Annotated in this window: 219 protein-coding genes, 1 tRNA gene, 1 pseudogene and 1 riboswitch (2 of these 222 only partly in view); of the genes and pseudogenes, 98 read left to right on the forward strand and 123 right to left on the reverse strand. The window is 61.0% G+C overall.

The genetic code is table 11. The annotated features are described in order from the left end of the window. The 6 genes in view from OO25_RS07980 to OO25_RS08005 are tightly spaced (at most 58 nt apart) and all read right to left on the reverse strand, a layout consistent with a single transcriptional unit that may run on beyond the window. Window positions 1-31 carry the 5' portion of a branched-chain amino acid ABC transporter permease gene (locus OO25_RS07980; RefSeq protein ID WP_052465620.1) on the reverse strand. It extends 1,070 nt beyond the left edge of the window, so 31 of the gene's 1,101 nt are visible here — the first part of the coding sequence; it begins with the start codon at window positions 29-31; its stop codon lies beyond the left edge, outside the window. Further along, window positions 31-894, reverse strand: a complete 864-nt coding sequence (locus tag OO25_RS07985; protein WP_040175517.1) for a branched-chain amino acid ABC transporter permease — start codon at window positions 892-894, stop codon at window positions 31-33. Before OO25_RS07985 ends, OO25_RS07980 begins: the two co-directional genes overlap by 1 nt. Then, complete coding sequence (locus OO25_RS07990; protein ID WP_040179541.1) at window positions 891-1,598, reverse strand: ABC transporter ATP-binding protein; 708 nt, start codon at window positions 1,596-1,598, stop codon at window positions 891-893. The genes OO25_RS07985 and OO25_RS07990 overlap by 4 nt, the downstream gene beginning before the upstream one ends. After that, on the reverse strand, window positions 1,598-2,317 hold the full coding sequence (locus OO25_RS07995) for an ABC transporter ATP-binding protein (RefSeq protein ID WP_040179543.1): 720 nt from the start codon (window positions 2,315-2,317) through the stop codon (window positions 1,598-1,600). The genes OO25_RS07990 and OO25_RS07995 overlap by 1 nt, the downstream gene beginning before the upstream one ends. A 58-nt stretch (window positions 2,318-2,375) precedes the next feature. Beyond that, window positions 2,376-3,647, reverse strand: a complete 1,272-nt coding sequence (locus OO25_RS08000; RefSeq protein WP_040175514.1) for an ABC transporter substrate-binding protein — start codon at window positions 3,645-3,647, stop codon at window positions 2,376-2,378. 30 nt (window positions 3,648-3,677) lie between these two features. Continuing rightward, window positions 3,678-4,739: a maleylacetate reductase gene (locus OO25_RS08005; protein WP_040175513.1), complete on the reverse strand. Its 1,062-nt coding sequence runs from the start codon at window positions 4,737-4,739 to the stop codon at window positions 3,678-3,680. 91 nt (window positions 4,740-4,830) lie between these two features. On the opposite strand from OO25_RS08005, the gene OO25_RS08010 reads away from it, so the two are divergent. After that, complete coding sequence (locus tag OO25_RS08010; RefSeq protein ID WP_040179544.1) at window positions 4,831-5,781, forward strand: LysR family transcriptional regulator; 951 nt, start codon at window positions 4,831-4,833, stop codon at window positions 5,779-5,781. A gap of 287 nt (window positions 5,782-6,068) precedes the next feature. Here OO25_RS08010 and OO25_RS08015 read toward each other — a convergent pair whose 3' ends face one another. After that, a complete protein-coding gene (locus tag OO25_RS08015) occupies window positions 6,069-6,965 on the reverse strand; it encodes a LysR substrate-binding domain-containing protein (RefSeq protein ID WP_082035299.1) in 897 nt (298 codons plus the stop codon). Window positions 6,966-7,036: 71 nt separating this feature from the next. Between OO25_RS08015 and OO25_RS08020 the strand changes: the two genes are divergently transcribed. Together OO25_RS08020 and OO25_RS08025 are read left to right on the forward strand one after the other, a co-directional pair. Beyond that, the gene (locus OO25_RS08020; protein ID WP_052465621.1) at window positions 7,037-8,248 is read left to right on the forward strand and encodes a hypothetical protein; all 1,212 of its coding nucleotides are present in this window, start codon (window positions 7,037-7,039) and stop codon (window positions 8,246-8,248) included. Further along, window positions 8,245-8,526: a GNAT family N-acetyltransferase gene (locus tag OO25_RS08025; protein WP_123580074.1), complete on the forward strand. Its 282-nt coding sequence runs from the start codon at window positions 8,245-8,247 to the stop codon at window positions 8,524-8,526. Before OO25_RS08020 ends, OO25_RS08025 begins: the two co-directional genes overlap by 4 nt. Before the next feature lie 403 nt (window positions 8,527-8,929). On the opposite strand, the pseudogene OO25_RS23225 reads toward OO25_RS08025, so the two are convergent. The 3 genes and pseudogenes from OO25_RS23225 to OO25_RS22170 form a co-directional block, all read right to left on the reverse strand. Continuing rightward, window positions 8,930-9,627, reverse strand: a pseudogene (locus tag OO25_RS23225) (transposase); the annotation flags it as partial. A 97-nt stretch (window positions 9,628-9,724) separates the two neighbouring features. After that, complete coding sequence (locus OO25_RS22165; protein WP_052465623.1) at window positions 9,725-10,459, reverse strand: class I SAM-dependent methyltransferase; 735 nt, start codon at window positions 10,457-10,459, stop codon at window positions 9,725-9,727. Continuing rightward, window positions 10,449-11,648, reverse strand: a complete 1,200-nt coding sequence (locus tag OO25_RS22170; protein WP_052465624.1) for a sterol desaturase family protein — start codon at window positions 11,646-11,648, stop codon at window positions 10,449-10,451. The genes OO25_RS22165 and OO25_RS22170 overlap by 11 nt, the downstream gene beginning before the upstream one ends. A gap of 161 nt (window positions 11,649-11,809) precedes the next feature. On the opposite strand from OO25_RS22170, the gene OO25_RS08045 reads away from it, so the two are divergent. From OO25_RS08045 to OO25_RS08050, 3 genes are all read left to right on the forward strand, one after another. After that, entirely contained in the window at window positions 11,810-12,847 is a 1,038-nt protein-coding gene (locus OO25_RS08045; RefSeq protein ID WP_040179550.1) for an AraC family transcriptional regulator, read from the forward strand. A gap of 67 nt (window positions 12,848-12,914) precedes the next feature. Beyond that, window positions 12,915-13,199, forward strand: a complete 285-nt coding sequence (locus OO25_RS22765; RefSeq protein WP_123580072.1) for a hypothetical protein — start codon at window positions 12,915-12,917, stop codon at window positions 13,197-13,199. A gap of 51 nt (window positions 13,200-13,250) precedes the next feature. Further along, on the forward strand, window positions 13,251-13,661 hold the full coding sequence (locus OO25_RS08050; RefSeq protein WP_040179552.1) for a GFA family protein: 411 nt from the start codon (window positions 13,251-13,253) through the stop codon (window positions 13,659-13,661). A 268-nt stretch (window positions 13,662-13,929) separates the two neighbouring features. On the opposite strand, the gene OO25_RS23360 is transcribed toward OO25_RS08050, so the two are convergent. After that, a complete protein-coding gene (locus OO25_RS23360) occupies window positions 13,930-14,208 on the reverse strand; it encodes a response regulator transcription factor (RefSeq protein ID WP_040179554.1) in 279 nt (92 codons plus the stop codon). Between the two features lie 722 nt (window positions 14,209-14,930). Here OO25_RS23360 and OO25_RS22175 point away from each other — a divergent pair. The 13 genes from OO25_RS22175 (at window position 14,931) to OO25_RS08125 (ending at window position 25,862) form a co-directional block, all read left to right on the forward strand. After that, on the forward strand, window positions 14,931-15,356 hold the full coding sequence (locus tag OO25_RS22175) for a hypothetical protein (protein ID WP_052465625.1): 426 nt from the start codon (window positions 14,931-14,933) through the stop codon (window positions 15,354-15,356). Continuing rightward, window positions 15,353-15,988, forward strand: a complete 636-nt coding sequence (locus tag OO25_RS08065) for a hypothetical protein (RefSeq protein ID WP_139044760.1) — start codon at window positions 15,353-15,355, stop codon at window positions 15,986-15,988. The genes OO25_RS22175 and OO25_RS08065 overlap by 4 nt, the downstream gene beginning before the upstream one ends. Beyond that, complete coding sequence (locus tag OO25_RS08070; RefSeq protein WP_040179559.1) at window positions 15,985-16,293, forward strand: hypothetical protein; 309 nt, start codon at window positions 15,985-15,987, stop codon at window positions 16,291-16,293. The genes OO25_RS08065 and OO25_RS08070 overlap by 4 nt, the downstream gene beginning before the upstream one ends. 279 nt (window positions 16,294-16,572) lie before the next feature. Continuing rightward, window positions 16,573-16,923: a hypothetical protein gene (locus OO25_RS08080; RefSeq protein WP_139044761.1), complete on the forward strand. Its 351-nt coding sequence runs from the start codon at window positions 16,573-16,575 to the stop codon at window positions 16,921-16,923. A gap of 11 nt (window positions 16,924-16,934) precedes the next feature. Continuing rightward, on the forward strand, window positions 16,935-17,216 hold the full coding sequence (locus OO25_RS08085; protein ID WP_040179564.1) for a hypothetical protein: 282 nt from the start codon (window positions 16,935-16,937) through the stop codon (window positions 17,214-17,216). Window positions 17,217-17,660: 444 nt separating this feature from the next. Continuing rightward, the gene (locus OO25_RS08090) at window positions 17,661-18,119 is read left to right on the forward strand and encodes a hypothetical protein (protein WP_040179565.1); all 459 of its coding nucleotides are present in this window, start codon (window positions 17,661-17,663) and stop codon (window positions 18,117-18,119) included. Beyond that, on the forward strand, window positions 18,112-18,339 hold the full coding sequence (locus OO25_RS08095) for a hypothetical protein (protein WP_040179566.1): 228 nt from the start codon (window positions 18,112-18,114) through the stop codon (window positions 18,337-18,339). Before OO25_RS08090 ends, OO25_RS08095 begins: the two co-directional genes overlap by 8 nt. Before the next feature lie 459 nt (window positions 18,340-18,798). Continuing rightward, a complete protein-coding gene (locus OO25_RS08100; RefSeq protein WP_040179567.1) occupies window positions 18,799-19,926 on the forward strand; it encodes a CaiB/BaiF CoA-transferase family protein in 1,128 nt (375 codons plus the stop codon). 72 nt (window positions 19,927-19,998) lie between these two features. Continuing rightward, a complete protein-coding gene (locus tag OO25_RS08105) occupies window positions 19,999-21,987 on the forward strand; it encodes a CocE/NonD family hydrolase (RefSeq protein ID WP_040179568.1) in 1,989 nt (662 codons plus the stop codon). Window positions 21,988-22,197: 210 nt separating this feature from the next. Then, window positions 22,198-23,202, forward strand: coding sequence for a glycosyltransferase family 2 protein (locus OO25_RS08110; protein WP_040175502.1), 1,005 nt, complete (start codon window positions 22,198-22,200; stop codon window positions 23,200-23,202). Further along, on the forward strand, window positions 23,199-23,600 hold the full coding sequence (locus OO25_RS08115) for a GtrA family protein (RefSeq protein WP_052465626.1): 402 nt from the start codon (window positions 23,199-23,201) through the stop codon (window positions 23,598-23,600). The genes OO25_RS08110 and OO25_RS08115 overlap by 4 nt, the downstream gene beginning before the upstream one ends. Before the next feature lie 16 nt (window positions 23,601-23,616). After that, complete coding sequence (locus OO25_RS08120; protein WP_040179569.1) at window positions 23,617-24,402, forward strand: methyltransferase domain-containing protein; 786 nt, start codon at window positions 23,617-23,619, stop codon at window positions 24,400-24,402. Further along, entirely contained in the window at window positions 24,402-25,862 is a 1,461-nt protein-coding gene (locus OO25_RS08125; RefSeq protein ID WP_040179570.1) for a hypothetical protein, read from the forward strand. The genes OO25_RS08120 and OO25_RS08125 overlap by 1 nt, the downstream gene beginning before the upstream one ends. A gap of 72 nt (window positions 25,863-25,934) precedes the next feature. Here the strand turns inward: OO25_RS08125 and nadC are convergent, their stop codons facing one another. Genes nadC through nadA form a run of 3 tightly spaced genes read right to left on the reverse strand, consistent with a single transcriptional unit; the run spans window position 25,935 to window position 29,524 of the window. Then, entirely contained in the window at window positions 25,935-26,789 is an 855-nt protein-coding gene (gene nadC / locus OO25_RS08130) for a carboxylating nicotinate-nucleotide diphosphorylase (protein WP_040179571.1), read from the reverse strand. Next, window positions 26,786-28,468, reverse strand: a complete 1,683-nt coding sequence (locus tag OO25_RS08135) for an L-aspartate oxidase (RefSeq protein WP_040179573.1) — start codon at window positions 28,466-28,468, stop codon at window positions 26,786-26,788. The genes nadC and OO25_RS08135 overlap by 4 nt, the downstream gene beginning before the upstream one ends. A 3-nt stretch (window positions 28,469-28,471) precedes the next feature. After that, window positions 28,472-29,524, reverse strand: a complete 1,053-nt coding sequence (gene nadA, locus OO25_RS08140) for a quinolinate synthase NadA (protein WP_040179574.1) — start codon at window positions 29,522-29,524, stop codon at window positions 28,472-28,474. A 347-nt stretch (window positions 29,525-29,871) separates the two neighbouring features. Between nadA and OO25_RS08145 the strand changes: the two genes are divergently transcribed. The 3 genes from OO25_RS08145 to OO25_RS08155 are packed head-to-tail and all read left to right on the forward strand — an operon-like array spanning window position 29,872 to window position 32,098. After that, window positions 29,872-30,576, forward strand: coding sequence for an ABC transporter permease (locus OO25_RS08145; protein WP_040175495.1), 705 nt, complete (start codon window positions 29,872-29,874; stop codon window positions 30,574-30,576). After that, on the forward strand, window positions 30,573-31,298 hold the full coding sequence (locus OO25_RS08150; protein WP_040179576.1) for an ATP-binding cassette domain-containing protein: 726 nt from the start codon (window positions 30,573-30,575) through the stop codon (window positions 31,296-31,298). Before OO25_RS08145 ends, OO25_RS08150 begins: the two co-directional genes overlap by 4 nt. Then, window positions 31,295-32,098, forward strand: a complete 804-nt coding sequence (locus tag OO25_RS08155; protein ID WP_040179578.1) for a substrate-binding domain-containing protein — start codon at window positions 31,295-31,297, stop codon at window positions 32,096-32,098. The genes OO25_RS08150 and OO25_RS08155 overlap by 4 nt, the downstream gene beginning before the upstream one ends. 76 nt (window positions 32,099-32,174) lie before the next feature. Here OO25_RS08155 and OO25_RS08160 read toward each other — a convergent pair whose 3' ends face one another. The 3 genes from OO25_RS08160 to apbC are packed head-to-tail and all read right to left on the reverse strand — an operon-like array spanning window position 32,175 to window position 34,436. Continuing rightward, on the reverse strand, window positions 32,175-32,651 hold the full coding sequence (locus OO25_RS08160) for a DUF6505 family protein (RefSeq protein ID WP_040179761.1): 477 nt from the start codon (window positions 32,649-32,651) through the stop codon (window positions 32,175-32,177). Then, window positions 32,651-33,358 carry a DUF4444 domain-containing protein gene (locus OO25_RS08165; protein ID WP_040179580.1) on the reverse strand — a complete coding sequence of 236 codons (708 nt, stop codon included), beginning with the start codon at window positions 33,356-33,358 and terminating at the stop codon, window positions 32,651-32,653. Before OO25_RS08165 ends, OO25_RS08160 begins: the two co-directional genes overlap by 1 nt. Before the next feature lie 13 nt (window positions 33,359-33,371). Next, window positions 33,372-34,436 (reverse strand): iron-sulfur cluster carrier protein ApbC, encoded by a 1,065-nt coding sequence (gene apbC, locus OO25_RS08170; RefSeq protein ID WP_040179581.1) that lies wholly within the window; start codon window positions 34,434-34,436, stop codon window positions 33,372-33,374. A 177-nt stretch (window positions 34,437-34,613) separates the two neighbouring features. On the opposite strand from apbC, the gene OO25_RS08175 reads away from it, so the two are divergent. Next, on the forward strand, window positions 34,614-35,348 hold the full coding sequence (locus OO25_RS08175; RefSeq protein ID WP_040179584.1) for a hypothetical protein: 735 nt from the start codon (window positions 34,614-34,616) through the stop codon (window positions 35,346-35,348). Window positions 35,349-35,377: 29 nt separating this feature from the next. On the opposite strand, the gene OO25_RS08180 is transcribed toward OO25_RS08175, so the two are convergent. After that, the gene (locus OO25_RS08180; RefSeq protein WP_040179586.1) at window positions 35,378-37,327 is read right to left on the reverse strand and encodes a 4Fe-4S binding protein; all 1,950 of its coding nucleotides are present in this window, start codon (window positions 37,325-37,327) and stop codon (window positions 35,378-35,380) included. Between the two features lie 390 nt (window positions 37,328-37,717). Here OO25_RS08180 and OO25_RS08185 point away from each other — a divergent pair, with 390 nt between their 5' ends. The 10 genes from OO25_RS08185 (at window position 37,718) to OO25_RS08225 (ending at window position 47,783) form a co-directional block, all read left to right on the forward strand. Continuing rightward, complete coding sequence (locus tag OO25_RS08185; protein WP_052465630.1) at window positions 37,718-38,257, forward strand: DUF3305 domain-containing protein; 540 nt, start codon at window positions 37,718-37,720, stop codon at window positions 38,255-38,257. Further along, window positions 38,254-38,985, forward strand: coding sequence for a DUF3306 domain-containing protein (locus tag OO25_RS08190; RefSeq protein ID WP_040179588.1), 732 nt, complete (start codon window positions 38,254-38,256; stop codon window positions 38,983-38,985). The genes OO25_RS08185 and OO25_RS08190 overlap by 4 nt, the downstream gene beginning before the upstream one ends. A gap of 46 nt (window positions 38,986-39,031) precedes the next feature. After that, complete coding sequence (locus tag OO25_RS08195; protein ID WP_040179763.1) at window positions 39,032-39,679, forward strand: molecular chaperone; 648 nt, start codon at window positions 39,032-39,034, stop codon at window positions 39,677-39,679. Between the two features lie 59 nt (window positions 39,680-39,738). Beyond that, window positions 39,739-39,930, forward strand: coding sequence for a twin-arginine translocation pathway signal protein (locus OO25_RS08200; protein WP_014875663.1), 192 nt, complete (start codon window positions 39,739-39,741; stop codon window positions 39,928-39,930). A 107-nt stretch (window positions 39,931-40,037) separates the two neighbouring features. Beyond that, the gene (locus OO25_RS08205) at window positions 40,038-43,013 is read left to right on the forward strand and encodes a formate dehydrogenase subunit alpha (RefSeq protein WP_040179589.1); all 2,976 of its coding nucleotides are present in this window, start codon (window positions 40,038-40,040) and stop codon (window positions 43,011-43,013) included. A 12-nt stretch (window positions 43,014-43,025) separates the two neighbouring features. Then, a complete protein-coding gene (gene fdh3B / locus OO25_RS08210) occupies window positions 43,026-43,619 on the forward strand; it encodes a formate dehydrogenase FDH3 subunit beta (protein ID WP_014875661.1) in 594 nt (197 codons plus the stop codon). A gap of 96 nt (window positions 43,620-43,715) precedes the next feature. Next, window positions 43,716-44,954: a formate dehydrogenase subunit gamma gene (locus OO25_RS08215; RefSeq protein WP_040179592.1), complete on the forward strand. Its 1,239-nt coding sequence runs from the start codon at window positions 43,716-43,718 to the stop codon at window positions 44,952-44,954. Between the two features lie 18 nt (window positions 44,955-44,972). Continuing rightward, complete coding sequence (locus OO25_RS08220) at window positions 44,973-46,295, forward strand: c-type cytochrome (protein ID WP_040179594.1); 1,323 nt, start codon at window positions 44,973-44,975, stop codon at window positions 46,293-46,295. Between the two features lie 4 nt (window positions 46,296-46,299). Beyond that, on the forward strand, window positions 46,300-46,425 hold the full coding sequence (locus tag OO25_RS23365; protein ID WP_255352594.1) for a hypothetical protein: 126 nt from the start codon (window positions 46,300-46,302) through the stop codon (window positions 46,423-46,425). After that, a complete protein-coding gene (locus OO25_RS08225; RefSeq protein ID WP_040179596.1) occupies window positions 46,422-47,783 on the forward strand; it encodes a sigma-54 dependent transcriptional regulator in 1,362 nt (453 codons plus the stop codon). Before OO25_RS23365 ends, OO25_RS08225 begins: the two co-directional genes overlap by 4 nt. Before the next feature lie 56 nt (window positions 47,784-47,839). Here OO25_RS08225 and OO25_RS08230 read toward each other — a convergent pair whose 3' ends face one another. The 9 genes from OO25_RS08230 to OO25_RS08270 form a co-directional block, all read right to left on the reverse strand. Beyond that, a complete protein-coding gene (locus OO25_RS08230; protein ID WP_040179598.1) occupies window positions 47,840-49,810 on the reverse strand; it encodes a cache domain-containing protein in 1,971 nt (656 codons plus the stop codon). Window positions 49,811-49,943: 133 nt separating this feature from the next. Continuing rightward, on the reverse strand, window positions 49,944-50,669 hold the full coding sequence (locus tag OO25_RS08235) for an SDR family NAD(P)-dependent oxidoreductase (RefSeq protein ID WP_040179599.1): 726 nt from the start codon (window positions 50,667-50,669) through the stop codon (window positions 49,944-49,946). Continuing rightward, window positions 50,666-51,397, reverse strand: coding sequence for an SDR family oxidoreductase (locus tag OO25_RS08240; protein WP_040179600.1), 732 nt, complete (start codon window positions 51,395-51,397; stop codon window positions 50,666-50,668). Before OO25_RS08240 ends, OO25_RS08235 begins: the two co-directional genes overlap by 4 nt. A 1-nt stretch (window position 51,398) precedes the next feature. Next, complete coding sequence (locus OO25_RS08245; RefSeq protein WP_040179602.1) at window positions 51,399-51,947, reverse strand: DUF3833 domain-containing protein; 549 nt, start codon at window positions 51,945-51,947, stop codon at window positions 51,399-51,401. Then, window positions 51,944-53,167: an MFS transporter gene (locus OO25_RS08250; RefSeq protein WP_040179604.1), complete on the reverse strand. Its 1,224-nt coding sequence runs from the start codon at window positions 53,165-53,167 to the stop codon at window positions 51,944-51,946. Before OO25_RS08250 ends, OO25_RS08245 begins: the two co-directional genes overlap by 4 nt. Continuing rightward, complete coding sequence (locus OO25_RS08255; protein ID WP_040179605.1) at window positions 53,167-53,730, reverse strand: chalcone isomerase family protein; 564 nt, start codon at window positions 53,728-53,730, stop codon at window positions 53,167-53,169. The genes OO25_RS08250 and OO25_RS08255 overlap by 1 nt, the downstream gene beginning before the upstream one ends. After that, on the reverse strand, window positions 53,723-54,880 hold the full coding sequence (locus OO25_RS08260) for a cyclopropane-fatty-acyl-phospholipid synthase family protein (RefSeq protein WP_040179606.1): 1,158 nt from the start codon (window positions 54,878-54,880) through the stop codon (window positions 53,723-53,725). Before OO25_RS08260 ends, OO25_RS08255 begins: the two co-directional genes overlap by 8 nt. Beyond that, window positions 54,880-55,632 (reverse strand): DUF1365 domain-containing protein, encoded by a 753-nt coding sequence (locus OO25_RS08265; protein ID WP_040179608.1) that lies wholly within the window; start codon window positions 55,630-55,632, stop codon window positions 54,880-54,882. The genes OO25_RS08260 and OO25_RS08265 overlap by 1 nt, the downstream gene beginning before the upstream one ends. Further along, complete coding sequence (locus tag OO25_RS08270; protein ID WP_040179609.1) at window positions 55,629-56,918, reverse strand: NAD(P)/FAD-dependent oxidoreductase; 1,290 nt, start codon at window positions 56,916-56,918, stop codon at window positions 55,629-55,631. The genes OO25_RS08265 and OO25_RS08270 overlap by 4 nt, the downstream gene beginning before the upstream one ends. Before the next feature lie 147 nt (window positions 56,919-57,065). Here OO25_RS08270 and OO25_RS08275 point away from each other — a divergent pair, with 147 nt between their 5' ends. Beyond that, window positions 57,066-57,716, forward strand: coding sequence for a sigma-70 family RNA polymerase sigma factor (locus OO25_RS08275; RefSeq protein WP_040175466.1), 651 nt, complete (start codon window positions 57,066-57,068; stop codon window positions 57,714-57,716). Next, window positions 57,713-58,348, forward strand: a complete 636-nt coding sequence (locus OO25_RS08280) for a ChrR family anti-sigma-E factor (RefSeq protein WP_040179610.1) — start codon at window positions 57,713-57,715, stop codon at window positions 58,346-58,348. The genes OO25_RS08275 and OO25_RS08280 overlap by 4 nt, the downstream gene beginning before the upstream one ends. Before the next feature lie 111 nt (window positions 58,349-58,459). Here the strand turns inward: OO25_RS08280 and gap are convergent, their stop codons facing one another. The 15 genes from gap to OO25_RS08355 all read right to left on the reverse strand — a co-directional run bounded on the left by gap (window position 58,460) and on the right by OO25_RS08355 (window position 74,046). Further along, complete coding sequence (gap, locus tag OO25_RS08285; protein ID WP_040179611.1) at window positions 58,460-59,467, reverse strand: type I glyceraldehyde-3-phosphate dehydrogenase; 1,008 nt, start codon at window positions 59,465-59,467, stop codon at window positions 58,460-58,462. A 631-nt stretch (window positions 59,468-60,098) separates the two neighbouring features. Beyond that, on the reverse strand, window positions 60,099-60,794 hold the full coding sequence (locus OO25_RS08290; RefSeq protein ID WP_040179613.1) for an RraA family protein: 696 nt from the start codon (window positions 60,792-60,794) through the stop codon (window positions 60,099-60,101). Continuing rightward, the gene (locus tag OO25_RS08295; RefSeq protein ID WP_040179614.1) at window positions 60,791-61,486 is read right to left on the reverse strand and encodes an alpha/beta fold hydrolase; all 696 of its coding nucleotides are present in this window, start codon (window positions 61,484-61,486) and stop codon (window positions 60,791-60,793) included. The genes OO25_RS08290 and OO25_RS08295 overlap by 4 nt, the downstream gene beginning before the upstream one ends. Next, window positions 61,483-62,610 (reverse strand): cobalamin-independent methionine synthase II family protein, encoded by a 1,128-nt coding sequence (locus tag OO25_RS08300; RefSeq protein ID WP_040179616.1) that lies wholly within the window; start codon window positions 62,608-62,610, stop codon window positions 61,483-61,485. Before OO25_RS08300 ends, OO25_RS08295 begins: the two co-directional genes overlap by 4 nt. Before the next feature lie 91 nt (window positions 62,611-62,701). Beyond that, complete coding sequence (locus tag OO25_RS08305) at window positions 62,702-63,664, reverse strand: cupin domain-containing protein (RefSeq protein WP_040175457.1); 963 nt, start codon at window positions 63,662-63,664, stop codon at window positions 62,702-62,704. Between the two features lie 154 nt (window positions 63,665-63,818). Next, a complete protein-coding gene (locus tag OO25_RS08310; protein WP_040179618.1) occupies window positions 63,819-64,793 on the reverse strand; it encodes an ester cyclase in 975 nt (324 codons plus the stop codon). Beyond that, window positions 64,780-65,808 carry a LacI family DNA-binding transcriptional regulator gene (locus tag OO25_RS08315; RefSeq protein ID WP_040175454.1) on the reverse strand — a complete coding sequence of 343 codons (1,029 nt, stop codon included), beginning with the start codon at window positions 65,806-65,808 and terminating at the stop codon, window positions 64,780-64,782. The genes OO25_RS08310 and OO25_RS08315 overlap by 14 nt, the downstream gene beginning before the upstream one ends. After that, a complete protein-coding gene (locus tag OO25_RS08320; RefSeq protein WP_040179619.1) occupies window positions 65,805-66,581 on the reverse strand; it encodes an SDR family NAD(P)-dependent oxidoreductase in 777 nt (258 codons plus the stop codon). Before OO25_RS08320 ends, OO25_RS08315 begins: the two co-directional genes overlap by 4 nt. Further along, window positions 66,578-67,540, reverse strand: coding sequence for an ester cyclase (locus OO25_RS08325; RefSeq protein ID WP_040179764.1), 963 nt, complete (start codon window positions 67,538-67,540; stop codon window positions 66,578-66,580). Before OO25_RS08325 ends, OO25_RS08320 begins: the two co-directional genes overlap by 4 nt. Window positions 67,541-67,698: 158 nt before the next feature. Beyond that, window positions 67,699-69,027 (reverse strand): histidinol dehydrogenase, encoded by a 1,329-nt coding sequence (gene hisD, locus OO25_RS08330; protein WP_040179620.1) that lies wholly within the window; start codon window positions 69,025-69,027, stop codon window positions 67,699-67,701. Window positions 69,028-69,032: 5 nt separating this feature from the next. Next, window positions 69,033-69,569, reverse strand: a complete 537-nt coding sequence (locus tag OO25_RS08335) for an ester cyclase (protein WP_040175449.1) — start codon at window positions 69,567-69,569, stop codon at window positions 69,033-69,035. 130 nt (window positions 69,570-69,699) lie between these two features. Continuing rightward, window positions 69,700-70,584, reverse strand: coding sequence for a carbohydrate ABC transporter permease (locus OO25_RS08340; protein ID WP_040175447.1), 885 nt, complete (start codon window positions 70,582-70,584; stop codon window positions 69,700-69,702). Window position 70,585: 1 nt separating this feature from the next. Further along, window positions 70,586-71,611 (reverse strand): carbohydrate ABC transporter permease, encoded by a 1,026-nt coding sequence (locus OO25_RS08345; RefSeq protein ID WP_040179621.1) that lies wholly within the window; start codon window positions 71,609-71,611, stop codon window positions 70,586-70,588. A 71-nt stretch (window positions 71,612-71,682) separates the two neighbouring features. Beyond that, the gene (locus OO25_RS08350) at window positions 71,683-72,909 is read right to left on the reverse strand and encodes an ABC transporter substrate-binding protein (protein WP_040179622.1); all 1,227 of its coding nucleotides are present in this window, start codon (window positions 72,907-72,909) and stop codon (window positions 71,683-71,685) included. A gap of 87 nt (window positions 72,910-72,996) precedes the next feature. After that, window positions 72,997-74,046, reverse strand: a complete 1,050-nt coding sequence (locus OO25_RS08355; RefSeq protein WP_040179623.1) for an ABC transporter ATP-binding protein — start codon at window positions 74,044-74,046, stop codon at window positions 72,997-72,999. A 133-nt stretch (window positions 74,047-74,179) separates the two neighbouring features. Here OO25_RS08355 and OO25_RS08360 point away from each other — a divergent pair, with 133 nt between their 5' ends. Together OO25_RS08360 and OO25_RS08365 are read left to right on the forward strand one after the other, a co-directional pair. Then, entirely contained in the window at window positions 74,180-75,181 is a 1,002-nt protein-coding gene (locus OO25_RS08360; RefSeq protein ID WP_040179624.1) for an ester cyclase, read from the forward strand. Then, on the forward strand, window positions 75,178-76,044 hold the full coding sequence (locus OO25_RS08365; protein WP_040179626.1) for an amidohydrolase: 867 nt from the start codon (window positions 75,178-75,180) through the stop codon (window positions 76,042-76,044). The genes OO25_RS08360 and OO25_RS08365 overlap by 4 nt, the downstream gene beginning before the upstream one ends. Before the next feature lie 834 nt (window positions 76,045-76,878). Here the strand turns inward: OO25_RS08365 and OO25_RS08370 are convergent. Then, the gene (locus OO25_RS08370; protein WP_040175439.1) at window positions 76,879-77,256 is read right to left on the reverse strand and encodes a hypothetical protein; all 378 of its coding nucleotides are present in this window, start codon (window positions 77,254-77,256) and stop codon (window positions 76,879-76,881) included. A 122-nt stretch (window positions 77,257-77,378) separates the two neighbouring features. Next, window positions 77,379-78,236 (reverse strand): LysR family transcriptional regulator, encoded by an 858-nt coding sequence (locus OO25_RS08375; protein WP_040179627.1) that lies wholly within the window; start codon window positions 78,234-78,236, stop codon window positions 77,379-77,381. Window positions 78,237-78,347: 111 nt separating this feature from the next. Between OO25_RS08375 and OO25_RS08380 the strand changes: the two genes are divergently transcribed. Both OO25_RS08380 and OO25_RS08385 read left to right on the forward strand, forming a co-directional pair. Further along, on the forward strand, window positions 78,348-79,493 hold the full coding sequence (locus tag OO25_RS08380; protein ID WP_040179765.1) for a TauD/TfdA family dioxygenase: 1,146 nt from the start codon (window positions 78,348-78,350) through the stop codon (window positions 79,491-79,493). Continuing rightward, a complete protein-coding gene (locus OO25_RS08385) occupies window positions 79,490-80,113 on the forward strand; it encodes an HD domain-containing protein (protein WP_040179628.1) in 624 nt (207 codons plus the stop codon). The genes OO25_RS08380 and OO25_RS08385 overlap by 4 nt, the downstream gene beginning before the upstream one ends. A gap of 177 nt (window positions 80,114-80,290) precedes the next feature. Here OO25_RS08385 and OO25_RS08390 read toward each other — a convergent pair whose 3' ends face one another. The 7 genes from OO25_RS08390 to OO25_RS08420 all read right to left on the reverse strand — a co-directional run bounded on the left by OO25_RS08390 (window position 80,291) and on the right by OO25_RS08420 (window position 88,449). Further along, complete coding sequence (locus OO25_RS08390) at window positions 80,291-81,436, reverse strand: iron-containing alcohol dehydrogenase (protein WP_040179630.1); 1,146 nt, start codon at window positions 81,434-81,436, stop codon at window positions 80,291-80,293. A gap of 94 nt (window positions 81,437-81,530) precedes the next feature. Then, entirely contained in the window at window positions 81,531-82,913 is a 1,383-nt protein-coding gene (locus OO25_RS08395) for an aldehyde dehydrogenase family protein (protein WP_040179631.1), read from the reverse strand. 81 nt (window positions 82,914-82,994) lie between these two features. Then, the gene (locus OO25_RS08400) at window positions 82,995-84,347 is read right to left on the reverse strand and encodes a glutamine synthetase family protein (protein WP_040179632.1); all 1,353 of its coding nucleotides are present in this window, start codon (window positions 84,345-84,347) and stop codon (window positions 82,995-82,997) included. 115 nt (window positions 84,348-84,462) lie between these two features. After that, window positions 84,463-85,497, reverse strand: a complete 1,035-nt coding sequence (locus OO25_RS08405; protein WP_024096202.1) for a TRAP transporter substrate-binding protein — start codon at window positions 85,495-85,497, stop codon at window positions 84,463-84,465. 51 nt (window positions 85,498-85,548) lie between these two features. Continuing rightward, window positions 85,549-87,051, reverse strand: coding sequence for a TRAP transporter large permease subunit (locus OO25_RS08410; protein WP_040179633.1), 1,503 nt, complete (start codon window positions 87,049-87,051; stop codon window positions 85,549-85,551). After that, window positions 87,051-87,647, reverse strand: coding sequence for a TRAP transporter small permease subunit (locus tag OO25_RS08415; RefSeq protein WP_040175430.1), 597 nt, complete (start codon window positions 87,645-87,647; stop codon window positions 87,051-87,053). Before OO25_RS08415 ends, OO25_RS08410 begins: the two co-directional genes overlap by 1 nt. Continuing rightward, entirely contained in the window at window positions 87,640-88,449 is an 810-nt protein-coding gene (locus OO25_RS08420; protein WP_040179634.1) for an N-formylglutamate amidohydrolase, read from the reverse strand. Before OO25_RS08420 ends, OO25_RS08415 begins: the two co-directional genes overlap by 8 nt. A 149-nt stretch (window positions 88,450-88,598) precedes the next feature. On the opposite strand from OO25_RS08420, the gene OO25_RS08425 reads away from it, so the two are divergent. Next, a complete protein-coding gene (locus tag OO25_RS08425) occupies window positions 88,599-89,471 on the forward strand; it encodes a MurR/RpiR family transcriptional regulator (protein ID WP_040175428.1) in 873 nt (290 codons plus the stop codon). Between the two features lie 94 nt (window positions 89,472-89,565). Here OO25_RS08425 and OO25_RS08430 read toward each other — a convergent pair whose 3' ends face one another. Then, window positions 89,566-89,880, reverse strand: coding sequence for a hypothetical protein (locus tag OO25_RS08430; RefSeq protein WP_040175631.1), 315 nt, complete (start codon window positions 89,878-89,880; stop codon window positions 89,566-89,568). Window positions 89,881-89,998: 118 nt separating this feature from the next. Between OO25_RS08430 and OO25_RS22490 the strand changes: the two genes are divergently transcribed. Then, window positions 89,999-90,163, forward strand: coding sequence for a DUF1328 domain-containing protein (locus OO25_RS22490; protein ID WP_040179635.1), 165 nt, complete (start codon window positions 89,999-90,001; stop codon window positions 90,161-90,163). Between the two features lie 175 nt (window positions 90,164-90,338). After that, complete coding sequence (locus OO25_RS08440; RefSeq protein ID WP_040175425.1) at window positions 90,339-90,836, forward strand: Dps family protein; 498 nt, start codon at window positions 90,339-90,341, stop codon at window positions 90,834-90,836. 106 nt (window positions 90,837-90,942) lie between these two features. Here OO25_RS08440 and OO25_RS08445 read toward each other — a convergent pair whose 3' ends face one another. Continuing rightward, window positions 90,943-91,758 carry a response regulator gene (locus OO25_RS08445; protein WP_040175424.1) on the reverse strand — a complete coding sequence of 272 codons (816 nt, stop codon included), beginning with the start codon at window positions 91,756-91,758 and terminating at the stop codon, window positions 90,943-90,945. Window positions 91,759-91,852: 94 nt separating this feature from the next. On the opposite strand from OO25_RS08445, the gene OO25_RS08450 reads away from it, so the two are divergent. The 4 genes from OO25_RS08450 to OO25_RS08465 are packed head-to-tail and all read left to right on the forward strand — an operon-like array spanning window position 91,853 to window position 95,860. Continuing rightward, window positions 91,853-92,050 (forward strand): NepR family anti-sigma factor, encoded by a 198-nt coding sequence (locus OO25_RS08450; protein ID WP_040175422.1) that lies wholly within the window; start codon window positions 91,853-91,855, stop codon window positions 92,048-92,050. Then, complete coding sequence (locus OO25_RS08455) at window positions 92,043-92,588, forward strand: RNA polymerase sigma factor (protein WP_040175420.1); 546 nt, start codon at window positions 92,043-92,045, stop codon at window positions 92,586-92,588. The genes OO25_RS08450 and OO25_RS08455 overlap by 8 nt, the downstream gene beginning before the upstream one ends. Window positions 92,589-92,643: 55 nt before the next feature. Continuing rightward, window positions 92,644-94,368 (forward strand): sensor histidine kinase, encoded by a 1,725-nt coding sequence (locus OO25_RS08460; RefSeq protein WP_242407007.1) that lies wholly within the window; start codon window positions 92,644-92,646, stop codon window positions 94,366-94,368. Beyond that, on the forward strand, window positions 94,343-95,860 hold the full coding sequence (locus tag OO25_RS08465) for a phospholipase D family protein (RefSeq protein ID WP_040179637.1): 1,518 nt from the start codon (window positions 94,343-94,345) through the stop codon (window positions 95,858-95,860). Before OO25_RS08460 ends, OO25_RS08465 begins: the two co-directional genes overlap by 26 nt. 43 nt (window positions 95,861-95,903) lie before the next feature. On the opposite strand, the gene OO25_RS08470 is transcribed toward OO25_RS08465, so the two are convergent. The 4 genes from OO25_RS08470 to OO25_RS08485 all read right to left on the reverse strand — a co-directional run bounded on the left by OO25_RS08470 (window position 95,904) and on the right by OO25_RS08485 (window position 98,644). Next, entirely contained in the window at window positions 95,904-96,926 is a 1,023-nt protein-coding gene (locus OO25_RS08470) for an AI-2E family transporter (RefSeq protein WP_040175416.1), read from the reverse strand. 62 nt (window positions 96,927-96,988) lie between these two features. Beyond that, the gene (locus OO25_RS08475; protein ID WP_040175415.1) at window positions 96,989-97,723 is read right to left on the reverse strand and encodes a hypothetical protein; all 735 of its coding nucleotides are present in this window, start codon (window positions 97,721-97,723) and stop codon (window positions 96,989-96,991) included. Beyond that, window positions 97,716-98,126: a phage holin family protein gene (locus tag OO25_RS08480; RefSeq protein ID WP_040179638.1), complete on the reverse strand. Its 411-nt coding sequence runs from the start codon at window positions 98,124-98,126 to the stop codon at window positions 97,716-97,718. The genes OO25_RS08475 and OO25_RS08480 overlap by 8 nt, the downstream gene beginning before the upstream one ends. Then, window positions 98,126-98,644 carry a hypothetical protein gene (locus OO25_RS08485; protein WP_040179640.1) on the reverse strand — a complete coding sequence of 173 codons (519 nt, stop codon included), beginning with the start codon at window positions 98,642-98,644 and terminating at the stop codon, window positions 98,126-98,128. Before OO25_RS08485 ends, OO25_RS08480 begins: the two co-directional genes overlap by 1 nt. Before the next feature lie 216 nt (window positions 98,645-98,860). Between OO25_RS08485 and OO25_RS08490 the strand changes: the two genes are divergently transcribed. Together OO25_RS08490 and OO25_RS08495 are read left to right on the forward strand one after the other, a co-directional pair. Next, the gene (locus OO25_RS08490; RefSeq protein WP_040175412.1) at window positions 98,861-99,058 is read left to right on the forward strand and encodes a CsbD family protein; all 198 of its coding nucleotides are present in this window, start codon (window positions 98,861-98,863) and stop codon (window positions 99,056-99,058) included. 130 nt (window positions 99,059-99,188) lie between these two features. Continuing rightward, window positions 99,189-99,698: a pyridoxamine 5'-phosphate oxidase family protein gene (locus OO25_RS08495; protein WP_040175411.1), complete on the forward strand. Its 510-nt coding sequence runs from the start codon at window positions 99,189-99,191 to the stop codon at window positions 99,696-99,698. Window positions 99,699-99,790: 92 nt separating this feature from the next. On the opposite strand, the gene OO25_RS08500 is transcribed toward OO25_RS08495, so the two are convergent. From OO25_RS08500 to OO25_RS08515, 4 genes are all read right to left on the reverse strand, one after another. Further along, entirely contained in the window at window positions 99,791-99,970 is a 180-nt protein-coding gene (locus OO25_RS08500; RefSeq protein WP_040175409.1) for a PLDc N-terminal domain-containing protein, read from the reverse strand. A 57-nt stretch (window positions 99,971-100,027) separates the two neighbouring features. After that, entirely contained in the window at window positions 100,028-100,291 is a 264-nt protein-coding gene (locus OO25_RS08505) for a Rho termination factor (RefSeq protein WP_040179641.1), read from the reverse strand. Between the two features lie 88 nt (window positions 100,292-100,379). Then, entirely contained in the window at window positions 100,380-101,852 is a 1,473-nt protein-coding gene (locus tag OO25_RS08510; protein ID WP_040179766.1) for a mechanosensitive ion channel family protein, read from the reverse strand. A 205-nt stretch (window positions 101,853-102,057) separates the two neighbouring features. Further along, window positions 102,058-102,183 (reverse strand): entericidin A/B family lipoprotein, encoded by a 126-nt coding sequence (locus OO25_RS08515; protein ID WP_040179643.1) that lies wholly within the window; start codon window positions 102,181-102,183, stop codon window positions 102,058-102,060. Window positions 102,184-102,555: 372 nt separating this feature from the next. Between OO25_RS08515 and OO25_RS08520 the strand changes: the two genes are divergently transcribed. Further along, on the forward strand, window positions 102,556-103,137 hold the full coding sequence (locus tag OO25_RS08520; RefSeq protein ID WP_040175406.1) for an exopolysaccharide biosynthesis protein: 582 nt from the start codon (window positions 102,556-102,558) through the stop codon (window positions 103,135-103,137). A 7-nt stretch (window positions 103,138-103,144) separates the two neighbouring features. On the opposite strand, the gene OO25_RS08525 is transcribed toward OO25_RS08520, so the two are convergent. The 5 genes from OO25_RS08525 to OO25_RS08545 are packed head-to-tail and all read right to left on the reverse strand — an operon-like array spanning window position 103,145 to window position 109,023. After that, window positions 103,145-104,425: an amidohydrolase family protein gene (locus OO25_RS08525; protein ID WP_139044762.1), complete on the reverse strand. Its 1,281-nt coding sequence runs from the start codon at window positions 104,423-104,425 to the stop codon at window positions 103,145-103,147. Further along, on the reverse strand, window positions 104,425-105,369 hold the full coding sequence (locus OO25_RS08530) for an ABC transporter permease (RefSeq protein ID WP_040179645.1): 945 nt from the start codon (window positions 105,367-105,369) through the stop codon (window positions 104,425-104,427). The genes OO25_RS08525 and OO25_RS08530 overlap by 1 nt, the downstream gene beginning before the upstream one ends. A 1-nt stretch (window position 105,370) precedes the next feature. After that, window positions 105,371-106,420 (reverse strand): ABC transporter permease, encoded by a 1,050-nt coding sequence (locus OO25_RS08535; RefSeq protein WP_040179647.1) that lies wholly within the window; start codon window positions 106,418-106,420, stop codon window positions 105,371-105,373. Continuing rightward, complete coding sequence (locus OO25_RS08540; protein ID WP_082035302.1) at window positions 106,410-107,978, reverse strand: ABC transporter ATP-binding protein; 1,569 nt, start codon at window positions 107,976-107,978, stop codon at window positions 106,410-106,412. The genes OO25_RS08535 and OO25_RS08540 overlap by 11 nt, the downstream gene beginning before the upstream one ends. A gap of 13 nt (window positions 107,979-107,991) precedes the next feature. After that, complete coding sequence (locus OO25_RS08545) at window positions 107,992-109,023, reverse strand: BMP family protein (protein ID WP_040179648.1); 1,032 nt, start codon at window positions 109,021-109,023, stop codon at window positions 107,992-107,994. 327 nt (window positions 109,024-109,350) lie between these two features. Here OO25_RS08545 and OO25_RS08550 point away from each other — a divergent pair, with 327 nt between their 5' ends. Continuing rightward, a complete protein-coding gene (locus OO25_RS08550) occupies window positions 109,351-109,698 on the forward strand; it encodes a RidA family protein (protein WP_040175399.1) in 348 nt (115 codons plus the stop codon). 64 nt (window positions 109,699-109,762) lie between these two features. On the opposite strand, the gene OO25_RS08555 is transcribed toward OO25_RS08550, so the two are convergent. The 6 genes from OO25_RS08555 to paaZ all read right to left on the reverse strand — a co-directional run bounded on the left by OO25_RS08555 (window position 109,763) and on the right by paaZ (window position 116,368). Then, window positions 109,763-110,854, reverse strand: a complete 1,092-nt coding sequence (locus tag OO25_RS08555; RefSeq protein WP_040175398.1) for an iron ABC transporter permease — start codon at window positions 110,852-110,854, stop codon at window positions 109,763-109,765. Window position 110,855: 1 nt separating this feature from the next. Further along, on the reverse strand, window positions 110,856-111,836 hold the full coding sequence (locus OO25_RS08560; protein WP_040179649.1) for an ABC transporter substrate-binding protein: 981 nt from the start codon (window positions 111,834-111,836) through the stop codon (window positions 110,856-110,858). Window positions 111,837-111,850: 14 nt separating this feature from the next. Beyond that, window positions 111,851-112,636, reverse strand: coding sequence for an ABC transporter ATP-binding protein (locus OO25_RS08565; RefSeq protein WP_040179651.1), 786 nt, complete (start codon window positions 112,634-112,636; stop codon window positions 111,851-111,853). Continuing rightward, entirely contained in the window at window positions 112,633-113,058 is a 426-nt protein-coding gene (locus tag OO25_RS08570) for a DUF1636 domain-containing protein (RefSeq protein ID WP_040175393.1), read from the reverse strand. Before OO25_RS08570 ends, OO25_RS08565 begins: the two co-directional genes overlap by 4 nt. Before the next feature lie 105 nt (window positions 113,059-113,163). Beyond that, window positions 113,164-113,377, reverse strand: a riboswitch (cobalamin riboswitch). A gap of 69 nt (window positions 113,378-113,446) precedes the next feature. Then, complete coding sequence (locus OO25_RS08575) at window positions 113,447-114,271, reverse strand: PaaX family transcriptional regulator C-terminal domain-containing protein (RefSeq protein ID WP_040179652.1); 825 nt, start codon at window positions 114,269-114,271, stop codon at window positions 113,447-113,449. Window positions 114,272-114,337: 66 nt separating this feature from the next. Continuing rightward, window positions 114,338-116,368, reverse strand: a complete 2,031-nt coding sequence (gene paaZ / locus OO25_RS08580; protein WP_040179654.1) for a phenylacetic acid degradation bifunctional protein PaaZ — start codon at window positions 116,366-116,368, stop codon at window positions 114,338-114,340. Between the two features lie 126 nt (window positions 116,369-116,494). On the opposite strand from paaZ, the gene paaG reads away from it, so the two are divergent. Genes paaG through OO25_RS08600 form a run of 4 tightly spaced genes read left to right on the forward strand, consistent with a single transcriptional unit; the run spans window position 116,495 to window position 119,667 of the window. Further along, complete coding sequence (gene paaG / locus OO25_RS08585; RefSeq protein ID WP_040179655.1) at window positions 116,495-117,280, forward strand: 2-(1,2-epoxy-1,2-dihydrophenyl)acetyl-CoA isomerase PaaG; 786 nt, start codon at window positions 116,495-116,497, stop codon at window positions 117,278-117,280. 14 nt (window positions 117,281-117,294) lie between these two features. Further along, window positions 117,295-117,720 carry a hydroxyphenylacetyl-CoA thioesterase PaaI gene (paaI, locus tag OO25_RS08590; protein WP_040175627.1) on the forward strand — a complete coding sequence of 142 codons (426 nt, stop codon included), beginning with the start codon at window positions 117,295-117,297 and terminating at the stop codon, window positions 117,718-117,720. Between the two features lie 33 nt (window positions 117,721-117,753). Then, window positions 117,754-119,064, forward strand: coding sequence for a phenylacetate--CoA ligase PaaK (paaK, locus tag OO25_RS08595; protein ID WP_040179656.1), 1,311 nt, complete (start codon window positions 117,754-117,756; stop codon window positions 119,062-119,064). A 6-nt stretch (window positions 119,065-119,070) separates the two neighbouring features. After that, window positions 119,071-119,667 (forward strand): TetR/AcrR family transcriptional regulator, encoded by a 597-nt coding sequence (locus OO25_RS08600; RefSeq protein ID WP_040179658.1) that lies wholly within the window; start codon window positions 119,071-119,073, stop codon window positions 119,665-119,667. 172 nt (window positions 119,668-119,839) lie between these two features. Here the strand turns inward: OO25_RS08600 and OO25_RS08605 are convergent, their stop codons facing one another. Together OO25_RS08605 and trpS are read right to left on the reverse strand one after the other, a co-directional pair. After that, window positions 119,840-120,046 carry a cold-shock protein gene (locus OO25_RS08605; protein WP_014875579.1) on the reverse strand — a complete coding sequence of 69 codons (207 nt, stop codon included), beginning with the start codon at window positions 120,044-120,046 and terminating at the stop codon, window positions 119,840-119,842. A gap of 54 nt (window positions 120,047-120,100) precedes the next feature. Then, window positions 120,101-121,129, reverse strand: coding sequence for a tryptophan--tRNA ligase (trpS, locus tag OO25_RS08610; protein ID WP_040179659.1), 1,029 nt, complete (start codon window positions 121,127-121,129; stop codon window positions 120,101-120,103). Window positions 121,130-121,257: 128 nt separating this feature from the next. Between trpS and OO25_RS08615 the strand changes: the two genes are divergently transcribed. After that, on the forward strand, window positions 121,258-121,944 hold the full coding sequence (locus OO25_RS08615; RefSeq protein WP_040175384.1) for a rhomboid family intramembrane serine protease: 687 nt from the start codon (window positions 121,258-121,260) through the stop codon (window positions 121,942-121,944). Window positions 121,945-121,988: 44 nt separating this feature from the next. On the opposite strand, the gene OO25_RS08620 is transcribed toward OO25_RS08615, so the two are convergent. The 4 genes from OO25_RS08620 to OO25_RS08635 form a co-directional block, all read right to left on the reverse strand. Continuing rightward, window positions 121,989-122,546, reverse strand: coding sequence for a hypothetical protein (locus OO25_RS08620; protein ID WP_139044763.1), 558 nt, complete (start codon window positions 122,544-122,546; stop codon window positions 121,989-121,991). Between the two features lie 201 nt (window positions 122,547-122,747). After that, window positions 122,748-124,301: a murein biosynthesis integral membrane protein MurJ gene (murJ, locus tag OO25_RS08625; RefSeq protein WP_040179663.1), complete on the reverse strand. Its 1,554-nt coding sequence runs from the start codon at window positions 124,299-124,301 to the stop codon at window positions 122,748-122,750. Further along, window positions 124,298-127,126 carry a [protein-PII] uridylyltransferase gene (locus OO25_RS08630; RefSeq protein WP_175304811.1) on the reverse strand — a complete coding sequence of 943 codons (2,829 nt, stop codon included), beginning with the start codon at window positions 127,124-127,126 and terminating at the stop codon, window positions 124,298-124,300. Before OO25_RS08630 ends, murJ begins: the two co-directional genes overlap by 4 nt. Further along, window positions 127,086-128,258 carry a penicillin-binding protein activator gene (locus OO25_RS08635; RefSeq protein ID WP_040179667.1) on the reverse strand — a complete coding sequence of 391 codons (1,173 nt, stop codon included), beginning with the start codon at window positions 128,256-128,258 and terminating at the stop codon, window positions 127,086-127,088. The genes OO25_RS08630 and OO25_RS08635 overlap by 41 nt, the downstream gene beginning before the upstream one ends. Window positions 128,259-128,342: 84 nt before the next feature. Between OO25_RS08635 and rsmI the strand changes: the two genes are divergently transcribed. The 3 genes from rsmI to gshB all read left to right on the forward strand — a co-directional run bounded on the left by rsmI (window position 128,343) and on the right by gshB (window position 130,641). Continuing rightward, window positions 128,343-129,203 (forward strand): 16S rRNA (cytidine(1402)-2'-O)-methyltransferase, encoded by an 861-nt coding sequence (gene rsmI, locus OO25_RS08640; RefSeq protein ID WP_040179668.1) that lies wholly within the window; start codon window positions 128,343-128,345, stop codon window positions 129,201-129,203. A gap of 2 nt (window positions 129,204-129,205) precedes the next feature. Beyond that, entirely contained in the window at window positions 129,206-129,610 is a 405-nt protein-coding gene (locus OO25_RS08645; protein ID WP_040179670.1) for a YraN family protein, read from the forward strand. Between the two features lie 98 nt (window positions 129,611-129,708). Beyond that, a complete protein-coding gene (gene gshB, locus OO25_RS08650) occupies window positions 129,709-130,641 on the forward strand; it encodes a glutathione synthase (protein ID WP_040173373.1) in 933 nt (310 codons plus the stop codon). A 22-nt stretch (window positions 130,642-130,663) separates the two neighbouring features. Here the strand turns inward: gshB and OO25_RS08655 are convergent, their stop codons facing one another. From OO25_RS08655 to cobU, 4 genes are all read right to left on the reverse strand, one after another. Then, complete coding sequence (locus OO25_RS08655; RefSeq protein WP_040179671.1) at window positions 130,664-132,166, reverse strand: YifB family Mg chelatase-like AAA ATPase; 1,503 nt, start codon at window positions 132,164-132,166, stop codon at window positions 130,664-130,666. A 120-nt stretch (window positions 132,167-132,286) separates the two neighbouring features. After that, window positions 132,287-132,970, reverse strand: a complete 684-nt coding sequence (locus tag OO25_RS08660) for a glutathione S-transferase (protein ID WP_040179672.1) — start codon at window positions 132,968-132,970, stop codon at window positions 132,287-132,289. 58 nt (window positions 132,971-133,028) lie between these two features. Further along, on the reverse strand, window positions 133,029-133,634 hold the full coding sequence (locus tag OO25_RS08665; protein WP_040173378.1) for a histidine phosphatase family protein: 606 nt from the start codon (window positions 133,632-133,634) through the stop codon (window positions 133,029-133,031). Further along, window positions 133,631-134,149 (reverse strand): bifunctional adenosylcobinamide kinase/adenosylcobinamide-phosphate guanylyltransferase, encoded by a 519-nt coding sequence (cobU, locus tag OO25_RS08670; RefSeq protein ID WP_040179673.1) that lies wholly within the window; start codon window positions 134,147-134,149, stop codon window positions 133,631-133,633. Before cobU ends, OO25_RS08665 begins: the two co-directional genes overlap by 4 nt. A 296-nt stretch (window positions 134,150-134,445) precedes the next feature. Between cobU and OO25_RS08675 the strand changes: the two genes are divergently transcribed. The 8 genes from OO25_RS08675 to OO25_RS08710 all read left to right on the forward strand — a co-directional run bounded on the left by OO25_RS08675 (window position 134,446) and on the right by OO25_RS08710 (window position 143,052). Next, the gene (locus OO25_RS08675; RefSeq protein WP_040173382.1) at window positions 134,446-135,324 is read left to right on the forward strand and encodes an RNA polymerase factor sigma-32; all 879 of its coding nucleotides are present in this window, start codon (window positions 134,446-134,448) and stop codon (window positions 135,322-135,324) included. After that, window positions 135,321-136,268, forward strand: a complete 948-nt coding sequence (locus OO25_RS08680; protein WP_040179675.1) for a ChaN family lipoprotein — start codon at window positions 135,321-135,323, stop codon at window positions 136,266-136,268. Before OO25_RS08675 ends, OO25_RS08680 begins: the two co-directional genes overlap by 4 nt. A gap of 117 nt (window positions 136,269-136,385) precedes the next feature. Continuing rightward, window positions 136,386-137,588, forward strand: a complete 1,203-nt coding sequence (coaBC, locus tag OO25_RS08685; RefSeq protein WP_040179677.1) for a bifunctional phosphopantothenoylcysteine decarboxylase/phosphopantothenate--cysteine ligase CoaBC — start codon at window positions 136,386-136,388, stop codon at window positions 137,586-137,588. Window positions 137,589-137,630: 42 nt separating this feature from the next. Continuing rightward, window positions 137,631-138,086 carry a dUTP diphosphatase gene (dut, locus tag OO25_RS08690; RefSeq protein ID WP_040173389.1) on the forward strand — a complete coding sequence of 152 codons (456 nt, stop codon included), beginning with the start codon at window positions 137,631-137,633 and terminating at the stop codon, window positions 138,084-138,086. Next, window positions 138,086-139,198, forward strand: a complete 1,113-nt coding sequence (locus tag OO25_RS08695) for a HesA/MoeB/ThiF family protein (protein WP_040179678.1) — start codon at window positions 138,086-138,088, stop codon at window positions 139,196-139,198. The genes dut and OO25_RS08695 overlap by 1 nt, the downstream gene beginning before the upstream one ends. Window positions 139,199-139,241: 43 nt before the next feature. After that, complete coding sequence (locus OO25_RS08700; protein ID WP_040179679.1) at window positions 139,242-140,054, forward strand: transporter substrate-binding domain-containing protein; 813 nt, start codon at window positions 139,242-139,244, stop codon at window positions 140,052-140,054. A gap of 64 nt (window positions 140,055-140,118) precedes the next feature. After that, the gene (locus OO25_RS08705) at window positions 140,119-140,940 is read left to right on the forward strand and encodes an amino acid ABC transporter permease (RefSeq protein WP_040173395.1); all 822 of its coding nucleotides are present in this window, start codon (window positions 140,119-140,121) and stop codon (window positions 140,938-140,940) included. Window positions 140,941-141,036: 96 nt separating this feature from the next. After that, the gene (locus tag OO25_RS08710; RefSeq protein WP_040179681.1) at window positions 141,037-143,052 is read left to right on the forward strand and encodes a M3 family metallopeptidase; all 2,016 of its coding nucleotides are present in this window, start codon (window positions 141,037-141,039) and stop codon (window positions 143,050-143,052) included. 103 nt (window positions 143,053-143,155) lie between these two features. Here the strand turns inward: OO25_RS08710 and OO25_RS08715 are convergent, their stop codons facing one another. The 3 genes from OO25_RS08715 to OO25_RS08725 form a co-directional block, all read right to left on the reverse strand. Beyond that, window positions 143,156-144,841: a tryptophan halogenase family protein gene (locus OO25_RS08715; protein ID WP_040179683.1), complete on the reverse strand. Its 1,686-nt coding sequence runs from the start codon at window positions 144,839-144,841 to the stop codon at window positions 143,156-143,158. Between the two features lie 579 nt (window positions 144,842-145,420). Continuing rightward, window positions 145,421-146,347, reverse strand: a complete 927-nt coding sequence (locus OO25_RS08720; protein WP_040179684.1) for a glyoxylate/hydroxypyruvate reductase A — start codon at window positions 146,345-146,347, stop codon at window positions 145,421-145,423. Then, on the reverse strand, window positions 146,344-146,754 hold the full coding sequence (locus OO25_RS08725) for a VOC family protein (RefSeq protein WP_040179686.1): 411 nt from the start codon (window positions 146,752-146,754) through the stop codon (window positions 146,344-146,346). The genes OO25_RS08720 and OO25_RS08725 overlap by 4 nt, the downstream gene beginning before the upstream one ends. Before the next feature lie 92 nt (window positions 146,755-146,846). On the opposite strand from OO25_RS08725, the gene OO25_RS08730 reads away from it, so the two are divergent. Next, window positions 146,847-147,692: a LysR substrate-binding domain-containing protein gene (locus OO25_RS08730; RefSeq protein WP_040179688.1), complete on the forward strand. Its 846-nt coding sequence runs from the start codon at window positions 146,847-146,849 to the stop codon at window positions 147,690-147,692. On the opposite strand, the gene rodA is transcribed toward OO25_RS08730, so the two are convergent. From rodA to OO25_RS08755, 5 genes are read right to left on the reverse strand one after another with little or no spacing between them, the layout of a single operon-like run. Beyond that, window positions 147,689-148,828, reverse strand: a complete 1,140-nt coding sequence (rodA, locus tag OO25_RS08735) for a rod shape-determining protein RodA (protein WP_014880865.1) — start codon at window positions 148,826-148,828, stop codon at window positions 147,689-147,691. The two genes, OO25_RS08730 and rodA, sit on opposite strands and share 4 nt — an antisense overlap. A gap of 9 nt (window positions 148,829-148,837) precedes the next feature. Further along, on the reverse strand, window positions 148,838-150,778 hold the full coding sequence (gene mrdA, locus OO25_RS08740) for a penicillin-binding protein 2 (protein ID WP_040179689.1): 1,941 nt from the start codon (window positions 150,776-150,778) through the stop codon (window positions 148,838-148,840). After that, complete coding sequence (gene mreD / locus OO25_RS08745) at window positions 150,778-151,314, reverse strand: rod shape-determining protein MreD (RefSeq protein ID WP_040179690.1); 537 nt, start codon at window positions 151,312-151,314, stop codon at window positions 150,778-150,780. Before mreD ends, mrdA begins: the two co-directional genes overlap by 1 nt. Continuing rightward, complete coding sequence (mreC, locus tag OO25_RS08750) at window positions 151,304-152,239, reverse strand: rod shape-determining protein MreC (RefSeq protein ID WP_040173413.1); 936 nt, start codon at window positions 152,237-152,239, stop codon at window positions 151,304-151,306. The genes mreD and mreC overlap by 11 nt, the downstream gene beginning before the upstream one ends. A 52-nt stretch (window positions 152,240-152,291) precedes the next feature. Beyond that, window positions 152,292-153,338 carry a rod shape-determining protein gene (locus tag OO25_RS08755; protein WP_024096270.1) on the reverse strand — a complete coding sequence of 349 codons (1,047 nt, stop codon included), beginning with the start codon at window positions 153,336-153,338 and terminating at the stop codon, window positions 152,292-152,294. A 256-nt stretch (window positions 153,339-153,594) separates the two neighbouring features. Here OO25_RS08755 and OO25_RS08760 point away from each other — a divergent pair, with 256 nt between their 5' ends. Together OO25_RS08760 and OO25_RS08765 are read left to right on the forward strand one after the other, a co-directional pair. Beyond that, the gene (locus OO25_RS08760) at window positions 153,595-154,665 is read left to right on the forward strand and encodes an agmatine/peptidylarginine deiminase (RefSeq protein WP_040179692.1); all 1,071 of its coding nucleotides are present in this window, start codon (window positions 153,595-153,597) and stop codon (window positions 154,663-154,665) included. A gap of 72 nt (window positions 154,666-154,737) precedes the next feature. Then, window positions 154,738-155,538, forward strand: coding sequence for a 23S rRNA (adenine(2030)-N(6))-methyltransferase RlmJ (locus OO25_RS08765; protein ID WP_040173422.1), 801 nt, complete (start codon window positions 154,738-154,740; stop codon window positions 155,536-155,538). A 6-nt stretch (window positions 155,539-155,544) separates the two neighbouring features. Here the strand turns inward: OO25_RS08765 and OO25_RS08770 are convergent, their stop codons facing one another. The 3 genes from OO25_RS08770 to OO25_RS08780 form a co-directional block, all read right to left on the reverse strand. Beyond that, window positions 155,545-156,960 (reverse strand): sulfotransferase, encoded by a 1,416-nt coding sequence (locus tag OO25_RS08770; protein ID WP_082035303.1) that lies wholly within the window; start codon window positions 156,958-156,960, stop codon window positions 155,545-155,547. Window positions 156,961-157,079: 119 nt separating this feature from the next. Then, the gene (locus tag OO25_RS08775; RefSeq protein WP_040173428.1) at window positions 157,080-158,651 is read right to left on the reverse strand and encodes a 2-isopropylmalate synthase; all 1,572 of its coding nucleotides are present in this window, start codon (window positions 158,649-158,651) and stop codon (window positions 157,080-157,082) included. A gap of 297 nt (window positions 158,652-158,948) precedes the next feature. Next, window positions 158,949-160,466: an MORN repeat-containing protein gene (locus tag OO25_RS08780; RefSeq protein ID WP_242407008.1), complete on the reverse strand. Its 1,518-nt coding sequence runs from the start codon at window positions 160,464-160,466 to the stop codon at window positions 158,949-158,951. Between the two features lie 170 nt (window positions 160,467-160,636). On the opposite strand from OO25_RS08780, the gene OO25_RS08785 reads away from it, so the two are divergent. Then, window positions 160,637-162,295 carry an NAD+ synthase gene (locus OO25_RS08785; protein ID WP_040179697.1) on the forward strand — a complete coding sequence of 553 codons (1,659 nt, stop codon included), beginning with the start codon at window positions 160,637-160,639 and terminating at the stop codon, window positions 162,293-162,295. A 100-nt stretch (window positions 162,296-162,395) separates the two neighbouring features. Here the strand turns inward: OO25_RS08785 and OO25_RS08790 are convergent, their stop codons facing one another. After that, window positions 162,396-163,913 carry a sensor domain-containing diguanylate cyclase gene (locus tag OO25_RS08790; protein WP_040173435.1) on the reverse strand — a complete coding sequence of 506 codons (1,518 nt, stop codon included), beginning with the start codon at window positions 163,911-163,913 and terminating at the stop codon, window positions 162,396-162,398. Between the two features lie 196 nt (window positions 163,914-164,109). Between OO25_RS08790 and gltX the strand changes: the two genes are divergently transcribed. After that, window positions 164,110-165,435: a glutamate--tRNA ligase gene (gene gltX / locus OO25_RS08795; protein WP_040179699.1), complete on the forward strand. Its 1,326-nt coding sequence runs from the start codon at window positions 164,110-164,112 to the stop codon at window positions 165,433-165,435. A 90-nt stretch (window positions 165,436-165,525) separates the two neighbouring features. Here the strand turns inward: gltX and OO25_RS08800 are convergent, their stop codons facing one another. Together OO25_RS08800 and OO25_RS08805 are read right to left on the reverse strand one after the other, a co-directional pair. Then, window positions 165,526-166,713 (reverse strand): DUF2254 domain-containing protein, encoded by a 1,188-nt coding sequence (locus OO25_RS08800; RefSeq protein WP_040179700.1) that lies wholly within the window; start codon window positions 166,711-166,713, stop codon window positions 165,526-165,528. Then, window positions 166,710-167,297, reverse strand: a complete 588-nt coding sequence (locus OO25_RS08805) for a gamma-glutamylcyclotransferase family protein (RefSeq protein WP_040173444.1) — start codon at window positions 167,295-167,297, stop codon at window positions 166,710-166,712. The genes OO25_RS08800 and OO25_RS08805 overlap by 4 nt, the downstream gene beginning before the upstream one ends. A gap of 219 nt (window positions 167,298-167,516) precedes the next feature. Between OO25_RS08805 and OO25_RS08810 the strand changes: the two genes are divergently transcribed. Continuing rightward, complete coding sequence (locus OO25_RS08810; RefSeq protein WP_040173445.1) at window positions 167,517-167,981, forward strand: Rrf2 family transcriptional regulator; 465 nt, start codon at window positions 167,517-167,519, stop codon at window positions 167,979-167,981. An 89-nt stretch (window positions 167,982-168,070) separates the two neighbouring features. Here OO25_RS08810 and OO25_RS08815 read toward each other — a convergent pair whose 3' ends face one another. Both OO25_RS08815 and OO25_RS08820 read right to left on the reverse strand, forming a co-directional pair. Beyond that, window positions 168,071-170,596 (reverse strand): ABC transporter permease, encoded by a 2,526-nt coding sequence (locus OO25_RS08815; RefSeq protein WP_040179702.1) that lies wholly within the window; start codon window positions 170,594-170,596, stop codon window positions 168,071-168,073. Further along, a complete protein-coding gene (locus OO25_RS08820; protein WP_040179703.1) occupies window positions 170,593-171,309 on the reverse strand; it encodes an ABC transporter ATP-binding protein in 717 nt (238 codons plus the stop codon). Before OO25_RS08820 ends, OO25_RS08815 begins: the two co-directional genes overlap by 4 nt. 51 nt (window positions 171,310-171,360) lie before the next feature. Here OO25_RS08820 and OO25_RS08825 point away from each other — a divergent pair, with 51 nt between their 5' ends. Then, window positions 171,361-172,002, forward strand: a complete 642-nt coding sequence (locus OO25_RS08825; RefSeq protein WP_040179705.1) for an arylesterase — start codon at window positions 171,361-171,363, stop codon at window positions 172,000-172,002. Between the two features lie 131 nt (window positions 172,003-172,133). Here OO25_RS08825 and OO25_RS08830 read toward each other — a convergent pair whose 3' ends face one another. Further along, on the reverse strand, window positions 172,134-172,340 hold the full coding sequence (locus OO25_RS08830; RefSeq protein WP_014875536.1) for a cold-shock protein: 207 nt from the start codon (window positions 172,338-172,340) through the stop codon (window positions 172,134-172,136). Between the two features lie 295 nt (window positions 172,341-172,635). After that, a complete protein-coding gene (locus tag OO25_RS08835; RefSeq protein WP_024096283.1) occupies window positions 172,636-173,187 on the reverse strand; it encodes a L,D-transpeptidase in 552 nt (183 codons plus the stop codon). Window positions 173,188-173,620: 433 nt separating this feature from the next. Here OO25_RS08835 and OO25_RS08845 point away from each other — a divergent pair, with 433 nt between their 5' ends. After that, window positions 173,621-174,862 (forward strand): hypothetical protein, encoded by a 1,242-nt coding sequence (locus OO25_RS08845; RefSeq protein ID WP_040179707.1) that lies wholly within the window; start codon window positions 173,621-173,623, stop codon window positions 174,860-174,862. Between the two features lie 111 nt (window positions 174,863-174,973). Then, window positions 174,974-175,399, forward strand: a complete 426-nt coding sequence (trxC, locus tag OO25_RS08850) for a thioredoxin TrxC (protein ID WP_040179709.1) — start codon at window positions 174,974-174,976, stop codon at window positions 175,397-175,399. A gap of 487 nt (window positions 175,400-175,886) precedes the next feature. On the opposite strand, the gene OO25_RS08860 is transcribed toward trxC, so the two are convergent. The 3 genes from OO25_RS08860 to ettA all read right to left on the reverse strand — a co-directional run bounded on the left by OO25_RS08860 (window position 175,887) and on the right by ettA (window position 178,662). After that, window positions 175,887-176,093: a hypothetical protein gene (locus OO25_RS08860; protein WP_040173462.1), complete on the reverse strand. Its 207-nt coding sequence runs from the start codon at window positions 176,091-176,093 to the stop codon at window positions 175,887-175,889. 186 nt (window positions 176,094-176,279) lie between these two features. Continuing rightward, window positions 176,280-176,531, reverse strand: a complete 252-nt coding sequence (locus OO25_RS08865; RefSeq protein WP_040173464.1) for a hypothetical protein — start codon at window positions 176,529-176,531, stop codon at window positions 176,280-176,282. 475 nt (window positions 176,532-177,006) lie between these two features. Further along, the gene (gene ettA / locus OO25_RS08870; RefSeq protein WP_040173466.1) at window positions 177,007-178,662 is read right to left on the reverse strand and encodes an energy-dependent translational throttle protein EttA; all 1,656 of its coding nucleotides are present in this window, start codon (window positions 178,660-178,662) and stop codon (window positions 177,007-177,009) included. A gap of 506 nt (window positions 178,663-179,168) precedes the next feature. On the opposite strand from ettA, the gene OO25_RS08875 reads away from it, so the two are divergent. Further along, a complete protein-coding gene (locus OO25_RS08875) occupies window positions 179,169-179,783 on the forward strand; it encodes a nicotinate-nucleotide adenylyltransferase (RefSeq protein WP_040179712.1) in 615 nt (204 codons plus the stop codon). Here OO25_RS08875 and OO25_RS08880 read toward each other — a convergent pair. Next, window positions 179,763-180,611, reverse strand: coding sequence for a DMT family transporter (locus OO25_RS08880; RefSeq protein ID WP_242407009.1), 849 nt, complete (start codon window positions 180,609-180,611; stop codon window positions 179,763-179,765). The two genes, OO25_RS08875 and OO25_RS08880, sit on opposite strands and share 21 nt — an antisense overlap. Window positions 180,612-180,711: 100 nt before the next feature. On the opposite strand from OO25_RS08880, the gene dacB reads away from it, so the two are divergent. Next, window positions 180,712-182,196, forward strand: coding sequence for a D-alanyl-D-alanine carboxypeptidase/D-alanyl-D-alanine-endopeptidase (dacB, locus tag OO25_RS08885; RefSeq protein ID WP_040179713.1), 1,485 nt, complete (start codon window positions 180,712-180,714; stop codon window positions 182,194-182,196). A gap of 93 nt (window positions 182,197-182,289) precedes the next feature. Here dacB and OO25_RS08890 read toward each other — a convergent pair whose 3' ends face one another. Continuing rightward, window positions 182,290-182,811, reverse strand: coding sequence for a GNAT family N-acetyltransferase (locus tag OO25_RS08890; protein ID WP_040179715.1), 522 nt, complete (start codon window positions 182,809-182,811; stop codon window positions 182,290-182,292). Between the two features lie 36 nt (window positions 182,812-182,847). After that, entirely contained in the window at window positions 182,848-183,270 is a 423-nt protein-coding gene (locus OO25_RS08895) for a tellurite resistance TerB family protein (protein WP_014875525.1), read from the reverse strand. Between the two features lie 293 nt (window positions 183,271-183,563). Here OO25_RS08895 and OO25_RS08900 point away from each other — a divergent pair, with 293 nt between their 5' ends. From OO25_RS08900 to OO25_RS08910, 3 genes are all read left to right on the forward strand, one after another. Further along, complete coding sequence (locus OO25_RS08900) at window positions 183,564-185,207, forward strand: lysine--tRNA ligase (RefSeq protein ID WP_040179717.1); 1,644 nt, start codon at window positions 183,564-183,566, stop codon at window positions 185,205-185,207. 145 nt (window positions 185,208-185,352) lie between these two features. Further along, on the forward strand, window positions 185,353-185,766 hold the full coding sequence (locus OO25_RS08905; protein ID WP_040179719.1) for a DUF4864 domain-containing protein: 414 nt from the start codon (window positions 185,353-185,355) through the stop codon (window positions 185,764-185,766). A gap of 165 nt (window positions 185,767-185,931) precedes the next feature. Beyond that, window positions 185,932-188,217, forward strand: coding sequence for a glycosyl hydrolase family 28-related protein (locus OO25_RS08910; RefSeq protein ID WP_040179721.1), 2,286 nt, complete (start codon window positions 185,932-185,934; stop codon window positions 188,215-188,217). A gap of 28 nt (window positions 188,218-188,245) precedes the next feature. Here the strand turns inward: OO25_RS08910 and OO25_RS08915 are convergent, their stop codons facing one another. After that, window positions 188,246-188,974 carry a hypothetical protein gene (locus OO25_RS08915; protein WP_242407010.1) on the reverse strand — a complete coding sequence of 243 codons (729 nt, stop codon included), beginning with the start codon at window positions 188,972-188,974 and terminating at the stop codon, window positions 188,246-188,248. A 134-nt stretch (window positions 188,975-189,108) separates the two neighbouring features. Between OO25_RS08915 and OO25_RS08920 the strand changes: the two genes are divergently transcribed. From OO25_RS08920 to OO25_RS08930, 3 genes are all read left to right on the forward strand, one after another. Then, the gene (locus tag OO25_RS08920; RefSeq protein ID WP_014875520.1) at window positions 189,109-189,426 is read left to right on the forward strand and encodes an antibiotic biosynthesis monooxygenase; all 318 of its coding nucleotides are present in this window, start codon (window positions 189,109-189,111) and stop codon (window positions 189,424-189,426) included. 113 nt (window positions 189,427-189,539) lie between these two features. Further along, window positions 189,540-189,947, forward strand: coding sequence for a universal stress protein (locus tag OO25_RS08925; protein WP_040173479.1), 408 nt, complete (start codon window positions 189,540-189,542; stop codon window positions 189,945-189,947). A 107-nt stretch (window positions 189,948-190,054) separates the two neighbouring features. After that, entirely contained in the window at window positions 190,055-190,312 is a 258-nt protein-coding gene (locus tag OO25_RS08930) for a zf-TFIIB domain-containing protein (protein ID WP_040173549.1), read from the forward strand. Between the two features lie 158 nt (window positions 190,313-190,470). On the opposite strand, the gene OO25_RS08935 is transcribed toward OO25_RS08930, so the two are convergent. Then, a complete protein-coding gene (locus tag OO25_RS08935) occupies window positions 190,471-190,656 on the reverse strand; it encodes a PLD nuclease N-terminal domain-containing protein (protein ID WP_040173482.1) in 186 nt (61 codons plus the stop codon). A 149-nt stretch (window positions 190,657-190,805) separates the two neighbouring features. Between OO25_RS08935 and OO25_RS08940 the strand changes: the two genes are divergently transcribed. Beyond that, window positions 190,806-191,111 (forward strand): hypothetical protein, encoded by a 306-nt coding sequence (locus OO25_RS08940; RefSeq protein ID WP_040173485.1) that lies wholly within the window; start codon window positions 190,806-190,808, stop codon window positions 191,109-191,111. 135 nt (window positions 191,112-191,246) lie between these two features. Here OO25_RS08940 and uvrB read toward each other — a convergent pair whose 3' ends face one another. Continuing rightward, window positions 191,247-193,445 carry an excinuclease ABC subunit UvrB gene (gene uvrB / locus OO25_RS08945; protein WP_040179722.1) on the reverse strand — a complete coding sequence of 733 codons (2,199 nt, stop codon included), beginning with the start codon at window positions 193,443-193,445 and terminating at the stop codon, window positions 191,247-191,249. A 228-nt stretch (window positions 193,446-193,673) separates the two neighbouring features. Between uvrB and OO25_RS08950 the strand changes: the two genes are divergently transcribed. From OO25_RS08950 to OO25_RS08985, 8 genes are all read left to right on the forward strand, one after another. Continuing rightward, window positions 193,674-193,985 (forward strand): ETC complex I subunit, encoded by a 312-nt coding sequence (locus OO25_RS08950; RefSeq protein ID WP_040173490.1) that lies wholly within the window; start codon window positions 193,674-193,676, stop codon window positions 193,983-193,985. Window positions 193,986-194,581: 596 nt separating this feature from the next. Continuing rightward, entirely contained in the window at window positions 194,582-197,920 is a 3,339-nt protein-coding gene (locus tag OO25_RS08955; protein ID WP_040179723.1) for a M10 family metallopeptidase C-terminal domain-containing protein, read from the forward strand. 83 nt (window positions 197,921-198,003) lie between these two features. Continuing rightward, window positions 198,004-198,402, forward strand: a complete 399-nt coding sequence (locus OO25_RS08960) for a hypothetical protein (protein ID WP_040179724.1) — start codon at window positions 198,004-198,006, stop codon at window positions 198,400-198,402. A 228-nt stretch (window positions 198,403-198,630) separates the two neighbouring features. Further along, on the forward strand, window positions 198,631-200,172 hold the full coding sequence (locus OO25_RS08965; protein WP_040179726.1) for an ankyrin repeat domain-containing protein: 1,542 nt from the start codon (window positions 198,631-198,633) through the stop codon (window positions 200,170-200,172). 233 nt (window positions 200,173-200,405) lie between these two features. Then, window positions 200,406-200,621: a hypothetical protein gene (locus OO25_RS08970; protein ID WP_040179728.1), complete on the forward strand. Its 216-nt coding sequence runs from the start codon at window positions 200,406-200,408 to the stop codon at window positions 200,619-200,621. A gap of 254 nt (window positions 200,622-200,875) precedes the next feature. Further along, on the forward strand, window positions 200,876-201,634 hold the full coding sequence (locus OO25_RS08975) for a hypothetical protein (RefSeq protein ID WP_040179729.1): 759 nt from the start codon (window positions 200,876-200,878) through the stop codon (window positions 201,632-201,634). Window positions 201,635-201,853: 219 nt separating this feature from the next. Beyond that, on the forward strand, window positions 201,854-202,783 hold the full coding sequence (locus OO25_RS08980; protein WP_040179730.1) for an MYG1 family protein: 930 nt from the start codon (window positions 201,854-201,856) through the stop codon (window positions 202,781-202,783). A 191-nt stretch (window positions 202,784-202,974) separates the two neighbouring features. Beyond that, the gene (locus tag OO25_RS08985) at window positions 202,975-203,415 is read left to right on the forward strand and encodes a MarR family winged helix-turn-helix transcriptional regulator (RefSeq protein ID WP_040173506.1); all 441 of its coding nucleotides are present in this window, start codon (window positions 202,975-202,977) and stop codon (window positions 203,413-203,415) included. A 76-nt stretch (window positions 203,416-203,491) separates the two neighbouring features. Here OO25_RS08985 and OO25_RS22495 read toward each other — a convergent pair whose 3' ends face one another. Beyond that, entirely contained in the window at window positions 203,492-204,637 is a 1,146-nt protein-coding gene (locus tag OO25_RS22495; protein WP_052465628.1) for an FAD-dependent oxidoreductase, read from the reverse strand. A 504-nt stretch (window positions 204,638-205,141) separates the two neighbouring features. Between OO25_RS22495 and OO25_RS09000 the strand changes: the two genes are divergently transcribed. Further along, window positions 205,142-207,241, forward strand: a complete 2,100-nt coding sequence (locus OO25_RS09000) for a TonB-dependent siderophore receptor (RefSeq protein WP_082035304.1) — start codon at window positions 205,142-205,144, stop codon at window positions 207,239-207,241. 152 nt (window positions 207,242-207,393) lie between these two features. On the opposite strand, the gene OO25_RS09005 is transcribed toward OO25_RS09000, so the two are convergent. From OO25_RS09005 to OO25_RS09060, 12 genes are all read right to left on the reverse strand, one after another. Continuing rightward, entirely contained in the window at window positions 207,394-208,245 is an 852-nt protein-coding gene (locus OO25_RS09005; protein ID WP_040179733.1) for a TonB family protein, read from the reverse strand. Beyond that, entirely contained in the window at window positions 208,242-208,619 is a 378-nt protein-coding gene (locus tag OO25_RS09010) for a biopolymer transporter ExbD (protein WP_040179734.1), read from the reverse strand. Before OO25_RS09010 ends, OO25_RS09005 begins: the two co-directional genes overlap by 4 nt. Before the next feature lie 9 nt (window positions 208,620-208,628). Further along, entirely contained in the window at window positions 208,629-209,006 is a 378-nt protein-coding gene (locus OO25_RS09015; protein WP_040179736.1) for a biopolymer transporter ExbD, read from the reverse strand. Between the two features lie 4 nt (window positions 209,007-209,010). After that, window positions 209,011-210,078, reverse strand: a complete 1,068-nt coding sequence (locus OO25_RS09020) for a MotA/TolQ/ExbB proton channel family protein (RefSeq protein ID WP_040179738.1) — start codon at window positions 210,076-210,078, stop codon at window positions 209,011-209,013. Continuing rightward, window positions 210,075-211,127 (reverse strand): siderophore-interacting protein, encoded by a 1,053-nt coding sequence (locus OO25_RS09025; RefSeq protein WP_040179739.1) that lies wholly within the window; start codon window positions 211,125-211,127, stop codon window positions 210,075-210,077. The genes OO25_RS09020 and OO25_RS09025 overlap by 4 nt, the downstream gene beginning before the upstream one ends. Window positions 211,128-211,137: 10 nt before the next feature. Continuing rightward, on the reverse strand, window positions 211,138-211,920 hold the full coding sequence (locus tag OO25_RS09030) for an ABC transporter ATP-binding protein (protein WP_040173515.1): 783 nt from the start codon (window positions 211,918-211,920) through the stop codon (window positions 211,138-211,140). After that, window positions 211,920-212,936, reverse strand: a complete 1,017-nt coding sequence (locus OO25_RS09035) for an iron chelate uptake ABC transporter family permease subunit (protein ID WP_040179740.1) — start codon at window positions 212,934-212,936, stop codon at window positions 211,920-211,922. The genes OO25_RS09030 and OO25_RS09035 overlap by 1 nt, the downstream gene beginning before the upstream one ends. After that, the gene (locus OO25_RS09040; RefSeq protein WP_040179742.1) at window positions 212,933-213,964 is read right to left on the reverse strand and encodes an iron ABC transporter permease; all 1,032 of its coding nucleotides are present in this window, start codon (window positions 213,962-213,964) and stop codon (window positions 212,933-212,935) included. Before OO25_RS09040 ends, OO25_RS09035 begins: the two co-directional genes overlap by 4 nt. A gap of 1 nt (window position 213,965) precedes the next feature. Further along, complete coding sequence (locus OO25_RS09045; protein ID WP_040179773.1) at window positions 213,966-215,048, reverse strand: ABC transporter substrate-binding protein; 1,083 nt, start codon at window positions 215,046-215,048, stop codon at window positions 213,966-213,968. Window positions 215,049-215,304: 256 nt separating this feature from the next. Continuing rightward, window positions 215,305-215,381 (reverse strand) — tRNA-Arg (locus OO25_RS09050). Window positions 215,382-215,415: 34 nt separating this feature from the next. Next, entirely contained in the window at window positions 215,416-215,895 is a 480-nt protein-coding gene (locus OO25_RS09055; protein ID WP_040173523.1) for a GNAT family N-acetyltransferase, read from the reverse strand. 187 nt (window positions 215,896-216,082) lie between these two features. Next, window positions 216,083-217,600: an ABC-F family ATP-binding cassette domain-containing protein gene (locus tag OO25_RS09060; protein ID WP_040179743.1), complete on the reverse strand. Its 1,518-nt coding sequence runs from the start codon at window positions 217,598-217,600 to the stop codon at window positions 216,083-216,085. Window positions 217,601-217,925: 325 nt separating this feature from the next. On the opposite strand from OO25_RS09060, the gene OO25_RS09070 reads away from it, so the two are divergent. Then, window positions 217,926-219,149, forward strand: coding sequence for a 50S ribosomal protein L11 methyltransferase (locus tag OO25_RS09070; protein ID WP_040179746.1), 1,224 nt, complete (start codon window positions 217,926-217,928; stop codon window positions 219,147-219,149). Between the two features lie 332 nt (window positions 219,150-219,481). On the opposite strand, the gene OO25_RS09075 is transcribed toward OO25_RS09070, so the two are convergent. Beyond that, window positions 219,482-221,347, reverse strand: a complete 1,866-nt coding sequence (locus OO25_RS09075; protein ID WP_040179747.1) for a methyl-accepting chemotaxis protein — start codon at window positions 221,345-221,347, stop codon at window positions 219,482-219,484. 1,056 nt (window positions 221,348-222,403) lie between these two features. Here OO25_RS09075 and OO25_RS09080 point away from each other — a divergent pair. From OO25_RS09080 to fdhF, 4 genes are all read left to right on the forward strand, one after another. Next, complete coding sequence (locus tag OO25_RS09080) at window positions 222,404-222,946, forward strand: winged helix DNA-binding protein (RefSeq protein WP_242407011.1); 543 nt, start codon at window positions 222,404-222,406, stop codon at window positions 222,944-222,946. A 173-nt stretch (window positions 222,947-223,119) separates the two neighbouring features. Continuing rightward, on the forward strand, window positions 223,120-224,016 hold the full coding sequence (locus tag OO25_RS09085) for a LysR family transcriptional regulator (protein ID WP_027246462.1): 897 nt from the start codon (window positions 223,120-223,122) through the stop codon (window positions 224,014-224,016). Window positions 224,017-224,067: 51 nt separating this feature from the next. Continuing rightward, complete coding sequence (locus OO25_RS09090) at window positions 224,068-225,798, forward strand: NAD(P)H-dependent oxidoreductase subunit E (protein ID WP_052465629.1); 1,731 nt, start codon at window positions 224,068-224,070, stop codon at window positions 225,796-225,798. Window positions 225,799-225,801: 3 nt separating this feature from the next. Continuing rightward, a protein-coding gene (fdhF, locus tag OO25_RS09095; protein ID WP_040179750.1) for a formate dehydrogenase subunit alpha crosses the window boundary here: on the forward strand, window positions 225,802-227,612 show its 5' portion. The gene runs 964 nt beyond the window's last position; 1,811 of the gene's 2,775 nt are visible here — the first part of the coding sequence; its start codon is at window positions 225,802-225,804; its stop codon lies beyond the right edge, outside the window.

Below are 227,612 nucleotides of genomic sequence, written 5' to 3' on the forward strand. Positions count from 1 at the left end.
ATTGGGCCAGAGAGTGTGTCAGATCAGCCATCAGTCCACCGTCCTTGGAAACAGCCCGCGCGGCTTCATTAGCAGCACGAGGAGGAAGGCCAGATGTCCGGCCAGAATTTGCCACTCGGGGTTAACCGCGGCACCCATCGTCTGTGCAACACCGATGATGATGCCGCCGGCCAGAGTGCCCCAAAGGCTGCCAAGGCCGCCAATGATCACGGCCTCAAAGGCATAGATCAGACGGGCAGGTCCGATCGCAGGGTCGAAATTCGCCCGCATGCCCAGGTAGAGCGCCGCCAGCGTCACCACCAGCATGGCTATTGCTGTGGCCGTGGCAAAGATACGCCCGGGACGGATGCCCATCAGGCTTGCCGTGACCGCATCATCCGAAGTTGCGCGGAAGGCACGACCCAGCCCGGTGCGATAAAACAGCTGGTTCAGCCCCACGATCACCAGGACGGCCGAGGCAAAGGTCAGGAGCGGCAATACCCCAATGCTGAGATCGCCCAGCTTCACCGAGGCGGTGGAGATCGCCCCCGCCGGCAGGCGCTGGCTATCGGCGCTGAACCCTTCCAATAGGGCATTTTGCAGAGCGATGGACAGTCCGAATGTCACCAACAGTGGCGGCAGGATATCTGTTCCCAGCGTTCGGTTCAGCAGGTGCATCTGCAGCAGCCAACCAGCTGCGAACATCACCGGTGCGGCCACCAGCGCCGCCACAATTGGCGGTAGTCCCAAAAGCGTTACCAAGACAAGGATCAGGTAGGCTGCGCATACAATCAGGTCGCCATGTGCCAGGTTCACCAGCCGCATGATCCCGAAAACGAGGCTGAGACCAGCCGCAAAAAGCGCATAAAGCCCGCCCAGCAGGATGCCCTGCAGTATCGTGTCGACCCAGATCATGCGGCGGCTCCAAAATAGGCTGCGTGGATATCTTCGCGGCGCAGGTCGCCTGGCTTCCCTTCAAGGGTGATGCGTCCTTCCATCATGCAGCAGACCCGGTCAGCGGCTGCCATTGCCTGGCCGATATCCTGCTCCACCACGATCAGGCTGGCGCCGCTCTGCTGGATTTTCGGCACGGCGGCATAGATGTCGCGGATCACCACCGGCGCCAGGCCGAGGCTGATCTCATCACATAAAAGAACCTTGGGGTTCGACATCAACGCGCGGCCAATGGCGACCATCTGCTGTTGCCCGCCTGAAAGGGCAGTGCCGGGGCTGTGCCGCCGCTCCGCAAGGATCGGGAACAAGTCGTAGATCGCCTCAAGGCTCCAGTATCCTTGAATCTTGCGCCCATAGCTACCGATCAGCAGGTTCTCTTCGACAGAGAGAGATGGAAACAGTTTGCGCCCCTCCGGCACCATCGCAAGACCCAGAGGCATGATTTGATCAGCGCTGAGCGCCCCCACAGGCCGACCCGCCAGATGCACCATTTCGGGGGTCGATGGCAGTATACCTGCCAGCGCCCGCATCAGGGTTGTTTTCCCCGCTCCGTTGGCGCCGATTATGGCAAGGGTTTCCCCTTCGTCCAGCCGCAGGTCGATGCCGAAAAGCGCCTGAAAGTCACGGTAGTGGGCGGTAAGGCCGCGTGTTTCCAGAATGGGCATCAGACACCGGCCCCCAGATAGATCTCCCGGACCTCGGCCCGGTTCATGATGTCGTCAGGCGCGCCGAGACCGATCACCTTGCCGAAATTTAGCACCAAAAGCCGCTCTACCACCGAGGTGAGCGCATGCAGAACATGCTCGATCCAGATAATGGTGACGCCGCGCGCATGGACGCTGCGGATGGTGTCAACGAGGGACAGGCATTCGGCCTCGGTCAAACCGCCGGCGATCTCGTCCAGCAGGAGCAGCTTGGGATTGGTCGCGAGGGCGCGCGCCATTTCCAGTCGCTTGCGTTGCAGCAGAGCAAGCCCGCCCGCCGGTTGATTGGCGGCCTGCAGCAGCCCGCATTGGCCAAGTATGCGAGCGCAGTCGGCCTGCACGTCCCGTTCGGGGGCCTTGCGGCCATGGGTGGCGGCGACCAACAGGTTCTCGAATACAGTCATGTTGTCGAAGGGCTGCGGCACTTGGAAGGACCGGCCAACACCCGCGAAACAGCGCTGCATGGCGGGCGCTTTGGTCAGGTCATGCCGATCAAACCGGATGGTTCCTGCGTCGCTGCGCAGATTGCCGGTAATGAGATTGAAAAGCGTCGACTTTCCGGCGCCATTGGGCCCGATAATGCCGAGCGCCTGGCCGGCCGGAACTTCGAAGGTGACGTCATCAGCCACTTTCAGCTGACCGAAGCTTTTCGATACGTTCTGCAATGAGAGAAGGGTCATGTCAGCAGCTCCACCCGCTCTATCGCGCCGATGCGGCAAAGCGCGGTTCCTTTCAGCATCATGAGATGGGCTCCATCACGCCGCCCACCGGCACCTCAGGCGCGGTGGAGTTGTCAACGATCACAAGGTCATAGGTGCCGCTTTCCGACAGTCGCCATTGGCCGCCCACAAGTGGTGTCTTGGCCACATTCGCCTGCGCAAACGACGGCAAACCAGTGCCGTCAAAGGCGATACGCCCGACGATAGAGGCAAGGTCGGTGGCGGCGATGGCGCCGGATACCGTATCGGCATCAGCGGCATCGTCTACGCGGGACATCACATCAGCGGCCATCTCAAACAGCGCATGGACAAAGCCGATCGGCTGGGTCCACTGCCGTCCGGTTGCGGCGGTGAAACCATGGGCAAGACCAGCTGCAGATTGGCCGGTCAGCGAGGAGCTGAACGGATGGTTCGGGGACCACCAGACTTCAGAGCTGAGATTGTGGCCGGCATCCCCCAGGGTTTCGACCGCCTGCGGGAAAAGGACCGCCTTGCCGATAGAGGCAGCCTTGGGGGCAAAACCCTGCTGTTTGGCCTGGGTCCAGAAGGTGGTGAAATCTGGTGGGATCGGCACCCCGGTCACAATTTCTACTTTGGCCTGTTTGAAGGCGTTGATCTGGGCAGAAAAATCATCGGTCAGGTTCTGATAGCGCCCCGGGTCGGTCAGGCGGTAGCCACCCTGCTCCAGCACCGGCGGGAAGCCCAGGACCGGGTCGCCCCAGGCATTGCCGTCGCCATCGTTAGGATACAGCGCGCCGACGGATTTATTGGTGTCAAGCTGGCTCCACATGGCGTTGAAGACCGCGACGATGTCCTCCAGCCCCCAGAAGAAGTGATAAGCATAATGAAACCGTTCCCACGAACCGGGATCGCCGGGGTTGCCCTGCTGGCCAGCAAACCACGGCTGCCATGGGGCGACGCTGGAGATGCAGGGGATTTCCTCAGCCTCGCAGGTGGTGGCAACCGGGTTGGTGGTTTCCGGTGTGGAGGCGACCAGCATCAGGTTAATGCCGTCATCCACGATTAGCTCGCGCGCCACATCCGCCGCACGGTTCGGGTTCGACTGGCTGTCTTTGACGATGACTTCAAAATTCTGACCTGCTTCGGTTGCGGCGAAACCGTCGAGGATGAACCGGTCAGCTTCGGAGAAGGCGGCGAGCGGGCCGGATTGCGGACTGACATAGCCCAGTTTGATTTTTGCGCCCCGGGCCAAGGCGGGCGCGGCGAGGCCGCTTGTGCTCAGCAGCCCGGCGGCGGCGCCTGTTTTCAGCAATGTTCGGCGGGTGATCATGGGGTCTCCTCCCTGGTGACAGCTCTTGGTTCAGATAATCGGCGCGTCTCCTCCCCAGGCGCGCGCCAGCAGATCCCGGATGCCGGACCGGGTGATTTCATTCGGGTTCCAATAGGGGTTCTGCACTGCAAGATCGGCAGCGCGGTCCAGATCGGCCTCCGCCAGTCCGAAGTCGCGCAGGGCCATCGGTGCGCCGTGATCCTTGGCAAATTGCCACAGGGCGGTTGCTGGATCAGCACCGCCAAAAATTCCGGTGACGGGGGCCAGCAGGTCCGGTACGGCAGCGGCGTTATAGGCGGTGGCATGCGGCAGAACGATGGCATGGGTTTCGGCATGCGGCAGGCCAAAACTGCCGCCGAGCGTATGGCAAAGCTTATGATGCAGCGCCATGCCGACTTGGCCCAGAACCGTGCCGCAGGCCCAAGCGGCCTGTTGCGTGGCCAGGCGCGCTTCCAGACCGGCCGGATCCTCCAGCACCCGCGGCAGGGCGCCGGCAAAGCTGCGCAGCCCGGTCAGCGCCAGTTCGGTCGATTGTGGATTGCGGTCCTGCGCATAGAGCGCCTCGACGGCATGGGCCATGGCATTGAGCGCACTGGTCACAGTCAAAGGCACCGGAAGGGTTGCCACCAGTTCCGGATCATAAAGCACCGTGGCAGGGCGCAGGTTCTCGTCGGTTATCGTGGTTTTCACCCCGGTCTCGGTCTGGCCGAGGATCGGTGTGCATTCGCTGCCGGCATAAGTCGTGGGCAGGGCAATCTGGGTGACGCCGCTGCGCAGAGCCAGCGCCTTGCCAAGCCCGATGGTCGAACCGCCTCCGGCCGCCAGCACAGTGTCCGCACCGACATCTTGTAGATGGGCCAAGGCTTCCTCGGTCACCTCGACCGGCGTGTGCATTGCGGCGCGGCAGAACACACCTGCCGCCTTGGCGCCCAGCTGCGCCGCCAGCTCCAGCCCGAGATCCGATTGATGCGGTGTGGTCAGCACCAGCACGCGATTGGCATCCAACACAGACACATGACGGGCCAAGGCGCGGTGCAGTCCCGCCTCAAAGATGACGGCCTGATCTGATCCGTATTTTGCAGTGTCGAACATGCCGGGTGCCTCCAAACCAGGTGTGACACCAACATGATGGATAATTTTTCGAACTTGATCGAACTTGAGGGCGTTAATATAACCTTTCGGTATGAAGATCGATCCTCGTCACCTTGAATTGCTGTTTGCTATCGTTGATCGCGGCGGATTGACTGAAGGGGCAGAGCTGCTTGGCAAGTCGCAACCCAGCCTGTCGCGATCCCTTGCGATGCTAGAGGAGCGCGTCGGCGCCCCCTTGTTTGAGCCTGGAAAGCGCCCGCTGCAGCCGACCGAGTTGGGCCTTGCCCTGGCCGAGGAAGGCAGGAAGGTCTTTCATGCAGTGCGCCGCAGCGGTGTGGTTCTGGAACAATTCCAGCGCGGCAAAAGCGGCGCAGTGCGGGTTGCCGGCACGCCGGTGTTCCTCGACGGGGTGATCTCGCCCATGATCGCGGAGTTTCAGATGGGCTACCCGGGTGTGCGTATCGACCAGAGCTACGGCTACCCAGGCGACCTGATACCGAAGCTCAGGGAAGGGATCCTTGACCTGGCCATTCTGCCGATGCGGCAGGCGTCAATTCCTGAGGGGTTTTCCTTTGACCAGATCCTGCCCGGGCGCAACGTCATCGCCTGCCGGGCTGGGCACCCGCTGGTCCGGCGCGGGGCAGTTAGGTTGCCAGAAATTGCGCAGTACTCCTGGATCGCGCCGCCGGCAGACAGCCCGCTGTATCACGATCTGCGCGCTGTGCTTGAAGGGATCGGGGTCAAGGACTTCAAGGTCAGCTTCTCCGGCGGCTCCCTCAGCGCTGTGGTGAGTATCCTGACGGGATCCGATGCGCTTACGGTGCTGCCATTTTCCGTCGTGTTCATGATGCGGCGGCTGAAGTCAGTGAGCGCGCTGCCCATCCGCATTGGTGATCCGGACCGGCATCTGGGTATACTTTGCAATGAAGCAAAGCCGATGCGCCCCTCGGTCAAGCGGTTCGCGAGCTACATCAGAGGCGAGTTCAAGACCCTATCAAGCAGCATCACTCGCGTGGGCCAGGATGCAGTCTGGCGACCTTGAAGTGCCAGGTGTTCAGGTGGCGGCCCTTTTTGAATTGCCAAGCGTCGGCCCAGTGGCGGCAATGGCCGATGACTTCACCGGGCCGACGCCTAGGATCGTGCACGGCTGCTGGATGCGGGCTGCAAACCGACGACCGCACTCGCAGCACCTCATCGTCGCGGCACGTCACCTGTGAGCTAGAATGCCAACCAGCCCTAGGCATTGAAGAACGGTTCAGACCCACCCTTGGTCGATGACAGGAACGCGCATAAACCGGGTTTCCGCGGCACGCGGCCGTATATCGACAGTCAATCCCGAGCTGCGAATTGTTCCACGAGCCATGCTTTTACGGATTCGATTGCCAGGGTTGGGGGAATGCCCTTAGGCTGAACGAACCAATAGGCGTGACTTGCTTCCAGAGAAATATCGAATGGTGCGATCAGCCGCCCGGCGGCGATGTCATCCGCCACGAGCAGCGACCGTCCGAGGGCGACGCCCTGGCGCTCTACGGCGGCCTGCAGGATTGCACCATCGTCGCCGAGGCGTGGGCCGGGTGGCGGCGGGCTCTCGCAGCCGGCCGCCCTGAACCAGGCAGGCCAGTCTTCGGGGATATCGCCGCAGAGCAATGTGGCGCGGCAGAGATCGTCTGGTGCGTTCAAATCTAGCGTTCGCTGGTAGTCCGGTGAACAGACCGGACGCACGGTTTCGATCCCGAGCTTCAGCGCCTCCAGATCATGCGCGGGCGACGGGCTATAGCGGATCGCGGCATCGACTCCCTCGGCCGCGAAATCCACCAGATGCCGTGAGGCCGTGATGCGCAGGTCGATTCCGGGGTTCTCCGCCAGAAAGGTGCCAAGCCGCGGCGCAAACCAGCGTGCCGCCACTGAAGGCAGCATCGACAATGTGACGACCTGATCGGAACGCCGCGCATCGGCCACGGCGGACCAGGTTCTGGACAGGGCGTCGGACAACTGACCGGCAAGACGCTCTCCCGTCGGTGTGACGGTCAATCTCGCACCTTTTCGAACGAACAGGGCGACACCGAGGGTTGCCTCCAGGTCCGAGACCTGTCGCGACACGCCGCTTTGCGTAATGCCAAGCTCTTCGCCAGCCGCGGTAAAGCTGCCATGGCGTGCGGCGGTCTCGAACATCTGCAGGGATCTCAAAGGCGGTCTGGCATGAGCAGAAGGCATGCTGGTCCTCATGTTTTCTCATTTTGGTGAACTGTCGCGCGAAGGTAGCATGATTTCAACTCAAGCAACATAAAGCACTTAACATGACCGACTTTCCTTCCACCAAAACCGCAACCCTCGACCTGAAACGGCATTTGCCGGACTTGCCTCTGGTCATATGGATGGTCCTTCTGACGTTGGCTCTGGGCTTCGCGGGCGGCATGGGGGCAGATGAGGTGATCGCGAAAATCAACACCGGCTTCGGCCGCGCCCTTGGAGAATTCGCGCTGATCCTGCTGCCCTCCTTCACGCTGGCCGCGGCTCTGTCGCAACGCAATGTCGGGTCCGCGGCGGCGGGCCGGACGGCGGCGCTGGCCTCGCCGCTGGCGGGGGGTGGGATGATCTGCCCCGATACCGCCTATGCCGCGCTGTCTCCGGCGGCCGGTCGGTTGAAGCTCGACGTGGCCTTCGGATCCTATGCCGGGTTCAAGCTGCTCTATCCCGCCGGTCCGCTGATCGTGGCCACGGGGCTAGGCATGACCGGCGCGGCCGGAGCCGAGCCCGTGACGCTGCTGATCTGCGGTGTGCTGCTGACCCTTCCGGTGTGGGCCGCCGGCGTGATCTGGGGCCGCTTCGCGCGCGTGGATTCGCACGCAGGTTCCAAAAGGCCTGCGGATGCCGCGGCCGGAACCCTTTTGATCACCTTTGCACCTTTCCTTTTGATGACGGGACTTCTGATCGCGGGCGGCATCATCGGCAGCACGGGGTGGGGACTTGTTGATTTTCTCCTCCTGCCCAAGGGGGCATTGACCGCCGCTGCGGTCCTGGCACTGCTGCAAACGCCATCGGGCGCGCGGCGCGGCTGCCTCGACAGCGCCGTGCGAAGGACAGGCTCACTGCTGCTGGTCATCGGCGCGGCCAGTGCCTTGGGTGCGGCCTTCACCGGGCTGGTGACGCTGGACGGGCTGGTCCCCCGCGGAAGCGGGATGCTGACCCTTGTGGCCCTTTTTGCGCTCACGGTCCTGTTCAAACTGGCACAGGGATCGTCCATGGCCACATTCGCCGCAATCGCGCCGGTCGCCGCCCCCATCGTGATGACAAGCGGTGTGAACGGGATCGCCGCCGTCTTTGCGATCTGCCTCGGATCCTTCATCGCGATCCTGCCCAATGACAGTTTCTACTGGCTGGTCCGCCGGGATGCGCTGGAAACCGAGCAGAGCGAAGCACGCGTGATCCGTATCCTGACAGGCGGGGCGGTCGTGCAGGCGCTGGTGGGCATGGCCGTTCTGCTCGCAGCCTTGGCCATATGGCCATGACACCGATGACTTTTTGCGCACCAGCCCCGGCCGACGGGCTGGCGGCGGGGCACGCGTCGTTTCGCCATCCCCCGCACGACCGGGGCAGTTTGCAGGCCGGTTCCGTCAATGAACGGGGGGCGGCTCTTCTGGCCGAAGACAGCGTTGGCATCGCCGATTGGGCCGGGGTTCGCCCGACCTTCGCGCGCGAGGTCTGTCGCGGCGTCGGGGAGGTTTCGATCTATGTCACGGCGAACCGTCATGACCAAGGAATCGGCTGCCGGCAACTAGACAATTAACTGCACCGGCCCTTGCGTAGGAGCCAACGGACCACTGGACGCTGGTTGCGCAGGTGCCCCCCCGAGATCACCGCCAGCCTTGCCCTTCACCAGGCCGCGGGCTTGCGTATCGTGGGCAAGCGGAAGAGAGCTGGACTGATGCGCTATGGGCCGATTGCGGGCCGCTGGCGCAGACTGATGCCGGTTTCTCGGCGCTGCGCCGCCGCATGGCAGCAGTGAGCACAATGTATGCACCGGTTGCTGTGTGCAGCTGAGATTTTGGCGTGGCTTGCGGAAGTCGCTGATTTCTATACGACCTGTTTGTCGACCCGCGAGCCATGGCCATTGTGGGGTATGCAGGCTCCTTGATCTCATTGTTAACTAGATCGGTAACAATCATTTGGGCTCTCAGTTTCTGGGGACTTCAGATCGTGCCCAAAGCCACATCTCTGTTGACCGCGTACCTAGTGCCGTAGCGCAGAGCACTTCAGGCTGTGCGGCCAATTTGTTGGCAATACGACCGCAGCCTCGTTTTGCGGCAAGCTTGCGACAACGCCTCGAAGCCATGGCCCTAATCTAAGCGCACCCCTATGGTGTGGGCGCATCAGAATGACATTGACGGCCTGCACCAACAGCATCCACAGATAACCGTTGCCACGTTTGCTGATCCGGCCAAGATTTGTCGGTCCATCGGTGCTGAACGGGTGCGGCGCAAGGCCAAACCAGGTGGCGAATTCCCGACCACGATTACATACCTCGCCCTTATCAATGGCGGCGATAATGGCTGTTGAGATAAGCGGACCAATCCCCGAAATGGTCACAGTGTTAGCACTGTTTTTTCAGACCGGCTGATCTCTTCGATCTGCGACGAGATCGCTTTGGGCCACTCGGAGAGCCAGGGGAAATCGCTGTAGAGCCCCTCAAAATTGAGTGCATGTGTGATGAGATTTCGTCGCGTCGGTGTTCAAGGACCGCCTCAAACGAGCACTGATTTTATGCCGTCCCGAGTGCCCAGTGATACCTTGCTTAAAAGAACGCGCGGATTTGACTGATCGTGGCGGTGCGGCGTGCCATCAGCTTGGAGCGAACCCGGTGCAGCGCCTGTAGATTCAAACTGCTTTTCCTGTGTGCAGAAGTCCGCAAGGCCTAGCTTGCCGGGTGAAGCAGCCGGCACATCCCGTTGGTGATCGATGCTGCATGACGCACGAATGATCGCGATTTAGCCTTGCCTTAATTCCGTGTCGCCGCGACGGCAGAGCAAAGCGGTAGCTGGTCCTCCACAGGGAATTTGCCGTACAGCGACGTCTCTCATTGCCGAAAGGTTCGTGATGATTTCATCGCTCTGGAGGAAGCTGCCGGCTCCAAGACGCTCAACTGAACGCCGCAAAATTCGCCCCATAGGCGAACAGAAACTCTTGTCGGCACAGAAAGCGAAACACGCCCATCCCCCTGGCTTCAAAACTCTGAGAATTTCGCGAATGGCAGCAGGCCGATCCTCAATCGTCTCCAGTGCCCACAGGCAAGTTACAAGGTCGAGGCTGCCGTCTGAAATGGGGATCCGATCCATCGGCGCTTTCACATGCGTGACCGGCAGATCGTTGGAGTAACTGAGCATCCGGCCGGAAACGTCGAGTAGCGTAACGCGATGTGGCACAAGTCCATCATCGATCAGACGCCGAATGAACCGCCCCGTGCCGCAGCCGACATCCAGCATTTCGGTGTTTGGTCCGATGAGCGCACGGACTGCGCCCTCAACGGCCGCTTGAGCCTCTCCTCCTGCGTACCTGAGCCATCGGGCATGGCGGCGATCGTAGTCTGGCGCGAGAGCGTCGTAGAGATGTCCAACGGAGGCGCCCGAAGGCCTATGGCTTTTGGCAACCTCATGTCCGATTTTTGGGGGCTCCACAAAGTTAGGCCTGTCCAAGAGTAGCGAGGCAACAAACTCAGGAACCATCGCCAAGAACTTTCGCCAGGTAACCTACTGACCACCAGGTCTGCTGCGCGCAGATTGGTCCGGCACACCCCTTCAGGTGAAGCTGGGCGCGGCCGACTGGCACCACCTTTCCTTTGAACACCCATCCGTTCTGTGGACTTCTTAGTCGTCCGACCCACTTCTGACCATCAAACTCAAGGTCAGGCATAATGATTTCGCCAACCTCGGCATGCGACATCTCATCGGCATCCCACAGCCAGACAAGCGTACCGCACCGCCTGTCCGGAGACGCCTTACAAGGATTGAACTCAATGATGGCCGCAAGCCCCGGGGCTGCATACCGGCCTTTCAGATCTGCAGCGAGCGCGCCGCCGGCTCCCAAACCGAGAAACAGGATGAAGAGCACGGCGCCCAACCGGACGGAGCCGACTGAAACTGGCTTTCCAACTGCCTTGAAGGCGTCGAGATAGGCCGGATGCTCTGTGCCCATCCAGCGGTCCCACCATGTGAAATAGAAGCCTAGGTTCTTGCCCGCGCAGGCGTGATGAATGTCATGATGCGTGACCGTGGTCATCCAGCCGAACAGGGGGCGTCCGTCCCCTCGTGCGGGGAACACCTCGTAGCCGCAGTGAGCAAGGGCGTTGCGCAGCATCATGTGCGTGACAAAGATCAGAAGCGCCAAAGGATGGGCTGGCAGCACGAGCAGGATCAACGGCAGGTAGATCCCGTTCACAACGGCCTCGCCGGTATCGAAGCTGTAGGATGTAAAGGGCGTCGGGCGCTTCGAGCGATGATGCAGACGGTGGAACCGGCGGAAGAGCGGAGGATAGTGCAACGCCCGATGGGTCCAGTAGAACCACGCGTCGTGAAGGACGATCAGAAGCGCCGTGCTGACCCAGAAATACGCGATCCCGTAGTCTGAGACGTGCGGATACACCGTCATCGCGCCGCTTCGGGCCCCGAGGGCAATCACCGTCCCGGTTGCCGCGAAAATGGCGACAGTGCGCAGGCTAGCGCGTATCTCGCGGGACATCTGGCCTGCGGGGATCTTTCGCTCACCGATTTTCTGGCTCGCAAGCTGACGGGACATCGCGAGATTGATTGCTAGGAAAACGCCTCCGGCACCGAGGAAGTAGCGTAAAAGATCTCCCCCAAACACGTCGACGTACAGCGACAGAAGCCCCTTGGCGGCATCGAGAATCTGGTTCATTTGTTCGCTCCAATGTTTGTTTGAGACTTGGACCTTTCCGCATCCGCAGCGCGCGCCGATTTCTGAAATCGCCTAGGAAATCTCGGAATCGGCCGGCATTTTTCAGAATTGATCAGCGACGCCGTGTTGACGGCTTGACGTCCCGCATGTGTCCATGTGGCATGAATGAAATTTGGAGCATAATTGACGTCAGCCTGCGCGGTGGCACAGTCGCGATCCTGTTGGCATGCGCGATAATCTTCTCAATTCGGCTCATGTTATCTCGAAAATCTGTATCGGTTGCCGCGTTCTGTGTTGGGTTGTGCTGCTATCTGTTTGTGTCGTCCCCTCACGTCCGGGTGCCAGAAGGTTATGCAGCCGTCATCCTTATTGGGCTGGCAGGGTTAGTTCCCGTCCTAGGCTACTGGGCGTCGCACGAGCTTTTCGTCGACGAGGTGAGCTTTACACGGTGGCAAATTGCGGTCGCGCTCGTTGTGATCGTCGGCGCATGGCTTCCGTCGGCGGTGCCCTTTGCGGACCTCGCGCGCGGCATCGCGGTTATCATCCTGTTCAGCCATCTCGCGATCGTGGTAGCCGCGAGCGGTACACATGATCTTGTTGAAGAGCGTCGACGATTTCGAAAGTGGTTCCTGTTGATGATGGCGGCAGCGGTTATTGTGATCACCGGCCTGGAAGTTACCGGGAAAGATGACGACCTCCCGAATTGGGTCTTCGCGATCCATGCCGCCGCCTTTGTTTGTCTCGCGATGGCGTTCCTGGTGTGGGCGGTTCGACCCGTTTCGGAGGTTTGGCCATCGAAGCCTGAGGCGTCAAATCAGACCGCCCACAAGTCACCCGGCGACGAGATCTTGGCTGGTCGAGCAAGAGCCGCGATGGAAGCGGGACTCTGGAGGGAGGAAGGCCTCACCATCGCGCAACTCTGCGTGCATCTCGAAACCCAAGAACATCGCCTCAGACGTGCGATCAACAAAGAGCTTGGGTTCCGCAATTTCCCGAGTTTCGTGAACAGCTATCGTATCGAACAAGCGAAGCACATTTTGACCGATCCGATGAGATCAGACTACCCAATTCAAAGCGTCGCCTACGACGTAGGCTTTTCGTCCATCGGACCATTCAATCGAGCTTTTCGGTCTTTGCAAGGTATGTCGCCCACGGAATTCCGCAAGCGAAGTCTGATCGACAGCGTATCGAGCAAGTAAATGGACCCGTGAGAAATGATGAAGTCCGCTGAGCTATCCCAGAGAGTCGACAGAACAGGGGCTTCGTATGGCGCTGTTCACGTCGCGTGGTAGCGTGATGGTAACCAGCAATGACATTAACCGCATCGACGGACCGGCTCATCGAGAATTCGTAAGCGACCGTTCGCCGCTGAGCTATTTCGCGCCAGTAGATTGGTTTTCGCCGCGCTGGGTACGAATGTCGAGTTTTGGCTGGCTTGCACCGATCTCCACTGACCAGTGGCAGGTTGGTGCTGATTTCTCAGTGCGGACCGCTACCTGGCAGCAGCTAGCCCCTTTGACTGCGCTCCAGCACACGGCTACATCAGATTAATGAAAATGCAATTGGCTGGCGATAGGGGCTTGCCGGTTGAGGGGAGTAGGAATGGCAGACAATCTGATCGCTGGAGAATGCCTTTGTGGTGTTGTGCGTTTCCACATATCGGGAGCTTTCGAGAGCTTTTTCCTGTGCCACTGTTCCCGCTGCCGCAAGGACAGCGGTTCGGCACATTCTGCGAACTTGTTTTCGACCACTGCCACGGTCACTTGGCTATCAGGTGAAGAAAGTATCAAGACGTTTCGGCTCTCCGGTACGCGCCACACAAAGAGTTTCTGCTCTGAATGTGGGTCCGCGCTGCCAATTGCTCTGCCTGAGCTTGGTTTGCTTGTGGTGCCGGCAGGCTCGCTCGACAGCCGGATAGACATACAACCCAACGCGCACATCTGTTATTCCAGTCGCGCGAACTGGGACCATGACCTGACCTCCATCGAAAAGATCGACGAGCTTCCCGGCTGAAGTGGCACGCCAATGATTTAACTCGGGAGTCACCTGGACCGCATGGCTGCGAGCGACAGCTCCGTCCGCCGCTTGATCAATGCCGCACGGTGCTGGGATCGGCAAATATCACAGAACGACTTTTTGGCGCTACGACTGCTTTGGACTGTCATGACAGGTACGAAACTGATCTCACCCAGATTCTGCGACACGGTGGGGAGATTGGGCTATTTGAATGGCAGCCATGAAAAGCCGTGTCTCCTGTTTTTGTTGCAAGACAAGACACCTCCTAGACGTCTTCCTGCATCAGATTGATCGCCTCTGCATTTGTCGTTACCCCCAGTTTCATACGTGCGTTTTGGGTATAGAGGCGAATGCTGGCCTCGCTAAGCGACAAGGCCTGCGCGATGGCCTTGGGGCGCTGTCCGGCGGCGATGAACTCCATGACTTGGTGTTCGCGGGGGCTCAGACGTCGGCGCGCCTCTGCCCCCGCGCCTGCACGCCTGCAGTGATCGAGTTTGCGATGAGCGATCAAACAAAAGGTCTGCAACTGGTCCTCTAGGGGCATAACACTGCGCTCAAAATCATGGCGCGTTGCATTATTCCCAACGACGAACCCGCCGAACCGACCCGCCCCTTTCAAACAACACGGAATACCTAGGCCCGCATGCCAATCAAGTTCAGATAGCTTGGCCACTTAGTCGCGCGTTTGGTCGTCGACAGAGCGTTCTTGGTTTTCCAGAAAGACAGTGCCCAATTTCGAGACCTCGAACGTTGCGCATCACTGAGTCACAAAGGGTTCGTTGAATGTGGGGTCATGGATGAGTGTCTTTGGCCAACTGTTTTGCAGATTATGAGACGGACCTGAAAGAGGAGAGCCTTTTCATATGACCTCAAGACCGCATTCCGCCCACCCGATTGCCTGCCTTGCAACGGCTGTCCTGTCTCCGTGTCCGGTCTTCAGCAGTCTCGCACAGGCCCAGGTTGCGCAAGGCACTGACGTCATGGTTGTTTTAATGCCTCCGGTTCCATGTGGGGACAGGTCGAGGGCACCGCAAAAGTTGAAATCGCGCGAGAGGTCTTCACCGATCTGTCCGACGTCTGGCAGCGCAATGGGCAAGCTGTTGGTCTGGTTGCTTATGGCCACCGCCGCAGAGGAGACTGCTCTGACATCCAGTTTTTGGCGCAGCCGTCTGTTGAGGGCTCTACGTCATTGGCGCAGATTGTTAGTCCTCTCAGCCCGCGTGGCAAAAGCCTTTGTCCCAAGCCGTGCGGACTGCCGCAGAAGAGATGCTCTATACGGAAGACGCAGCGACTGTGGTTCTGCTGTCTGATCGCGTCGAAACATGTGACCTGGATCCCTGTGCCGTCGGCGCAGAGCTTGAGAGCCTCGGATTTGATTTCACGGCGCATGTCATCGGGTTTGATATTCGTGTAGAAGTTGATAGGGCGCAGCCAAAGTGTCTCGCTGATACGACTGGCGGCGCCTATATGGATGCACGTGATGCCTCTACCCTGAGCGACGCACTTGCCCAAGCGACCGGCGGGGTCGTGTCGCGCTCGGCACCTGAGGTAGCGATCGAGACCAGCGCCGTAAGGATCACACTTGCCCCCCTTGAAGGCACAGATCGCCCTGCAATTGTCACATTGGCCGCGGTCAATACTGCGACCGAAGAGCGACGGAACAAGGGCGTTTGGAGGGGGCCAATCAGGTGATCACTGGGCTGGCATCGGAGCCCCCACAGGGCGAATGGATCTTCATGGCTGAAGGCGACGGGGGCGCAGGCATAACCACGGTCCACCTTGCCGACGCGATGCATGAGGTTCCCATTCCCTTCATCGCCAGCAACGCTGCCTTCGAGATAATTGCTGCGGATACGTTCGCCATGGACAGCACGATTGCCTTCCAGTTGCGCAGCCTGCATCCCCTGCAACAATACGCGACCTATAGTGTCATGCTGTTCCCACAGAGGGCGGCAACTCTTGATGAAAACATCACTTTTTCATATCGCTTTGGTACCGACCCCGAGACCATGCAACATGCGTTCTATCCTTGGGAGTTTGATTTACCTCCCGGTGACTACGAGATTGTGATCATGGATGACAGCTTTGATCTTGGGGAGAAGTTGTGTCGGTTCTCCGTGCGGTTGGTCGAAACGCTGGAGGACGTGGAACCACGCGCCAGTGCGCACCCGGTCGACGATAGTACATCGCCGCCCAGCTTTGGCTTTTCGCAGGTCGCAGAGCCGCTGAGGTCGGGCTCTCAACATGCGTTCTTGATCCATGGCCCCTTGGGGCCGGGGGATCACGTCTTGCTGATCGGCCTTGGGGGCAGGACACGCAGGTGATTGAGATACCGGTGGATGATGTTGTGTCACTCCCCGCCGAGATCGCTGAGGGCACATTCCGCGTCCAACTGGTGCGGCCGGAGGGGATCGATGTTCGCCTTGGGCTGATTGATGTTTTGGCAGAGCAGGCGCAAGGCATGGGCGATCACTCTGTCCATGCTTCTGGGGGTGATAAGCCTGCCAACACGATGCTGAGTGCGGATGAACTGGCTGCCGAGACAGGCCCGCAAAAGCTGGTGCTCAAGCCGTGGAAAACCTGCGACGAGGCGGTGGCCTGCCGCATAGCGGACCGGCGTCGGCCTTGAATGGATCATGCCTGCAGGCTGGGCCGGCGAAGAGCCGTTCTATTCCATGACCGCAGGGGGCACTCAGGCGAACCATCCCACGATGCAGATAACACGCACCGCGGACGGGGCATTCAGCGTCACGCTGAACCGGCGTCAGTGGGATGCCATGCTTGGCCCCTGCGAGGAAGCTGCATCAGGCCTGCTTTGTCGTGAGGCATCAGACGTTCTGGAGGATCAGACAGCCTACGAAATGATACGGAACAGCCTGAATGGGGACTCCCCCCGCCGGATGGCTGGGTGTCTATCGGGCGCAGTTGGGTCATCAAGGATCGGTCGTTGGGTGTTCGAGTGGGCTTAATCAATTTAGCAGAGCCAGACGAGAGGGATGAATCCGTCCGCGCCTGCATCCGGTTGGGTTACCCCGATCAACTCGGGCTGAGCGACACCAGTATCGTGCAAGCAGACCTGAGCCTGCTTTGGGACCAAAACCTGCTTTTGATTGCGATTGATGGTGAAATCGGTTTTTCGGACGGCGCTGTGATGATGCTCCTTGCCCCTCCGGGCGGTTGGGACGGAACTCAAGATGTTTGGGTCGGTACACTTTCAAACACGACTAACCTTCGCAGCGTTCTGGTGGCCCTGTGTTGAGGGTGGGGGATATGAAAAACGTGATTATGCTCGTGGGATCGGCGGCACTTTGCCCTCCGATGGCAAGAGCACAAGGCGTCCCACTTTCTACGGAAACCGCTGGTGAGCTGGATTTTACAGGCAGTTATCTGAACGATGCCCAGATTAGCCATCTGATGGGCGTCGAGGATGTTGTTCATGCTTTTGGCGGGCCAGATGTCATTACCCAAGCTGTTCGCATCGGAACGGCTGAGCCTGTCCGGATCACGCCGGAAGAGTACGAGGTGTTTCGAAATAGTGACGGCGTTATGTAAAACCGCCATGGGCGCTGATCTGCGTGACGACCTCGACTTTAGTGAGAGCGATACAGGGGGTAGAGGCAATAATCTGACTTCTACGGGGGTGATGCTCTGAAGTTGTCAGAATTTTCACTGGTACGCAGCCTGATTTCCTGCAGCCCGTCCATGGGGTGTGGAGGATTTCCGTGTCGCGCTCTGACGCCACCGGCTGCCCGCCGGGGGGGGCGAATTGGCGATCGCGCGGATTGGACGGACCGGCGCAAGATACATCATTTCCAACGAACCGGGGTGGGTGCCCGCTGATTTGAACCCGAACTACGGAGCCTGCACGTGGGCACCAGTGGGAACCAACGTGTATCAATCAGAACCTTATACGACCGGACTACAGGCTGCCGGATCGGGTATCCCTTTGGTCGCCACCATTGCGCTTAATGCGAAATCCGAGCAACAGATTGATGTTTGAGCACACATTCAATTGAATTTGGCACCCGCCCTCGCGGCGATGACCAGAGGCTCGACCAAGTGCCGCGCCGCGGTCAATGGCAGCTACACCATGATTTGAAAGGGCAGACCAAGGAGCGCAATTTACTTCTGGCCTGCGGCCTGTTCGCACCGTCCGCGCTGCCCGTCACCGCCTGTGGGCCCAACAACGACGAACTCAAGCTTTCGCTCATTGGCGATTGGCAGGTGGCCAACGGGTTTGGCACGCCTTCGATTAACGAACGCAGTAAGCCGCTACCCTCGGGCAACAACACACGGGCCAGTTTTATTCCAACTGAAACCGGTCTCGCGGTGACCGGCGGCGTCGCACCGGGACCCTATGAGGCACGCTTCGTTGAAGACGCCCGCATTGTTCTGGATGTGCCTAACCGCACTATTGCTAGAGCAAAGGGAAGCTTGGTTCGGCGACATGCCTGAAATCCTTACCGATCGCGAGCTTACGTTGCTTCAGGAATGCGCTGAGGGGCAAATGCAGCCGCAAATTAACATCTCCGGCAAGTTTCATGACCCTGAAGGTACGGTAGAATTTGACGTGTACCTATTTGTGCTGGGTGAGACGAGCCGGTACGGCATCGTGGCAGGCGACCTTCTGCCGATGCGCGGGACCGCAAAACGTGTGACGCGCTGGACACGGTAGATGGAAACAGCTGGTTGGTTTCAGAGCAACGCGTTTGTCTGTCTCTGCAATACGTAACCCATCAAACAACGGTCTCCGTATGGTTCGCACGGAGCAAGTTGCCGCCAGGTAAAAGGCAATAAAACTGTCTTTTGCAACCATCTTACGAGGTATGCGCAGCATGTAATCCTGCTTTGACTGTGTCGTCGTGTGCAAAATTGGCTCGGATTAATTCACCGGATTATAGTGATGCACGACACTTCTTCCCTCACATGTCGCCGCCAGGCTCCGACATTGGTGCAGGCGCAGCGAACTGAGGGTTCATCCCGCTTAACCGCTCCCTCTGACGGCGCCCTCAGGTATTTTGATCAAATTATTTGCCCGCAAGGGAAGGGATAGGTTAAGTCTCTGGCAGAACACTCTGCCGCGCCTTGGTGGGGGGATGTCCCGTAGATCGCGGGCGCACTGACAGGAGAGCCCATGACACCGCTTGCAGGTTTGAAGGTGGTCGAACTGGCCCGTATTCTCGCAGGGCCATGGATTGGCCAGTCGCTTGCCGATTTGGGGGCGGAGGTCATCAAGGTCGAGAGCCCTGAGGGAGATGATACCCGTCGCTGGGGTCCGCCCTTCATTGAGCGGGAGGGTGATAAAACGGCGGCTTATTACTATGCGGCGAACCGGGGTAAGTCCTGCGTCACCGCAGATTTTCGCACCGAAAAAGGCAAACAGACGGTGCTGGAGCTGATCCGCGATGCCGACATTCTGATCGAGAATTTCAAAGTCGGTGGGCTGGCGAAATATGGGCTGGACTATGACAGTTTGAAAGCGGTCAATCCGCGCCTGATCTATTGCTCGGTCACGGGCTTTGGTCAGGATGGCCCCTATGCGGCGCGGGCGGGCTATGATTTCCTGTTGCAGGGCATGTCCGGGCTGATGTCGATCACCGGCGCGCCGGAGGGGGAGCCGCAGAAGGTGGGCGTGGCGATCACCGATATTGTCACCGGTCTTTACGGCACCATCGGCATTCTGGCGGCGGTGGAGCAGCGTCATACCACCGGGCGCGGGCAGCATATCGATATGTCGCTCTTGGACTGTGCAACGGCTGTGCTGGCCAATCAGAACATGAACTATCTGGCCACCGGCACCAGTCCGACGCGGATGGGCAATGAGCATCCCAATATCGCGCCTTATCAGGTGATGGCAGTGCGCGATGGGCATGTGATCCTTGCGGTGGGCAATGATGGTCAGTTTGCGCGGCTCTGCGCGGTGCTGAATATGGCGGGGCTGGCGGATGATCCGCGATTTGCCTCCAATCAGCTGCGGGTGGCCAACCGGAGCGATCTGACGCCGATGCTGGCGGCGGCGCTGGCGCAGTGGGGGCAGGCGGATCTTTTGGCGGCGCTGGAGGCTGCAACTGTCCCTGCGGGACCAATCAATACCATCGGGCAGGCCTTTGACGACCCGCAGATCAGGCACCGCCAGATGCAGATCGCGCCGGAAGATGTGCCCGGTGTGCGGGGCCCTTGGGTGTTTTCCGATGCGGAGTTGGCCTTGGAGAAATCGGCACCGATCTTGCCGGTGGCGCAGGGTATGTCGCAGGGAGACTAGAATGTCGGATCGCCTGCCGATTTGGTGGGCGGCAACAGCTTGATATAAAACCAAACAGGAAGAGGGCGCGCCATGGCGATGGAGATCACCGGAGTTGAGCATCTGTGGATTCCGTTGCCGGATGGGCGTCGTCTAGCGGCGCGGATGTGGCGGCCTGCGGCAGAGGGGCGTTACCCCGCGATCCTGGAATATCTGCCCTATCGCAAACGCGACGGCACCGCGCCGCGCGATGCCACCACACATCCGCTTTTTGCGGCAGAGGGCTATGTCTGTCTGCGCGTCGATATTGCAGGTACCGGCGACAGCGAGGGGCTGTTTGATGATGAGTATTCCGAACAGGAGCTGAGCGACGGCGAGGCGGTGCTGGCCTGGCTTGCAGCGCAGGCCTATTGCGACGGAAATATCGGCATGATCGGGATTTCTTGGGGCGGTTTCAACGGCTTGCAGTTGGCCGCACGTCAGCCGGAAGCGCTGAAGGCGGTGGTCAGCGTGGCCTCAACCGTGGATCGCTATGCCGATGACATCCATTTCATGGGGGGCTGCCTGCTCAGCGATAATGCCAATTGGGCGTCGCAGATGTTTGCCTATCAGACCCGCCCGCTGGATCCCGAGCTGCGCCCGGATTGGCGCGAGGCCTGGGTGGAGCGGATCGAGACGTTGCCGTTTATGGCCGCGGATTGGCTGTCCCACGCGCAGCGGGATGATTTCTGGAAACACGGGTCGGTCTGCGAGGATTGGTCTGCAATCCAGGCACCGGTGCTGGCGATCACCGGCTGGGCGGATGCCTATGTGAATGCACCGCCTGCATTGGCGGCCAATATGCAGGCCCCGGCGAAGGCGCTGATCGGTCCCTGGGAACACCGTTATGCGCATATTTCCAAGCTGGAGGCGCATGATTTTCACGGAGAGGTGCTGCGCTGGTTTGATCGCTGGCTGAAGGGCGAGGACAGCGGGGCAGAGGCTCTGCCGGATTATCGCACTTATATGCAGGAGCATTTCAACCCGACCAAGGAGAACAAACCCCGGCAGGGCCGCTGGGTTGCTGAGGCCGCTTGGCCGTCCCCAAATGTGCAGGAGGTGACGCATCATCTTGGGCGACAAGGCACGTTGCAGGCCACCCCGGAGGAGGGGGAGGCTGTTGTGTCCAATCCGGCAACCCTTGGTGCTGCTGGTGGCTATTTCTGCGCTGGCATGCGGATCGACAACGAACTGCCGGGCGATCAGGCGGGGGATGATGCGCGGTCCACCTGTTTTGAGACGCAACCACTGGATGTCCCGCTGGAGCTGCTGGGGCGGGCGCGGGTGCGGCTGGCGTTTGCCGTCGACAAACCTGTGGCGCAGGTGATGGCGCGGCTGTGTGATGTGGCGCCGGATGGCGTGTCGCAGCGCATCACCTATCGCGGGCGTAACCTCTGCCATGATGACACACATGAGATCACCACGCCGCTGGTGCCCGGTAAACGCTATGAGGTGGAGTTTGCGCTCAATGAATGTGCCCATCACCTGCGGGCGCGCCATAAGCTGCGGTTGGCGCTGTCGACGTCTTACTGGCCGATTGTCTGGCCCTCGCCAGAGCCTGTGGCACTGACGCTGCATCTGGATGGCTGTGCGCTAATCCTGCCGGAACGTTCACTCGTGGAGGAGGTCGCGGCGCAGGCGCCAAGCGCCGCGCGGGAGTATCCGACATATGAGGCGGAGATGACCCGCGCGCCATCCGGTACTTCCAACAGCTATCAGGAGGCCGACGGCACGCTGGTGCTGGAAACATTTGATGACTATGGCGCGGCGATTGATCCGATGCATGGGATGGAGGTCGGCAGCCATGTCTCCATGCGTTACACGATCCATCCCGATGATCCGGCAAGTGCGACATTCTCCAGCCAATGGCGGTTCACATTCGCGCGCGGAGACTGGCAGGTGCAGGTCGATACCGACAATCTGATGCGCGGGGATCGCGAAGGTTTTCATCTCTGGCGCAGGGTTGTGGCCACCGAAGGTGCCGACCAGACAGAAGTTTGTGTTAAGGAATGGAGCAAGAGCTTGCCGCGCGATTGTTTGTGATTTCGCATCAAATCCTGTTAAAAATCGCTGTTTTTCCCCGGATTGACCCCCAGTTCGCCACGGTTTGGCCATGTTCTGTGACCAAAAACAGAACTGCGCGTTAACCATTTCGGGTGAGAATACCCCCCTTGAGATGTTTTCACCGCGCTGGACTGTCGGGCGGATGGCCCCCGGCTTTGAGCAGACGATAAACAGAATTGGGGCGAGAAGGTGCATCTATCCGTTGTTGTACCCTGCTATAATGAGGAAGAGTCCATCCCCCTGTTGGTGGATCGATTGGTGCAGGCAATCGAACCCTGGGCGGACCGGGCCGAGATCATTCTGGTCGATGATGGCTCCAGCGATGAAACTTGGGCCGCGATGGAGGCCGCGCATAAGCAGCATCCGGTGGTGCGGGGCATTCGTCTGTCGGCCAACCGCGGCCATCAGGTTGCGTTGACCGCCGGTTTGGAAGCCGCGACAGGCGCGCGCATCTTCATGCTGGATGCTGACCTTCAGGATCCGCCGGAAATTCTGCCTGACATGATGATGATGATGGATCGCGGCTATGACGTGGTCTATGGCCGCCGTGCCGAACGTCAGGGCGAAACCCTGTTCAAGAAGGCGACAGCCTATCTGTTTTACCGCTTCCTCAATACGCTGTCTGATGTGGATATCCCCAAGGATACCGGTGATTTCCGTCTGGTGAGCCGTCGCTCGCTGGATGCGGTGCTGAAAATGCCGGAGCGGGCGCGGTTCATCCGTGGCATGTTCGCCTGGGCCGGATTCCACCAGATCGGGTTGGAATATGTCCGCGAGGCACGGGTGGCGGGCGAGACAAAATATCCCTTTAAGGCGATGCTGCGCTTTGCCACCGATGCGCTGACCGGGTTTTCCACCAAACCGCTGAAAATTGCCACACGGCTGGCTTTTGTGAGCCTCTTGGTGACGGTCTTGATGGCGGTCTATGTCTTTGGTTCGCTGATCCTGTTCAACACGGTTGCCGGTTGGGCATCAGTCCTTTTGGCGATTTCTTTCTTCTCCGCCATCCAGCTGCTGACGCTGGGGATCCTCGGTGAATATGTCGGGCGGCTTTATATGGAGAGCAAGCAGCGGCCGCTTTACTTCCTGTCGCAGGAGACCGGGCATCCTTCCGCCCATGCCGTTGATTTCACCGGTGACAGCCGTTCGATCACAGCATCGCCCAAGGCTCCCGCCCAAAAAGAAGCGTCATGATCCGCGCTGTCGTTCAGAAGGACCTCGGCCAGTTGATCCGCTTTGCCATTGTGGGTGTCTCGGTTGCGGCGATTTATGTCTTGCTGTTCCTGGGGTTCCTGCAGCTTGAGTTTGTGGCGGGGGTTGCCAATGCGCTGGCCTTTGGCTTGGCGGTATTGGTGCAATATGTCGGGCAGACCGTCTGGACCTTCCGCCAAAAGCTCGGCCAGCCGGATCAGGCGCTGCGGTTTGGATGTACCATCGGGTTGGGGTTTGTGACTTCGGGCCTGCTGACAAGCGGTATCGGTCCGATGCTTGGCTGGCCCGACTGGCTGGCCGCCAGTATCGCCGCGGTTTGGCTACCGGTACAAAACTATCTGTTTTTCAAAATCTGGGTCTATGCCGGGAACGGCGTGTAAAGAAGGGACACCTGTTATGTCGCATGTCTATTCCAATGAATTCTATGACTATATCGACCTTGGCGCGCGCAGCTCGGCGCAGGCGTTGATCGCTGCTGTACAGCCTTGGTTGGACGCCGGCAGTGTGCTGGATCTGGGCAGCGGTCGTGGCGTCTGGCTCAGTGAATGGGCCAAGGCAGGGGTTGAGGAGGTCGCCGGTGTAGACGGCGATTATGTAGACCGTGATCGGTTGGCGATCCCGGCGACGTGCTACCATGCGGCGGATCTGACGCAGGAGATTGACCTCGGCCGCCGCTTCGATCTGGCGCAAAGCCTGGAAGTGGGGGAGCATCTGCCGAAGGCCGCATCCGCGACATTGGTCAACGGACTGACCCGCCATGCGGATCGGGTGTTGTTTTCAGCCGCCGTACCGGGGCAGGGCGGGGAGTTTCATATCAATGAACAGCCGCTGTCGTTCTGGCAGGACCTTTTTGCCGCACAGGGCTATCGCGCCTTTGACTGCGTGCGCCCGGCCCTGAAAGAGGCGGAGGGGGTAGAGCCCTGGTATCGTTACAACACGGTTCTTTATGTGAATGAGGCGGGGCGTGAGGGCCTGCCTGAGGAGGTCCTCGCAACCGAAATCCCAGCAGGCCAGAAAGTGCAGCCTGCAGGCAGTATTGGCTGGCGGTTGCGCCGGGGTGTGGTCTCGGTGATGCCCGAGGCGATGGTGACCAAGATCGCCCAGGCGCGCGCGGCGATCATTGCGCGACAGGCGCGGGCTGCGGGTCTGGTGGGTGCTGGTTCAGCAAAAGGAACGATCTGATGACACTGGTGATGGACGGCCCCGTGGTGGCGCCACGACAGGGCGTCTGGCCCTTGGTGGCGACGATCGCAGTGGCCTTTGTCGGGTTGCTGATTGCGGCGGTGTTTCAACTGCCGGACCCGCTGATCCGTCACGACGACTACCCGGCCTTGTTTGGCGATGCGGAAACCTACTACGTTAAAACCCTGATGGAAGGGCGCTGGGTCAACTACCTGTGGCACCTGCGCGAAACTCTGCTGCCAAGCTGGGTCAACTACCTGATTTACAATGCGCTTTGGGCTGTGGTGTTGGGGTGCCTTGCGCATAATGCGCTGGGCGCCGGGGCGGCGCTGTGGCGCAAGGGGGCGGTGGCACTGATTGCGGGCCTGTCTGCGCCGGCGCTGCTGATTTCACTGTGGTTCAATACCCTGATCCCCGGCATGGCGATCCTTGCCATCTATGCCCTGGCAACCACGCAGCTGTCGGACCGGACCTGTCGCTGGCTGCTGGTGCCATTTGTACCGCTGGCGCTGACGGCCTATACCACCTACCCGTTTTTCCTGCTGGCCCTCTGTCTGACTCGCGCGGATACGCAGCGCTCGGCCAAGGATCTAGCGGCATTGCTGGGCCTGTTCATCCTGTGCTTTGCGCTGGCGATGGCGTCAATCTATACGCTGAACTATCTGTTTCACGGTATTTTTGGCATTCCGATGGCCGAATGGCGGATGCCAAGCCCGGCCCATGATCTGGCGTCTGTAGTGGAGAACATTGGCCTGATCGGGAGTTTTCTGACCAGCTCTGCATCGCTGATGTCATTCCACTTCCTGCCTTTGACCGTGTTTCAGCTGGCGCTGTTTGGCTGGGCTATATGGGCCGTCGGACACTCCGATCCTTGGCGCGTGATCTATCCGCTTGCGGGCATCTGCCTTGGGGTGGGGCTGATCTTTGTACAGACGGTCAAGACCGGCATCACCCTGCCGCCGCGTGTTTCTGGGTTTGTCTGGCTTTATTATGCGGTGCTATTGGGTCTGCTGTCGCAGGAACTGGCGGCGCGGGGCGCGGGCTGGGATCGCATCGGGCGCAACCTTCTGGCCTTTGTTGCGCTGATCTATCTGGCGTTCAACATGTTGCAGCATCGCGATATTACTGCTTGGCAGGCAGACAGCCGCAGGATGGTGGGGCAGATCAAACAGGTGGATGGCCCGATCTATGTCAGCGGGACATATCTGTCGCTGCCGTCGGGGGAGAAGTCCGGCCTGCAGCATGACCTGTCGGTGGCGTTCCGCCTGACGCAGTTGACCGGGCGGGATGTGGTGATCTGTGAGATGACGCCAGATGTCTGTGCCCATCTGCCAGAAGATGTGCAGGTGGGGGCCAGCGGTGCGCAATATGAGGTGCGCAATCTGGACGCGGGCAGCGTGATCATGCTGTCATCTACCCCAATCCGCAAGGCGGCACACAACATCCCCGATGGCGGGTGAGCTGATATATCAGATGAAACGAGAACGGGGGCCTCAGCGCCCCCGTTTGCATGTGAGATCCGTTGGGTAGGCTCAGAAATCGAGGCCAAGATCCAGCGTCTGCGCCGAGTGGGTCAGCGCACCAGAGGAGATATAGTCGACGCCCGTGGCTGCGACCTCGGCAATGCGGTCGCGGCGCATATTGCCGGAGGCTTCGGTCACCAGATGGCCCTTCGCCATTGCCACAGCCTGCGCCAGCGTGTCGGTGTCCATATTGTCCAAAAGCACCACATCGGCGCCACCGGTCTCCAGCACCTCTTCCAGCTGAGTCAGCGTATCGACTTCGATTTCGACCTTCATCATATGGCTGACATTGGCTCTGGCTGCGTGCAGGACGGCGGCCACGCCACCGGCGGCAGCGATGTGATTGTCTTTGATCAGGATCGCGTCAGACAGCCCGTAGCGGTGATTGTAGCCGCCGCCATGTAGTACCGCCTGTTTCTCCACCATGCGCAGACCGGGGGTGGTCTTGCGGGTGCAGGTGATCCGGGTCTCTGTGCCTTTGGTTTCGGCCACGAATGAGGACGTCAGACTAGCGATGCCGGACAGGCGCCCGGCAAAGTTCAGGGCCACACGTTCACTGGACAGGATCGACGCGGCAGAGCCTGCGATGGTCATCAACGTCTGTCCGGGGGCGCATGGTTGGCCGTCCTGCACCAGCGTGTCGATCTTGAGCGCCGGGTCGACAAGGTGAAAGGCGATGCGGGCAATCTGCATGCCGGACACCACGCCTGTGTCGCGCGCATTGAGCCGCGCCTCGTAGGTGGTCTCTGCCGGGATGACGGCGCGGGTGGTGACATCACCGCTTTGGCCAAGATCTTCCAGCAGGGCTGCGCGGATCAGAGGCTCCAGGATCAGGTCGGGCAGGGTGGCAAAGGACGGGGTCATGTCAGATCCTTGACGGCGGCGGCGCGGATGGTGCGGGCCTCGGTGAGGGTGATGTGGGTGCGATGGGCCTGTGCTGGGTCGGCGTCGGGATAGTCATCGCGGAAATGCCCGCCCCGGCTTTCACGACGGGCCAATGCGGCGGCGGCAATCAGCGTGGCGGTGGCACACATATTGGCAAAGCTCTCGTCATCACCGTGCTCTGTCAGCAGCTGGTCGATGGTTGCAAGCGCGGTTTTCAGCCCGGCTTCGTCCCGGCGCACGCCAACATGGGCGGTCATCGTCTCACGCAGGCGGGCTATTGCGCTGGCGGGGGCGGCAGGCGTGGTGGCGGGGGCAAAGGTCAGCGACAGGGTCGGTGACTGGCGCCAGTGATCGGGCAGCGGTCCCAGGGTTTCGGCGATATCCTGTGCGGCGGTACGGGCGTAGACCAGCGCCTCCAAAAGGCCGTTGGAGGCGAGGCGATTGGCGCCGTGCAGTCCGGTTGAAGAGGCTTCGCCACAGACCCAGAGATGGGCGAGACTGGCGCGGCCCTGCATGTCGGTGTCGATGCCGCCCATGTGGTAATGCGCGGCCACTGCGACCGAAATTGGGGTCGCAACGGGGTCGATACCGGCACGGGCGCAGGTTTCCGCAACGGTGGGAAAACGGGTCAGCACCTCGGCGCCCAAGGCGTCGCGCGTGTCGAGCATCGGGCGGCGGCCTGCCTGCGTTTCGGCAAAGATCGCGCGGGCGACAATGTCACGGGGGGCCAATTCGGCATCCGGATGCGCGGCCAGCATGAAACGGGCGCCCTCAGCATTTATGAGGGTTGCGCCGTCCCCACGCAGCGCTTCGGTCGCCAGCGGCGCCGGATCCTCACCAATGTCAAAGGCGGTAGGGTGGAACTGCACGAACTCAGGATCGGCAATGCAGGCGCCGGCGCGGGCGGCAAAGCCAATCACCTGGCCGCGAATACGGGGCGGATTGGTGGTATGTGCAAACAGCCCGCCAGAGCCGCCGCCGGCCAGAAGGATGGCCGGAGCGCGGATTAAAAGCGGTACGGAGGTGCCGCTCGCATCGCTGACCCAGACCCCGGTGACGCGGCTGTCACTGACGTCCAGCCGGACGGCTTGGGTGCCCTCATGGACCTGAATGGACGGCGTGGCGCGCACCGCTGCAATCAGCGTTTCCATGATCTGCCGACCGGCCTGATCACCTTTCACCCGCACCACACGGGCCATGGAATGGGCGGCCTCGCGGCTCATGACAAAGCCGCCATCGGCGGTGCGGTCAAAGGGCGTGCCCAGCTCGGTCAGGTCCAGAATATGGTCCTGCGCCACCTTGGTGACCATGGCGGCGACCTCGGCATCAACGGTCCCGGCGCCCGCGCGCAGAGTATCGCTGGCATGGGCGGCTGGGCTGTCGGCCTGATCCATCGCGGCGGCGACTCCCCCCTGTGCCCAGGCGGAACTTGCGCCTTCACCAAGGGTTTCGGGCGAAATCATCAGCACAGGGCGCGGCGCCAGTTCAAGCGCGGCATAGAGTGCGGCCATGCCAGCGCCGACGATCACCACGCGATCGGTGTCACAGGCGGCGGTGGCCTCGGTCCTGGCCTGCACATCCAGTTGGGGGCGGGTCTTGTCACGGGAGGCCTTGCGGACCTGATCCTCAGAGGTGACCTTCGCGCCGGGGGTGTCCAAGGATCAGATCCCCAGTTTCTGGCTGAGATCAATCATCCGCTGCACCGCAACGCGGGCCTGTTCGGCCACCTCGGCGTTGACCTCAACCGGTTCGGACATTGTGTGCAGCGACCACAGGATTTTTTCCAGGGTGATTTTCTTCATGTAGGGGCACATGTTGCAGGGGCCGACAAAATCCACCTCGGGCAGTTGATCGGCAATATTCGAAGCCATCGAACATTCGGTGATCAGCATTGCCTTTTCGGGCTTTTCGTCGGTCACATATTTGATGATGCCGCTGGTGGAGCCGGAGAAATCCGCCTCATTCACAACATCCGGCGGGCATTCAGGGTGCGCGATCAGCCGGGTGCCGGGGTTCCATTCGCGGAAATCGCGCAAATCCTTGGCGGTGTATTGCTCATGCACAATGCAGGAGCCCTCCCACCAGACGATGTTTTTCTGCGGCACCTGTTGGGCGATGTTCTGCGCCAGATATTGGTCTGGCGTCATGATCACGGTGTCGCTCTCCTGTGCGGCCACAATCTGGGCGGCATTCGAGGAGGTGCAGCAGATATCGGAGGCGGCTTTGACCTCGGCTGTGGTGTTCACATAGGTGACCACCGGCGCGCCGGGGTATTTCTCGCGCATCTGGGCGATGCCCTCGGCGGTGATCGATTCCGCGAGCGAACAACCGGCCTCCATATCGGGGATCAGCACGGTTTTGTCGGGGCTGAGGATCTTGGAGGTTTCGGCCATGAAGTGCACGCCGCATTGCACGATCACATCTGCCTCGACCTTGGCGGCCTCAATCGCGAGCTGGAGGCTGTCGCCGACCACATCGGCAACGCCGTGGTAGATTTCCGGCGTCATGTAGTTATGCGCCAGAATGACGGCGTTCCGCTCTTTCTTGAGAGCCAGAATGGCCGCAACATAAGGCGCGTAGGTGGCCCAGTCGATCGGGTTCACCACGCGGTCCATATTGGCGTAGATCCCGGACATCTCTTCGGCCAGAGCCGGATTTGGCGCAAGGTCATAGTGGTTGGCGAGCTGATCGCGCATGGTTTGCAGATCGAACATGGCATTTCCTCAAAGCTGCGCCGGAGATGGCACTTTGGGGAATTCTTGTTTCATGTTCACATTTAGCACGCAAGCAAGTGAACGGGGTTTATTGCCCGAAAAGCGGGAATTCCTGCTGCAAATCGGCGCCAATCCGTCAACATCGGCAACCGACTGGATCCAGAGGTCGTGACGACCTTCTGACCATCCGGTAATGTCAGCGCAAACGGGGCGGGGTCAATTTGTCCAAAATGCGCGATGGGTGACGTTTTTGTCTATTGGGCGGTCCGATATTGTGGTTTGCACAGAACCAACACGCAGTAGAGGGAAGCGGTAAGACCGGTCCCATAGGGAGAAAACCCGCCTCCATGTCTGATCTCTGGGAAGGATTGGTCCAGGCCTTTTGGCTGGTGGTCACGCTGGATAGCGATCTGGTGGAGATTACGCTGCGCTCGCTTCGGGTCACTTTGACCGCGTTGCTGGTGGCTGCGTTGATTGCGCTGCCGTTGGCGGCCTTGTTGGCGGTGCGCCGGTTTCGCCTGCGGCGGATCACCATTGCGGTGCTCAATGCGCTGATGGGGCTGCCGCCTGTTGTGGTCGGGCTTGTGGTCTATGTGATGCTGTCGCGGGCCGGGCCGTTCGGGGTGCTTGGGCTGCTGTTCACCCCGACCGCGATGATCATCGCGCAAGTGATTATTATTGTGCCGCTCGTGGCCTCCATCGCGCATCAGTCGCTGCGGGATCTGTGGAGCGATTACCACGACCTGCTGATTTCCCTGAACGCCAGTCAATTCCAACGGATCTGCACGCTGCTCTGGGATGGGCGGCGGGCCTTGCTGACGGCGGCGCTGGCCGGGTTTGGCCGCGCAATTGGCGAGGTCGGCGCGATCATGATTGTGGGCGGCAATATCGACCATGCTACGCGGGTGTTGACGACGGCAATTGCGCTGGAAACCGGCAAGGGGGATTTCGCCATGGCGCTGGGGCTTGGCTTTGTGCTGATCGCGCTGGCCGTTGCGGTGAACCTGACCATTCACTGGCTGGGCAAGACCGAAAGTGAGGGGCGTTGGTGAGCGAGGCGAACACTCTCTTCCCGCTGGTGGTCAACGGGGCACAGGTGCGCCGGCGTGGCAAGACGCTGATCGGGCCGGTGGATTTGCGGCTGGACGGGCAGGGGACGACCATTGTGATCGGACCAAATGGATCGGGCAAAACGTCCCTGTTGAAGATGCTGCATGGTATTCTGCGGCTGGGGCAGGGGCGGATCAGCTGGGGCTGTCCCATGGCGGAGGCGCAGCGGCGTCAGGCCTTTGTCTTTCAGACGCCTGTCATGATGCGCCGCTCGGTGGTGGAGAATATCGCCTATCCGCTGCGGCTGAACCGCGTGTCGCGCAAGGTCGCGCTGGCGGAGGCTGAGGTCTGGGCTGAGCGGATCGGATTGGGCGGGGATGCGTTGCAGCGGCCTGCGGTTTTGCTGTCCGGCGGGGAGCGACAGAAACTGGCACTGGCCCGCGCGCTTATTCGCAAGCCGCAGCTGTTGTTTCTGGATGAACCCTGTGCCTCGCTCGATGGGCGGGCCACCCGCGAGATTGAAGAAGTACTGACCGAAGCGACAGCGGCGGGCACACGGCTGATCATGTCGACCCACAATATGGGGCAGGCGCAGCGGTTGGCAGATGAGGTGCTGTTTGTGCTGCATGGGCAGATTGCCGAGTTTTCAGCGGCGGAGGCGTTTTTTGCCCGTCCGCATACCGAACAGGGACGCGCATTTCTAAGAGGAGATATTGTCGAATGAAACGGATTATGCTGGGGGCTTTGGCCGCGCTGGCGATGGGAACGGCTGCGCTGGCAGAGGAGATGAAGCTGGCGGTGACCACATCCTTCCACAACTCCGGTCTGGCAGAGGTGCTGCTGCCTGAGATTAAGGCCGATCTGGGATTGGAGGTGCAGCTGTTGGTGGTGGGCACCGGTCAGGCGATCCGCCTTGGTGAAGCGGGTGATGTGGATGCCATTCTGGTCCACTCCAAAAAGGCGGAAGAGGCATTTCTGGCTGGGGGCAATGGCACCCATCGCCGGGAGATCATGTATAATGACTTTGTTTTCATCGGGCCCAAGGCCGACCCTGCGACCATTGCGGGCGCGGGATCCGCGAAGGCGGCATTGCAGAAGATTGCAGCCGCTGAAGCGGCCTTCGTCAGCCGTGGTGATGACAGCGGAACCCATAAGAAGGAGCTGAGCCTCTGGGCCGTGGCGGATCTGTCACCTGACGAATTTGGCGACTGGTACAACGCTGTTGGCGCAGGCATGGGGGCGGCGCTGAATACAGCCTCTGGCATGGGGGGCTACATCATGTCCGACCGGGCAAGCTGGCTTAACTTCGCCAACAAGGGCGATTTGGTGCTGCTTTATTCCGGCGATCCCGTGCTGTTCAATCAATACGCCTATCTGCCGGTGAACCCGGAAAAGCACCCGCATGTGAAATCGGAACTGGTGGCCGAGCTGGAGACTTGGCTGGTGTCCGACAAGGCCAAGGAGCTGATCAACAGCTACCAGATCAATGGCGAAGCATTGTTTGTGTTCAACGCCGAACAGTGATGCGGTGCCTATTGGGGCTGTGAAACGGAAAACGCCGCGCGGGGTCTGCGCGGCGTTTTTCGTGGGTCGTAGGCGTTCAGTCGTCCGTTACATGGATGGCGAATTGCTCTAGCCCGGCGTCCTGTGCCTCAATCGCGCGATAGCTTTCCTTGACGCCGGCATCTGTCAGCTCGCGCATGACGGTCAGCAGGGTGTTGGGCGCGTGGTCGGCGCAGAGGTCGGCCATATGGGCCAGCTCTTCCTCCGCCACGGGGCGGGCGGTATCGGCATTCGGGGCGCCATAGTAGCTGACAAAATGCTGTGCCAGTAGATCGGTGAGCGAGGCCATTTCACCCTCTTCGATCTTGGTCACGGCGACAAAGGTGGCGCGCCCGCCGGTTTCCAGCCCCATCCAGCCATTGGCGAAGGCCTGGCGCTGTTTGCCGATCAGATCCGCCTCTTCCCAGTTGGAAAACTCAAACCCGCCGGAAATGCACCACTCCCCGGTGCGGGCGGGGCTGGCAAAGACGTTCTGATCGCTTTCGTCAAAATGAATGGCGCGGGCAAGCTGCATCATGGGGTCTCCAGTAGCGTGGTGAGGGGGATCAGGTGGGTGGTGGTCTTGTCCCGCAAAAGCAGGCCGAAGTCCTCATCCACCCCGAGAAATGTACCGGTCCGGCCTGCGTGGGTTATGGTCTGGCCGATGTCCTGCGCCAACCCGCGCCAGGTGCTGTGCACCGGTTCGGTGCCTTCGTCCTCCCAGCGATTGATCCAGTGCAGCGCGTGGCGCGCCCAGCTTTCCAGCAATTGACCGGCATCCACATCGGCGCAGCCCTCAGCATAAAGCGCGGTATCTTCGGGGCGGTCGCCGGTTTCGCCATCGCTCGGCGGCCAGAGTGGCAGGTCGAGGCCAATGACCAGCCAGTCTGGCACCTCTGACGGTGCGGTGGTACTGGCGGCGGCACGTAGGCGGCCGCAGCGCCCGCCATTGATGCGCAGCCCGCCATCCCATTGCAGGTGCACCGCCACCTCTGGCGGGGCCAGCGCGCCCAGGGCGTTTTGCAGCGCGATAGCGCAGACCGGCAGCATGGTCATCGCTTGCTGCAACGCCACCTCCGGCGCAAACACAAGAGCTGCCTGCAAGCGATCATGCGCAAGATTATGCACCACCAGGCCCGCATCACAGCCTAGCACCGCCTTCTGACAGGCGAGGGCAAAGGGATCCTCGGCCCCGTTGAGGGCCAGCCCCGCCATCAGAGGCGGGAAGCTGAGGTCGCTCATGTCCGCCACCGGATCAGGCCTGACCCTTGGCGACGAGATCGGCGGCCAGATCGTGGAACGCCTTGGCCTGCGCGCTGTCGGGTTTGCTGACCGCAATCGGCGCACCGCCGTCAGCGGCCACCCGTACGTCCAGATGCAGCGGGATTTCTGCCAGCAGCGGCACATTCAGCTTATCAGCCTCAGCTGCGACGCCACCATGGCCGAAGACATGTTCCTCATGCCCGCAGTTGGAGCAGATATGCGTGGACATATTTTCCACCATACCGAGGATTGGCACATTCAGTTTCTGGAACATGTCGATGCCTTTGCGCGCATCGATCAGGGCGACGTCCTGCGGGGTAGAAACCACGATGGCGCCGTCCACATGGGCCTTTTGCGCCAGCGTCATCTGCACGTCGCCTGTGCCCGGTGGCAGGTCGACGATCAGCACATCCAGCGCGCCCCATTGCACCTGCATCATCATCTGCTGCAAGGCGCCCATCAGCATCGGCCCCCGCCAGACAACCGCCTGATCTTCGTTGGTCATCAGGCCGATCGACATCATGGTGACGCCATGGTTGCGCATCGGCAGGATGGTCTTGCCATCGGGGCTGGCAGGGCGGCCAGAGACACCCAGCATCCGTGGCTGCGAGGGGCCATAGACATCGGCATCCAGCAGGCCAACACGGCGGCCCTGCGCGGCCAGCGCGCAGGCGATATTCGCCGAAACCGTCGATTTGCCAACACCGCCTTTGCCCGAAGCAACTGCGATGATCCGGTCAACGCCGGGGATCTTCTGCGGACCTTGAGGCTGCGCCGGTTTGTTCGGCTTTAGATCCGGCGGCGCCTTGGTGGAATGGGCAGTCAGCATGGCAGAGACCTTGCCCGCGCCGGGCAACGCTGTCACCCTGGCGTCGGCTTCATCGCGCACAGGCGCGTAGACGTCGGATTTCGCCGGGTCGATCTCCAGAACAAAGCGGACAGCGTCCTCTTCAATATTAAGCGCGCGGACGATGCCTGCGGCGACGATATCGCTGCCGGACACCGGGTCTTTGATGGTCTTGAGCGCCTCTAGGACAGTTTCACGAGTGAGGGACACGCCGGGGTTGCTCCTTCTTGGTGCGAGCTTGGGTCAAGCTGGCTTGATTGGTATTGATGATCTGCCGGGGTCGTCGCCTCGGCTGCAACAGTTCTTGACGGGGATGTAGATGGTTTCCTAGCATTTCATATGGTCTGGGTATGTAGTCTTTTGCGCAAATATACGGGGATACTGGTCGTGCTGGTACTTGCCGTTTCGATGCAGCCCATGGTCGCCCTGGCACAGGGTGATCCGCGTATGGTTCGGCTGATTGCGCCCCAGGCGCTCATCGACACCGGGGTGCTGGGGTTCATGCTGCCCCGATTTTCCCTGAAAACACAGGTGCGGGTGGAGGTGGTCGAACCGGGCGAAGACGCAGAGGTCGCTTTGGGACCACGGGGGGCACCGGTGATGGAGGGTGGCGGGATCATCTGGCATCTGGAGCTGATTACCCCGGATCACACGGGGGCGCAGCGGTTTGCGGATTGGCTGACCTCTGAGGTGGGCGGGCGCACGATTGCTGCCTTCGCCCCGGAGGGGATCCAGATGTTTCGCGTGCCCGCGCAACCGGATGCGCAGGAGGATGTTGCCACATGGGATGGCGACGCCGGGAACGGGTATCATCTGTCGAAGGTCCATTGCGGACGCTGCCATGCGGTGGAGGAGGCTGGGCGGATCAACAGCATCGGCTCGACGCCGTCGTTTTATGTTCTGCGCAGCCTTGCGGATTGGGAACAGCGGTTTCAGGCGTTCTATGCATTGAATCCACACCCCGCCTTTACCCAGGTCGCCAAGGTCACGCCGCCTTTTGATGAGGCGCGACCCTCGCCCATCGTCCCGGTGGAGATCACGCTGGATGACCTGGAGAACATCCTGGCCTATGTGGCGGTACTCAGCCCGGCGGATCTGGGCGCACCGCTGGAGCATAAATAGGGGCGTCATCGTCTCTCGGTCCCTCAGGATCAATGATCCTTGCGCTTGCTGAGGTAGTCCTCGGTGGTTCGCACCTTGGGCCGCTCCGCGCCCGCGAAGGGAGAATTCTGCTGATGGAATTGCGCATTGACGCGGCAGTCGTCACACATCTGGATCATTCGGGCAGCATCGGGGTTGGCAAACATTGAGTGTTTCCCAGCCAGCTTCTCGGTGATCTTGTCGATGGTCGACTTTACACCGAACAGCGATCCGCATTCGACACAGGCAAAGGGCTCTTCCTCGTGCAGGACCACCTGTGACAACGCCGCTGACGTCAGGTTGAGGCGCGGTTCATAAGTGATCGCATCCTCCGGGCAGACATTGGCGCAGAGGCCACATTGCAGGCAGGCGTCCTCCTGAAAGCGCAGCTGCGGCAGGTCCGGATTGTCGCCAAGCGCGCCGGAGGGGCAGAGCGAGACACAAGAGAGGCAGAGCGTACAGTTGTCCGATGACACCAGCACCGCACCATAGGGCGCGCCCTCTGGCAGCGGCAGGGTCTCAGCCTCGGGCAGCAGTGCCTTTGCGGCCTGGCGGGTGATCTGGCGGCGGGTGCCCATGGGGCGTTGAGGTGTTTCGACCTGAGCCAAGGTGCCGTCGCGAGCAAACAGAACATCGCTGAGTTGATCCGGGTCACTGAGGTCGAGCAGATGCAGGTGCGGACCGGCAATGGCCGCGGCGAGCGCGCTTTCGCGCTCCTGCACGTCGCGCTCACTCTTGGGAGAGAGCAGCACCGACACCTCAGTGAAACCGGCGGTCAGGGCGGCCAGAGCTTCAGCATGACCAAAGCTGTTGAGCGCGTCCACCGCCAGCGGGATCACATCTGCGGGCAGGCCACGGCCATGGCGGGCCGCCAGTTCGATCATCTCGCTGCCGTGCTGGTCGACCACGAGAAGCCGGGGGGCGGAGCCGCCTGCGTCGAGATAAGCCTTCGCCAGTGTCTGGATCCGACGCATCAGCGCATCGGTTGGAGGTGCGTCATAGGTGATCGCACCGGAAGGGCAGAGCGAAGCACAGGATCCGCAACCCGCACAGATCATCGGGTCAATGCTGACATGGTCGCCAGCAGGGCTGATAGCGCCGGTTGGGCAGACATCCAGACAGCGGGTGCAGCCAGTCTGGCCCGCGCGGGAATGAGCGCAAAGCAGCGGTTCACTGCGCACGTAGAGCGGTTTTTCAAAGGTGCCGATCAGTTGGCTTGCTGCAAGGGTGGCCTCAGCAACTGCCGGAGCGGATTTTGGATCGGCCCGCAGATAGCCGTCGCGTTTTTCGGGCGCCGGAAACAAGGCCTGACCGCCGCGCAGATCCAGAATGAGATCACAGATCGACTGGCCGCCATTCCGGGCCTCACCCCAGGTCCAGTTGCGCCCGGTGACATCCAGCTGTTGCAACTGATCGATGGTAACGGCGAACTGCCCCAGCGCGCCCTTGGCGTGGCGCAATTGTCCCGAAATCACGTCATAGGCACGGCTGTGAGGCGGGTCGCTTGGTGTGTCAAGAAGGACGGTCACTGCGAGGCTGTCCTGCAAACGCGCAGCCGCCGCATAGGCAATATCTGGCGCGCCGAGGATCAGGCACACCCCTTCGGACTGCAGGTCGATCGTCTTCGCAGGGGGCGGTGCCAACGTCGCTTCGGCGATCAGGGCGGTCATTTTGGGCAGCGTGTCGGCGGTATCTGCGGTCCAACCGGCCCGGTCGCGCAGGTCGATGAACCCTGGTGTGGGGGCGTCGATTTCTTCTGCCAGAGCCTCGAAAATGCGGTGCTCCTGAGCGCAGCAAATAATTGCATCCTCTTGCATCAGGGCGGCGGCGGCCTGCTCGATCTCATCTGTGCAAAGCGCTGAATGCAGCTTGGAGCAGGGCAGACCGGTGCGGCGCGACAATGCCTCGGAATCGATGGATTGCGTTCCCGCACAATCACATAAAATCAACGTCTTAGGCATGGTTTCTCCGCGTATTCTATGGTCTTTCAGAGCAGCGTAATTCCGCCGCCTCGCGCTCAGACTAGGCATGTTTGCGCAAGCAGGTAAACCGCAATTCGCATCGTGAGTGTGCCGCCATCCCCGGCAAATCAAGCCGGTGATTCGCGCCACAGGCAGGCCGGGCTGCCCCGGCGTTAAGCCTGAGTGAATTAGTCAAAATAGACTTTTCGTCCGGGCGGTTCTGCGGGGTCATATCGGACTGGTCAATTTGACCATTGATGTTGATTTAATGCGCCATCAGCAAAAGTTATCTTTCGGCACAGCTGGGGAATGCGGCACTGTTGGGGCAGTCGAATTCATGAGCAGGGCATTGACGTGGCCGAACCCGCAGATCGCAGTGCAAAGACGGATATGATCCCACTGGGCGTCGTATTGCGGCGCCAGCCGGGCGTGACGCGATGGGCGCGCTGGTCCTGGAAGGCGACCTCGGTCCTGCCAGGGGCAGCACCGTCGGACTGGCAGTTGCTGCGCGAAGCGGGTGAGACCCGTGAATTTCATGTCGCCACCCTGCCGCTGGAACTGCACCGCAGTGAGGCGGAAGCGTATCTGCATGGCCTCACGGCTGAGCCACCCTGCATCTATGTGGTGCTGCGGGAGGGCGCGTCGGAGGATCGCCCACTGGAAGTGCTCTTGGTGACGGCTTCGCCCTATGAGGCGCAGGACTATGCCGACAACGGTGAGGATCTGGTGGAGAAAGTACCGATGCCGGATGGGCTGGTGGCCTGGATCCGGGATTTCGCACAGCTGCATTTCCATGATGAACCGTTCAAGAAGCGTCGCCGGGATCGCGTAAAAACCGATGCGACTGAGGATGGTATCGGGGATCCGCGCATCTCCCAGCTGACCGATGTTTACCGGTCACCCACGATGAAAAAGGCGCGCCTGTCATGAGCGGGGATGATTTCTGGTCCCGCCGCCGTGCCAAGGTTGCAGCTGAGCAGCAGGCGGAGGCCGCCGAGACCGCGGCCGCCGCGCGCGTTGCCGAAGAGCAAGCGCTTGAGGCGAAGAGCGATGCCGAACTTCTGGAAGAGCTGAACCTTCCGGACCCGGATCAGATGCAGCAGGGTGATGACTTCAGCGTTTTCCTGAAAGAGACCATTCCGGCCCGACTGCGGACCCGCGCGCTGCGGCGTCTGTGGGCCAGCAATCCGGTGCTGGCGAATGTCGACGGGCTTTTGGATTATGGTGAGGATTTCACTGACAGCGCCATGGTGATCGAAAATCTGCAGACCGCCTATCAGGTGGGCAAGGGCATGACCGCCCATGTCGAAGAACTGGCGCGGCAGGCGGAAGAGGCAGCAGGCCGTGCAACGGGGATCGTCGCCGAGGTGCAAGATGAGGACCCTGCAGGAGAGAAGGCCGCGTCTGTGGATGAGGAAACCGCCGCAACGGCCAGGCCCGTTGATCCGGTGCGCCGTCCGACCATGGCGCTGCTGTCGCCTGCGGATGCGGATGATGCGGAGGTGCCCATGCAGGAGGCCGCTGCGCCTGCCATCCCGACCGATGCGCCGCCATCTGCACACGTCGCATCTGACCCAGTGATACCAGACCCGGTGGCGGCTGCGCCGCGGCGGATGCGCTTTATCTTCGCCGACGACACGGATGCGCCCGCGGCTTGACCATCGACCCGATCCAAAGACCAAGATGCCCCTCAAGGAGACACATATGACCGCCAAGGAAGCCCAGTCAGAGACCATCGCACAGGAGGGCAGCCCTGCCATCCCGCAGGATGAGGATCGTCTGCGCGCGGATCTCTATAACTTTCTGGGCCTGATGCTGTCCGGTCCGCCGGATGAGATGCTGCTCGCGCAGGTATCGGGGCTGGCTGGGGATGACACAGATCTGGGTACGGCGATCAATGCGCTGGCGAAACTGGCCAAGCTGACCAAACCGGCAGCTGCCGAGCGGGAGTTCAACAAGCTGTTCATCGGTCTGGGGCGCGGTGAGCTGCTGCCCTACGCAAGCTATTACCTCACCGGGTTCCTGAATGAGAAACCGCTGGCGGCCCTGCGGCAGGACATGGCCGCGCGCGGCATGACACGGGCGCAGAATGTCTATGAGCCGGAGGATAATATCGCCTCGCTGATGGAGATGATGGGCGCGCTGATCGCGGGGCGCTTTGGCGCGGTGGCACCACTGAGCGACCAGAAACAGTTCTTCAACAAACACATCGGTCCTTGGGCGGGTCATTTCTATTCCGATCTTGAGGCGGCAAAGAACTCGGTGCTTTACGCCGCTGTCGGCGCCGTGGGCCGTGTCTTCATGGAGATTGAGTCCGAAGGATTTCGGATGAGCGCGGAGCAATCCGCCTGAGCCGGGCCGGTGCGCCGGCCCATAACCCTGTGAACCAACCATTTGAGGAGGAGGATCACATGACCAGAAAGACCGAGGAGGCCACAAGCCGCCGCGACTTTCTCAAGCTGGCAGCGACCACAACGCCGATTGCGGCGGTGGCGGTTGCAACGACCGGCGGCACGGCCGAGGCGGCCGAGCCAGACCTGACATCAGAGGTGATGCAGGACACCGCGCATACCCGCGCCTACTACGACAGCCTCCGGTTCTGACGCACCGGTGATGTTATGAACGCCCCCGGCGACTGGTTGCGTGACGCCCGACTGCCAAAGGCCCCCAATAACCCAGCGAACCCGTAAGGGAAGCAAGGGAGGAACACATGCTTAGGAAAAAGACCAACGGGGTTGCGCGACGCCCCCAGCGGACCAGTATCCTGTCCAAGGTTGCGGAAATCTCCGTTGACCGCCGCGCGTTTTTGCGCGGATCCGGCCTGGCCATTGGTGGCCTTGCCGCCATCAGCGCCACAGGTGGCTCAGTCACCAAGGCGAATGCCGCAACCGCTGCGGCAGGCGCGGTGGAAACCGTCAAATCTGTCTGCACCCACTGTTCGGTCGGCTGTACCGTCGTGGCAGAGGTGCAAAACGGCGTCTGGACCGGTCAGGAACCCGGTTGGGACAGCCCGTTCAACCTTGGTGCCCATTGCGCCAAAGGGGCCTCCGTGCGCGAACACGCCCATGGTGAACGCCGCCTGAAGTACCCGATGAAGAAAGAAGGCGGAGAGTGGAAGCGCATCAGCTGGGAACAGGCGATCAACGAGATCGGCGACGGCATGATGCAGATCCGCGAAGAAAGCGGGCCGGACTCCGTCTACTGGCTGGGGTCAGCCAAGCACAACAACGAACAGGCCTATCTGTTCCGCAAATTCGCCGCCTATTGGGGCACCAATAACGTCGACCATCAGGCGCGGATCTGTCACTCGACCACCGTTGCAGGTGTTGCAAATACATGGGGCTACGGCGCCATGACCAACAGCTACAATGACATCCATAACTCCAAGGCCATCTTCATCATCGGTGGCAACCCGGCAGAGGCGCATCCCGTCTCGCTGTTGCACGTGCTGAAGGCCAAGGAGCAGAACAACGCGCCGCTGATCGTATGTGATCCGCGCTTTACCCGCACGGCGGCTCATGCCGACGAATATGTGCGCTTCCGTCCCGGCACCGATGTGGCGCTGGTCTGGGGCATCCTGTGGCACATCTTTGACAACAGCTGGGAAGACAAGGAATTCATCCGCACCCGTGTCTGGGGCATGGATCAGATCCGCGAAGAAGTGGCCAAATGGACGCCTGAGGAAGTCGAACGTGTGACCGGCACCCCCGGCAGCCAGCTGAAGCGTGTGGCGCGGACATTGGCCAACAACCGTCCCGGCACTGTGATCTGGTGTATGGGTGGCACTCAGCACACCACCGGTAACAACAACACCCGCGCCTATTGCATCCTTCAGCTTGCGCTGGGGAACATGGGCACCTCGGGTGGCGGCACCAATATCTTCCGTGGCCATGACAATGTGCAGGGCGCAACCGATCTTGGCGTTCTGAGCCACACCTTGCCGGGTTACTATGGCCTTTCCAAAGGCGCCTGGGCCCATTGGGGCCGTGTCTGGGGCGAGGATGGTGAGTGGCTGTCGGCGCAGTTTGACTCCATCAAGGGAGCCGACGGCAAAGACAAATCGCTGCAGAACCTGACGGGTATCCCGGTCAGCCGCTGGATCGACGGTATCCTTGAAGACAAGGACAACATGGATCAGCCGAACAACGTGCGGGCCATGGTTCTGTGGGGCCACGCGCCGAACTCTCAGACCCGTATGACGGAGATGAAGACGGCGATGGAGAAGCTGGACATGCTGGTCGTTGTTGACCCGTATCCCACCGTCTCTGCCGTGCTGCATGATCGCACCGATGGTGTTTACCTGCTGCCCGCCTGTACCCAGTTCGAGACCCGTGGATCGGTCACCGCGTCGAACCGGTCTTTGCAGTGGCGTGACAAGATCGTCGATCCGCTGTTCGAGAGCCTGCCAGATCATGTGATCATCGCCAAGTTCGCGAACAAGTTCGGCTGGGGCGACCGGCTCTTCCGCAATATTGAGATGGAAGACGCCGAAACCCCGAATGTCGAAAGCATCACGCGCGAATTCAACAAGGGTATGTGGACCATCGGCTACACCGGTCAATCACCGGAGCGGATGAAGTTGCATATGGCCAATCAGCATACCTTTGACCGCACCACGCTGCGGGCCGTGGGTGGTCCTGCTGACGGGGACTACTACGGTATGCCCTGGCCCTGCTGGGGCACCGCCGAAATGGGTCATCCGGGGACGCCGAACCTCTATGATATGTCCAAACCGGTGTCCGAAGGTGGCCTGACCTTCCGCGCGCGTTTCGGCGTGGAGCGGGATGGCGACAACCTTCTGGCTGAGGGTGTCTATTCTGCAGGGTCGGATATTCAGGATGGCTATCCCGAATTCACCTATCAGATGCTGAAGGATCTGGGCTGGCACACCGAACTGACCCCAAGTGAGCGGGCGTTCATCGCCAAGGCGGCTGGAGTGGACGGCTTTGCCGACTACACCCATGAAGTTGGGGAACAAAGCATGTCGCCCTTCCCGTCGGACTACGACGACAAAGTCGCCAAGGTGAACTGGAAGACGGATTTGTCCGGTGGCATCCAGCGGGTAGCGATTGCCCATGAGTGTGCGCCCTTCGGCAATGCCAAGGCGCGGGCCGTGGTCTGGACCTTCCCGGATCCGGTTCCCATCCACCGCGAGCCGCTTTATACCAACCGCCGGGATCTGGTCGAAGACTACCCGACATATGAGGACCGTCATTCCTACCGGTTGCCGACCCTCTATGCGTCGATCCAGAAAAACGACGTCTCCAAGGAATATCCGATCATCCTGACCTCTGGTCGTCTGGTCGAATACGAAGGCGGCGGCGAGGAAACCCGGTCCAATCCGTGGCTGGCAGAACTGCAGCAGGACATGTTTGTCGAAATCCACCCGCGCGATGCCAACAATATCGGCGTTCGGGATGGATCGCAGGTCTGGGTCGAAGGTCCGGAGGGCGGCAAGGTCAAGGTCATGGCAATGGTCACAGAGCGGGTCGGAGAGGGCGTTGCCTTCATGCCGTTCCACTTTGGCGGTCACTACCAGGGTGAAGATCTGCGCGACAAATACCCCGATGGAGCTGACCCCTATGTCTTGGGCGAAAGTGCCAACACCGCGCAGACCTATGGCTATGACAGCGTGACCCAGATGCAGGAGAGCAAGTGTACTCTCTGCAAGATCAGCGCAGCATAAGGAGAAAGAGATATGGCAAGAGCGAAGTTTCTCTGTGACGCCGAACGCTGCATTGAATGCAACGCCTGTGTCACGGCCTGTAAGAACGAGCACGAGGTGCCTTGGGGTATCAACCGGCGCCGGGTGGTGACCATCAATGATGGCAAGCCCGGCGAGCGGTCGATCTCGGTCGCCTGTATGCATTGCTCGGACGCGCCCTGTATGGCGGTGTGCCCGGTCGACTGCTTCTACCAGAACGAGGAAGGCGTGGTCCTGCACTCCAAGGATCTCTGCATTGGCTGCGGCTATTGCTTCTACGCGTGCCCCTTTGGCGCGCCGCAATATCCGCAGGCAGGCAACTTTGGCAGCCGTGGCAAGATGGACAAATGCACCTTCTGCGCCGGTGGCCCTGAGGAGACGCATTCCAATGCGGAGTTCTCCAAATACGGCCGCAACCGGATCGCCGAGGGCAAGCTGCCCATCTGTGCCGAGATGTGCTCGACCAAGGCGCTGCTGGCGGGTGACGGGGATGTGGTTTCCGCTGTCTACCGCGAACGTGTGGTGGCCCGTGGCTTTGGCTCCGGTGCCTGGGGCTGGGGTACAGCCTATGACCAGAAGGGCGGCTGATCACAATCCTCTTTGACATGATGGGATGGCCCGCCCGCGCGGGCCGTCCTGTTTCCATATTCAGTTTCCAAGACAACCCATGAAGGAGTGTGGCCCATGCTGCGCATCGCCTTTGCAATTTTGATGCAACTGACGTTGATCGCGGGGGTCGCTGCGGCGCAGGACGCACCAGATGCCCCTGCGGCGGGTGCTGTGCCAGATCGCAGTGCCACAGGCGGCGCGCAGACGCTTGAGGATATTCTGGCGCGGCAGCGCGGGGAAAAAATCGACGACAGCTTTCGCAGTGATGACACGGGCGCGGCGGCACTAGGGGCTGGGTTGACGGAACAGCTGGGCACGCTTGGCGGCGCGTCTGACCCTGAGTTGTGGCGCGCAATCCGCTATAACGCTGCTGACCTGCGCGTGTCGGCAGGCGGCGATGTGGCCGCTGTGCTGGTGCAGGATGGTGGCATGCGCTGGCTGACCTTCCGCGAGGGGCCGTTGCGCACCTACGGTGGCTGGCTGCTGCTGGGCACCATTGCGGCGCTGGCCCTGTTTTATCTGCTGCGCGGTCGCATCCGCATTCACGAGCCCGCAACCGGGCGCAGCGTAACGCGGTTTCAGTTCATCGAACGGTTTGCCCATTGGATGCTGGCGGGGTCGTTTATCCTCCTTGGCCTTACTGGGTTGGCCAGCCTGTTTGGCCGTCTGGTGATTGCGCCTTATCTCGGCAAGGAGATCAATGCAGGCCTGCTGATCTGGAGCAAATGGGTGCACAACAACGTCTCTTGGGCATTCATGCTGGCGCTGGTCATGGTGTTTGTCATGTGGGTCGCCCATAATATTCCGAACCGGACAGATCTGGTGTGGATCCGCCAGATGGGCGGTATCGTCGGTAAATCGCACCCGCCGGCGAAAAAATTCAACTTTGGTCAGAAATTGATCTTCTGGTCGGTGATCGTCTTCGGTGTCTCCATTTCCGTCTCGGGACTGTCGTTGCTGTTCCCGTTTGAAATTCAGCTTTTTGCCAAGACCTTTGCCATTCTGAACGATCTGGGGCTGCCACAGCTTGTGGGATATGGAACGCTGCCGGTTGAACTGGCACCGCAGGAGGAAATGCAGCTGGCGCAGAGCTGGCACGCGATCCTCAGCTTTGTGCTGATGGCGATCATTCTGGCACATATCTACATCGGGTCACTTGGCATGGAAGGCGCCTTTGACGCCATGGGCAGCGGCGATGTGGATGAGGCTTGGGCGCATCAACACCACTCTCTCTGGCTAGAGGAGATGCGCAAAAAAGGCGAAGTGACCCCTGACGGCAGCGACGGCGCCAAGGGCGCAACACCGGCGGAGTGAACGGCGGTGGCCCGTCACATGTCAGCACGCGCCGGTGTGTCCCACAAAATCTGCGCTATTTGGGGGGCGGCAGTGCTGTCGGTGATGGGTGTCAGCGGATACGCGGACGCAGATGAATTCACCACATTGAAGGGTCATGGCGGCCCAGTTATGGCGCTGGCGGTGTCGCCGGAGGGGCAGGTGGCCACCGGCAGTTTCGACAATGCGGTGGGGCTGTGGCATGATCGCAGCCCGCGCTGGCTTGAGGGTCATGACGCGGCTGTGACCGCACTTGCATTCATTGATGCCGGGCGACTGGTCACCGCAGGAGATGATTTTGCGCTCTACCTCTGGCCTCAGGGCAGCGCTAAGGCAGAGCTGATCGGGCGGCATCAGGGCAAAATCCGGGCGCTGGCCGTGGTACCGAACGGTGACACCCTTGTGTCGGCCAGCTGGGATGGGGAGATCGGCCTGTGGCCGCTTGATGATGGCTCCGAGCGGCGGATCACGGTTGGCAGCGGGATCAACGATGTTGCGGTCGGATCGGACGGATCTATCTATGCGGCAACCATGAGTGGGCAGATCCTAGTCTACGAGAATGTCGACAGCCCGCCGCGTCGGCTGGTGGATCAGGGGTTCGGGATCAACCAGCTGGTGCTGGGGCCGGATGGCGATTGGCTGGCCTATGGGGCTGTGGATGGTGCCACCCGTGTTGTTGACAGTCAGAGCGGCGATCCGGTTGCGGATTTCACGCTGGAGCGGCGGCCCATTCTGGCAATGGCGCATCACGCGGAGACAGCGCAGCTCGCCGTGGGGGACGGGCAGGGCTATATCATGATGGTAGATACGGAGACCTGGCGCATCAGCTCCGATTTTCGTGCCACCCGTGCGGGGCCGGTCTGGGCATTGGATTTCGCACCGGACGGGCAGACGATATGGGCGGCGGGGCTGGATGATCTGGCCTATGGCTGGCCTGTTGCGCTGATGGGGGAGGCTGAAGCGCAGATTGCGGGCAACCGCGGGTTTCTGAAAGACCCGGCCACGATGCCCAACGGGGAGCGGCAATTTATGCGCAAATGTTCCATCTGCCACGCGCTTGACCCCGGGGACAGCCGTAAAGCGGGACCAAGTCTGCATGACGTCTTTGGCCGTCCGGCGGGAACGTTGGCCGGGTATCGATATTCAGAGGTCCTTGATGGATCTGATATAATTTGGGGAGAGGTGACGATCGATGCCCTCTTCGATCTGGGGCCGGATCACTATATTCCGGGTTCCAAGATGCCGATGCAGCGGATTACGGATCCGCAGGACCGGCGTGATTTGATTGCGTTTCTGAAACGCGCAACCAAGGTGGAGAAGTGACCAAATGAAAGCCATGTTGACGGGATTTGCCGCCATCATCGTGATTGCTGCCGGTGCGAATTTCGCGCTGGATCAGGCAGGATTTGCCGCTGAAGAGGTGCATTCCGGCCCCTCTGTGCGACTGGACTGACCGTGCTGACAGCTGCGCCGCTGCCCCGCGATGAATATGGGGAAAACCTTGCTGGTGCGTCGATACTGGTGATCGACGACGAACCCGGCATGCGCAACTTCATGACAAAGATCCTGACCCCTCGTTGCAAACGGGTGGAGCAGGCGGCCTCGGCCACAGAGGCATCGAATATACTGGATCAGGCGCATTTCGATCTGATCATCCTCGACAATATCATGCCGGGCAAGACGGGGCTGGAGTGGGTGCAGGAGCAGCATAAGGTCGGCCTGTTTGCGGACACGGTTCTGGTCACCGCCTATGCGGATCTGGAAACCGCCATTCAGGCCCTAAGGGTCGGCGTCGCGGATTTCGTTCTGAAGCCGTTCCGCGCCAACCAGATCCTGAACTCAGTCGCGCGCGCGCTGGATCGAAAGCATCTGCGGCAGGAGAATTATCTGCTGAAACATGCGCTCTCTGCCGAAGGCACGGCAACACGCGGGCGGCTGTTGGGGAAATCCCCGGCGATTCAGACCGCGCGCGACATGATCACCCGGCTGGCACCGCTGCCCACACCGGTTCTGTTCACGGGCGCCAGCGGTACGGGCAAGGAAATCGCCGCGCGGACGCTGCATTCGCTGTCGGACCGGGCGGAAAAACCCTTTGTTGCAGTCAACTGCGCTGCGATTGCGCCGGACCGGATCGCACATGAGCTGTTCGGCATGGTGGATGCGCAGGACCGCAGGCAGGACGGCTTGTTTCTCTATGCCGATGGGGGGACGCTGTTCCTGGATGAGGTCGCGCAGATGCCGGAGCAGGTGCAGGCGGCCCTCTTGCGGGTGCTAGAGGATCAGCGCATCCGCCCGGTCGGTGCCGAACGCGATATCCCGCTCAATCTGCGGTTTTTGTTTGCCACCAATGCCGATCTGGAACAGGCGGTGGCTGAGGGACGGTTCCGGGCGGATTTGTACCACAGGATCAATGTAGTGAATATCCAGATGCCGCCGCTGAGTGAGCGGGTTGAGGATATCGTGGAGCTGGCTGCGCTCTTCATGGAGCAGTTTTCCACCACGCTGGCGATGCCCGCGCTTGAACTGGACGCTGAGACCCTCTTGAAATTCAGCCGTTATGACTGGCCGGGAAATGTGCGCGAGTTGCGAAATCTGATCGAACGCTCGGTCATTCTGGGCGCCTTTCCGGAGGAGTTTGCAGGCACGGGCGCGGTGACAGGGTCGGCCGCGATGGATACGCTGGATCTGGTGATGCAACGCCACATCATGCATGTTCTGGATGCCTGCGAGGGCAACCGGGCAGAGGCAGCCCGCAGGCTCGGCGTGTCGCGAAAAACCATAGATCGCAAATGTGCCAGCTGGGGCCTTTGATCTGAGAGAGAGCGGCCGGCGGTGCGCCTGCCGTTCTGCCGTTTGCGGTCTTGTGCTTAGGACGGCGCCTCGACTGCTGGCAACCAGATTGAAAAAACCGCGCCGATTATTTTTCCACCTTCAACGCGGTTCTCGGCCGAGATTACACCGCCTGCACGTTGGATCAGAGTCTGGCTGATCGACAGGCCCAAACCGGTGCCTTCACCCAGTTTTGTGGTGTAGAACGGGTTAAATACAGATGGCAGGTCTTTCGCCGCAATGCCTGGCCCGGTATCTGCAACCTCCAGACAGGCACCGCTGATATGATCCCGGTCCATTTCGCGCAAAGTCAGCAAGAGCTGGCCAGAGCCCTCCATCGCCTGCACGGCGTTTAGGATCAGATTGATCACCACCTGCTGCAGCTCGCCGGGATCAATGCGGACCGCCGGTGTCTCGCCGAAGTGCTCGATCACAGCGATGTCCTGTTTTGTTACCACGTGATCGACCAGCACCAAACAGTCGGACACCACAGGCGCCAGATCCAGGCTCTCTTCAAAGGTGCCGAACTCAGTCGGGCGGGCGAATTGCAGCAGCTTGCTGACGATGGCGCTGATCCGCAGAATCTGATCGTCGATCAGTGCCAGCTCCGTTTCCACGTCCTCGGTCGCAGGCCCGAGTGTCATCCGCATGACATCGACGTTGCCCTGAATAACCGCAATCGGGTTGTTGATCTCATGGGCGACACCGGCAGTGATTTCCCCGATCGAGGCGAGTTTTTCGCTCATCACCAATTGCTTATAAGTGGCTTCCAGTTTGTCATTGGCGGCGCGCAGTTCTGCGGTGCGCTGGTCAACGCGGTCGTTCAGCTCACCCGCCCAGTCGCGCAGTTTCTGATCGCGGTCTTGGACCTGATCCAGCAGACTATCGAGGTGGGCTGCAACCTGACCGATTTCATCGCGCCGCCCCACATTTCCATTGCGCGCCGCCAAGTCACCACGTTCCACACGAGCCATGGTCTGGCTCATCTGCTCCAACGGCGCAAAGATTCCCTTGGCCAGCCACAAAAATAGCGGTGCTGACAACAGCAGCACCGAGAGGAAGGACAGGACAACGGTCCAATAGGCAGAGACTTTGGCCGCGGCAAACGGGGCCTCAAGGAAACCCACATAGAGCATGCCGACCCGTTTTCCGAAACTGTCGGTCAGTGGCAGATAGCCTGAGATATACCAGTCGTTCACCACAAAGGCGCGGTCTAGCCAGGTTTGCCCGTCTCCCAGAACAGCATCTCGTACGGCTTGCGATACACGGGTTCCAAGAGCGCGGACATCCTCAAACAGGCGAACGTTGGTGGAAATGCGGGTGTCACCCAGAAACAGCGTCGCGGTGCCCTTGCGGCTGATCCTGTGACTGTCGCCGAGATAAACCAAGGCGTTGATCGTGTCGATGAAGTCCAGATCCCGGTTCAGCAGCCTCCCCGCCACCAGCACGCCTTCGCTGCCGGGGTTCGACACCGGTGCAGCTGAGTGGATCACCATACCGCGATCTTCGGCGGGGCGGGTGGTGGGGGCGGCCGCTTCGGTCTCAATCAGCGGGATGCGGGCGCGGTCGCGCAGATCGGCAGAGATCACATCAAGATCTGCGGCAGTGAAGATGTCGATTTCCGAGGCCAGATCCCCTTGGGCGGCGCGGTTGATGACCGGCCAGCGACGGGCATCACGGTCAATGTTGCGCATCGGCAGATAGTAAAGGAAATCGAGCCTGAGCGCCTGTCTGCGTTGATCCAGAAACCTCAGTTGATCCTGTAGCGGCGCGCGCAGGACCTTGGCAAATCGGGTCGAACTGGCGATGGCCGCCAAATCATCGCCGCTGTTTGCCTGCAGCTGCCGTAAGTATTGGTCAGCGATTTTCAGGTCGCTTTCCACGTTGACGATCAAAACGTTATCGTAGTCGGCGTTCCACCGGGCCATTGCCACAACCAGAAGCAGCGGCATCACCACGCTGAGCGGCAGGAGCGCGAGCAGAAGGAGGCGAAGCCGAACAGATTTCAAGGTGATGATTTCCTGTGGACAGCGGGCACATCAAAACCCGGGCAAGCCTAAATGTGCGGGATCGCCTGACTGTCGCACGATGCGGATTGACGGGGCAAGTCCGGACAGACTGATCCTGCCGGGCCGTCCCCAATCAGGCCGGGATTTCCTTACCCGCCCAGTCAAACACCCGGCCGCTGTCACTGGGGCACAGACCGTCGATGACCTGAGCCAGATATGCTGCGGACTGGGATGGCTCGAATAACGCAGATTCAGGAACATTTTTGGAGAAGGGCCCCGAAAGCGGCGTTCGCACCGTGCCGGGGTGCAGCCCGACGCAGATCATCTGGTCATTGCTGCGTGCTGTCTCGATTGCGTAGTTGCGGATCAGCATGTTCAGCGCTGCTTTTGACGCGCGATAGGCATGCCAGCCGCCCAGATTATTGTCGCTGATTGATCCGACGCGCGCTGACAGTGCCGCAAAGACAGAACGCTCCTTGCGGGGCATGATCGGGAGCAGGTGTTTGGCTATGATGGCAGGGGCGAAAGTATTTATTTCGAATACATTCCTGAAGGCTTCGGCATCCTGCTGCCGATAGCTTTTTTCGGGTTTCAGGCCCGTCTCATCGGACAGGACCCCGGTTGCGACGAGCACGAGATTCGGCGCGATACCCTGGCTGCGCAGGGTGTCGGCAAGGTCAGAGAGCTGTGCCTCATCGGTGATGTCCAACCGGCGAGTGTCGACCCGAGGGCGCGGCGCCAACGCGCTGCGGGCCACTGCGGTCAGGCTGGCGGGGGACTGCGCTGCATAATGATCCACCAATGCCGATCCGATACCGCCGGAGGCGCCAACGATAACGATGTGCTGGGGCGCGCTCATTTACCCGCTCCCATCAGGCGCAGGAACAACTTGCGCGGCAGGTACTTTCCGACCGTGAACACCCAGGCAAATGGTGCCGGGAAACTGGTGCTGAAGCGTCCGCTTTTCATGGCTTTCATGCAGGCTTCCGCCGCCTCATCCGGGGTCTGGATCATGGGCATGTTGAAGTCATTTTTCTCGGTCAGCCGGGTCTTGATGAAACCGGGATTGATCACTTGGATCTTGATTGGGGTCTGGAATAGATCCGCCTGGAGGTTTTCCGCCATGTGCATAACGGCGGATTTGGATGCGCCATAGCCTGTGGCGCCTGGAAGACCCGTATGACCGGCGAGGGAGCCGATCAGGACGATATGCCCCTCATTGGCGGCCACGATCTGAGGCACCACTCGGCCGACCACACGAATGGCCCCCATGAAGTTCACATCACAGATCAGCTCAACCTTGTCGACGTCCCAGTCCTGCGCGGGCATCGGGTCGTAGGCGCCTGCGCAGTAGAGGATACCATCCACCTTGCCGATTTGGGCAACAGCGGCGCTGATTGCATCACTGTCGGTCACATCAAGCGGGAGGGCGGTGGCGTTTCCCAATTCGCCCGCGAGATCCTGCAAGCGTTCTTCGCTGCGGGCCGAAAGCACCAGCCGCGCCCCGGCAGCGTCCAGTTTTTGGGCAATGGCGCGGCCCAACCCTTCGCTGGCGCCGACGATCCACCAAGTTTGTCCTGCAAACATCTTAGTTTCCTTTCGGACGGATGGTGGCCACCAGTTCGGCGACCTTGATGCCGAACTTGCGCATTTCAGAGCGGTTCATGATGGTTCCGTTCTCCATCAAATACATCCAGTCGGTGACGTCCAGCACATGACCGCCTGCGCTTTCGGGGAGGCGTATGCGATAGGTCAGGCGCACGGTTGCACCAGTTTGCTGACCCTCGCCGGTGCCGATGATGTCGTCTGCGGTCGCCGTGAACGCGCCGTCCTCCCCCATGGTGAGAAACCACTTGCGTTGCTGCGTGCCGCTGCTGGCATAGGAAAAGTCCTCGCTTAACGTACCGGTGTTGCCATCCCACGCCCCGGTCATCGTGGCAACAAAACGCGATACGACACGTCCCATTGGACCGTAGATCATACCTTCGGAGATCATTTCACCGCTCAGATGTGTGCGGATGTCGAAGTCGGGACCGGTGTCGGCGTAGTGCTGGGGGCGTTGGCTGCGAAACCCGAAACCGGGCCGGAGCAGTGCAAGCAGCAGCACCACGATGATCGCTACAAGCAGGAGTTTCATGGTGCGGTGACCTTTCTTGGAAGTCGCAGGACCATCGCAATTGCGATGAGTTTGATACAGCAGGGAATGATGGCATAGGCCCATGTCAGGGTCTGGAGTGCGGCGGTGCTGTTCTGGCCGCCGGGGGTAAATCCGCTGAGTTGCAGCAGTGGCAGAAGCAGAACTGCAGCCGCAGCAAGCGCCAGTTTGGCGGCAAAGGACCAGAGCCCAAAGGCCTGCCCGCCCTGCAACCCGGCCCGCGCCAACATGCGCGAGAAAAGCACGGGGAGGATCACCATATCCGCGCCGAGTGCAGCGCCAGATCCGACACAGATCATGGCAAATCCGAGCGCGGCACCAGCAGGCAGAAACGCTGCGGAAACGAATGACAGGATCGCCAAAATCATGGCCGGAAACAGCACATTGCGCGCCCCATAGCGGACAGCGGCTCGAGTCCATACCGGTACCGAAACTCCTGCGGAGAGGAAAAACAACACCAGAAAGGGACCGGCCATATCGGGCAGTGCCAGCTTGTCCTCGACAAAGAACAGAAACAGCGTTGAGGTCATGGCGACGGGGAGGCTGTTTACCAGAGCCAAGGCCAGAAGGCGAAAGCCACCAGCCTCACGCAAGGCGGTAATCGACAGGGGCTGCTCCGGGCGCGGGGTCGTGGTCCATAGACCGCGGGTCAGCCACCAGACCGCAATGCAAAGCCCCGCAAGCATCGCGCCAAAGGCAGGATAACCGCCTTGACTGGCACCCAGTGCACCCAGCAGGCTGGGGGCGAGGGCGGCCAGAATGATCCCGACCAATGTGCCACCCTCGCGAAATCCGGCAAGTCGGATCAGCGCTTCCGGACTGCCGGCGAGCGCGGTGCTTTGTCCATAAAACAGCACGGTGCCCAGACTGTAGGCTGTGAACAGTACCGCCAATGCAATCACCAGCCAGGGCAACACACCACCGGCAGTTGGGCGATACGTGTAGAGCAGGATGAACCCCACAGCCATCCCAAAGGCCGCCAGCGCCGCAAAGGTCGCCCGCTCCTGTGGCCAGCGGTCGGTGATCCAGCCCAGCAGCGGATCCTGCACGAAATCAAGCACCCGTATTCCGGCCAGCACTGCCGCCAAGGTGGCCAGGCTCACCCCAAGCTCCGCCGTCGCAAAACGTGGCAGATGAATGTAGAGCGGCAGGCCAGCAGCAGCCAGCATCATCGCAAACAGGGAAACACGGGTGGCTTGCATCAGTCGCCCCTGAGCCGACTGGACAGGCGTGCGGACCGGCTGTTGGGTGACAGCCAGATATTCAAAAACCGTTTGCGGGCCTCTGCATGGCGCACATCACAGGTCCGCCGACCATTTAGGTAAAGGGCCACCTGGTTCGGATCCTGTGTGGTGGCGACAAAACTGTCCCCGGCTGCCACATCGCGAAAGCAGGTTTCCAGCTTCGCAATCAGTCGCTCCTGATCTGCGCGTGGCCCCTCAAGCCGGGTCAGTTCAGCGGCAGTCGCCTTGGTCAGCTGCGCCCGCGTGAACCCGCGCCGATAGCTGAGCTTTAGCGCCATGGGGGTCTGCCAATCGAAGCGGTTTTGACCCTCTGCAAACAGGCTTGCATCATATAGCGGCAGGCCGAACCAGCGGAAGGTGACCTCACCCAGTTTGATCGGGGATCTAAGGCCTGTCTCCGCCGTTGCCGCGCTGCTGAAGCTGCTCAGGATCACAGCCAGCCCCAATGCAAAAGCTGCCATGACCGAGCGATGACGCATCCGGCGGATCTTGGTAACACGGAGCTGGCGTGAATCAGGCATGGGCCAGCTCCACCTGTACAACATCGGTTTGCCCGACCTCAAAGGACGCAGCACAGGTTTCCAGATAATACCGCCAGTTGCGCAGGAAGGCATCGCCATAACCCAGGGCCTGGATCTTTGCTGTCATGGCAGAAAGCCGGGCCGCCCACTCGCGGCAGGTGCGGGCGTAATCCTGACCAAAGGCAAAGTTATCCGTGACTTTCAGCCCGGCGGTGCGTGCCTGATGAGAAATGATGGCATCGGACAACAACATGCCACCGGGGAAGGTGTATTGGCGGATATAGTCCGAGGATTGTCGATAGATATCGAAATAGCTGTCCTGCACCGTGATCGCCTGCACCACGGCACGGCCATCATCCGCGAGGCGGTTTTTCAGGGTGGAGAAATAGCTGGGCCAGTATCGTTCGCCCACGGCCTCAACCATCTCGATGGAGACGATATTATCGAATTTGCCTTCCGATTTGCGATAGTCGCAGAGCCGGATATCGGCCCGTCCATCCAGCCGTGCATCGGCATAGCCGAACTGGCTGGGCGAGATCGTCAGGCCGGTGACATGGCGGCCCTGTTCAGCGGCGCGATCGGCGAACCCGCCCCAGCCGCAGCCGACCTCCAACACCCGGTCCCCCGCGTTCAGACGGCTGAGCACGCGGTCATATTTGCGAGTTTGGGCGCGAGCCAGATCATTGTCGCCGGGGGCAAACAGCGCCGATGAATAGGTCATGCTTTCGTCCAGCCACAGCTGGTAGAATTCATTGCCGACATCATAATGCGCCTTGATGTTGCGCGACGCGCCCTTGATTGAGTTGGCGCGCAGCATCCGGTCTACAACACGGTATTTCAGCCCCGCCCAGAAGCTGGGGTAGGCATAGTCTGTGAGATGATCGAGGTTCAGCAACGCCACTTTGATCACATCTTCGATGCTGGGGCTGTCCCAAAGTCCTGAGACATAGGCCTCGCCGAGGCCGATATCCCCGCGGGCAGCCATAGCGGTGATCGCACTCCAGTCATGCAGCTGAATTTCTGCATGCGGGGCACCGGCGCCGAAATCATGCACATCCCCTTCGGGCGTATGCAGGCGAAGGCTGCCGTTGCGGATGCGGGCGCAGCTGTCGAGAAAATCGTGTTTCACACGGTTGGTAAGAAAAATCATCAGCTGACCTCATGTTCCGGTGGGGTAGGGCGGGGGCGATAGCTCGCGCCCTTCAGTTTTAGTTTCAGCGCCTGCCAATAGATCAGCGCAACCGTGCGCAGGGTTCCGGCAGGTCGGCGCAGGCTGGCAGCCAGCACGGCGCTGTTGCTCAGCGGTTGGCGGGGGCCTGTCAGGGTCGCCACTATTCCCTGGTCACCATTTTTGTGATCGATGCGGATTGCGATCCGCCGTGGCCCGATGTCGAAATTGAACCAATAGTCTCCCGCGATCTGCTGAAACGGAGAGACGTGGAATATCTTCTTTGCCTGCAACTTGTCCGACGGGGCAATCGCGGTGAATTCGGGTTTGTGACAGACATAGCTGTGCCGGTCGCCAAAGGTATTGCTGACCTCTGCGATCACGGCGTGCAGCGCGGTGCCCCGAAAGGCGAGCCAGAAACTGACGGGGTTGAATATGTGACCCAGATAGCTTGGTTGCGTCAGCAGCCGGAAGGTGATCCCGTCCAGCTTCAAGCCGGCGTCGGCAAAGACCCGTTCCGCCCAGGGCAGCCCCGCCCCCCGACGTGGCGCGCCACCGTGATTGCGATCATGCACCGAAAGCAAATTGAAGCGATTGCGCGAGAACAGCAGCGGGCCGTCTTTAGCACGCGGATCAATCAGCACATAGTCCACGCCATAGCGAAAGCTGTTGGCAATAGCACCATAACGGGCATGGGTGGTCTGCCCGGCGATATGATCGGGCCACTGTGTCATCCCACCACCTTTGTGCGCGCGCCGATCCCCCGTGCGACGCGCACCGCGCTGGCAAAGCCATCTTCATGGAAGCCGTGGCGCAGGTAAGCGCCTGCAAACCAAGTGTTGTTCTGGCCTTGGATATCGTGGATCTGGCTCTGCGCGCGCAGGGCTGCGGTATCAAACACCGGGTGGCGGAAGGTTTTCTGATCGTAGATCAGATCGCTTTGCACATCTTTTACCGGGTTCAGGGAGACAAAAAGCGGGTCATTTTCATCGATGTTCTGAAGCCGGTTCATCCAGTAGGTAACGCCGATGGCTGCCCGGTCATCGCGGGTGTCGGCCTTGTAGACCCAGGATGACCAGCAGGCGCGGCGGCGTGGCATCTGTGCGCTGTCATGATGCAGGATCATCTCATTGTCCTGATAACGCATGACCCCTAACGTTGCTTGTTCAGCGCGCGTCGGCTGGCTCAGCAGGCGCAGGCTGTCGTCCGAATGGCAGGCCATGACCACTTGATCAAAATTCTCGCTGGTGCCGTCAGGCAGATGGATACACACGCCGTCTGCAGTGCGCTCGACACTGCGCACTGGGGTGCCCGGACGCAGCTGACAGCCCATCTGTTCCAGTCGGCTGGTCAGACGGCGCACGTATTCGATGCTGCCACCTTTGACCGTCCACCACTGGTGTTGACCTGAGGCACTGAGCAAGGCGTGATTGCGGAAAAACCGCACCAGAGACTGGGCAGGAAAGCCACGGATCTCATCAGGCGGGGTGGACCATATCGCGCCACAAATCGGCATCAGATAGTAGCGCTGGAACCAATCCCCCAATTTCAGATCATTGACCAACTCACCAATGGTGACGCTGTCGCTTTTGGCCACTTGTTCGGCACTGGCGTTGAAGCGCAGGATGTCCCTGACCATGCGGAAGAAAGCAGGCCGCGCGATGTTGCGACGCTGCCCGAGCAGCGCTCCAAGATCTCGCAGCCCGTATTCCACGCGTCCATCACCGATGCTGGCGCCAAAACTCATGTCACTTTTGACCACCGGGACCTCAAGGTCGCGAAACATCGACGTCAGATGTGGATAATTCACATAGTTGAAGACGATGAAGCCCGTATCGACCGGCTGATCCCCATTGCGCCCGGCCATCACCGTGCGGGCATGACCACCCAGCCGCGGGGCTGCCTCAAACAGGGTGACATTATGCGTCTTTGCCAGCAGCCAGGCTGTGGCCAGCCCGGAAATCCCGCCGCCTACGACGGCGATACGCTCGCGAGCGGATGATAATGCGTCAAAGGACATGCTGTCTCCATCTGTGATTTCAAGTTGTTACGCGCCATCTGCCCGAGCGGATCAAAAAAGGTGACAGCAGATTTTGATGAATTGGGGGAAATACGAAAAAATTCGGCGCAGAGTGATCCAGCGACAAAACCCTTGCGTATTGCATACATGTTGACCACGCTGAGCGATCCAACTCTTGCAGCCCCTGCGCCGCCCGTTACGGTAGATCGTGACACAAGTGCATTGCGCGAAAGGAAAAAAGTGGAACGGGAGAGCTTGTCTGATCAGACGCTCTGGATGCTGGCCGTGCGCGACAACCGCTGCAAGGTGGCGTTTGGGCGGCTGTTCGACTATTTTGCGCCGCGCCTCAAGGGGGTGGTCTGCCGGTCCGGTATGCCGCCCAGTCAGGCCGAAGAGGTGGTGCAAGACGTCATGCTGACCGTGTGGCGCAAAGCGGCGATGTTTGATCCGGAGCGGGCGCAGGTGTCGGCTTGGATTTACCAGATCGCCCGCAACAGGCAGATCGACGTGATCCGCAAAGAGCGGCGACCAATCCCGGAAGAGCTGAAGCTTCCGGAAGAAACACAGGAAGATGCAGCGCAGATTCTGGCGCTGGATCAGGAAACATCAAAGCTGCGCGCAGCCCTGGCGCGGTTGAAACCTGCCCAGCGTGAGATGGTCGAAAAGGCCTATCTGGGCGAGCTGACCCATGCGGACATTCGGGAACAAACCGGGCTGCCATTGGGAACAATCAAATCCCGCATCCGCCTCGGACTTGAGCGGTTGCGTCATGAGTTGAAGGAACAAGGACTATCATGACCGGCGTACGCCATCATATCCCTGACCCGTTGTTGGTGGCTTATGCCTCTGGCAATTTGCCCTATGCCTATTCGCTGGTCGTGGCGACCCATCTGTCGATGTGTGACAGTTGCCGCACCCGGCTGTCTGCGCATCAGGCTGTTGGAGGTTCCGTGTTGGAAGCCTGCGGCACCCGGGATCTTTCGAATGATCTGCGGGATCGCGTGTTCGCCGAGTTGGATGAGCCTTACGAGGAGGCGCCGCAGTTTACCCGTTCCGGTATTTTCCCGGCGCCGGTCATGCAGGCGCTTGGTGGCTTGCCGCCCAAGTGGAAGTCCCTTGGTATGGGGGTGCGTCAATCCATCCTGAGCCATGACGACGGGGGCAGCGTCCGGCTGTTGTATATCCCGTCGGGGCAGGCGGTACCGGACCACGGCCACAATGGGCTGGAGCTGACATTGGTGCTGCAGGGCGCGTTTCGTGATGAGACGGGGCGCTTCGGCGTTGGCGATTTGGAAGTTGCCGACGATGATTTGGAACACACGCCGATCGCCGAGGAGGGTGAAACCTGCATTTGTCTGGCCGCAACCGACGCCGCGCTGCGGTTCCGGTCGCTGGTGCCGCGCCTGCTGCAACCAATCTTCCGCATCTGAACATAACAGAGGCTGCATCGGGATAACGGTCGTTGTGCGACACCCCGGTTATGAGAAAGGGCTGCCCTAAGGCAGCCCTTTTTGCGTAGTCATCGATAGCAGGTCTGGCGTTCAGCCATTCATCACCTTGCCCATGTGGCGGCCGGTGTCGACCATCCGGTTGGAGAACCCCCATTCATTGTCATACCAGCTGACAACCCGCACCAGCCCTTCGGCAGTGACAGCGGTCTGCGGCGCGGCAAAGCAGGAGGAATGCGGGTCGTGGTTGAAATCAATGGAGACCAACGGGTCAGTCTCATAGGACAGGATACCAGTCAGAGCCCCTTCGGAGGCCGCCTTCATTGCGTCGTTGATCGCGTCGACTGTTGCAGCTTTCTCAGGAATGAAGCTGAGGTCCACCACGGATACATTGGGTGTCGGTACGCGGATTGCCGACCCCTCCAAACGACCTTTGAGATGCGGAAGCACTTCTGAGATCGCCCGTGCCGCACCGGTCGATGTGGGGATCATCGACAGGGCAGCCGCGCGGGCCCGGTAAAGATCTTTGTGACTGGTGTCATGGGTCGGCTGATCACCGGTGTAGGCGTGGATGGTGGTCATATACCCAGTCTTGATGCCGAATGTGTCATCCAGAACCTTGGCGACCGGCGCCAGACAATTGGTGGTGCAGGAGGCGTTGGAGACGATCACGTCGTCCTTGCTCAGGTCATCATGGTTGACACCAAACACCACGGTACGGTCGACATCCTTGCCTGGTGCAGAAATCAGAACCCGCTTGGAGCCATTTTCCAAATGTTTGGCAGCAGTGTCACTGCTGGTAAACAGGCCTGTGCATTCATACGCGATATCAACGTCTTGCCAGGGTAGTTCTTCCGGATTGCGGATCGCGGTCAGGCGGATGCTGTGGTTGCCCACCTGCATGGTGTCGCCGTCCACCTTTACGGAGGCGCGCAGGCGGCCATGCACGCTGTCGTATTTCAGCAGATGCGCCAGAGTTTCCGCCGGGGACAGATCATTGATGGCTACAACCGTGATGTCATCGGCGTTGCTCTCCAGCAGAGCACGCAAAACGCCGCGGCCAATACGTCCAAATCCATTAATTGCTATCTTCAGGGTCATATGTGCAACTCCGGTAATGATGTGGGTGCAGCCCTCGGCGGGCAAGCCCGGTGGTCTGACAGTTGCGGCATCGTTATCGCTAACACTGGCAAAAATCAAGCCCGTTCACCGGGCGACCATGGGGTATGATAGATCTACAGGGTAGCACGTATAGGGGCTGGCGTCGCAAAGGTGAGTTCTGTTGATCCGTTGCGGTAGGAGAAGCTGATGTCTTTGGGGATCGGACAAATCCCCGTCTACTGCGGAGCCACCGCAATCAAAGGCAGCGCAATACAGTTGTGGCCGCTTCAGTGAACGCGACAAAACATGGTATTGGCCAAGAAGTTTGCCACGCTTGCCGCCGTGGGGGCCACTGTCGGTTCGATCAGTGTTAACTATGCGCAGTGGGTTAAGGGTTCGACGGCCCGGTTCGATTTTAGCGACAGGCAAGCACGGGTGCCTCCGCCTCAATGAAGGGATCCGCAAGCTTCAAGATACGCGAACTGACCAGCTCCGTGTTCTATTAACAATTCTGGATAGGTTCGTCTGGATCTGCCGCCGGGCCAATGTCGCACCACCATACCTATCTCAGAGTGGTTCTTCGACAGGAGGGTTCTGGCGGCCGCGTCATCTGCGGCTCCGGGCCGATCGCTCAAGTGCGCGCGGCCTCGAATGCGCTCCAGGCGGCCTCGAATGCCTCAAAGTCAAAACCGTCCTGGCGGGCGGGATCCAGCACCAGCTTTTCCGTCTCCAGCAGCTTGCGGATTGCGTCCTCAAGATGCGGCAGAACCGCTGGTGGGATCACCAGCGCGCCGTGGCGATCGGCGTGAACCAGATCGCCGTCGTTGATCTGTAGGCCAAAAACCGTGACCGATGTGCCGATTTCCTTCACGTGAACAAACCCATGCGACGGGCCGATAGATCCGGCAACGACCGGAAACCCCTCGGGCAGATCACCCAGATCGCGCATCACCCCGTTGGTCAAGGCGCCGCTGATACCGAAGCCTTTGTGGACGGTGGTGTTGATTTCACCCCAATAGGCGCCAATGCAGTTGGGAAAATCAACATCCTCAACCACTGTGACGGCGGGGCGGGGGCCGTTTGCCATGTGGCGATAGTAATCCATGCGCCGTGCCTTGATCACCTCGGGCGGCTCGGTGGGGGGCGCCAGCGCCGAGATCCTGGCGGTCCGCGCATAGCCGACCATGGCGCCTGCATCGGGTGCTGAGGCCAGCATGGTGCCGCGTGTGAAGGCGTTGAATCCGCGTTTGCCTTCTGCGACCTCAATCGCGTTGCATACAGTAGGGGTGTCGACGTGGCGCAGCAGGTCCAGAAGTGTCGGGGTCATAGGCTCTCCAGCCAGCGACGCAGGGCCGCTGTGGTTTGGTCAGGGGTTTCCAGCGTCGGCAGATGACCGGCACCATCGAGGATTTCCAGATGGCTCTGGGGCAGCAGCTCGTGCATCAGCTCATGACGGTGCGGCGGGCAGAGCGCATCATCGCGCCCACAGAGCACCAGCGCGGGGCGAGCGAACTGCCGCAGTGTTTCGCATTGATCGGGGCGATCGCGCAGCGCCTTGGACTGGTTGACAAATACCTCCGGTCCCAGATCGAGCGCCATTGCCATACAGAGATCAAGAATCTGAGCCCGGTTGGGGCCTTCGGTCAGGTAATTGGGCTTCATCTCCTCGCGCATCACCTGTTCCAGCCGTCCCGCGCGTGCCGCTGCCATCTGCGGCTCTCGGCGGGCTTGCACTTCGGGTGTTTCGGACAGCGGATTGGTGTCCATCAGGGCCGCGCCGAGAATGCGTTCGGGGGCCTGCCGGATCAGCTCCATCGCGAGAATGCCGCCCATGGACAGCCCGGCCACGGCAAATCGCAGGGGGGCAATCTGCAGTATCGACTGCGCAAGCGCGACCACGCTGTCGGCCTGTCCGATGGGGGCAGTCATCAACGGGACATGACCCGACAATGCTGCGACCTGTGGCTGAAACAGCCGCGCATCACACATCATACCGGGGAGCAGCAGGAGCGGTGTCACGCCCGCCCTGCCGCGAGTTTTGCGCCTTCGGACAGGGCCGAGAGTTTGGCATAGGCGATATCGGGATCAACCGCGCCAAACCCGGCAAATGTGCCAAAGCCACAGTCTGATCCGGCAATCACCCGGTCCTGACCCAGAATATCGGTAAATCGCTCAATACGCTGGGCGACGACCTCCGGGTGTTCGACAAAATTTGTGGTGGTATCGACAACGCCGGGCACCAACACTTTGTCATCGGGGATCTGCGCCTTGTGGTCGCGGAACACCGTCCATTCGTGGGCATGCCGGGGATTGGAGGTTTCAAACAGCACATAACGCGCCTTGGTTGCCATCAGCGGCGCAAAGACCTTCTCCATAGAGATATCGCAGCAATGTGGCCCCTCGTAGTTGCCCCAGCAGATATGCACGCGGACCTTCTCGGCGGGCACGTCGGACAGCGCGTGATTCAGCGCTTCAACGTGCATCTGGGCGACTTTCACAAACTCATCATCGCTCAGATCCGTGAACAGCATGTGACGCGACAGCGCCAGATCCGGGCAATCCAGTTGCAGGTCAAGCCCGGCACCGACGATGGTTTCATATTCGGCCTTCATCGCATCGGCGAGCGCGGCCAGATAGGCTTCGCGCGTCGAATAGTAATCGTTCTGCAAAAACAGGGAGATGACACCAGGGGAGGCGGCATTCATGAACCCGCGATCCGCGCCATGCTCTGCCATCGCGAATTTCAGATTGGCAATATCTTTTTCCAGCTCTCCCTGCCCCTTGGAGCGGACCTCTCCGGTGCACATGGGTCGGGCATATTGCGGGGTGCCGCCATCGTCCGCGAGCCGTTTCAGAAACCCGGGAAACATCTTGAGATCGGCAGGCGCGTTGCGCGGACTGTCGCCGGAAAACCCGGTGTAGCGGTCCTTTACATAGGTGGCATAGGAAATTTTGGAGGTCTCGCCATCGCTGACAATATCAATCCCGGCCTCGACCTGTTTACTGACCGTATCACTGACCGCAGCGCGCATGCAGGCATCGAACTCCGCCTGATCAAACGGCTGCTCCCGTTCGCGGGCAAAGATGAAATCGACCACCTCCTGTGATCGGGGAAGGGAGCCTACGTGGGTTGTCTTGACCATGTGCCTGGTGTCCTCAAATCAGATCGGTGACGCGGGGGCGCTGCCCTGAGATCGCCCCCGCGCTACGATTGTATGCGCGGGGGCAGTTGCTTTAGCTGCCTGTCCAGGTGGCGCCGGCCGGATCATCGGTGGCGGTGACCCGGTAGAGGCTGGCCTCACCGGTCATGGAGGGTTCCAGGCTGTGTGTCTCACCGGCCTTGATCAATGCCGTGTCGCCGGGATTGAGGGTTGTTTCGCCCCCCTCCCAACGCAGCCGCCAGTGGCCGCGCACGGGCATCATCACAGTGTGCTGATCATGGCTGTGCATGTCAGCAGGCAAAGATCCGCGGGTCAGGAAATCGACGCAGAAACCGGGTTTGTCCTTAAGGAGCGCATCTGCACCAATCACCTTCGCCGGTTTGTCACGGGCCAGTGCCATCAGATCCCAGTATCGCGCAACATAGTCACGCACGACCGCTTCGACAGGGACCTCCGGGAATGCAGCCAGCTCGTCCTCACTCAGCAAGGGCATGGGGTTGATGCCGTCGGGCAGGGAAACCCCTTTCTTGCTGTCGTAGAGCACGCCGTTTTCACCCAGGACCAGCCCGTGGTCGCGGGCGTCCTCGATCACTTGCGGTGCCCATGTGACACCGCCACCGGCATCATCACCGCCGAGCACAGCCATGATCATTCCGTAGTCGGTGCCGATGTTCTCAAAACCGCGGAAGATGCCAGTCGGAATGTTGAAGATATCACCTTCCTCGGCGACAAATTCACCGGCATCCCCATGGCGGCCCCAGAAAAAGCGCCAACGCCCCTTCAGCACGAAGAAAACTTCGGCAGTGGTGTGACTGTGCAGGGAGTTGCGGCATTTCGGCGGCTGGCCTGCAGCGCCGATGTTGAACCCGATCTGGTCGGTGATATGGACATGTTGGTCCGGGCTTTCGGAAACGCCGCCGCCAATGATGGTGAAGTTTTCCTTCTGATCGGACCCGGGCGTATGCGCGTCGATGAAGGCGGTTTTGCAGGGGCGCAACTCACCGTAGCGGACGATGCGGTCTTGAATAGTGCTCATGTGTTTTCTCCGATTTGGGTATTGGGTTTGACAGGGTTCAAACCCGCACCCCGGGAGGGCGGTTGTTCAGGCGGCGCGCGCGCAGGGAAGCCCGGTGCGTATGATAGCGCCGCGCCGCCTGACTGGCATTCAGATATGAGGTCTGGGCGTTCACTCAGAGGTCGCCCGTCTGCAGCAGGATCTGTTTCCAGACCGATGTTTCGTCAAACAGCGTGTATTCCCGGCGTAGGCCCCAGGGACCGAATTCAGCATGGCTGGCCCCCAATATGAACACTTCGGCGCCGGTTGGCTTGCCAAAGGCGCCCCAGCCGTCGTGTTTGCCATGCAGGGTCCAGCGCAATGCGGCGCGAGGGGGCATCATGGGATCGTCACGGCCAATCTGGTGCTCGATGGTGAACTTGGCGGTTGGGAAGGACGCACGCAGCCCCATCCAGAACCGATCCACAGGGCCAAAACTGTGGCCGGTGGCACCGCCGGGATATTCCGACTGAACCGCACGGTCGTATTCGCTTTCGATCGTGCGCATGTCGGCGTTCATGATCCGGGTAAGGATGTCCGCGTATTTCTGTCCCCATTCATTGTCGTTTCCCCGTCCCTTATAGGGGCCAGGCTGATCGGTGGCTGGGGTATAGGGCTGTTGGCAAGCATCGGGCCCGCCCTCACGCGCAATCAGGTCGCGTGCATAATCTTTGGCGTCCCAGCCCATCTGCTGCACGATCGCGCTTTGGTCGCGGATCAACCATTCATCGTTGATCTGATTGTCGATGGCATGGCAGTCGGCGATAATGCGGTAGGTGAGCTTTTTGCCCGTTGCCTTGCCATAAACGCCGTCGCCCAGATGTGTCGCCGTGGACAACAGCCGGTGGGAGGACAACATGCCCTCCTCTGGGGTGCCGGACCAGATCACGTCTTCACCCAGCAGGGTGCGGTCTGGGAATTCAGCCAAAGTGGCCATCGTGGCCGCAATGACCCCTTCGTTACCGGTGACCACCGACGCAGGCGAGCGCACAACGATGTCGGGCGCGTAGTAGTCGTGCAGGGTGGCAATACCCCGATCTTCCCAGATCTCTTTGGTGATACCGATAATGTAATCGGGGAAGTCTTTGAATTTGGGATCAAAACCCTTCATTTTTCCATCCTTCGGGAATGCGGGCAGAGCCGCGAACAATTAGTGGGCCATCAATGGCAATGCGGCGCGGCCTCTGCGGTGCGCCGTTGATTTCGTCCAGCAGAATATCCACCGTCGCCGAGACCATGCGATTGGCGGGCTGACGAACTGTGGTCATGTCGTAGGCGGGCCAGGCGGCAGTGGGCACATCGTCATATCCCACCACAGAAACATCTCCCGGCACGCAAAGCCCCAGTTCTGAGCGCAGCACATCCATCACCGCAAAGGCCATGTGATCATTGCCCACAAACACCGCATCGGGGTGGTCGCCCGTGAACATTTGGCGGGTGGCTTCGGCGGCGGTTTCCATCTTGAAGTTACCTACGCCACGGGCATGCAGCGTCAGCCCGTCTTCGGCCAGACGCTCGCAGAACCCCGTTTCGCGGTCTCGCTGGGTCGAGGCGCCCTCCCAGCCAGCGATATAGCCGATCTTACGATGTCCGGCGGCCAGCAGAAAGTCCGCGACCTTGCGCCCGCCTGCGTAGTTGTCCGAGGTGACGGCTGACATGCTCTGGTCATCTTGCGACCGATTGAACAGGACCATCGGCACACCGGCGGCGCGGCAGCGATCTGAAAGCTCCGACGACATCGCGACCGAGGCGGCGATGATGCCGTCAACTTGATAATCGAGGATCTCCTCAATCACATTGTCGATGCTGGGGGCAGTGTTTGGGGCCATGAACATCAACACGTGGTAGCCGCGTTCCTGAAGCGTATTGGACAGCTTCTCCAGAGCCTCCGGGTAGAAATGGTTCTCCAGATAGGCCACCACCAACCCGATGATACGAGACCGGCCCGAGACCATGGCGCGGGCCAAAGAGTTGGGACGATAGCCTAGGGATTCCGCTGCTGCGCGAACCTTGTCCACGGTTTTTTTCGACGCGGAGGCTCCGGGGGTGAAGACCCGGCTGACAGCGGATTGCGAGACACCCGCAAGCCGCGCCACATCGGCAGAGGTGACTTTCGCGGCGGTCATTCTGCGGTCCACCCGCCATCGATCATCAGCGCGGTGCCGGTGATCAGGGCAGAGGCGTCAGAGGCCAAGTAAACCACGCCGCCCATGATATCCTCCACCTCGCCAATGCGACCCAGCTGGATTTTGCTTTCGATCCAGGCGCGGCGTTCGGGGCGGTCAAAGGTGGACTGCGTGAGCGGCGTCACAATAAAGGTTGGGCAGATGGTATTCACTCGGATACCCGATTTCCCCCATTCTATAGCCATGGATTTCGTGAAACCCTCAACCGCGTGTTTGGTTGCAGAATACACGGCCCGGTCCAGGCCGCCGACCTTGGCCATCTGGCTGCTGATGTTGATCAGGGATCCCGGCTTACCGGCGGCCATCAGCCCCTTGGCCACTGCTTGGGTCAGGAAATAGGCACCCTTGATGTTCAGGTCGATCACCGCGTCGAAATCATCCTCAGTGGTGTCGCTGGCAGGGCTATGGCGCGCCAGTCCGGCGGAGTTCACCAGAATGTCAAAGGCACCGCTTTGTTTGGCACACTCATCGATGCTGGCCTGAGTGGCGGCGATGTCAGCAACGTCAAGAACCATCGCCTTTGCCTGCATATCGGCGGCCTGCATTTCCGTTACCAGAGCCTTCAGCGGCTCAATCCGACGGGCAGCGATGGTGACATGGGCCCCGGCCTCGGCCAGGGCCACGGCGCAGGCACGGCCAATACCGGAACTGGCCCCGGTCACCAACGCGCGTTTGCCATCAAGACGGAAAGAAGGGGTGCGGGGCAGGGTCAAAGGCGATCTCCGAGTTGTGGGATGGGGCCCGGATTGCGGGCTTTGTTGAACTCGCGCAGTCGGGCGATCACGTCAACGCCAAGCTGCGCATAGAGGTCAAGCAGGTCGACCAGAACCCAGTTTTCCCGGATCAACCCATTCTCAAGCCGCCAAAAATCAAGACTGCGCAGATCAATCATCTGGCCGGTGGGGGGAAGCCCCAGCCAGCCATCCGCCGAGAGGCTCTGGCGCATGTTTGGCCAGCCGGTAACAGCGGCATAATCGCCATCGCCAAAGAAATGAAAATCCAGCGTCTCATCCTTGGCGCCACGATCCGGCATCGCGTTCAGAAAGGGGATCTGATGCCAGTTGCGAAAGCCCGAAACACCGCGCGCTGTCCCAATCCCGGCGGGGCCGTACCAGTTGAAACGCGGATGCCAGAAACGCTCCATCTGCATGACCTCCGGGCCACCCTGCGCCGGGTGGCGCGTCAGATGGGCCAGCATATCCACGATATGGTCGCAGGACGCTGTCGCCCGATCCCGGTCCCATGGTCCGGGGACAAACCCGTCCTGCGTCGCGGGGCCGGGGACAAAAAATTCCCGCCCGAGTGAGGGCGCCATGGGCCAGGCACCGGCCTGCATCATCAGCTCCGGGATGTCCCAGATCGCCTGCATCTCGACGATTTTTCCATCTGAGATGCGATAGAATTCATGGTACCGCATATGTGCGACGTGGCCGGTTGGAGGAATATCCAGCCAAGGTGCCACGAAGGTTCCGATATAATGCCCGCCAGCCCCCAGCCATTGCTCTCCTTTGGCGGTTTCGCCGGCCATAACGATCCAGTCGCGCCGTTCCAGATCCGGCATGGCGCGCAACAAGGGGGCGTAAGCCGTCCGATAAAGCGCATCCGGGCCGGTCATATCACCAATGGGGTGGCAGAGATGGATCTCAGCTTCGGCTGAAAAATGCGCTGTCATCGCGCTCTGCACCGGGTCCGCCGAAAAATCGCGCATCGCCGAGAATAGTTGAGATAACAGAGCCTTATGGGCGCTAGGATGGTCCATCATTGGTCCGAATGAGTAGGAGGCATTTTGATGCCGGGCAGGATGCCCCCCGCCCGGCAGATCGTGGATATTTACTCAGCAGCGTCGCGGTAAGGGGCACCCTCACCATAGGGCACGTTGATCCCGCCATAGCGACGGACTCTGATGTTGCATTGCTCGGCGTGACCTACAAAGCCTTCCAGCATACACAGCCGCGAGCCGTATTCGCCGATCAGCGTTGCAGCCTCATCGCTGGTGACCTTCTGATAGGAGTGGGTTTTCAGGAACTTACCCACCCAGAGACCACCGGTGTAGCGCCCGGCCTTCTTTGTCGGCAGCGTGTGGTTGGTGCCGATCACCTTGTCACCATTGGCAACATTGGTGCGCGGGCCCAGGAACAGCGCGCCGTAACAGGTCATGTTGTCGAGGAACCAATCATCGCGGTCGGTCATGACCTGAACATGTTCCGATGCAATTTCATCGGCCACCGCAAGCATTTCGTCATAGGTATCGCACAGGATAACTTCGCCGTAGTCCTCCCAGCTGACGCGGGCGGTGCCTGCGGTGGGCAGGATGGTGAGGATCCGGTCGATCTCCTTCAGCGTGTCCTCGGCAAGTGTTCGGCTGTTGGTGACCAGAACGGCGGGGCTGTTGTAGCCATGTTCGGCCTGCCCCAGAAGGTCGGTCGCGCAGAGTTCGGCGTCAACCGTGTCATCGGCGATGACCATGGTTTCGGTCGGACCCGCAAAGAGGTCAATGCCCACGCGGCCAAACAGCTGTCGTTTGGCTTCGGCAACAAACGCGTTGCCGGGGCCGACCAGAAGATGCACCGGGGCGATGCTCTCGGTGCCGATGGCCATGGCGCCCACCGCCTGAATGCCGCCGAGCACATAGATCTCATGTGCGCCGCCGAGGTGCATCGCCGCGATTACGGCGGGGTTTGGCTCACCGTTGAACGGCGGGGTGCAGGCCACGATACGGGGCACGCCTGCGACCTTTGCGGTGGCCACAGACATATGTGCAGAGGCGACCATCGGGAATTTGCCACCGGGCACATAGCAGCCAACGGATTGAACCGGGATATTCTTGTGGCCGAGGATCACGCCGGGCATCGGCTCCACCTCGATATCAAGCATGGAGTCACGCTGCGCCTGCGCGAATTTGGTCACCTGGTCCTGTGCGAATTGGATGTCTGCCATCTCGCGGGGGGAAACCTTGGCGATGATCGCCTCGATCTCCGCCTCGCTCAGCCGGTAGCTGTCGCGGTCGTAGTTGTCGAACTTGCAGGCCAACTCACGCACAGCTGCATCGCCACGCGCCTCGATATCCTTCAGCGTTGAGGCCACTACCGAGGCGGTCTTGGCGTCGTCTTCGGCCCGGTCTGCTTCGGGTTTGCCGCGTTTGAGATAGTCAATCGCCATCGTATTTATCCTTTGTTGTCGGGTCGCGGCGGTTGCTTTTCGCCACGATCAAATGCTTCCCAGCCTTCGCCGTTGAACAGATCGACGCCAAGCTGAGCGGCGACATGGGCAAAATCGACGTTGACCCAATTGTCCACGATCTTGCCGTCAACGACTTTCCAGAAGTCCATGTAACGGATCTCCACCCGTTTGCCGGTGGGGGCGATGCCAAGGAAGGTGCCGCTGTGGGTGGCTTCCTGGCGACCAAAGGCTGCAGCCCATTCGCCCATGTAGAGGCGGGCCTCGTCGATGCAGACCTTGTCGGAGAAGGCAGCCTGAAACGGGCGCTGCCAGTTGTCCTGAAATTCCTTCAGCCCGGTTTTGGTGCCGCATCCCTGATTGCCCATCCAGCGAAAACCATCGGAGAAAAACTCGCCAATGTCGCCGATGCGGTGGTCGTTCAGCCCATCCACCATCTCTTCGATGACGCGGCGGGTGTCGTCTGTCTTGCTCATATCCGTGTCTTTGGTCAGCACGGCTTGTTCTGGGCGAGAGCCTTTCATTGGTCTTATCCTTTTCAGTCTACCAAGGGAAAATCTGTGATGGGGGGAGGAGATCCCGCACACAGAAAATCCCTTGGCATCCTGTTCAGCGCCGGATGGCGGCCGAGGGCGTTATCACGGAAAGAGGCGCTCATCCTTTGACCGCGCCTGCGGTCAAGCCGCTCACGATCTGACGCTGAAAGAACATCACCAGCACAAAAAGCGGGGCTGTGGCAGAGACCACGGCGGCCACGGCAAACATCACGTTGCCTTCGGTCTGGGTGGTGCCCATGAAGCTGGCGATCTTCGGGATCATGGTCTGATTGTCCTTGCTCAGCAGTATCGATGTGACGGCAAAATCATTGTAGGCCAGCAGGAAGGAGAACAGGCCGGTGGTGATGACGCCGGGCCACATCACCGGGATGATCACGTGGCGGAAAGCCTGAAGCTGGGTGCAACCATCGACCTTGGCGCTTTCGTCCAGTTCTTTCGGGATCGACTGGAAGAACGAGTGCAGCATCCACAGGGTGAAAGGCTGGTTGATCGCCACCAGAACAATGACCGTCGTTGCGAGATGTCCCCAGAGGTTCCATTCAAAAAACGGCAGCAGGTACCCGGCAACCAGGGTGATTGGTGGCATCGCCCGGAAAATCAGCGCGGCGATCAGCAGCCAGAAAGTATAGCGATAGCCGGAGCGGGACAGCGCATAGCCGCCCAGTGTCCCGATTGTCAGAGAAGTCATGACCACGAAGATACAAACCAGCGTGGTGTTGATACCTGCTTTCCAGAATTCCTCCTGGATCCAGGCTCCTTTATAACCGGCACCGGTCACGGATGAGCCATGCGTCGCCTTGGTGAGCGTGCCGGTCAGCGCGTTTGTCCAGTCAGCGATAGAGAAGAAATCAAGCTCGACCTTGAAGGAACCCCAGAAAGTCCAGAGAAACGGAAAGGCGGCGAGAGTGAGCCAGAACAGGATGAAACCATTGACCAGCAGGCGAAGGCCCAATGGGCGGCGGGTGGCGGCGGAACTGCTCATGTTAAGTCTTCCCCTTGAAATCCTGCCAGGTCCGGATCAGCACCGGGGTCAGCAGTACGGCAACGCCGAGAATGGTAAGGACGGATGTGGTCGCGGCCGAGGACAACAGCCGGGTTTCACCGCCCATGTCGTTGAAGATGATCCAGCTGAATGAGGTCGCATGCGCCTCAGCGTTAAAGCCGATGATAGGTTCGAAAACGCGGAAATTGTCCATCAACTGAATGAGCGCGACAAATGTCACCAGAGGCATCAGATGCGGTATGACAACATAGCGGATGCGTTGCCAGCGCGTAGCACCGTCGATCTGCGCGCTTTCCAACTGGTCCTGTGGCAGGGTTTGCAGACCTGCGTAGAATACCACAAAGGCAAAGGGAGCTGAGTTCCAGACGCCATAGACGATCAGCATGATCCAGGTCAGCCCGGTTGAGGCCTTGAGCGATAGTGTCGGGTCATCAGCCAAATACTGCAGCGCGGATCCGAGCACACCGCGGCTGTCGATCATCCAGAACAGAATCAGGGAGCCAATCAGCGGCGTAACGATCATCGGCAGCAGTGAAAAGAATATCACCAGACCTTTGAGATGTCGGTTGAGCGAGTTCACAGCAAGCGCGATCATCAGACCGAGCACAATCAGCAACGGTGTCACCGTGAAGGTATAGGTCAAGGTGAAGGCCATCGCGCGATAGAAGGGCAAATCACTGATTTCGGATAAAAAGCCACTGATGCTGTCGGTGCTTCGCCACGCTTCTGCAACCTCGCTCACGGCCAGATGGCCCCGGTCAAAATAGATTTGGAGGCCGACAAATTTGCCCAGTGGCTCTGCATCGCGCAGGGCACGTGTGGCCTCCTGGTCGATGGTGGTTTCTTCCTTGCAGCCAAAGGGGCCGCAGTTTTCAACCGTCACCAGAACGGCATCATGTGGCGTATGAACGGACTGGAACAACACCGACACGATGGGCAGCGCGATGAACAAGAGCATCGCAAGCCCGGTGGGCAGAAAGAACCAGAAAAAGGTGCGGTGTTTCATGACAAACCGATGTCCAGAGTTCAGGTGGTGGTGGCAGAGGGGAGACTCCCCTCTGCCGGTTGGGCCTCAACTTAGTTGAGGAACCCTTTTTCCTTGGCGGCAGCGGTATAGGCTGCTTCTGCATCAGCAAGAGCCTGTTCGGCGCTTTCCTTGCCCTGCATGAAATCGCTCAGCTCAGCACCCAGCGCGGTGTGCAGCAACCCCATGTAGGGCAGCATCGGGTAAGGGCTGGTGCTCATCTGCACGGCCTCAAAGACACCTTGCGCGGCATCGGTGGGCTCATAGCCGTCGATCAGCCAGACTGCCTGAGGGGCGGTTTCTTCGTTCAGCATCTCGGGGCGGATGCCATGGGTCAGCGCGACAAAAGTCGCTTCGGCTTCCGCATCAGGAATGTTCTTGGCAACAGTCCAGCCATCCCACCACAGAGTGGAGGCCGCATCAGATCCACCGGCGACGGTCAGCGGACCGGAGATGGCCATGTGATCCTTTACCTCCTGCACAACGCCGTCGGCATCGGCCAGAGTTGCAGCACGGCTACCCCACATGTTCATCAGTGCCACGTTGCCAGCGCGGAACTCAGTGTTGGTGGCATTGGAATCGTGGGTCAGGAAGTCGGGGTTCATATATTCCGACAGCGACTTCATCATTTCCAGCGCCGCGACGCCCTGCTCATTGTTGATCGAGACCTTGGCGCTGCCCGGCTCAAAGAAGCTGCCGCCATGGCCCAGATACATGTTGTTGAATTCCTGAGCCAGGTTCCAGCCGGCCTTGTAAGCGCCGCCAACCGGGTTTTCCATAATGCCCTTTTCGCGGATCATCTTGGCGGCGGCCAACAGGTCTTCGTAGCTCTTGGGAGGTTCGACACCGATTTCTTCCAGCACGTCGGCGCGATAGACCAAATGCTGGGCATTTGCCATGAAGGCCACGGCCATGATCTTGCCATCAATGGTGATCAGCTGGGTTTTCTGCAGCCCATCCCCGTGTTTGGCAACCAGGTCATCCAGCGGGCGAATGACGTCTTCGTTCATAAGGGCCACGATGGAAGAGTTTGCAATGATGGCAGAGGTGTATTCCGCCGGATTGCCGGTCATGCCCGCCACGTTGATCTTCTGGTGATCTGCGGTCAGGTTCGCTTTGACCTCGCCGCCGGTGCACTCTTTGGCCGCATCGGCGACTGAGTGGATGGCGGGGAATTCATTGCCTACGATATTGACCCGTGCCGAAATTTCGCAGGCAGAACCTGCGGTTGCAGCAAAGGCCAGAACCGAGCTGGCAAGTGCAATATGTGTGAATTTCATGGTAGTCTCCCTGTTATGGGGGAGCCGTCCGGACAGCATCCCCGTCTTTGCCCCCGTCGCATGCACGAAGGCGGCGGTGGTGGGGGATTACCCCCCCAGCCGCGCACCTGTTTGTGTGTCAAACAGGTGGCAGTGATCGGTGGGCACATGGATCGACACCATATCGTCAATCTCTGCGCGGAAGGTCTTGTCTGCCTTGACCGAAACCAGGACGCCGCCAATGCGGACCGTGACCATGGTCGCATCGCCCAAGAGCTCCATCGTGTAGATCGGGGCGTTGATCTGGCCGCCGCTCTCCACAACGCTTGCATCCTCGGCGCGAAAGCCCAATGTGACCGGGCCATCCGGGCCGGACAGCCCCGCAATATCCGTGTGCTGTGCGGTGAACCGTCCGCCGGAGAAACCGCCCTCCATCAGATTCATCGCAGGCGAGCCGATGAAGCTTGCGACAAAGGCATTGGCGGGGCGGTCGTAGATCTCTGTCGGGCTGCCGACCTGCTGGACGACACCTTTGTTCATGACCACCACGCGGTCGGCGAGCGTCATAGCCTCGATTTGGTCGTGGGTCACATAGATCGTTGTCACGGCCAGTTCGTGGCTGAGATTTTTGATCTGCGCGCGGGTAGAGACCCGCAATTTGGCATCCAGGTTCGACAGCGGTTCGTCCATCAAGAACACGTTTGGTTCGCGAACGATGGCCCGGGCCAAAGCCACTCGCTGGCGCTGGCCACCTGACAGTTCTGCCGGTTTGCGATGCAGGAACTCGTCCAGCTCAACCATGGCACTGGCCCGACGGACTTTCTCGTCATGGACCTTGGCGTCAACACCGCGCACCTTCAACGGGAAGCGGATGTTTTCGTAGACGTTCATGTTTGGATAGAGCGCGTAGCTTTGGAACACCATAGCAACGTCCCGGTCCTTCGGCTCAAGCTCGTTGACGCGGTTGCCATCCACCAGGATATCGCCATCGCTGGCGCTCTCTAGCCCGGCAATCATTCGCATCGTCGTGGTCTTGCCACAGCCCGACGGCCCCAAGAGGACCAGAAACTCTTTGTCTGCGATGGTCAGGTCGAAATTATCAACCCCGACAAAGCTGCCCCAACGCTTGCTGATATTACGCAGCTCTATCTGTGCCATATGGGTCCGCCTCCCAGCGAAATCTATTTTGCATACGATTGCAAAAAGGTTAGTCTTTGCTGCGTTAATTTGGCAAGATAATTTTGCAATCGTATGCAATATGGCGTGAAGCGCCTGTAAAATAGGGAAAGAAATGAACGATCTTCAGGCAGCAAAAGCCGTCGTGCGGGCCTTCTACGCCGATCTGGACGCTCCGGATACGAATCTTGAAGCGGCTCTGATTCGACATACATCAGCCGATTACCTGTGGCGCGGGTTCCACCCATTTAACGAGATGACTGAGGCTGCTGAGGTCGCCCGCCAGTTCTGGACGCCATTGCGCAAAAGCCTCACATCGTTGCAGCGGCGTGAGGATATTTTCTTTGCCGGGCGCAATCAGATGGACGATTTCCAAGGCATCTGGGTGGTGTCCATGGGACATTTGATGGGGCTGTTTGACACGCCATTTGTTGGCATTCCGCCCACGGGCAAGATTGCGATGCTGCGCTATTGCGAGTTTCACCGGGTTGAAAACGGCAAGATTGCCCAAACCGCGATGTATTTTGATCTCCCGCATCTGATGGCGCAGGCTGGTGTCACAGCTTTTCCCGGTCAGACTGCCGCGCAGTTGGTCCAGCCGGGGCCAATGACGCATGACGGCCTGCTGTTTGACGCGCAACCAGACCACGAAGGTGCGTCGACATTGGCCGTGATCAACCGCATGATCGGTGAACTGGGGCAGTGGGACAACAAACTCAGTCTTGAGGATGAGTTGCGCCAGACCTGGTGTGAAGACATGTTGTGGTGGGGGCCGACCGGCATCGGCGCGACCTACACCATCGCGCGCTATGCTCAGCAGCATTCCGGCCCGTTTCGCGCGGCCTTCTCGGACAGATCCAAGACTGCTCATACAGCGCGTCTCGCCGAAGGTACCTATGGCGGCTTTGCCGGTTGGCCAAATTTCACCGCGCGCCTAAGCGGCGACTTCATGGGCCGCAATGCGACCAATGAACGGGGCGAATTCCGAGTGATTGATATTTACCGGCGTAGCGGTGACAAACTTGCAGAAAACTGGATCTTCATCGATCTGCTGCACTTCTGGAAGGGGCAGGGATATGATGTCCTGCAACAGCTCAGCGACGGGACCCTGGCATGATTGACGCGCATCATCATCTTTGGGATCTGACAGCGGTGCACTACCCTTGGCTGGCTGCTAAGGGGGTGTCGCGGTTCTTTGGTGATCCAAGTCCGATCCAGCGCGACTATCTGTTGCCGGAATTTCGCGCAGAGGCCGCTGCCTTGGGGGTCACCGGATCTGTTCACATTCAGGTCGGTGCCGAAGATCCGCTGGCCGAGGCGCAGTGGGTGCAGACCATCATTGATGCGAACCGGGATTGGCCGATGGTGCAGGTTGTTCATTGCGATCTGACAGCGCCGGATCTGGCGCAGCAACTCGACGTCTTACAAGCGTTGCCGTCGGTCCGGGGCGTGCGCCAGATCGTCGGTCGCGCCCCAGGCGAGGATGCGCAGACCGGCACCAATGCGCTTTTGGATGATCCGCGTTTTCTGGAGGGGCTTATGCTCGTTGGAGACCGCGGGCTGTCCTTTGATCTGCAGCTTATCCCTGAGCTGATGGGGAAGACCGCGGGCGTTCTGGCACAGGCTCCTAGAACAAATGTAGCCCTGTGCCATGCGGGCAGCCCCCATGACCGAAGCCCCGAGGGATTAACCGCGTGGAGACAGCAGCTCAAGCAGCTTTCGCAGCTCCCACATGTGTGGTGTAAACTCTCAGGTCTGGGGATGTTTCAGCACCGCTGGACCGTTGAGGATTTCAGGCCGATCATTGAGACGTGCCTTGATCAGTTTGGCGCTGACCGCTGTATGTTTGGCTCCAACTTTCCGGTGGATAGCCTTTATTCAGACTATGAGACTCTGTTCCGGGCACATGAGAGTTTGGTTCCGGATAGCCTTAGATCACAGGTCATTGGGGAAACCGCAGCACGTTTTTACAGGTTCTGACATCAGTCGCTGCTGGTTGGTGCAAGAATGCCTGTGCAACAGAAGTCCACTTACGTCGCCTGTGTTCGGCGAGGAACTTGGCCAGGCTGACGTTGCAGGCTTCCCCCACCACCCGTTCTACACACATAAATCCTATCGCATGGGTTCTCTCGGCCGCGTGTGGGATACCCGGAGAAGCGGGTCGCGTCTCGATAAAGTGCGAACAGGCGGCCGCACCTCAATCTGCTTTGGCCTCCAGATTTCAAGCTGCGCGGTCAATGCCTGATCAGGCCATGATGTAGGTCGTCCGCAACATAGCCAAGGCAACAGGTGCATCGAACTGACCGTAGCTTCTGTATCGAGGAGGATTCTCTGATATCCGCACATGTAATCACTTCGGCGGTGCGAGCAGCTTTCGCCATGGGCCGCCGCGTCCGTGTCTGGTCAAAGACACGGGCCATCAGTTCAAAGACGTGCAGACTGCGATAGGATGGGCTCGGTTGGCTGCTTTCGATGACAACGTCAGCACCGAATACAATGACCCCTTTTGACCGCCGCAGCCAGGTACTGACGTTGGCTAGTCTCGAGGATCAAAATCCTCGCTCTTGTTATCAAGACCAGTGCGATACAGCCCGGATGTCTGCATTATCAGAGCTGGAGAGGCCAATATTTGTAAGCAGATAGCCCCGATCTCCCCTGGTTTGCACTGGGGTATGACGACTGGGGCCGCGCCGCTATTGCGGTTTTCCGCTCTTACATTGCCACAAAACCATCATTGATTATGCGTGCAATGACTTGCCACTCCGCCAAAATTGCTCCTGTAGTAGCCATTGCGTCTGGGCTCGGATGGCGGGGTTATCCTTGAAAACTCAGCCCGACGATTCCCAAAATCGTCACTGGCACGAACAAAAAACCCTGCGGAATGTCCTTGTAGCGCTGACCATTCAGAACCGGCAGGACGAGCCCCCAGATGGCGTAGGCAGCGGCCAGACCAGTGGCGAGGATCGCAGCAATTTCGGCCTCGCCTGACCAGGCAGGCCAGAGGAAGAGCGCCGCCACAGCCGCCAGATTTATGCTCACGAGATGCCAGCAGTAATAATTGACGTAGCGCACCTCCGCGGACAGGTCGCGGGCGTCCAGCAGGGGGCGTGCGACGCTGGGGCCGCCGGCAAAAATATGCAATAGTGTGTTGATGACAGACAGGCCACCAGCGGCCAAGAGCCAGATATTCATGCGCGTTCGTACTCCAAATGGTTCGACAGTCTCTTCAGCGCTGAAAATGTCGGGCCCTTCGCAGCGGGGCAATGGGGCAGGCTGCCATCGCGACAATACGCGCCTGACCCAAGAGGCCGTCATCAAGTCATGATGCGGGCCAACTCGGTCCATTGGGTGCGGCTGACCGCATCTTGCCCAGCGATCATCCAATAGGTGGCGTGATGGTCAAGCTGGTCCTGACCCATCCGCACCAGCCGCCCGGCTGCCAGATCCTGATGGCAGAGCGGCAGAGATCCCAGCAGCACGCCAGTGCCGGCACGGGCCGCCCCCAGAGCGGACAGAAACGTATCAAAGCGCAGGTGTGGGACCGGCGTTGATCCACCGCCATGGCAGGCCACCCAATCCGGCCACCCCGGCCGGGGTCCAGAGCAGGCGATCCGCGGCCACTCGCTCCAGTGGCCGTCTCTGCGGCCAATCAACTCCGGGGAAACCATGGGGGCGATCCCTTCGGAATAGAGCGGTAGCTTGTAGGGATGCGGCCAGTCGCCAACGCCGTAGCGGATGCGGACCACCTCGTCCTCTACCGCATCATGGGCGCCCAGAATCATGGTTCGTATCGCCAACTGGCCGCCTGCGATGTCGCTCAGGGCGGCCAGCCGCGGGGTGAGCCACAAATCAATGACCGATTGGCTTGCGGAAATCGTCAGCTGTCGTCGTCCGGTGCCAAACAGCGCTTCGGAGCTGTCGCGCATCGTATCAAGGGCCGATTGGATGTGTGGCAACCAGGCTTCGCCCTCCACGGTCAGGGTGATGGCGCGGGGGTGGCGGTGAAACAGCGCGGTGCCCAGCCGTTTCTCCAGCTGGGCGATCCGCTGTGAAATGGCAGATTGAGTGATCCCGGTTTCCGCAGCCGCCGCGGTAAAGCTGCCGCAGCGTGCCGCCGCCTCAAAGGCGCGGATCCATTCTAGGGGTGGCAGGGTGGGGCGCTGCTGTTGCATTAGCTGACCTTGGCCTTAGTGCGGAAATTCCTAATTTGAGATTATGTAGGGGCAATGGCAACATGCGCGCAAGAGTCATCTTCCGCGTTGCGGACCATCATTGAGGATACCATGCCGACAGTCACGATTGCCCCGGCGGGCGACTACCTTACCCTATCTCTTGGAACGTCTGAGCTGCGCTTTCACGCGATCTGGTTGCGCGACAATGCCAGCGACCCGGAAACCCGCGCCGAAGCCAGCGGTCAGCGCCTGATTGCGTTGCGGGATTTCCCGGCAGACACCATTATTGCGGAGGCCACGCTGGAGGGTGGCAGCCTCGAGGTACAGTTTGCGCCCGAAAACAAGAACGTGGCCTATGATCTCTCGTGGCTGGAGGCCCACGCCTACGACCGCGCCGCCTGTGATGATGCTGGGTGGCTTGCCGACGGGGTTGAGACCTGGGACGCAGGGCTGATGGACGGCGTGCCCACTGGCGACTTTGCGGCGCTGGAAGCCGGCGGTGCAGCGCTGGGCGACTGGCTGGGCGCTGTGACGCGCTATGGCTTTGGCAAGGTCGTCAACGGGCCGATCGAAGAAGGCGCGTTGTTCCGCGTGGTCGACCTCTTCGGGCACGTCCGTGAGACCAACTACGGACGCCATTTTGAGGTGCGCACCGAAGTGAACCCGACCAACCTGGCCTTCACCGGTCTGGGCTTGCAGGCGCATACCGACAATCCATACCGCGATCCGGTGCCGACCATTCAGGTGCTCTACTGCCTCGAAAGCTCGGCTGCCGGGGGTGAAAATATGGTCGTGGACGGTTTTGCCGCCGCGCTGCGCCTCAAGGCCGAGAATGAGGCCTATTTCAATGTGCTGGCAGAGCATTGTGCGCGATTCGAATACGCGGGCGAGGCCGGGGTCTGCCTGACCTCTCGTCGCCCGATGATCGAGCTGGCTCCCGATGGGGAGCTGATCGGTGTGCGTTTCAACAATCGATCACTGGCCGCGGTGCAGGATGTCCCGTTTGAGAAGATGGCGCTCTATTATGCGGCCTATCGCCGACTGGGCGAGATCATCGACGATACGGCGATGGAGGTCACGTTCCGTCTTAATCCCGGCGAGGCCTTTGTGGTCGACAACACCCGCGTCTTGCACGCGCGCAAGGGTTACTCGGGTGAGGGGACGCGGTGGTTGCAGGGCTGTTATGCTGACAAGGACGGGCTGCGGTCGGCTCATGAGGCGCGCCGACGTCAGGCGCTGGCGGAGGCGGCCGAATGACCAGCAGCCAGCCACAGCCAGCAGCCGCGCACGTGCTACCAGCGACGTTGGACCGGGACACAATTGTCGCCTTCCTCGGCTCCATCTTCGACCGGCGCGGCGGGGAGGAATATCTGGGCGAGCCGGTGACCATGGGCGAACATATGCTACAGGGCGCCACCATCGCCGAGCAGAATGGTCAGCCTGAGGAGATCATCGTCGGCGCGCTGTTGCATGACATCGGGCATTTCACCTCGGAGTTTGGCACCTATCATCCCGATGATACCGAGGATCGCCATCATGAGGACGCGGGCGCGGAGGTATTGGAGCGGTTCTTTCCCAGTGTGATCACGGATTGCTGCCGCTACCACGTTGCGGCCAAACGGTATCTCTGCGCAACGAAGCCCGAGTATTTCAAACGGCTGTCCCCGGCGTCCGTCCATACGCTGGAGCTGCAGGGCGGGCCGATGAACCCTGAAGAGGTTGCAGCGTTTGAGGCCAATCCAAACCTGAAAGAGATTATCGCGGTGCGCTATCTTGATGAGGCAGGCAAACGGGCAGGCATGGAAACCCCTGATTTCTGGCATTTCGCGCCAATGGTTCAGCGGATGGTGGACCGTCACTGCGGTGTATCTGACTAAGTTTTGAGCCGACGATAGCACTGCAAGAAACTGCGGCCCCTCTCAGCTTGGAGAGGGGCCGCAGTCTTAAGGTACCCTATGCTGCGTCAAAGACGCGCCGGGTCATCTATGTGCTGCGCTGCGCCGGGGGCGGAACAGGCGCAGCCGCAGGATCATTGCAGATGTGATCTGCGTGGATCACATGGCATCCTTGAACAGCTGGGTGAGATTGGCCTCGTCAAGAACGACAGGGTTGCCGCCGCAGGAGGGATCAATCAGCGCACCCTTCACCAGGCCGGGGATGGCCGCCTCCGTGACGCCCAACTCTGAGAGACCACGTGGAATGCCGAGACTGTCGTTCAGCTCCTGCACATAGGCGCAGACGCCATCAAAGCCGCCGTCGATGCCCAAATAGGCTGCTGCAGTCTCGAATCGGTCGGCGATCTCAGGTGCGTTGAAGGCCAGCACCGCGGGCATGCAGACGGCATTGGTGGTGCCGTGGTGAGTGTTGAAGAGCGCGCCGATCGGATGGCTCATGGCGTGGATCGCACCCAACCCTTTCTGGAAGGCGGTGGCGCCCATCGCGGCGGCAGACATCATATGGGCACGGGCCTCAATGTCGGTGCCATCCGCATAGGCGCGTGGCAGATAGTCCTTGACCAGGCGCATGCCTTCCAGCGCGATACCCTGGGACATCGGGTGATAATGGGGGGAGGAGAACGCCTCGACACAATGCGCGAAGGCATCCAGACCGGTGCCTGCGGTGATGAACTTGGGCATGCCGACGGTCAGTTCAGGGTCGCAGATCACCACGGTTGGCAGCACCTTGGGGTGGAAGATGATCTTTTTCTGATGGGTCACACTGTCGGTGATCACAGAGGCGCGGCCAACCTCGGAACCGGTGCCCGCTGTGGTCGGCACCGCGATGATCGGCGCGATGGCATTGGCGTCAGCACGGGTCCACCAGTCGCCGATATCTTCAAAATCCCACACCGGCCGGGTCTGGCCGCACATGAAGGCGACCATCTTGCCCAGATCAAGACCGGAGCCGCCGCCAAAGGCGATCACCCCGTCATGATCGCCTGCCTTAAAGGCGGCCACACCGGCCTCAAGGTTCTTCTCGTTCGGGTTGGGATCAACCTCTGAGAACATCGCCCGGCCGAGGCCCGCGGCCTCCAGGATATCGAGCGTGGATTGGGTGACCGGCAGATCGGCCAGGCCTTTGTCGGTGACCAGCAGCGGCTTTTTCATGCCTGCTGCCGCGCAGGCCTCGGCCAGCTCCTTGATCCGGCCAGCGCCAAACTTGATTGCGGTCGGATAAGACCAGTTTCCAACAAGAGTCATAGGTGTGTTCCTGTGATGAAGCCGGGGAGGGGGCGCTGCCCCCGCTTGCCCTGCGGCAAGCCCCCCGGAGTATTTTGCGGAAAGATGACGGGACTCAGCCCGCTACCTTTTTCAGATGATAGGATTTCGGGCGGGTGAGGTTATGATAGCCGATGACAGAGAGGCCGCTCCCGCGCCCGGTGTTCTTGCAGCCGGTCCAGCACAGACCGGGGTCCAGATAATCGGCGCGGTTCATGAAGACGGTGCCGGTTTCGATCTGATCACCAACACGGGTCGCACGCTCCACATCCCCGGTCCAGAGAGAGGCCGTGAGGCCAAATTCGCTGTCATTCATCAACTCGATGGCCTCCGCGTCGGAGGAGACTTTCAAGATGCCCACCACGGGGCCAAAGCTCTCGTCACGCATTACCCGCATGTCATGGGTCACATTGGTCAGGATCTGTGGTGTCAGATAGGCGCCACCGTCGTCTTCGGCAAATGTTTCGATATGAGCCACGGCGCCTGCCTCAATGGCCTCAGCAATCTGGCTGCGAACCTCAGCTGCAAAGCGCACATTGGCCATCGGACCGATGGTGGTCTCCTGCTCCAGCGGATTACCCAGCTTGTAGGTGTTGACGATGGCCACAGCCTTTTCGACGAAGGCGTCATAAAGGCTTTCATGCACGTAGATCCGCTCGATCCCGCAGCAGCACTGACCGGAATTGAACATGGCGCCATCGATCAGCGTGTCCACTGCCGCATCAAGATCGGCGTCTTCCATCACATAGCCCGGATCCTTGCCGCCCAGCTCGGTGCCGACACCGGTAAAGGTGCCCGCTGCCGCGCGCTCCATCGCCTGACCGCCACCAACAGAGCCGGTGAAGTTGACGAAGTCGAAGGCCTTGTCTGCGATTAGTGCCGATGTGGTGTCATGATCGAGGAAGACATTCTGGAACACATCCGCCGGAATGCCAGCCGACTGGAAGGCCTGCGCCATGCGCTCACCCACCAGAAGCGTCTGGGTGGCGTGTTTCAGCACCACGGCATTGCCCGCAATCAGGGCCGGCGCGACGGTGTTGATGGCGGTCATGTAGGGGTAGTTCCAAGGCGCCACCACCAGCACCACGCCATGGGGAACATGTTTGATGTAGCGCTTGAAGGTCGCGTCCTCGCCGACCTCGATATCGGCCAGCGCTTCTTCGGCGATCTGCGCCATATGGCTGGCCCGCTCGTTGAAACCGCCAAATTCACCGCCATAGCGCACCGGGCGCCCCATCATATGGGCCAGTTCCGGTACGATTTCATCGTTCATCGCGCCTACAGCCGCCACACCGGCCATCACCAGATCAACCCGCTCCTGCAGGGGGCGGGCAGCCCAGGCCGTCTGGGCCGTGCGGGCTGCGGTCACGCGCTCCGCTGCGGCCTCCGGTGACAGCGTCTCACGCTCGGCATAGACCGATCCGTCGATCGGTGAGATACATTTCAGGGTCTGGCCCATGGTCTTCCTCATGTGGTTTGACGGGGGCACGCCCCCATTGTCATCTTTCCAAAAATACTCTCGCCGAAGGCTCTGCGCGCCTCAGGCGCGCTCGAACCCTCGGGCAATCTCGTAATCGGTCACGATCCGCTCGAAATCCTCGATTTCCACTTCGGCGGCGCGCACGTAGTGATCCACCACGTCATCGCCAATTGCAGCCCGCAACATGGCCGAGCCTTTGAGTGCCACAGCCGCATCCCGCAGCGTGCCTGGGATCATGCCGGTGTCGCCCTGATAGACATCGCCCTTGGTGGGGGCCTGCAGCTCCAAACCTTCCTCGATGCCCGCAATACCCGCGGCCAGCATGCCTGCGATCGCCAGATAGGGGTTCATGTCCGAGCCCGGAATGCGGCATTCGACGCGGATGGCCTTGCTGCCGACACCGCACAGACGATAGCCCGCTGTGCGGTTGTCCACCGACCAGATGATCCGGGTCGGGGCAAAGGTGCCCTTCATGAAGCGTTTGTAGCTGTTGATATAGGGCGCCATGAAGGCGGTGTAATCGGGTGCGTATTTCAGCAATCCCGCCATGTAATTCTTCATCAGCGCCGACATGCCCAGCTCATCGCTCTCGTCAAAGAAGGCGGGTTTGCCGTCCTGCCACAGCGACTGATGCACATGGGAGGAGGAGCCGACCTTGTCGTGGCTCCATTTCGGCAGGAAGGTCACCGCATGGCCCTGTTGCTGGGCGATTTCCTTTACCGCATGTTTGGCGATGGTGTGATATGCGGCGGTGTCCATCGCCGCGGCGTATTTGATGTTCAGCTCTTCCTGACCGGTCTCGGCCTCGCCTTTGGAGTTCTCGATCGGCAGGCCCGCGTCCCACAGATGGTTGCGGATCGGGCGCAGCACATGCTCCTCGCGGGAGGTCTGCAGGATGCTGTAGTCCTCATTATAGCCCGAAATCGGCTCCAGATCGCGGAAGCCTGATTTGCGGATCGCATCGAAGCTCTTCTCGAAGAGGAAGAACTCCAGCTCGGTGGCGCACATCGCATCAAACCCCATCTCCTTGAGACGGTTCACCTGACGCTTCAGGATGGCGCGGGGGGAATGGGGGACCTCTTCGTGGGTGTGGTGATCCAGCACATCGCAAAGCACCATCACGGTGCCTTCGAGCCAAGGCACCGGGCGCAAGGTTGCCAGATCCGGCTTCATGACGTAGTCGCCATAGCCGTTTTCCCAGCTGGTCGAAGCATAGCCATCCGGTGTCGCCATCGCCAGATCGGTGGCCAGAAGATAGTTGCAGCAATGGGTCTCTTCCCAGGCGCCATTCACAAAATGCTTGGCGTGGAAACGCTTGCCCATCAGCCGCCCCTGCATGTCCACAAGGCAGACCAGAACAGTGTCAACGCTGCCAGCAGAAACTTGGTCAGCAAGAGTGTCGAAGGAGAGCATGAGCAGCCCTTTGCGTTTTGAGGCCAGAACTTTTTGACAAAAAGTCTGGCAAATTCCTTTGAAAGGAGTTTGGCCCACCGCATGCGGGCCAAACTCCGGTTTTTGGACGGTAGACTTAGCCGTAGCGGTAGGGGCGTCCGGCTTTCTGCATGTCCGCGTTGTACTTTTTGATGATTTCGACAACGCGGGCCTTGGTCGGGCTTTCGGCTGCGATTTCATCCCAGAACTTATAGGCGGCTTCCTCAACCGTTGCCCATTCTTCATCTGGGATTGAGGTCAGCTCCATCTTCGGGCCGTTGACACGCAGGTCTGCTTCGCCGCCCCAATACCACCACTGGCGGTAATAATGCGACTGGTCACAGCAGACGCGGAACAGAGTCTGCAGATCTTCCGGCAGCTCGTTCCAGCGACCCTGATTGGCAAAGAAGGACCCAGCCCAGGCACCGGAGATGTTGTTGGTCAGGAAGTAGTTGGTCACATCTGCCCAGCCGACGGTGTAATCCTCGGTGATGCCGGACCATGCGATCCCGTCAAGTTCACCGGTCTGCATGGCGACTTCGATGTCTTCCCACGGCAGGGTGACAGGCACCACGCCGAACTGGCTGAGGAAGCGGCCAGCGGTCGGGAAGGTAAAGACGCGCTTGCCTTTCAGATCGGCAAGGCTGCGGATTGGATCCTTGGTGGCAAAGTGGCAGGGATCCCAGGCGCCGGCAGAGATGTGCTTGACGCCGACCTTGGAGTATTCTTCGTCCCAGATCTCATTCAGCCCATATTTGTTGAACAGGACCGGCACGTCGAGCGAGTAGCGCGAGGCAAAGGGGAAATAACCGCCAAAGACCGTCACATCGGTCGGGGAGGCCATCGAGTCATCATCGGACTGTACTGCATCGATGGTGCCACGCTGCATGGCGCGGAACAGCTCACCAGTCGGGACCAGCTGATCGGCATAATAAAGCTCGATCTGCATACGGTCGCCTGCGATCTTGTTGAACATGTCGATGGCGGGTTTCACCACATGTTCGGCCAGCGCCGCACCGGCATAGGTCTGCATACGCCATGTGATTTTGGACTGGGCCAGTGCAGGGGTGGCCAGCGGAGCCGCGAGGGCACCGACACCGGCAGTCTGAATAAACTTACGTCTTGTCGTCATATCTCTTCTCCATGTTGAAATTCCGGCCCCCTTGCGGGGCTCTTCTGAGGGTTATTTTCCGTAAACATATTCCGGCAGCCACAGGGCGATCTGCGGGAAGATCATCACCAAAGCCAGGGCCACGACCATCACGGCCGCAAAGGGGATGATTGAGACATAAATATCCTTGAGCCCGATCTCTGGCGGCGCCATCGCCCGCATAAGGAACAGGTTATAGCCGAAGGGTGGCGTCATATAGGCGATCTGGGTGGTGATGGTATAGAGCACACCGTACCAGATCAGATCGAACCCCAGCGCGCCCACCAGCGGCACGTAAAGTGGCGCCACAATTACCAGCATCGCCGTGTCATCAAGGAATGTACCCATCACGATGAAGCTCAGCTGCATCAGGATCAGGATCATCCAGGGCGACAGCCCCAGCTGCGTGGTGAACAGATCCTCGATCGCCTTCACCGCACCCAGACCATCAAAGATCGCGCCAAAGCCAAGGGCGGCCAGGATGATCCACATGAACATGCAGGAGATGCCGAGTGTGGAGCGCACAGAGGTTTCAAACACCTCCTTGTTCATGCGCCCCTTGAGGATCGCGGCGATAAAGGCGGTCATGGCTCCGATGGCAGAGCTTTCGACCAGCGATGTCCAGCCATTGACAAAGGGCACCATCATCGCGGCAAAAATCGCCAGCGGCAGCACGCCGGAGAACAGCAGGCGATATTTTTCACGCATGAAGACATCGTGATAGAAGGCAGGAATGCTGCGGGTCACAAAGGCCAGAACAGACCCGACCAGCGCCACGCCGATTGCGGGCTTTGCCTCGATGATACCCAGTTTTACCACCAGCGGCACCAGCACCAGCAGTGCCAGCACGACATAGTTCAGCCGCAGCGGATGATCGCTGATGCGTTCGTATTCGGCGAGATCTTCCGGGCTCATCGCCGGGCCAAGCTCGGGCTGCATGCGGGCGCGCAGATAGATGTAGATGATGAACATCGTCGCCATCAGAAGCCCCGGCACCACACCGGCAAGCCAGAGCTGCCCGACAGGCTGGCGCGCGATCATCGCATAAAGAACCAGCACCACCGAAGGAGGCACCAGAATGCCCAGGGAGGAGCCGGCCTGAATGGTGCCGGTCACAAGGGTTTTGTCATAGCCCCGGCGCAACAGTTCGGGCAGCGCAATGGTGGCACCGATTGCCATACCTGCCACCGACAGGCCGTTCATCGCGGAAATCAAGACCATCAGACCGATGGTGCCAATAGCAAGCCCGCCTTTGACGGGTCCCATCCACACGTGGAACATCCGGTAGAGATCATCGGCAATCTTGGATTCCGACAGCACATAGCCCATGAAAATAAACATCGGCAGTGTCAGCAGCGGATACCACTTCATCAGTTTCATGGCTGCTGAAAACGGAATCTCGCTGCCGCCGGTGCCCCAGAGCAAGAGCCCCGCAACGGCGCCGACAAATCCGATGGCGCCAAACACGCGCTGACCGGTCATCAGCATCAGCATCATGCCGGCAAACATCATAATGGCGATGAGTTCATAGGACATTAGAAGTCGTCTCCGCGAAGGCGTCCGAGATCACGGAACAATTCAGCAAGGCATTGAAGCAGCATCAGAAAGACGCCGAAACAGAGGATGGTTTTGATGGGCCACATGAAGGGGCGCCAGGCGGTAGAGCTGCGTTCCAGATAGCCGAGCTTGGCACTGGCAGCATCCAGACCTTCGGTCACAAGGGTCATCAGAAGGTCGCCAAAGAACTGGAAGGGTTCGAGCCCGAAATAGCCCAGCGAATAGGCGGTGGAGCTGATGGCCCCGTAAAAGAGCACGCTCAGATAGACCATCAGGAACAGCACGGTGAAGGCGTCCACCCATGCTTTGGTCTTCAGCGACCAGGACCCGTAGAATAGGTCCATGCGGACGTTGCTGCCCATCTGGATCGAGTAAGGCCCGCCCAAAATATAATAGGCAACCATGACAAACTGCGCGGTCTCCAACGTCCAGAGCGAGGGGTTGAAGAAGGTCTTGGAGATCGACGACCACAGCAAAACGCCCACCAGCACAAAGATCAGATACATGGCAAAGCGGCCAATCAGCCGGTTCATCGCATCAATGGCGCGCACGTAGCTTTTGATGGCTCTAGGCATTGGCGGCCCCCTTGGTGACGAGGGTCGCCAGCGCCGGGCGCAGCAGGCACAGCAACTCTTCGGTCATGGTGGTTTCCTGTTCGGGGGTGCGCAGCAGATCGTTGCGGATCTCAATCATCACATTGGCCAGACCGTTATCCTGTCCATGCAGCACCAGGGAATGGGTGACGCCGTCCTGCGGGCCATACGGCGCATTGCGCTCAACCTGGCGGTGCGGCAGCGCAGGTGCCGCGTCCAGCATCGCGTCCGCCAGCCGCGTATCATCATCGTGCAGAATGCCGATTTCGACACTGCGCGGGCTGCCGTAGTAGACCGGGGTGAAGCTGTGAACGGTGACCAGCATCGTCTCACGACCAGCAGCCTTGCGATCTGCAATCACCTTGGCCACAGCTGCACAGAAAGGGTCGTAGACGGTTGCCACCCGTTCTGCCCGCGCCGCTGCGTTCAGATCGCGGTTGCCCGGCACCTCGATCAGTTCCGATTTGGCGGGCATGGCGCTCGGGGCTTCGGGGGGGCGGTTGCAGTCATAGACCAGTCGCGACACGCAGCTTGCAACCAATGGCGCGTCCAGCGCCGCCGACAGGCCCTTGGCAACCGCCAAGGCACCGGGATCCCAGGCCGCGTGACTGCTGCGATCTTCCTCTGACAAGCCAAGCCCCTCATATCGGGCCGGGATGTGGTTGCTGGCATGTTCGCACAGCACCAGCACCGCGCCGGTTCCAGTCGCATTCCAGACCTCCACCGCCCGGTTGGGCAGATCTGGCGAGGCGGCAGATGGAGCGTTGGAATCGCTCAGTGACATTAGGTACTCCCTGATTTTGGAAAAATGTTTTCACGTACAACTTTTTGTGTCAATATCTTTTCAGCACCAGTTTGACGACCTGCGATTTGAATGGCTCTTGTTTCGGAGCTGTGCTTAAATTGCAGGCAAAGCAGAGGGATAGCCGGACTGTGACAAAACCGCCCGCCACCGTGCGTGAACTCATCCGGGAGCAATATGCGAGTCTGACGCAGGCGGAACGCAAATTTGCCAACGCCTTGCTGGCGAATTACCCAGCCGCTGGTCTGGCCTCTATCACCATCGTCGCCTCCAATGCGGAGGTGTCCACGCCGACCGTGGCGCGGATGGTGCAAAAGCTTGGTTTCAAAGGGTATCCCCAGTTTCATCAGGCCTTGCTGAAGGAGTTGGAGGCCAAAGGATCCGGGCCAACCCAACGCCGGGCGAACTGGGCGTCTGAGGCGCCGGAAGGGCATCTGCTGAACAGATTTGCACAGGCGGTCACCGACAACCTCAGTCAGACGTTTTCCAATGTCGACTCAGAGCAATTTGATGCCGCCGTCCGCCAGCTGGCCGATACTGAAGGGCGGCTTTATGTGGTTGGCGGACGCATCACGCGGGCGCTTGCGGATTACGCGTTTACCCATTTTCAGGCGATCCGACAGCGGGTCACGCATATGACGTCCTCATCGGCAACCTGGCCCCATTATGTCCTGGATATGGTCGAAGGCGACACGCTGCTGATGTTCGATGTGCGCCGCTATGAGACCAATCTGCAACGGTTGGCTGAACTGGCTTCGGAACGGGGCGTGCAGGTGATCTTGATCACCGATCAATGGTCGAGCCCGATCGGGTCGGTGGCGGCACAGACGTTCAACTGCTGGGTGGAAATCCCGTCAGCCTGGGATTCCAACATCTCGACAATGATGCTGCTGGAGGCGATGATCTCTGCCGCGCAGGAAGAGCGCTGGGACGAGACCCGGGCCCGCTACGAGAAGCTGGATACGATTTTCGACACCACGCGGCTGTTTCGAAAGTTCACTTGATCGCCATCGCGCTGCCGCTGGTCGCCGAGATCTGACAAAACAGAAAAAGGGAGGCAGTTGGCCCCCCTTTTTCTCAATCTCATAGTGCGGTAGCTCAGTAGCGGTTGCGCATAGCCATACCAATCAGTACGCCCACACCTAGCGCGCCAGCGACCGCAAGGGCCGGGTTCTTCTTCACGAAGTCCTCACTCTGCGCAGCGAGGTCACTCATTGCCTGCGATGTGTTCACTGCACCCTCACGGGCAATCTCGCGGACAGCTTGAGCGTTACGCGTGGCCATGTCCTCCAGCTGTTCGCCTACTTCCTTCACCTTCTCGGCGATGGGTTGGGCTTCCTCGGCTTTGTTGTCCTCTGCGCGTCGTGCAGGGGTCGATTTCTTGGTCTCACTCTGTGTCTGGGTCGCGGCCATGATAAAGTCTCCTTTCCACCACTCAACGTCACAACGCGCCGAAGGTTCCATGGAACTATCGCCCCGCGCGTAGAGTTAGGCAGGTATCACAGCGCAACACGACACGAAGGAGACGATCATGCTCTATTGGGCACTGGTATTCCTCGTCGTCGCAGCCATCGCCGGCCTGTTTGGCTTTGGTGGGGTTGCGTCGGCCTCTGCAGGGGTTGCTCAGATCCTGTTCTTTATATTCCTTGTCCTCTTCGCCCTCGCGATGGTGGTCCAGGTGGTCAAAGGCAGGTGACATGCAATCGCTAATCCAAACCTGAGGCGGGCGGAAGCGCAGACTTCCGCCCGTTTTGTGTTCAGCTTGTCGTATCGGTCGACCGGTGGTCGGCCCGCCTGACAGAAAATAGGGAACCTCCGCTATCGACACACGTTGGGACAGCGATAACAACTCAGACATAGGAGACGATGAGATGAGCGAAGCGCTCTCAGTTGTGCCCAGCCGTGATGATGTTGCCACCGGCGTTCGCGACACTTCCGTAATTGCCAGCGGTATTGCAGACGTGCTGGCCGACACTTACCGGCTTGTTTTCAAGACCCACGCCTACCACTGGAATGTGGAAGGCCCGGCGTTTTTCTCGGTTCATAAGCTGACCGAAGCACAATACGAAAACATGTTTGCCGCAACCGATGAACTGGCTGAACGCATTCGCGCCTTGGGCCACCTGGCTCCCTCCAGCCTTGCTGATATCGTCAGCCGGTCCAATTTGGAAGACAAAGCCGGCGGGCTGACCGCAGCAGAGATGGTGGAGGATCTGGCGCATAGTCATGAACGGGTGGCGCATCGTTTGCATGCTCTCGCTGAACTGGCCGGAGAGCGCAAAGACATCGTAACGGAAGATCTGGCTACCGCGCGCTCCGCCTTTCACGAGCAGGCAGCCTGGATGTTGCGCGCCATCGCCAAGAGCTGAGGCGGCCTAGCGTGACAGCGACCGGCTCGTCGTCTTTCCATAGATGCTCAATAATAATAGCCGCCTGTTTCCAGGCGGCTATTTAAATTGCGATCTTTGGCACCGATTAGGCTTTGAGTGTTTCGGTGGATGAGAAGAACATCGCTTGGCTGACAGCCGACCGCACCTGATCCTCGGTGTAGGGCTTTGAGATCAGGAACGCAGGTTCTGGGCCTTCGCCAGTCAACAGCCGCTCTGGGAAGGCGGTAATAAAGATCACCGGACAGTCAAAATGCGCAGCCAGAATTTTGTTTACCGCATCAATGCCGCTGGAGTTATCCGCCAGTTGAATATCTGACAGGATTAGATCAGGCGTTTCCTCCTGCGCCAGCTTCAGCGCGGCATCCTCGGTACGGGCGATGCCTGTAACGCGGTGGCCCATGTCTGAAACGATGCCTTCTAGATCCATAGAGATGATTGCTTCATCCTCGATGATCATGATCCGACCGGAGGTGGATTTTGACATTTCGTGATAGGCGATCTTAACCAGTTCGCCCGCTTCCTCGGCGCCGATACTCATGATCTGTCCTACCTCGGCGATGCTGAAATCTTCAATCGTGTGAAGCAAAAGTGCCTCGCGAGTGTTGGGCGTGAGCCTGCTCAGATGCTTCTGTGCCTGCGTCTCCAGCCCGCTGTCGGGCTTATCGAACTCTACCGGGGCGCCGCTGGAGCTCCAGATTACATGGAAGGCGCGAAATAGGGCAACCTTTGCCTTCAGCTCCGGCTCAAAACGATCGGGCTCGGCAAGGATCGCCTCCAAAGTTGCAAGGGCATAGGTGTCACCGCTTGTCTGGCTCCCTGTCAGCGCGCGGGCGTAACGACGCAGAAATGGCAGGTTAGACCCAATCTGATTAGCAAGAACTTCTCCCGTCGGGGCGGTCATTTGATATGTCCCTTTTTTTCTGAATACATATGGAACCATACGCTTGGTGACTGCGTTTGGTTCCCGAGCCTACGTAAAAAAATAGTTGGATCGTATGGAAAAGCACAAGTCCACAGAAAAACGCAGCGATGCGGTCGAGCGCGAGATCGACAGCAATCTTAAAAAAGCTTTCGACACACTGGCGTCCGAACCAATCCCAGACCGCTTTGCTGACCTGCTGGATCAGCTGAAAGCAAAGGGAGCGACGCCAATAACGTCCTCTGGCAATGGCACAGGTGATACCAATGAGTGATCCAAGAGACGAGTTGGTCAATCATCTCGGCGCCATGCGCGCTTTTGCCATCAGCCTGACACGCAATACCGCGATGGCTGATGATTTGGTACAGGACACCTTGGTAAAGGCCTGGACCAACATCGAAAAATTCGAGGAGGGCTCTAATATGCGGGCCTGGCTCTTCACGATCCTGCGCAACACCTACTACTCTTTGCGCCGGAAACGTCGCCGTGAAGTCGAAGATGCCGATGGGGTTCTGTCCGAACAACTGTCGCAGAAGCCGGACCATGACGGGCGCCTCAATTTGCGCGATTTCAACGCAGCCTTTGCGCAATTGAACGATGAACAGCGCGAGGCGTTGGTGCTGGTGGGCGCGGGCGGCTTCTCCTACGAAGAAGCGGCGGAGACCTGCGGGGTCAAGGTGGGAACCATCAAGAGCCGCGTCAACCGCGGGCGCGCGCGTCTGGCTGAGCTGATGAACCTTGACGAGGACGAGCCGATGGAGCTGACGGATACAGTCACCGCCGGCATCGTGTCACAGCAAAGCGTGGCATAATATGAGGTTGGGGCGGGCACTGGCCGGCGGTTTGTTTCTTAGGCTTGCCGCTCTCATGACCTTGGCACTGTTGCCGCTGGGCATGATTGCCATCTATCAGACCTATTCGGTGATAGACGAGGCGGATCGCTTATCGCGCGTTGCCATTTTGGCGCGCGCGGAGCAGGCGGCTTTGGCAGAGCGCGAACTCCTTCAGCGTACAAACGGCGCTGCAGAGGCGCTAAGCGCGGTGACGCTCCCCCTGCGTGATCAGCCCGACGTCTGCAATGCGATGATGTCATCATTTGTGGCAGAGCAATCGGCCTATTCGTTCGCGGGCCTGGTTGACCCCGACGGACGGATTGTATGCAGCTCCAGCGGAGGTCAGGGCAGCATCGCCAATACCCCTATTTTCAAACGTGCGCTGTCTCGGAGGGCGCCGACTTATGGGGTCGGACGCAATCTCGACGGCAGCGATGGGTTCGAATTATCCCTTACACTCCCTGTGGATACTGAGGGCGGCACGGTCGGCTATCTCGTGCTGGCGATTCCCAATCGGCTGACGAGCAGCTTTTTCACCGATGACTGGAGGCTGGAAGGTATCCGCTTTGCCACGATCAACGAACAGGGCGAGATCTTGTCTGCGTCCGAACCCCTGTCGCAGGCTGGGTTAATTCTACCGCAGACATCGGAGCGCAGAGATTTGATGGCACGATCGGGCGAGACCTTCTTTGCGGTTTCAAATTCGGGAGAAAAGCGCTTCTTTGCCGTGAGTGATATCATCCCAGGCCAGATTGCAGTGGTCGGGAGTTGGCCTGCCACACAGGCCAAGGTGGCCACCGGCGCGGGTGGCTGGGTTTTTACGCTAGCCTTTCCGGTGTTGATGTGGCTTGCAGGAATGGGTGTTGGTGTCTTCGGCCTGCATCGTTTGGTGATCCGTCACCTGAGCGATCTGCGCACGGCGATGCGGCGATATGCCTTGGGGGAGCGCGAGCAGGCGCAGCTGGAACTCACCAACCCGCCTCGTGAATTTGCCGAGGCACAGCAGTCGTTCAACCGGATGGTCCTGATACTTAGCAAGGCAGAAGAGCGCCGTGAAATCGATCTGCGCGAGAAAACCATCCTCCTGCGCGAGATTCATCACCGGGTGAAGAACAATCTCCAACTGATTGCCTCTATCATGAATATGCAGGCCCGTACGGCACGCTCGGATGAGGCTCGCACGGTGCTGGCACAACTTCAGCGCAGGGTTCGTGGACTGGCGGCGATTCACCGATCCCTAAACACGAACCCCGACGTGACGACCGTTGATGCCGCGGAGTTGATCACGGCTCTGGCAAGGGAGGTCGCGGCGATGTCGCAAGGCTCTGATGAGGCTGTGACAATTGAAACCAAGTTGGAAAGAGTTCCGCTCAACCAAGATGACGCGGTAAACCTCTCCATGTTGGTTGCCGAGGCATTGACCAACGCGGCCAGATACGCTGCCGCGACCGAAGATGGACGGAGGGTTGTCCAGGTCTACTTTGGGGTAGAGCAGGGCGGGTTCTGCCGCCTTGAAATTCATAATGCTCTGGGTCCGCGGTGCGGCGTGGCTCATGAAGAGCGTCATTTTACCAGCGGGCTCGGAGCGCAGCTTATCAAAGCGTTCGTCGCGCAACTCAACGGTGAAGCCAAAACCACGGAAACCAAGACCAAGTTTACTTACGAAGTTATTTTCCCGCATAGCGATGATACCGCAGCGGAGAGGCTTGCGGAACAAAAGGGTGTAGATGACGATGCGGACCTCCGACATACCGGATGACACGACCGCTCCAGAGGTTTTTGAGGTTCTGGTAACGGCGGCGCAGGCGTGGCCCGCGTTCGAACGCGCGGTTCTAGGTGCTAGAAAAGAGGTGCGTGCCAGTTTCCGTATTTTCGATTTCTCGACTGCTCTGCTCAGTCCAGAGGCGCGTGCCATAGGTCAAACATGGGCTGATCTGGTCGAACATGTGGTGGCTCGAGGCGTGGATTTCCATTTGGTGATCAGTGATTTCGATCCGGTCATGGGGCCGGAACTGCACCGGAAGACCAAGCGCAGTGTGGCGCAGGCGCAGGAGATTGCAGCACGGTTGGCACGGCGTGCCACCGATGACCCGGTTGGACAACTGCAGGTCGAGGGCGCGATGCACCCGGCGCGCGCCGGCCTCCTGCCGCGCCTTGCCTTTGGCCCGTTTGTTAAGATGAGGCAGTCCCAGATCCCTGACAGGAGCAAAACCCCTTCTTCAAAGGCTGCTCCAGGCGATGAGGTCCTCCCGGAGGTCCGGCCGGTTACTCATCACCAGAAACTCGCGGTGATTGATGAGCGTCTCCTGTATGTTGGTGGATTGGATCTCAACGATCGGCGCCGGGACACGCTGAAACATGATATGCCGTCGCAAGAAACCTGGGCGGATGTGCAATTGCTGGTCAGCGGACCCGAGGCGCGGGAGGCCGCACATTATCTGCGCAATTTCCAACGCTACGTCGCTGGAAAGGAAACGCCGCCGGAAGGAAAGTACATCCGATGCACGATCTCTGCTCCGCGCCGCTTTGGGTTCTGGGCGGTGTCGCCCCGTACGGTATCGCGCGAGATAGAGGAGGATTACTTGGCGGCCTTCGAACGGGCAGAACATCTGATATATCTGGAGACCCAGTTTCTGCGTTCTAGCGTATTGGCCGATGGGTTGGCCGCCGCGGCCAAGCGCAACCCCAATCTCTCGCTGATATTGGTTTTGCCAGCGCTACCAGATGATGTGGCGTTCGAGGGCAACCGCGATCTTGATGCACGCTATGGAATGGCGTTGCAGAGTCAGGCTCTTGAGACGGTGCAGGCGGCCTTTGGCGCGCGGGCCACAATCGCAAGCCCCGTTCAGCCATTTCTGGCGGACCGCGAAGCGCCATCTGTGCTGGCAGGATCTCCCGTGATCTATGTGCACAGCAAGGTTTTGATTGTAGACGATAATTTCGCAATGATCGGATCTGCAAACATGAATGGTCGGTCCATGCGTTGGGATACGGAAGTGGCGCTGCGGATTACTGATCAACAGCGCGTCGCCAAGGCTTGGCAGGCGATGTGTTCCCATTGGTGGCACCAGGACCAGATGCCGGAGGAGGCCCGCGCAGTCGAAACTGCGGCTAACTGGTGGCATCGTGAAGTCCAACTCAACGGTGTCCGTCTGCCGCAGTCGCGCAGCGGTTTTCTGGTGCCACATGATCCGCAGAAGATGGCGGATCTGCAGCAACCGCTGCCGGGCGCTACCGAAGATGTGGTGTGAGAGCGGCGACGGAACTCGGCGATCACTGTCATGTTGAAACGGTTCAGCCGACCTCGTTTTTGCCGCCTGACGACATGCGTGCTTCCGCCGAAGAGCGTAGTAATTGCCCGATCCAGAGTAGCACAGGCAGGGCCACGATCGCCCCGACCGGCCCCCAGATCCACAGTCCGAACACAATGGCAAGAAACACCACCAACGGGCTCAGATGCAGCTGATGACCGACAAAGGCGGGCGTCACAAATTGTGCTTCTATCAGGTTGAGAGTCAAAAATAGCGCAGGGGGCATCAGCGCAGCTGCACCACCGAATTGCGTCATACCAACAAAGGTCAGCCCTGCGATCATCATCAGCGGGCCCAAATAGAGGATAAAATTCAACAGCATTGCCGCGAGCCCCCAGATCAGCGGGCTATCAATCCCAAGTGCGGCGAGCCCAATTGCAGTGGCGACACCTAAACCGGCGTTCACCAAGGTCACGGCGGCAAAGTATCGCGCGACCTCATGTTCCGCGCGATAGAGCCGTTGGCCTAGCGATCCGGCGGCTGCATAGATATCGGTCCGTGTCAGTACGAAGAAGAAAAGGGTGCCAATAAAAATGAACACCTGCGCACCAAAGTTGGGCGCCACCCAGAGCGCATCCATCAGTGTCGGAAATCCGGTAGTGACATCGGCGCTCGCAGCACCCGTGCCCACCGTTTGCTCGATCTCTTCGCTTATTGCCTCAATACCGCGCAACAGGCCCGACAACATGTAGACCCAGCTTTTGATCTCGCGCTTGATCTTTGGCAACTCTTCAACCACGCCTGAGATCAGCGGCTCAAGCGATAAAAATAACAGGACAATGATAGCGCAGGAAAACAGCAGCAGGCTGGCTGCGACGATAACGCGTGCGATGCCAACCCCTTGCAGCCGGTCTGCAAGCGGAGAAACCACGATACCGACGACCATCGCAAAAATTGCAGGCGCAAGAACAGATTTGGAAACGAATAGCGCAAGGCCAAGGGCGAGGGCTGTCAGAATGAGCAACATGATACGTGCGGCTCGGTCAGAGAGCATGGAATTCAACATCAGCAATGGCCTTGTGCAAAATGACCCCCTCCGACCCGGAGGGGGAAGGGGTCACGTCGGGATCAGTTGAGCGAGGCGTGCAAGGCGTCCCGCCCCTTGCTGACTTGATCGTGCAGAGCCGTTTCGCCCTTGTCGGCAAGTTTGCGCATCTCTTGCTGCATGATGTCGCGGGCCTCGGCCATCAGCGCGTCGCGTTTCTCGCCCAGTAGCGCGTCTTCTTGTCGGGTTTGAGGCAGCAGGGCCGCCGCAATAGCTCCAAGACCGAAGGCAAGTCCGCCGGCCACGAAAGGTTGAGCAGTAATTCCTTTCTGCGAAGCGTGGCTGAGCCTCGCCGCGCGGCGTTCCAGATCCTCTTGGATCTGGATTGCAGTCAGACGCGCTTTGCGGACCTGCTTACGCGCTTTTGGGGGGAGCTTGTCGAGCCCGTAATCCAATGCAGCACGTAGGCGCTTGGCGCTCGGACCTGTGCTGGCAACTGCGTGTTCCGCTGACACAACGCGCGGATGGGCAGGCGCTGGCTGCTGTGGGACACCGCCAGCCGCACGGCGCTGACCGGTGCCGGACATCAGAAGTGCGATACCCGTACCTACCAGTGCCAGTGCGGCCGGATTTGCCCGCGCAGTTGACCACAGCTGTTGCGAAATTTCTCCGCCGTAGTGGGACGCGGTGGCGGAGACCTGCGCTGCAATGCGATCAGGCGACAGGCTGACGGCCAGTGTATCAAGGGATTTGGACAGGGCCACGCGGTCGCGTGCCACATCAGTTTCAAGGTCGGTCAGATCGGGTGCATCAGGCATGGCGAGTTGTCTCCTTTAGTGTTTTCAAATCGCGCTGCACATTGCGCAGGCTTCGGTCCGGCATCAGCGCGGACGGGGACAGGCGATTGACGCCCAGCATGACAAGGCCCACGGCCAGTGCGATCAGTGGTCCACCGACAATCAGTGCGGCGGTGCCGACGCTCAGGCCAAGGGCAGCAATGGCTGCGACCAGAGCAGCGGCCAGCACGTGTAGGCCCACGATGGCCAGTACGGCGCCAACAGCGATCATCGCGAGCGCGAGCCCTGCGCGGGAAAGATTTCGGGACATCTCGGCTCGCATCAGGCGAACCTCATCCTGCATCAATTGAGACATCTGCTTCAGCACGGTCACAATAATACCCGGCGTCTCAGACGGGCCGGCCGCTGTGTTCTGCTCTTCCATCACGACACCCTCCGCGTGGTACCCGGCACATTGCCGCGACCAGCTTCGCCTATCATGGCGCTGTCAGCGTCATAGCCTCCCCACGGATCCCCGGAATAATCGTCTTCTTGGGCTGGGTTGTAGTTCCCGTCCGAGGCAGTAGCCTTCAGGAACCGGGTGGCGGCGAAGCCGAGCAGGGCGGCCCCACCAAGAAACAGCATCGGATTTCTACGCGCAAAATCGCTGGTGTCGCGCAGAACTTTGTCGAGATCGGCAGTTCGAACCTTGTCGGCGAACTGTTCAAGACCCTGGGCCAATTGCTGAGCGGCTTCGGCCTGCAGGGATCCTTCTGGCAGCTCGGAAGCCGCCGCATCTGCGGCGCGGGCCACGGCAGCGGCTTCACCGGCCGCCTGCGCCTGTGCCTCCTCAGCGCGGGCGCGCACCTCAGTCTGCAGAGTATCCTGTGCCTGTTCGGCCAGTTCGCTAGCGTGGTGCTTTGCTCGTTCGATGTGGGACGAGGTATTGCTGTTGTCGGTCATCTGCCTCTCCTGTTCTGTCTGGATGGCTCATGCTCTCAACGCCGACCAAGGCGGTTGGTTCCCGATCGTATCAACTGCCAGCTAGAGGGCCCTCCACAGCAGGTAAAAGATGAGGCGAGCTGTGGGCTGAGCGCAGCGGGCGAGCAAAATTTTCGGGAACCATGCTGATATCGGCACGTTGGTCTGGCGATGAGACAGAAAGGACAGGAGCAGAAAATGAACGAAGAGCAAATCAAAGGCAATTGGGCGACACTGAAGGGGAAATTCCACGAGGCCTACGGCGAGTTCACAGACGACGAGCTTGAGAAGGCCAAGGGAGATCGGGAACAGCTGGTCGGCCTGTTGCAAAGCAAATATGGTAAGGCCCGCGAAGAAGCTGAGCGCGAATTCGACAAGTTTTTTGCCTCGGTCTGACCGCACGCTCGCCTGACGCCAGAAACAACCACTGCAAGATCTGGCAGCAGCGTAGGGGGGGCGGGTCAGCACCTGCCACCCTGCGCATGTCTATTGGCAGATGCAAGTTTATGAAAAGAGGATTTCACCCGTGGCACGACAGACCGAGACGAAAGACGACGCGATTTCTCAACTCTGGCACCAACTGGAAAAACGCCGCACCTCTATGCTGGCGGTGCGCGACAGCAATCAACACCCACAGCCGATGACTCATTTCGCCGACGTAGAGAACGGCGCGATCTGGTTCATCAGCTCATCCGACAGCGATCTGGTCAAGGCAACCGGCCTTGGCGCTGACGCGCAGCTGACCTTTGTGTCGGATGGCCAAGACTATCACGCCAGCGTGCGCGGCCCGATTGAGGTCACCAATGACCCTGATAAGCTGGATGAGCTGTGGAGCTTTGCAGTTGGTGCCTGGTTCGAGAAGGGGCGCGATGATCCAAAGGTCACGCTATTGAGAATGACCCCGCGGGAGGCGGCGGTCTGGGCCTCGCAGGGCAACGCGGTTCTGGTCGGTCTGAAACTGCTGCGCGCCAGCATGAGCGAGACCGAAGGCCACCCGGACGTCGGCGTACACCACGTGCTTCAGCTCAATACCTGAGGTCGTTGCGGGCCTCCCGAACATGCAAAACAAACAGCGCCGTCTCGCAAAAGACGGCGCTGTTTTTGTATCATCGAAATAGAGCGCAGCGGCTAGCGCGCGCGCGGACCAAAAAGCAGCCAGCAGATGAACCCTAATATGGGCAGGATCAGAACAAAGACCACCCAGATGACCTTTTTGCCGGTGCTGGCGTTGGATCCGACAATTGATACGATTGCCCAGATCGATAACAGCAGGACAATAAGCCCGCCAATTCCAGCATATTCTACCATCTATCACGTCTCCTGGTTGAAAGGGGTTAGAGACCGCGCAGCGCGGGCCTGACCGTGTCAGCCGTTGCGCAAAGCCTTAATCAGTTCGTCTTTGTTCATGGTCGAACGCCCCTCAACCTCAATCTCGCGGGCGCGCTCCATCAACTCATCCTTGGTCCAATCCTCATATGGGGGCGATTTGCCGCCTTTTTCAGAGGGGGCCATATTGTCGTTGGCCTGGGCATTGGCGATCGCTGCGGCCTTGGACTTGCTATAGCCCTTGTCGCGCAGGGCATCATAGGTGCTGTCATTTTTAACGGAGGGGCTGTGGGTTTTTGCCATGGGATGCTCCTTTGTCTCTGGGGCAACGCAGAGACATCAGCGATTGTTCCGCAGAAACATCGGCCCACACGGTTGCGTTGTGCGAGGTTTATTCCGCTTTCTGACCCTCACTCAGCAGATCGCCACCGCCGTCGGGGGCGTTGCGTTCACGGGTGGCGGCTTCCTCATTGGCGTCCTCAACCCGCGCCGGATCAGCGGCTGCCGGAAGGGGGGTCTCTGCCGCAGCTGGTGCAGGTTGCGGCGACAGATCGGCGGCGTCACCACGCGGCTGATCGGTGATCGGCAACAGGCTGGCCGCTGCATTGGCATCCACGCGCAGGCGGTAGATCGGTTCCGGCAGACCAAATCCGTTGCTCTCCAGGGCGGTCTTGGCGGTGCGGATCGCCTCGCCGCGCGCCTTTAAGAAGCTGCTGCGGGTCTGGTCCACCCAGCCGGTGAAGGTCAAGATCACGTTGGAATCGCCCACTTCCTTGACCCAGGCCCCGACCGACGGATCGCGCAGCACGAAGGGCAGCGATTGCAACGCATCAACCGCGGTTGACAGCGCCCCCGCCAGATCGGCATCCGCATCTACCCCCAGCTCAAACTCAAACCGCCGGTTGGCGTCCCGTGTATAGTTCACAATCCGGCCCTTAAATACGGTCGCATTGGGGATGCGGATATGGTTGCCCTCCGGTGAGATCAGAATGGTCGCACGCGAGGTCAGCCGGGCCACAGTGCCCATATCGCCAGCAATCTCGACAAAATCATTCGGTCGGAAGGGTTGCCGCAGGCTCAGCAGGATTGAGGCGATGAAATTCTCTACCGTGTCGCGCACTGCAAAACCAACCGCGAGACCCGCCACACCTGCAGCCCCCAGAACCGCACCCAGCAACGCGGTTGCGTTGAGGATATCCAATGCTACCACCAGCCCCAGAATGATGAAGGCGATGCGGGCAACGGCGCTGTAGACCTCTGCGATAAAGGAATTGGGCGCCAGACGCTGCCAGATCCGCAGCCGGGTGGTGACCAGCCAACCAAAGGCGGAGATCATCACGAAGACCAGCATCGCAACAAAGAAGATCGGCGCATTGGCAATGATATTGCGGGTCCGCTCTTTCAGTCTTGAAAACGCAGAGTCCAGCCGCTCGTCCAGCCGACCGTTGACCAGGGTCTGGTTCTCAATCGCCACGACGCCGTCAATCCGCTCAATCATGGTGGTAAGTTGGGTCTGGCGCGCATTATCCAGCACCTCGCCCGCAAGGGTCACCACACCATTGGAGACTGAGACACCGACCTTATCAAACCCGTCGATTTCCCCCAGAAGTTCGACGATCCGGCGGCGGATCTGCGAATCCGGAGCCGCTTTGCCGTCCAGTTGGATGGCACTGTCGGTCTGAACCGGTTCGCTGCTGGTCTGGGCCGTCGCCAGAACCGGCATCAGCAAGGATATCACCAGGGTTGCTACCACCAAACCGTGCAACAGCATCTGCAGTGCGCGCTGGGGGCAGGGGATGCATGCCATGGTAGGGCGCGCGCCCAATACAGCGATGACTGGGCGGCGGGCAGGGAAGTCTGGCATGGGCATCCTCGGTCTGGGGCGCAGATGTGAAAGTTCGGCAGCGGATCGAAATCAAGGCGGGCTGCCGCACCGCAATGGTTCTGTGACTTCAGGGCTAGGTCAACCGTAGACGGGTGTAGATGTCACGACAAAATTCGCACGCTAACCTCAAATACAAAAACACCCCGCCAGAACCTATCTGACGGGGTGTTCGGGCGCAGTTGGTTTACTGCGCTTCCCGAGATTCTTCGGTAATGGCATCGCCAAGATCTGAGACGTCGCGGCCGAACCCTTCGGTGGTTTCGCAAGCGGCCAGACCGGCCAGAGCAAGAGCAGCAATGAAAAGTCGCATATCAATTTCCTTTCGTTTCGCGGCGCTGAGGCCGTGTCCAATCCGGAATGTCTCCCGGTCTTATGCGCGCCAGTCTGCGACCAGCGGAAGGGTGGGGCGCGGGGAGATTCCCGGTCGCAGCCACATTTTGACTCCGATCATCCAGAGCCCGTCCCGTCTCATCACGGGGTTGCGCTGGGCTAACGCCCTGCATGAGGAAACGGTTCCCGCGGGGCTGCGGGCTGCCTTGAAAAAACACAGCCGGGATTGGCGCTGGAGGTTGTTATACTGGCTTGGTTCGGCGGGTTGCGGCGCGGACACGACGGAACCACGGCGGCTTGAACACGTTTTGCCCGTATATCCGACGCGCGCCGCAAATAGGAGCTGCACAGAATGACCGCCGAAAACCAACCCGTTGCTGAGATGATCGACGCCACAACAGAGCTGCTTGAGGAAGACAGCATCAGCGTGGCGGACGTTGTGGAGGATTTGGGTCACTCGTCGATGTCGGCGACCCTGCTGCTCCCTGCAATGGCGGTCGTGTCCCCTCTCAGCGGGGTGCCGCTATTCTCCACAATCTGCGGGATGCTGATCTTCCTGATTGCAGGTCAGATGGCGTTGGGACGCGATCATCTCTGGTTGCCGGATTGGCTTCGAAGGCAGCGGGTCTCCTCTGACCGTGCGCGAAAGGTCCTGGGTCCGATGCGTCGCATGGCGCGATTTCTGGATCGTCACACGGAGGCCCGCGTCAAGATTTTGCTGCGGCAGCCTTTTCTGACAATCCCACGGGTCATCTGCGCGCTCTGCGGGCTGGCAATGCCCTTTCTGGAACTGGTGCCGTTCAGTTCCTCCACACTGGGAATCGTGGTCAGCAGCCTAGCGGTTGCGATGTTGACCCGCGACGGGTTGGTGATGCTGGTGGCCCTGCTGTTACTGGCCGCGGCGGCGGTCGGACTGCCGTATCTACTGCTCTGAAGTCAGGTCATCCGGGCCGTTGATGACGTCGCCGCACCTGTGCCGGGCGGCCGGGGATGGACAGAGCCGCATCGCCGCGCGCGCTTCGGCTGATCACCATGCCGCGTGAAATCACCGCAAGGCGCGCAGGCCGCAGACGCAGCGCCTCGGTCGGGGTGGCCGCATCCAGCACCACCAGCGATGCACGGTCACCTTTCTTCAGCCCATAGCCCTCCAGCCCCATGATGGCGGCATTGCTGTCGGTCACCATGGTGAAGCAATGGGCCATCTCATTCGGGTGGGTCATCTGCGCCACATGCATCCCCATGAAGGCCACATCCAGCATGTCCCCGGTGCCAAGGCTGTACCAGGGATCCAGCACGCAATCCTGCCCCCAGCCCACCGTGACACCTGCCTCCAGCAGTTCCTTCACCCGCGTCAACCCGCGTCGTTTGGGGAAACTGTCGTGCCGTCCCTGCAGGACGATATTGATCAGCGGATTGGGAATGGCCGCAATCTCAGCCTCGGCGATCAGCGGCAGCAGCTTGGAGACGTAGTAATTGTCCATCGAATGCATGGAGGTGAGGTGACTGCCCGCAACGCGTCCCTGTAACCCGTGCCGCAGGGTTTCCTGCGCCAAGGTTTCAATATGACGCGAGAGGGGGTCATCGGTCTCGTCGCAGTGGATATCAACCTGCAAACCCCGATCCGCCGCGATTTTGCAAAGGTCACGCAGCGAGTCCGCGCCGTCCTGCATGCTGCGTTCGAAATGTGGGATGCCACCAACCACATCGACCCCCATATCCAGTGCGCGGATCAGATTTTCGCGCCCGTTTTCAGCGCGATAGAGCCCGTCCTGTGGAAAGGCGACCAACTGCAGATCGATATACTCCTTCACGGCCTCGCGCACCTCCAGCATCGCGGTCACGCCCCGCAGGTGATCAGGGGTGGTATCCACATGGGTGCGGATCGCCAGCAACCCCATGCTGGCGGCCCAGTCGCAATAGGTCAGCGCGCGGCTGACCATATCCTCAACACTGGCCTCCTCGCGCAGCTCCCCCCAGAGACTGATCCCCTCCAGGAGCGTGCCGGAGGCGTTGACCCGTGGCAGCCCGTAGGATAGCGTCGCATCCATGTGGAAATGCGGATCGACAAATGGTGGCGCGACCAGTTCTCCGCTGGCATCAATGACTTCCGTCGCCTCGGCTGTGATGGAGGCCGCAACCTCGCTGATCCGATCGCCGGTGATGCCGATATCCGCGACAGAACCGTCGGGCAGGGTGCCGCCCTTGATCAACAGGTCCAACATCATCTCTCTCCCTTGTTGAATGGCACCATCAGCGCAGCAGGCACCTCGGCACGGCGCGACATCACGACCAGCGCCAGTATCGACAGAATATAGGGCAGCATCAGGAACAACTGATAGGGCACCACCGCGCCGATCCCGGTTTGTTGCAGGCGGATCTGCAGCGCATCAAAGGCGGCAAAAAGGATCGCGCCCAGCACCGCCTTGCCCGGTCGCCACGCGCCAAAGACCACCAGCGCAATGCAAATCCAGCCGCGCCCGTTCACCATGTCGAAGAAGAAGCTGTCAAAGGCCGAGAGCGTCAGAAACGCGCCGCCCACCGCCATAAACCCGCTGCCGACAATCACCGCGCCCATGCGGATCGCGGTCACCGACAGCCCCTGTGCGGCCACTGCCGACGGGTTCTCGCCTGCGGCCCGCACTGCAAGACCCAGCGGCGTCCGGTACAGCGTATAGGCGCACAGCCCGGCCAGCACAAAGGCGGCATAGGTCAGCGGTGTCTGGGAAAACAGCGCCGGGCCGAATAGCGGCAGGTCTGATAAGACCGGGATTTCATAGGGTTGGAAGGCGTCGATCTTGGGCGGTGAGGACACCTCTGGCAGCACCACGCGGTAGGTGTAGAAGGTCAGGGAGGTGGCCAGAAGTGTCAGCCCGATGCCGACCACATGCTGCGACAGCCCAAAAGGCACGCTGAGCGTGGCATGCAGCAGACCAAAACCCATGCCAGTTAGCAGCGCCACGCCTACCCCACCCCAAAGCGGCAGGCCCGCCCAGACGGCAATCCAACCGGAGAAGGCGCCAGCCACCATGATCCCTTCAATCCCGAGGTTCAGCACACCGGCGCGTTCGCAGATCAGTTCTCCCAATGTGGCGAAAATCAGTGGGGAGGCGATGCGGATGGCGGCGGCCCAGAAACTGGCGGAAAACAGGATTTCGAGGATGTCCATCTCAGTCCCTCCGCAGCCGGAATTTGCTCAAAAGGATCGCCAGCACCATCAGCAGCAGAGCAGAGGCCAACATGATATCGGCCAGATAACTCGGCACCCCGGCAGCACGGCTCATACTGTCCGCCCCGACGAAAATCGCCGCAACAAACAGCGCTGCAAACACCACGCCAAGGGGATGCAGCAGCGCCAGCATGGCGACAACGATGCCCGTGTAGCCAAAACCGGGGCTGAGATCGAGCGTCAGCGCCCCTTTCAGACCCGCCACCTCGGAATAGCCCGCCAACCCGGCCAGCCCCCCTGATAGCAGCGCGGTCTTCAGGATCACCCGCGTCACTGGAATACCAGCAAATCGAGCGGCTTCGGCGTTCTGGCCAACCGCGCGCATCTCATAGCCCAGCGTGGTGCGTGTATTGATCACCCAGATCGCGACCGCCGAAATCAGCGCCAGCGCAAACCCCCAGTGCAGTCGCAGCCCGTCAACCACGCGCGGCAGCCGGGCCTCGGGGCTCAGCCGTGGCGATTTCGGCCAGCCCATCCCCATCGGATCCTTCAGCGGCCCTTCCAGCAGGTAGGAGACAAACAGTAGAAAAATGAAGTTGAACAAGAGCGTAGTGACCACCTCATCCACCCCCAGGCGCGTTTTCAGCAGCGCGGGCCCCAGCAATAGCGCCGCCCCGGCGACCATAGCGGCCAGACCCAGAAGCGGCAGCAGCAGGGGCGCAGGCAGGGATAGCGCGCCGGTTCCCAGCACAACCGTGATCACCGCCCCAGCATAAAGCTGCGCCTCAGCGCCGATATTCCACAGCTTGGCGCGAAAGGCGACGGCAATGGCGAGGCCAGTAAAAATCAGCGGCGTTGCCCGGTTCAGCGTCTCAAGCAGCGCAAATTTCGACCCGAACGCCCCGGTCAGGATCAGGCCAAAGATCGACAGCGGCTCTCCGCCTGCAATCTGCGCCAGCAGCGCGGCAATGGCAAAGGTCGCCAACAGCGCCAGCGCAGGCGGCATCAGCCGCCGCGGCCAGCTTGGCGCGGCAATCGGTTCAAGCCGCATGGCCATCCTCCGTCTGTGGCGTATCAAAGCCATGACCGGCCATCCAAGCCCCCAGGTCTTCTGGCTGTTTAGAGCCTCGGGCAAACCCGGGGCTTAGACGCCCTTCGCTGATCACATGGATCACATCAGAAAGCTGCATGATTTCATCCAGATCCTCGGATATCAGCAGAACCGCCGCACCCCGGGCGCAGGCTTTGGCCAGCTGTTCATGCACATAGGTAACCGCGCCAATATCCAGCCCGCGCACCGGCTGATTGGCGAGGATGATCTGCGGGGCCTGCTCCAGCACGCGGCCAAGGATCAGCTTCTGCATATTGCCACCCGACAGCAGCCGGATGCGGGTGTCCGGGCCGGGGCAGCGGACATCATAGCCCGCGATCACGGTCTTCGCGAAGTCGCGCGCGGCCCGCCAGTCAAGCCAGCCCCGGTGGCTGAAACGGGTGGCGTAGGTTTCAAGGATTGCATTCTCCGTCAGATCGAAATCCGCGATTGTCCCGGTTTTGTGACGATCTTCGGGGATGCGGGCGATACCGGCGGTGATGGCTTTGCGTGGTGTCCAGTTGGCAATATCGCCGCCATTTAGAACCAAGCTGCCAGATTGCGGCGAGATCAGGCCTGAGATCAAATCCGACAGTGCCGCCTGTCCATTGCCAGAAACCCCGGCCAGCCCTGTGATTTGCCCTGCCGCCAGATCCAGCGAGACCCGCTGCAATCCGGGGGCTGCGCCGATGGTGGGGGTGGTGACGTCGCGCAACTGCAACAGGGCAGGGCCGGGTGTGTTGGCGGCAAATTTCGCCGGCACCACATCGGCCCCGACCATCAGCGCAGCCAGTTCGTCACTGTCAGTGTCAGCGGTCATTCGTTCTGCCACCAGTCTGCCATGGCGCAGCACCAGAACCCGATCTGAAATCGCCATCACCTCATGCAGTTTATGCGAGATGAAGATCACGGACAGCCCCAGGCTGATCGCTTCGCGCAGGGTCGCAAAGAGCGCATCGGCCTCCTGTGGAGTCAGGACCGCCGTCGGCTCGTCCAGAATGAGGATCCGCGCGTCCCGGTAGAGCGCCTTCAGGATCTCAACCCGCTGCCGTTCACCCACGGTGAGCCGGGACACCTTCGCGTTGGGATCGACCTTCAGGTGAAACTGTTCGGCCAGCGCGCGGATGCGGGCCTTGGCCGATCCGGCGCGCAGGCCGAAACCCAGCAACGGTTCTACACCAAGGGTGATGTTTTCCCAGACCGTCAGGTTGTCCGCCAGCGTGAAATGTTGATGCACCATGCCGACGCCGCCATCCAAGGCGGCGCGCGGCGCACCGGGCGGCAGGGGGGCGCCAAACAGCTCCACGCCGCCGCCATCCGCCGTGTACTGACCAAACAAAATGTTCATCAGCGTGGTCTTGCCCGCCCCGTTTTCCCCAAGCAGGGCAATAACTTCGCCCGAAAACAGATCAAAGCTCACGTCATCGTTTGCGGTGACACTGCCAAAGCGTTTGGTGATGTTCTGCAGGCGCAACACCGGGGCGTTGCCCGGTGCCGCCGCCATTTTATCCGACGCCATGCGCGGCCCCCCGTCAGGAGGACGCAGGCTCAGCGTCGTTGATTTCCACCTCGTAGGAGCCATCCTTGATGGCCGCCGTGCGGCTGGCGATCAGGTCCAGTGCCTTCTGAGGGATCTTTCCTTCAAAGGTGCCAAATGGGGCTAGCGAGGCGCCACCCTCCTTCATGAAGGAATAGACGCCGTAGTCCGCCGCGGTGAAGCTGCCATCCCGTACCTTGTCAATTGCGGCATCTAACGTTGGCTCAAAATGCCACAGGGCCGAGGCCGCCACCGTGCTGGGGTAGTCGCCCTGCGTGTCGATCACATTGCCGATGGCCAGAACGCCCTTTTCCTTGGCTGCATCCGACACTCCAAAGCGTTCCGCATAAAGCATGTCGGCGCCGTTCTCGATCATCGCAAAGGCGGTTTCTTTGGCCTTTGGCGGATCAAACCAGCTGCCGATGAAGGAGACCTGGAATGTGATATCGGGATTCATCTCCCGCGCACCCGCCATAAAGGCGTGCATCAAGCGGTTCACCTCAGGGATGGGAAAGCCGCCGACCATGCCGATATTGCCGCTCTCGGACATAGCACCAGCCACGATACCCGACAGGTAGGACGCATCCTGAATATAATTGTCGAACACCGCCAGATTGGGCAGGGCGGGATCTTCCTTGAAAGAGCTTCCCATCAGGAAGGCCACATCGGGGTAATCTGCGGCCACTTCGCGGGCCTCGGCCTCGACGCCGAAAATCTCACCGATGATCAGTTTGTGACCCTGTTCGGCATACTCCCGCATCACGCGCGGGTAATCGGTGTTCGAGGTGTTCTCGGAGAACGTATAGGTGATATCACCGCGATCCTTTGCCGCGAGGGCGGCAACGTGGATGCGGCTGACCCACTGTTGCTCGACGGGCACCGTGTAAATGCCGGCAACCTTGATCGGTTCTGCGGCCTGTGCCTGCCCAGCCAGCGAGAGTCCGAACCCAACGGTTAGCGCGCCAGCGGCACAGCTGAGCAGAAACTGGCGGCGCGACATCCGCGCGCGGGTCTTGGTCGATGTCATGTCATTTCCCCCTGTCGATGGCCCTGCGGTGTTGCAGGCTCTTTTGGAACGTCGCCGGTCAAGCCCGCGTGTTGTCGACGCTAGGGGCTCGGTCGTGAGCCCGGCAATACGCGCCATGTGTTCCGCTGGGAAAACTATAGGGGTGCGCTTCTATTTTCGGCAAGGACGAATTCAAATATCAAAATTTGTGCGTTATTTGAACGACTTGCTAGGGGTGAGTTGCTGGCGGCTGAGGTTCGTCTCAGGGTCCATTGCCATGCCAAGGCCGGACCGATATCCCTGATGCAGACCCGCCCTCCGGCGTGGCCGTCACCGAACGAGGAACATATGACACAGATCGAACGCAGCCATACCGGCCCCCGCATGAGCCAGATCGTCAAACATGGCGAGACCATTTATCTGGCCGGTCAGGTCGGCACCGCAGGCGCCAGCGTTGCTCAGCAGACGCAGGATTGCCTCGACAAGATCGACACGCTCCTGGCCGAGGCAGGCAGCGACAAATCCCGTATCCTGCAATGCACGATCTGGCTCTCGGATATGGCCGATTTTGCGGCGATGAACGCGGTCTGGGACGCTTGGGTCCCCGAAGGGCAGACCCCGGCGCGGGCCTGCGGCGAGGCAAAGCTGGCGCGGCCCGACTTCTTGGTTGAAATGATCGTGGTTGCCGCGGCCTGACCTCCGCAATTGCAAAAGGCCCCCGATGCGCCGGGGGCCTTGGCTGTCTGTTGTCGCAGCAGACCTAGCGTCGCCGCAGCAGCCAGATGAAGAACACACCGCCCACCAGACCCGTGACCAGCCCAATCGGCATATCCTCCGGCGCCATCAGGGTGCGGGCGGCAATATCGGCGGCGACCAGAAACAACCCACCAAACAGTGCGGACACCGGCAGCACCCGGCGGTGATCTCCGCCGACGATCAGCCGGGCCACATGCGGAACGATCAATCCGACAAAGCCGATCATGCCGGAGAATGCGACCATCACCCCGGTGATCAGCGCGCCGACGCAGAAGGTCATCAGGCGAAACCGCGCCACCGGGATGCCCAGCGTCGTGGCTGTCTCGTCCCCGACTGTCATTGCGTTCAGATCGCCAGAGCGGGACCAGAGCCAGCCGCCGCAGAGCACAAGCACCACCAGAGGATAGGCCAAATGGCTCCACTGGGCGAGGCCAAGCCCTCCCAGCATCCAGAAGACCACGGTATGGGTTGCGCGCGGATCTCCTAGGAAAATCAGCACATTGGCCCCTGCCATAACGACAAAGGACACCGCCACACCCACCAGCACCAGCCGGTCTGCGGTGGTCGCCTCGGCAAAGCGGGAAACAGCTAGCACCAGCGCCGTGGCCGCAAGGGCGCCGACAAACGCCAGCAGGGGCACCGTCAGCAATCCCAGAAACAAACCGGTATGCAGCAGCGCCAGAATCGCACCAAAGGCGCCGCCGGCCGAGATGCCCAGCAGATGCGGATCGGCCAGAGGGTTGCGGGTCACCGCCTGCAGGCTGGCCCCCACCATGGCAAGCCCAGCGCCGACCATCATCGCCAGCAGGGCACGGGGAAACCGGATGTCCCAGACAATCGCCGCCTGTCCCTTGCTCCAGCTCACATCAAATACACCGTCTGCCGCAAGCGCTGATCCGTGGGTCAGCTTGTGGGCGACGATACCCCAGACGGAGGTCAGCGGAATACCAACAGCGCCCACAGAAACGGCAATCGATAGGGTCAGGGCCGTCAGAACGGCCCCACCCAGAATCCAGGCCAGCCGCCCGCGCAGGCGCCGCCGGGCGCGCGCGCTGAGGCGCGGCTCAGATGCGGGATGTGCGTGGGCGGTAGGCATATCAGTTGCTTACCGCATCCGTGCGCGCCGCGTCAAAGCTGGTCGCCAACGTCTTGATCGCGCGGATGTTGCGCGGGCCGGGCGTGGCTTCGACGTACTCAAGGGTCACAAAACGGTCGTTCTTCACCGCGTCGATCTCTGCAAAGGCCGGGTTGCTCCGCATGAAGGCACGCTTCTCTTCAGCCGTGACCGACCCGTAGTTCACGATGACGATCACCTCGGGATTGCGCTCCACCACGGCCTCCCAAGTCACGGTGGCCCAGCTTTTCTCCAGATCATCCATGATGTTGCTGCCGCCGGCCGCCTCGATCAGCGCGGTGGGCATGGCGTATTTGCCTGCGGTGAACGGCGTGTCCTCGCCGCTGTCATAGACAAAGACGCGCAGCGGGTCGCTGGCCTCGGCACGATCCTTGGCAAAGGCTGCCAACTCGTCCTTGTACCCCGCAACCAATGCCTCGGCGGTGTCTTCAACGGCAAAGATGCGGCCGAGGTTCAGCAGGTCATTATACATGTCATCCATGCTGACCTTGGCCTTCTCGCCGATGTGGATGCAGCTTTCGGTCAGTTCATAGACCTTGATGTCAAAGGGCGCGAGGGTCTCGGGCGTGACTTCTCCGCCCACCTTCATGCCGTAGTTCCAGCCGGCAAAGAAGAAATCCGCATCGGCGCCGATCAGCACCTCCTTTGAGGGGTATTTCGCCGACAGCTCCGGCAATTCCGCAACGCCTGCGCGCATCACCGGATCCAATGTCTTCCAGCCGGAAATCCCGGTGTAGCCCACCATCCGGTCGGCCAACCCCAGCGCCAGCATCATCTCGGTCAGGTTAACGTCATTGGAGATGGCACGCTGCGGCGGGGCATCAAATGTCACGCTGCGGTTGCAGCTCTCTACCGTGGTCTCTGCCTGCGCCATCGGGGCGAGGGAGACGGCCATAACACCGGCGGCGAGCAGCTGCGTCACTGTGGGAAAACGGGCAGTCATAGTCAGGGGTATCCTTATGAAACAGGGAGGTGAAAGGTCAGGTGATCCTGCCCGGAGGGGGTCAGGGTTTCGCGTCTGGCAGCGACGTTGAAGACCCGGCTAACGGTGTCCTCGCTCAGCACGTCCTGCGGCGCACCAAAGGCCAGCTGGCGGCCCTCGGACATCAACAGAATTTCGTCACAGGCACCGGCTGCGATGTTCAGATCATGTAGGCTGGTGACAATGGTCACATCCAGATCCCGGATCAGGTCCAGCACATCCAGCTGATGGCGGATATCCAGATGGTTGGTCGGCTCGTCCAGCACCAGAAGTGCGGGTTCCTGCGCCAGTGCCCGCGCCACCATGACCCGCTGACGTTCGCCACCCGAGAGGGTGCCAAAGGCCCGGTCAGCCATGCTGTAAAGGTCGAGACGGTCCAGCATCCCCTCAATGATCGCCGCATCGCGTGCGCCCGGCGTTGCAAACCCGGAGCGATAGGGCGCCCGTCCCAGGGCAACGATCTCCGCCACAGTCAGGGCAAAATCGGTGGGTTGTTCCTGCAGCACGGCAGCAACGCGCTGCGCGGCAGCTTTCGGGGGCAAGGCCCAGATATCACTGTCCCCAACCGCAACCTTGCCGCTGCGCGGCTGGTTGAAGCGGTAGATCACCCGCAGCAGGCTGGATTTTCCGGCACCATTGGGGCCAACCACACCCAGCACACGGCCCGCATCCAGATGAAAGCTGACCGGATGCAGGATCAGCGGTGCCGTACGGCCCGGCCCCCAGCTGACGTCTGTCACAGTGAGCGCGGCTGCGGTCATTCGGCAGGCTCCATCGGCGCGGTTGTTTTTGCCATGTCGGCTTTTGTCGGGGCGGCGGGGAACAGGGCCGGGATGCGCGACAGAGTGGAGCGGCGCAGTTTTCCGGGGCGATCAACCGAACTGCACCATCCGTCCGCGAGCACCTTGTAGAGATCGGCAAAATGCAGAATGTCCGCCAGATCGTCCTGAAGGTTAAGATCGCCAAACACATAGCTGGCCTTGCCCTCGGCCTGAAATCCGACAGTGCAGGGATGGCTGCATCCGGCCATACAGGCCACGCCCGCCACCTCCACCACGGTATCGCCGCGCCGGTCAAGCTCGCTGCGCAAAGCGTCAATCAATTGCGGCCCCGGACGGGTGCCGGGGTCTGTCCCTTTGCAGGATGTACACACCAGAATGCGGTGCCGTGCTGTCCCGTCCATAGCGCCCTCCGCGCAATCCGGTCAGGGGACAAAGGGGGAAGGGGACCAGCCACGCCAAAGCGTCGTGCCGCATCACCCTGCCCGCCGGAACACCCCGTCCGGTTCAATAGGTTTCCTGTGGATGGCAGGTCTCCTGACTTGCGGGTTGCTGCGGGCCTCGGCCTTCCCGGCCAAAGGCCAGTGGTCTATCGAGGTCGCTCACCGCTCACAGTTGCGGGGGCAGTCGTGGATTTGGCGCCTTTTGGCTACACCACACCACGTTCCCTTTTCATCCCGTGACCGCTTTGGGGCCGTGGGAACCATCTGCGACTTTGGGTAGATTTCTCGCCAGGGTTTGTAAAGAAAAATCATCACCGCTGCACCGTCGGGCGCAAGTGGGGGCTGCCTTTCAGGGGGCGTCGGCCGCGATCAGCTCACCAATTGGGTTGAGCCGGGGGCGCGGCAGGTGCTGCAACAGCGATGCGACACGCTGGCGGCAGTGTTCTCCGGCCCAGTCCTTGGGATGAAAGCGGGGCGGCAAATCCGGATGCCGCAATACCACACGGCGCCAGCGATGCACGATCAGGGTGCGCAGCGTGGCGATCTGTGCCGGGTCAAGGGCATTTGCATCCGCATCAAGCTCCGGCGGTTTGACGCCGCATAAGGTGCTGTCGAGCCGGGCACAGGCCAGTTTCAGATCTTCTGGAAACAGCCGCTGGCGCAGCCAGTCTGGCACGGCCAGATCCGGTTGATCAACCACCAGAAATCGGTCCCTCTCCCGTGGCAGGGGGCCATGGCCGAGCACGGTAGAGCGGTTGACCGCGACGTAATTTGGCTGCTGCAACAGCCCATCCAGCGCGCCGCCTTGCCCGTCCTGTGCAATCAGCAGATGCCAGTCATCGGGGGTGGGTGTCGCCGGAGCATAGATGCGCGGGGTGACAGCAGCGGACTGGCTGCGGCCCATCGGGGTCAGGAAATGCACCGACGCGCGGCCTGAGCGCGTGCTGTCGATCCAGCCGTCCTTGCGCAGCCGATGCAAGGCAACGCGGATTGCCTCAGGCTTGATCCCCATCGGGGTGATGATCCGGGTGAGGGCGCTGCCGCCAATCTGGTCTCCGTCCCGCTGCGCCAGATCGCCAAAAAGCGAGACGATAATCGACCAGACCCGCTGGTTCTGCGGATCGCTCAGGGCAGCTACGGTGGTGTCGAACCAAGAGATCTGTGCGTCGGTCATATATAATAGATAAGTCGCCCGGCCCGGATAGGCCAGACCGGACGACCGTCTGATGACAGGGGCCGATCAGAACGCGTTCATGGTCAGCAGGTCATATTCGGCGGCAATTTCATCATCCTGATTGGTCAGGGTGACATGCCAGCGCACCTCGCCGTATTCCTCGTTACGAGGGGTCTTCTTCTTGACGGTCAGGCGCACCTTGATGCTGTCGTCCGCGGAAACAGGCTTCATGAACCGCAGATTGTCGAGCCCGGTATTTGCCAGCACTGGCCCCTCATCTGGTTGTACAAACAGCCCGGCGGCAAAACTGATCAACAGATATCCATGGGCCACACGACCGGGGAAGAACGGGTTCCGCGCGGCAGCTTCGTCATCCATATGGGCATAGAAGGTATCGCCGGTGAAATGGGCAAAGGTCTCGATGTCCTCCAGCGTGATCTGGCGCGCAGCGCTGTGCAGGGTTTCTCCCAACTGCAGATCACCGAATTTGCGGGTAAAGGGATGCACCTTGGCGGCGATCTCTGTGCCACCCGGCACCCATTGTTCGCCAATCGCTGACAAGATGTCGGGGGAGCCCTGAATGGCGGTGCGCTGCATGTAATGTTTGACACCGCGCACGCCGCCCAGTTCCTCGCCGCCGCCAGCACGACCTGGCCCGCCATGCACCATATGGGGCAGGGGGGAGCCATGGCCCGTCGATTCCTTCATCGAGTCGCGGTTGTTGAAGTAAAGCCGCCCGTGATAGGCGCCCGCCCCCAGCGCGACCTCGCGGGCCACCTCTGTATCATGGGTGATGACGGAGGCCACCAGTGACCCTTCGCCGCGATTGGCCAGTGTGATGGCGTGGCCCAGATCGCGGTAGCCCATGATGGTTGAGACCGGGCCGAAGGCTTCGGTGTCATGGACGCGCTGTGCCGTGTCCGGATCAGCGCAGTGGAACAGCATCGGCGGCACAAAGGCGCCTTTCTCAGCATCGACGCCCACAACCTCAAATCCGTCAGGATCGCCATAAACGCGGGTCGCCTCCTGGCCGATGATCGCGGCCTTTTCCAGCACGTCGCGCTTCTGGCCGCTGGAAACCAGCGCCCCCATGCGGGTTCCCTCAAGACGCGGATCGCCGATTTGCGTCTTTGCCAGCCGCGCTGACAGGGCGTCGATCACCGCCTCCACCTGGGCCTCCGGCGCGATGATCCGGCGGATTGCGGTACATTTCTGACCCGCCTTGGTGGTCATCTCGCGGCAGACCTCCTTGACGAATAAATCAAATTCTGGCGTTCCCGGCTGCGCGTCGGGGCCAAGAATAGACGCGTTGAGGCTGTCCTGTTCGGCCACAAACCGCACGGAGTTTTTCAGGATCACCGGGTTGGCACGCAGCTTCAGCGCGGTATCGGCGGAGCCGGTGAAACTGACCACATCCTGCATGCCAAGATGGTCGAGCATGTCGCCAAGGCCACCGGACACCAGCTGCAGCGCGCCCTCGGGTAGAATGCCGGACTCCAGCATCAACCGCACCGCCAGTTCGGTGACATAGCAGGTGGCGGTGGCTGGTTTCACAATGGCCGGAACACCGGCAAGCAGGGTCGGAGCCAGTTTTTCCAACATCCCCCAGACCGGGAAGTTGAAGGCGTTGATATGCACCGCAACCCCTTGCAATGGCGTGCAGATATGCTGGCCAAGGAAGGTACCATTGCGCGACAGCTGCTCAACATCACCGTCCAGATAGACATGGGCATCCGGCATCTCGCGCCGGCCCTTGGAGGCGAAAACGAACATGGTGCCGATGCCGCCGTCGATATCGATCATATGGTCGGCCTGCGTGGCGCCAGTATCGAATGACAGATCATAGAGCGCTTGTTTGTGCTGGTTCAGATGCCCCGCCAGCGCCTTCAGCATCCGGGCGCGGTCATGGAAGGTCAGTTTGCGCAAAGAGGGGCCGCCCACCGTGCGGGCATAATCCAGCATCCCCTGCACATCCAGCGCGTCATTGCCCGCCTGCGCAAGCGGCGCACCTGTGATTGCACTGGCAATGTTGCGCGCGCCTGCACCCGGTTCAATCCACTGGCCAGCGGCAAAACTGGAAACATCAAGAAGGCTCATGGGCGGGTTCCTTTGCGTCTGGACCGGGGGCTGCACGGTCTGAATATGAGAAGTCGCAAATATATTGACCAACCGGTCGGTTTATGCAAGGTCTTTGTCAACAACTGCACGAGGGGAGGCGCGGCAATGTCTGAAACGCTGTTGGTGGAGGACCACGGGACATGGGTGGAAATCACCCTGAACCGTCCGGACCGGTTGAACAGTTTCACCGAGGAGATGCACCACGCCCTGCGCGCAGCCCTTGAGGCGGCCCGTGATGGCGGTGCCCGTGCGGTGCTGCTGACCGGGGCCGGACGCGGCTTTTGCGCCGGGCAGGATCTGGGCGACCGCGATCCGCGCAAGATGGACGGACCGCCTGATCTGGGCCACACCGTCCGCACCTTCTATGCGCCGCTGGTGAACCTTATTCGCTCGCTCAACTTTCCGGTCATTTGTGCCGTGAACGGCGTCGCCGCCGGGGCAGGGGCCAATCTGGCGCTGGCTTGCGATGTGGTCCTCGCAGGGGAGAGCGCCAAGTTCATCCAGTCGTTTTCCAAGGTCGGCCTGATCCCGGACACCGGCGGCAGCTGGCATCTGCCGCGGCTGCTGGGCGAGGCCCGCGCCAAGGGGCTGGCACTGACCGCCGAACCTCTGCCTGCCAAGACAGCCGAAGACTGGGGTCTGATCTGGAAGGCGCTGCCGGATGCCGATTTGATGACCGAGGCCCGCGCCATGGCGGAGAAATTCGCTAACGGCCCGACGCTGGGTCTGGGGCTGACCAAACAGACGATACAGGCCGCCGCCGTCAACACGCTGTCTGATCAACTGGAGATCGAAGCTAACGCCATGAAGACCTGCGGCGAAAGCGCGGATTACGCCGAGGGCGTTGCCAGCTTCCTTGAAAAACGCGCGCCTGCTTTCAAGGGCAAGTGACCATGACACAGTCGATGACGCCAAAAGACCGCGCAGAAAAATCCGCCGCTGCCATGTGGGCGGACGACCATGCCTCCAAGTGGGCGGGCATGGAGATCACCCATGTGGACGAGGGCGAGGCCACTCTGGAGCTGACCGTGGCCCAGCACCACTGCAACGGCCATGGCATCTGCCATGGCGGGGTGACGTTCATGCTCGCCGACAGTGCCTTTGCCTTTGCCTGCAACAGCCGCAATCAATCAACGGTGGCGCAGCACAATGTGGTCAGCTTCACCGCGCCGGGACGGCTGGGCGACCGGCTGATTGCCAAGGCGCATGAGGTCTCCCTGACCGGGCGCAGCGGTATTTACGACGTGACAGTCAGCAATCAGAACGGCCAACAGATTGCTGAATTCCGGGGCTTCTCCCGCGCGATAAAGGGCCAGTTGTTTGATGAATAAGCTGTTTTGCAAAGACGAGCTGTGGAGGACGCCATGAAAGACCTGACCCCAAACAAGGCGGATCTCGATCCGATTGAGATTGCCTCCATCGACGAAATCCGCACCCTGCAGCTGGATCGGCTGAAATGGTCGTTGCGCCATGCCTATGACAATGTGCCGATGTACACGCAGCGCTTTAACGAGGCGGGGGTGCATCCCGATGACCTGCAACAGCTCTCCGATCTGTCGAAGTTCCCATTTACCTATAAAAATGACCTGCGGGACAATTACCCCTTTGGCCTGTTTGCTGTGCCACGCAGTGAGATCATGCGCCTGCATGCGTCCTCCGGCACCACAGGCAAGCCGACCGTGGTGGGTTACACCGCCAATGACATCAGCAATTGGGCCGATCTGGTGGCACGCAGCCTGCGCGCCTCCGGCCTGCGCAAGGGCGATATGGTGCATAACGCCTATGGCTACGGGTTGTTCACCGGCGGTCTTGGCGCGCATTACGGGATCGAACGGCTGGGCGCCACTGTCGTTCCGATGTCGGGTGGCCAAACCGAGAAGCAGGTGGGCCTGATCACTGATTTCAAACCCGACGGCATCATGGTGACGCCCTCCTACATGCTCAACATTCTGGAGCAGTACCACAAGGTCGGCATGGACCCGCGCGACTGCTCGCTGAAGGTGGGCATCTTTGGCGCTGAACCCTGGACCGATGCGATGCGTCGCGAGGTTGAAGAGGCCTTCGATATGCACGCGGTTGATATCTACGGCCTGTCCGAGATCATGGGGCCGGGTGTCGCCAATGAATGTGTTGAGACCAAAGACGGCCCGGTGATCTGGGAGGACCACTTCCTGCCCGAAATCATCGACCCGCAGACCGGCGAGGTGCTGCCGGATGGAGAGCTGGGCGAGCTGGTCTTTACCACCCTCACCAAAGAAGGCCTGCCAATGGTGCGTTACCGCACCCGCGACCTGACCCGACTGCTGCCGGGTACCGCGCGTTCCATGCGGCGGATGGAGAAGATCACCGGCCGCAGCGATGACATGATCATCCTGCGCGGCGTCAACGTCTTCCCCAGCCAGGTCGAGGAGCAGCTGCTGGCGACCGGTGGCCTGGCGCCGTATTACCAGATCGAACTCTACAAATCGGGCCGCATGGATGCGATGCGGGTGTTTGTGGAGGCGACTCCGGACGCCACAGATGAGCTGAGCAAGACCGCAGCGGCGCGCATGCTGACCAAGCGGATCAAAGATATGGTTGGCGTCTCGACCGAAATCATCGTCGGCGAGCCGGGATCGGTGGAGCGCAGCCAGGGCAAGGCCAAGCGCGTTGTCGACAACCGCAGCAAGGAGTAACACGGCTTGGCCCGCACCATTGCAAAAGACCACGACGAGAAACGCGCCCAGATCCTGAAATCTGCGGCCAAAGTCTTTGCCGAGCAGGGATTTGACCGCGCGTCGATGACCCAGCTGGCGCGGGAATGCGGGATCTCCAAGGCCAATATCTACCACTATTACGACAGCAAGGATGCCGTATTGTTCGGCGTCCTTGATACCTATCTGAGCGATCTGCGCGATCGGGTCTGCGGTGTGGACGTCAGCGCGCTTTCCCCTGATCAGCGGCTGCGCCGCATCGTCTCGGAAATCCTGCTGGCCTATCAGGGGGCCGACCACGAGCATCAGGTGCAGATCAGCGCCATGGGAGCCCTGCCGGAAGAGCAGCAGAAGCTGCTGCGCGCCTATCAGCGTGAACTGGTGCACCTGGTCAGTGACGCGCTTGCCGGGGTCGCGGCCGACGGCATCGCCAAGGATCCGGCGAAGCTGCGCGCCGCCACGATGTCGGTCTTCGGTATGCTGAACTGGTATTACATGTGGAATTCCGGCGCCGGATCTGAGGCGCGTGAAGATTACGCGCAGATGGTGGCGGATCTGACCATGAACGGTATCCGATCGCTGTAGCTGGCTGACCGGGTCAGTCCGGTGGTGGCGCTCTCCAGCGCCGGCAAAATAATCTACCCCAGACATGCAAAAGGCCGCCTGAAACGGGCGGCCTTAGGGTGATTCTATCCACAGATTTCCGTGGTCAGAATGTCTTTAGATGGATGGGCGCGGAAACTCCGCGCCGCGATCCTTACAGCAGTTCCAGCGAACCTGCGGACTGCTTGCCGTCACGACCAGTTTCCAGCTCGTAGGAAACTTTTTGGTTGTCGTTCAAACCATTAAGGCCCGAGCGTTCAACCGCAGAGATGTGTACAAACACGTCCTTGCCGCCAGACTCAGGCTCGATAAAGCCGTAGCCTTTTGTTGCGTTGAACCATTTCACGGTGCCATTGGCCATCCGAATTCTCCAGTATCTATCTCCCCGCAGGGTGCGGGATCGTAAGGCCTGATATCACAGAGTGACCGGCGCCACCATGCCCACAATGTCATAAGTTTTGCGAAGGATGGGGGCTGTGATCTCTCGGGCACGCTCTGATCCGCGTGCAAGAATCTTGTCGATCTCGTCCTGATGCTGCATCAGCCGGGCCATTTCGGTGGTGATCGGGCTCATTTTTGCAACCGACAAGTCGGCCAGCATCGGTTTGAACTCCGAAAACGCCTTGCCACCCACATCCGCCAGCACCTGTTCGACCGATTGCTCGGCCATGGCGGCGTAGATGTTGACCAGATTGCGCGCCTCAGGCCGCCCGTCCAGCCCCTCAACCTCGGAGGGCAGGGCGTCAGGGTCAGTCTTGGCCTTGCGGATCTTCTTGGCGATGGTGTCGGCATCATCGGTCAGATTGATGCGGCTGGCATCAGATGCATCCGATTTCGACATCTTCTTCGATCCGTCCCGCAGCGACATCACGCGTGTGGCCGCGCCCTCAATCACCGGTTCGGTCAGCGGAAAGAAGTCGACCCCGTAGTCGTGATTGAACTTGGCCGCAATGTCGCGGGTCAGTTCCAGATGTTGCTTCTGATCTTCGCCCACAGGCACATGGGTGGCGTGGTAGACCAGAATGTCTGCCGCCATCAGCGCCGGATAAGCAAACAGACCAAGCGAGGCGTTCTGCGCGTTCTTACCGGCCTTGTCCTTCCACTGGGTCATCCGCTGCATCCAGCCCATGCGGGCCACGCAGTTGAAGATCCACGCCAGCTGCGCGTGTTCGGGGACCTGGCTCTGGTTGATCAGGATCGACTGTTCAGGATCAAGCCCAGCGGCAATGAAGCCTGCGCAAAGCTCGCGGGTGGATTTCTTCAGATCCGCCGGATCCTGCCAGACGGTGATCGCGTGCATGTCCACCATGCAATAGATGCTCTCTACGTCCTTGGCCTGCCAGTCCACGAACCGCTTCAGCGCGCCAAGATAGTTGCCAAGGTGCAGATTGCCCGATGGCTGGATGCCGGAAAACACGCGTGGCGTGAATATGGTCTCGGTCATCAAGAAACTCCCGTCTGGAATTAGGATCCTCGCTGGCTTAACCATGGCGGGAACCATCGTCAACCGCGCGCGGATCAACCGGGCTGCGGGGCAGGGCGGCAGAGCAGGCAAGCAGGAGCAAGATCACAATGGACTACCAAAAAGAACCGTCTCCGGTGAATCCGCTGCCGCCGGTTGTGGTGGCGCTTGTGCTGATCATCATGGCGATCGAAGCCGGGTTTTCGCTTGGCGCGCGCGGGATCTTTGGCGGGCCTGAGGCGGTGGGCTGGCGGCTGGAGGCGATCCAGACCTATGCTTTCTCCTCGGAGGTGCTTTGGTGGATGTGGGACACGGGGCAATGGCCGACGGAGCATCTGATCCGCTTTGTCTCCTATCCCTTTGTGCATGTCGCCTTCACCCAGACGCTGTTCGTCTGCGTCTTCGTCCTCGCCATGGGCAAGATGGTGGGCGAGATCTTTGGCGATCTGGCCATGGTGCTGGTCTTTCTGGTCTCCGGCGTTGGCGGTGCTGTGGGCTATGCGCTGCTGACCCAGTCATCGGTGCCGCTGATCGGTGGCTTTCCCGCCGTCTACGGGCTGATCGGGGCCTTCACCTATATTCTGTGGCGGCAATTGTCGCTGGTCGGGGCCCAGCAAAGCCGTGCCTTCACGCTGATTGCCTTTCTGATGGGGATCCAGCTGCTGTTTGGCCTGTTGTTCGGCGGCACGCTTGACTGGGTCGCTGACCTTTGCGGCTTTGCCACCGGCTTTGGCCTGTCCTTCTTCCTCGCCCCGGGCGGCTGGGCCCGCATCCGCAACCGCATCCGCCGGGAGTAGGGGGGATGTCGGTCGCAATGGGAGTTGTGCTGAACTTCCCACCTTCAGGTAGTTCTACAGCGTTTCCAGAGCGCTTGATCCCGTTGGCCTATCATCGCGCCATAGATCATTTCATCTAAACACTCATGCCTATAGTTCTCGTAGAGGTACTTCGCGTCAAGGACCAGAACGGAGTTACGGTTCACTATGAGCGGTATGGGATGAAGTCGAAATCTCAAGCCTGCGCTTTTTAGGAAAGTCGAACTTCCGGGTTGAGAACGTGATATTTTCCCGACATCAAGCCCTAGTTGCGATGCAAACTCCACATTCTTGATGTCGTCGAATCCATCAAGAAGCAGCACCCAAATATCAACATCCGCCAGGCTGGTTGGCTTGCGTGAGGAGAGCTGGCCTTTGGTATCTGACATCAAACTCGAGAACAGGGGGGGATTTGAATATAGTTCTTCACCCTGCCAAAATATGAACGTCGACGGATTAATCCTCTGTTCGTAACGGGCTAATGTGTCGTTCTTCATCGAGCCCAAGGCGAAAGCGAAATATGCGACCAAAAACAGCAGGTAAACGCCTGCTAGTTTTATAGCCCAGCCTAGAGATCGTCTCATATTTAGTAACCTCAAAATCATTTCAATAACGTCGCAATATTGAAAAATCTTGCAGAGGGACAGTATTAGTCAACATCGGGAAGGAGCTTAAACCGGTCATGCAGCACCTGCTTGCAAAGCAATGGTTCTTATCTGATTGTTAAAGACCAGAGTGCGCACCCTTTACACGTGCTCTACACTCAGTCTCGCCATTCGAACCCATCACTCCGTGCCACCACCTCGCCGCACAGCACGTCTCAGATCTCCCAGGCGCACCGCGCCGATGATCTGGCCAACGCCGAAATAGATGGCTGCGCCCAGCACGATCAGCCCCAACAGCGCGAGGTAGCGCCAGCTGGGCAGGTAGAACAGCCAGCCAAACTGCTGCACCATACCAAAGAGCGCAGCGCCCATGATGGCGGAGGCGATGAGAATGCGCAGGCTCCGGTCGTAGAACCGCTGGTCGAACCGCGCGACCTCGCCCATGCGGCGGGCGCCCAGCCACAGGCAGGCCACCATAGCCCAGCCCGCAACAGTAGCCGCGATGGCAGGGGCGATCCAGCCGACATAGGGTTTCAGACCAAAGGCCAGCACCGCATTGATCACCATCGCCACCAGCGCGTAGCGGAACGGTGACCGCGTATCCTCACGGGCGAAAAACAGCGGTTGCAGCACTTTTTGCAGCACGAATGCCGGCAGGCCCGCGCCATAGATCGCAACTGCCAAGGCAATGGCGGCCACATCCTGCGCCCCGGTTGCGCCGCGCTCATAAAGAACGGAGACCAGCACCACAGGCACCGCCAGAAACGCGGCGGTTGAGGGCAGGGTCAGCAGCAAAGAGAACTCCCCAGCACGGGAGAATGCATCACGGGCCCCCGCATCATCGCCCGCCCGCAGGCGGCGCGACAGATCCGGCAGCAACACAATCCCGATGGCAATCCCGACAACCCCGAGCGGCAGCTGATACAGCCGGTCCGCCACAAACAGCCAGCTCACCGCGTTTTCAATGTCAGAGGCCACCTGCTGCCCGACCACAAGATTGATCTGCGTGACCCCCATCGCCAGCGCTGCCGGGAGTGCCACCCGCACGAGGTTTTTCATCTGAGGTGTCCAGCGCGGCAGGCCGGGGCGCAGGCGAATGCCAGTACGACCGGCGGCGATCCAGACCAGCGCCAGCTGCGCGACACCGGCCACCGGAATGGTCCAGACCAGCCAGGTGATCACCGCGCCTCCCATCGTTGCCCCAGCGATCATCGCCGCGCAGGCAAAGATATTGAGCAAGACAGGCGCCGCCGCCGCCGCCGCAAAACGGCCGGTGGCATTTAGCACACCAGAAAACAGCGCCGCCAGCGACATGAACAGGATATAGGGAAAGACGATCTGACCATAGCCCACCGCCAGATCAAACCGCGCATCGCCAACAAAACCGCCCGCCGTGGCCCAGACCAGTGCGGGCATGAACACCATGCCAAGCCCGACCAGCAGCAGAACCGTGATGGCCAGCAGGTTGAACGCCTCCTGCGCAAAGCCCTGCGGGTCGTCACCGCTTTCCAACCGCTTGGCAAACATCGGCACAAAGGCCGCGTTAAACGCCCCTTCGGCAAAGAAGCGGCGGAACATATTGGGCAGTCGGAAAGCGGCCACAAAGGCATCCATCAATGGACCGGGGCCAATATAAGCGGTGATCAGGATTTCGCGCAGAAACCCCAGGATGCGGCTTGCCAGCGTCCAGAATCCGACGGTGAGAAAGCCTGACAGCAGTTTGATCGGCTTCATGATCCGGCCCGCTTTGCCCCTTCGGCGATGGCGCTGCGCAGCTTGGCTTCCAGCGATTTCTGCTTGGCCTCGGAGTAGTATTTCAACCCGAACATATCCTTCACGTAGAACGCATCGACCACCTGTTCGCCATAGGTCGCGATCACCGCGTTGGCGATATAGATATTCGCCCCCGCCAGCGTACGCGCCAGATCATAAAGCAGGCCCGGCCGGTCGCGCGTATCCACTTCGATGATGGTGTAAATCTCAGATCCGTCGTTGTCGAAGGTGATATGCGTCGGCACATTAAACGCCCGCTCGCGCTTCTTGATCTTGTCGCGCGATTTCAGTGCCTCACCCGTGATCACTTCGCCCCTCAGGGTCTTGTGGATCATCTCGCGCAGTCGCGGCAGGCGCTCCGCCTCATAGGGGTGGCCTTCGGAATCCTGGATCCAGAAGGCATCGGTCACATAGCCGTCCTTGGTCGTATAGGACCGCGCATCAACGACATTGGCCCCGACCAGTGCCAGCGCGCCGGCAATGCGGGCAAAAATGCCGGGGTGATCGGCCATGCAAAAACAGGCCCGTGTCGCATCACGGTCTTCGTCGGGATGGAGGCGGACAATCATGCCTCCCGGATCATCCAGATCGGTCAGCTCCCGCAGCATCTCGGCGAAATCAATATGCGCGGTCACATGCAGGCCCTGCCAATAGGGATCATAATGACGCGCAGTCTCCACCTTCAGCTCCGCCTTGGTCCAGCCGGGCAGGGCGGCGCGCAGGGCCTTCTTGGCTTCTGTACCGCGATGGGCGCGGTTCAGCGCCTCCATGCCGTTTTCCAAGGCCTCGCGGGTCTGGTTATAAAGCGCGCGCAGCAGCGCTGCCTTCCAGTTGTTCCAGGTGTCCGGCCCGACGCCGCGAATGTCGCAGACCGTCAGCAGCAGCAGCAGGTCCAGCCGCTTGATCGTCTTTACCGCCTTGGCGAAATCACGCACCGTGCGCGGATCGGCGATATCGCGTTTCTGCGCCATATCCGACATCAACAAATGATAGCGCACCAGCCATTCCACGGTTTCGCTGTCGCTCTTGTTGAGGCCCAGCCGGGGCGCCACCCGCCGTGCAATCTGCGCGCCAAGGATCGAATGGTCCTGCTCGCGCCCCTTGCCGATGTCATGCAGCAGCATCGCCACCAACAGCACCTTGCGGCTCAACCCTTTGCGCAGGATTTCCGAGGACAGCGGCAGCTCGTCTTCCAGCTCTCCCCGTTCAATCGCCGCGAAGTTGGCGATCACCTGAATGGTATGCTCATCCACGGTGTAGGAGTGGTACATATTGAACTGCATCATCGCCACAATCGGCTCGAACTCCGGCACAAAGGCGCTGAGCACCCCCAGTTCGTTCATCCGACGCAGGGCGCGTTCTGGATTGCCGTGTTTCAGCAGCAGATCAAGGAAAATACGCCGCGCTTCCTTGTCATTGCGCATCTCGTCATCCACCAGATGGAGGCTGGCAGTGACGAGCCGCATGGCATCAGGGTGGATCAGCATCCCCGTGCGCAGCGCCTCTTCAAAGATCCGCAACAGGTTTAGCTTATCAGCGCAGAAGGCATCGGGATCAGCGACATCCAGACGGTTATGGACCACCACGTAACCGGGCTTCACCCTTGGGCGACGGCGGAAAATCCGTTCCAGCAGCGGCTCGCTTTTCTGGTGGGTGGCCTCCAGCTTGGTCAGGAAAATCCGGGTCACATCGCCGACTTTGGTGGCGTGGCGGAAATACTCCTGCATGAAGACCTCAACCGCCCGGCGCCCGGCGCGATCCTCATAGCCCATGCGGGCGGCGACCTCGACCTGAAGGTCAAAATTCAGCTGCTCGGTGGCGCGTTTGGTCAGCAGATGCAGATGGGCGCGTACCGCCCAGAGGAAGTTTTCAGCCTTGGCAAAGGAGTCCAGCTCTTCCGGGCTGAACAGCCCCATGGGCACCAGTTCGGCCACATCCTGCACCTGATAGAGATATTTCGCGATCCAGTAGAGCGACTGCAGATCGCGCAGGCCGCCTTTGCCTTCCTTGACGTTGGGTTCTACCACATAGCGCTCGCCCTGTTTCAGATGGCGGGCGTCGCGTTCGGCCAGTTTGGCTTCGACAAAGTCGCGGGCGTCCTTGGAAAACAGCTCCGCAGTCAGGCGCCGGTCCAGATCTGCGGCGAGCCCGGCGTCCCCATCCAGAAACCGCTGTTCCAGCATGGCAGTGCGGATGGTGAAATCCTCACCCCCCAGCCGGATGCAATCGCGGATGGTGCGGCTGGAATGGCCCACCTTCAGACGCAGATCCCACAGGATATAGAGCATCGATTCAATCGCACTCTCGGCCCAGGCGGTGATCTTGTAAGGCGTCAGAAACAGCAGATCCACGTCGGACTGCGGCGCCATCTCACCCCGGCCATAGCCTCCAACAGCAATCACCGCGATCCGTTCGCCTTGGGTGGGATTCGACAGCGGGTGCAGCAGGCTGGTGGCGGTAAAATATGCGGCGGTGACCAGCCCATCCGTGAGATAGGCGTAAGAGCGCGTCAGCGCCCGCGCCGCAAAGGGTTCCTCGGCAAAGGCTGCCGCGATGGCGGCGCGCCCGGCGAGATTGGCCTCGCGCAGGATTTTAACAACGCCAGCGCGCAGCTCCGCCGCCGAGCAATCCCGCGACAGGGCAGTGATGGCAGCGCGCACGGCAACGGCGTCAAAAATTTTGCCGGGGTCGCAGATCAGCGGCCCCAGCAAAGGTGGGAGATGGACGGTGTCCGGCAGCGCTGGATCAGAATCCGGCACCGGCGAAGCTGCTGGGAGCTGGGTCAATAACCACAACCTTCTGTTCTTGGATTGTCGCAACCGCAAGGCCGCGTTCATTGGTACCATCCGGGCGCAGGCGGAAAATGCCGCCAGTGCCCTGGAATCCATTGCCACGGGTCAGGGCCGCGCCGGTCAGCGCGTCGGATTTTCCTGCACTCACCAATGCGCCAATCGCGGCGATCCCGTCATAGGCAAGCCCACCAATGGGGTGCGGCGCGGCGCCATAGTTGGCCTGATAGCGGCTGCGGAATTGCTGCGACCGGTTGGTGTCGGGCATTGCGAACCAGCCGCCCTGCACACCCGGCAGGGCCAGCGTCTGTGCCGGGATGTCCCAGCGCGTGAGGCCGATATACTGTGTCGCGGCAGGATCCACGCCCGCCTCCGGCATCAGCTGGGTCAGCAGGGGCAGGGCGCCGGCGGTATTCGCGGTCAGGAACACCGATTGCGCACCGCTGCTGGCCACGGTTGAGCGGATTGTTGGAATGGCATTGATCACGCCCTGCTGCGACAGCTCATAGCTGACCGCCCCACTGATGCTGGCACCATTGCCTGCCGCCGCGCGCTCAATCGCCACACGACCGGCCTGACCTGCGGGATCGCTGCCGCTGACAACCACCATATTGCCCTTGCCCTGACGGGCGGCATAGCTGGTCAGACGGCGCGCTGTATTGTCAAACGTCGGGCCCAGAATGAAGACATTGCCACCGGCAATGGCGCTGTTGTTGGAAAAGGCCAGAACGTTGACATTGCGCTGTGCGGCAACCAGACCGGCAGCATTGGCGGCCTCGGCGTAGACCGGCCCCAGAATGATCCGCGCGCCATCGTTGATTGCAGTGGTCGCGGCGGTTGCAGCCTGCTGCGGCGCGCCTGCGGTGTCATAGATTCGCAGATCGATCTGCGCCCCGTTCAGATCCGCAATCGCCATCCGGGCAGCGTTCTCAAGACTTTTGGCCAGCAGCGCATCACCGGGCTGGGCCGACCCGCGCGGCACCAGCAGGGCGACGGGCACGGGCTTGGTTGTGTTGATCGACGGGCCGCCACCGGTTGGCAAGGTGTCACAGGCGGCCAGTGCCAGCGTCGAAACCACGGTTGCAGCGGCCATTGCCGCCTTGCGGGCGTGTTGAAAAACAGCAAACATAATGGACTTGAAACTCCCTTGTCCGGCGGCGTACGCCGTGTTGGTACCTGAGGGATCATAAACGACCAACAAGGCGGGTCCAGCGTGAATCACAAGATCGTCCATTTGCCATCCGGCCTCTACTTTGTTGCGACGCCCATCGGCACCGCGCGCGACATCACTTTGCGGGCGCTGGATGTGCTGGCCTCCGCCGATCTGATCGCTGCCGAGGACACCCGCTCCCTGCGCAAGCTGATGGAAATCCACGGGGTTCCGCTGAACGGGCGGCAGATTGTGGCCTATCACGATCACAGCGGTGCAGGGGCCCGCGCACGCCTGCTGACCGCGCTGGAGGCGGGGCAATCCGTGGCCTATGCCTCCGAGGCGGGTATGCCACTTATCGCCGATCCGGGCTATGATCTCAGCCGCGCCGCCGCTGAGGCCGGGCATCTGGTGACCGTTGCACCGGGCGCCTCTGCGGCGCTGGCGGCGCTGACATTGGCGGGTCTGCCAACGGATGCGTTTTTCTTTGCAGGCTTTCTGCCCAATGCCAGCGGTGCCCGCCGCAAGCGGCTGGAAGAGCTGACAGCGGTGCCCGGCACGCTGGTATTCTACGAATCGCCGAAGCGGATTGCCGCTTCCCTGCGCGATATGGCAGCGGTTCTCGGGGATCGCCCTGCCGCGCTCTGCCGTGAAATCACCAAGAAATTCGAAGAGGTGCGCCGCGACAGCCTGCTGACCCTCGCCGAAGGTCTGGATCAGGCCCCCGTGAAGGGCGAAATCGTGGTGCTGGTGGATCGCGCCCGCGGTGCCAGTGTCAGCGACGGCGATCTCGACAGCGATCTGCGCGCCGCGCTGAAGGACAATTCCGTGAAAGACGCCGCCTCCATCGTGGCGGAGATGCACAATCTGCCCCGTCGGAAGATCTACCAACTGGCGCTTGATATGGCCAAGGACGAAGGCTGAGCATGGCTGGGCGGCAGGACACCCCGCCCAAGCGCGCCTCTGCCCGTGGGCTACGTGGCGCAAAATCCCATCACGCCGGACAGGCGGCGGAGGAGTTGGTGGCGCGTTTCTATGAGCGGCAGGGCTATCAGATCGCGGCACGCCGTTGGCGCGGCGGCGGCGCCGAAATCGATCTCATCCTGCGGCTTGGCGCGATGGTGGTGTTTGTCGAGGTCAAACACAGCGCCACCCGCGATCAGGCGATGGCGCGCATCAATGCCGCGCAGATGCAACGCATGATGGCCAGTGCGGCGCAGTTTCTGGCGGGGGAACCGGCGGGCCAGCTTACCGAGTCACGGCTGGACGTGGCTGTGGTCAATGGCACCGGTAGGGTTGAGGTGCTGGAAAACGCTTATGGTCAGGGTTGATCAGTTCAGCCATTGAACCCGCCGCCAAGCTGGGCCATGTATTCGATGTGGGCGGTTTTGCCCATGTCATTTTGCCCAGGTCATGAGGGACTGACATAATGAAAATCGCCTTCCAAATGGATCCGATCACCGACGTTGACATCAACGCGGACAGCAGCTTCCGCATCGCGGAGGAGGCGCAGGCGCGCGGGCATGAGCTGTTTTTCTACAGTCCCGACCAGCTCGCCTATCAGGAAGGGCGGATCACCGCGCGCGGCCATGATATGACGGTCCAGCGCGTTGCTGGTAGCCCGGCGGAACTCGGCCCACGCCGCGAAGTGGATCTGAGCGACTTTGACGTGGTCTGGCTGCGTCAGGACCCGCCCTTTGACATGCATTACATCACCTCGACCCATCTGCTGGACCGCCTGAAGGGCCAGGCGCTGGTGGTCAATGATCCGTTCTGGGTCCGCAACTACCCGGAAAAGCTGCTGGTTTTGGACTTCCCTGAATTGACGCCGCCGACCACTGTCGCCCGCGATCTGGAGACCATCAAGGCCTTCAAGGAAAAACACGGCGACATCATTCTGAAGCCGCTCTATGGCAATGGCGGGGCCGGGGTGTTCCGGCTCGACGCCAATGACCGCAACCTGACCTCGCTGCATGAGCTGTTCACCGGCTTCAGCCGCGAGCCACTGATTGTGCAGAAATTCCTGCCCGACGTGTCCAACGGCGACAAGCGGGTGATCCTTGTCGATGGCGAACCCGTCGGGGCTATCAATCGCGTGCCAGCAGCGGGCGAGACCCGCTCCAACATGCATGTGGGTGGCCGGCCCGAAAAAATCAGCCTCAGCGACCGCGATCGTGAGATTTGTGCCGCCATCGGTCCGTTGCTGCGCGAGAAGGGCCAGATCTTTGTCGGCATTGATGTGATCGGCGACTATCTGACTGAGATCAACGTGACCTCCCCCACCGGCATTCAGGAGCTGGAGCGCTTTGACGGGGTGAATATCGCCGAAAAAATCTGGCAGGCGATCGAGGCCAAGCTTTGAGCCACGGGCGCCGAAACCCCGCCTAGGCAGCAATCCGAAAACTGATCGCTTCGGCGATATGGGGGCGGCGGACATCCGGCGCCCCATCCAGATCCGCGATGGTGCGGGCCACCCGCAAGACCCGGTGATACCCGCGCGCAGTAAGGCCGAACCGGTCGGCAGCCTGTAGCAACAGCGCGCGGCTCTCGGCATCGGGGGTCGCCACCTCTTCCAGCAATTGCCCCTCCGCATCGGCGTTCTGGCGCAGGCCGGGATGATCGCGGTAGCGGCAGGTCTGGATTTCACGCGCGATGGCTACCCGCATCGCCACATCTGCTGATGGTTCGCTGTCGCCCGGCATGTCCAGATCGGCAAATGCCACTGGCGGTACATCCACCCGCAGGTCAAACCGGTCCATCAATGGCCCGGAAATACGGCCAAGATAATCCGCCGAACATTGCGGCGCCCGCGCACAGGCCCGGCTGGCATCGCTCAGCGCTCCGCATTTGCAGGGGTTGGCCGCTGCCACCAGCATGAAGCGACTGGGGTAGCTGACATGGGCATTGGCGCGCGCCACATTCACTTGGCCGGTCTCCAGCGGCTGGCGCAGGGTTTCCAGCACCGCGCGGCTGAACTCCGGCAGCTCATCAAGAAACAGAACCCCGTTATGGGCCAGGCTGATCTCCCCCGGCTGCGCCCGCCGTCCGCCACCGACAATTGCCGCCATCGATGCGGTGTGATGGGGTTCGCGGTACGGGCGGTCGCGGCGAATGCCACCGTCGTCGATCAACCCGCAAAGCGACTGGATCATGGATGTCTCCAGCGCCTCAGCCGCCGTGAGGGGCGGCAGGATAGAAGACAGCCGCGCCGCCAACATGGATTTCCCCGATCCCGGCGACCCCACCATGAACAGATGATGCCGTCCGGCGGCGGCGATTTCCAATGCGCGTTTGGCCCGTTCCTGACCTTTCACATCGCGCAGATCCTTGCCTGTGGGGCCCTCAATGACGTCACCGGGTTCCGCCGGGGGGATCACCATCTGCCCGGTAAAATGCCGCACCACATCTGATAACCCGCTGGCGCCAATCACCGTTGCATCACTGACCCAGGCGGCCTCCGCGCCAGAGGCCTTGGGGCAAAGCAGGCGCCGTCCTTCACTGGCGGCCGCCATGGCGGCAGGCAGCGCGCCCACCACGGGCACCAGACTGCCATCGAGCGACAATTCCCCCAGCGCGATGGTCTCGGAGGCGGCTTCCGGCGGCACAATCTCGATGGCGGCCAGCAGCGCCAGCGCGATGGGGAGGTCGAAATGGCTGCCCTCCTTGGGCAGATCTGCTGGCGACAGGTTGACGGTGATCCGGCGCGAGGGCAGGGCTATCGACATGGTCGCAAGGGCGGAGCGTACCCGTTCGCGCGCCTCGCTCACGGCCTTGTCGGGCAGACCCACGATGGAGAAGGCAGGCAGGCCGGGTGCGACGGCGCATTGCACCTCCACCGGGCGGGCCTCTATGCCTTGAAAGGCCACGGTATACGCGCGCGAAATCATCTCTCCCCTTTCCGCTGTGGGTGGGAGAGATGCTTTGGCAACGTGGTTTCGGAGTCGTTAATGCGCGTGCGAAACCCTTGGGGTTTTACGTATTATTTACCTTGAGGGCCGACCAGAGGCTCAGCTCAGCTGCCAGGGTTTGCGTGGCAGATCAATCGGATAGGGATCGCTGGCATAGCTCACCTCATCCATACGGTCCCGCCAACGGCGCAACACAGGGTCAGAAAGCGTGACCCGGCAATAGGCGCGCATCGCCTCCGAAACGGGCAGGTCAAAGCCAACAATGCGTGCCGCCACCGGCGCATAAAAGGCATCCGCGATGGAATAGCTGCCAAAGAGCCAGCCTTCCGCGCAGCCAGAGACCGTCCGCGCATGGTCGAACAGCGCCTCAACGCGCCGCAGATCCGCAAGAACTGCATCAGAGGGTTCAAACCCCTGATAGACATGGGCCAATTGCATCGGACAGGCGCTGCGCAGCGCGCCAAAGCCAGAGGCCATCTCCGCCACCAACCAGCGGGCCGTTGCGCGCTGGCGCGGATCTTCGGGCCACATGCCCGCCTCAGGGTGGCGCTCCGCCAGCGTTTCGGCAATGGCGACGGTTTCGCCAATCACGGTCCCATCGGGGAGTTGCAGCGTGGGCAGCAGCCGCGCAGGCGCCAGCGCCGCCATCTGCGCTTTCATGGTGCCCGAAAACATCTCAATCAAGGAGACCTCATGGGGCAGGTTGAATTTTTCCAGCATCAGCCAGCCGCGCAACGACCAGCTGGAATACTTGCGATCACCGATATAAAGTTGATATGTCATGGCGCGAAGCTAGCGCGTCACAAGTCATTCCCAAAGGTAATATTTGTGCACACATCCATCACGGATTGTGATTGATTTTCCCGCAGCCCCAGCCTTGCTCCCAATCGGTTCCCTGATGGGTGAGTTCCGTGATCGACAGATTGTCGATCCGGTGAGAGAAGGCCTCCTCGGCAGTCAGCCGCTCGGCCCGCTGGATTTGTGTCAGGATCTGGCCGAAATGGCCCACCACAATCAGATCGCGCCCACGATGGGTGTCGATCAGCCCGTTGATGGCGCCATTTACCCGCGCGCAGACCTGATTCCAGCTCTCGCCGCCAGGCGGGGTCACATCGCCGGGGGTTTCCCAATAGGCGCGGATGCGTTCGGGGTCTTCGGCGTCAATCTCCCGCCAGCTGCGCAGCTCCCAGGCGCCGAAATGAATCTCGCGCAACTCCCGATGATCCTCCAGCCGCTGCCGGTCGCGGCCGATGGCGGTGGCGGTATCGCGCGCCCGGCTCAGATCGGAGGAGACCACCAGCGCCTGTTCCGGCAGGTAGCCATGCAGCCGGTCCAGCGCGGCAGTGTCCGACAGATCCGCGGGCAGATCGGACCAGCCGACCATGGATTTGGCATGGGTGGGACCGTGGCGGACCAGAAACAGCCGTGTGATGGCATCGTTGTTCATAGCGTTCCTTTCAGCAGCTGCGGCAGTCCGGCGGTGACCAGCACGGCCCGGTCGGCCATTCCGGCCAATGCGATATTGAGCCGCCCCTGCGCCTCGCGGAAGGCGCGCGCCAACGCATTGTCCGGCACAATGCCGTGGCCCACCTCGTTGGAGACGACAACCACCTCAGCCGCGCAGCGCCCCAGCGCCTCCAGCAGGTCGCGCTGAGCGGCCTCCAGATTCGCCTCCGCCAGCATCTGATTGCTGAGCCACATGGTGGCGCAATCCACGAGGCAGATCTGATCTGCCGTTAGCGAGTCGAGCACCGGCGCAATGTCCATTGGCGCCTCATGGGTGGTCCAGCCGGTGCCCCGCTGATGGAGGTGGCGATCAATTTTCGCCCGCATCTCATCGTCAAACACTTGTGAAGTGGCGAGATAAACCCTGTCTTTACCAGAGTTTAGGCAGAGGTTTTCGGCAAAATCAGACTTGCCCGACGCTGCGCCGCCCAGAATGAATGTGACTTTAGACGGCACTTTTATTACCCTGATTGCATCGAGTGTTGCGTGACTGGGTAGCCACGGGTGCGATGCAGCACAAGATGTGTTGACCACAAGAGCGCGTCAACCTGCCGAGGGTGGCGCCATATTTCAGACGTTGATTGCACCCCAGACCGGCCCGATGCGGCGGCGCTTTTAGGCGTTTTTCTCCACGCCCCATCCGGCCGCGAAGAACCGTCCCGACCCTATTTTCGGGAAATTGCCAATTGTGAAGTGATCCAAATCCGCGCAGCGCGCGTAATCAGATCAAAATTCATCTACGGGGAAGAAAAATGGCACTTGATACCATGATCGAAAACCCGTTGCCCAAGCGGGCAATGAAGGCGGAATTGCTGGACGCGGAAACAGAGCTGCAACTGGCCTATGCTTGGCGGGATGAACGCGATGTGCAGGCGCTGCACCGCTTGATCAACGCCTATATGCGACTGGCCATTTCGATGGCGTCCAAATTCCGCCGCTACGGCGCTCCTATGAACGACCTCATCCAGGAGGCGGGTCTGGGCCTGATGAAGGCGGCGGATAAGTTTGATCCTGATCGGGGTGTGCGGTTCTCCACCTATGCGGTCTGGTGGATCAAGGCCTCCATTCAGGACTATGTGATGCGCAACTGGTCGATGGTGCGGACCGGCTCGACCTCTTCGCAGAAATCGCTGTTCTTCAATATGCGCCGGGTGCAGGCTCAGCTGGAGCGTCAGGCCCAGTCGGAGGGCTCACGTCTGGATCAGCATCAGCTGCACCAGCAGATTGCCACCGAAATCGGCGTGCCGCTGCGGGATGTTCAGATGATGGACGGGCGGCTGGCGGGCGCGGATTTCTCGCTAAACGCTGTCCAGTCAGCCGAGGAAGAGGGGCGCGAGTGGATCGAGGCGCTGGAAGATGACAGCGCTCAGGCCGCCGAGCTGGTCGAGGAGAGCCATGACACCCAGCAGCTGCGGACCTGGCTGGTGGAGGCGATGCAGGCGCTGAATGATCGCGAACGCTTCATCATTACGGAGCGCAAACTGCGGGACAAGCCCCGCACATTGGAGAGCCTCGGAACCGAGCTGGGCCTGTCCAAGGAGCGTGTGCGCCAGCTGGAGGCAGGCGCCTTCCAAAAGATGCGCAAATCGCTTGAAACCTGCTCTCGGGAAGTTCAAAACTTCCTCCTATGACAAACCATAGTATTTTTATCAACAAAGGCGCGACCCACATCGGACGCGCCTTTTTCATCTGCGCGGCGGCGCTGCGTCCCATGGCCCTCGGCGGCCTTGTCTCTGCCGCTGCAATCATCGGTACTGCCCGCGCAGATCAATCGGTCAGCCAGACCGCCCAGACAGCGACGCCAGCGACCTCCGTTTTAGACGTGGTGTCACGGCTCACGGATGCGGATGTGGTGTTTCTGGGGGAGGTGCATGACAATCCCGCCCACCATACGGCGCAGGCGGAGATTATCGCCGCGCTAGCGCCTGCCGCCGTGGTTTGGGAAATGATCACCCCGGCGCAGGCTGCCGGTCTGACCCCGGATCTGTTGCGGGATGGTCCTGCATTGGCGGAGGCGCTGGACTGGGCGCAGTCCGGCTGGCCGGAATTTGCACTCTACCAGCCGGTTTTTGCGGCGGGCCACGGGGCCGCGCAGGTCGGGGCCTTGGTGCCCCGCGCTGAGACCCGCCGCGCGATGGAGCAGGGGGTGGCGCGTTTTTTCGGCGCGGAGGCGGCCGCATATGGTTTGACCGAACCGCTGCCAGAGGCCGAACAGGCCGCGCGGGAGGCCGACCAGCTGGCAAATCACTGCAACGCAATGCCCGCAGAGATGCTGCCGGTTCTGGTCGACCTGCAACGGCTGCGGGATGCCGCACTGGCGCGTGGTGTTGTGACGGCGTTGGACCAGCTGACAGATGGGATCGCCGACCAACCGCGTCCGCAGGTGGTTGTCATCACCGGCAATGGCCATGCCCGGCTGGACCGAGGAGCGCCTGTGGCCTTGCGATTGGCCCGGCCTGATCTCAAAATTGTCGCCCTTGGCCAGTCGGAGGGCGGGCAAATCGACGGTGTGTTTGACGTGCTGCTGGATGCGCCGCCGGTTTCGCGGCCCGACCCCTGCCTTGCGTTCCAGTAAAAGGGGAGCAGTTCAACCGGGGAGACGACCACTTGATCGTGGCCCCGATGGAAAACCGTTTCACACTGGCGACAGGGCGCAGTAGAGTTTGCCGGGATCTGCGGCAAGGATAGGCAAATGCTGGCGAACAAACGTATTCTCCTGATCATCGGTGGCGGAATTGCCGCCTATAAATCGCTGGAGCTGATCCGCCGTTTGCAGGATCAGGGCGCTGAGGTGGTGCCGGTTCTGACCAAGGCAGGAGAGGAATTTGTCACCCCCTTGTCGGTCTCTGCGCTGGCTGGGCAGGCGGTGCATAGCGATCTCTTCGACCTCACGACCGAGGCTGAGATGGGCCATATCCAACTGTCGCGTAGCGCGGATCTGCTGGTGGTGGCCCCGGCAACCGCAGACCTGATGGCGAAAATGGCCAATGGCCACGCCAATGATCTGGCCTCCACCCTGCTGCTGGCGACAGATACGCCGGTGCTGCTGGCGCCTGCGATGAATGTCCGAATGTGGCAGCACCCCGCAACGCAGCGCAATCTGGCCACACTGCTGGCGGATGGCATCACCTGCGTCGGCCCTGATGAGGGCGGCATGGCCTGCGGTGAATTTGGCCCAGGTCGTCTGGCTGAACCGGACGCGATTGTTGCCGCCATTGCCGCCAAACTCTCTGACGGGCCGCTGAAGGGACGCCGCATTGTCCTGACCTCCGGCCCCACTCATGAGCCGATCGACCCGGTGCGCTATATCGCCAACCGCTCCTCCGGGGCGCAGGGGACTGCGCTGGCCCGTGCTCTGCGCGATCTGGGCGCTGAGGTGGTCTTCATCACGGGCCCGGCCAGCGTCGCGCCGCCCGAGGGGGTGGAGGTGGTGGCCGTTGAAACCGCACAAGAGATGGCAGATGCGGTGTCTGCCGCCCTGCCTGCGGATGCCGGTGTCTTTGCCGCAGCGGTGGCCGACTGGCGCGTCACCAGCGCCTCGGACCGCAAGCTGAAGAAATCAAAGGACGGCCTGCCGGTGTTGGAATTTGCCGAAAACCCCGACATCCTCAAAACCGTGTCGCATCTGAAAGAAGGTCGACCAGGGCTGGTTGTGGGCTTTGCCGCAGAAACCAATGATGTGGTGGATAACGCCACCGCCAAACGCCTGCGCAAGGGCTGTGACTGGATTGTGGCCAATGACGTCTCCCCGGCGACGGGCATCATGGGTGGCAGCGAAAACGCGGTGATCCTAATCTCCGATGCAGGCGCCGAAAGCTGGCCGCGCATGGACAAGAGCGCAGTCGCGCGCCAGTTGGCCGATCGCATTGCAGAGGCGCTGACCGATAGGGGCTGAGGTGCCCGAATAGGAACAAACGAACAAGGACAAGGCACGGGAATGGTCGAGATCCGCATCACATATGACGACGGCGCAGATAGGGATGTGCCGCTGCCCGCCTATCAGACGGCCGAAGCCGCTGGTGCCGATCTGCGCGCCAACCTGCCGGATCGCGCGCGCCTGACTCTTGCCCCCGGTGCCCGCGCGCTGGTGCCGACCGGGCTGCGACTGGAAATCCCGCAAGGGTACGAGGTGCAGATCCGTCCCCGCTCCGGCCTTGCGCTGAAACATGGCATTACCCTGCCCAACGCGCCCGGCACTATCGACAGCGACTATCGCGGCCCGCTGGGGGTGATTGTGATGAACGCAGGTGATGCCCCGTTTGAGATCGCCCATGGCGACCGCATCGCGCAGATGGTGGTTGCGCCGGTATTGCAGGCGCGATTTCAACTGGTCAACAGCCTGAGCGACAGCGCGCGCGGCAGCGGTGGCTTTGGCTCCACGGGGCAGCACTGATGCTGTCGATTGTTGTTCTTGCCGCTCTGATCTGGTGGGGCGGGCGGGTTCTCGGGCTGGGGCGCAACCTGCGTCTGGGTCTGCTTGGCGTGCTGTATCTCGCTATTCTGGCGGTGCATCTGACCCTGCCTGAAACGGCACCGCTGCGCGTGGGCACCGGTGGATCTGTGGCACCCTGGCTGGTGCTGGCCGGTATGGTGGCTCTGGTGCTGGCCTATCGCCATGTGCTGCGCCGCCTGCGCAGCCGCGCGCAGCCGGAGGCGGAAGCACAGGAGGGCGCCCAACCCCGCCCGGACAAATTTTCGGAGAGCGAGCTGGACCGCTACGCCCGACATATTGTCCTGCGCGAGCTGGGCGGGCCGGGGCAAAAGAAACTCCGCAAGGCGCGCGTTTTGGTGATTGGAGCCGGGGGATTGGGCGCGCCCGCGCTGCAATATCTTGCCGCCGCCGGGGTCGGTACCATCGGGGTGATCGATGATGATCTGGTGGAAAACGCCAATCTGCAGCGGCAGGTGATCCACCGGGATCATGACATTGGCATTCCAAAGGTGTTCTCGGCGCAGGCCGCGATGGAGGCGCAGAACCCCTATGTCACCGTGCGCCCCTACCACCGTCGCCTGGATGCGGAGATCGCCGCCGATCTGTTTGGCGATTATGATCTGATCCTGGATGGCACCGATAATTTCGAGACGCGCTATCTGGCCAATCGGACCGCTGTGGCACTGGGCAAGCCGCTGATTTCAGGCGCGCTGTCGCAGTGGGAGGGGCAGATTTCGCTGTTTCACCCCACCTCAGGCGGCCCTTGCTATCAGTGCATCTTTCCTGAAGCGCCGGCAGCAGGCCTCGCCCCCAGCTGTTCCGAGGCGGGGGTCGTGGGCCCATTGCCCGGCGTGGTTGGCGCGATGATGGCACTTGAGGCGATCAAAGCCATCACCGGCGCCGGTCAAACCCTTCAGGGCGAGATGCTGATTTACGACGGGCTTTATTCCGAGAGCCGCAAGATCACCCTCAGCCAACGCAGCGATTGCCCGATTTGCGCGGGCGGAGCGGAAGCCGGAGAAGACAGCAGCAAAGAGGCAGGCGCGCCGCGCTCCGATGCGGAGGCCACCTGAGACACGCTGACGACTCAATCACATCACCAAAGGGGAGGATAAGATGACATTCACATGGACTGGGACGGCGCTGAAAACAGCGGCCGCAACCGCAGGCGCGGCCTTGCTGGCAAGCGCAGCTATCGCGGCGGATTTGCCGGATCTTGAGGGGCGCGAAGTGGTCGTGTCGGTGGAAAACGCCTATCCGCCACTGCAATTTGTTGAACCCTCCAGTGGCAAGGCAATCGGCTGGGAATATGACGCGATGGCGGAGATCGCGGAGCGGATCAACATCACCGTCGTCTATGAGACGACGAGCTGGGACGCGATGATTCCTGCCGTCAGCGATGGCCAGTATGACATGGGCATGACCGGCATCACCATCCGCGACGATCGTAAGGAAAAAGTCGATTTTTCAGACAAATACCTGACCTCGCAGATGCGCATGATCGTGGCCGGGGATGAGAGCCGGTTTGATGATGCTGCAGGTTTTGCCGCGGATGCGGATCTGCTGGCAGGCGCGCAGCCCGGCACCACGCCGTTTTACGTGACAGTTTACGATATCCTTGACGGCGATGAGGCGAACCCGCGTATCAAGCTGTTTGAAACCTTTGGCGCGGCCATTCAGGCGCTGCGCACGGGCGATGTGGATCTGGCATTGTCTGACAGCACCGCCGCAAATGGCTATGTGCAGGCTTCTGATGGTGCGCTGAAAATCGTGGGTGAGCCGCTGGGGACCGAGGATTTCGGCTTCATCTTCCCCAAGGGCAGCGATCTGGTGGCACCGATCAATACAGCCATCTCCGCAATGGAGGCAGACGGCACGCTGGATGCGCTGAACACCAAATGGTTCCTTGAGTATAAGCTCGGCGGGTAACCCTGCACAGACAACGACCAATCCCCGGCCCAGGCGCCGGGGATTTCTACATCAAGGGGCAGATATGAGCGCACAACAACCAAAGCCGCGCAGGGCGGACGGCAAGAAAGACGATTTTCCCTGGTGGCTGGCGGCGGTGCTTCTGATTGGCGGGACGCTGATCTGGCGGGTGGCCTCGGATGATCTCTATCTCACCATTCTCAGCACGTTGATGCGCGGTGTCCAGCTGACCATCTTCGTGACGCTGATCAGTTTTTTTCTCGCATCACTCCTGGGCCTTGGGCTGGCGCTTGCGGCGGGGTCACGCTGGCTGGTGATCCGTCAGAGCGCGCGGTTCTACATAGAGGTGGTGCGCGGCATTCCGATCATTGTGCTGCTGCTCTACGTCGCCTTTGTCTTGGCCCCGGCGCTGGTGGAGCTGCGCAACTGGATCGGCGCGCATCTGGGGCTGGACCCGATCCGCACCCGCAATTTTCCGCTGTTGTGGCGGGCCATTATTGCGCTGATGATTGCCTATTCCGCCTTCATCTCCGAGGTGTTTCGTGCGGGCCTGCAATCGGTGGATGAGGGCCAGATTGAGGCGGCGAAGGCGCTAGGCCTCAGCCGCTGGCATCGCTTCCGCTTCATTGTGTTTCCACAGGCAATCCGCACCATCTTGCCGCCGCTGGGCAATGACTTTGTCGCACTGGTGAAGGACAGCTCGCTGGTATCGGTGCTGGGCGTTGCGGATGTCACGCAGCTGGGCAAGCTGACGGCGGTGGGCAATTTTCGCTATTTCGAGACCTACAATGTGGTGGCGCTGATCTATCTGACGCTGACAATTGGCTTGTCTCTGCTGCTCAGACGGTTTGAAAAACACCTGCGCCGCCGTGAGGAGCGCCGGTAGCGGTGGTCCCTCGGCGCTGATTGGTGAAATTCTCTTGGCTGCGCCTCTGGACGGCGGGCGAGGGCAGGCATAGCTTCCTCTCAAAGGAGATTTGCCATGACCAATCCGCTGCTGTCCACTTGGGACACGCCGTTTGAAATTGCCCCCTTCGACCAGATAAAGGACAGCGATTTTGCCCCCGCGCTGGAGGAGGCCTTGGCTGCGCATAAGGCGCAGATTGATGCGATTGCCAGCTCAGTTGAGGCGCCGACATTTGCCAATGTGATCGAGGCGCTGGAAACCCCCTGCCGCGAGCTGGAGCAGGTGTTGTCAGTGTTCTACAGTGTGGCTGGGGCCGACAGTAATCCCGAGCGCGAGGCGTTGCAGCGGGCGTTTTCGCCGAAACTGGCGGCGCATTTTTCCGCGATCACCGCGAACAAGGCCCTTTATGCCCGTGTCAAAGCCGTGTGGGATCAGCGGGACACGCTGGATCTGAGCGAGGAGCAACAGCGCGTTCTGATGTTGACCCATCGTGGATTTGTGCGGGGTGGTGCGGCGCTAGAAGGCGCGGATGACACCCGCATGCAGGAGATCAAATCCCGTCTGGCAACGCTTGGGACGGAGTTTACGCAAAACTTGCTGGCGGATGAGCGCGACTGGTTCATGGCGCTGAGCGAAGACGATCTGACCGGTTTGCCGCAGTTTGTCGTCGATGCCGCCCGCGCCGCGGGCAAGGACAAGGGTCTGGATGGCCCGGCGGTGACGTTGTCGCGCTCGCTTATCACGCCGTTTCTGCAGTTCTCGCCCCGCCGCGACCTGCGCAAACGCGCCTTTGAGGCCTGGGCTGCACGCGGAGCCAATGGTGGTGAGAGCGACAATCGTGAGATTGCTGCCGAAATTTTGACCCTCCGCGAAGAACGCGCCAAACTGCTGGGCTATGAAAACTTCGCGGCCTACAAACTGGAAACCGAGATGGCCAAGACCCCGGCTGCGGTGCGCGATTTGCTGATGCAGGTCTGGGAGCCGGCCAAGGGGCAGGCGGAGGCGGATGCCTGGGTGCTGACAAAAATGATGCAGGACGATGGCATCAACGGCGAGTTGGAGCCCTGGGACTGGCGCTACTATGCGGAGAAACGGCGCAAAGCGGAGCATGATCTGGATGAGGCGGAGCTAAAGCCCTATTTCCAGCTGGACCGCATGATCGAGGCTTCGTTTGACTGCGCAACCCGCCTGTTTGGGCTTGAGTTTACCCCCTTGGATGTGCCGCTTTACCACGAAGACTGCCGCGCCTGGGAGGTGACCCGCAATGGCGCGCATGTGGCTGTGTTCATTGGCGATTATTTTGCCCGCTCGTCCAAACGTTCCGGCGCGTGGTGTTCGGCGATGCGCAGTCAGGCGAAGTTCCCGGAGGCGCAGACCCCGATCGTGATCAACGTCTGCAACTTTGCCAAGGGGGAGCCGGCGCTGCTGTCTTATGATGATGCGCGTACGTTGTTCCATGAGTTTGGCCATGCGCTGCATCAGATGCTGTCGGATGTGACCTATGAGAGCATCTCTGGCACCTCGGTGGCGCGCGACTTTGTGGAGCTGCCCTCGCAGCTATATGAACACTGGCTGGATGTGCCGGAGGTTCTGGGCAAATTCGCAACCCATGCCGACACCGGCAAGCCGATGCCGGTCGAGATGCGTGACCGGGTGCTGGCGGCCTCGACCTTTGATATGGGGTTCCAGACGGTGGAATATGTGGCGTCAGCGCTGGTGGATCTGGCGTTTCATGATGGGCCTGCACCGAAGGATCCGATGGCCAAACAGGCTGAGGTTCTGGAAGAGATCGGCATGCCGTCTGCCATTATCATGCGCCACGCAACGCCGCATTTTGCGCATGTGTTCTCGGGCGACGGCTATTCCTCCGGCTACTATAGCTACATGTGGTCCGAAGTGATGGACGCAGACGCCTTTGCCGCCTTTGAGGAGGCGGGCGGCGCCTTTGATCCTGAGCGTGCCCAAGCATTGGAAGCGCATATCCTCTCCACCGGTGGCTCCCGCGATCCGGCTGAGTTGTACACCGCGTTCCGGGGGCGCCTGCCGGGCGTTGATGCGTTGCTGAAAGGACGCGGACTGGCGGCGATATAATCCACGTCGACCGTTGGAATGGAAACCGTTGGAATGAAAGAGGGCAGGCGCCATGCGTCTGCCCTCTTTCATTGGTGAACTGTTTGAGCGTTCGCCCGTGATCCTAGAACAGTTGCAGATCTTTCTGGCCGTTCTCGATTTCGCTGAAGCTGGGCATGTTCTGGATCATGCAGGGCACCGCCTCAGCACATGGCATCGGCACCGTTGGCTTCATTGCGGCCGCCATGCCAAAGCCGGGCTGATCCAACTCGCCGCGAATATCACGCAGCAGGGTTTTGTGATCGGGCATGGATTTGAGGATCTGCGCCAGATCCACCTTCGCGCCTTTCCACCACTGGAACCAGATCGGTTTCTTCAGCGGGCGCAGCCGGTCCCGGATGCCGGGGCCATAGCCCGTATCGTAGACCTGTTTGCCCAGAAGCACGGTCTGATAGACGCGGTAGTCAAACAGGGTCGCGAACTCAATATCATGGGGCATCGGCAGGCGGTGCTGCCAGAGTTCCAGGTTCTCGGCCAGACGATCCGGGATCTTCATCTCGGTGCGGGCGTCGATCCAATACTGGTCGTCGGTGCGGTTGCCCAATCGGTAGTGCAGGCAGATAAACTCCAGCACCTCGTCGTAGAGCTTGTCCATCTGCCGGTTGTATCGGCTGCGCAGGGACGGGGCGATGTCGCGCGTGGGCATATGTTCGGTGAGCCAGCGCACCGCGTGATCAATCATATGGATCGCGGTGCTTTCCAGCGGCTCGATGAAGCCACCGGCCAGACCGATGGCCACACAGTTCTTTACCCAGGCATTGCGCACCCGCCCGATCCGCATTGGAATAATGCGCGGGGTCGCCCCTTTGCCGCTGTCGCCCAGCCATTCAAGGTACTCATCCGCTGCCTGATCATCGGTGCGATGGGCCGAGGAGAACACATAGCCGGTGCCGACTCGGTTATAGAGCGGCACCCGCCAGGTCCAACCGGCCCCAAGGGCGGTGGAGCGGGTGAGGCTTTCGATCTTTTCCGGGTCCGGGTGGTCGATCTGCAGCGCCATCGCGCGGTCATTGGGCAGATAGTCAGAGTAATCCATAAACGGCTCACCTAGCGCCTGATTGATAATCAGCCCGCGGAAACCGGTGCAGTCGATGACCATCTCAACATCGTGGCGACCGCGCTGCTCCAGCATCAGATGGCTGACATTGCCCTGCTCATCCAGTTCAACCGATGTCACCTCATCCTGAATATGTTCCACGCCATGTTTGGTGCAGACCTTGGTGAGCATGCCGGCAAATTTCACCGCGTCCAGATGATAGGCATAGCCAAAGCGTTGCTCAAACTCCGGCTGACCAAGCGGGCGGGCGCCCTTGCACAGGCGGCCCAGATCATCATGGGGGGAGATGGACTGAGTATAGTCCCGATCCCCATTGCCAAAGCGCAGGAAGTATTCGGCAGGCTCCAGCCCCTCCAGCAGCTGACCATGGGCAAAGGGGTTCACGTAGTCGATGCGATTGCCCTTGGCGTCGGTGTTCCAGTTGCAGAACTTTACCCCCAGTTTGAACGAGGCGTTGGTCTCACGGAAAAAGGCGCGCTCTGAAATGCCAGCCTGGCGGAGGGTTTTGGGCATCCGCGGCACGGTGGCCTCGCCCACACCGACGGTGGCGATATTCGGGCTTTCGATCAGGCAGATTTTTGGTCGGTCCTTGGGCGCTGATGTGCGGGAGAGTTCTGTCTCCAGGATCAGCGCCGTCATCCACCCCGCCGTGCCGCCGCCGACGATGGTGATCTTCCTTAAGCGATTGTTCATGTGTTCCGTCCCTGTTTTATAGTTTTTTCAAGGACCGTAGCGCAGCTGTCTGGCGTCTGGCTAGCAACAATTCCGCAAATTGCTGTGTGGGCCCTGTTATCAGGCGCTCCGGGGCGCGATGCGCTGTCGTGCGAAGAGGCGCAGGCTGGGCACATCAGTCTTCAAGTTTTGAAAACTACCGCTCTGCAGCAGGGTCTACCGGGCTGTTGGGGGATTGGGACTGGGCGGCCCGATCGGCAAGGCGCACAGGTTTACCGGTGCAGCCTGTGGCTGCCCGGGATGTCTCTGGATCAATCTATCAGTCGTTGATCTGGGCCTAGGTCTGCAACCAGATGGTTGCGGCATAAAGTGGACGGCGCCGCCACGGAGGGCGGAGGAGGGCGGGTTGATGGCCCGCGTGCGCAAATTCTCTGCACGCCCCCAGAAGTTGGGGCCCGGTTCCTGGTTGGAGTCGGGGTGCCAGACCCGGATCCTGCAATCGCGATTGGGGCCAGTCTGGCACAGCGGTCTGAACCAATCCTGAGCGCGGCGTGCGCTGGGTTTGCTGATCGTTAAGTCCTATCCGCTGAGTATCTGGCCCTAATACCCAAGCCTGCGATCCACCTGATGCAGGAAGACGTCATCAGCCTCACCCCGGCGGATATTCTCGGCAATGACGCGGGCGGCGGTGAGGGGGCGTGTCTCTGCCGCGATATGCGGTGTCACGGTTACATTGGGATGGGTCCAATAGGGATGATCCATCGGCAGTGGCTCAACGCGGAAGACATCAAGCGTTGCATGGCCAATCTGACCCCTGTCGAGCGCGGCCAGAAGGGCGTCATCGTCGATCAGGGGGCCGCGACCAGGGTTGATGATCCGCGCGCCCTTGGGCAGCAGGGCGAGGGTGTCGCGGTTGAGGGTGTTTTCCGTCGCCGGGGTATCAGGCAGCAGCAAAACGACGATTTCTGCCATCGCCAGCGCGTCCCGTAGGCCTGCATCGCCATGGCGGCAGGTGATGCCGTCTATGGATTTCTCAGATCGCGACCAGCCGGTGACCGGAAAGCCCAGTGTCGCCAGCATCTGCGCACAGGCCTGCCCCAGCGCGCCAAGACCCAGAACCGTCACCGGGCGTTCCTCGGCAAGCGGGGGGACCACCGGGGCCCAGCGGTCCTGCGTGTGGATCGTGCGGTCGATATCGAGGTGATAGCGCAGCACATGACCGGTGACCCATTCCACCATGCCTGCGGTCAGACCGGGGTCGACCATCCGACAGAGCGGCATCGTCAGGGTCTGGTTGCCCACGATCTTCTCCACTCCGGCCCAGAGGCTGAGCACCGCCTTGCAGCGGGTATAAGGTGTGAAATCCTGCAGGTCTGAATTGGGGGCATAGACCACGTAATCCACATCAGCCGGGGCGTGATCAAGACGCAGATCGACCTCCAGCCCGGCCTCTGCAAAGGCGGCGCGCAAAGGCGCCTCATAGGTGGCCCAGCGTTCAGGCAGGGCGGCGAACTGGACGTTGATCATATGGCGAACACTCCGGCCATATCGGCAAATCCCTTGATTTCAATCGGGTTGCCCGCGGGATCGTGAAAGAACATCGTGCTTTGCTCACCCGGCTCGCCCGCAAACCGTGTGGTGGGGGCGATGGTGAACTCCAGCCCTGCCTGTTCCAGCCGATCCGCCAGCAGGCGCCAGGCGTCCTGCGGCAGGATCACACCCAGATGGGGCATCGGCACCATGTGATCGCCGACCTTGCCGGTGTTGGCGGTGGCAAAAACCGGCCCGAGATGGAGCGAGATCTGATGACCGAAGAAGTTGAAATCGACCCAGGTCTCTGTGCTGCGCCCCTCCTGACAGCCCAGCAGGCCGCCATAAAAGCCGCGCGCCTGATCAAGGTCATCGACATGATAGGCGAGGTGAAAAATGCTCATCGCTCTGCTCCCTGTAATCTGTGGCCTTAGGGATAGAAGGGGGCGATGAAAAAGGGTAGCTTGTTTTCCTATATTCAAACATAAGAGAAACTATGGATACACGGTTCCTCTCCAGCCTCGTCACCACGATAGAGGAGGGGTCCCTGGCGGCGGCGGCCCGCCGGGAGGGGATCACCGCATCGGCGATTTCGCAACGGATCGCGGCGTTGGAGGCCGATGTCGGTGTGGGGCTTTTGTGCCGCGCCGGGCGCGTCATGCAGCCCACGGCGGAGTGTCGTCGCCTGTTGCCAAAGATGCGAGGGGTTCTGCGGGCTGAGGCAGAGCTGCGAGGGCAGCTGCGCGGGGCCAGCCTCAGCGGCACGCTGCGGCTGGGGGCGGTGTCGACGGCCATGGGGGATTACGCGGGAGTGATCCTTCGGCACCTGAGAGGGGCCGCGCCGGAGGTTGCCTTGCAGCTGGTGCCGGGCACGTCAGAAGGGCTTTATGCTTCGATGCAACAGGGGCAGGTGGATGCCGCACTGCTGATTGAGCCACCGTTTGCGCTCCCCAAAGCCTATGTATTCAAAGAGGTCGCCCGCCAGCCCATTGGCCTGTTGCAGGCAGAAGGGGGCGGTGAGGGGCTATCTGATGGGGCGCTGCCGTTCCTGATCTACAGCCGCGAGGCCTGGGGTGGGGCGCGCTGTTGGCAGGCGCTGACACAGCGGGTTGATACGCTGGACATTCTGGCGGAACTGGATGCGCTGGAGCTGATCGCGCAGATGGTGGCAGAGGGCACCGCACAGGCCGTCGTGCCGCTTTGGGAGGGGCTGCGCAGGCATGCTGGCCTGCGGTTCACCCCGTTTGACGGGGAGGCCCGGCGGTTGGGGGTTCTGCTGCACCAACGCGATGCCGACAGTGCGCTGACACGGGTGCTTCTGGCGGCCTTAACCGGCGCTTAGCGCGGGCGGTGGATATTCGCGCTTTGCACGAGGCCAAAGGCGCCCATCAGAACCAGCATCACCGAGCCACCGTAGGACACCATCGGCAGCGGCACCCCCACCACCGGGGCGAGGCCCATCACCATCGACATGTTCACGGCAAAGAACAGGAAGAAGCTGATCGCAATCCCCAATGTGACCAACGATGCAAAGCGGTCCTTGGTGGCGAGCGCGGTGGCGATGCAGAAGGTGATCACCAGCATATAAATGAACAGCAGGGTAAAACCGCCTATGAAGCCGAATTCCTCGGCCAGGGTGGTGAAGATGAAATCGGTGTGTTTTTCCGGCAGGAAGTTCAGCCGCGACTGGGTGCCCTGCATGAAGCCGCGCCCTGACCAGCCGCCGGAGCCGAGCGCGATCTTTGACTGGGTGATGTGGTAACCCGCCCCAAGTGGATCCTGTGACGGATCCAGGAAGGTGTCGATGCGGCGGAACTGGTAGTCCTTCAGCAGTTGCCAGTCGGTGCCCCGGCTTTTGAACACGGTCGCCACAAGCCCGACCCCGGCCCCGATGACAGCGGCGAAATAGGCCCAGTGGACGCCTGCGAGGAACATCACACCGCCACCGGCCGCCATCAGCAGGATGGAGGTGCCAAGGTCCGGCTGGCGCAGCACCAGAAAGGTGGGCAGCAGGATCAGGATGACCGGCAGGATTACCCATTGCGGACGCGAGCAGCGTTCCGGCGGCAGCCAGTCGTAATAGGCCGCCAGCAGCATCACCAGGGTGATCTTCATCAGCTCAGACGGTTGCAGCCGCATGAAACCGATATCGATCCAGCGCTGCGCGCCCATGCCGACGGTGCCGAAAAACTCCACCGCCACCAGCAGCAGGACTGAGACCAAATAGGCCAGAACAGAAATATTGCGCCAGAACCAGATCGGGATCATGGCGACGACCAGCATTACCGACAGGCCCAGAACGAAGCGTTTGACCTGCGGCTCGACCCAAGGGGAGAAACTGCCCCCCGCCACCGAGTAGAGCATCAGAAAGCCGACGCTGGCGACGCTGGCCAGTAGCAGGACCAAGGGCCAGTTTAGATAGAGGATCTTGCGCAGGCCGGTGGGAACCGATTGTGCGTTATTGGCGAGATAGCTCATGCGGGTCCTCTATGCCTGGTCTCTGCCGCTGTTGCGCTGGAAGCGCTCACGTTCCAGACGCTCCTGCTGCGCTTTGATGCGGCTGCGGTCCTTCTTGGGATAGGCTTCCAACGGTGGTGTGCCATCATAGAGTGCTTGCAGCAGCACGTCGCGCGCGATAGGGGCGGCTGCCTTGGAGCCGCCGCCACCATGTTCCACCACCACCGCCACGGCGAATTTCGGATCGTCAGCCGGTGCATAGGCCACGAACAGCGCATGGTCGCGGCGATCCCAAGGGAGATCCTCGTTGCGGATCACCCCGGCGGCGCGTTCTGCGGCGGTAATATTGCGGACCTGACTGGTGCCGCTTTTGCCGGCCATGCGCATACCGTCGGCGATGATCCGGGAGCGATAGCCGGTGCCGCGCCGCTCATTGCTGACTGAATACATGCCCCGGCGGATGGTGCGCAGGTTGTTTTCATTGACGCCGATTGGTTCCCCCGCGCCGCTGGGCTGTTCTACCCCGTCGATGGATTTCAGCAGGCGCGGCGTGACCGACCGGCCAGTGGCCAGACGCGCGGTCATCACCGCCAGCTGCATCGGCGAGGCCAAGAGATAGCCCTGCCCGATGGAGGAGTTCACGGTGTCGCCGACCAGCCAGTCCTGACCGTAGGTCTTTGACTTCCATTCCTTGTTCGGGGCGATCCCCTTGGCCACGGCGGACATCGGCAGATCATGGCGCACGCCAAGGCCGAAGCGTTTCGCCATGGCGGAAATCTTGTCGATGCCAACCTTGATGGCGAGGTCGTAATAATAGACGTCGCAGGAGCTTTTGAGCGAGGTGTTGAGATCCACATGGCCGTGGCCTGCACGTTTCCAGCAGTGGAAGCGGCGACCCGAGACCTCCAGATGGCCGGGACACCAGACGGTGTCTTCGGTGCCGATCAAGCCTTCCTCCAGCGCGGCGAGGGCGGTGATCATCTTGAAGGTGGATCCCGGCGGATAGGTGCCCTGCACCGATTTATTGGCCAGCGGGCGATAGGGGTCTTCGGTCAGCATCCGGTAATCGGCGACCGAAATACCGCGCACAAACAGATTGGGATCAAAGCTGGGGGAGGAGGCGATGGCGCGCACATCGCCGCTCTCGCAGTCGATCACCACGGCGCTGGCGCTTTCCTTACCCAAACGGGCCTGAGTGTAATATTGCAAATCCGCATCAACGGTCAGCTGCATATCCGCACCGGCCTCACCCTCGCGGCGGTCCAGCTCGCGCATGACCCGTCCGGTGGCGTTGACCTCAACCCGCTTGGCGCCGGCCTTGCCGCGCAAGACGTCCTCACGCTTGGCCTCGAACCCGACCTTGCCGATCTGGAAGCGCGGGATCATCAGCACCGGCTCGGGGTCCTCCATCTTGCTCAGATCATAATCGGAGACCGGACCGACGTAACCGACCACATGGGCAAAGTCCTCCTGCTGGGGATAGACACGGGTCAGGCCAACCTCGGGCGTGATGCCGGGCAGGGCAGGGGCGTTCACGGCAACTTTGGAGATATCGTCCCAACTGATCTGATCGGCCAGGGTGATCGGCAGGAACGGCGGTGAGCGGCGCATCTCGGCCATGGCGCGTTCGATGTCTTCGGGGTCCAGCGTCAGCAGACGCGACAGCTTATCGATGACGTCGCCCACATCGCCTGCGTCCTCCGGCACCACAGTGATCCGGTAGGATTGGGAGTTCTGCGCCAAAATGGTGCCGTTGCGGTCATAGATCTGCCCGCGGGCGGGCGGGATCAGGCGCAGGTTGATCCGGTTTTCCTCCGCCAGCAGGCGGAACTGATCGGCTTGATCGACCTGAAGGTGGCGCATGCGCATCGCAAGACCACCAGCAAAGGCCAGCTGCAACCCGCCCAAAAGCAGGGCGCGGCGGCTGAGTTTGCGATGTGTGGCTTCGACGTCTTTGACGTTGCGTTTCATCAGCGGCTTCCCAGGGCTTCTGCCTCTGCGGGGGAGAGTTTGCGCACCCCTAGCAGGCTTTGGCTGGCCAGCGCGACCAGCGGATAGATCAACAATGTTGCCACCATCTGGATCAGAATCAACCCCAGCGACGGCTGCACCACCCCCAGAACCGCGAGGATCAGCCGGTTGAGCAGGGTCACGGCGGTGATGGTCATGGCCACGGTGACCCATTCCCCGATGAAGGCGGTTTCGCGGTGCGGCTGGACCTGTGACTTCAGAAAGCTGCAGGCGAGAACGACCAGCAGCGCCATCAGCCCCGGTGGCCGTTGAAACAACAGATCCGCCAGCAGGAAGGTCAGCGCAATCATCACGGTCGGCACATAGTCAGGGCGGCGCATCGACCAGGCCATGACCAACGCCAGCAGCAGATCCGGCGGTGCCCAGCGGGAGGGCAGCGTGTCCAGTGGCAGCAGATGAAAGAACATGATCACCAGCGCCAAGGCGGGAAAGGCCGCCCGCATGACCCAGATCCGCGCCGGGGCGTTATTCGCCATTGCCGGCCTCCGCTGCGGCCTCATCGCCCAGACCTTCGGGGCGGGGCTGCGGGATATTGATGCCCGGTGCAGGCACCACCAGCCCGCCGGGGTCCTTGATCACCTCAGAGCCATGGTGGCGCAGCACCCGCAGAAACTCGAGCCGCTCAAAATCCGCCGAGAGACGTACCCGCAGGCGGCCAAACCGGTCTTGCGTGACCTGCCCGATCAGCAGGCCCGCCGGAAACACATTGCCATCGCCCGAGGTCACCACCCGGTCACCGGGGCGCACCAGATCGGGGTTTTCAAGGAAGTCGATCACCGGTGCGGGGCTGTTGTCACCGGCCACCAGCGTGCTCTGCCCTGAAGGCTGGATCAGGGCGGGCACGGCACTGGCCGCATCGGTCAGCAGGATCACCCGCGCGGTGTCCTGCCCGGTGCCGGAGATCCGCCCGACAAGGCCGATGCCATCCATCGCCGCCCAGCCATCGCGCACCCCGTCGCGGGCGCCCACATTCAGGATCACCGACTGGCGAAACGGAGACCCGCTGTCGGCCATCACCACGCCGGTCACATAGGTAAGACGCGGGTCTAGCCGCACATTGTTGAGATCCAGCAGCCGCGCGTTTTCCTGCTCCAGCTGCAACGCGGCCTCTTTCCAGGCGCGCATCTGGCGCAATTCGCTGCGCAATTCCCGGTTCTGTTCGGCAAGTCGCTGATAACTCTGAAAATCGCGGAACAGGTTGATTGCGCCCTCGACCGGGATCATCGCCCAATCCATGCTGGGGACGACGGCGTCAACCACCTGCGCGCGGAACCGTTCAACCCGTGGGCTGTCGATGCGCCAGACCAGAAAAATACCCAGCAGGCACAGGCAGACAACCCCGGTCAGCAGGCGGCGCAGCGGGGCGGTGTAGTCATCGCGCTGGGACCGATCTTTGGCCAAGGTGTTCCTTCCCGGCGCCGGGCGTCCACCATCTTAGCGATGGTTTGACCGCTCAGCTGTCGTAATCAATGGCATGTGCCAGCTGTTTTTCGTATTCCAGTGCCTTACCGGTGCCAAGTGCCACGCAGTTCAGGCTCTCATCGGCGATGGAGACGGCCAGACCGGTCTGTTCCCGCAGAGCCAGATCCAGATCGCCCAGCAGCGCGCCGCCGCCAGTGAGCATAACGCCCCGGTCGACGATATCTGCCGCTAGATCCGGTGGGGTGGTTTCCAGCGCGGTCATCACCGCTTCGCAGATCTGCTGCACCGGTTCGGCCAGCGCCTCGGCGACTTGGGCCTGGCTGACTTCGATCTCTTTCGGCACGCCGTTCAGCAGGTCGCGCCCACGAATTTGCATCGACTGGCCGCGGCCATCATCGGGCATGCGGGCGGTGCCGATGGAGGTTTTCACGCGCTCAGCGGTGGATTCCCCGATCAGAAGGTTCTGCTGGCGCCGCAGATAGGAGATGATCGCCTCATCCATCCGGTCACCACCAACGCGAACGGAGCGGGCATAGACGATGTCACCCAGCGACAGGACCGCAACCTCGGTCGTGCCGCCACCGATATCCACAACCATGTTGCCAGTGGGATCGGTGATCGGCATGCCGGCACCAATGGCTGCGGCGATGGGCTCTGCAATCAGGCCAGCACGGCGCGCTCCCGCGGACAAAACCGACTGGCGGATCGCGCGTTTTTCCACCGGGGTGGCCCCATGCGGGACGCAGACGATGATCTTGGGCTTGGAGAAGGTGGAGCGTTTATGGACCTTGCGGATGAAGTGTTTGATCATCTCTTCGGCAGTATCAAAATCCGCAATCACCCCTTCGCGCATCGGGCGGATCGCCTCGATCGAGCCGGGGGTCCGGCCCAGCATCAGCTTGGCGTCTTCGCCAACCGCCAGCACTTTCTTGACGCCATCTTTCACGTGATAGGCCACAACCGACGGCTCTGACAGGATGACACCGCGACCTTTGACATAGACAAGCGTGTTCGCCGTGCCGAGGTCAATTGCCATATCAGACGTGAACAACCCGCCAAGACTTCCGAAGATCGACATATATTAAGACCCTGTAAAACTGCCACCTGTCCCGCGACTCTGCTGAGAGCGGGCTTTATGTCTTATAAGCAGCGCTGAGAGGTGGCGAAAGGGCGGATTCGGACCAAAAGGCGCCTTTTCGCCACCACCGCAAGGGTGCCCCTTGGGAAAGGTCGAGTCAGGATCCCACCGGCAGGGGGACTGCGTCGCTTCTCTTGTTTGGACGGGCTTGATAAACTTCTTCATAACGGGCGTGTGATCGACGGAGGGAACGGCGATGAAGCGGCGGAATTTCTTACTGGCTGGTGGGGCTGTCGGCATGGCAAATCTGATCACGGGACCAAACGCAATTGCCGGGTCGGGATTTTTTGTTCCACCGGAGGAGGCGCCACACCAGCGCAGCTTCATGCAATGGCCGGTCAGCCGGAAGGTCCATCCCGATCCCGTGTTCCTCGACGTGGCACAGCAGACGATTGCAGATATCGCAAATGCGATTGCGGCTTTTGAACCTGTCACAGTGCTTGCGGCGGCAGCGGATCATGCCCGGGCGCGCGCCAAGTTGTCTGCGGATGTGGAGCTGTGGGATATCCCGACCGAGGATCTGTGGTGCCGCGATTCCGGGCCTATTTTTGTCGTTGATGGCGCAGGCCGCATGGCGATCAGCCATATCCAATTCAATGGCTGGGGTGAAAAGCAGGTCAACCGGCGGGACAGCCAGGTCGCAGAACGGGTGGCTGAGCGTTTGGGGCTGCCGCTGTTGCCAACTGGTTTGCGGGGCGAGGCAGGCGGCGTAGAACAGGATGGGCACGGGCTGCTGATGGCGCATGAAAGCAGCTGGGTGAATAAGAACCGCAATCCCGGCCTGTCGCGCGCCCAGATAGAACAGCGATTGCTGGACGCGTATGGTGCCGATCGGATGATCTGGGGGAAGGGGGTCCGGGGCGAGGACATCACCGACTATCATATTGATAGCCTCGCACGGTACACCGGGCCGGGGCGTGTTCTTATGAACCTGCCTGATACCCCTGATCGGGCCGATCCGTTCCATATGGCCGCGTTGGATACGCATGACCGGTTGATAGCGGCGGGACTGGCGGTGGAGGTTATCCCCGAACCACATATCCGCCGGGTCAACAGCTACGACTTTGTCGCCTCCTACGCCAATTTCTACGTCTGTAACGGCGCGGTGATTGCGGCGGAATTCGGGGATCGCGACACCGATGAGATCGCGCGGGAGGCGCTGGCGCGGCATTATCCGGGACGGGAGATTGTCACGCTGGACGTGGACCCGCTGGGCGAATTGGGCGGCGGCATTCACTGTGCAACACAGCAGATGCCAGCGGTCTGAGCCGTCGGATCCAACGCACTCCGCTGTGGCAAGGGGCTTTTGTCCGGGGCGGTTTGGCGCTAGAGGGCAGGGATGCTGTCATATCAACATATCTACCACGCCGGAAATCTGGCCGATGTTCAAAAACATGCGCTGCTGGCGCGAATGCTGGCCTATCTGACCCAGAAGGACAAACCGCTCAGCTATATGGAGACCCACGCAGGGCGTGGCCTCTATCAGCTGGACGCCGCAGAGGCGGTAAAAACCGGAGAGGCCGCGGCAGGGATCAACCGCCTGCTGGACGGGGCAATGCTGGATGTGGACCACCCGCTGGCAGAGGCCATCACCCGAACCCGCAGCGCCGCTGGCGGGAACGCCTATCCCGGCTCACCCCTGATTGCAGCGCATCTCCTGCGGGCAGAGGACAGTCTGCATTTCGCAGAGCTGCACCCACGGGAGAACGCGGCTCTGCGGGAGGCGCTTTGGCCGCATGGGCTGGGACGGCGCGTTCATGTGCATCAGCAGGATGGGTTCGAGCTGGCGCAATCACTGGCGCCGCCAACCCCGCGCCGTGGGCTGATGCTGATTGACCCGAGCTATGAGGTGAAACGCGACTATGCACAGATCCCCGGCCATATCGCCAAGCTGCACCGTAAATGGAACGTCGGGGTGATTGCGCTGTGGTACCCGATCCTGACCGATGGGACCCATAAGCCGATGCTGACCGCACTAGCGGCCCAGAACCTGCCGGGTGCGCTGCGCCACGAGGTGCGGTTTCCGCCCGCCCGCGAGGGCCACCGTATGGTCGGCTCCGGCATGTTCATCGTGAATGCCCCCTACGGCACCGCGGATGAGGCACAGCGGCTGACAAGGCTGTTTGCAAAGCTGGGGTGAGTGTATCTAGGCGGTCTCCGCGTCGCGCGTTTGCCAGTCATTGATCCAGTCCCACCCGCCGAGCGCCTCGATCAGCGGCGCGAGTTCGCGTTCGTAGGGGCGCCATTTGTCCAAGCCGGAGCGATTAAGCCCCTTTGGAATTTGATTGATCGATGCGGTTTGGATCAGTCTTTCGCCATCCTCCGGGAACAGGCAGGCGGGATCCCAATCCAAATCAAGATGAGTGAGAATTGCTCTCAACTGCTTTTCAGGTTGGTCCACCAGTTTGCGATATGATTGAAACCTTATACGCCCGGGCAGCTTTTGTGCGTAGTCATCGACAGAGGTGTAGGCACAGCGAATTCGATGACCGATCCATTCCTGACGTTTGGAATAGCTGTGGCCTCCGCTGAAGTTGTTAGACAACAGTGACAGGCCCACGTCGAGCGGATGTCGCATCATAAAAATAAACCGTGACTCCGGCAGGATGAGATGCGCAAATCCAAATTCGAAGTGGTTTTGAGGCAACTTGTCGATGCAGACTTTCGCGCAGTTATCGTAGTTGGCGGGAAAGTGGTCGAGATAACAGCGCCTGCCAGCGTGCGCCAGTTCCTGACTGACCTCGTCGCACCATCGCCATTTGTCGATCGGAATCTCAGGTTGCTGCACAGGCTGTGTGACGGCATTCATGCTCCTGAGCAGGCCTTTGCTTTCACCGATGGTGGTGGCCCGTGGATGCTGGATCAGCATGTTTTCAAGCAATGTTGTGCCTGAGCGCGGCAACCCTGTCAGGAAGACTGGCACGGGGTATTGATCCGTCTGCTGAACAGACAGAAGATTTTTGGGTAGGTACCGCGAAATCTGGTCTGAGATTTCCTGCTCTTCGATCTCTGGAACATAGGTGCCGTTCAGCCAGCTCTTGCTTTGTTCGAAATAGCCGATGGCTTCCTTAGGAGAACCGGCTTTGGCTGCGATCCGACCAAGGGTATTGTTCGCAGTGGCCTTCTCTGCTTCGGTCAGAAGCGGAGTCTCCAACAGAGATCTGAGGTGGCGTGCATAAGGGCTTTCAGCGCCGAAGGGCGCGGCAAGGTGAAGCGTTGCAAGTGCGGTGACAGAGTCGGGGTCCATCGCAAGGTAGCTGCGAAGGGCTTCAGCTGCGCGTTCTTTGCTGCCAATCTGGAGATGCCTCGCGCCCAGTTTTCCAAGAGCGGCCTTGTTATCCGGCCAGGTGCTTACGATAGCTTCCAAAACTTGAATGCCAGTTGTCGGCTGATCCAGGCCAAAATAACAATCCGCGACAAGATCCAGTACTTCCGGGTCCGGAGCCTCCTCTGACACGAGTGGGCGCAACGCGATAAGAGCGTTATGATAGTCTTTTCGGTCCAGGAGTGGCTGTATGACTGTGCGAACAGAAGGTGCAGCGAAATTCGGTGTGGACTGCATTGCTCCGCCGTGCTTTTGGAAAAGATCACCTGCAGTCTACCTGAACGTGCTTAACGATAGATGAGCCCCCGCTGCACTGCTGCAGCGGGGGCGAGAATAATACAGAGGTAGGTGCTGACTTAGGTGATATCCTTGTAGGAAATCTCACGCGTGTCGGCGCCTGCGCCCATCTTGTCGCGGCGGATGATCAGACGGTTCAGTGCGCCGATATAGGCTGCGGCAGAGGCGACAACCGTGTCGGTGTTGGCGCTTTCGCCGGTGGCGATCACGCCGTTTTCTTCCAGCCGGACAGAGACCGTGGCCTGCGCATCGGTGCCTTCGGTCACCGCATGGACCTGATAGAGCTGCAGATGCGCCGAGTTTGGATGGATTTTGCGGATCGCCCTGAAGGCCGCATCAACCGGGCCGTCGCCTTCTGCGGTCTCTGATACATCCTTGCCCTCGACTTCCATCTCAAGGGTTGCCTCAGCCGGGCCGCCGGTGCCGCAGACCACCTTCATGGAGACCAGTTTGAGGTGATCATCCTCATCGCCGCTGGTGCGCATCAGGGCGATGATGTCGTCGTCGAACACCTCTTTCTTGCGGTCGGCGAGTTCCTTGAAGCGAACAAAGAGATCCTTCAGCTGGTTGTCGCCCACCTCAAAGCCGAGCTGGCTCAGCTTGTCGCGCAAGGCTGCACGGCCGGAGTGTTTGCCCAAGGGCAGCGAGGTGCCGGCAATGCCCACATCCTCGGGCCGCATGATCTCAAAGGTTTCCTTGTTCTTCAGCATGCCATCCTGATGGATGCCGCTTTCATGGGCAAAGGCGTTTTTGCCAACAATCGCCTTGTTCGGCTGCACGACAAAGCCGGAAACCGTGGAGACCCGGCGGGATATATGCATGATCTTCTGGGTGTCGATGCCAGTGGTGAAGGGCATAATGTCGTTGCGCACCTTCAGCGCCATGACGACCTCCTCCAGCGCGGTATTGCCAGCGCGTTCGCCCAGGCCATTGATGGTGCATTCGATCTGCCGCGCCCCGCCCGCTACCGCCGCCAGCGAGTTGGCCGTCGCCATGCCAAGGTCGTTGTGACAATGGGTGGCAAAGATCACGTCATCGGCACCCGGTACGGTTTCGATCAGGCGCTTGATCAGATCGGCGCTTTCGACCGGGGCGGTATAGCCCACGGTATCGGGGATATTGATGGTGGTGGCGCCTGCCTTGATCGCAATCTCGATCACCCGGCAGAGGTAATCCCATTCGGTGCGCGTCGCATCCATCGGCGACCACTGCACATTGTCCACCAGGTTGCGGGCATGGGTGACCGTCTCGTGGATCTTCTCGGCCATCTCATCCTTGGTGAGGTTGGGAATGGCGCGGTGCAGCGGCGAGGTGCCGATAAAGGTGTGGATGCGCGGCTGGGCGGCGCGTTTCACCGCCTCGGCGCAGCGGTCGATATCTTTGAAATTGGCGCGCGCCAAGCCGCAGATCCGGGAGTTTTTGGAGCGTTCTGCAATCTCGCTCACCGCTTTGAAGTCACCTTCGGAGGCAATGGGGAAGCCCGCTTCGATAATATCCACGCCCATATCGTCAAGCAGCTCGGCAATCTCAAGCTTTTCGTCATGGGTCATGGTTGCGCCGGGGCTCTGCTCGCCATCGCGCAGGGTGGTGTCGAAGATCAAAACGCGATCTTTGTCAGCTGCAGTCGTCATGTCGGTATCTTTCTTGTCTGTCCTAAAATCCAATCCTTGTGGCGCGCATGCCTTCCCCTCTGAGCGGGCGCGCCGGATGGCACGCTCAGAGGCGGATTAGGATCAGTAGGGCGCGCAGATCTGCACCGCGAAACGCGGTGGCGGAGCGAAGGATATCTGCACGCATGGTCATGACGCAGAGTTATACAGAGCCAATGACGAATGGGAAGACAGAATTTATCTGCACAGGGCCAAAGCTTGCGACTGTCGCCCATGCGCCCCTGTCAGAGGGGGCTAAATCAGAAACGACCCCTCGGATCAGTTGCTGGCGCCGTCACCGGCTTCGGGGCTTGCGGTGTCGCTGGCCTGATCTTCGGCGGCCTGATCGTCGCTGGCAGCGTCGTCACTGGTCTGCGTGGCACCGCCGGTGGTTTTCAGGGCGCCGTTTTCCCAGGTGCCTTCGGCCTCCTGACCGCTGGCGTAACGCATCACGCCGGGCCCTTGCCGTTTGGAGTTGAGGAAGCTGCCCTCGTAGACGTCGCCATTGGCGTAGGTGGCCACGCCCTTGCCGCTGATTTTGCCCTCGGTCCAGTCGCCCTCATAGCTGAAGCCGTCGGTCATCACGATCTTGCCGGTGCCATGACGCTGGCTGTTGGCGAAACTGCCGGTATAGACCGAGCCGTCAGGGTAGGTGACGACCGCATCGCCGTGGCGCTGGCCGTCTTTCCAGCCGCCTTCGTAGCGGTAGCCGTCGGGATATGTCATCACGCCCTGACCGTGGTTCTTCGCGTTCTTGAACTCGCCGGTATAGACCAACCCGTTGGGGTAGGTGGTGGTGCCGGTGCCTTCAATCACGCCGGCCACCCAGTCGCCTTCGTAGGTGGAGCCATCTGGATAGGTGATTTTCCCGACCCCATCCGCGAGATCATCACGGAACTGACCTTCGTAAACCGAACCGTCGGGATAGGTGACGCGGCCCTTGCCTTCGATCTGTCCCGCCAGCCATTCGCCGGTGTAGACATAGCCGTCGGTCTTGGTGAAGGTGCCCTCGCCGTGGCGCAGGTCATCCTCGAAATTGCCGATATAGACATCGCCATTGGCATGGATCTGCTTGCCCTCACCCTGACGGCGCCCGGCCACCAGCGGGCCTTCGTAGATGTCGCCATTGGGCTGGGTCAGCACCCCGGTGCCATCCATCTGGTTCGCAGCCCAGTCGCCCTCATAGATCAGACCGTCGGGCATAATCAGCTTGCCGGTGCCCGCCAGTTGGCCGTTGCGGATGTCGCCCTCGTAGGTGGCGCCGTCGGGGTATGTGATCTTGCCGGTGCCATCCTTCAGGCCATCGACCCAGTCGCCCTCATATTGATAGCCGCCGGGGTTGCGCATCAGGCCCTTGCCGTGGTGCTTGGCATCGCGAAACCCGCCCTCGTAGCGGGCGCCGTTGGCATAGACCGCGACGCCCTGACCGTTGATCACCCCGTCGGACCACTCCCCCTCATAGGTGCCGCCATCGGCAAAGGTGATTTTGCCCACGCCCTCCGGTTTGCCCTTGGCGAATTCGCCCTCGTAGACGGAGCCGTTGGGGAAACGCGCCACGCCGCGTCCGCGCACCTCACCATCGACCCAATCGCCGGTATATTCATAGCCGTTGGGCAGGGTGTAGGTGCCGGTGCCATGCTGCAACCCGCCGCGAAAGGTGCCCTCATAGATGCCGCCGATTTCGTCCTGTGTGGTCAGGACCTTGCCATCGTCCTGCGCCAGAGCCGGACGGATACCCCCGGCAGCGCCAAGCGCCAGGGCAGAGGTCAAAAGAGCGGCGGTGGTGAAACGGGTCATGGAATATCTGCTTGCCATAAGGAGAGCCGCGGTGCGGGCCTGTTGATCTGTTTGACAGGAAACTATGCCACAGCCGCCGCCGTCGCAATGTCTTTTGCCGCTGTGGTCTTTCCCTCGGGGCGCGATCTGTTTAATGGCAGAAGGCAGGATTATCGAAGGACGCAAGCAGGATGGCTGATCGTTTTCGCGTGACACTGGCCCAATTGAACCCCACCGTCGGGGATCTGGCGGGCAATGCAAACAAGGCCCGCGAGGCCTGGGCCGCAGGCCGTGACGCCGGGGCGGATCTGGTCGCTTTGCCGGAAATGTTCATCACCGGCTACAACACGCAGGACCTGGTGCGAAAGCCGGTTTTCCATCAGGCCGCCATCGCCGAGGTTGAGCGATTGGCCGCCGATTGCGCCGATGGGCCCGCTCTGGCCATCGGCAGCCCCTGGGTCGCGGATGGCAAATTGTTCAACGCCTATCTGATCCTGAAGGGGGGCAAGATCACCACGCAGGTGCTGAAGCACCATCTGCCCAATGCCACCGTGTTTGACGAGGTGCGGATCTTTGATGCGGGCCCTCTGGGGGGGCCATATGCGGTTGGCGACACCCGGATCGGCAGCCCGATTTGCGAGGATGGCTGGTATGAGGATGTGGCCGAGACTTTGGCTGAAACCGGCGCTGAGTTCCTGCTGATCCCAAATGGGTCGCCCTATTTCCGCAACAAGATGGACGTGCGGTTCAACCACATGGTGGCCCGCGCAGTGGAAACCGATCTGCCGGTGATCTACCTCAACATGGTGGGTGGGCAGGACGATCAGGTTTTCGATGGCGGCTCCTTTGTGCTGAACCCGGGCGGCGCGCTGGCGCTGCAGATGCCGGTCTTTGACGAGGCGATACAGCATCTCGATCTGGAACGCACCGCCGAGGGTTGGCGCGCCGTTGACGGCCCCAAGGCCTCATTGCCGGATGAATGGGAGCAGGATTATCACGTCATGACGCTGTCGCTGCGCGATTACATGCGCAAGACCGGCTTCAAGAAGGTGCTGCTGGGTCTCTCAGGCGGGGTGGATTCCGCCATTGTGGCCACCATTGCGGTTGATGCGCTGGGGGCGGAGAATGTCCGCTGCGTGATGCTGCCGTCGGAATATACCTCGCAAGAGTCCCTCGGCGATGCCGAGGCCGTGGCCAAGGCGCTGGGCGTGCATTACGATTATGTCCCGATTGCCGAGGGACGCGCCGCCATCACCAATACGCTGGCGCCGCTGTTTGCCGGTCTGGACGACGGGCTGACGGAGGAAAACATCCAGTCCCGCCTGCGGGGCCTTCTGCTGATGGCAATGTCGAACAAATTTGGCGAGATGCTGCTGACCACCGGCAATAAATCCGAGGTCGCCGTGGGCTATGCGACGATCTATGGCGATATGGCGGGGGGCTATAACCCGATCAAGGATCTTTACAAGACCCGCGTGTTTGAGACTTGCCGCTGGCGCAACGCCAATCACCGCGACTGGATGATGGGGCCGGAGGGCGAGGTGATCCGCCCGAATGTGATCGACAAACCGCCCAGTGCCGAACTGCGCGACGATCAGAAGGACAGCGACAGCCTGCCGGATTACCCGGAACTGGATGCGCTGCTGGAGATCCTGGTGGACCGCGATGGGTCGATTGCCGATTGTGTCGCGGCAGGCTTCTCGCGGGAGAATGCCAAACGTGTGGAGCACCTGATTTATATCAGCGAATACAAGCGGTTTCAGTCTGCGCCCGGTGCGCGTCTGACGCCGCGTGCGTTCTGGCTGGACCGGCGTTATCCCATCGTGAACCATTGGCGCGACCCAAGCTGAGGCAAGGACGGCCTGAGGCAAGGGCGGCGGGGTGGTGCAGTCCCTGCACAGCTGCGTCTGCGGTCGCCCGCTGCACCTGTGCCGATGGGTGCTGACGGTCTTATGACCCTGAAAACGGACCTTCCGCCGGGTCGGCCTTCTGGCAATCCACCACGCAATTGCGGCCTGCGTCCTTCGCGGCATAAAGCGCGCGATCCGCGGCATGCATCAGATCCTGTGGCAGCAGCCCATCTTCGGGGTAGCTGGCCACTCCGATGGAGATGGTGACCCGTGGCAGGGTGCCGGATCCATAGCGCAGGGTGATATCCTCGATTGCAGCGCGCAGCGCCTCGCCCACCTCCATGGTCTGTTCCTTATCGGTATCGGGCAGGAACACTGCAAATTCCTCGCCGCCCATCCGGCAGCAGACCTCTCCGTTGTGAAACAGCTCTTTCAGCGTGTCGCCAATGGCGCGCAGCACCATGTCGCCCGCATCATGGCCATGGGTGTCATTGAAGGTCTTGAACCGATCCGCATCAAAGCTGAGCACCCCCAGCTGGCTGGCGCGTCGGTCGGCCAGGGCCACCGCATTGCGCAGCTCTCCCAGGAAATAGCGCCGGTTATAGACGCCGGTCAGCGGATCGCGGGTGGATTGATCGTGCAATTCGTCGCGCAGCCGCACATTGGCCACCGCCAGCGAGATGTGCTCACCGCAGCGCAGCGCCAGACGATGCAGCGCCACCTTGCGTTTGGCATCCTCTTCCGGCGCAAATTTCACGTGCAACAGACCCACGGTATTGCCATGGGCGACGACCGGGAAGCAGACGTAATCCTCATGCTCGCTGGTGCTGGGCTGCTCTTCCACATGGGCGCAGGCAAAGGCAATCTTGTCGGCGGAATAGAGATATTGCCGCCCCCGTCGCAGCGCCCAGCAGGCATCGGGGAAGATGTGGTCATGCGCCTCGCCGCCACCCCAGTGGCATTTGCCGTCCAGAACATCGCGTGAGTTGGAATAAATATACAGCTCCCCCCGGGATTGCGGAAACAGCTGCGCCATGAAGGCGCTGACGATGCGAAACAGCTCTTCCTGGGATTTGCAGGAGTGTAGCCATTCATCCAGCTGGGACAACAGCTTGGCTTCCTCGCGCCAGGATTGCTCTGCCGCGAGCGTCTTCAGGGCGGTCAGCTCGGCCTCCTCGGCGGCCTGTCGCGCCTGGGTCAGGTCCCGCGCGCTGCGCTCAATCTGGGTGACATCCGTGTAGCAGGTGACAAACCCTCCGGTGGACAGCCGCCGCGTATCAATCTGTAGCCGCCGTCCGGAGGGCATTCTGCGGGTCGCCGAAAACCGCTGTTTGTCAGAGCTGAAATCCTGCTCCGCCTGTTTGGCGCTCTCCTCGGTCACATGGCCGAGTTTGACGGCGGTGGCAAAAAATGCCGCGCGGGAATAGCCGGGGAATACATCCCCGTTCTGCAGCTCCAGAAGGGTGAGGAGACGTTCGTTGAAAACCTGGCAATGCCCGTCCTCAGTCCAGACCATCACCCCCTGATCCAATTTGTTCAACACATCCATGAGTCGGGCATGAGAGGGCTCAGGCAGGCTCTGCCCCTGTAACGTCTCGCGCGGGATCACTTTGTTCATGGGAAACCCAGTTACTTCTTACCATCACTACGGTGTGTGCTGCGGCAGACTGACACGGGAGTCTGAACGAAACCTGAGGTGTAATTCAAAAAACACCAACACTTTGAAACGACTTTGGATCAACTTCGACGTGCCGCCCGACAACTGGACAAAACGGCGTCCATGTGACATGGGGCAGGGCAACAGGAGACTTGTGATGACAACCACCCGATTTGCCCCGTCGCCGACCGGCTATATCCACGTTGGCAACCTGCGCACCGCGCTGATGAATTATCTGATCGCCCGCAAGGCCGGCGGCAGCTTCATCCTGCGTATCGACGATACCGACCCGGAGCGGTCAAAGGAAGAATATGTCGACGCGATCAAACAGGATCTCGAATGGCTGGGCCTCACTTGGGATCGGGTGGAGCGGCAGTCCGAGCGGCTGGAGCGCTATGTTGCTGCGGCGGACAGACTGCGCGAGATCGGACGGTTTTATGAGGCATTTGAGACGCCGGTCGAACTGGACCTCAAGCGCAAGAAACAGCTGAACATGGGCAAGCCGCCGGTTTATGACCGCGCAGCGCTGGCCCTGTCCGATGATGAAAAGGCTGCCCTGCGTGCCGAGCGTGGCGATGGTGTGTGGCGGTTCAAACTGGATCACCAGCGCATTGAATGGGCTGACGGCATTCTGGGCGATATCTCCATTGATGCGGCTTCGGTCTCCGATCCGGTGCTGATCCGTGGCGACGGTCAGTTCCTCTACACGCTGGCCTCCGTGGTCGACGACACCGAAATGGGCGTGACCCATGTGGTGCGTGGTTCTGACCATGTGACCAACACCGCGACCCAGATCCAGATCATCGAGGCGCTGGGCGGCACTGTGCCCTCCTTTGCGCATCACTCGCTGCTGACCGGCCCACAGGGCGAGGCGCTGTCCAAGCGTCTCGGCACGCTGGCGCTGCGGGACCTGCGCGAGGCAGGCGTCCAGCCAATGGCGTTGCTGTCCTTGATGGCGCGGCTGGGGTCCTCCGATCCGGTTGAGATCCGCAGTGAGATGGCAGAGCTGATCGACGGCTTTGACATCAACCGCTTTGGCGCGGCCCCGACCAAATTCGATGTGGAGGATGTCTACCCGCTGACGGCACGCTACCTGCAGTCGCTGGCGCTGGCGGATGTTCAGACCCATGTGGACGCGCTGGGGGTTCCGGCCGAGAAACAGGCGGCGTTCTGGGATGTGGCCAAGGAAAACATCACCACGCTCAAGGATCTCGCCGGTTGGTGGGAGCTGTGCCGCGATGGCGCCGAGCCGCTGATCGCGGATGAGGACAAAGAGTTCATCGCAGAGGCGATGGCGCTGCTGCCCGAGGGGCCTTACGACAGCGAAAGCTGGGGCAAGTGGACCGCCGCTGTGAAAGAGGCCACCGGTCGCAAGGGCAAAGGCCTGTTTATGCCGCTGCGCAAAGCCGTCACCGGCATGGAACGCGGACCCGATATGTCGGCCCTGCTGGCGCTGATGGAGACGGTGCGCGCTCGCGGTTGAACTCAGCCAATATTGTTTTGAAAAGGCGGCTCCGGGTGGGCCGCCTTTTTCGTTTGGACCGGGAGCGCCAGCTCCCCCATGTGTCAGGTCTCAGCGATCAGAGCGCTGCGCCCGCATCTTTGTGGCGGCTTTGGCCATGGCCGGGTTGGGGTGGTGCCCCAGCGCCCCGAGGGCTTTGTCCATCCAGTCAATCACCGCTGGGTCGTCCGCTCCAGCGCGGGCAATGGGCGGGAAGGCGCAGGACAGAAGATGTTGGGCAGAGACAGCGGGCATGACCACCCGGTCAAAGGCCGGATCCTGCCCGGTCTGCGCGTCCTCATCCGGGGTGTTCTCCCACAGCAGCCGTTCCAACCGCCCCATGACCTCCAGCGCGGTACCGGGATCATTGACTCCGGGGGAGAGCGCCCGCTGCGCGGTTTCTGCAAGCAAGGTCAGCCCAAATGAGGGATCTTGATCAAAACTGCGCACATCGCCGATTTCGATGCAGCGGCTGGCGGCCTTGCACAGGTCCTCATCCCCGGATTTCGCATAGGCCACGGGCCGCCCGCGCAGCACGAATTCTCCCGGCGTGCGATGGATCGCAATCTGGGTGTCGGCCTCTTCTGCCAATGTCTGCAGCTGCGCGACATCCACAAATCGCACGAAACCCGACGCCTGCGCCGGGATAGCTGTGCCGTCTGCCTGAAACCGGGTGTCATCCTCGGCGCGTTGCGCGTCCAGACAGGGGGCATCGGCGCGCTGGCGCAGGCTGGTGCGGCTGCGCTCCTCGATCAGGCGCAGGGTGTGATCCATGCTGCCAAGCCCCGATAGGTGATCAATCCAGCGCAAAATCGCCCCGACGATAAGCGCCACAACTCCGACCGTGATGGCAAAGACCACGTTGGCCGCATCCTCGCTGTAGAACCCGGCCCGAAACAGGATCACCGCGCTCAGGCTGAACACAAATCCGCCGACGAAGGTGGCCAGCACGCTCTGGGTGATCGTGTCCTCCAGCAGCAGGCGGTACACCCGCGGGGTCGCGGTGGCGGCGGCGGTGCGATAGGCAGAGACCATAACATTCAGCGAAAATGTGGTCACGGCCAACATGCCGGAGGCGAGGATATTCAGCACCGGTAGGGCGGCCTCGCGTCCGAACCGCTCTCCCAGATCCTCGGGGATAAACGGTGTGAGCCAGGGCGCGATGGCCAGTGCCAGCAGGGAACAGGCCGAGATCAGCACCACGCGGAACCACAGCTGCCGGGTGATCCGCCGAATGTAGAGAAGCGTGCGTGAGATCACTGATCCGCCTCGATCAGTTGTGCACCCAGCGCAGTCAGGTGATGATCCACCAGATCACGTTCATCCGTGGTCAGCACCTGTGCCCGGGGATAGCGGGGGGCGGCGCGGTCATTCAGAATTGGTGTGTCCCAGCCATCGGTCGTGCGCATGAAATCGGCAACGCCTTCGGTGCCAAAGACATCGAGATAGCCTTGGATCACCACATCAAGGTAGCTCAGCAGGATCGGATGGCGCAGGCTGGCTGCACGCTGACTGTTGGCGGGGATCGCATAGACGGCAACCTCAGTCTCCGGCGCCAGATCATGCTGCACCGAGTCCCGCGCCGCCAGACGATCATAGCCGAACTCGCGGTCATCCAGGGCCGCCCAATCCGCGCCGGGGACTTCGGCGACCAGCCCGTCGATGCGGCTATCGGCGCAGGGCACCGCAGAGAGATAGGCCACCGGGCGCAGATCGGTCTGCACCCAGGCCCGCCGCCAGCCGCTGAGCCGGGCCGGACGGGCCTGCCCATAGGCATGGGTGCGGGTGTTCACCAGGCTGCCGTAGCCAAAGAAATAGGGGGCTGGGGGAAGGGGGGCGGGCATTCGGATCTCCTGTCAGCAATGTCTCAATCGGCAATATCTGCGCCGTGTGTCGGATCGGGGCAAGGCGGCTGGCCTTTGCCCTGACGGCGGTGTCGGCGGTGGTGCACCCCGGCGACGGCAAACATCCGCACAGAGCTATAGCAGCTTTGATACATGTCAAAGTGGCCTTTGCGCAGCCATGTCATGATCCGGCGATCAAGGCACCTTGGAGGGGCGATCATGCGGATCACAAAACGGACAAATATTGCAGTGCGGCTGTTGATGTACTGTGCGGCCCATGCGGACCGCCTGGTCACCAAATCGGAAATTGCGGCGCGCTGCAATATCTCCGAGAACCATTTGGCTCAGGTGATCAACCAATTGGCGCAATTGGGATATCTGCATACCCAACGGGGCCGCAATGGCGGCATGTTACTGGGCAAGCCTGCGGCAGAAATTGGCATTGGCGATGTGTTCCGCGATGTCGAGGGCACGGTGCCGATGGTTGAGTGTTTTGCCGATGCCGACAATACCTGCCCGCTGGTGTCGGCCTGCCGGTTGCGCCTTGCCTTGTCGGAGGCCGCGCAGGCCTTCTACCAGTCGTTGGATGGCATCACGCTGGAGGCGCTGATCTGTGACAATGACGACCTGTTTGCGCTGTTTCAGCCGCCGGTCGCCGCCAGCTGCGCGCGCTATGTGAATTAGGTCGGCCCAGCAGTGCTGTAAAAGACACCAGCCTGTCGCAGCTGGTGTCCGATGTGTTTCCCTCTTCCGCGCCAAAGCGGTGTGCGGGTCTAGTCGCGCGCCCGCAGGATCCGTGCAGGGCGCACCTGAAGCGGCCTCCAGGCAAAGGCAAGCCCGGCCAGCAGCGTGGTCAGGATGCCACCGCTGATGATCGCCAGCGCGTTGCCCCAGATCACCTGAAAGTCGCTCTCAAACACATAGGTGTTGATCGCCCAGGCACCGCTCATTCCCGCAATCAGCGCCACCAATCCGGCGCCTGCTCCCAGAAACACCGACCTGAGGGCGAAGCTGATCAGAATGCGGCGTCTGGATGCACCCAGCGTTTTCAGCACAGCGGCCTCATAGCGGCGGGCCGGTTCCCCGGCCGCGGCGGTGCCGATCAGAACCATGAACCCGGTAAGTAGGGTGGCTGCCGCTCCATAAGCGGTGGCGGAGGCCAGCTGCCGCAGGATGTCTGACACGCGGTCCAGCGCATCCCGCACCCGGACGGCGGTAATATTCGGCATTGCCTTGGCCAGATCCCTCAGGATCTGCGCCTCGGCCTCCTGCTCGGCATAGACTGTGGCGATATAGCTGTGCGGCGCTCCTGCCAGGGCGCTTTCGTTCAGCACCATGACAAACCCCATGCCAGCGGTGGAGAAATCCACCTCGCGCAGGCTGGTGATTGTCGCAGTGATGTCGCGGCCCAGCACATTGATCGTCAGCGTGTCTCCCAGATCCAGCCCCAGTTCCTCGGCCTCCTCGCGGGCAAAGCTGACCTGTGGCGGCCCGGTGTACTCCTCAGGCCACCATGCGCCAGCCACGATTTGCGTGGTTTCGGGCTGTTTCGCGGCATAGGTGATGCCGCGATCGCCGCGCACCACCCAGTGATCGCCAGCCACCTCGGTCGCGGGCTGATCGTTGACGGTGGTGAGCACCCCGCGCAGCATCGGCGCGCTCTGCACTCGCTCCACAGCCGGATCGCCCTCAACGCGGGTGAGGAAGTCCGGCATCTGGTCTCGCTGGATATCAACAAAGAAGTAGGAGGGGGCCACATCGGGCAGGTTGCCCTCAATCGCGCGGCGCATATTGCCATCGACCTGACCGATGGCCGCCAGCACCGTCAGGCCAAGCCCCAGCGCCAGCACCGTTGGCACGGCGCCATCGCGGGAGGTCCCGATCGCGGAGAGCGCCCAACGCAGCGCCGGGTTGCCACGGGCCAAGGGCGCGGAGCGGCGCGCGATCCAGCTCAGCACCAGTGCCGCCAGCAACAACACCGCCAGTGCACCAATCAGCCCGCCCGCAGTCCAGAGCGTCAGCTCAACCGCGCCACTGAACAGGGCCGCCGCGCCGATCAGCACAGCTACGGCAACGACGGTGGCCAGAATATACCGGGGCGCGGGCCAGCGGCTGCGGCCGTCCAGCGCATCGCGAAACAGCGCCGCCGCCCGGATCCGTTCCGCCCGGGCCAGCGGCCAGAGCGCAAAGACAAAGGCCGTCAGAACACCATAGAGGGCTGCCTCGCTGAGTGCGGGAACCGAGATGCCAAAGACCGCAGGAAACGGCAGCTGCGCCGCGATCAGCGATCCCAGCAGCACCGGAGCCAGCCCGCCGATCAGAAGGCCAATCGCGATGCCCAACAGCGCCAGCGCACCGATTTGCAGAAAATACGTCAGGAAGATCGTCCTGCGGTCGGCACCAAGGGTGCGTAGCGTGGCGATGGTTGCCGTTTTGCCCGCCAGATAGGCGCGCACGGCGGCGGAGACGCCAATCCCGCCCACCGCCAGCCCGGAGAGGCCAACCAGCACCAGAAACCCGGCCAGCCGCTCGACAAAGGTGGCAATGCCCGGCGCGCCATTACGGGCATCGGTCCAGCGCATGCCGCTGTTGTCATACTGCGCCTCGGCACGGATTTTCAGCTGCTCCAGATCGGTATCCGGGGGCAGGGTCAGCCGGTATTTGCTGGAAAACAGCGTGCCGGGCTGCAAGAGGCCGGATTGCGCCAAGTCCTCTGTGCGCACAAGCGTCCGCGGCCCAAGGGTGAAGCCTGCGCTGGCTGCATCAGGTTCAGTCTCCAATAGCGCCGTCAGAGCAAATCGCTGGCTTCCTAGGGTGAATTCATCGCCAACAGACAGGCCAAGCCGATCCGCCAGAACCCGCTGCATCACACCGCTGGGCAGGTCGCCTGTTCCTGCCAGTGCTGCCTCCAGCGGCATGTCGGGGGAGAGGGTCACCGTGCCCACAAGCGGATAGGCGTCATCCACGGCCTTCACCTGCGTCAGCGCGCGTTCGTCGCCCACCGTCGCCATGGACCGGAAATCAATGATTTCAGACCGGGCGACGGCGCGGGCCTCCATCCAGGCCTGTTCCTCAGCGGTGGCGCGCCGATAGGTAAAGCCCAGCTCGGCGTCGCCGCCCAGCAGCACCGCGCCTTCCTCGCTCAGCCCGGTCTGGATCGCGGAGCGCAGGGAGCCGATCCCGGCAATCACCGCAACCCCCAGCGCCAGACAGATCAGGAAAACACGAAACCCAGACAGACCACCGCGCAGCTCTCGCTTGGCAAACCGCGTGGCCAGCGACAGGGCAGAGGGGCTCATTCAGCGGCCTCACGCGCGGCGTCCTGATCCAGTCGCCCGTCGCGCAGCCGGATCACCCGGTCACAGCGCGCCGCCAGTTCCGGCGCATGGGTCACCATGATCAGCGTCGCCCCATAGCGGTCGCGCAGGTCAAACAGCAGGTCCATGATCGCATCGCCGTTGGTGGCATCCAGATTGCCGGTCGGCTCATCCGCCAGCAGGATGCGGGGGCGGGTGACCAGAGCGCGGGCCAGCGCCACGCGTTGCTGTTCGCCGCCGGACATCTGCGCCGGGAAATGGCCCGCGCGATGGCCCAGTCCGACCGCCTCCAGTTCAGCTTGCGCGCGATCAAAGGCATCCTTGTGACCGGCAAGTTCCAGCGGTGTGGCCACATTTTCCAGCGCGGTCATGGTCGGGATCAGGTGAAAGCTCTGAAAAACGACGCCCATATTGTCACGGCGAAAGTGCGCCAGCGCATCCTCATCCATCGCCGTCAGATCCTGTCCCAGCGCCGAGACGGTGCCGCCGGTGGCCTGCTCCAGCCCCCCCATCACCATCAGGAGAGAGGATTTGCCAGAGCCGGAGGGGCCGATCAGGCCCAGGGTTTCTCCGCTCTCCACCGCCAATGAGATATCATGTAGAATTTCGACAGGTCCGGTATTGCCAACCAGTGACAAAGACGCATGTTGGAGGTTCAGAATGGGATCGGATGAGGGGATCGTGCTGGACTGCATGTGATATCGCGCCTGTTTTGGGACCACTCTGGATATGGAGCCTTTGTAGCAATGCGCAAGATGATAGCAGGACTGATTTTTATGTTAACTGCGGCAATTGCGCAGGCAGAGCCGGTGCGCGTTGCAGCGCTGGGGGACAGTCTGGTGCAGGGCTATGGCCTGCCGCAGGGGCAGGGCTGGGTGCCACAGCTGCAACGCTGGCTGGGGGAAAAAGGGGCCGAGGTGCGGCTGATCAATGCCGGGGTTTCCGGTGATACCACCGCAGGCGGCGCCGCCCGGATTGACTGGACGCTGGCGGACGGACCGGATGCGCTGATCGTGGCCCTTGGGGGCAATGATCTGCTGCGCGGCCTTGCGCCATCCGAAAGCCGTGCCAACCTCACCCGTATTCTGGAGGTCGCAAAGGCCAATGCGGTTCCGGTGCTGCTGGTTGGCATACAGGCACCGGGCAATTACGGCGCGGATTTCAAGGCTGAGTTCGACGCGATCTTTCCCGATCTCGCGCGGGATTATGACACGTTGCTTCACGCGGATAGCCTCGCCGGTATTCGGGCCGCAACCGGGGATGATATTCAGGCTGCGGGGCAATATCTGCAGGAGGACGGGATCCATCCCAATGCCGAAGGCGTGGCGTTGAATGTGGCCGCCATCGGTCCGAAGGTGCTGGAACTGGTCGAGTTGGCAAAGCAGTAGGTGTCTCGCCAGGCGGGTTTGATCCGGTCGTTGCAGTTCTCAAAGCCTGTTCAGCCCGGAACACATCCCCCGCAACAAAAGACGGCCCCGATGAAGGGGCCGACAGCTGATCTTATTGTCGTTCTGGCCGCTCAGGCCAGTTCGATATTCACCGCAGACTCGCGGCCATCACGGCCCGGTTGCAGCTCATAGGTGACTTTCTGATTGTCGGCGAGGCCGGTCAGCCCGGACCGCTCTACCGCAGAAATATGTACAAAAACATCGCTGCCACCCGCATCGGGTGCGATGAAACCGTAGCCTTTGGTGGTGTTGAACCATTTGACGGTGCCTGTGGCCATCGTCTTCTTCTCCCAGTCTTTACTCAAATCCCTGTCCGCGACATGCGACAGCCCGGCAATGTCATTGCGTATTCATGACCGAGCCTCCTAGGACAGCGATGAGTTCTGCGTAACCTTGCGGTAACGATCTTGTCGCCAAAGGTCTTTCGGCGCAAGTGTTATAGCGGGGGGTGCCTGTCAGTTGGGCAGCGCAGGGGCGCGACGGCGCGCTGATCGGCAAAGCTCAGCACGCAGGCAGGCAAGCTGGCGCCGAAGCGACGCCAGATCACGCGTTGTCGCTCCGGTCTGATATTGGTCAGAGCACCGTCACCACGGTTCCCAATGGCACCCGCTCATAGAGATCGACAATATGCTCATTCGTCATGCGGATACAGCCGTTGGAGACAGAATGCCCGATGGTCTGCGGCTGATTGGTGCCGTGAATGCGGAAATAGGTGTCGATGCCGTTCTGAAACAGGTAAAGCGCGCGCGCGCCCAGCGGATTGTCGGTGCCACCGGGCTGGATGTATTTATTATCGACAAAGCGGGCATAGCTGCGTGGATCGCGCTCGATCATCTCGGGCGTGGGACGCCAGGTCGGCCATTCTTTCTTGGCCTGAATAACGGCGGTGCCGGTGAATTCGAGACCCGCGCGACCAACCCCAACCCCGTAACGGCGCGCCCGTCGCGGCTCCGTCACATAATAAAGGTAATAGGATCGCGGCAGCACAAGGATCTGCCCGGGGGCGAATTGCTTCTTGATGCGGACCTCTTGCGGGGTCGGATCAAAGACCGTTTCGGCTGACCCGATCTGGGGCCAGAGCGAGGCTGCGGCGGAGCTGGCCAGAAAGGCGCGGCGTGACAACATGCGGGGCTCTTTCAGTTTTGGAACAGATGCAGCCAGTCTGCGGGGTGGGAACAATCCGGTCAATAGGTGGCCCGGTGCGGGTCGGTTGCACCATGGCCTGCGCGACGTCGGTGCAACAGCTGCCCGCAGTCAGGCCGTTGTCTCCTTGGCAGATCAGGCTTCGTCAGATCACGAAGCTGTGATACTCTGTGATCGGATCGCGTTTCTGATCCACCGCCAGTTTCGGCGGATTTCAGTGATTGGCGACAGTATTTCCGGCGCGGCTGCGGGGGCAGTTCCACCGGCTTGGTCGCACGGGGGTATGCGTTATTTCTAACGGTTCGGTGTTGGGCCTGATTAGCTTGCAATCGGACTGACCCTGTCTGAAATCGGCCGGGTGTTGTGCGCAGCACGGCTGGCGGTCTGTCGGGGGTCATATACTGGAGTAACGATTGTGACTGTTTCATTTGGTGCGCGCGCGGTATTGGCCGCGCTGACGATGGCTGTGGGCATGACCGCAGCCCACACAAGTAAGGCGCAGGAGGGCGGTGGGTTTCTCGCAACCTCGCTGCGCTATTCAGAACGGATGCTGGACCGGCAGGAGGATGTGACCAATAAGGTCGCGATTGCCCTGCGCGCACGGCAGTCCGGGCAGCTGGGCATCAACAAGATCACCTTTGGCGGGCGCTTCTTAGGCACGGTGATCTATGAGAACACCAATACGCCTGGCAAATTTCCGATTCTGTCGCGCCTGCCGCCCACCCACACCAGCGGCACCTCTGATACCTATGGGGTGATCAATGATATCTCGCTCATCGCTACGGCCACGGCACCTTTCCTGACAGCGGTGGTGCAGGGCGAATATACCGAGATCGAGTATCCCGGTCAGAATGATGTCCAGCTGCGCAAGGCCTGGCTGGCCATCGGCGATTTGGACCGCTCACCTTTCTATGTTGCGGTGGGGCGCAAGACCGTGAACTTTGGCAATTTTGCCAGCTACGCGCCCTTCACCCACACCCATAGCAGCCATTACTTCTGGGCCCAGACCAAGGATCCGCTGATTGAGATCGGCTATATCACCGACCGGACCGAGCTGGCCCTGTCGATCATCCGCAACCATCGCGGCAACCGGGTGGTCAGCAGTCCGAAGAACGATGATCACTACACCAACTACGCGCTGAACGCGGCCCATCGTATCCCGCTGGCCAATGGGCTGGGGCTGAAACTCGGCGCGGGCTTCCTGCGGGGCACCATCTACGACAGCACCATCGCCCATCATCCGCCGAGCAGCGGTATTGATCGCGGCTGGAACGGGGCCTGGGATGTCCACGCCACCCTCAGCGGAGCGCGGTTTGACGTCATGGCCGAATTCACCCAGACCACCGACCGCTGGCCCGCCACCGACCACAAGGTCAGCGCGCTGACGCTGCAGGGGCGCTACCGGAATGAGTTTCTGGGGCGCCCTGCGGTCTATTCGCTGTCGGCCAGTCACGGGCGGCAGGGGGCATCGGGCACCGAATGGGAATCGATGTCGCAGGTCATTCTGGGGATGGAGGTTGCGGTGGCCCCCAATGTCACATTGGGCGCAGAATACCTATTCAACGATGGGTTCGTGCCGCTGATCTTGCCCCGGCGTACCGGCGACGCCAGCGTGCGGTCCCATAGCGTCATTCTGGGGGCAAAGCTCACCTTCTAGGCGCAGGCAGGCCGAAGGGGCGCGCGGCGGCAGGCCCTTGTCCCGCGCGCAGTCTTCCGTATATCGGGAAGGAGGTCGCACCAGCGGCCTGCTGCAAGGAGTGATCGCGACATGGGCGCCAAAACCCTGACCTGCCTCAGCTGTGCGCAGCTGAACCGTGTGCCGGAGGACCGTCTGGCCGCGGGTCCCAAATGCGGCACCTGTGGCGCGGTGCTGATCCCGGCGGGGCCGGTGGATGTCGATCCGGCAACCCTGCAAAAGGCTGCGGCACAGGATGATCTGCCACTGGTGGTGGATTTCTGGGCGCCTTGGTGTGGCCCTTGCAAGATGATGGCGCCGGATTTTGCCAAGGCGGCAAAATCGCTGAAGGGCCAAGTGCGGCTGGTCAAGCTGAACACCCAGACCCATCAGTCCACTGGCGCGCGCTATCGTATCAAGGGGATCCCGACACTGGTGCGCTTTGCCCGTGGCAAGGAGCAGAAACGACAAGCCGGCGCCATGCGGGCAGGGCAGATCATCAGCTGGGCCAAGGGGTAGATGTAAGGGGTGTCACAGTGCGGGAAGATGCCTGCCAGGGGCGCCGTCTCAGGCCGTGCGGTGTGTCTCATCCCGGTGCGGCTGCGCCATTGGGCGTAATCCGGGTGGCAGGTGAACCATAACCAAAATCGTCAAAATCGCACTTGTTGTCCCGACGGTGGGATAGAGCATCAGGCTGTACCAGAGGGGCAAGGCATATAGGGTATAGGCCGCCACAGCAGAGAAAACCCCTGCAAAAGTGCCCACAATGATCCCGATCCACGCCATAGTTCTACCCTTTGGGTTGAGTTGCATTTAATCTACAATTTTTTTGGCGGATCGCAACGCTCTGATATCCACAAGAATAGTTCAAATTTTCTATAGATCTGGTTAACGGACGGTGGGGTCTTACGCGCGCGCGCCGTGTAGGATCCGTTAGGTCATTGTTTTGAAATGAAATTTAGAGGGTGCCTCTTGCCAGTAAAGGGTTGGGTCGCCATGGAATTGACTAATCCTGCGAATTTTTTGCTGATACACTGCGCGAGAACCCGCCGTTTTTGACCATCAGGAACACCGTGAGTGCCAGTCCAGATGTGCCTCCAAGGCAGGAATAGAGCAGGAACAGGCCCCAGATCGGCAGGTCGTAGGCCACATGCCCAATCACGGTGACCAGCATTGTCACCCCTGCACTCGTCAACATCGCCAACCAAGCCATCGAAACCTCACCCAAATAGAGGTAAACCTGTCCCAAAGTAGGCTGTGCAATCAATACGTCTTACGGTCAGACAGGCAGTATGTTGGTGTCTGTTGCAGCTTATTTGTGAACTATGGCAAGAACAGCACAGAGTTGTACGTATACCGCGCGCGCATCTTTGGATTGTTCATCTGTCGAGGAAGCCAATCAGGCGCGAGCAGGTTTCCTCGATAGCCCTTGGTGCGCAGCCGGTCCCAGATTGTCGAGGGTTTCTCTGGTAAAGGCATCACGGGCCGCTTTCTGTGCCCAAAGCAGCAGGATTGCCAGCATCGCCGAGGGCACCCCGAACAGAGGATAAAGCAGCAAGCTCATCCCGAAGGACAGGCCGATCAGCGTATAGCCCAGAATGGCTGCATTCAGCCCGCCAATGACGCCTACCAGAATACCAATCCCTGCCATGCTCCGCCCTTTCTCCGGCCCTATCCCCAAGCGGTTCTCGCCGGGGGCATCGTGAGAGTATGGTTAAAGACTAGCGATGATTTTGTTCAAATTATGCCGATCAGGTGGCGGAGTAGGGAATGGAGAAAAGGGGAGGCTGTGCACCTCGGCACACTCGTTGGGCCAGCCGGGTGTCATGCGACGACGCGCGTAGGCGAACCGCGATCTGTTGTGCGGCATTTTCTCAACAGCAGACACACTGAGGATGAAGGGCCCGGCACAGGGCGGCGCTTCCACTACCGCACGTCAAAAATCGACGCTGGAACAATATTGGCTATGGCCTGTCCGTCCCAAGCTTGAAGGAGGCCTATGTGGGCCTCCTTCTTCTCGCAAGATACTCATGTTTTGGAGTGGGGTCGCAGCGATGGGCAGATTTGCACGACCGCTGCGACTTTAAAGCCCAAACCAAGGGCTCTCTACCGGGAGAGCCCCTCACTCACCGCACAAACTTCTTGTGCTTCAACCGCTTGGGCTCCAGTGCATCAGGGCCCAGACGGCGTTTCTTGTCCTCTTCGTAGTCCTCGAAGTTGCCCTCGAACCACTCCACATGGGCGTCACCCTCAAACGCCAGGATATGCGTACAGATCCGGTCGAGGAAGAAACGGTCGTGCGAAATCACCACGGCGCAGCCCGCGAAATCCACCAGCGCGTCTTCCAACGCCCGCAGGGTTTCCACGTCCAGGTCGTTGGTCGGTTCGTCGAGCAGGAGAACGTTGCCGCCCTCTTTCAGCAGGCGCGCCATGTGAACGCGGTTGCGCTCACCACCGGACAGGAGGCTCAATTTTTTCTGTTGATCGCCGCCCTTGAAGTTAAACGAAGAGCAATAGGCGCGGGAATTGACCTGCGCATCGCCCAGTTCGATGATTTCAGCACCGCCGGAAATCGCTTCCCAGACGGTTTCGTTGTCATCCAGATCGTCGCGCGACTGATCCACATAGGACAGCTTCACGGTGTCGCCGTAGCTGACATTGCCCTCATCGGGCTGTTCCTGACCGGTCAGCATGCGGAACAGGGTTGATTTACCCGCGCCGTTGGGGCCGATCACACCGACGATGCCGCCGGGGGGCAGGTCAAAAGACAGCCCCTCAACCAGTTGCTTGTCGCCGTAGTGTTTGGAAATGCCTTCAACCTCGATCACCTTGGAGCCAAGACGCGGGCCATTGGGGATGACGATCTGGGCGCGGGTCAGCTTCTCACGCTCGGACTGGCTGGCCAGATCGTTATAGGCGTTGATCCGGGCCTTGGACTTGGCCTGACGGGCCTTCGCGCCCTGACGCATCCACTCCAGCTCGCGTTCCAGCGTCTTCTGCTTGGATTTGTCTTCGCGCGCTTCCTGCTCCAGGCGTTTGGCCTTTTGTTCCAGCCAGGCGGAGTAGTTGCCCTCATAAGGAATGCCCCGGCCACGGTCCAGTTCGAGGATCCAGCCAGTGATATCATCGAGGAAATAGCGGTCGTGGGTGACGCAGAGGATGGTGCCTTTGTAGTCGATCAGATGCTGCTGCAGCCAGGCGATGGTTTCCGCATCAAGGTGGTTGGTCGGTTCGTCAAGAAGCAGCATATCGGGCGCTTCAAGGAGCAGTTTGCACAGCGCCACCCGGCGGCGTTCACCGCCCGAGAGGTTGGCGATTTCCGCATCATCCGGCGGGCAGCGCAGCGCCTCCATCGAGACGTCGATTTGGCTGTCCAGATCCCAGAGGTTCTCGGCGTCGATCTTGTCCTGCAGTTCGGCCATCTCCTCGGCGGTCTCGTCCGAGTAGTTCATCGCCAGCTCGTTGTAGCGGTCCAGGATCGCCTTCTTCCCAGCCACGCCCAGCATGACGTTTTCACGCACGGTGAGGCTTTCGTCCAGCTTCGGCTCCTGTGGCAGATAGCCAACCTTGGCGCCCTCAGCCGCCCAGGCTTCGCCGGTGAAATCGGTATCCAGACCGGCCATGATTTTCATCAGCGTCGATTTACCAGCGCCGTTGACGCCGACAACACCGATTTTCACACCGGGGAGAAAGGACAGGTGAATGTTTTCAAAGCATTTCTTGCCACCGGGATAGGTCTTGGAGACCCCCTGCATGTGGTAGACGTATTGATAGGCGGCCATGTGACTGCTCCGTGATGGGGGAATTTCGCTGGCTGGTGTGATAACGGATGGGGCGGGCCGGGGCAATGCGGGATGAGCGCGGCGGCTCTTGCAGTTTCCATCGGGGTGGGGCGCCCCGCAGCACGCCTCACGCCTGGCCTGTCCTGCGGGACGGCCTGTCAGGCCTTTTGTCGCCGGGGCTTTGCCCCGGACCCCAGAGTATTTACTGGAAAGATGACAGGTGATTTACGCTTTCACCTTTCTTCAAATACTCCGGGGTGAGGCCAAAAGGCCGAGGGGCAGCGCCCCTGTCTGTCTGGGCTGCAGGGCTACTCGGTGAAACAGGAAAGGAAGTGGTTTAAGGCTACGTGCATATGTCCTCGCTGCGCGCCGCTCAGATTTCCAGGCTGGACTGCCACGAGGTGTCGCTTCAGGCAGGCGAGTAGGTGTGAGAAACGCAACCTGTTCTTCGGTAAGCCCACAACACCTGATTGATCTCTCTCCTAACTCTGTGCATCAAGGCGGGTATGACGCATCGCCTGCCCCATATCCCGCCCGGAACCACTGTTGGTCTGTTGGGCGGCTCCTTTGATCCGCCGCATGAGGGGCACCGGGCGATCTCGCTTGCCGCGTTGAAGCGGTTCGGGCTGGATCAGCTGGTCTGGCTGGTCTCCCCCGGCAATCCGCTGAAGGCGCATCCGCCAGCCCCCTTGGCGCGGCGGATTGTGGCGGCGCAGGACCTGATGGATCACCCCCGGGTGCAGATCAGCGGGATCGAGGCCGATTTTGGCACCTGCTACACCGCCGAAACTCTGCGCATGCTGCGCAAACGCCACCCCGGCGTGCGGTTTGTTTGGTTGATGGGGGCGGATAATCTGGCGGATTTTCATCGCTGGAAGGATTGGCAGCAGATCCTTGAGACGGTGCCGGTGGGGGTGCTGGCACGGCCCGGAGACCGGATTTCGGCGCGACTGTCACCGGCGGCGCGGCTTTATGCGCCCTACCGGCTGAAGGGCGGGCAAAGCCGCCTGTTGGCAAAGGCCTGCGCACCGGCCTGGTGTTTTGTGAATGTACCAATGGTCAACGCCAGCTCAAGCGAGATCCGGGCGCGGGGCGATTGGTCAGCGACGCAGCCGCGCTGAGAGAAGCCCGGCGCCGATCACCACCGCAAGCCCAGCCCAGGTCAGCGGGTCGGGCCATTGCGCAAACACCCACCATCCAAGCGACACCGCTGCGATCAGCTGGAAATAAACCAGCGGCGCCAGACGCGATGCAGGCGCCTGCGCATAGGCAAACAGCAGCAGAAGATTGCCCAGCATCGAAAACCCGGCGCTGCCAAAGGTCAGTGCGGCGGTGCTCAGGCTGGGGGCAGGCAGGGCGGTCAGCCCCAAAGGCAGGGTCAGCAATGCGCTGATCGACAGCTGTGTCAGGCTCAGCTGCAACGGAGTGCCCAGATGTGACAGCCAGCGCGAGCTGGTCAGGAAGCCACCATAGCAGACGCCTGCGACTGCGGCCCAGATCAGATTGGCCGAGCCGCCAAGACCGGGGCGCACAACCAGCAGCACGCCACAGAACCCCACCGCCATCAACAGGCTGCGCGCCAGCGTCACCGGTTCACGCAGCAGCAGCACCGATAGACCATAGCTGACAATCGGCCCGACAAAGAAGGCCGCAAAAACATTGGCCAGCGGCTCCGTCTTGAGAGCGATCTGAATGGACAGGATGCCACCGCTCAGCAGGGCGGCCCGCAGCCACAGCCGCCAGTCGCCAAACAGCGGCCACGCCCCGCGACAGGCAAAGGGCAGCACCAATACGGTGCCGATTGCAAACCGTGACCACGCCACAAATCCCGGTGTCGCCAGACCGCCCGATGTGAGCAGTTTCCCGCAAAGGTCCCCGGCAGGGATCATTGACATGGCGACAAACATGATCATCACTGCCCGTACCATCGCGCCAGCGGTAACAGGCATCCACCTCCGGGGAAAGCGGCCAGATCTCCGCGGCCCCGCGACATAAAAACCTGTGGCGCGTTTGCAGAATTGTAGGGGTTTTGAGTAGACTATTGCTAATATGATTTCGCGACGTTTTTTCCTGACCTCCGGCCTTGCCTCTGTGGCGGCGACCACTGCGCTGGCCAATGCGCCTGCGGTCTCTCTGCGCCCAGTGGCGCGCGATCCGGCCAGTCTGATCAGCGCGGGTGGCGGGCTGAAGGGGCTGTTGTCCCGGGCCGGCCTCTCGGGGGAGGTCGCCTGCGCGGTGGCAGATGTGAAAACCGGTCTGCGGCTGGAAGCCGAAGGGGCAGGTTCGGGTTTGCCGCCCGCCAGTGTCGCCAAGGCGCTGACCGCGCTTTATGCGTTGGATGTGCTGGGGGCAGATCATCGCTTTACCACGCAGATTGTCGCAACCGGCGGCATCAGCGGCGGTGTGGTGGCAGGCGATCTGGTGCTGGTGGGCGGTGGTGATCCGATGCTGAACACCGACACTCTGGCGCAGCTGGCCAAGGCGCTCAAAGCAGCGGGCATCCGCGAGGTGCGCGGCGCCTTCCGCGTCTGGGAGGGCGCGCTGCCGCAGATCAAGTCGATTGATCCCGGCCAGCCCGATCACGTGGGGTACAGCCCGGCGATTTCAGGGCTGGCGCTCAATTACAACCGGGTTCATTTCGAGTGGAAGCGTGCGGGCCAGGGCTGGGCCGTGACCATGGATGCCCGGACCAAGAAATATCGCCCCGAAGTCTCTGTTGCGACGATGAAAATCGCCCAGCGCAGCCTGCCGGTCTATAGCTACTCCGAAGGCAAGGATACTGACCGCTGGACCGTCGCCAGCAAGGCGCTGGGCAAAGGCGGCGCGCGCTGGCTGCCGGTGCGCCATCCGGGCGCTTATGCGGCGGATGTCTTCCGGACCATGGCGCGTGCCAATGGCATCAAACTCCCAGCGCCAAAGATCGCCAGATCGCGCCCCTCGGGGCAGGTGGTGGCCCATCACAACAGCCCGCCGCTGGATCTGATGCTGAAAGCGACGCTGAAATATTCCAACAATCTGATGGCCGAAATGATCGGTCTGGCGGCCACGCAGGCGCGCGGCGGACGGCCCCGCACGCTGAAGGATTCTGCTGGTGCGATGAACCGCTGGGCGCAGGTCACCTATGGCATGGCCAACACCCGGCTGGTGGATCACTCCGGCCTGGGCGAGGCTTCGCGGGTGACCCCCGATGATATGGTCAGCGCGCTGGTGGCCTCCTATCGGGATGGGCGGTTGAAACCTTTGCTGAAATCCTTCCCCATGCGCGACAGCAAGGGCCGCATTCAGAAGGGCCATCCGATCAAGGTCGCGGCCAAAACCGGTACGCTCAACTTCGTATCTGGTCTCGGCGGGTTCATGACCGCCACCGATGGCACCGTGCTGGCCTTTGCCATTTTCAGTGCCGATCAGAAGGCGCGCTCCCGCATCTCACGGGCGGAGCGCGAACGCCCGCAAGGGGCAAGATCCTGGAACCGCCGCGCCAAGCAGGTGCAGCAAAAGCTGATTGAGCGCTGGGGGCGGGTTTACGGCAGCTGATCCGGTGCAAGACCAGACGCGCGGCTCTATCGGTCTGTGCGCGCGTCTGCCCCGCCCTGTTCTCTGTCCGGGCTACAACTCCTGCCAGCTACGCTAACCGCCCGCCATTGTGTGGACCCAGATCTCTGCCTGCGGTTCATGCGGGGCGCGGGTGCCGTCGGTGACAGCCCCCAGCCGCCTTGCCACTGCCTGCGACCGTAGATTGTCGTGATCAATATAGCTGTAGAGGTGGTCCAGCCCCAGATCCTCGGAGGCCCATGTCCTGACCGCTATGGCGGCTTCGGTCGCAAAACCCTGTCCCTCGGCCCCTTCAAACAGATGCCAGGCCAGCTCAATCTCCGGCCAGTTGGAGTGTTTGATCAGACCGACGCGACCGACGGGTACGTCGCTCTCCTGCGATGTGACAGTAAAGAAGCCAAAGCCATGCCATTGCCAGTGGCCAACCCCTGTCAGAAACCCGAACCATGCCTGATCTGCGGTGATCGTCTCACCCTGCGCAACCATCGAAGGCGCGCTGGTCATAAAGCGGGTAAAGGCGGGCAGATCGTCGCGCTCAGGCCCGCGCAGGACCAAACGCGCAGTTGTCAGCCGGGGGGCGGTGGTGAGCGCTGTCATACCTGCGTATCCCTGTCTGCCCGTCCCTCTGTCACATCAGACCATATGCCGGGCGCGGGCGCCGCGTTCGATGGCGGCGGCGTGCAGCCGGTCGATGTTCAGCTCATAACGGATCTCTTCCAAAAGCCGCAGTTCGGACTCCGCCAGGCTGCCATCGGCGGCAGCCACATCGCAGGCCAGCGCATAAGCGGTCTCAAACAGGCGCTCCGGCAGATCCTCACGGATCAGCCCAAACAGCGCGTCCAGCCCGTCTTCCTGCTCAAACAGGTCAAACACCGTCTGCGAGGTGCGATTGACCCGATCGATGTCGTAATCTGCAAACACGGGCAGCATGTTCACCGCCGACTGGATTTTCACCAGTTCAGCGGTGCGGATGTTCTCATCCGAGGCCGACACCGCCACCATCAGCGCAACAAGGCAATCCTGCGGGGTAAAGGGATGGGCGGTTTGGGTGTTCATTATGAAATCCAGTAAATTGGCATGTGTTCTGCATAGAAGAATAGGCATCGTGTCGACCCCGATCAACGGGACAATGCGTCATCGTGCATATTCCGCCGCAGGCACCGGCACGGTAGGGGCGTCAGGGCTGCTGTTTCTTGACTCATTTCGCCTGCCGCCATAGGTGAGGCCGACCGGGTGCATGGGGTGCCCGGCAGTGGTTTGTCGCCCGCAATATCGCCGCCCATAGCGGCACCACCCGTGGCGGCAGGCAGCCCGACCGGAGCAGTGCCCGGTTGCCGATGGAGAAAACAATGTCTGATCTGCGCGAAGAAGCTCTGAAGAGCAAAGCCTGGCCGTTTGAAGAAGCCCGCCGGGTTCTCAAACGTTATGCCAAGGGCGCGCCGGAGAAGGGCTATGTTCTGTTTGAAACCGGCTATGGCCCCTCCGGCCTGCCGCATATCGGCACATTCGGCGAGGTCGCCCGCACCACCATGATCAAAACCGCCTTTGAGGTGATTTCCGACATCCCGACGAAGCTGATCTGCTTCTCGGATGATCTCGACGGCATGCGCAAGGTGCCGGGCAATGTCCCCAACCCAGAGAGCCTGCAGGACCATCTGCAAAAGCCGCTGACCAGCGTTCCGGATCCCTTCGGCACGCATGAGAGCTTTGGCCATCACAACAACGCCATGCTGCGCCGCTTCCTGGACACCTTTGGTTTTGAGTATGACTTCTACTCGGCCAAAGAATTCTATGAATCCGGACAGTTCGACGAGGTGCTGAAGCGCGCGGTCGACAAATACGACGACGTCATGGCGATCATGCTGAAGTCCCTGCGCGAAGAGCGCCGCCAGACCTATTCGATCTTCCTGCCGATCCACCCGGAAACCGGCCGCGTCCTTTATGTGCCGATGAAGAAGGTCTGCGCCGAAACCTATACCGTCACCTTTGACGATGAGGACGGCAAGGAATGGACCCTGCCGGTGACCGGCGGCAATGTGAAACTGCAGTGGAAGCCGGATTTCGGCGCCCGCTGGGCGGCGCTGGGTGTCGATTTTGAGATGTACGGCAAGGACCATTCCACCAATACGCCGATCTATGACGGCATCTGCCGCGTGCTGGGCCACCGCGCGCCGGAGCATTTCACCTATGAGCTGTTCCTGGATGCCAACGGCCAGAAGATCTCCAAGACTTCCGGCAACGGCATCTCGATCGACGAGTGGCTGACCTATGCCTCGACCGAGAGCCTGGCCTATTTCATGTACCAGAAGCCGAAGACCGCCAAGCGGATGCATTTCGATGTGATCCCCAAGGCGGTGGACGAATACCACCAGCAGCTGCGCGCCTATCATGGCCAGGACCTGAAGGCACAGCTCAATAACCCGGTCTGGCACATCCACGGCGGTGACGTGCCACAGTCCGATATGGTGGTGCCCTTCTCGATGCTGCTCAATCTGGCCTCCGCCTCCAGCGCCGAGGACAAGGCCACCATGTGGGGTTTCATCAACAAATACGCGCCTGATGCGACGCCCGAAAGCAACCCGACAATGGATCAGGCCGCAGGCTTCGCGGTGGCCTATTTCAACGATTTCGTGAAACCGGAGAAAACCTACCGTCTGCCCTCCGATCAGGAGCGCGCGGCGCTTCAGGATCTGGCAGATGCGCTGAAATCGTCTGAGGCGGCCCTCGCTGCGATCGCCAAGAAGAATGAACTCGCAGGCAACACCGATCCGCTGCCCGAGGCGGATTTTGCGGATGAGGAATTCCTGCAGTCCGTCGTCTTTGCCATTGGCAAGATCCATGGGTTCGAGCCGCTGCGGGCCTGGTTCTCGGCCATCTACGAGGTGCTGCTGGGCGCCAGCCAAGGCCCGCGCTTTGGCGGGTTCATCGCCCTTTACGGGGTCGAGGACACCATCAAGCTGATTGATCAGGCGCTGGCAGGTGAGCTGGTCTAACCGGCTGTCAGACCACAGAAAAACATCGGAAAAGGGCGCCCCGACGGGTGCCCTTTTTCCGTTGCGGGGCAGGTTTTGTCAGGTTGGCGTGAATTGACGGGTGCAAGCGGCGGCCTAGCTGATCTCTCATCAAGGGAGATGTTTTATGCGCAAGTTTATGTTGATGAGTATCTGCGTCGCCATGATGGCGCTGCCTGTTTCCGCCTCTGCCGAGGGGCGCGATACGGCCATTACCGGGGTGATCAGCGACCAGATCGCCGCCTTCCTGCGCGGCGATGCGGAGGCTGCCTTTGCCCATGCGTCCCCGATGATCCAGGGGCTGTTTGGCAGCTCTGAGCGGTTTGCGACCATGGTGCAGTCCGGCTACCCCATGGTCTGGCAACCGGATGAGGTACGCTATCTGGATCTGCGCAATGTTGCGGGCGGCCTGTGGCAGCGGGTGATGATCACCGACCCCGAGGGGCGCGTGCATCTCCTTGGTTATCAGATGGTTGAGACTGCGGCGGGCTGGAAAATCAACGCGGTCCAGCTGCTGACTGCGGACGCCCCGACGGCTTGACCCGCCCACTCGATGACCACTCCACCATCCCCTCCGGGGGGTAGTGCATACCCTGCGAACGCCCCTCTGACAGCGCGTTAAATTCCGCCCGGTATAACCCTTTCCCTGATTGAACCGGGCTGCGGCCTGCGGTGCCGGAAACGGCGGTTTTGGAAAGGGTGACTGATGAACATAGCGATCACTGACGGCGTAGAGCTGATGCCCCCGGCCTTTGCTGAGGGGCTGGCCAACTGGTCCAGCGGCAATGGCACACCGGGATCGGACACCTATCAGGGGGCGGCCAATGCGGCCTTTGTCGCGGCGGACCCCGATTTCGGTGGCTGTCTGGAGCTGCAAAAAACCACCTCGGTGCAAAAACTGCGCAATATGACCCGCACCATGCTGACGCCGGGCTGCTATCTGCAGATCACCGCAAAGGTGAAGGCGATCAGCGGCGCCCTGCCCACAGTGCGCATCGCGGCCTGGGCCGGACAGTCCGGCGGCGGCCATCTGGGCGGCGTGGTGGAAACCGGGCCGGGCACCAGCCTCTCCACCTACGGCGAGGTGGTTGAGGTCACGGCCATTGTCGGCACCGGCAGCCGCAATGGCGTCGATATGCCCTGGGGCCGTGCCGCGCGCTTTGCCCATGTGGGGCTGGATCTGATCGGGGCAAACGGCGGCGTGGTGCGAATCGAGGATATCGCGGTGCGCGATGTCACCGGCGTGTTCCTGCGCGACATGATTAGCCTTGTGGATGTGACCGATTATGGCGCCGTCGGCGATGGCAGCACCGACAATACTGCCGCCTTTGAGGCCGCAGATGCCGCCGCCGCAGGCCGCCGTGTACTGGTTCCCGCGGGGGAGTTCTTCCTCGCCAGCACGGTTTCCATGAACCATGAGGTCCGGTTTGAGGGCACCGTCCGCATGCCCACCAACCGGATGCTGCTGCTCACCCGCAACTTTGATTTCCCCAGCTATGCTGCCGCCTTCGGGGATGAGGAACTGGGGTTCAAGAAGGCGTTTCAGGCGCTTTTGAACAACGCCGACCATGAATCGCTCGATCTCTGCGGGCGCAAGGTGACCCTGCGCGGGCCGGTCGATATGCAGGCGGCGGTGCCCAACAAAACCAGCTATGCCACCCGTCGGGTGATCCGAAATGGCCAGTTGGAGGCCGCCGCCAATGCCGCCTGGGACACCGACACGGTGACTGCACAGGCGACTTACAGCACCAGCGACGCGCGCAAGCTGACCAATGTCGCCAATATCGCCAATATCCCCGTCGGCGCCTTGGTCGAAGGCAGCGGCGTCGGGCGCGAGATCTATGTCCGGGCCAAAAACGTGGGCGCGCGGGAACTGACCCTGACCGCGCCGCTTTACGATGCGGTCGGCACCCAGCAATTCACCTTCCGCGACTTCAAATACATGCTGGATTTCAGCGGTTTCAGCGCGCTCAGCAAATTCGGCATGACCGAGGTGGAGATCCAATGCGCGGGCCGTTGTAGCGGGATCCGTCTTGCGCCTGCCGGCACGGTGTTCAGCCTGGATCACTGTTTCATCTCGCGTCCGCTCAATCGCGGCCTCACCTCCATCGGGTCGGGCTGTCAGGGCATTCTGGTGGACAATTGCCAGTTCCTCTCCGATGAGGAGCCGCTGAATGTCTCCGCGCGCCAGTCCATCGCGCTGAATGTGAATGCCAATGACGCCAAGCTGCGCAACAACCGTGCGACCAAGTTCCGCCATTTCGCCCTTCTGGGCGGGCAGAACCAGACCGTGACCGGCAACCACTTCTTTCAGGGCGACACGGTCGCCGATGGCAGTCGCACCGCTGGGCTGATCCTGACCAGCACCAATTGCGCCTCCACCGTGTCGGACAATTACATCGACAACTGCTTTGTGGAATGGACCAATGAACGCGATGCGCGGCCGGATTTCAGCAGCGGCTTTTCCTTCAGCGCGCTGTCGATCACTGACAATGTGTTCCTCTCCGGTGATGTCGCCCGTTGGTTCAGCTACATCGTGGTCAAACCCTATGGCAGCGGCCATTTCCTCAATGGGATGACGGTGTCGGGGAATAAATTCCGCTCCATCAATGGCTCCATCGACCGGGCGGAACGGGTGGACACCAGCTTTGCGGATCTCGATTTCAGCCGCTCCAAGAGCATCTTTTACGAGGGCAACACCTATCACAATGTCTCAGCCGCCGTGGCCAATCCGCTGCGGATTGAACATGTGCAGGGCAGTACGGCCAAGACCTGGACGGTCGACACTGATGATATGCTGCCGTTCCGCGGGCAGGCGCGGGGGGTCGACAGCGTCATCGCGATTGGCCCGGTGGAGGTCAGCGGCGGTGCTGATCGCCACGCCATGCCGCACACCAAACTGCGGGTTGGCAGCCGTCGCGATCAGGTGCAGCTGATCTGGCCCGAGGCGGTGCGCGGCACTGTGCAGGTGACCGTCCGGGTGGACAAGTAACCCTCGCCTTGAGATGCGCAGGCGGGGGTCAGAACCGGTGCCAGATTGCCAGTTTGATCCCCAGCGACCGGGTCTCGGTCCGCTTGTGTTGTAGGCCAATCACCAGCTCTGGCGCGTCCTTGCCGAAGCGACGCGCCAGTGGCACCCGCAGACTGGGGGTGACCGCAACGGAGAGCGAGGCCCCAGCCGTTTTACTGGTTTCCACCTGCAACAGTGGCGCCAATTTGCCGGGGCGGTTCAGCCCGAAAGTGGCATCCAGTTTCCAGGTCTGCTCCAGCCCTTTGCTGCGCCATTCATGGCCCAGATCCAATGCCACCCATCCCGAAAGCGGCCGGTCGCGCCACCGGGTGTCAAACCCGCGCCCGTATGACAGCGTCAGCCGTTGCATTGGCGCCCAGACCGCGCTGCTCTGGTTCAGCCCCAGCGCCAGTTCCACCGCCGTATTGGCACGCCCCAATCGGGGCAGGGGATGGCGCACGAACAGCAGCGCATGGGCAGAGCTGCCCCGGCTCAGGTTCAGATCCACCCCCACGGTCCAGCGCGGATGCAGCCCGTATTCACCGTAATAGCCAACCTCAGCCGGGATGCGCTGTCCTGCGTCCAGCCCCTTTATCGCGGCCAGATCCCGCCGCAGGGTCAGGCTGGTTGCGCTGAACCCCTGTCCCTTTTGCTGTAACCACGCCCCGGCAAAGACCGGCGCCGAAGGCATCAGACAGGTCAGGATCAGTGCCAGAAGACGGGCGAAGTGATGAGACATGAAAACACCTTAAAGTTGTTTGCACTTTTGACCACTCTTTTTATGGAACAGCAGGCTGGCCGCCCGGTGTGGCAAAAATCTCTGCCGGATTTTCCCAAACCGGCGTAGGCTGGACCCGGACAACGGAGGAAGCCATGCCGACGATCGCGACCAATACCGAAACCCAAACCGTCATCACCACATTCGAGATGACACCGGGCACCTGTCAGGATCTTCTGGACGCCCTGACTGAGGCCTATGCCGAGTTTATTTCCCATCAGCCGGGGTTCATTTCCGCCGGGTTGCATGTGAACGACGCTCAGACGCGGATTGCCAATTATTCCCAGTGGCGTCGGCGCGAGGATTTTATGGCCATGTTGCGCAGCGCCGAGATGCGCAACCGCAATCGCAAGATCAATGAGCTTTGCCGCAGCTTTGAGCCAGTGATGTATGAGGTCGCCGCAACCTTTTGATCTGTGGCGCGTTTCCCATCTGTGGGCGGCTGATCTTGATCAAGGTAGGCGCTTCGGGCCTGCCCCATGATACGCCTGTCCCATGATGCGGTCACAGACAGAGGAAAGCGCAGATGTACAGCCATATTCTTGTCCCGATTTCATTCGACCCGGATCGCGATGTCAGCGGCCCACTGAAACTCGCGGGGCTGCTGGCCACGCCGGAGGCGAAGATCACGCTTTTGCATGTGGTCGAACAGGTGCCGGCCTATGCGATTTCCTACATGCCGGTTGATTACCTCGATGCGGCGCGCAAGGCGTTGCAAGCAGAGTTGGACGGGCTGGCCAAAACCCTGCCGAATGCCAGCGGCCTGCTGATCGACGGCCATTCCGGCCGCGCCATCCTCGACTGGGCCGAAGACAATTCTCCCGATCTCATCATCATCGCGTCACACCGTCCCGGAATGCAGGATCTGTTGCTCGGCTCAACCGCCACCCAGGTGGTGCGACACGCGTCCTGTGCGGTACATGTCGTACGCTGAGGCTTGCGCTGTTTTGACGCCGGGCGCGCAATATTGCGCCGCCAGACTTGTCGTGCGGCAAAAGCGACCCCACTTGCAATGCAATCATATTTTGTGAGGAGAAAACGATGCAATGTCCAATTGATGGCACACAGCTGGTCATGACCGACCGGGCCGGAGTGGAAATCGATTACTGTCCGCAATGCCGGGGTGTCTGGCTGGATCGTGGTGAATTGGACAAGATCATTGAACGATCCGCGCCGCAGCAACCCACGCCGCCGCGTGACAGCTACCGCCCCGAGAAACGCGATTCAGATCGGCATTATTCCGAAAAACGCTACAAGAAAAAACGTGGTGGGTTTCTCGAAGATCTTTTTGATTTTTAAGAACGACATGCCCGGACGTCAGGTATCGCCAACTAAAGACAGCGCATTAAACCGATGTCCAGGCCTTTGCCTGCTGCGCCCCTGATCGCGCAGGTCATCAAAAAAAATGCCCCGATACCATCGTCTGGTATCGGGGCGTTTTTCTTCATAACATATTGTTAGATGCGTGCTTTGTCGCCGCGTGGGCCAGCGATCAGCCATGCGATCAGACCAATGACAGGCAGGATCAGAATGACGAGGGTCCAGACCACCTTGGCCGCGGTCGAGGCGCCTGAGGTCAGAACCTGATAAATCGCATAGAGATCGGCAATTAGAATGATCAGACCAAGAAGACTGTAACCCATTTTCTCTCTCCAATGATTGTGTTCTGTGATCCCAACCATTCAAAGGCTCAGAATGTTCCGATAAAAATTTTTGGAACCAATTCACCGGATATCTCGTTTCCTCTCCGAACCATCACCGAGATGTATCGCAATTGGAAAGGAACCACGTTATGAAAACCACTACTGGAATTGTCCTGGGTGTTATTGCCGTCATCGCCATTGCGATTGGCATCTACATGGTGGACGTCGACCAGACTGAAGAAGCCAGCCTGCCTGACGTTGATGTCAGCGTCGAAGGCGGCAACCTGCCTGAATTCGATGCCGAGGTGGGGTCCGTCTCCATTACCGAGGAAACCGCAACGGTGAAGGTCCCCGACGTCGATGTGACCATGGAAGAAGCTGAAATCTCGGTTCCCGGCCTGAAAGTGACCCCGCCGGAAGACGCCGCTGACGAAGTTGCCGCCGAATCCAACTAAGAGACGCAGCTGCCTGATCCGGCACAGTTTGCCCCCCGCCATCGCGGGGGGCTTTTTTGTCCGGTCGGTCGGGGGCAGGCGTCGTCGCCGCCGCTATCTTTTCGTGAGCCAGCTAGCCCCGCAGCCCTGCTGAGCCTATGAGAACTTCTTCTGCGACTTGCCCCGATAGGCCCGTGTCCCGGCCTTGCCCGCAGTGGAACGCCCGCGTGATTTCACCGCCGCATCTGATGCGGCCTCAATCGCGGATTGCCGCGCCAGCGGATCGTCAGAGACCGCCAGATCCACCGCTTCCAGCCGCTTGACCTCGTCGCGCAGCCGCGCGGCTTCCTCGAACTCCAGGTTCTCGGCGGCCTTGCGCATCTGCTCGCGCAGCCCGGCCAGATGGGCCTCCAGATTGGCACCATGCATCGGTTTGTCGATGGTTGCGGTGACACGGTTCATATCCACATCGCCCTCATAGAGACCCGCCAGCACATCCTCGACGTTTTTCTTGACGGTTGCGGGGGTGATGCCGTGTTCCTCGTTATAGGCGATCTGTTTTTCGCGGCGGCGGTTGGTCTCGCCAAGGGCGCGTTCCATCGAACCCGTGATGCGGTCGGCATACATGATAACCCGGCCTTCAGCGTTCCGGGCCGCGCGACCGATGGTCTGAACCAGCGAGGTTTCGGAGCGCAGGAAGCCCTCCTTGTCAGCATCCAGAATGGCGACCAGCCCGCATTCGGGGATATCCAGCCCCTCACGCAACAGGTTGATGCCGATCAGCACGTCAAAGGCGCCAAGCCGCAGATCCCGCAGGATTTCGATCCGCTCCAGCGTATCGATATCGCTGTGCATATAGCGGACCTTGATCCCCTGTTCGTGCATATATTCGGTCAGATCCTCGGCCATGCGTTTGGTGAGGGTGGTCACCAGCGTGCGGAACCCATCCGCGGTGACGCGGCGCACCTCGTCCAGCAGATCGTCGACCTGCATATCCACCGGGCGGATTTCGACCTGCGGATCCAACAGGCCGGTTGGGCGGATCACCTGTTCAGCAAAAACGCCACCCGATTGCTCAATCTCCCAGGCCGCCGGCGTTGCCGAGACAAAGACCGATTGTGGGCGCATCGCGTCCCATTCCTCAAACTTGAGGGGGCGGTTATCCATGCAGGACGGCAGGCGGAAACCATGTTCGGCCAATGTGAATTTACGCCGGTGGTCACCTTTGTACATGCCGCCGATCTGCGGCACGGAAACATGGGATTCATCCGCAAAAACAATGGCATTGTCCGGGATGAATTCAAACAGGGTAGGGGGCGGCTCCCCCGGGGCGCGCCCCGTCAGATAGCGCGAGTAATTCTCGATCCCGTTGCAATGGCCGGTGGCCTCGAGCATTTCGATGTCGAAATTGGTGCGCTGCTCCAGCCGCTGTGCTTCCAGCAGCTTGCCCTCACCAACCAGCTGATCCAGCCGCATCTTCAGCTCTTCTTTGATCGAAATGACCGCCTGTTTCAGCGTCGGCTTCGGGGTCACATAGTGGGAATTTGCATAGACGCGGATCTGATCGAAGGTGCCGGTTTTCTCGCCGGTGAGCGGGTCGAATTCGGTGATGCCCTCCAGCTCCTCACCAAAGAAGGACAGCCGCCAGGCGCGATCCTCAAGGTGGGCGGGGAAAATCTCCAGCGAATCGCCGCGCACCCGGAAGCTGCCGCGCTGAAACGCCTGATCGTTGCGTTTGTACTGCTGCGCGACCAGATCGGCCATGACCTGCCGCTGGTCATAGTCATCGCCGACCTTCAAATCCTGCGTCATCGCCGAATAGGTCTCGACCGAGCCGATACCATAGATGCAGCTCACAGACGCGATGATGATCACATCATCCCGCTCCAACAGCGACCGGGTGGCGGAGTGGCGCATCCGGTCGATCTGTTCGTTGATCTGGCTTTCCTTCTCGATATAGGTGTCGGAGCGCGCGACATAGGCCTCTGGCTGGTAATAGTCGTAGAAGGAGACGAAGTATTCGACGGAGTTCTCCGGGAAGAAGCCTTTGAATTCGCCGTATAATTGCGCCGCCAGTGTCTTGTTTGGGGCGAGGATGATGGCCGGGCGCTGGGTCTCCTCGATCACCTTCGCCATGGTGAAGGTCTTGCCCGTACCGGTCGCCCCCAGCAGCACCTGATTGCGCTCGCCGTCCAGCACGCCTGCTGACAGCTCCTTGATTGCGGTGGGCTGGTCGCCCGCCGGATCAAACTCCGTATGCATCACAAACTCTCGCCCGCCTTCCAGCTTGGGGCGGTGCTGCGGCGCGCGGTCAGCCATCATCGGCATGGATTTGTCGGAATGGGCGTATGGCATTGTGGCTCTCTCCTGCTAGGGGCAGAGATTGGTCTGTTTTTGTTCTTATTCAAGGGGGATTTTGCCCGCGCGCATGGATGAAGGCCCCGCTTTGCGCTCAAACCTGTCGTGAAGGTCCTGAAATCCCCGGTTTTCCACCCAAACCTGCGCAATCTGCGGCATTTGCCACCTTGCCCGCCCGCAGGGTTCAGCGCATATAGGGGGCAGAGATTGACGAGGAGATATCCCATGCGAGCGCGGATTTATCGGCCAGCCAAGAACGCCATGACCTCCGGTATGGCCAAAACCCGCAAATGGGTTCTGGATTTCGTGCCGACCAGTGCGCGGGAAGTGGACCCGCTGATGGGCTGGACGTCTTCGCATGATACCCAGAGCCAGGTGCGCCTGCGCTTTGACACCAAAGAGGCCGCGCTGGAATACGCTGAGGCCAACGGCATCGACGCCGTGGTGACAGAGCCAAAGAGCCGCAAGGCCAATGTCCGCGCTGGCGGCTACGGCGAAAACTTCGCCACCAACCGCCGCGCCCCCTGGACACATTAAGGTCTCGCGCCTTTCACCTGCAGATGCTTGGGCGATTTGCCCCCGCCGGTAACTACGCGTTAGGTCTGGCGAGCCGGAGGCAGAATGAACTGACGAATTCTAGACAGGGCGCCCAACGGGCGCCTTTTTCTGTATCTGCCTTCCGCCTATGTCTGATGTGCACCCTGATGGCAGAGGGTGTCTCCAGTCCGGCAACCGGAGAACTGGCCCCTTTGTCGCGGGGCAAGCTATGAGGCCTCCCAGCGCGCCACAGATACACTACCTAGGATTGATTCGATCGGTGAGGCGGCGACCAGCTGTCAATTCGCCGTTCTGCGTGGAGTTGCAGCGCTGGCATCTCTCCGCACAACTTCGCCCATGCCCCCACGTCAATGGGCCAGCTTTTGCCGAAACGAAGGGATGGCGAAAAACTCACCAGAAATAGTGAGTTGAACGATCATTCAATTCGGAAACGATCAGGGCGCGAAACCAATATATCTATAATCTCCGAGGTCGGCCAATGGCTGCCCGGGCGCTCCGCCATGCCTGCGGAGGGCTGCGGGTGAATTTTGCCCAACAGGTCGGACTACTCGGGGTTGAATGACAGGGAGGCAAACATGCCCGCAACAACCGACAGCACCACCGAGTGGTGGACCAATGATCAGACGCCGGAAAACCCCTTTGGCAAGAGCGAGGATTACGAGGGGTTTCTTGACTATCTGGGCGCGCTTGGCCGCAGCCTGACCCCGGAAATCGCCGCTGAACCCTTGGTGATCAACCTGACCGGGCTGAACGATCACCCGGCCTATAAGGACGCCGCCATCGGTGCGCTGGAGATGTGGTCCTCGGTCACGCCGTTGCAGTTCGAGATTGTCGATGATGCGCCCTATGATGCGGATCTCCATTGGATGGAGGTGGTCAGCCCCGAAATCGGCGAGCCGAGCGACGGCAGCGCCTTTTCCAGCGACCGCTATGTCAGTGTCGGCCAGCGCTTCCACGACACCGAGCCGAATATCACCGATCTGGGCGGCTATGTCTTTGACACCTTCGTGCATGAGTTTGGCCATGAATTCGGTCTGAATCATCCCGGTCTCTACAACTACAGCGGCCCCGGCGGTGTGCAGATCAACTATCTGAACAATGCCACCTGGACCTATGACCGCCAGCAGTACAGCGTCATGTCCTATTTTGATGGCATCGACGTGGGCGAGGAGACACGCTGGTCGGCGGTGACCCCGTTGATGGGCGACATCGAGGCGATCATCCGGCGTTATTATTCGACCGTCGATGATGACGGCGTGCGGACCTATCAGACCATCAACCTCAATACCGACGACAATACCTATGGTTTCAACAGCACCGACTATGGCTACCTGCTGACCGAGGACGGGCCGCAGCATGACATCGGCTTTGTGATCCATGACACCGGCGGTGATGACACCATTGATTTCTCCGGTTCCACCGCCAGCACCATTCTGGACCTGCGCGCGGGAGAGTTCTCCAGCGTCAACGGCCAGAGCAACAATGTGTCGATCTTTGCGGGCCACAATGCCGACCAGACGGAATATTACATCGAGACAGGGATCGGCAGCAGCTACGACGATATCCTGATTGGCAATGATGGCGACAACGTGTTGGACGGGCGCGCGGGCAATGACCGGATGGCGGGCAATGGCGGCGATGACGTTTATTTTGTTGATTCCATTGATGATATCGTCCGCGAGGAAGAAAACGGCGGCAATGACACCGTGATCGTGGTGGCCGATGGGCTGGATCTGGGCGACATCGCCAATGTGGAGACTATCATCTACGCAGGCGGCACGCCGGGAACACCGGGCAGTGACGCGCCGGATGCGCCAAACGGCGGGCCGACTGATGCGACCGACAGCCTGATCATCGGCGATGAGAGCAGTGAAACCCTGGACGGTGGCGCAGGGGGCAACACGATCTTCGGCCTTGGCGGTGATGATCTGATCATCGGTGGTCGTGACACGCTGGCCAGCCGCGACATCAACAACACCATCGCGATTGAGGATCTGGAGGATCAGACCGAAACGGATGATGGCAATGATGCGCTTTATGGTGGCGACGGCAATGACACCATCAACGGCGGGGCCGGTGATGATCTCTTGGATGGCGGCGACGGCGATGACCTCTTGCGCGGTCAGGCCGGTCAGGATGTGTTCCGCGGTGGGGCTGGCAGTGACACCGTTGATTTCAGCCAGGAAAGCCCGTTCCAATTGCTGGTCAATCTGGAGACCAATGTGGCCAGCGGCGGCACCGCGTCGGGCGATACCTTCTACAGTATTGAAAACCTGATCGGCTCCGATGATCGCATCGACCGCTTTATCGGCACCTCCGACAACAACCACTTCTGGGGTCAGGGTGGCGGCGACGTCTTCAATGGCGGTGGCGGTGACGACACGCTGGATGGCGGCAACGACGGTGACATGCTCTATGGTGAGGACGGCGATGACGTACTGATCGGCGGCAGCGGTCAGGATTATCTCGACGGTGGCGCAGGCGTAGACACGGTCGTTTATTCCGCCAGCTCAGTCGGGGTGACTGTTGATCTGGAAAACGGCACCGCCCGTGGCGGTGACGCGGATGGCCCGGTACAGATCGTCGGGCGTGGCACCACGATCCGTCACGATATCATCGTCGATGTGGAGAACGCAGTTGGCTCGCTCCATGATGATCACCTGATCGGCTCGGAGGGCGAGAATGCCCTGAGCGGCGGTGCGGGTGATGATATCCTAAGCGGCGGCGGTGGGGCGGACCTGCTGGACGGTGGCGCAGGCAGCGATACCGCAGATTACGCCCAGTCGGCCCGTGGTGTGAAGCTGAATATGACCAAGGGCAAGACCGAGGGCGATACCTATGTTTCTATCGAAAACCTGTCTGGTTCCGGTTTTGATGATCGGTTGAAGGGGGATGAGGGTGCCAATGTGCTGACCGGGCAGGGCGGCGATGACACCCTGCGCGGCGCAGCCGGCGACGACATTCTACTCGGGGATTACGCTGATGCAGCGGATGCGATACCGCAGCCGGGTATGGGCACCGGCTATGCCACATTGGGGCCGGACGCCACCAACAACTCGATGGAAACCGCCTTTGATATCTCGGACAATTTTTCGCTGACCGAGGATCCGGATATCTTTGACTCCACCACCGTGCTGCACACCACGGTGAATGCCACCGGCAACGGGCAGGGGGGCTATTACAGCATTGATCTGGCGGCAGGCACCGTGCTGACCATCGACATCGACGGCATCGCCGATCCCAATGTCCACGACAGCTGGGTCCGCCTGCTGGACAGCGAGGGCAATATCGTCACCCAGAACGATGATGGCGGCGGCGATCCCGGCTCCACCAGCAACCGCGATTCCAGCACCGTCTTTGTGGTTGAGGAAACCGGCACCTATTTCATTGTCGAGGGCAGCTGGTCACCGGATGCCGCCGAAGGCTGGTCCGAAAGCGTGCCGGAAGATTCCACCTATGAGCTGAACGTCTCGGTTGAATTCCCACCGGCACCGGCGCAACCGGGTGAGGCTGGCGCAGATGTTCTGCGAGGCGGACGTGGCAATGACCTGCTGGATGGCGGGCTGATGGCCGATACGCTGATCGGTGGCAAAGGGGATGATTTCTTCCGCTTCTCCACCGAACTGGGGGCGGATAACATTGACGAGATCCGCGATTTCGATACCGCCAGCGATACGATCCTGCTGGACAGCGCCATCTTTACTGAGGTGGGAGAGGCCGGCGTGCTTGACTTCAACGCCTTCCACAGCAGCGCCTCTGGCACCGCGCTGGATGGCGCGGACCGCATTGTCTACAATACCGACAGTGGGGCGCTCTCCTATGATGCGGACGGGATTGGCGGCGTTGATGCCATCCAGTTTGCGCAATTGCAGTCCGGTTTGCAGCTAGGCGCAGATGATTTCGTAATCATCTGATCCGGGTCAGAAATAGCACATAAACTTGGCGCAGGGGGTCTCATCACTCCCTGTGCCTGCCTCAGGTCGACAAAGGACACAGCATGCCTCACCATCCTCACCGCCGCACGTTGTTGCTGGGGGCTGCCGGTTTCGCGCTGACGGCCCTGACGTATCGCGCCAAGGCCCAGTCGGAGGTCGTGCAGGGCAGGGTAATTTTTGCAGGGGACGCCAAGATCCCAAAAGGGCGGATCACCATTTCCCTATCAAATTCGGGTCAGCCTGGCACCTCGGATCCGGCGCTGGAGTTTGACCTGATCAGCACAGGCCGGGCCAAGCGGATCGACTTCACCCTCTCATCGGCGGCGCTGTCCGCCCTCTCCCCGACCCTGCAGGTGGTGGCGCGGCTTGAACGCGCAGATGGCTGGCTGATCGCCCGCGGCAGCACCAAACTGCCGGCAGGCTCCCCGCTCCATATCACCCTCAACCAGGTGATGTACTGACAGAACTGTCCTCACCGGCAGAAAGGGGCGCCATCCCCCTCCGTGCCCCAGTGCCCCCGGCCTCTTGCCCTAAGCGGGGCACCGTCCTAACATGACACCGCTGCCGGGGGAGCCACCAGGTCCGCGGAAAGCCGTCATCGGCACCCCAAACCACATCAGACGACAGCCTTCTTCGGTATGTCTCATGCTCGCACATAGCGGACCGTCGGGCGTTGAATGAGGACACCGATGACCAAATCTCTGGACCAACTGCGCCGCGACGCAAAGGCGCTGCGCAAAGCCCATCACTCCCACGACACTATCGCCCTGCAGCGGATCGCCAGCCAGCGACCACGCGAACCTGAAACCCCGCTGAGACATGCCGACTATCTGCATGTGATCGCGCGGGAAAACGGCTTTCCCTCCTGGCCTGCCCTCAAACTCGCGGCAGAGTTGCTGGGGATGGATCTGGCCGCCAAACGCCAGCGTCTGCGGGGCGCGCTCTATGCTGGTCACTTTGCGGTTGCGGATCAGTTGCTGGCTGACACCCCGACCCTTGCGGATGGTGATTTTGGCCTCAGCCTCAGCCTGCTGCGCAAGGCCGAGGTGCTGGCGGCACTGGACCAATCCGCGCAGCATGCAACGGCGCTGATCGGCGATGTCGCCCCACCGATGACCATTCTGGCGCGCTCCCGATGGATCCACCACGCGCCGGAGCGGGAGGCGGATATGCTGGCCATCGCCGAGGCGCTTCTGGCGGCGGGCGCGGATATCAACCTTGGTGCGCCGGTGCATGACGGCAGCGACCACCGCCTGTCGCCGCTCTATTTTGCGATTGGCCATGCCGACAATATGGCGCTGGGGCAATGGCTGCTGGAGCAGGGCGCCAACCCCGATGACGGCGAGAGCCTTTATCACGCAACCGAACTGGGGCATCACGATGGCCTGCGGATGTTGCTGGCCCATGGTGCCGAGCCGGAGGGCACCAACGCGCTGCTCCGGGCCATGGATTTCCATGACCTGCAGGCGGTGCAGCTGTTGCTGGATCACGGTGCCAAAGTTGACGCCTTTGACGGGCGCCCCGTGGGCGGTGAGACGCCCTGGGTGGTGCCCGCCCTGCATCAGGCCGCCCGCCGCATGGCCGACCGGCAGATGATCACGCTGCTGCTGGACAATGGCGCGGCGCTGAACCGCCGGTTTCAGGGCGCGACCCCTTATGCCTATGCGCGTGTCTTCGGCAACCGCGATCTGGCGCAGCTCTTGACAGAGCGGGGCGCGGACACAACCCTGACCCCAGTGGAGGAGGCCCTGGCAGCCGCCGCAGAGGGGGCGCCGCAGGGGGCTGTTCTATCGCCCGAGGCGATCCCGGAGGCCTACCGCGACATCATTCGCCAGATCCTGCATCTGCCCGGTAAGCTGGATCATATCCGGCGGCTGGTTGCCATCGGCGTCGATTATGACCGCCCCGACAGCGAAGGGCTGACGCCTGTGCAGGTCGCAGGTTGGGAAGGGGCGGCGGAGGTTCTGCGCTATCTTTTGAGCCTCAAACCGGATCTCACCCATGTGAACGGCTTTGGCGGCACGCTGCTGTCGACCATTCTGCATGGCGCGGAAAACTGCCCGCAGGCCGCCGCGCGCGACCACATCGCCTGTCTGGATCTGGCACTGGGCGAAGGCATCACCCTGCCACGCCGCGCAATCGCGCTGACAGGCGTGGCAGAGGTGGCGGAATTCCTGATGGACTGGGCGGAGCAACATCCTGATCAGGTTGTCGACGGCGGCGTTGTCTGACCCTCGGGAGACATCCATTGGCTGAGCATAGCATGGCAGCCTGTCCAACTTAACCGCGCGAACCATGCAGATCGAAGTTCTGGCGCCCTGGTTTAGGACATGTTCCACCTGCTGCTGTCATCGAAGGTCTGGGAGGTTGGGGCGCCAGTTTCGTTCAAGATATCGCGGTGTTCAAAGGACGTTGGCAGCGGCTGCACCCGGCTGGCTGGTGCCAGTCTCCCGGGCTCTCAGTCATGGAAAAGCTGATCCTTGCCGCCGCTGCATTTGTTTTTGTCCGTTTGCTGGTATCAGCTCCCTCTGGTGGACAGATCCATGCTCTGGACCATGCCAAGCAGGCGACTGTCTGGATCGCCTGTGAGGTCCTGATGTCTTGGTCATCAGCCACTGGCTTTGCCCCGTTACATACTTTGTGGCGCCTCCGGCCTGGTTTGTTGCGCGATGCCCGCTGATACTGGCCTGGAAAAATGGCCAGCTCGCTGGCGACACGACCTGCTGCAGCTGCCTTTTCAGGAGGGGCTGAGGAGATTAATGTGCATATGCGGAAAGGTCGCAAGCATTTGATGATGCATAGAGACTGCGGGCCATTAGTTTGTTTGAACCTATCTGATAACACTGTTGTTTTTCGCCGCGCACCTATGTCTCATATGAGTTCAAGGGGGCGGCGGTGCTACGTAGACCGATCGCCAAAATCAGGGAGACAGAAATGTTCGATGCAGACCATGTGCAAGAGGTCGCCCGGTCGCCATTGGTGGGCGCGCTTGATCTGTCGATGTTTTCTGACAAGGACATTCTCAATACAGTGTTGCAGCGCTCCGAGGTTCTCTTTGATCTGGATCGCCCCGGCCTGCCGATCCGGCAATGGTCCAAGGGCCGGCCAGAGGCGCTTCAGGCGGAGGTGGCTCGGCGGGGCGATCTGCTGCTCAGGCGCGCGATTTCGGTTCTCTATCTCGAATATCTTGCGCTGAAACCCACCATTGAAACCCTCGCTCCGAAACATGTCGCGGACATCGGATGTGGCTACGGGTTCATTGACCTGTTCATTGCCCGGGATTTCCAGCCCGCGCTGACACTGATTGATCTGGAAAGCAATGATGCGACGCATTTCGGGTTTCACGCCGAGGGAGCGGCCTACAGCAGCCTTGCTACGGCGCGGGCGTTCCTATTGGCCAATGGGGTGGCGGCAGAGGCCGTGACAACGCTCAACCCCGGACGCGAGGAGGCAACGCGGACCACGGAGGTTGATCTGGCGCTGTCCTTGCTCAGCTGCGGCTTTCACTACCCGGCGAATACCTATGCGCAGTTCTGGGGAAAAAGTGTCACCAAGGACGGCGCTATCATCCTTGACCTTCGGGATGCAGAGGCTGCCCGCCAGCGCGAGGAGTTGGGCCAGATCGGATCACTGCGTGATCTTTGGCGGGGCGAGAAATGGGCCCGGGTTCTGATCGACAAGGGAGCGGTCTAGGCGCTGTGTCGGACAGAGGTCTGGGCAAGGATCGCGGCCACAGCTGATCCGCAGAAACTCTCACTCTGCTGTTGTTTTCAACCCTGATTTTGAGCTATCGGATCCGCCATCAGATGGGGTCTGGGGCGAGGTCGGCCGCGCCACGGCTTGCTGTCTTGGAAACCTGTGGGCGCCTTTTGGGGCGCCTGTCTTCTGTCCTGCCGCCGTGGAGCGTTGTTTATGACCATCACCCATCTTGTGACCCATTCCGGCGGGTTTCATGCCGATGAACTTCTGTCCTCGGTGATCCTGACCCGTCTGTTTCCCGATGCAGAGCTGATACGCTCGCGGGAGGCTGCATGGATCACGCCGGACACGGGGCGGATCATCTATGATGTGGGGCAGGCCTATGATGCCGCGGCGCAGATTTTCGACCATCATCAGCGCCCCAATCCCCTGCGCGAAGATGGCCAGCCCTACAGCTCCTTTGGCCTGATCTGGCACCATTTCGGGCGTGATTACCTTCGCAGCCTCGATGTGCCGGAGGCCGACATTGACGCCATCCACCACAGTTTTGATCAGGGCTTCGTGCTGCCGGTGGATCTGCTGGACAATGGTGCGATTGACCCCGGTGTGGCTGGGCCTCTGGCAGGGATGACGCTGCCGGTTTTGCTGGAAACGCTGAAGCCGGTGTTTGACGACCGCAGTGAAGGTGCGGATGATCGGGCCTTCTTGGCGGCGCTGCCGGTGGCGCGGGCCTTTGTCGAGGCGTCGATCCGGGGCAAGGCTGCGAAACGGCGGGCGGAAACCATGGTGCTGCAGGCGATTGAGGTCGCAGGCGCGGGCAGGGTGCTGGAGTTGCCGATGGGCATGCCCTTCCGCTCAGCGGTGGAGAAGGCGGGCGCCGATCATCTGCTGTTCGTGGTGCATCCGCGCGGCAGCGACTGGACGCTGACCACCATCCGCAAGAGCGGCGACAGTTTCGAGAGCCGCGCCGATCTGCCCGCAGCCTGGGCGGGCCTTACGGATGAGGCGCTTGTGGCGGCCTCTGGTGTTGCGGGGGCAAAATTCTGCCACAACGCCCGGTTCATCGCGGTAGCGCGCAGCCGAGAGGCGATTATGGAACTGGCGAAGCGCGCGGTTCAGGCGGTTCAGCCAATCGACGGCTAAACCGGCCGCAGTGTGATGTTTTGCCTGTCGAATGTGTCCGATGAGCCGTCGCAGGGCGGGAGCAGGTGGTGCTAGCACCGCATTCTGGGCGCGTTCTGATAGGGCCACTCATGACTGAGCGTGATACGGCGCGGTGAGCCGCGCTTTGCGGCATTATTGCATTCTATGCTATGCACTGCTACCGGTGGCGCATGACCTTTGATCAAAATACCTCAGCCGGATATCTGATAAATCAATTGGCGCGGCTTGCCTTTGAGGGGCTGCGCAGGGAAATCGAGCCGCTGGGCATTGTGCCCGGGCAGTTCCCGGCGCTGCTGGCGCTTTGGCAGCGCGATGGCCAGACCCAGCGTGAACTGGTGGCCAAAACGGATGTCGAACAGGCAACCATGGCCAATACGCTGAACCGGATGGAGCGGGATGGGTTGATTGTGCGGCAGGCGCATCCTGAGGATGGGCGGGCCCGGGTGATCTATCTGACGGAGAAAGCCAAGGCGATCCGTGATCAGGCTTACCGGGCGGCCGGGGATGTGAACGGCGTAATGCTGGCCGATCTGTCAGAGGCGGAACGTCGAACATTTATCGACCTGCTTCAGCGGGTGGTCAAAACCCTGCGCGCGGGGGATTTGAGCTGAGGCTGTCCGCCCCCTGATGGCCCTGCAGCAGCCGGTGCAAAGGCGGGCAGACCATTTTCACGTTTGTCAAAAGCTCCTAGTAGCCGGTGAAGGATTCAACCCGGATATCCTGCTCTACCACGCCGGCGTCGGTGAGCATTTTCTGCGTGGCGGTCACCATGCCCGCAGGGCCGACGCAATAGTAGATCGGCGCATTGAGATCGCTGAGGTGGCGGCGGAGCATGTCCTGATCAATCTGGCGGGTCTCACCGCTCCAGCTGTCCTCGGCGTCCAGATCGGTCATCGTCGCGATCAGCTGGACGTTGGAAGTGGTCCTCTGCAACTCTTCGAGTTCGCTCAGGAAGGGGGCTGCCGCCGGTGAGCGGTTGGAATAGAATAGCGCAATCTTATGCGTGGCCTTGGTTGCGGTGACGTCCCGGAGCATTGACATGAGCGGGGTAATGCCGATGCCACCGGCAATGAAAACCGCAGGTCGGCTGGTATCTTCGTGCAGAGTGAAGGTGCCGGAAGGGCTGGCGACCGTCAGCTCTGCCCCGTCGGGCAGTGTGCTGAGGCTGCGTTTAAAGGCGCTGTCGCTGATCCGGGTGGCCACTGTGATCTGCGGCTCATCCGGTGCGCTGACGATGGAGAGGATGCGGGACCTGGCTTTGCCATCCTCTGCGGCATTTGCGATGGTCAGGCGGATCCATTGGCCCGCCTGATGCTGAAACCCTGCAGGTTTGGTCATGTGAAACGCCATCGTTCCGGTTGCGAGTGTCTCGCTGCTGGTCAGTGTGACCTGAATGGCCGACGCGGCCTTTCCTGACAGGCGAATGCCATCGCGCATGTTCAGCCCCATCAGGACCAGATTGGTTGCCCCCGCCAGCAGCTCGGCGACCTGCAAGCTGTAGAAGGTGGCATCAAATTGTCCGGCTGCGGCCCGGGATTCGAGAAAGAAGGCCATCGGCACCAGCACCAGCAGACCGTTGGCGCCAATAATAGGCATCCGCTTCTTTTTGGCCGAAACCAGCGGCTCATTGCGCCCGCTGGCCAGCGAGAACCCGGAGCCGCCGACAATCGCCATTGCCGGGATCAGGATGAACATGCCCATCAGGATGGCTGATTTCACCGCCGCCACTGTTTCATGGGAGGCAAACAGTTCAGACAGGACAGTGGATGTCCAGAACAGCAAGATGGTCAGAAAGCCGATCGTGCCTGCGATGGCGTGGATGCGTGTTTTCATGGCGGGTCTCCATGCTGGGTCAATTACAGTGCCTGCTATTAATATAGATAGCAAACTATGTAATGGCAATCATGTTTGTCACTGTCTTCAATGGGGCGCGCTGAGCGAGCTGTTCCAACTCCGATGACCGAGGGCGCGGTGACAGGTCAGCGTTTCTGTCCAATTGTTTCGCGTGCGAAACATTCGGGCAGGGGTGTTGATACTTTTTCTGGGCGTTGCGCAGAGGGCGGGCGCAGATATCTGGTGACGCTGCAACAGATGTTTCGGCGGGGTTAACTGGACGCGGCCAAAGGGGGCCATTGCTGCTTTGCGATCTTATGGTGGTGTGGGCATGGTTTGCTGCGCTTGATGCGTGCGAAACCTGCGGTTTCTGCACCGCCCTCAGAGCTTTTGCAGCCGGGATTGGTATCAGGTCTTGCCAGCAGAACTCAGCCCGGCTACCCCCCCAATCACCCAGCGAAAAGTCAGGCAGAACATCAACCGCAAAACAAGCGGAGACGGGACATGATTCTGCGACGCACTGCTGTGTCGACCTTTGCCCTGCTGGCCTCTGTGCCGGCAATGGCTGAAGTTGTCGAACTGGAACCAATTATTGTAACTCAGGACTCCGGGGATGCCTTCTTTGGCAAAAGCGTGTCCCTTGATACCGGCACGGTGGCCAAAACCGGGGATGCCATTGCCGAGACGCCGCGCTCGGTCACGGTGGTCACCGCTCAGGAGCTGGCGGAGCGCGGTGCCCAGAATGTCGAACAGGCGCTGCAATATTCTGCTGGGGTTGTTGGCGGCCAATGGGGGCTGGACAGCCGCGCCAACTGGTATCTGGTGCGCGGCTTTGACGCCAGCACCCTGCACGACGGGCTGCCCGCGCGGTATGGGTTTTACAATGACACCAAGCCGGAACCCTTCCTGCTGAACAGCGTCGAGGTGCTGAAAGGCCCGTCCTCCGGGCTGTATGGCAGCGGCGCAGTGGGCGGGGTGGTGAACACCACATCCAAAACCGCCGCACAGGAGGCCGAAAACCTGTTTCAGCTGCAGGTCGGATCCCATGATCGCAAACAGGCGGCGGTGGATGTCAGCGGTGATCTGAACGCCAGCGGCACCCTGCGCTATCGCTTTGTCGGTCTGCTGCGGGATGCCGAAACACAGGTCGATCATTCGCAGGATGACACGGTTGTTCTGGCGCCCTCGATCACCTGGCGGCCCAGCGACGATACAGAGCTGACCATTCTGGCCAACTACCAGAAAAGCGATGGCAGCCCGCTGATCCAGTTTGCCTCCATGGCGGGCACGCTGCTGCCTGCGACCGGGCTTGGCAATGGCGATTACCTGCCCAACAGCCTGTTTGTGGGGGAGCCGGGGTTTGATACGTTCAATACAGAACAACGGGCCATCACGGCGATGTTCAAACATCGCTTCAACGCGGTTTGGAGCCTCAACGCCAATGCGCGCTATCTGGAGAGCGACGGTGAATACCAGCATGCCTGGTGGGCCTTCGACAACTTCGGCTCAGGTCGGTACAATCCGGATGGCACCATCAACCGGACCTTCTACCGGGCTGAAAACACGCTGAAAACCTGGGGGCTTGATGCTTATGGCACGGCGGAATACCGGCTTGGTGGTTTCGACATGCGAACCATTGTCGGGGCGAGCTATACGCGCGGCCATTACGACAGCGACACAGGCTACGGCGCACAGGTTGGCCCGATTGATCCGTTCAACCCGGTTTATGTCGGTTACCCGACGGTCTCAGTGACGGATACACCGGGAACCTCCATCACTGAAACCGGCGCTTATGTGCAGCAGCGTGCCAGCTATGATGACCGGCTGTTTGTCGATTTTGGTCTGCGCTATGGCAAGATCGAGAGCGGGCCGAGCAATGGCAGCTTTGGTGCGACCAGCATCGCGGCCAGTGACAGCGAATGGACCGGCAATGCGGCGGTGATGTACCGCTTTGACAACGGCATCGCCCCCTACATCAGCTACGCCGAAAGCTTCCGTCAGGATGCGATTGGCAGCGATGTGAATGGCAAGGCGTTTGAGCCGACCCGTGGTGAGCAGTATGAGTTGGGTGTGAAATTCCAGCCTGCAGGCAGTGATACGCTGCTGACGGCGGCGGTGTTCGATCTGACCAAGTCCAATATGACGGTGGCGGATCCAAGCAATCCGGGCTTTCAGGTGCAGACCGGTGCCGCCTCGGCCAAGGGATTGGAGCTGGAACTGTTCCACCGCTTTGGTGATCTGACAGTGGATGCGGCCTATACCTATCTTGATAGCGAAGATGCCGAGGGCGATTATATCGCGCAGGTGCCGAAGAATGCCGCCTCGCTGTGGCTGAACTACGCCCCCGAAGCGGGTGCCTTGCAGGGCTGGAGCTTTGGCGGCGGCGTGCGCTACAACGGCGAAGCCTGGGGGGGGACCGGGACCTATCTGACGCCGTCCTATACGCTTTATGATGCGGCTGTTTCTTACGGTCAGGACAATTGGCTGGTGTCGCTGAATGTGCAGAACCTCACCGATGAGCGTTATGTCACCACCTGTCAGGGCGGTGCCTGCTACTTCGGCGACGGGCGAAACATTGCCCTGACACTGACATCGAAGTTCTGAGCCTTAGTCACGGCTAAGGGGGAACGGCACCTGCGTCCGCAAGATCTGCGGGCGCAGTTTTTTGTGCCGTGTGGGCCACTTGGGTGAGCAGAAAAGAAAACGGCCCGCATGAGAATTGCGGGCCGTTTGGACATTGCCATGGACCTGACGGGCTATTTGGAGAAGGTCATCGGCAGGTTGAAGGTCATCTGGTTGAGAGACAGCTGCTTGGGCGCGGCAGGGAACTTGCGGGCGCGGGCAACGGCCTGAAGAGCGGCCTGGTCCAGCGCTGCATTGCCGGAAGATCTGGCGATGCGGTGGCTGATCAGCTGGCCGTTGCGCGCCACGGTGATGCGCACAATGACCTTGCCGTTGCCTCTGGCGCCAGAGGGGTAGCGTTTGCGCCGTTCGACGCGGGCGCGGATTTTTGCACCCCAGATGGATTTGAGTTTCGCCTGTTGCCCGGCCTGCGCCGTGGCAGCGGCGGCGCGTCCGGCCTGACCGGCCTGCGCACCACCCCCCGACCCGACGGCGCGCTGGGCCGCGCGGCCTGCGGAGGTCTGCTTGGCCTTTTGGGCGGTCTGCGGGGTCGGTTCCTGTTTGGTGCGCGGTTTTGCGCGGGGGCGAAGATCGGGATCGGGTTGCGGCTCTGCCTTTTGCGGTGGCGGAGGCGGGGGAGGCGGTGTCGTGTCCAGTTGCAGCTTGTCGTCCGGCGTGGGCTTGGCAAGGGCGATCTGCCGCGCGGCGCTGGGCGCCTGGGCCAGTTCGAACTGGGGCACCACGGGTGCTGTCGGGGCGGTCTGCGGTGGTGTCAGGGCGGTGTCGATCTGCGGTTGGGTCTGCGGCGGGCGCTCCCAGGTTTCGACCATCTCGGCGACGGTGGCGCTGGCGGCCTGCACCGAGACCATGGCATCGCCGCCCCCGCCGCTGGCCTCAGCACCGGATTTGGGCGCACTGGCAAAGAGCGCCACGTGAATCACTGTGGCGATCCCGGCAAAGACGGTGAGTTCGGCTGCACGTTTCATTGCGGGTTCACCACCAGTTCGGCGTGGCTCAGCCCGGCCTCGGCCAGCTGTCGCAGGATCCGCGCCAGTTCTGTTGCCTGCAGCCGCGCATCGGCGCGCAGCTGCACGGTTTTGCCGGGTGCGCTGGCAAGTCGGCTGAGCGCGGCGGGGCCTTCGCTGCCGTCGAAATGCAGCCGGCCCGTGGCGTCGATATAAAGCACATCGTCGGATTTGGCTTCGCCTTCCAAGCCGGCGTCGGGCGGGGATACCTCAAACGGGTCAGGCTGGGCGAGTCGCGAGGTCATCAGGAAGAAGATCAACAGCAGGAACACGACGTTGATCATCGGCACGATGGATTCACCACGCGCGCGGCGGGGGGGATCGGTCAGGTCCATAGGGCCTCCTCACTCCACCAGAACAAAATTGGTGAACCCCGCCTGCCGCAGCAGGCTGGTCACATCGGTGATGCGTTGCAGATCGGCCTGATCGCGCCCGCGCAACACCAGTATGTCGCCGGGGCTGTCCATCAGCGGGGCCAGGGCCTCGGCCAGGTTGCTGTCGGCCACCGGCAGCCCGTTCAGGTCCAGATTGCCCGCGCCGATACCGATCAGCCGGGGCGGGCCGGTGTAGCTGCCGCCCTGACCTGCAAGCGGCAGGTCCAGCACCGCATCGGTGCCAAAGCGGGACGCCAGCATGAAAAACACCAGCAGCAGAAACACTACGTCGATCATCGGCGTCAGGCTGGGTTTGCGCCGGGGTTTCGGAGCTTGGGTGAACTGCATCGGGTTACTCAGCGGCGAGTTTCAGCGACTGCGGCTGATGGGCGACAAAGATGCGGGTGGCGCTGTCTTCGACGTCGCGGCGGATGCGGGTGATCACGGCCTCAAACCAGGTCAGCGCGGCGGAGGCTGGGATGGCTACGGCCATGCCGGCAGCGGTGGTCAAAAGCGCCTCCCAGATGCCGCCGGCCAGCAGCGCGGGATCGGCCTTGGACCCGGCGGCCTGTAATGCCTGAAAGGCCGCGATCATGCCCAGAACCGTGCCCAGAAGGCCCAGGAGCGGGGCAATGGTGGCAATCAATTCCAGCGCGCCAAGGCCGGTGCCGGCCGAGGCCAGATGCAGCTTCGCCACGCGGGCGGTTTCCTCGCGGGCGCGATCTTCGGGCAGGGTGCAGACGGAGGCCAGTGCGGAGGCGACGACTTTGGAGCGGATGCCCCGTCGGCCCCGGACGATGTCGCGGGCGCTGTCCTGTTCGCCCCTCTCAAAGGCGGCGACGGCGCGACCCGCATTGCCCCGCGACCAGGCGCCGATCAGCGCCAGCCGCCAGATTTTCCACAGGATCAGCGCCAGTGTGATCACAGAAAGCGCCGCAATCGCCCAGATCGACGGCCCGCCGTCGCGCAGGAACTTGACCGCTTGCGCCGCCGCGTCGCTGGCGGTTTCAGCCAGCATCTCCTGCTGGGAGAGCGGTGCCTCGGGTTGGGGCGCGGGCGTTGCTGCGGGCGTGTCATTGAGCGCGGGGCTGGTGTCGGCTGCGGGTGTCGTCTCGACGGTGGGGCCTGCTCCATCGGCAGTGGTGGTCGCGGGGGCGCTGGTGCCGGAGAGGCCCGGTGTCGGCGTTTCACCCGAGACGGCTGGCGCCGCAGGCGTCGATGTGCCCGCCGGGGCAGCCGGGGCAGCGGGTGCGACGGGGGCCGTGGTGGCTGGGGCCGTGGTGGCTGGGGCCGTGGTGGCTGGGGATTGCGTGGTGATTTGCGGCGCGGATGTGGTCGGGGCGACGGGGGCCTCCTGCGCCACAGCCAGCGAGGGGATCAGCAACAGCGCGGCAAGGGCCGCTGGTCTGCGGATGGTCATGATTGGCTCCAATAGGCAGCGATATAGCTTTGTCCGGGGGCGGGTTTGTCCTGCTTTATCGCGGTGCGCAGGCGCTGCACGTCGGATTTTTCGCAGGCAAACCACAGGAAGTGGTCGGGGGTCCGCGCACGGGCGGTCAGGGCCAGATCGCACAGGCTCTGCTGGTCAGCGTGGCGCAGCCAGGTGACGGAGATGCCTTCTGGCGCGGTGATGGGATAGCCGCAATCGGCCCCGTCTGCAGCGAGGAAGACCGCCGCTCCGCGACTGTCACGCGGCAGGGTTTCCAGAATACGGGCCGCTGCGGGCAGAGCGGTTTCATCGGCATAGATCAGGATTTGCGAGGTCTGCGGAATGCCACCACCTCCGGGGCCTGCAATCCGAAGCGTGTCGCCGGGTTTGGCGCCCAGAACCCAATTGGTGGCGCGGCCACCATCGTGCAGGAAGATGTCAAAGGTCATCTCTGCGGCGGCATGATCGATATCGCGGGTGGTATAGACCGGGCGGTGCAGCGCCTTGTCACCCGAGGGCCAGACAGTGGCGCCGTTTTCAGCCACATGAGGCCACGCGGGGTCGGCGCAATCCGCAGCGGGCAACAGCAGGCGGAAATGAATGGCGTCCTCCTGAAAGCTGCTGAGATCCGCCGCCTTCACCCGCACCCGCAGGAAGGCGCGGCCCACCGGGGTGATCGACATTACGGTGGTGACATGCACGTTCGGAGGCAGCGCGCCGACGGTGGCGGTGTCGGACCAGCGCAGGGTCTGGGACAGGCCGGGTTGCAGCTCCTCCAGATGTTCGGCAAAGCCATCCTTCAGCATATGCAGACGGTCGGGCAGGGCGGCAGAGACGCGGATTTCGACCCCGTCACCCTGCGCGGTGAAATGATAGTGGCCAAAGCTGGGCACCTCGACCGTGACGGCGCTGTCGCTGTCTTCGATGACCGGCAGCTCATGCTCCTGCGCCATGGCGACAAGGGGCGTGCGCAGGGTACCAAAGGCCAACGTGGACAGGGTGGCGGTGGTCTGTAGCGGGAAGGTCGGGTTGATGGTCATGGGGTCTCACTCACTCCGGGATGACATGCGGGCTGCCGTGGACGGGATCGGCAATGATCCGGCAGGGCAGGGCGAAGACGGAGTGCAGGACGCCTTCGGTGACCACCTCCTTCGGGGGGCCTTCGCAGAAGACCTGCCCGTCTTTCAGCGCGATCATGTGGCTGGCAAAGCGCGCGGCCAGATTGATGTCATGCAGCACCATGACCACGGTGCGCCCGGTGTCCCGGTTGAGCTGCTGCACCAGTTTCAGCAGTTCGATCTGATGCGGCAGATCGAGATATGTCGTGGGTTCATCCAGCAGCAGGATGTCAGTGTCCTGCGCCAGCGCCATGGCGATCCAGGCGCGTTGGCGCTGCCCACCGGAGAGCGCCTCAAGCGGACGATCCGCATGGGGTGTCATCTGGGTGAGATCGAGCGCGCGGGTGACCGCCTCGGCGTCCTGTCTGGACCATTGGCGCAGCGGCGATTGATGCGGGGTGCGGCCGCGGGTGGCCAGATCGCGCACGGTCAGCCCCTCTGGGGCGGTGGGGGTCTGCGGCAGGATCGCAAGGCGCTGCGCGACGGCGCGGCTGCCCTGTCGGTGGATCGCCTTGCCATCCAACAGCACCTGACCCTTGCCCGCAGGCTGGAGCCGGGCCAGCGCCCGCAGCAGGGTGGATTTGCCACAGGCATTGGGACCGACGATCACGGTAAGCGCGCCATCGGGGAGATCTGTCGACAGCCCGTTGAGCACGGGCGTGCGGCTGTAGGACACCGAGAGATCCTCGGCGCGCAGGCGGGCGGTGGCAGCCATCACAGGGCTCCTTTTCTGAATTGGGCCAAGAGCAGCCAGATCAGCACCGGGGCGCCAATCAGCGCGGTGAAGACACCGGCAGGCAGCTGGATCATCGGCACCGCGCGGGCGGCGGTATCTGCCAGCAGGGTGATCAGCGCGCCGGTGGCTGCCGCGGCCAGCAGCACGGGGCGGCCATTGGGGATCAGGCGGCGGGCGATGGGACCGGCGGCAAAGGCCACAAAAGGCAGCGGCCCGGCGGTGCTGACAGCCAATGCGGCAAGCAGGATGCCGGTGCCGGTGAGTGCAAGTCTGAGCGGTGACAGCGCCATCCCCAGCCCGGTTGCGATATCATCGGCCATGCCCAGCCGGGTGAGCGGGAAGTGCAGCCAGACCAGCGCCGGAGCCAGCAGCAGCAGGCCGCCCCAGATGAGGGCAACATCGCTCCAGCTGCGGGCGTTCAACGTGCCGATCAGCCATTGCGCCATATCTGCGGCGGTCTGGGCATCCATGCGGCTGATCAGCAGATCGCCCAGGGCGGTCAGCACGAGGCTGGCCCCCACACCGGTGAGGATCAGCCGATAGGGTGGCAGGCCACGCGACCAGGCCAGGAGGGTGACAACACTGGCAGTGATGAGTGCGCCGACAATGGCACCTGGCAGCACCATGCCACCGGTGAGCATCATCGCGACCAATGCGCCGCAGCTGGCCCCGGCGTTGAAGCCGATCACATCGGGAGAGGCCAGCGGGTTGCGCATCATGGTCTGGAACAGCGCACCGGAGAGGCCGAAGGCAGCCCCTGCGCCAAGTGCGGTCAGGATACGCGGCATGCGATGGTCCAACAGGATCATCTGCTGGATCGCGGTGCCGCCGCCGGTCAGGATCTCCCGCATGTCCGCAGGGCTCAGCGGGTAGCTGCCCAGGGTCAGGGCCAGCACCGCAGTCGCCAGCACCACGCTGAACAGCAGGGTCGCAGTGAGAACCGCGCGGCGCGAGATTTGCAGCGACAGGGCAGAGAGGCGGAGGGTCCAGATCATAGCTTGCGCACCCCGTTGCGGCGAACCAGCCAGATCAGCACTGGTCCGCCAATCAGCGCGGTCATCACCCCGGCCTGCATATTGCCGCCAAACAGCGCCAGCCGCCCCAGAAGATCTGCCGCGATCAGCAGCAGCGCGCCGAACATGGCAGAGAAGGCGAGCGACCAGCCAATCGCGGGACCTGCGGCCCAGCGGGCGATATGCGGCACGATCAGCCCGGCAAAGGCAATCGGCCCGGCCATGGCAACGGTTGCGCCACACAGGAGCACAATCGCGGCCCCGGCTGTGAGCCGTGTCAGCCCGGTGCGCACGCCCAGCCCCTTGGCGGTATCCTCGCCCAGCATCAGTGCGTTGAGGCCGAACCCCGCGATAATGGCCAGCAGCGCGCCCAGGATAAGAAACGGCAGCAGAGACTGGAGCGTCGCGGGCTGAATGCCGTCGAACCCGCCCAGCACCCAGAACCGATAGACATCCAGCGTCTGTCGGCTGACCAACAGCAGGGCACGGGTGAGTGCCAGAAACAGCGCGCTGACCGCAGCCCCGGCCAGGATCAGCCGCAGCGGGTTGGCCTGGCTGCCACCGCCGAGGAGGAACACCAGCACGGAGGCGGTCAGACCACCACCGAGGGCCACCCAGATGAATTCAGCCGGGTCGGTCACGCCCAGAACAAGAATGCACAGCACAACCCCAAGGGCTGCGCCACCGTTGATGCCCAGAAGGCCGGGATCAGCCAGCGGGTTGCGGGTCATCGCCTGGATCAGCGCGCCCGACATGCCAAGAGCCGCCCCCGCCAGCCCAGCACCGATCAGTCGCGGCAGGCGCATATTGCGCACCACGATATGATCGGCATTGTCCGGATCATAGCTGGTCAAAGCGCCCCAGATCTCAGCCCCGCCGGTGGCGCGGGCACCAAGGCTGAGGGCGGCAATGGACAGCAGGCCAAGCGCAAGCAACGCAGTCCCAAGCCACAGCAGCCGCAGATCGCCAGTGCGGGAGTGCCGTGGCAGCGAGAGTGTCGACACGGTCATGTCAGGAGCCTTCCTTCGCGAGTAGCTCGGCATTTGCAGTGCTGCTCACCACGGTTGCGTGGTCGCCATCCGCCGCCGCCTCCAGCAGGGGCACCAGCCGGTCGAGCGCATAATCGAGGCTGAGCGGGCTGGAATGGGACAGCGCGGCGGACAGCAATTTGTCGGCATAGATCTCGCGCCCCTCACGATAGGCCCGTGTGGTATGGCGCAGCGGCATCCGGGCGAGTTTTTCGACATTGCGCCCGGTATCCAGCCAGATCAGCGCATCCACATCCATCGCCGACGGGTCTTCGGCGGGGAATTCAACGTAAAACCTGTTGAGCGCATTTGGCCCGCCCGGCGCGTCCGGCACCGAAAACCCTAAGGCGGTGAGGAACTGGCCACGAATATCGGCGCGGGTATAGGCGCGGGTGTGGCCGGCCCAGGCCATCATGGCGCTGGCGCCTTGCCATTCGGGATGGGATGCGCGCAGCTCGGCAAAACGCCCCTCGATCCGGGTGACAATCGCCTCAGCGGTGGTGCGCTTGCCGGTGGCGGTTCCCAGTCGCAGCAGCATCTGCTGCCAGGGGGTGCCATAGTCGCCATCCTCGGCGCGCGGCGGTAGGGTCGGGGCGATCTGCGACAGCAGCGCATATTGCTGTGCGGTGATGCCGGACCACTGCGCGGCGATCAGATCAGGCTCCATGGCCGCGATCCGTTCGATGTCGATCTCGCCCCGCATCACCACCGGTTGAGCCTCCCCAAGCGCATCATGCCCCCAGGGCCAGACGCCATAGGGGTCGCTGCCGTACCACTTGCGCAGCGCATAGGGGCGCTCTCCCAACGCCAGCAAAAAATCATGCCCGATGAAGCTGAGCGAGACGATGCGGGTGGGTTTGGCGGGCACCGTTGTGGTGCCGTAGCGGTGGTCGATCACTGCCGGAAAGGGATCCGCGCTGCCGGGCAGCGGCAGGAGGCCCAGCACCAGCGCGGCCAGGGGCGCTGCACAGGACCTCAGTGGGGTGCGCCAGCCTGATCCACGCCGGGCAAACCGCATCGGGCCGTGTTTTTTCCCTAGTTTCCAAGATGGTTGGGCCTGTCTCACGTGTCTCTCCAGCCAGCGGCAGGGGGTTGCCGCAGTGTTGATCATTCTGTTGATCGGGGATGGCTGGATTTCGGTGCCGCGAGAGGCGCAGAATCTTGCTGAGAGCGCCATTTCGGGCGCGTTCCGTCACCTATTTAACCTTAGTTCTTTTGTCAAGTTAAGGGAGGGGCGGCCTGTTGCAGAGGTCAGGCAGGCATCGTGTGAGCCGACCAGATATGGTCGGTCTGTCGCATATTGCCGAATGGTAAAGGCGTACTGGCGATCCCTGAAGGACTCGAACCCTCAACCTGCTGATTAGAAGTCAGCTGCTCTATCCAGTTGAGCTAAGGGACCGCTGGCGCCAGTTATGACAGGACGCGGGGAAGGGTCAAGTCGCGGCGGGCAGGTCGAGGCGCATAAAGAGCGACCAGGGGTCTTCGGTGTAGCCTTCGAACGGCGGACATTCGACAAAGCCGTAGCTCTCGTAAAGCCGTCTTGCGGCAAGGAAATCGGGTGTGGAGCCGGTTTCCAGATAGATCGCTGTTGCCTGTTCCGCGCGCGCCCTGTGCAGCAGAAATTCAAGCATCTGGCGCCCGGCGCCGCTGCCGCGGGCCTCGGCCAGGGTGTGCATGGATTTCAATTCGCGCCCGCCGCCTGACAGCGTTTTGAGAGCCCCCATTGCAATCGCTGTGCCCTCGCGCCGCAATAGAAAGAAGGCCACATCCGGGGCGTCAAGCCCGCTGCCGTCGAGCGCGTGGCAACTCTCTTCGGGGGATTGCGCGGCCATCTGGTCCAGATGACGGCGGATCAGAGACCGGGCCTCGGGCTCTGCCGGGCTGGCGCGGGTGATGGCAATCGTCGCGGGCATTGCGGGGTATCCTCTGGTCGGGCCTTACCCCGCTTTGGGGCTGGTATTGCTGCCCGCAGGGTCACCAAAAGCCCGTCGCGGCGCAAGCGGTTCTGCGGTGTTGAGGTGATAGGGGGCTCTGCGGACAGTGCTTTGCCCAAAATTTAGGCAGGCGGCGGCGGGGCGGCTGGCCTGCCGCCCCGGTCTGTCAGAGGGCGGCCATTTCAGAGGCGAGGAAGGCCTCGGGGCTGGCGACCTCCTCCAGGCGGCGACCGCGAATCTGCCAGAACCGATTGCCAACTGCGCGCAGGAAACTGCGATCGTGGCTCACCAGCAGACAGGCGGCACCATGGGCGACCAGCTCTGCCTCCAGCGCTTCCTGCCCTTCGATATCGAGATGGTTTGTCGGCTCATCTAGGAGATAAAAATTCGGGTGTTTGAGCCGCAAAAGCAGCATCGCCAGCCGCGCCTTCTGCCCGCCCGAGAGGGCCGCAACCGGGGTATCCTGCAGGGCGAATTTGACCCCGGCACCCGCCAGCAGGCTGCGCGCGGATTGATCGCCAACATCTGAGGTCGCCGTGACCAGCGCCAGCGGGGTCTCCGGCCCGGACAGCTGGCTGAGGTGCTGATCCGAATAGGCCGGGACAACCGAGGGCGCGCATTTGATATCCGCGCGCGTGCCGGTCAGGGCCTGCTGGATCATCCGGACCAATTGCGTCTTGCCAGTGCCATTGGCGCCCAGCAGGACGATGCGGTCACCGGGGGTGATCCATTTCTGGCCCGTGGTATAAAGCGGCCGTCCGTCCGGTGTGTCCACCGTGAGATCCTCCAGTGTGATCAAGGCCTTGGCGTGGGTGCCGCTGTTGCCGAGCCGGATGTCACCTGCAGAGTGTTCGCGGTGCGCGGGGATGGCCGCAGCCTCCAGCCGGTCGGCGCGATCCGCCAGCTGCTTGGTCTTGGTCAACAGCAGGTCGGAGCCGGAGTTGGTGCCGACATTTTTCAGCTTGGCCGCCTGCTGGCGCAGCTGCTGGGCCTTCTTCAGGTCATTGCTGTGGCGGCGCGCCTCGGCGGCGTCATGGTCGTCCAGAGCGCTGCGGGCTGCGGAAAACGGCAGCTGAAACACCCGCGATCCCTCTGCCCGCAGGAACAGGGTGCGCGTGGTCGTGGCATCCAGAAAGGCGCGGTCATGGGAAGTGATCACCATCGGCAGATCGCGGGGGCGCTGCGACAGCCAGCCTTCGAGAAAGGCGATGCGTTTCAGATCCAGATGGTTGGTCGGCTCATCCAGCAGCAGGAGATCCGGCGTATTGATCCAGGCGGCAGCGAGCATGGCGGTGCGCTGCCAGCCGCCGCTGAGCGTGCCCAGCGGCTGGTGCTGGAAGTCATACGGCACCTGCAGCTCATCCAGCACAACATCAACGCGCCAGCTTTCGTAATCGGCCTGCTCGGCTGGCAGCGCGGCCTGCACCCAGTCGTACAGCGTGATTGGCAGCGCGTCTGCGGGCAGGCTTTGTGTCACATGGCCGATGCGCAGGCCACGGGCGCGGGTGATTTCGCCTGTGGTTGGGGCCAGCTCATTGGCGAGACAGGCCAGAAGGGTTGATTTCCCGCGCCCATTGGCGGCGACCAGACCGATACGGTCGCCTTTTGAGAGGGTCAGGGAGAGGTCGGAGAACAGCGGATCGCCAACGGTGACACCCAGGGCATTGAGATTGATGACGGACATGGAAAACTCAGCTCAAAAGGATATGGCCGCGGCAGCGGCAATAGGCAGACCAGTTTCTGAGACTTTCCTCTGGCCAGCCCTGCAAACGGATTTACAGGGCCAGACGGGGACCGTGCTGAAGTCGGCGGATGATACGCATGTTCAGCTGATGCCCTCCCATTGTGTGTGTGACCGTTATCGCAAGGCTAGAAAACTGAGCGGTGCTTGGCAAGGGGGCGGTCGCTGAGGCGTGCTGGATGTGTCGTGACGCCTTTACCAATTCTTAGACCCGCATGGAGGATAGTCGCGATCAGGTGCATTTGCCTCAAATAGGGAAAACTAAAAATTGCTTAAAATACAAACGCCGACCCCTGCTCCGCGCTCCTCTCAAACGGCGCGTGCGGATGCCGGGACATTTGTGCAGCTTGCAAAAACGGCCTCCCTCGCGGATGGCGGGGTGCAGACCTCGCAGCTGTTGGCAGAGGCGTTGCAACTGGACCCGCATCACCATGAGGCGCAGATCCTGCAGGAGCGGCTGCATCAGACGTTTGTGCCGCGTTGGCATTTTCCCATGTTGGCAGATCAGGCACGCAACCGCGCCTATGCCGAGGCGATCGCGATGAAGGTGAGGCCGGGCGATATTGTGCTGGACATCGGCTGCGGCGCGGGGCTGACGGCGATGCTGGCGGCGCGGGCTGGGGCCAAACATGTCTATACCTGCGAACAGCAGCCGCTGATCGCGGCGGCGGCCACGCAGGTGATTGCCGACAACGGTCTGAGCGACCGCATTACGGTTCTTTCGAAGTGGTCGCATGAGATTGTCATCGGCGTCGATATGCCGGACCAGGCCGATGTGGTGGTCTCCGAGATCGTCGATACGGTGCTGCTGGGGGAAGGCGCGCTGGATACGCTGAGCCATGCGATGGCTGTGCTGGCCAAGCCGGGCGCGCGGGCGGTCCCTGAAACCGGGACATTGGTGGCCCAGCTGGTTGAGAGTGAGGCGCTGCTGCAGCAGTGGCGGCCGCAGACGGCGGAGGGGTTCGACCTCAGCGCATTTCATCATCTGGCGCGGGTGGCGCAGATCACGCCAGGGGATTTTATGGCCTGCGGGCTGCGGTCGCTGGGGCCGGGCACCGATCTGTTTCAGTTTGATTTTACCCGCCCCGATGTGGCCCCGGCGCGCAGCAATGCACGGTTGAGCTGCACGCATGGCGGTGAGGCCCATGCCGTTTTTGTCAGTTTCGAGATGCAGCTGGCACCGGGGATTGCGCTGACAAACGGGCTTACGTCGGATGGGCATTGGGGGCGGACGGCGTTTCTGCTGGATGCGTCCCGGCGGCTGTCGCCCGGCGATGATTTACAGGTGACAGCGCAGCACGACGCCGCCGCGCTGAGTGTGTCGGTCCATGCTGCAGAGACTGCGGCGGATCGGGCTCAGGTCTGGCTGGAGCCTGCCTGGCGGCTGGAAGGCGAACCGTCTGCGCCGACCGCTCCGGCGGCGCTGGACTATCCGGGCTGGACGCCGACGCCCGGCACATCGGCTGAGGCACCGGTTCGCGCCTGTTCCTGACCCCAGGCGCGCAGCCTGTGCCAAGGCTGCGCCTGCCTGATGGGATCGGCTGCGGTGAACGCCTGTGGTGACGGCGGTTGCTGCTGCTCATGCAAAGGAAATGGGGGCGCGTCGCCGGAGGCCGCCCCCTTGTTGTTGGGAAAAGCAACTGCACCCGCCTGACTATGCGGGTGTGGCGTACCGGCGTGACGCCACACTTGACCAGACAGCCCAGCGGTGGGGCGGGACTTTGGGGCCGCTTCTACAATGGCGGGCTGGCTTGAAAAATGGGACACCACGAAAAAGGCGCGCCCGATGGGGCGCGCCTTGTCATTGTGTCGACTGTAAGAGGATCAGAAATCTTCCCATCCGGCAGCGGCCTTAGTTGGGCTGGCGTCAAAGAAATCATCATCACCATGCGCCGAAGGCGCCGGGTTTGCCGCCGCTGTTGGTTCGGCGGCTGCGGTTGGCCGGGCTGGCGCCGCGGCGCTGGGGGCCATGGCCACCACATTGGCTGACGCCTTGCGGGTTTTGAACACTGATACCTGACGGGCCAGTTCATTGGCGTCGTTGCGCAGGATCTGGCTGGCTGCGGTCGATTCCTCGACCATGGCGGCGTTGTGCTGGGTCACCTGATCCAGCTGGGTGACGCCGGTGTTGATCTCGCCCAGTGTGGTGGATTGCTCCTGCGCGCCAGTGGCGATGCCGCTGACATGACCGGAGATGGTCGCGACCCGGTCGATGATCTGCTTCAGCTCCTCGCCGGCGCGACCGACTAGATCCACACCTTCGCCCACATGGCTGGTGCTTTCGCTGATCAGGGCTTTGATCTCCTGCGCGGCATCCGAGGAGCGTTGCGCCAGCGCGCGGACTTCGGATGCGACGACGGCAAAGCCACGTCCAGCCTCACCGGCGCGGGCAGCCTCAACGCCCGCATTCAGGGCCAGAAGGTTGGTCTGGAACGAAATGTCGTCGATGACGGAGATGATCTGAGAGATCTTTTCCGACGAGGTCTCGATCTTGGACATGGCATCCACGGCGCGGGTGACGACCTCGCCGCTGTTGACGGCTGTCTCTTTTGCCTCGGATACGATGCCCTCAACCTCACGCGCGCCATCGGCGGCGGATTTCACGCTGACAGTCAGCTGTTCCATCGCGGCGGCGGTCTCTTCCAGCGTAGCGGCCTGCGATTCCGTGCGCTGTGACAGATCCCCGGAGGATTGGCTGATTTCCTCGGCACTGGCGCGAATGCGCGAGGAATTTTCGATCACCGCATCAATGATGCCGACCATCTTGTCGACGGTCTTGTTGAAATTCTGGCGCAGGCTTTCGTAATCGGCCGAGAATTCTTCGTCGATGGTCTGCGACAGATCCCCTTCGGAGAGGGTATGCAGCCCATCGTTCAGGCGGTCCACGACCAACTTCTGCGCGGCCTGATCGGCATGGCGCTGTTCTTCGACGGCGCGGGCCGCGGAGAGTTGTGCCTTCAGCGCCTCAATATGGCGTGCAATCAGGCCGATTTCATCGCCGCGCGTCTGGTGTTCGGTATCGTGGTCATAATCCCCATCGGCAAGACGGTTGATGGCGGTGGCGACATCGCCAAGGGGGCGGGACATCATCGACCGCAGCGCAACCACGGAGAGGCCGAGCATGACCACAAAGGCGGCCCCCGCAAGGAGGAAGGACAACAGCTGGTTGGGGGCCACTTCGGCAAAGGCCACATCCGGCGACCAGACCATGCCGACAGCGCCGACCACAACAGTTCCTTCGGCGCCTGCTGTGGCTGGTGCGGCGACTAGATAGCCGTTCTCGCTAAACTCCATCTGATTGGAGTCCATCGCTTTTTGTGCGACGAGCGTCAGCTCAGCGATTTCGGCCTCTGTCGCCACGCCGGTGGAGGCGACCGTCTTGCCTTTGCCGTTGATCGCAATGCCGTGGCTGGCGCGACCGTTCGAAAGCTCAATCAGCGATTCAAGATCGCTCTCGAGGCGTTCGGTGTCGCCAAAGCGGATGGCGCCGCCGCTGCGCGCAGCGACGGTGACGGTCACGCCCTCTGCAAGTGTCTGCACGCCACTGTCGACGGCTTCGCCCAGGATTTTCTGGTTTTCCCAGGTCAGAAACAGGGTGACCACAAGGGTGGACGCCGCGATGAGCAGGCTACATTTGGCAAAAACAGAAAGCCTGTTCAAAGCTGCACGAGCGGGATTTCGGAATTTCATTTCAGCACCTTTCAATCGCCCTTGCGCGAGTTTGGCGCGCGGGCGGTATTTGAGTCGGACTAATACCGACAGCCCCCAATAGGCAGCCGCGCCATCGGGCTGCCTCGTTTCACGATCGGATTGACCGGAATTGGACAACCCGGAAAACCATGCCCGATTGGGGGCGGTGACATGGTGAACACAACATGGCATGCCATTGCACAAGTCTGGATGCCGGTAATCAGCAAGCGCGAAATAGCGCTGCCCCAATTGAGACAAAAAACGGTAGGATAAAATGTGGATGCCCGGCTGCACAGCTGTGACCTCCCCACCAGAGCGGACATGCGAATTGCGTATCGGAATGCCACCCGCAGCGGCGTCCGCCAAGGGCCGCTGCCATCGCATCGACCGGGACTGAACCACATGGTCAGACGGTCAGTCAGACGGTCCTCGACGTGGCGCGCAAACATCGCGATCGTGGCCTGTATCTGCGCGACAACCAACTTGAGGTCCGCCCGTCGTTCCAAGGTTCGCTCCTTCTCATAACATGTGCGTTTGCACATATTCGGCGGGTAGCATAATCAGCAGGACTTACCGGTGAATTAATGGTCTGCGCCGCAACGACGAGAGCAAAGGCGCCGCGAAACTTTTCAGATGAGAGATCGGCAATCAGAGACCTGCCGCACCGCAAGGCAATGATTCAGCGACAGTTTTACGTCGCGCAGGCAATGCGGCTCTGGCGGCGGAGTGGCCCTGAGGCACCTCAATTTCCCGACGCGCCGCGTGAAATTTTCTGTCACTTAGTCTCTGCATGGCGGTATTTTATCTATATTTCTTCTTATTCGGTGTGAAATAAAATTTATCTGGAATTTTATTTTCCGCTGATTCTCCAAACTGTTGGAAGAATTTGCACCTGATGGTTCCGTTTTCTACTGCACGGACGGGTTGAAACCTAACGCGAGACATTTACTAAGGGGCGTGGTGGCGTTTTGGGGAATGAATGTCCTCGAAACACCTTGACAGCGGGTTTCACCACCATCGGAGGCTTATTTCGCCGCTGACTTAAGGAGACTATTGTTGGATACCTATTCCGGATCGCCCAAGACAGAGGCCGCTGAATCTGCGAACAAGATTGCTCCCCAAGGGGGAGAAGACGATCTGAGCGATTTCGAATTTGCCTTAGTGCGGACCTTTGAGGGCTTTGCGCGCTGGCAATCGGAATGCCTGGGTCTGGTGTCGGATCTGGCGGCTTCTGGCCCCGAAATCACCCTGTTGAACGTGATCCGCATGAATGACCGGCCCAAGACGATCAAGGAATTGGCCCGCGTCACCAATCGTGATGATGTGCCGAATATTCAGTATTCGCTGCGCAAACTGGCCTCAGCGGGCCTGATCCGCAAAACCGGGTCCGGGCGTGGGGGAGTGACCTATTCGGCCACCGACAAGGGGCTAGAGATAACCGAAGCCTATGATGCGCAACGCCGCAAGCTGTTGCTGCAGGCGCTGGAACAGGTGCCGGGGGTGGAAAACCGTGTGAGCGAGGCGACGCGGGTGTTGAACATTCTGACCGGCATCTATGATGGTATTGCCCGCTCGGCAACGGCGCAGCGGCAAATCTAGGACCTGCGTAGCGCTGGTCGGTCTGCCGGTTTCCGCTGACGCCTATCGCGACCTCGACAGCGAGCGAGCTTCGGTGCAGGGTGACCTGCGTCCTTGCGTGTTCGGCCTGTTGCGTCATTGGTGACGCGCGGGCAGAGATCGGGGCGCCCCGGCAGCAGCAAGGACGTAGAGCGGTGATTGAACTCAAGGATCTGAGGTTGTTGAGCGCCCTGGCGCGCCATCGGCATTTTGCCAAGGCGGCGCAGGACAGCGGCATGTCGCAACCGGCGTTTTCAATGCGGATCCGCAATCTTGAGGACCGTCTTGGCGTGTCGATCGTGCGCCGTGGGAACCGCTTTCAGGGTCTGACCGAAGAAGGCATGATGATCGTGCGGCGGGCGCGCAGCATTCTGGATGATGCCAAGGCGTTGGAACAGGAGGTGGCGGCGGCGCGCGGGGAGGTCACCGGCACGCTGGTGCTGGGCGTGGTGCCAACGGCGACGGCGTATGCGGCGCAGCTGGTGGACCGGCTGCATCTGGCCCACCGGCGGGTGCTGGCACGGGTTGAGGTGCTCAGCTCGCTGGTGATCCAACAGCGGCTGTTTGATGGCACCATTGATGCCGGCGTGACCTATCACGACAGTCTTGGCCCGGATCAGGTGAGCATTCAGCCGCTCTATGAAGAGACATATGTGCTGGTCGCGCCGGCGGCTATGGTGGCGGAGCGTCCCGCGGGCGCCGAGGGCATCACCTGGGCGGAGGCGGCGGATCTGCCGCTGAGCCTGTTGGAGCCGCAAATGCAGAACCGGCGTATTCTGGACCGGATCTTTGCCGATCAGGGGTTGCGGCCTGAAGTGCGTTCGGAATCCAGCGGGTTCATGGCGGCGATGGTGATGGCGCGGGCGGGATCGGTTGCAACAATCCTGCCGCAGGCGCTTGTCGAGGCGCTGGGTACGCTGGACGGGACAACGGTGCTGCCGCTGACGGATCCGGCCCCAACCAAACCGATTGCCATGGTGACGCTGGACCGTCAGCCTGCCTTGACCACGGTGCAGGCCCTGCGGGCGGTGGTTGACGATTTCGTGCAATAAGCGTTCGTTATCGTACCTTCGAAATTTCCGATTTGACGATAGGCTTCTTCAATGGAATGCCGCCTTAACTGGCGACGCGAAGTGGAGGTCATTGTGGCACCTTTGGACAATAGCAAGGGCGTGTGGAAATCTGGCAAAGGCAAGGGGCGCAAAACCCCCAAAGGCCGGCAGCTGGAGGATCAGGCGCATAGCGAGGTTTTGGACCTGATTGGTGACCAGCCGCGCAATCGGGATTTGCTGATCGAATTCCTGCATCTTATTCAGGATAAATACGGCTGTCTCAGTGCGGCCCATATTCGCGCCCTCGCTGAGGAGCTGCGCACCGGGCAGGCAGAGATCTATGAGGTTGCGAGTTTCTACGCCCATTTCGATGTCGTGCGCGAAGGTGAGACACCACCACCGGCGCTGACCATCCGGGTTTGCGACTCGCTGTCCTGTGAATTGGCGGGGGCCGAAGCGCTGCAGAAGGCGCTGGAAGACGGTCTGGATGCAAGCCAGGTCCGCGTGCTGCGCGCGCCCTGCATGGGGCGCTGCGACACCGCGCCGGTGCTGGAAATCGGCCACAACCACATCGACCACGCGACACCCGAGAAGGTGCAGGCGGCGATTGCGGCAGACGACACCCACGCGCATATCCCCGCGTATGAAACCTTTGCCGCTTATGAGGCGGACGGCGGCTACGCCACGCTGAAAGACCTGCGCGCAAATGGCGACTGGGAAGCGGTTCAGGCGAAAGTCAAAGAAGCCGGTCTGCGCGGTCTCGGCGGCGCTGGTTTCCCGTCCGGCACCAAATGGGGCTTTGTGCGCGCCAATGAGGGCCCGCGTTACCTGGCTGTGAATGGCGACGAGGGCGAGCCGGGTACCTTCAAGGATCGCTACTATCTGGAGCGTACGCCGCATGTCTTCCTTGAGGGGATGTTGATTGCCGCCTGGGCGGTCGAGGCCGAGAAAGCCTTCATCTATATGCGCGACGAATATCCGGCAGTTCTGGAAATTCTGCGCCGCGAGATCAGCGCGCTGGAAGAGGCGGGCATCGTGGAGGCGGGCTACATTGACCTGCGCCGTGGGGCAGGGGCCTATATCTGCGGTGAAGAAAGCGCGATGATCGAGTCGATCGAAGGCAAACGCGGCGAGCCGCGGCACCGCCCGCCCTTTGTGGCGCAGGTGGGGATCTTTGGTCGTCCGACGCTGGTTCACAACGTCGAGACGCTCTACTGGGTTTGCAAGGTCAACCGCGAAGGGCCGGAGTGCCTGAACGCGGTTGAGAAGAACGGTCGAAAGGGGCTGCGCAGCTATTCGGTGTCGGGTCGTGTGAAGAACCCGGGCGTGCATCTGCTGCCCGCCGGTTCCACCATCACCGACATCATCGAAGCCTGCGGCGGGATGCTGGATGGCCACGCGTTCAAGGCGTATCAGCCGGGCGGTCCATCCTCCGGCCTGCTGCCTGCGTCGATGCATGATATCCCGCTCGATTTCGACACGTTGCAGCCGCATGGCACCTTTATCGGCTCCGCTGCTGTGGTGGTTCTGTCTGATCAGGACTCGGCCCGCGATGCGGCGCTGAACATGCTGCGCTTCTTCGAAGATGAAAGCTGCGGCCAATGCACCCCCTGCCGGGTGGGCTGTGAGAAGGCCGTCAAGCTGATGAGCGAGAAGAAATGGGATCAGGGCCTCTTGGAAGAGCTGAGTGCCGCCATGGTCGATACCTCGATCTGCGGTCTGGGACAGGCGGCGCCCAATCCGATCCGTCTGACCATCAAACACTTCCCCGAGGAGGTATAAGCCATGAGCGATCACATTACTTTCACTCTCGATGGCGAGCAGGTCACAGCCGAGGCTGGTCTGACCATCTGGGAAGTTGCCAATGGCCGTGGTCTGAAGATCCCGCATCTGTGCCACAAGCCGCAGCCGGGGTACCGTCCGGACGGCAACTGCCGCGCCTGCATGGTGGAGATCGAGGGCGAGCGCACGCTGGCCGCCTCCTGCATCCGCGAACCCGCCGAGGGCATGGTTGTCACCACCAACAACGCGCGCGCGGTAGGCGCCCGCAAGATGGTGATGGAACTGCTGGTTGCCGACCAGCCGAAGCAGGAAGAGGCGCGCGATAAGTCCTCCCATCTGTGGGATATGGCGGAGCTGAACGGGGTTTCAGAGTCGCGCTTTCCCAAGCTGGAAAAGGACCGGATCCCGCTCTTGGACGACAGCCATGTGGCGATGAAGGTCAATCTGGACGCCTGTATCTCCTGTAACCTCTGCGTGCGCGCCTGCCGCGAAGTGCAGGTGAATGACGTGATCGGCATGGCTGGACGCGGCCATGATGCCTATCCGGTGTTTGATATCGCTGACCCGATGGGCGCGTCCTCCTGTGTGGCCTGTGGTGAATGTGTGCAGGCCTGCCCGACCGGGGCGCTGATGCCTGCGACCGTGATGGACGACAATCAGGTTGGGGACAGCAAGGATTACGACAGCGAAACCGAAAGCGTCTGCCCGTTCTGCGGTGTCGGCTGCAAAGTGTCGCTGAAAGTGAAGGACGGCAAGGTCAAGCATGTTGAGGGCATCAATGGCCCGGCAAACGAGGGCCGCCTGTGTGTGAAGGGCCGTTTTGGCTTTGACTATATCCATCACCCACACCGCCTGACCAAGCCGCTGATCCGCCGCGACGATGCGCCCGCCAAGGGCCTGAACGTCGATCCCGGCAACCTCTCGACCCATTTCCGCGAAGCGACCTGGGAAGAGGCGATGGATCTGGCGGGCAAAGAGCTGATGCGCTTGCGGGACGAAGATCCGAAATCGGTTGCCGGTTTCGGCTCCGCGAAATGCACCAATGAGGAGGCCTATCTTTTCCAGAAGTTCATCCGTCAGGGCTTCAAGCACAACAACGTCGATCACTGCACCCGTCTGTGCCATGCGTCCTCTGTTGCGGCGCTGATCGAGAACGTTGGCTCAGGGGCGGTGACCGCGACCTTCAACGAGATTGAGAACGCCGATGTGGCGATCGTGATCGGCTCCAACCCGATTGAGAACCACCCGGTGGCGGCGACCTATTTCAAGCAGTTCACCAAGCGCGGCGGCAAGCTCATTGTGATGGACCCGCGCGGCGTCGGCCTGCGCCGCTTTGCCACCGAAATGGTGCAGTTCCGCCCGGGTGCCGATGTGTCGATGCTGAACGCGATCATGAATGTGATCGTCGAAGAAGAGCTCTATGACAGCCAGTACATCCACCGCTGGACCGAGAACTGGGAAGCCGAGAAAGAGCACCTGAAGCAGTTCACGCCCGAGAAGATGTCGGAAATCTGCGGCATCAGCCCGGATCAGCTGCGCCGTGTGGCGCGGATTTTTGCAGGGGGGAATGCGGGGCTGATCTTCTGGGGCATGGGCATCTCCCAGCACATTCACGGGACGGATAATTCACGCTGCCTGATTTCGCTGGCGCTGATGACCGGCAATGTTGGCAAACCGGGTGCGGGTCTGCACCCGCTGCGCGGTCAGAACAACGTGCAGGGCGCGTCTGACGCGGGCCTGATCCCGATGTTCCTGCCGGATTATCAGACCGTGACCTCGGATGATGTGCGCAAATCCTTCACCGATGTCTGGGG

The organism is Phaeobacter sp. S60 (assembly GCF_000826845.1).
Taxonomy (GTDB): domain Bacteria; phylum Pseudomonadota; class Alphaproteobacteria; order Rhodobacterales; family Rhodobacteraceae; genus Phaeobacter; species Phaeobacter piscinae.

Coding starts and splice junctions, on each gene's coding strand:
- OO25_RS08415 (WP_040175430.1), bottom strand. CDS start 87,647: ATGCCTAGAGCCATCAAAAGCTACGTGCGCGCCATTGATGCGATGAAC.
- gap (WP_040179611.1), bottom strand. CDS start 59,467: ATGACCCTGAAGATAGCAATTAATGGATTTGGACGTATTGGCCGCGGC.
- OO25_RS08460 (WP_242407007.1), top strand. CDS start 92,644: ATGACCTTGGCACTGTTGCCGCTGGGCATGATTGCCATCTATCAGACC.
- OO25_RS08680 (WP_040179675.1), top strand. CDS start 135,321: ATGACAAACCATAGTATTTTTATCAACAAAGGCGCGACCCACATCGGA.
- OO25_RS08430 (WP_040175631.1), bottom strand. CDS start 89,880: ATGGCCGCGACCCAGACACAGAGTGAGACCAAGAAATCGACCCCTGCA.
- murJ (WP_040179663.1), bottom strand. CDS start 124,301: ATGAAGCCGATCAAACTGCTGTCAGGCTTTCTCACCGTCGGATTCTGG.
- OO25_RS08710 (WP_040179681.1), top strand. CDS start 141,037: ATGACCAATCCGCTGCTGTCCACTTGGGACACGCCGTTTGAAATTGCC.
- coaBC (WP_040179677.1), top strand. CDS start 136,386: ATGCTGGCGAACAAACGTATTCTCCTGATCATCGGTGGCGGAATTGCC.
- OO25_RS08355 (WP_040179623.1), bottom strand. CDS start 74,046: ATGGCACAGATAGAGCTGCGTAATATCAGCAAGCGTTGGGGCAGCTTT.
- OO25_RS08340 (WP_040175447.1), bottom strand. CDS start 70,584: ATGAGCAGTTCCGCCGCCACCCGCCGCCCATTGGGCCTTCGCCTGCTG.
- OO25_RS08290 (WP_040179613.1), bottom strand. CDS start 60,794: ATGACCCCGACACTTCTGGACCTGCTGCGCCACGTCGACACCCCTACT.
- OO25_RS08465 (WP_040179637.1), top strand. CDS start 94,343: ATGCGGACCTCCGACATACCGGATGACACGACCGCTCCAGAGGTTTTT.
- OO25_RS08575 (WP_040179652.1), bottom strand. CDS start 114,271: ATGACCGACGCACAGATCTCTTGGTTCGACACCACCGTAGCTGCCCTG.
- OO25_RS08015 (WP_082035299.1), bottom strand. CDS start 6,965: ATGAGGACCAGCATGCCTTCTGCTCATGCCAGACCGCCTTTGAGATCC.
- OO25_RS08790 (WP_040173435.1), bottom strand. CDS start 163,913: ATGAACAAAGTGATCCCGCGCGAGACGTTACAGGGGCAGAGCCTGCCT.
- gltX (WP_040179699.1), top strand. CDS start 164,110: ATGACAACCACCCGATTTGCCCCGTCGCCGACCGGCTATATCCACGTT.
- OO25_RS08255 (WP_040179605.1), bottom strand. CDS start 53,730: ATGCCTGATTCACGCCAGCTCCGTGTTACCAAGATCCGCCGGATGCGT.
- nadA (WP_040179574.1), bottom strand. CDS start 29,524: ATGTTCGATCTGCAAACCATGCGCGATCAGCTCGCCAACCACTATGAC.
- OO25_RS08725 (WP_040179686.1), bottom strand. CDS start 146,754: ATGAGCATTTTTCACCTCGCCTATCATGTCGATGACCTTGATCAGGCG.
- OO25_RS08350 (WP_040179622.1), bottom strand. CDS start 72,909: ATGAAATTCACACATATTGCACTTGCCAGCTCGGTTCTGGCCTTTGCT.
- rodA (WP_014880865.1), bottom strand. CDS start 148,828: ATGAGCTATCTCGCCAATAACGCACAATCGGTTCCCACCGGCCTGCGC.
- OO25_RS08960 (WP_040179724.1), top strand. CDS start 198,004: ATGCCTCACCATCCTCACCGCCGCACGTTGTTGCTGGGGGCTGCCGGT.
- OO25_RS08365 (WP_040179626.1), top strand. CDS start 75,178: ATGATTGACGCGCATCATCATCTTTGGGATCTGACAGCGGTGCACTAC.
- OO25_RS07985 (WP_040175517.1), bottom strand. CDS start 894: ATGATCTGGGTCGACACGATACTGCAGGGCATCCTGCTGGGCGGGCTT.
- OO25_RS08730 (WP_040179688.1), top strand. CDS start 146,847: ATGGATACACGGTTCCTCTCCAGCCTCGTCACCACGATAGAGGAGGGG.
- OO25_RS08655 (WP_040179671.1), bottom strand. CDS start 132,166: ATGATTTCGCGCGCGTATACCGTGGCCTTTCAAGGCATAGAGGCCCGC.
- OO25_RS09030 (WP_040173515.1), bottom strand. CDS start 211,920: ATGGCTGCCACCGCCCGCCTGCGCGCCGAGGATCTCTCGGTGTCCTAC.
- ettA (WP_040173466.1), bottom strand. CDS start 178,662: ATGGCCGCCTATCAATACGTCTACCACATGCAGGGGGTCTCCAAGACC.
- OO25_RS08665 (WP_040173378.1), bottom strand. CDS start 133,634: ATGAACAACGATGCCATCACACGGCTGTTTCTGGTCCGCCACGGTCCC.
- OO25_RS08890 (WP_040179715.1), bottom strand. CDS start 182,811: ATGACAGCGCTCACCACCGCCCCCCGGCTGACAACTGCGCGTTTGGTC.
- OO25_RS08970 (WP_040179728.1), top strand. CDS start 200,406: ATGGAAAAGCTGATCCTTGCCGCCGCTGCATTTGTTTTTGTCCGTTTG.
- OO25_RS08545 (WP_040179648.1), bottom strand. CDS start 109,023: ATGACATCGACCAAGACCCGCGCGCGGATGTCGCGCCGCCAGTTTCTG.
- OO25_RS09025 (WP_040179739.1), bottom strand. CDS start 211,127: ATGACCATCAACCCGACCTTCCCGCTACAGACCACCGCCACCCTGTCC.
- OO25_RS08165 (WP_040179580.1), bottom strand. CDS start 33,358: ATGAGCGACCTCAGCTTCCCGCCTCTGATGGCGGGGCTGGCCCTCAAC.
- OO25_RS08315 (WP_040175454.1), bottom strand. CDS start 65,808: ATGACCGCCGCGAAAGTCACCTCTGCCGATGTGGCGCGGCTTGCGGGT.
- OO25_RS08335 (WP_040175449.1), bottom strand. CDS start 69,569: ATGAAAGGCTCTCGCCCAGAACAAGCCGTGCTGACCAAAGACACGGAT.
- OO25_RS08485 (WP_040179640.1), bottom strand. CDS start 98,644: ATGACCGACAACAGCAATACCTCGTCCCACATCGAACGAGCAAAGCAC.
- OO25_RS08865 (WP_040173464.1), bottom strand. CDS start 176,531: ATGGCAGGGATTGGTATTCTGGTAGGCGTCATTGGCGGGCTGAATGCA.
- OO25_RS08880 (WP_242407009.1), bottom strand. CDS start 180,611: ATGCCTGTTACCGCTGGCGCGATGGTACGGGCAGTGATGATCATGTTT.
- OO25_RS08615 (WP_040175384.1), top strand. CDS start 121,258: ATGGACTACCAAAAAGAACCGTCTCCGGTGAATCCGCTGCCGCCGGTT.
- OO25_RS08390 (WP_040179630.1), bottom strand. CDS start 81,436: ATGACTCTTGTTGGAAACTGGTCTTATCCGACCGCAATCAAGTTTGGC.
- OO25_RS08530 (WP_040179645.1), bottom strand. CDS start 105,369: ATGGACATCCTCGAAATCCTGTTTTCCGCCAGTTTCTGGGCCGCCGCC.
- OO25_RS08380 (WP_040179765.1), top strand. CDS start 78,348: ATGCCGACAGTCACGATTGCCCCGGCGGGCGACTACCTTACCCTATCT.
- OO25_RS08270 (WP_040179609.1), bottom strand. CDS start 56,918: ATGTCCTTTGACGCATTATCATCCGCTCGCGAGCGTATCGCCGTCGTA.
- OO25_RS08780 (WP_242407008.1), bottom strand. CDS start 160,466: ATGACCCGTTTCACCACCGCCGCTCTTTTGACCTCTGCCCTGGCGCTT.
- mrdA (WP_040179689.1), bottom strand. CDS start 150,778: ATGAAACGCAACGTCAAAGACGTCGAAGCCACACATCGCAAACTCAGC.
- OO25_RS08300 (WP_040179616.1), bottom strand. CDS start 62,610: ATGGTCAAGACAACCCACGTAGGCTCCCTTCCCCGATCACAGGAGGTG.
- OO25_RS08250 (WP_040179604.1), bottom strand. CDS start 53,167: ATGCAAGCCACCCGTGTTTCCCTGTTTGCGATGATGCTGGCTGCTGCT.
- paaI (WP_040175627.1), top strand. CDS start 117,295: ATGACGCCAAAAGACCGCGCAGAAAAATCCGCCGCTGCCATGTGGGCG.
- OO25_RS08695 (WP_040179678.1), top strand. CDS start 138,086: ATGCTGTCGATTGTTGTTCTTGCCGCTCTGATCTGGTGGGGCGGGCGG.
- OO25_RS08785 (WP_040179697.1), top strand. CDS start 160,637: ATGGCTGATCGTTTTCGCGTGACACTGGCCCAATTGAACCCCACCGTC.
- OO25_RS22490 (WP_040179635.1), top strand. CDS start 89,999: ATGCTCTATTGGGCACTGGTATTCCTCGTCGTCGCAGCCATCGCCGGC.
- OO25_RS08830 (WP_014875536.1), bottom strand. CDS start 172,340: ATGGCCACAGGCACCGTCAAATGGTTCAACACCACCAAAGGCTACGGT.
- OO25_RS08180 (WP_040179586.1), bottom strand. CDS start 37,327: ATGCCTAAGACGTTGATTTTATGTGATTGTGCGGGAACGCAATCCATC.
- OO25_RS08115 (WP_052465626.1), top strand. CDS start 23,199: ATGATCCGCGCTGTCGTTCAGAAGGACCTCGGCCAGTTGATCCGCTTT.
- OO25_RS08125 (WP_040179570.1), top strand. CDS start 24,402: ATGACACTGGTGATGGACGGCCCCGTGGTGGCGCCACGACAGGGCGTC.
- OO25_RS08825 (WP_040179705.1), top strand. CDS start 171,361: ATGCGCAAGATGATAGCAGGACTGATTTTTATGTTAACTGCGGCAATT.
- gshB (WP_040173373.1), top strand. CDS start 129,709: ATGAAAATCGCCTTCCAAATGGATCCGATCACCGACGTTGACATCAAC.
- dacB (WP_040179713.1), top strand. CDS start 180,712: ATGATTTCGCGACGTTTTTTCCTGACCTCCGGCCTTGCCTCTGTGGCG.
- OO25_RS08420 (WP_040179634.1), bottom strand. CDS start 88,449: ATGTCACTGAGCGATTCCAACGCTCCATCTGCCGCCTCGCCAGATCTG.
- OO25_RS08805 (WP_040173444.1), bottom strand. CDS start 167,297: ATGCCCGCCCCCCTTCCCCCAGCCCCCTATTTCTTTGGCTACGGCAGC.
- OO25_RS08145 (WP_040175495.1), top strand. CDS start 29,872: ATGTCTGATCTCTGGGAAGGATTGGTCCAGGCCTTTTGGCTGGTGGTC.
- uvrB (WP_040179722.1), bottom strand. CDS start 193,445: ATGCCATACGCCCATTCCGACAAATCCATGCCGATGATGGCTGACCGC.
- OO25_RS08455 (WP_040175420.1), top strand. CDS start 92,043: ATGAGTGATCCAAGAGACGAGTTGGTCAATCATCTCGGCGCCATGCGC.
- dut (WP_040173389.1), top strand. CDS start 137,631: ATGGTCGAGATCCGCATCACATATGACGACGGCGCAGATAGGGATGTG.
- OO25_RS08835 (WP_024096283.1), bottom strand. CDS start 173,187: ATGTTGTCACGCCGCGCCTTTCTGGCCAGCTCCGCCGCAGCCTCGCTC.
- OO25_RS08375 (WP_040179627.1), bottom strand. CDS start 78,236: ATGCAACAGCAGCGCCCCACCCTGCCACCCCTAGAATGGATCCGCGCC.
- OO25_RS08260 (WP_040179606.1), bottom strand. CDS start 54,880: ATGATTTTTCTTACCAACCGTGTGAAACACGATTTTCTCGACAGCTGC.
- OO25_RS07995 (WP_040179543.1), bottom strand. CDS start 2,317: ATGACCCTTCTCTCATTGCAGAACGTATCGAAAAGCTTCGGTCAGCTG.
- OO25_RS08760 (WP_040179692.1), top strand. CDS start 153,595: ATGAAGCGGCGGAATTTCTTACTGGCTGGTGGGGCTGTCGGCATGGCA.
- OO25_RS08860 (WP_040173462.1), bottom strand. CDS start 176,093: ATGGCTTGGTTGGCGATGTTGACGAGTGCAGGGGTGACAATGCTGGTC.
- OO25_RS08490 (WP_040175412.1), top strand. CDS start 98,861: ATGAACGAAGAGCAAATCAAAGGCAATTGGGCGACACTGAAGGGGAAA.
- OO25_RS08200 (WP_014875663.1), top strand. CDS start 39,739: ATGACCAGAAAGACCGAGGAGGCCACAAGCCGCCGCGACTTTCTCAAG.
- OO25_RS08475 (WP_040175415.1), bottom strand. CDS start 97,723: ATGCCTGATGCACCCGATCTGACCGACCTTGAAACTGATGTGGCACGC.
- OO25_RS08395 (WP_040179631.1), bottom strand. CDS start 82,913: ATGGGCCAGACCCTGAAATGTATCTCACCGATCGACGGATCGGTCTAT.
- OO25_RS08275 (WP_040175466.1), top strand. CDS start 57,066: ATGTTGACCACGCTGAGCGATCCAACTCTTGCAGCCCCTGCGCCGCCC.
- OO25_RS22495 (WP_052465628.1), bottom strand. CDS start 204,637: ATGAAAACACGCATCCACGCCATCGCAGGCACGATCGGCTTTCTGACC.
- OO25_RS08280 (WP_040179610.1), top strand. CDS start 57,713: ATGACCGGCGTACGCCATCATATCCCTGACCCGTTGTTGGTGGCTTAT.
- OO25_RS08360 (WP_040179624.1), top strand. CDS start 74,180: ATGAACGATCTTCAGGCAGCAAAAGCCGTCGTGCGGGCCTTCTACGCC.
- OO25_RS08205 (WP_040179589.1), top strand. CDS start 40,038: ATGCTTAGGAAAAAGACCAACGGGGTTGCGCGACGCCCCCAGCGGACC.
- OO25_RS08525 (WP_139044762.1), bottom strand. CDS start 104,425: ATGTTGGACCTGTTGATCAAGGGCGGCACCCTGCCCGACGGTTCTGTC.
- OO25_RS08410 (WP_040179633.1), bottom strand. CDS start 87,051: ATGTCCTATGAACTCATCGCCATTATGATGTTTGCCGGCATGATGCTG.
- OO25_RS08605 (WP_014875579.1), bottom strand. CDS start 120,046: ATGGCCAATGGCACCGTGAAATGGTTCAACGCAACAAAAGGCTACGGC.
- OO25_RS08920 (WP_014875520.1), top strand. CDS start 189,109: ATGCCGACGATCGCGACCAATACCGAAACCCAAACCGTCATCACCACA.
- hisD (WP_040179620.1), bottom strand. CDS start 69,027: ATGGCGATTGACTATCTCAAACGCGGCAAACCCGAAGCAGACCGGGCC.
- OO25_RS08980 (WP_040179730.1), top strand. CDS start 201,854: ATGACCATCACCCATCTTGTGACCCATTCCGGCGGGTTTCATGCCGAT.
- OO25_RS08325 (WP_040179764.1), bottom strand. CDS start 67,540: ATGACAGCGCATTTTTCAGCCGAAGCTGAGATCCATCTCTGCCACCCC.
- OO25_RS22165 (WP_052465623.1), bottom strand. CDS start 10,459: ATGGTTCCTGAGTTTGTTGCCTCGCTACTCTTGGACAGGCCTAACTTT.
- OO25_RS08310 (WP_040179618.1), bottom strand. CDS start 64,793: ATGAAGGGTTTTGATCCCAAATTCAAAGACTTCCCCGATTACATTATC.
- OO25_RS08905 (WP_040179719.1), top strand. CDS start 185,353: ATGCGCAAGTTTATGTTGATGAGTATCTGCGTCGCCATGATGGCGCTG.
- OO25_RS08400 (WP_040179632.1), bottom strand. CDS start 84,347: ATGCTCTCCTTCGACACTCTTGCTGACCAAGTTTCTGCTGGCAGCGTT.
- OO25_RS08190 (WP_040179588.1), top strand. CDS start 38,254: ATGAGCGGGGATGATTTCTGGTCCCGCCGCCGTGCCAAGGTTGCAGCT.
- OO25_RS08440 (WP_040175425.1), top strand. CDS start 90,339: ATGAGCGAAGCGCTCTCAGTTGTGCCCAGCCGTGATGATGTTGCCACC.
- OO25_RS08940 (WP_040173485.1), top strand. CDS start 190,806: ATGAAAACCACTACTGGAATTGTCCTGGGTGTTATTGCCGTCATCGCC.
- OO25_RS08085 (WP_040179564.1), top strand. CDS start 16,935: ATGAAAAACGTGATTATGCTCGTGGGATCGGCGGCACTTTGCCCTCCG.
- OO25_RS08045 (WP_040179550.1), top strand. CDS start 11,810: ATGAATGAAATTTGGAGCATAATTGACGTCAGCCTGCGCGGTGGCACA.
- OO25_RS08875 (WP_040179712.1), top strand. CDS start 179,169: ATGACGCATCGCCTGCCCCATATCCCGCCCGGAACCACTGTTGGTCTG.
- OO25_RS23360 (WP_040179554.1), bottom strand. CDS start 14,208: ATGCCCCTAGAGGACCAGTTGCAGACCTTTTGTTTGATCGCTCATCGC.
- paaZ (WP_040179654.1), bottom strand. CDS start 116,368: ATGAGCCTTCTTGATGTTTCCAGTTTTGCCGCTGGCCAGTGGATTGAA.
- OO25_RS09035 (WP_040179740.1), bottom strand. CDS start 212,936: ATGATCTGGACCCTCCGCCTCTCTGCCCTGTCGCTGCAAATCTCGCGC.
- OO25_RS08535 (WP_040179647.1), bottom strand. CDS start 106,420: ATGCGGCTTGAACCGATTGCCGCGCCAAGCTGGCCGCGGCGGCTGATG.
- OO25_RS09015 (WP_040179736.1), bottom strand. CDS start 209,006: ATGCAGTTCACCCAAGCTCCGAAACCCCGGCGCAAACCCAGCCTGACG.
- OO25_RS08155 (WP_040179578.1), top strand. CDS start 31,295: ATGAAACGGATTATGCTGGGGGCTTTGGCCGCGCTGGCGATGGGAACG.
- OO25_RS08215 (WP_040179592.1), top strand. CDS start 43,716: ATGCTGCGCATCGCCTTTGCAATTTTGATGCAACTGACGTTGATCGCG.
- OO25_RS08010 (WP_040179544.1), top strand. CDS start 4,831: ATGAAGATCGATCCTCGTCACCTTGAATTGCTGTTTGCTATCGTTGAT.
- OO25_RS08645 (WP_040179670.1), top strand. CDS start 129,206: ATGGCTGGGCGGCAGGACACCCCGCCCAAGCGCGCCTCTGCCCGTGGG.
- OO25_RS08635 (WP_040179667.1), bottom strand. CDS start 128,258: ATGTTTGCTGTTTTTCAACACGCCCGCAAGGCGGCAATGGCCGCTGCA.
- OO25_RS09090 (WP_052465629.1), top strand. CDS start 224,068: ATGGAATGCCGCCTTAACTGGCGACGCGAAGTGGAGGTCATTGTGGCA.
- OO25_RS08560 (WP_040179649.1), bottom strand. CDS start 111,836: ATGACTGCCCGTTTTCCCACAGTGACGCAGCTGCTCGCCGCCGGTGTT.
- OO25_RS08950 (WP_040173490.1), top strand. CDS start 193,674: ATGCGAGCGCGGATTTATCGGCCAGCCAAGAACGCCATGACCTCCGGT.
- OO25_RS08265 (WP_040179608.1), bottom strand. CDS start 55,632: ATGACACAGTGGCCCGATCATATCGCCGGGCAGACCACCCATGCCCGT.
- OO25_RS08520 (WP_040175406.1), top strand. CDS start 102,556: ATGACCGCCGAAAACCAACCCGTTGCTGAGATGATCGACGCCACAACA.
- OO25_RS08470 (WP_040175416.1), bottom strand. CDS start 96,926: ATGTTGAATTCCATGCTCTCTGACCGAGCCGCACGTATCATGTTGCTC.
- OO25_RS08620 (WP_139044763.1), bottom strand. CDS start 122,546: ATGAGACGATCTCTAGGCTGGGCTATAAAACTAGCAGGCGTTTACCTG.
- paaK (WP_040179656.1), top strand. CDS start 117,754: ATGAAAGACCTGACCCCAAACAAGGCGGATCTCGATCCGATTGAGATT.
- nadC (WP_040179571.1), bottom strand. CDS start 26,789: ATGACCCCGTCCTTTGCCACCCTGCCCGACCTGATCCTGGAGCCTCTG.
- OO25_RS08095 (WP_040179566.1), top strand. CDS start 18,112: ATGCCTGAAATCCTTACCGATCGCGAGCTTACGTTGCTTCAGGAATGC.
- OO25_RS08540 (WP_082035302.1), bottom strand. CDS start 107,978: ATGGCGTCGGATAAAATGGCGGCGGCACCGGGCAACGCCCCGGTGTTG.
- OO25_RS09060 (WP_040179743.1), bottom strand. CDS start 217,600: ATGTCCGTCATCAATCTCAATGCCCTGGGTGTCACCGTTGGCGATCCG.
- OO25_RS08815 (WP_040179702.1), bottom strand. CDS start 170,596: ATGAGCCCCTCTGCCCTGTCGCTGGCCACGCGGTTTGCCAAGCGAGAG.
- OO25_RS08955 (WP_040179723.1), top strand. CDS start 194,582: ATGCCCGCAACAACCGACAGCACCACCGAGTGGTGGACCAATGATCAG.
- OO25_RS08105 (WP_040179568.1), top strand. CDS start 19,999: ATGGCGATGGAGATCACCGGAGTTGAGCATCTGTGGATTCCGTTGCCG.
- OO25_RS23365 (WP_255352594.1), top strand. CDS start 46,300: ATGAAAGCCATGTTGACGGGATTTGCCGCCATCATCGTGATTGCTGCC.
- OO25_RS08500 (WP_040175409.1), bottom strand. CDS start 99,970: ATGGTAGAATATGCTGGAATTGGCGGGCTTATTGTCCTGCTGTTATCG.
- OO25_RS08515 (WP_040179643.1), bottom strand. CDS start 102,183: ATGCGACTTTTCATTGCTGCTCTTGCTCTGGCCGGTCTGGCCGCTTGC.
- OO25_RS08345 (WP_040179621.1), bottom strand. CDS start 71,611: ATGAAACACCGCACCTTTTTCTGGTTCTTTCTGCCCACCGGGCTTGCG.
- OO25_RS08770 (WP_082035303.1), bottom strand. CDS start 156,960: ATGCAGTCCACACCGAATTTCGCTGCACCTTCTGTTCGCACAGTCATA.
- OO25_RS08810 (WP_040173445.1), top strand. CDS start 167,517: ATGCGGATCACAAAACGGACAAATATTGCAGTGCGGCTGTTGATGTAC.
- fdh3B (WP_014875661.1), top strand. CDS start 43,026: ATGGCAAGAGCGAAGTTTCTCTGTGACGCCGAACGCTGCATTGAATGC.
- OO25_RS08930 (WP_040173549.1), top strand. CDS start 190,055: ATGCAATGTCCAATTGATGGCACACAGCTGGTCATGACCGACCGGGCC.
- OO25_RS08925 (WP_040173479.1), top strand. CDS start 189,540: ATGTACAGCCATATTCTTGTCCCGATTTCATTCGACCCGGATCGCGAT.
- OO25_RS08445 (WP_040175424.1), bottom strand. CDS start 91,758: ATGACCGCCCCGACGGGAGAAGTTCTTGCTAATCAGATTGGGTCTAAC.
- OO25_RS08450 (WP_040175422.1), top strand. CDS start 91,853: ATGGAAAAGCACAAGTCCACAGAAAAACGCAGCGATGCGGTCGAGCGC.
- OO25_RS08370 (WP_040175439.1), bottom strand. CDS start 77,256: ATGAATATCTGGCTCTTGGCCGCTGGTGGCCTGTCTGTCATCAACACA.
- OO25_RS08765 (WP_040173422.1), top strand. CDS start 154,738: ATGCTGTCATATCAACATATCTACCACGCCGGAAATCTGGCCGATGTT.
- OO25_RS08005 (WP_040175513.1), bottom strand. CDS start 4,739: ATGTTCGACACTGCAAAATACGGATCAGATCAGGCCGTCATCTTTGAG.
- OO25_RS08120 (WP_040179569.1), top strand. CDS start 23,617: ATGTCGCATGTCTATTCCAATGAATTCTATGACTATATCGACCTTGGC.
- OO25_RS08245 (WP_040179602.1), bottom strand. CDS start 51,947: ATGAAACTCCTGCTTGTAGCGATCATCGTGGTGCTGCTGCTTGCACTG.
- OO25_RS08660 (WP_040179672.1), bottom strand. CDS start 132,970: ATGACATATCAACTTTATATCGGTGATCGCAAGTATTCCAGCTGGTCG.
- OO25_RS08915 (WP_242407010.1), bottom strand. CDS start 188,974: ATGTCTCATCACTTCGCCCGTCTTCTGGCACTGATCCTGACCTGTCTG.
- OO25_RS08405 (WP_024096202.1), bottom strand. CDS start 85,497: ATGACGACAAGACGTAAGTTTATTCAGACTGCCGGTGTCGGTGCCCTC.
- OO25_RS08675 (WP_040173382.1), top strand. CDS start 134,446: ATGGCACTTGATACCATGATCGAAAACCCGTTGCCCAAGCGGGCAATG.
- paaG (WP_040179655.1), top strand. CDS start 116,495: ATGTCTGAAACGCTGTTGGTGGAGGACCACGGGACATGGGTGGAAATC.
- OO25_RS09020 (WP_040179738.1), bottom strand. CDS start 210,078: ATGACCATCCGCAGACCAGCGGCCCTTGCCGCGCTGTTGCTGATCCCC.
- OO25_RS08550 (WP_040175399.1), top strand. CDS start 109,351: ATGACACAGATCGAACGCAGCCATACCGGCCCCCGCATGAGCCAGATC.
- OO25_RS09075 (WP_040179747.1), bottom strand. CDS start 221,347: ATGAAATTCCGAAATCCCGCTCGTGCAGCTTTGAACAGGCTTTCTGTT.
- OO25_RS08505 (WP_040179641.1), bottom strand. CDS start 100,291: ATGGCAAAAACCCACAGCCCCTCCGTTAAAAATGACAGCACCTATGAT.
- OO25_RS09005 (WP_040179733.1), bottom strand. CDS start 208,245: ATGAAACGTGCAGCCGAACTCACCGTCTTTGCCGGGATCGCCACAGTG.
- OO25_RS08185 (WP_052465630.1), top strand. CDS start 37,718: ATGATCCCACTGGGCGTCGTATTGCGGCGCCAGCCGGGCGTGACGCGA.
- OO25_RS08935 (WP_040173482.1), bottom strand. CDS start 190,656: ATGGGTTACAGTCTTCTTGGTCTGATCATTCTAATTGCCGATCTCTAT.
- OO25_RS08050 (WP_040179552.1), top strand. CDS start 13,251: ATGGCAGACAATCTGATCGCTGGAGAATGCCTTTGTGGTGTTGTGCGT.
- OO25_RS08775 (WP_040173428.1), bottom strand. CDS start 158,651: ATGACGACTGCAGCTGACAAAGATCGCGTTTTGATCTTCGACACCACC.
- OO25_RS08910 (WP_040179721.1), top strand. CDS start 185,932: ATGAACATAGCGATCACTGACGGCGTAGAGCTGATGCCCCCGGCCTTT.
- OO25_RS08025 (WP_123580074.1), top strand. CDS start 8,245: ATGACACCGATGACTTTTTGCGCACCAGCCCCGGCCGACGGGCTGGCG.
- OO25_RS08570 (WP_040175393.1), bottom strand. CDS start 113,058: ATGGACGGGACAGCACGGCACCGCATTCTGGTGTGTACATCCTGCAAA.
- OO25_RS09055 (WP_040173523.1), bottom strand. CDS start 215,895: ATGCCCGCGACGATTGCCATCACCCGCGCCAGCCCGGCAGAGCCCGAG.
- trxC (WP_040179709.1), top strand. CDS start 174,974: ATGGGCGCCAAAACCCTGACCTGCCTCAGCTGTGCGCAGCTGAACCGT.
- OO25_RS09040 (WP_040179742.1), bottom strand. CDS start 213,964: ATGACCGTGTCGACACTCTCGCTGCCACGGCACTCCCGCACTGGCGAT.
- OO25_RS08305 (WP_040175457.1), bottom strand. CDS start 63,664: ATGAGCACTATTCAAGACCGCATCGTCCGCTACGGTGAGTTGCGCCCC.
- OO25_RS09000 (WP_082035304.1), top strand. CDS start 205,142: ATGATTCTGCGACGCACTGCTGTGTCGACCTTTGCCCTGCTGGCCTCT.
- OO25_RS08195 (WP_040179763.1), top strand. CDS start 39,032: ATGACCGCCAAGGAAGCCCAGTCAGAGACCATCGCACAGGAGGGCAGC.
- OO25_RS08700 (WP_040179679.1), top strand. CDS start 139,242: ATGACATTCACATGGACTGGGACGGCGCTGAAAACAGCGGCCGCAACC.
- OO25_RS22765 (WP_123580072.1), top strand. CDS start 12,915: ATGGCGCTGTTCACGTCGCGTGGTAGCGTGATGGTAACCAGCAATGAC.
- OO25_RS22170 (WP_052465624.1), bottom strand. CDS start 11,648: ATGAACCAGATTCTCGATGCCGCCAAGGGGCTTCTGTCGCTGTACGTC.
- OO25_RS08895 (WP_014875525.1), bottom strand. CDS start 183,270: ATGAACACCCAAACCGCCCATCCCTTTACCCCGCAGGATTGCCTTGTT.
- OO25_RS08715 (WP_040179683.1), bottom strand. CDS start 144,841: ATGAACAATCGCTTAAGGAAGATCACCATCGTCGGCGGCGGCACGGCG.
- OO25_RS08100 (WP_040179567.1), top strand. CDS start 18,799: ATGACACCGCTTGCAGGTTTGAAGGTGGTCGAACTGGCCCGTATTCTC.
- OO25_RS08900 (WP_040179717.1), top strand. CDS start 183,564: ATGTCTGATCTGCGCGAAGAAGCTCTGAAGAGCAAAGCCTGGCCGTTT.
- OO25_RS22175 (WP_052465625.1), top strand. CDS start 14,931: ATGCTCTATACGGAAGACGCAGCGACTGTGGTTCTGCTGTCTGATCGC.
- OO25_RS08480 (WP_040179638.1), bottom strand. CDS start 98,126: ATGGAAGAGCAGAACACAGCGGCCGGCCCGTCTGAGACGCCGGGTATT.
- OO25_RS08020 (WP_052465621.1), top strand. CDS start 7,037: ATGACCGACTTTCCTTCCACCAAAACCGCAACCCTCGACCTGAAACGG.
- OO25_RS07990 (WP_040179541.1), bottom strand. CDS start 1,598: ATGCCCATTCTGGAAACACGCGGCCTTACCGCCCACTACCGTGACTTT.
- OO25_RS08510 (WP_040179766.1), bottom strand. CDS start 101,852: ATGCCAGACTTCCCTGCCCGCCGCCCAGTCATCGCTGTATTGGGCGCG.
- OO25_RS08705 (WP_040173395.1), top strand. CDS start 140,119: ATGAGCGCACAACAACCAAAGCCGCGCAGGGCGGACGGCAAGAAAGAC.
- trpS (WP_040179659.1), bottom strand. CDS start 121,129: ATGACCGAGACCATATTCACGCCACGCGTGTTTTCCGGCATCCAGCCA.
- OO25_RS08385 (WP_040179628.1), top strand. CDS start 79,490: ATGACCAGCAGCCAGCCACAGCCAGCAGCCGCGCACGTGCTACCAGCG.
- mreD (WP_040179690.1), bottom strand. CDS start 151,314: ATGGCGAATAACGCCCCGGCGCGGATCTGGGTCATGCGGGCGGCCTTT.
- OO25_RS08235 (WP_040179599.1), bottom strand. CDS start 50,669: ATGAGCGCGCCCCAGCACATCGTTATCGTTGGCGCCTCCGGCGGTATC.
- OO25_RS08965 (WP_040179726.1), top strand. CDS start 198,631: ATGACCAAATCTCTGGACCAACTGCGCCGCGACGCAAAGGCGCTGCGC.
- OO25_RS08820 (WP_040179703.1), bottom strand. CDS start 171,309: ATGCAGTCCAGCACGATCCCCTCATCCGATCCCATTCTGAACCTCCAA.
- OO25_RS08240 (WP_040179600.1), bottom strand. CDS start 51,397: ATGTTTGCAGGACAAACTTGGTGGATCGTCGGCGCCAGCGAAGGGTTG.
- OO25_RS08565 (WP_040179651.1), bottom strand. CDS start 112,636: ATGACCGCAGCCGCGCTCACTGTGACAGACGTCAGCTGGGGGCCGGGC.
- OO25_RS08985 (WP_040173506.1), top strand. CDS start 202,975: ATGACCTTTGATCAAAATACCTCAGCCGGATATCTGATAAATCAATTG.
- OO25_RS08755 (WP_024096270.1), bottom strand. CDS start 153,338: ATGTCGATCTTCGGAAGTCTTGGCGGGTTGTTCACGTCTGATATGGCA.
- OO25_RS08160 (WP_040179761.1), bottom strand. CDS start 32,651: ATGCAGCTTGCCCGCGCCATTCATTTTGACGAAAGCGATCAGAACGTC.
- OO25_RS09010 (WP_040179734.1), bottom strand. CDS start 208,619: ATGGACCTGACCGATCCCCCCCGCCGCGCGCGTGGTGAATCCATCGTG.
- OO25_RS08720 (WP_040179684.1), bottom strand. CDS start 146,347: ATGATCAACGTCCAGTTCGCCGCCCTGCCTGAACGCTGGGCCACCTAT.
- OO25_RS08220 (WP_040179594.1), top strand. CDS start 44,973: ATGTCAGCACGCGCCGGTGTGTCCCACAAAATCTGCGCTATTTGGGGG.
- OO25_RS08975 (WP_040179729.1), top strand. CDS start 200,876: ATGTTCGATGCAGACCATGTGCAAGAGGTCGCCCGGTCGCCATTGGTG.
- OO25_RS08000 (WP_040175514.1), bottom strand. CDS start 3,647: ATGATCACCCGCCGAACATTGCTGAAAACAGGCGCCGCCGCCGGGCTG.
- OO25_RS08555 (WP_040175398.1), bottom strand. CDS start 110,854: ATGCCTACCGCCCACGCACATCCCGCATCTGAGCCGCGCCTCAGCGCG.